Genomic DNA, 230,686 nt, shown 5'->3' with positions numbered 1-230,686 from the left:
CCCGATGGTCGCCTGGTGCCCCCGGTGCACGCCGTCGAAGACGCCGATGGTGACGACCGACCGCCCCCAGTCACCGGGTGCCGCCTCGTACCCCCGCCACCGCTGCATGCCGCTCCTTCCCTGCTCCGCCGCTGACCGGCTCACACCCGTACCCACCGCCGCCGGTCGTGCCGGCCGTCGTCCCCGCGCCCGTCCCCGCCGTGCCGTCCGGCCGTGCCGGCCGACGGCCCGGTCAGGCCGGGGCGAGCACGATCTCCGCGCGGGCCCGGCCGTCCCGCTCGCTGACGATAGCGATCAGGCCACCGTCCGGTCCGAAGACGGCGTACGGTCCGACGATGCCCACCGGGTCCAGCGGGCCGCCGTGGGAGAGCACCTTCGCCTCGTCGGCGCTGGCCTGCCGACGGGAGAAGTACCTGTCGGCGGCGGTGTCGAGGGGCAGGGTGACCACCTCGGGCGCGCGCTGCTCCAGCGTCGTGAGGGTCGCCGACTCGGCCAGGGTGAAACTGCCCACAGCGGTCCGCCGCAGCGCGGTGAGGTGTCCGCCGACGCCGAGCGCCTGGCCCGCGTCCCGGGCCAGCGCCCGGATGTACGTCCCCGACGAGCAGTCGACGTCGATGTCCACGTCGACCACGTCCGGGGTGTCGCGGCGGATCGCCGACACGTCGAGCCGGGAGACGGTGACCCGCCGGGCGGGCAGCTCGACCTGCTCGCCGTCCCGGACCCGCTTGTACGCCCGCTCCCCATTGATCTTGATGGCGCTCACCGCGCTGGGCACCTGGTCGATCTCACCGGTCAACGGCACGAACGCGGCCCGGATCGCGGCGTCGGTCAGCGCACCGGCGGGCGTGGTCCCGATCACGTCACCCTCGGCGTCGTCGGTGACCGTGGACTGGCCGAGCCGGACCGTCGCGGTGTAGCTCTTGCCCGCCCCGATCACGTACGTCAGCAGCCGGGTGGCCCGGCCGACCCCGATCACCAGCACCCCGGTCGCCATCGGGTCGAGGGTGCCGCCGTGCCCGACCCGGCGGGTACGGGCCAACCGGCGGATGCGCGCCACCACGTCGTGCGACGTCATGCCGCCGGGCTTGTCGACCACGATCAGACCGTCACCGTTCACGACCGCCAAGCCTGCCAGACGGGTCCGTCCCGCCCGCCACCGCACGGCACAATGACCGTCGCGCCACGAGCCCTCCGTCACCCATCAGGAGCAGCATGACCACGCCGTCCCCGCCCGAACACCGTGCCCGGGTCGAACTCCCCGAGTGGATGCGTCACCCGGAGCCGCCCCGTCGTACCCTCGGCCGGCGGTTGTCCGAGCTGGTCGAGGCCGTGCCGACGCTCCGCCGGGCCCGGCTGTCGCTCTGGCGGTGGCGCGACCGCAGCCGATTCAGCGAACGTCACCCGGTCGTCGCCGGGATCGTCTCGTTCGTGCTGGTGGCGACGCTGGCCAGCCTGCTGGTCGGCGGCGCGCTCTACCTGTTCGCCCGGATGCGCGCCGGCACCCTCTGAGCGCGTGACCCCCACCCCGGGCCAGTCCTCGTCCGTGACCCCGGACGGGACGGCGCCGCGACCGCCCGGGTGCGAGGATCATGCGCCCCTTCCCGTCCGACCCAGGGAACACCGCGTGACCCACGACCCGACACCCACTGACCCACCCCCCGACAGAGCGGCGGTCGCCACCGCGGACGAGCCGGTCCGGATTCCGTCCTGGATGCGGGAACCCGAGGTGGAGCACGAGTTGACCCGCTCGGAACGGCTCCGGCTGCGTTGGGGTCGGTACGGCGGCACGCTGCTCGGCGCGGTGGGCGTCCTGCTGGTGCTGGTGCTGGTCGGCGGGCTCGCCCTGGGCGGGTTCCGTTTCGTCCAACGGGCGCACGACGGCACACCGCTGCGCCCCCGCCCCGGTGGCGCGTCGCCGGCCGCTCCCCGGCCGACCGACGCCAGCGGCAACAGTCTCGGCCCGTTCGTCGCCACCCCGGCCGAGGCGTACGCCGAGGGCGCGGCGGCCGTCGTGCCGCCCGCCGCCCACCGGACCGGGCCGTTCACCGCCGAGCAGGTCACCGACGCGCTGGCGCGGGTCCGTCGGGCACTGGTCGAGGGGCGGGTGGAACCCCGGATGCTGGACGGCGATCCGGAAGGGTTCCTCGCCGTGCTCGCCCCGCAGAACCGCGACTCCGTCCGTCGGGACCTGGCCTCCGGCATCAGCCTCGGCTTCGCCAGCCGGATCGCCGACCGCGCCGACCCGGGGCTGGACCGCGACGAGCAGGTGCGTGGCCGGGGCACCATCACGTACCGGTCCACCACCGCCGCCAGCGGGGTACGGGCGTTGGAGGTCACCACCCGGTTCGTCTGGGCCTACCCGTTCGACCTGTGGCGTCCCCAGGCGTACCGGCCGGGCGCGGAGCTGGTCACCCTGCGCGACGAGGTGGTGTGGCTGGTGCCGTACCCGGACGACGTCGGCCCGGCCGGGCGTGGTCTCTGGCTCGACTCGGCCCGGATCACCCTGCAGAACGCCGACTGCCCGGCGATGCGGCGGGGTTTCCTGGCGCTGGCCGAGGCCGAACCGCTGCGTCGTCGGACCGCGCCGGCCCCGACCGGCGACGTCTACGACGAGAGCTGGCGGGCCGGCGACGGCGAGGAGTGCTGACCGGCGATCGCGGTGCTCCGGCCGGAAACCGTCGCAGCACGGCCGTCAGCGCACCGCGCCGACCACCGCCCACCTGCCGGACCGCAGTCGCAGCAGCACGCCGACGAGCCGGATCACCACGAGCAGGGTGAGCCCGGCCCAGATGCCACCCAGACCGAGGTCGAACGCGTAGGAGAGCCAGATCGCCGGCAGGAAGCCGCCGACCGCCGCGACCACGGTCAGGTTGCGCAGGTAGCGGATGTCGCCGGCACCGATGAGCACACCGTCGAGGGCGAACACCACCCCGGCGAACGGCTGCATCGCGACGAACCAGGGCCACGCCACCATCGCCTGCTCGCGTACCTCGGGATCGGAGCTGAACAGGGACGGCACGACGCCGGCCCCGGCGGCGATCAGCACCGCGAAGGCCACTCCGCACACGCCGCCGAGCAGCGCGAACCGGCGGGCCAGGGCGCGCGCCCCGGCGGCGTCGCCCGCGCCCAGTGTCGCGCCGATCAACGCCTGCGCGGCGATCGCCAACGCGTCGAGCAGCAGCGCGGTGAAGAACCACAGTTGCAGCGCGATCTGGTGGGCGCCCACGGCGGCGGCGCCGAACCGGGCGGCGACGGCGGTGGCGGACAGGAAGCTGGCCTGGAAGGCGAGCCCCCGGATGAGCAGGTCCCGGCTGAGCACCAACTGCTGGCGGATCAGCGCCGGCCGGGGCCGCACGCCCACCCGCTCCCGCAGCAACGCCCCCACGAACAGCGCACCCGAGACGGTCTGGGCGATCGCGTTCGCCACCGCCGAACCGGTCACGCCGAGTCCGGCGGGGTAGACCAGCAGGGGGCAGAGCAACGCGGAGAGCAGGTTCGGCCCGAGCACGAACAGCAGCGGGCGGCGGGTGTCCTGGATGCCGCGCAGCCAGCCGTTGCCGGCGGCGGCCAGCAGCAGGCCGGGCGCGCCGAGGGCCGCGATCCGCAGCCACTGACCGGCGGTGTCGGCCACCTCGCCACCACCACCGGCGAGGGTACGCGCCAGCGCGTCACCGCCGAACTGCATGCCGACGGCCACCAGCACGCCCACCCCGAACGCCAGCCAGGACGCCTGGACGCCCTCGGCCAGCGCCGCAGCCCGGTCACCGGCACCGAACCGGCGGGCCGCCCGCCCCGTGATGCCGTACGCCAGCACGGTGCCGAGCCAGGCGGTGAGCGTCAGCACCGTGCCACCGACGGCGAGCGCGGCCAGCGGCACCCGGCCCAGGTGCCCCACGACGGCGGTGTCGACCAGCACGTAGAGCGGTTCGGCGGCGAGCACCACCAGGGCGGGCAGGGCGAGCGCGGCGATCCGGCGCGGCGAGGCGAGCGCGGTGGCGGTGGCGGTGGACTGGCTCATCGCCGCCGATCCTGGCACGCCTGCCGTAAGGAACGCAAGCCTTGGCATCACTTACCGAGCGAGGGCCTGCAGAACCGGCCCGGCGAGGGACGCGACCGCACGGGACGGGTGCGCGCGGGTGGCGGAGTGGGCGAGGCGGGGTGCTCCGGCCGAGCCGGCCGGACGGATTCGGCGGGGCGGGGTGCGCCCGGTCCGGCCTGAACGACGGGTCCACCGGCACGCCGAGGCAGGCCGAGCCGACCGGGCCGGGGTGGGCCGCCGCGCCGAGCCGACCGGGCCGGGCAGGCTGGGGCGAGCCGGCTGAGGAAGGCCGAGCCGACCGGGCCGGGCCCGACTGGGCGAGCCTGGGGCGAGCCCGGCTGACACGGCCGGGGCTGGGGCGGCCGGGGCTGACACAGCCGGGGCTGACACAGCCGGGGCTGGGGCGGCCGGGGCTGGGGCTGGGGCGAGCCGACTGACACGGCCGGGGCTGATCGGAACGAGCGACCCTCGTCCCCGTCGGGCCGGTTGAACGCGGCTCGGCCCGGCCCGCTCCGACCGCGCTGAACGCGGCCGGAGCCGGGGACGGTCGGGCTGGGCGCAGCCGGGGTGGACCGGACGGGCGGCCGGCTAGGTCCGGCCAGGCAGCCGGGTAGCCACTGCCCGTGCCCGACGACAGGATCGCGGCCGAGGGCGGGATCGCGGCCGGTCGGGGTCAAGCTGAGATACACCGGTGCCGGACCGGGCCTGGCCGATGCCAGGGTGGAACGGCCCGGAGCAGGCGCTACGACCGGACCGCACCTGGGGCACGGAGCCCGGCCAGCGCCGGGAGGTCGGTCCGTGCCGGGTCCGGTGGGACGACTGGAAACGGGCCGGACGGGGCCGGACTGAGCACGACAACCGGAGCCAGGCTGAGTCGGAACTCAGCCAGGCAGCGGGGTCATCGCCGGTGCGGCAGGGTCACTGGCGGGTGTCCATCGAGGTCTGCAGCGCACGGCGCATCTGCTCGCGGGCCTCGTCGGTGGTCTCGGTCTTGGGCTTGGTCGCCATGGCGGTGTCCTTCCAGGGTGCGGACCACCGAACAGGTGGCCCGGACGGGCGGTCCTGCTGAGCGCCGGGAAGGCGGCCCGGGATCACCGGAGCGGCTCGCCTGGCAGCGTGAGCCCGGGTCGGTCAGACCCTGGAGGGAGGCGGCACCGGGTGTGGCACCACCGCCCGCGACCTGCGTCGCGGCGCGACGTCGGCCTCTCCCAAGTTAACGTTTACTTTCCACATGCTGCCCACTCTTCCCGTCATCTGGACGGACCGGCAGACACCCCGAGCACACCCGAAACCGCTGCCCGGCACGAACGCCCGCACCACACACCACCCCGCCAGGCCGGCCCGCAGTTCCCGTACCAGGAAGGAGCGCACGTGACGCCTCTGACGACCGGGGCACGTCGGGAACGGGGAAGCCACGCCGATCAGGCCGGACCGGTGTAGGACGAGCTGCGAGCGGTCGGACCGGACGGAGGTGCGAGACCGGCGGCCCGAACCGAGCCGGGCGGAGCGCACCCGCACGGGCTGGGAGAATCGGAGCGGGCGGCCGGGCAGGCAAGCGTCGCGGCTCCCGACCGGACGGGAGCGGCCGGTCACCGACGGTGGAAGGTCAACCGACGGTGGAAGGTCAACCGACGGTGGAAGCGGTCAGCGGGCCAGGAAGTGCCAGCCGAGCCACCACCAGAACCCGAACACGCCGATCCGGCCGACCGGCACCGGACCGACCTCGTACCGCATGACGTAGGCGCAGACGTCGCCCAGTGACGGAATCCGGGAACCTTCCCGGCGGGCGGCCCACTCCACTGCCGCGAAGAGCACCAGTGAGGCGAGGAAGCCGCTGATGGCGAGCGTGCGCATCATCGCCGCACCAGCCCCCAGAACGCGGCCAGCCAGGCGAACCAGGCCGCCGAACGGACCAGGTCGTCCTCCAGCAGCGGATCGGCCAGGCGGGAGAAGGTGGGGAACTCGTCGCCGACCGCCATGACGAAGGTGGCCCCTTCGAGCACCCCGAAGAGCGCGGCCGGGAGCAGCCACCAGACGGTGCCCCGGCCCAGCCGGCGCGGTGCCGGCCGACGCTGCACCCGGTTGCCGAGGCCGAGCCAGATCAGCGCGCCGCCGGTGCCCAGCGTCCAGATGTTGGCCTGTGCCGAGAACGACGGGAACTGCCCACCGACCAGGGAGAGGCAGGCCAGCACCGGCACGGTGACCACCGGCCTGTCCCAGGCGCGGGAGACGTCCACGGCGATCTCGTGCGGCTGCTCCATCGTCCGATTCTCCCCGGGGTCACCGTGTGCGGGAAGACCGACACCCGTCGGCGTCGGCGGGGCCACCGGTCAGCGCACCGGCCAACTCCGCCCTGATGAGGGCGATGACCTGCTCGGCGTCGCCCGATCCGGTGAAACCGGCGGCGAAGCGGTGACCTCCGCCACCCAGTGCCACCGCCACCGCGCTGACGTCGACGGCACCCTTGCTGCGCATCGACACCGCCCACTCGGCCGGCCCGACCTGCTTGAGCACGCACGCGACGTCCGCCTCGGCGGTGCAACGGACCGAGTCGATAAGCGACTCCAGCACGTACGGTTGCTGGTCGTGCCGGGCCAGGTCGTCGAGGGTGGCGTCGGTCCAGACCAGGCCGTGGCCGGCGGCGGCCTCCGGTTCGAGCCGGGCCCGGCCCAGCACCTCGCCGAAGAGCCGGACCGCGCCGAACGGCCGGGTGTCGAAGACCTGGCGGGAGATGTCCCCGGGGTGCAGGCCGGTGGCGAGCAGCCGGGCGGCGAGCCGGTGCACCTCGGGGGTGGTGGCCGCGAACCGGAACGAGCCGGTGTCCGTGGTCAACGCGACGTAGAGACCCGTCGCGATCTCGGCGTCCAGCGGCACGTCGAGCCGGGAGAGCAACTGCTCGGCGACGACCGAGGTCGCCGCCGCCGTCGGATCGACCAGATGCACCGCGCCGAAGCCGGTGTTCGAGGCGTGGTGGTCGAGGACGATCGAGGTGCCGGCGGTGTCGAGCCGGTCGACCAGGTCACCGAGCCGCGACTCGCTCGCGGCGTCGAAACAGACCACCAGATCCGGATCCGGGTACGCCTCGGCCGCCGGCACCAGCAGGTCGAGCCCCGGCAGCCAGCGGAACGGCTCCGGCACCCCGGGCGGCCCCGGGAAGGTGGCCTGCAACCGGCGTACGCCGAGCCGGCGCAGCCCCAGCCCGAAGCCGAGCATGCTGCCCAGCGCGTCGCCGTCCGGGTTGACGTGACAGATCAGCAGCACCCGGGCATCGGCCGGCAGGCCACGTACCGCTGCGACGGCGGCGGCCCAGTCGTCCTCGCCGGGGCCGGCGGACGGCGACCCGGTGCGGAGCTGGTCGGTCGTGCCCGGGGCGGCCGTCACCGCCGGTCCGTGGCGGACGTGTCGGTGGTGGCGTCGTCGTCGGCCTCGTCGTCCTCGTCGTCGACGCGGTACGGCTGGGCATCGCCCGCGTACTTGGCCTGGGCGGCCAGCCGCTGCACCTCGGCGTCGGCGTGCCGGGCCTGGGCGAGCAGGTCGTCGATCTGCTTGACCTGGTCCTGCACGTCGTCGAGGACGAAGGTCAGCGAGGGCGAGTGACGCAGCCCGAGGGCCTTGCCGACGGTGCTGCGCAGCATGCCCTTGGCGCTCTCCAGCGCGGCGGCGGTGCTGGCCTGTGCCGCCGCGTCACCGAGGACGGTGTAGAAGACGGTGGCGTCGCGCAGGTCGGCGGTGATCCGGGCGTCGGTGATGGTGATCATCCCGAGCCGGGGGTCCTTGATCTGGCTCCGCACCACCGAGGCGACCAGTTCGCGAATCCGCTCGGCGTGCCGGCGAACCTTGGCCGGATCAGTCATGTCCCCCACCTCCAGGGCGTTCCTTCCGCGGCCGGAGCGGCGACGCGAACGTCACCGGGCCAACCACCCAACACCTCGAACACTACCCGCGCGCCACCCCCACCCGCCCGCCCCCACCCCGCACTCCCGCCTCTCCCACCCACCCCCACTTCCCGCCCTGTCTCGCCCCGCCCCGCCCCGCCCCGGTGATCAAGAAGTTTGCGTCAATCGATCAAGAGGTTTGCGTCAACCTGAAGATCGAAGCTGACGCGAACCTCTTGATCAATGCGAACAGGAGGTGGGCGGATGGGGTGCGTGGGGTGCGTGGGGTGGGTGGGGTGGGTGGGGTGGGTCAGTCTTCGGGGGTGTGGAGGTGGCGGCGGACGGAGAGGAGATCGATCTCGGGGCGGGCGGCGACCAGGCGCTCGCAGGAGTCGAGCACGTCGCGGACGTGGGTCGCCTCGGCGGCCACCACGGCCACCCCGATCTCGGCCCGCCCGTGCAGGTCGAGCGCGCCCACCTCGGCGGCCGACACCTCGAACCGGCGCAGCGCCGCCACGATGGGCCGGACGTAGGAGCGCTTCGCCTTGAGAGAGCGGGAGTCGCCCGGCAGGAGCAGGTCGAAGAGTGCGGTTCCGGTATACATCGCCACGGACGTTACGGAAGCGGCCCGGACATGCTCAAGGGGTTTACGCCGGGTGGCGTAAACCCCTTGAGCACTGTTGTCAGCCTCGGATCAGGCGCGCGGCTTCTCCCGCATCTCGAAGGTCTCGATGGTGTCGCCGACCTGGACGTTGTTGAAACCGCCCAGAGTCAGACCACACTCGAAGCCTTCGCGGACCTCCGTCGCGTCGTCCTTGAACCGCTTGAGCGAGCTGATCGTGAGGTTGTCCGCCACGACCGCCCCGTCCCGCAGCAGCCGCGCCTTGGCGTTGCGGCGGATGATGCCGGACCGGACGATGCAACCGGAGATGTTGCCGATCTTGGACGAGCGGAAGACGTCGCGGATCTCCGCGGTGCCCAGCTCGACCTCCTCGTACTCCGGCTTGAGCAGCCCCTTGAGCGCGGCGTCGATCTCCTCGATGGCCTGGTAGATGACGGTGTAGTACCGGATCTCCACGCCCTCGCGGTCGGCGATCTCGCGGACCTTGTTGGCGGCCCGCACGTTGAAGCCGATGATCGTGACCGCCTCGGACGAGGCGCTCGCGAGCATGACGTCGCTCTCGGTGATCGCACCCACGCCCCGGTGGATGATCCTGAGCTGGACCTCCTCGGGGATGTCGAGGTTGAACAGCGCGTCCTCGAGGGCCTCCACGGAACCGGAGACGTCGCCCTTGAGCACCAGGTTGAGCGAGGTCTTCTCGCCCTCCTTGAGCTGCTCCATGAGCGTTTCGAGGGTGGCCCGGCCGCGGGAGTTGGCGAAGGACGCCGCCCGCCGTCGTGCCTGCCGCTGCTCGGCGATCTGCCGCACCGTGCGGTCGTCCTCGGCGGCCAGGAAGGTGTCACCCGCACCCGGCACCGCGGTCAGACCGAGCACCAGGACCGGACGGGCCGGACCGGCCTCGGCGACCTGGTTGCCGTTCTCGTCGAGCATGGCGCGGACCCGGCCGTGCGCCCCACCGGCGACGATCGAGTCGCCCGCCCGCAGGGTGCCCTTCTGCACCAGCACCGTCGCCACCGCACCGCGGCCCTTGTCCAGGTGCGCCTCAATGGCCACACCCTGCGCCGGCCCGTCGATCGGAGCGGTCAGCTCCAGCGACGCGTCGGCGGTCAGCAGGACCGCCTCCAGCAGCTCGTCGATGCCGATGCCCGGCTTGGCCGCCACGTTGACGAACATGGTGTCGCCGCCGTACTCCTCGGCGACCAGGCCGTACTCGGTCAACTGCTGGCGGACCTTGTCGGGGTTCGCCTCCGGCTTGTCGACCTTGTTGACCGCGACCACGATCGGCACGTCGGCCGCCTTGGCGTGGTTGAGCGCCTCGATCGTCTGCGGCATGACGCCGTCGTCGGCCGCCACCACCAGCACCACGATGTCGGTGACCTGCGCACCACGGGCACGCATGGCGGTGAACGCCTCGTGACCCGGGGTGTCGATGAAGGTCACCGCGCGGTCCTCGCCCTCGTGCGGGACGTGGACCTGGTACGCGCCGATGTGCTGGGTGATGCCACCCGCCTCGCCGGCCACCACGTTCGCCTTGCGGATCGCGTCGAGCAGCTTGGTCTTACCGTGGTCGACGTGACCCATGACGGTCACCACCGGCGCACGGCTGACCAGGCGGTCCTCCGCGACCTCGGCGTCGAGGTCGATGTTGAACTGCGCGAGCAGCTCGCGGTCCTCGTCCTCCGGGCTGACGATCTGCACGTCGAAACCGAGGTGCTCACCGAGCAGCAGCAGGGTCTCGTCGGAGCAGGACTGGGTCGCGGTGACCATCTCGCCCAGGTTGAACATCTCCTGGACCAGCGAACCCGGGTTGGCGTTGATCTTGTCGGCGAAGTCCGACAGCGAGGCGCCACGGGAGAGCCTGACGACCTGACCCTGACCCCGGGGCGCGCCCGAGCTCATGGTCGGGGCCGACAGGTTGTCGAACTCCTGTCTGCGCTGCTTCTTGGACTTGCGACCACGGGTCGGCCGGCCACCCGGACGCCCGAAGGCACCCGCGGCGCCGCCGCCACGGCCACGACCGCCACCACCGGGACGACCACCGCCACCGGCCGGGGCACCCGGACGGAAACCACCGCCGGGAGCGCCACCGCCGCCACCGGGGCCACCACGGTAGCCACCGCCGCCGGCGCCACCGCCGCCACCGGGACCGCCACGGAAGCCACCACCGCCGCCACCACCGGGACGGAAGCCACCGCCACCGCCACCGGGACGACCGGCGCCGCCACCGGGGCCACCACGACCGCCACCGGGACCGCCGGGGCGACCGGTGGTGGGCCGCTGGCTCGGCATCGAGGCCGGGCTGGGCCGTGGCGGCATCGACGCCGGGCTCGGCCGCGGGGGCATGCCGGCCGGGCTCGGCCGGGGACCGCCGCCGCCGGCCGCCGGGGGCCGCTGCTGCTGGCCACCCTGGATGCCGAACGGGTTGTTACCGGCGCCGCGCGCCGGGGGACGACCACCGGGCCGGGCACCCGGGCCCGCCGGGGGACCACCGGGCCGACCGGCGGCCGGGGTGCCCGGACGCGGCGGTACGGCGTTCGGGCCGGGACGCGGACCCGGACGCGGGCCACCCTCGGTGGGCGGCTCCCGCCGGACGTTGTCCCGCTGCTGCTGCCGAGCGGCCTGGGCGGCCTTGACCGCCGCCTCCTGCTCGGCCTTCAACGCGGCGGCGCGCGCCTCGGCGGCGGCCACCTCGATGTCATGTGCGCTCGCCGGCTTGGCGACCGGGGTCACCGGCTGCGGCGGGCCGGGGACCGGGCCCTTGGGCTTCGGTCCAGGGGTCGGCGCGGCCGGCCGCCGGGGCGGCATCGGTCGGGCCGAGACCCGGGGGGCACCCGGGGTCGGGGGCGGCGTCGGGGTCGGTGCCGGGCTCGGGGCCGCCGCCGGAGCGGACGGTGCCGACGAACCACCGGCGGACGCGACGAATGCGCCACGCAGTCGCCGGGCGACGGGCGCCTCGACGGTGCTGGACGCGGACTTCACGAACTCGCCCATTTCCTTCAGCTTGGCGAGCACTGTCTTGCTTTCGACCCCGAGCTCCTTGGCAAGCTCGTGTACGCGGGCCTTACCTGCCACTGCACTCCTCACTCCGAGGTCGTGCGGGCAGCACCCGCAGCGACCTCACTCCTGCACTTGAAGCCTGGTCATTTCAGGGACTTCATCGTGTGCTCATGTCGGTCGTCCTACCTTGCTAGCGACCCTCGCCCGATCGGGTTGACCGGACGTAGTGGTTGGCGCATCGACGTGCTCCGCGACGGCACCGTGATCGGGGACCCCGGTGAGTCGCAGCGCCCGCCCGAAGGCGCGACGCCGCACCGCCAGCGCGAAGCAGGCCGGATCCGGGTGCATGTTCGCTCCCCGACCCGGCAGACTGCGGCTCGGATCAGGCCGGAGACTGTGACCATCCTCGTCACCGACCGCGACGATCCGCAGCAGTTCGCTGGCCGGCGCACGTTTCCGGCAACCCACACAGGTGCGCTCCGGATGCGCGCGTCGTACCACTGGAAGAAGTCTACCCCTAGCCGGCCGAGATCGCTCCGCCCGGCTCCGGGACGTGCTCGCCTCCACCCCGACCGCCGGCGCCCGGCTGCTCCGCGTCGGACCGGATGTCGATCCGCCAACCGGTCAATCGGGCGGCAAGCCGGGCATTCTGCCCCTCCCGCCCGATCGCCAGGGAGAGCTGGAAGTCCGGGACGGTCACCCGGGCCGTACGGGTGGCCAGGTCGACCACCTCGACCCGCAGCGCCTTGGCCGGCGAGAGCGCGTTGCCGACGAACGTCGCCGGGTCGTCCGACCAGTCGATGATGTCGATCTTCTCGCCGTGCAGCTCGCTCATCACCGCGCGGACCCGCTGGCCCATCGGCCCGATGCAGGCGCCCTTGGCGTTGACGCCCTGCACGGTGGACCGGACGGCGATCTTGGTGCGGTGACCTGCCTCACGGGCGATCGCCCCGATCTCCACGGTGCCGTCGGCGATCTCCGGCACCTCCAGCGCGAAGAGCTTCTTCACCAGCGCCGGGTGCGAGCGGGACAGGGTGATCTGCGGCCCGCGCATCCCCTTGGTCACGTGCACCACCACGCAGCGGATCCGCTCGCCGTGGGTGTACCGCTCGCCGGGCACCTGCTCGGACTGCGGCAGGACGCCCTCCAGCTTGCCCAGGTCGACGCTGACGATGCCCTTCTCGCTGCGCGCCTCGTGCGCCTGCACCACGCCGGTGACCAGGTCACCGTCGCGGCCGACGTACTCGCCGAAGTGCACCTCGTCGGTGGCCTCCCGCAGCCGCTGGAGGATCACCTGCTTGGCGGTCATCGCCGCGATCCGACCGAAGTCGTGCGGGGTGTCGTCCCACTCCCGCACCACGCTGCCGTCGTCGTCCAGCTCCTGGGCGTAGACCAGGGCGGCGCCGTTCTTACGGTCGATCTCCACCCGGGCGTGCGACTCGGCGCCGTCGGTGTGCCGGTAGGCGGTCAGCAACGCGGTCTCGATCGCCGCGAGGATCGTGTCGAACGGGATCTCCCGCTCGCGCTCCAGTGCGCGCAGCGCCGCGAGGTCGATGTTCACCTCTCCTCGTCCTCCACATCATCGTCGTCATCTTCGTCGGTGTCGTCGCCGACCTCGTCCGCCTCGTCGATCTCGTCGAGGCGGTGGAACTCGACCTGCACCCGGCCGGGGCCCAGCTCGGCGTAGCGGTGCTCCACCGGACCGGACTCGGTCTCCAGCACCACGCGCTCGTCGTCGGCCGTCGTCACCCGCCCGGTGACCTGCCGGTCCACGGCGGGCTCCCCGGCCCGTACGGTCACCTTCACCAGCCGGCCGGCGTTGCGCCGCCAGTGCCGGGGCAGGGTCAGCGGGCGGTCCACCCCCGGGGAGCTGACCTCCAACTGGTACTCCCCCGCCACGATGTCCCCGCCGGACTCCTCGGCCGCGTCCAGCGCCGCCGAGACCGCCCGCGAGACGACCGCGACCGCGTCCAGGTTGATCCCGCCGTCGGCGTCCACGATCACCCGGACCACGTGCCGGCGGCCGGCCCGGGAGACCGAGACGTCCTCCAGGTCGTAGCCCGCCCCGGCGACCACCGGCTCGATCACCGCGCGCAACCGGTCACGACGGGCGGCCAGGTCACCCCGGGATGCGCCGGCACGGTCGCCGCCCCGGGGACCGTCGGTGCGGCGGGAGCGTCCCGCCGGCGCCGTCGGCCTGGTGGCACGGCCACGCTGCGTCATCTGGGCACCCTTCTCCTGGTCGGCGGCGGTCGTCGGACCGGCACGCCGGGACGCCACCGGGGCGGCAGCACCGGTGGCTGCGCAGAGCGTAACGCGCCGTCGGTACGGCGGCCCCGGCGGCGCACCGACGGCGGTCGCCCGGCGGACGGCGGGCATGGTGTTGACTTGTCCGGTGGCCACGGGCAGAACAACGACGCACCACGACGCAACGGGGCAGTCCCGGCGTACCGTGCTGCGGGCCGGCGCGCTCCTGGCGGCCGGCGTCGCCGCCGTACCGCTGACCGGTTGCGGTCTTCTCGACCGCGACGACCCGGCCCCACCGCCCGACCCGCTGGAACCCCTCGCGGCGGAGGCCCGGTCGCTGGCCGACCGGCACCGGGCCGCGATCGCCGCCGATCCCGGGCTGGCCGACCGGCTCACCCCGATCGCCGACGCGCACGCCGCGCACGCCGAGGAGCTGCGTCGGGTGATCGGCCGTCCCGAACCCTCCGCCGCGGCCTCGCCCGGCCCGTCCACCGCCGGCGGTGACCGCGCCGCCGTGCTGGCCGCGCTGCGGACGGCCGAGCAGCGCGGCCGGGACAACGCGGCGAAGGCCTGTGCCGACGCGCCTGGCGACCGGGCCGCCCTGCTCGGCGCGATCACCGCCGCCCGCGCCACCCACCTGGAGGCGCTGAAGTGAGCCGTTCCACCGCCCCCGCCACCCCCGGCGACGCGCTCGCCGGGGCGTTGACAGCCGAATACGCCGCGATCTACGCCTACGGCCCGATCGGGGTGCACCTCACCGACGCCGACCGGCGGGCGGCCCGTGCCGCCGAGGCGGCCCACCGGTCCCGGCGCGACGCGCTCGTGCTCCAGCTCAGCGCGGCAGGGGGGACGGTGCCGGCCGACCAGGCCGGCTACGCGCTGCCGTTCCCGGTCACCGACCGGGCCGCCGCGCTGCGGCTGGCGGTGCAGGTGGAGGAGCGCACCGCGGCGTTCTGGCGGGTGGCGCTGCCGGTCACCACCGGCGCGGACCGCACCCGGGCGCTCAACGCGTTGACCGACTGCGCGGTGCGGGCCACCCGGTGGCGGCGCAGCGCGGGCCTGACCCCACTGACCGTCCCGTTCCCCGGCAGTCCCACCTGACCCACCGTCCGTACCCTGCGGTTGCGGTCCGCATACGGGGTATGCATACTCCGTCGCATGTCCATCCGTCACGGCCTGCTCGCCCTGCTCGAGCGCGGCCAGATGTACGGCTACCAGCTCCGGGCCGCGTTCGAGGAGTCGACCGGCTCGACCTGGCCGCTGAACATCGGTCAGGTCTACACCACCCTCAACCGGCTGGAACGCGACGGCCTGGTCCGTTCGCTGCCCGAGCACGAGGGCGGGCAGCGGCCGTACGAGATCACCGATGCCGGACGGGCGGACCTGGCGCTGTGGTTCGTCACCCCGATCAGCCGCAACGACCGCCCCCGCGACGAGCTGTCCATCAAGCTGGCCCTGGCGCTGACCACGCCCGGGGTGGACGTGCGGGCGGTGGTGCAGACCCAGCGTGGCGCGACCATGCGCACGTTGCAGGAGCTGACCCGGCTCAAGTACACCAGTGACCGGCCGGAGGACCTGCCCTGGCGACTGGTGCTGGACGCGATGATGTTCCAGGCCGAGGCGGAGATCCGCTGGCTCGACCACTGCGAGACCAGCCTGGTCCGGCACCGGCCGGCGGCCCCCACCGCACGCAGCGGGTCACCGCCGGAGGTGGTGGAGCGGGCCGACGAGGAGGCACACCGGTGACCGGCCCCGACGGCGCGGTGCTCGAACTGCGCGACGTCCACCGCACCCACGGGGGTGGGGAGGCCGCCGTGCACGCGCTGCGCGGGGTGAGCCTCACCGTACGACCGGGCGAGCTGGTGGCCGTGATGGGTCCCTCCGGTTCGGGCAAGTCGACCCTGCTCACCCTCGCCGGTGGGCTGGACCGGCCGACCGGCGGGGAGGTGCTGGTCGAGGGGGAGTCGCTCGGCACACTCGACGGGCGGCGGCTGGCCCGGCTGCGCCGTCGCCGGATCGGCTACGTCTTCCAGGATCTGAACCTGCTCGGCAGCCTCACCGCCGCGGAGAACGTGGCCCTCCCGCTGGAACTCGACGGGGTCGGCGTACGCCAGGCCCGGCGGGCGGCCCTGACGGCGCTGCAGGAGGTCGGCCTGGACGGGCTCGGCGGTCGCTTCCCCGACCAGATGTCCGGGGGCCAGCAGCAACGGGTGGCGATCGCCCGGGCGCTGGTCGGTGACCGGCGGCTGGTGCTCGCCGACGAGCCGACCGGGGCGCTGGACTCGCAGACCGGGGAGGCCGTACTGCACCTGCTGCGCCGCCGGGTCGACGCGGGCGCGGCCGGGGTGCTGGTGACCCACGAGGCCCGGCACGCCGGCTGGGCCGACCGGGTGGTGTTCCTCCGCGACGGCGTCATGGTCGACTCCACCGCGCCGCTGACCGGGGTCGAGCACCTGCTCTCCGGAATCGGCCGGTGAGCGCCCCGCCCCACCCCGATGGCCGGTCCGACCGCACAGCCCGGCTCGCCGGCACGGTCGGGTCCTGGCGGGCGGCCCTGCGGATCGCCCGGCGGGAGGCGCGGCGGGCGCGGGGGCGTACCGCGCTGGTGCTGACGATGATCGCGCTGCCGGTGCTGGTGCTGAGCTTCGTGGCGGTCACCTACGACATGGCCGACCTCACCCGGGAGGAGAGTTTCGTCCAGCGGGCCGGCGCCGCCGACGTCGAGCTGAGCTGGGTGGCGGAGAACCCGATCCACCAGGACTCCTGGGGGGACACGAACTGGCCCCGCACGGGTGACCAGGTGGTGACCCGGGACCGGCCGGTGGGCCAGGCGGAGATCGAGGCGCTGCTGCCGGCCGGCAGCAGCGCCAGCCGGGTCAGCTGGTGGGTGCCGTTCGAGGTGCGGATCGGCGACCGGACCAGGACCCTCGACGGGCGGGCGCTGGACCTGACCGACGCGGTGGCCCGCTCGACGGTGCGGCTGCGCTCCGGGCGGGTCCCCACCGCACCCGACGAGATCGCGGTGAGCGCGCAGGCCGCCGCCCGGATGGGCGTCCGGGTGGGCGGGTCGGTCGACGCGGCCGACGGCACCCGCCGGTGGCGGGTGGTCGGCGTGGTCGAGTTTCCCGACCAGCTCGGGGAGATCGTCGCCCTGACCCCGGCCGGGCTGCCCCGGGACGAGCGGAGCTACGACGAGAGCTGGCTGGTCGACCTCCCCGGCCCGGTGGATGCCGCGCTGGTGGACCGGCTCAACGCGCACGGCGTGCTGGTCAGCGCCCGGCATCCGGTGCCGGGTGCCCGCTCCCCCGACGGGTCGACGCTCTACCTGCCCGATCCGGTGCTGGCGAGCAACACGGTGCTGGTCGGCGGCCTCGGTCTGCTGGAGGTCGTCCTGCTGGTCGGCCCGGCCTTCGCGGTGGGGGTCCGGCGGCGGCGGCGGGACCTGGCGCTGGTCGCGGTGGCCGGCGGCGACCCGGTGCACCTGCGGCGGATCGTGCTCGCCGACGGGGTGGTCCTCGGTGGGCTCGGAGCGGCGTGCGGGCTGCTGCTCGGGGTCACCACCGCACTCGTCGGCCGGTCGGTGGTCGAGGAGCACGTGCTGGGGGCGCGCAGCGGGGGCTACCGGGTCTTCCCGGCGGCGCTCGCCGCGATCGCGGCGGTCGCGGTGCTGGCCGGGGTGCTGGCCGCGCTCGCACCGGCGCTGGCCGCCGCCCGGCAGGACGTGGTGGCCGGGTTGGCCGGTCGCCGGACCGCACCCCCGCACCGCCGCCGCTGGCTTCTCCTCGGGGTGGCGCTGACCGTGCTGGGCAGCGGGACCGCCGCCCTGGGTGCCGCGCGGGCCGACACCCCGATGATCCTCGCCGGGTTGGTCCTGGGCGAGCTGGGCCTGGTCTTCTGCACGCCCACGCTGATCGGTCTGCTGGCCCGGCTCGGTCCGCTGCTGCCGCCCGCGCCCCGGATCGCGCTGCGCGACGCCAGCCGCAACCGCTCGTCGGCCGCCCCGGCCATCTCCGCGGTGATGGCCGCCGTCGCCGGCAGCGTCGCCCTGGGCGTCTACGTGGCCAGCAACGACGCCCGCGAACGAGCCGACTGGCAACCGGGGATGCCGCCGGGTCGGGTGCTGCTGCTGCGTGCCGACCGGGACGGCACCGGACCGTTGCCCCCGTTGCCGCTGGTCACCGAGCGGGTCCGGGCCGAGCTGGGCACCGACGCGGTGCTGCCGGTGGCGGTGCCCGGCTGCACCGAGATGCGCGACCCGAGCGCCTACTGCACGGTCGCGCCGGTGCTGCCCGCCGGCCGGGCATGCCCGTACGACCCGGAGTCGTACCAGACGGCCGAGGCCCGCCGCGCGGCGCTGGACGACCCGCGCTGTGTTCCGCCGGTCCGGATCGTCAGCGGCTTCTACCTGCCCGCCATGGTCGACGACGGTACCGCCCTGGGGGTGCTCAGCGGTGCACCGGCGGCCGAGGTGGCGGCCGCCGCGGCCGTGCTGCGTGCCGGTGGCGTGGTGGTGAGCGACTCCCGCTACGTGGTCGACGGCCGGGTGACGGTCCGGGTCGACCGGTCGACCGGCGGTTCCCGGCCGCCGGTGGCGAACACCGTCACCCTTCCCGGTCACCTGCTGCGCGACGGGCTGCCGGTGGACCGGCTGGTGCTCTCCCCCGCCGCCGCCGCCCGGGCCGGCCTGCGCACGGAGCCTGCCGGTTTCGCCGTCGACACCCGGTCCGCGCCCAGCAACGCGCAGCTCGACCGGGTGGTCACCGCGCTGCGGCCGTTGCTGCCGGTGTCAGCGCAGATCGAGCGGGGTCCGCCCCGCTCGGAGCGGCGGCCGTTGCTGCTCCTGCTGGCGGCCGGTGCCGGGGTGATCACCCTGGGCGCGGCCGGGGTGGCCACCGGGCTCGCCGCGGCGGAGGGCCGCCGGGACCTCTCCACGCTCGCGGCGGTGGGGGCCAGTCCCCGGGTACGAAGGGTGCTCTCGCTCTGCCAGGCGGGGGTGATCGCCGTGGTGGGCTCGGCGCTCGGCATCGCGGCCGGGCTCGGCTCCGCCCTGATCATCCTGACCTCGACGAACCGCCAGTACGCGCAGAGCTGGCCGACCCAGACGCCGTACCCGATGGTGGTGCCCTGGCAGACCCTCGGCGTGCTGGTGGTGGTGCCGCTGGTGGCGATGCTCGGCGCCGGCCTGTTCACCAGGTCCCGCCTGACTGTCGAACGCCGGCTGGACTGAGCGGCCCGCCGGGAGCCGGTGGGTGCGGACACCGCGTCGACCAGGCAGACTGGCCGGGTGCCCGTACTCGGAACCCTCACCCGGCGGCTCGGTCACCACACGTGGTTCGGTGCCACCATGCGCCTGCTCGTCCCCGTCGACCGGGCGGTCGGACGGCTCACCCGGGGTCGGGTGGTCGCGCTGGGGCTGGTCCCCTCGCTGATCATCACGACCACCGGGCACCGTTCCGGCCTGCCGCGCAGCAACCCCCTGCTGTACGTACCGGACGGCGACGGGTTCGTGGTGATCGGCTCCAACTGGGGTCAGCGGCACCAGCCCGGTTGGGTGCTCAACCTGCTCGCCCGGCCGCAGGCGGAGGTGGCCGTCAAGGGTCGTCGGCTCGCCGTCCGCGCCGACCTGGCGACCGGGGCCGAGCGGGAACGGCTCTGGCAGTTGCTGGTCACCGAGTGGCCGGCGTACCGGACGTACGTGCAGCGGGCCGGCGGCCGGGAGATCCACATCTTCCGGCTGGCCCCGACCGGTGCCGACCTGCCGTGACCGTGCCGGAGCCGGCGGCCGGGGTGGACCTGGACGATCCGCGCTGGCAGGTCGCCGGGCGGGTGGCCGACGCGGCGCGGCGACGCTTCCCGGCGGACATCCTCGCGGTGGCCGTGCACGGTCCGCTGGCGCATGGCGACGACGACGGTGGCGGGGACGCCGAGGTCGACCTGCTGCTGGTCACCTACCGGGCGGGCGGCGGCCCGGCCCCGTCGACCCGGCGGGTGGACGGGGTGCTGGTGGCGCTGACCGTGGCCGACGCCGACGGCTACCTGCGGCGGGCCCGGACGCTGACCCCGGCCTGGCCGCTGACCGCCGACCGGTACGTCACCACCGTCGCGCTGTACGACCCGACCGGCTGGCTGCGCACCCTGCGCGACGAGCACCTGGGCCGGCTGGCCCGGGCCCGGCCGGCCGAGTTCAGCACCGCCGCCCGGGACGCCTGGTACCGGGGCTGGGCGGCGCACGCCCGCGCCGCCCGGCTCGCCGAGTGGTACGAGACCGACCAGGCGTTGGTCATGCTGGGTGAGGCGCGGCTGGCGGCGGCCACGGTCAGCGGCCTGCTCAGCCGCACCTACTTCCGGGACCCGGGCGACGCGGTGCGGCGTACCGGGCTGGCCGGCGCGGACATGACCGAGGTGGGCCGGGTGCTGACCGGGCAGGCCGAGGAGCTGGCCGCCCGGGGCCGACCGGTCGACGGCACGGTGGACGACCTGCTCACCGACTGAGCCCCGGCCCCGCCGGGCCGACCGCAGTGACCAGCCGGGCCGACCGTGACGGGCTAGCCGAGGCCGCCCTGCACCCCGATGAGCATCCCGATCAGGTAGGTCGCGCCGGCCGCCGCCGCGCCGAGCAGCAGCTGCCGCAGCCCACCGGCCCACCACGGACGGTGGGTGAACCGGGCCACGACCGCCCCGGCCGCGAAGAGCCCCACCCCGCCGATGGCGAGCGCCAGCGCCAGGCTGGTGGAGCCGAGCAGGTAGCTCAGCAGCGGGATCAGCGCGCCGACGGAGAAGCAGAGGAACGACGAGATCGCCGCCGCCCAGGGGCTGGGTTGTTCGTCGGGGTCGACGCCCAACTCCTCCCGGACGTGCACCCGCAGCGCCTCCTCCGGGTTGCGGCGTACCGCCTCGGCGACCTGGTCGGCCAGGTCGCGGGGCAGGCCCCGGGCCACCCAGGCGTCGGACAGCTCGCGGGCCTCGGCCTCCGGGTGGCGTTCCAGCTCGCGGCGTTCCTTGGCCACCTCGGCGGCGACCTGCTCGTTGGCCGACCGGACGCTGGTGTACTCGCCCAGCCCCATCGAGATGGCGCCGGCGACCAGGCCGGCGGTGCCGGTGAGCACGATGCTGTGCGCCGACACCCCGCCGCCGCCGACCCCGGCGATCAGGGCGATGTTGGTGACCAGACCGTCCATCGCGCCGAAGACGGCGGGCCGCAGCCAGCCGCCGGACACGTCCGCGTGGTGCGCCTCGCGCAGCGCCGCCGGGGTCTCGGTCACGGCAGGGTGAGGATCTCGAAGCCGTCGTCGGTGACGACGATGGTGTGCTCGAACTGGGCCGTCCACTTCCGGTCCTTGGTGACGACCGTCCAGCCGTCGTCCCACATGTCGTACTGGTAGGTGCCGAGGGTGATCATCGGCTCGACGGTGAAGGTCATGCCCGGTTCCATGATGTCGGTGGGCCGGGGGCTGTCGTAGTGCGGTACGTACAGGCCGCTGTGGAAGGCCTCGCCGATGCCGTGGCCGGTGAAGTCACGGACCACCCCGTAGCCGAACCGCTTGGCGTACGACTCGATGACCCGGCCGATCACGTTGATCTGCCGGCCGGGGCGGACCGCCCGGATACCGCGCATCATCGCCTCGTGGGTGCGCTCGACCAGCAGCCGGGCCTCCTCGCTCACCTCACCCACGCAGAAGGTGGCGTCGGTGTCGCCGTGCACCCCGTCGAGGTAGGCGGTGACGTCGACGTTGACGATGTCACCGTCGGCGAGCACCGTCGAGTCGGGGATGCCGTGGCAGATGACCTCGTTGATGCTGGTGCAGCAGGACTTGGGGAAGCCCCGGTAGCCCAGCGTCGACGGGTAGGCGCCGTGGTCGACGAGGAACTCGTGCACCACGCGGTCGATCTCGTCGGTGGTGACCCCGGGCTTGCAGTGTGCGCCCGCGAGCTGGGTGGCCTGCGCCGCCAACCGGCCGGCGACCCGCATCTTCTCGATGGTCTGCGGGGTCTGCACGTGCGAGCCGCGCCACTGCTGGGGTTGCTTGCGGCCCACGTACTCCGGGCGGGCGATGTGGTCGGGGACCGCTCGCCACGGGGAGAGTGTGCCGGGGGTGAGCGGGGCACGGACGGTCATGACGACAGCCTATCTCCGTAGGGCGCAGGGCCTCCCGCACGGCCCGGCGGTTGTTGCCGCCGCCACCGGGCTGTGCAATGGTGGCGGGGTGGATCTGGAGGGCGAACCGCCCGTGTTCTCCGCACGCGCGGAGAACACCGGGGACCACGTCCGCGTCACGGTGACCGGCGAGGTCGACATGGCCACCGCGGACACCATGGTCCAGACCACCCTCCGTGAGCCGGCCCGGCAGGTCACCCTGGATCTGCGCGCGGTCACCTTCTTCGACTCCGCCGCCATCCACGCGGTGGTCCAGCTCGCCCGGCGGTTCCCCGGCGCGCTGACCGTGTTCCCGTCCCGGCAGGTCAGCCGGGTGCTGGAGATCTCCGGCCTGGGCGACCAGGAGTGGCTGCGCCCGCTCTGACCCGGGGCGGCCCGGCTCAGTCGGCCAGCCGGCGGCGCAGCGACACCTCGGTCCCCTCGTCGGTGCGACGCACGGACAGCTCGCCCAGCGCCTCGATCAGCGCGAGTCCCCGGCCCCGGAACCCGGCCCCGGTCGACTCCCGCCACCGGCCGCTGTCGCGCACCGTCGCCACCACCGTCCGGTCGACGATCGACACCTCGACCCCGATCGTCGGCTCCACCGGCGCGACCGGGTGCTCGATGGCGTTGGCGGCGGCCTCGGACACGGCGACGATCAGGTCGAACAGGTCGTTCTCGCCGACGGAGTGCGCGACCAGGAAGTCCTCCAGCCGCTTACGCAGCACGCTGAGCCGGGTCGGATCGGCGGGCAGCCGCAACGCGAACCGGTTCAGCTCGGCGGCCTCCAGCGCCAGCACCGCGACGTCGTCGTGCCGGCTGCGCCCGTCGACCCGCTCCACCACCGCGTCCACCAGGTCGGCCACGTGCCCGCCGCCGGCACCGGCAGCGGCGTCCGCCCGGAGCTGGGTGAGGGCGGCGTCGATGCCGGCCCGCCGGTCCTCGATCAGGCCGTCGGTGTAGAGCAGCAGCCGACCGCCGGGGGCGAGTCCACCTTCGACGGTGCGGTAGTCGGTGCCGGTGAGCGCCCCGATGGGCGGCCCGAGGGCCTGCTCGTGCAGGAAGGCCACGTCGTCTCCTCGGATCAGCAGGGGGGACGGATGACCGGCGCTGGCGTACCGCAGCCGGCCGGTGCGCGGAGTGAAGGAGAGGCAGAACACGGTGGCGAACGACTGCCGCTCGGTCGAGCCGACCAACCGGTTGAGCCGGGTCAGCGCCTGCCCCGGGTCGTAGCCCTCCAGCAGGTAGGCCCGCAGGCCGTTGCGGAGCTGACCCATCGCGGCGGCGGCCCGGACGCCCTTGCCGACGACATCGCCGATCACCAGCACCACCTCGTCGTCGCCGGTGCCGATCACGTCGTACCAGTCGCCGCCGACCTCGACGTCGGTGCTGCCGGGCAGGTAGCGGCTGGCCACCACCGCACCGGGGAGCTGGGGCAGCGAACGCGGCAGCAGGCTGTGCTGCAGCGTGGTGGCGATCCGGTGTTCGGCCTCGTAGAGCTGGGCGTTCTCCAGTCGTACGCCGACCAGGCGGGCCAGTTGGGTGAGGGCCGCATGCTCGGTGCCGTCACCGTCCCGACGCCAGACCCGCAGCTCGCCGAGCTGCCCACCGGTGCTGCCGGTCAGCGGCAGCACCTGGGACGGCTGGCCGGTGCTGGCACCACCGCCGTCGGCCTCGTGCCGCGCGCCGGTGACCGTGGTGACCGACACCCGGGCCGCCTCGGCGAGGTGCAGTGCGTGCCGGGCGGCGACCCGGACCACGTCGGCGGTCGACTTCGCGGTGTTGACCGCCACGGCGGCGTCCGCGAGCGCCCGCAGCCGGCGGATGATCTGACCACGCAACTGGCCCAGTTCGACGTTGGCCCGGACCCGGGCGATCAGCTCGGTGCCGGAGAACGGCTTGGTGAGGTAGTCGTCGGCACCCACCGAGAGGCCGGCGACCGCCTCGGCGGACCCGGCCCGCGCGGAGAGCAGCACGATCGGCACGTGCCGGGTGGCCGGGTTGCCGCGCAGCGCGGTGACCAGGCCGAAGCCGTCCAGCCGGGGCATCATCACGTCGGTGAGCACCAGGTCGAACTGGCCCGCGGTGGCCTCCTGGAGGGCCACCGCGCCGTCCGGCACGGCCACCACCTCGTACTCGGGACTGAGCAGTCGGGTGACGTGTTCGCGCAGGTCGGCGTTGTCGTCGGCGAGCAGGACCCGGCCGCCCCGGGCGGGATGGCCGGTGGCCGGGGTGGGCCGCCCGTCGCCGGCCGGGTCGGGCCGGTCGGTCCACCTGGCGGTCTCCGTGACGTAGAGCGACGCGTGCGCCGACTCGGTGGTGGGCGGCGGCGCGGTGAGGGCGACCCGGTCGGGCGGCAGGTGCGCGGAGCCGAACGGGACGGTCACGGTGACCGTGGTGCCGTGGTCGACCCGGCTGGTGGCGGCGACCGTGCCGCCGTGCATCTCGACCAGTTCACGGACGAGGGCCAGGCCGATCCCGGTGCCCTCGTGGGTACGCGAGCGGACCCCCGGCACCCGGTGGAACCGCTCGAAGACGTGCGGCACCTCCTCGGCGGCGATACCGACCCCGGTGTCGACCACCTCCAGCCGGGCCGTGCCGTCGACCGCGACCACCCGGACCCGGATCTCCCCGTCGAAGGTGAACTTCAGCGCGTTGGAGAGCAGGTTGAAGACGATCTTCTCCCACATGTCGCGGTCCAGGAGGACCGGCGCGGGCAGCGGCGGGCAGTCGACCACGAGCCGCAGCCCGGCCCGCTCGGTCGCGGAGCGGAAGGTGCTGGCCAGCCGGGAGGTGTATTCGGCCAGGTCGGTGGGCTGGTAGTGGGCGGCGAGCCGGCCGGATTCCAGCCGGGAGAAGTCGAGCACCGTGTTGACCAGCTTGAGCAGGCGCAGCGCGTTGCGGTGCATCATGGTCAGCCGGTCGAGGTGCTCGGCGGACAGCGTCGGGTCGGCCAGCATGTCCTCCAGCGGGCCGAGGACGAGGGTCAGCGGGGTGCGGAACTCGTGGCTGACGTTGGCGAAGAAGTTGGTCTTGGCGCGGTCGAGCGCGGCCAGTTCGGCGGCGCGGGCCCGCTCCTGCTCGTACACCCGCTGCTGGCCGACCACCCGGGACACCTGCGCGGCGATCAGGCCGAGGAAGTCGCGGTACTCGTCGGTGAACGGCAGTCGGGCGGAACGGCCGACCACCAGCGCCCCGGCGGGCTCGCTGGTGGCGGTGAGCGGCAGCACCAGCGCCCGGGGGGCGACGTCGTCGGGCACCGCGCCGAGCAGCTCGGCCACCTCGATCTCGGCGGCCACCCCACCGGCGGCGACCCGGGCCAGCGTGGCCGGCGGCTCGGCCGGCACCCGGGCGGGATCGACGCCGCTGACCCCGGCCGGCACCGGCCGACCGGTCTCGTCGGTCAGGTAGACCAGGGCGAACGGGACGTCGGCCTGGTGCCCGTCGAGCACCGCCGCCGTGGCCTGCCCCAGCTCGGCCATGCTGCCGGCCGCGCCGAGGCGGGCGCCGAGTTCGGCCAGGGCCCGCAGCCGGCGTTCCCCGACGACCCGGCCGGTGGTCTCGTTGACGAAGCAGAAGACGCCGTTGACGCTGCCGTCGTCGTCGCGGATCGGGTCGTAGGAGATGTCGAAGTAGACCCGCTCGACGAAGCCGTGCCGGTCGAGCAGGAACGGGTGGTTCTCACCGCGGTAGGACTCGCCGCTGCGGCGTACCCCGTCGAGCAGGGGACCGAGCACGTCCCAGGTCTCGGCCCAGTGTTCCCGGGCGGGCCGGCCGAGCGCGACGGGATGCTTGTCGCCGATGGTGGGCCGGTAGGCGTCGTTGTAGAAGGCCAGCTGGTCGGGGCCCCAGAACATGACGATCTGGGCCCGCGAGGAGAGCATCATGCCGATGGCGTGGCTCAGCGCCGCCGGCCAGGTGTCGGGGCTGCCGAGCGGGCTGGCCGCCCAGTCGTGTCCGCTCAGCCGGCGGCCCATCTCGCCGCCCGCCGCGAACGCCCCGGCCAGCCACGGCGGCAGTACGCCGTCGGCGGACGACAGTGCGGACAGCCCTCGGCCGTCCTCGCCCCCACGGGCCGAGCTCATCCGCGCCCCCTGCTTCGGCCGGTCGTGCCCCCCATAACGCCTCGGCTCACGCCGGTCGCGTCCGTCTTCTACCCCGACGGATCAGGAACGTAACGCACAGGTTCCGACGGACGCTGGTAACCCGTGCCTCATCCTGCCGTCATCTGCCCGACAGCGCACGGTGAGGGGCCGGCGCTCAGAAGACCGGCAGGCCGTCGATGCTGGCCGCGTTCTTGGTCGCCCGGTAGGCGACCAGATCCTCGGCGGTGCGCCGGGAGTGTGACGTGAGCAACAGGTCGCGGTCGGCGCGGTAGTCCATCAGGGGCACCGCGTAGCCGCAGGAGTCGCTGACCCGGTCCACGGTCACCCCGATCACCGCCCGCACGGCATGCGCGTCGGGCGGCTCGGGGAAGTCGGCCAGCAGCGCCGCGAAGCCGGGGTCGGTGACCGGGGTGGCGACGCCACGGCCGTGCAGTCGGACGATCTTCGGTGGGCCGTCGAAGGCGCAGAACATCAGCGTGATCCGGCCGTTGTCCCGCAGGTGGGCGATCGTCTCCGCGCCGCTGCCGTGGTAATCCAGCCAGGCCACCCGGTGCGGGCCGAGCACGACGAAGGTGCCCCGCATGCCCTTGGGGGAGACGTTGACGTGCCCCCCGCTGCCGCTGGGCGCGGTGGCCACGAAGAACATCGGCTGCGCCTCGACGAACTCCCGCAGTCGCCCGTCCAGCGCCGGATACACGGTCCCCATACCGTCATCCTGCCGCCGCTGACCGCATTTCGAGACAATAATCCCGCATAATGGAAGGCGTCAGCTGTCCCGGGCGGCCCTCACCAGGGCGGTCACCGGGCGCGGGTCGTCGTCGTTCTCCGGATGCCACTGCACCCCGAGCAGGAACCGCCGCGCCGGGTCCTCCACCGCCTCCACCACCGCGTCGTCGGCCCAGCCGGTGACCGTGAGCCGCCCCGGATCGGCCACCGCCTGGTGGTGGTACGAGTTGACCCGGTCCACCCCGGCCAACACCGACGCCGTCCGGGTCCCCGGCGCGAACCGGACCGGATGCGCCCCGTACACCCCCGGGGCGGGGCGGTGCCGGTCGTGGCCCACCACGTCCGGCAGGTGCTGGTGCAGCGACCCGCCGTACGCGACGGCCAGCAACTGCATGCCCCGGCACACCCCGAGCACCGGCAGGTCCGCGGCGAGCGCGGCGGCCAGCAGGGCCGACTCCCCGGCGTCCCGGTCGGGCCGGGGCTCGGTACGCGGGTCCGCCGGCTGGCCGTAACGCTCCGGGCCGACGTCCGCGCCACCGGCGAGCAACAGCCCGTCGAGCACGTCCACCACGTCGGCGTCCAGGTCGTCCGGGGGCAGCACCACGGCCCGCCCTCCGGCGGCGGTCACCGAGCGGACGTACGCCTGCGGGATCAGCGACGCCGGCACGTCCCGCCAGACGGCCCAACTCGCCGGCTCGACGTACCCGGTGATGCCGATCAGCGGACGCGCCCGCCGGCCGGCCGCCGACCCGCTCACAGGGGGGTGACGTACGCGCCGGTGATGCCCCCGTCGACGACGAACTGCGCGGCGGTCATGAACGACGCGTCGTCGCTGGCCAGGAAGGCCACCGCGGCGGCGATCTCCTCCGGTTCGCCGAACCGGCCCATCGGCACGTGCACCAGCCGGCGGGCGGCCCGCTCCGGGTCGGCGGCGAACAGCTCCAGCAGCAGCGGGGTCGCCACCGGGCCGGGGCACAGCGCGTTGACCCGGATGCCCTCCCGGGCGAACTGCACGCCCAGCTCCCGGGTCATCGCCAGCACCCCGCCCTTGCTCGCCGTGTACGCGATCTGCGAGGTGGCCGCCCCCATCAGCGCCACGAAGGAGGCGGTGTTGATGATCGAGCCCTTGCCCTGCCGGCGCATGTGCCCGATCGCGTACTTGCAGCAGAGGTAGACGCTCGTGGTGTTGACCCGCAGCACCCGTTCCCAGGCGTCCAGGCCGGTGTCCAGGATCGAGTCGTCGTCGGGCGGGGAGATGCCGGCGTTGTTGAACGCCACGTCGAGGCGGCCGTGCCGCTGCACGACCCCGTCGAAGAGGTCCCGCACGGCCGCCTCGTCGGCGACGTCGGTGTGCACGTACTCGCCGCCGACCTCTTCGGCGGCCCGCCCGCCGGCCTCGTCGTCGATGTCCACGCAGACCACCCGGGCCCCCTCGGCGGCGAACCGCCGTACGGTGGCCAACCCGATCCCGCTGCCCGCACCGGTCACCACGGCGACCCGGTCCTGTAGCCGACCCTGCACGCGCCTCACTCCTCCGTGCCGATGAAGACGTTCTTGACGTCGGTGAAGGCGTGCAGCGCGTCCGGGCCCAGCTCACGGCCGAGCCCGGAGCGCTTCATCCCACCGAACGGGGTCCAGTAGCGCACCGAGGAGTGCGAGTTGACGCTCAGGTTGCCCGCCTCCACGGCGCGGGCCAGCCGCAGCGCCCGGCCGACGTCCCGGGTCCAGATCGAGCCGGACAGGCCGTACTCGGTGTCGTTGGCGAGCCGGACCGCGTCGGCCTCGTCGTCGAACGGGAGCACCGAGACGACCGGCCCGAAGATCTCCTCCCGCCAGTGCCGGTCGGCCGGGGAGTCGGCGAGCAGCACCGTCGGGGCGTGCCAGAATCCGGGGCCGTCGGGCCGGTTGCCGGTGAACGCGACCCTCGCACCGTCGAGGTAGCCGGCGACCCGGTCCCGGTGGGCTGCGGAGATCAGCGGGCCCATCTCGGCGGTCTCGGCGGCCGGGTCCTCCACCCGCAACGCCCGCACCGCCGGTTCGAGCAACTCCAGGAACCGGTCGTAGACCGGGCGCTGGACCAGGATGCGGGAGCGGGCGCAGCAGTCCTGCCCGGCGTTGTCGAACACGGCGTACGGCGCGGTGGCCGCCGCCTTCTCCAGGTCGGCGTCGGCGAAGACCAGGTTGGCGCTCTTGCCGCCCAGCTCCAGGGTGACCCGCTTCACCTGGGCGGCGCAGCCGGCCATGATCCGGGTGCCCACCTCGGTCGAGCCGGTGAAGCAGACCTTGCGCACGGCCGGGTGGGTGACGAACCGTTCGCCAACCACGTCGCCCCGGCCGGGCAGCACGGTGAACACGCCGTCCGGCAGGCCGGCTTCGCGCCCCAGCTCCGCCAGCCGCAGCGCGGTCAGCGGAGTCAGCTCGGCGGGCTTGAGCACGACCGTGTTGCCGGCGGCCAGCGCCGGGGCGAATCCCCAGGCGGCGATCGGCATCGGGAAGTTCCACGGCACGATCACCCCGACCACGCCGAGCGGTTCGTGGAAGGTGACGTCCCAGCCACCGGGCACCGGGATCTGCTGCCCGGTCAGCCGCTCCGGCGCCCCCGCGTAGTAGTCGAGCACGTCGCGGACGTTGCCGGCCTCCCAGCGCGCGTTGCCGATGGTGTGCCCGGCGTTGCGCACCTCCAGCCGCGCCAACTCCTCCAGGTGCGCGTCCACCAGCCCCGCGAACCGCCGCAGGATCCGCCCCCGCTCCCCCGGCGCAACCTGACGCCACGTCTCGAACGCCCCAGCAGCCCGAGAGACAGCCGCATCCACCTCCCCCGGTCCGGTGGCCGCCACCTCCCCCACCACATCCCCACTCGCCGGATCAACCACCCGCGTCACGCCCCACCCCTTTCCCCGTCGATCATGGAGTTGTGGTGCCCCGGATAAACCGCATACCGCCTCATATCGCCCACCACAACTCCATGATCGACGCCGCAGCGGGGGTCAGAGGCGTTCGAAGCCACGGGTTAGTTCCCAGTCGGTCACCGCGGCGTCGAAGGCCGCCAGTTCGACCTTCGCCAGGTTGGCGTAGTGGGCGTGGACCTCGTCGCCGAAGGCAGAGCGGGCGATGTCGGAGTTCTGCCAGAGGGTGAGGGCGTCGCGGAGGGTGGGTGGGACGCGTTCGGCGGTGGGGTCGTCGTAGGCGTTGCCGGTGCACTCGTCGGCCAACTCCAGCTCCTGCTCGATGCCGTGCACCGCCCCGGCGACCAGGGCGGCGATCGCCAGGTACGGGTTGACGTCCGCGCCGGGCACCCGGTTCTCCACCCGCATCCCCTGCCCGTGGCCGACCAGCCGCAGCGCACAGGTGCGGTTGTCGGTGCCCCAGCGCAGCGCGGTCGGCGCGAACGAGCCGGGCTGGTAACGCTTGTAGGAGTTGATGTTCGGGGCGAACAGCACGCTCATCTCGCGCATGGTGGCGAGCAGCCCGGCCAGCACCCGCTGCCCGGTGACGCTGAGCTGCGCCGGCCCGTCGCCGAGCATCGCCGAGCGGCCGTCGACGTCACGCAGCGAGAAGTGGATGTGGCAGGAGTTGCCCTCCCGGGCGTTGGGCTTGGCCATGAACGTGATCGACACGCCCTCCTGGGCGGCGATCTCCTTCGCCCCGTTCTTGTAGATCACGTGGTGGTCTGCGCAGGCCACCGCCTCGTCGTAGCGGAAGGCGATCTCGTGCTGGCCGAGGTTGCACTCGCCCTTGGCGCTCTCCGGGGTCAGCCCCGCGCCGGCCATCTCGGTGCGGATACGGCGCAGCAGCGGCTCCACCCGGGCGGTGCCGAGCAGCGAGTAGTCCACGTTGTACTGGTTGGCCGGGGTGAGGTCGCGGTAGCCGCGCCGCCACGCCTCCTCGTACGAGTCGCGGTAGAGGACGAACTCCAGCTCGGTGCCGGCGTACGCGGTCAGCCCGTGGTCGGCCAGCCGGTCGAGCTGCCGGCGCAGGATCTGCCGGGGCGAGGCGACCACCGGGCCGGAGCCGTCCAGCCACTCCAGGTCGGCCAGGAGCAGCACGCTGCCCGGCTGCCACGGCATCCGGCGCAGGGTGGACAGGTCGGGGCGCATGGCGAAGTCGCCGTAGCCGCGTTCCCAGCTCGACATGGCGTATCCGTCGACGGTGTTCATGTCGACGTCCACGGCGAGCAGGTAGTTGCAGCCCTCGCTGCCGTTGGCCACCACCTGGTCGAGAAAGAACGGGGCGTGGAACCGTTTGCCCTGGAGGCGACCCTGCATGTCGGTCAGGGCGAGCACCACCGTGTCGATCTCGCCCTCGGCGACGGCGACCCGGAGCTGTTCCAACGTGAGCGGGGCTTTCCTCATCCGTGCGCCTCCATCACCAAGGTCTACCGGCCTAGCGGATCACCGTCAATGCCCCGTCCGGGCGGGCCGGCAAACCCCCGGCCCGGGGTGGTCCGGCCGGTCCCGGTCCGGCCCCGGCGACCCGGCCCGCGAGGGCCCGCCCGTGGTCCGGAGCCGGATGCGACCCCGACACGCGAAACGCGCGGAAATTGTCGTGCGCACAACGACGGAAATGCTTTTCCCAAAGGCGGAAAAGAAGCGCCGCGGCACGCCGCTCATCCGTTCGGACACATAGCCGACCACACCGATCGGTAATCGCTCGGCGACCTTGCGTAAAAGTTGGAAACCTTGCCAGAATTTGAGCCGGCCGGTGCGACGCACGGCACTTCGTCGGCCGATCCGCACGACCACTTCCCCTGACCTGCCGCGTATTCGCGCGCAATGCGTCGACAGGTCACCGGAGCGTGGATGTTCGGCCCCCTCGGTCGCACCGGGCCGGCCGGCCCCAGAAACACCCGAACTGCTCCATCACGACGCACCGAAGGACGCGTAATGACGAGAGTACGTCCCAGTGGGAAGCCCCGGGCCCTCGCCGCCCTGGTGGCGATCGCCGTTTCCGCCGCGCTGCTCGCGGTGGCCGGCCCGACCCAGGCGGCCCCCCGCACCGCCGGTGCCGACGCCGCGCAGCCGGCGGCCGGATCGTCCGCCACCGGTGGCGCGCGGGCCGGTCGCCTCGCGCCGCTGTCCACCGGAGCCACCGGCGTGTCGGCGGGTTCCTCCGGCACCCTCGCCTCGACCTCGGTGACGGGGACCGTCGGTTCCATCACCGTCACCTGCACGCTGACCCCGAGCACCCCGTTCGTCTACTACGGCGGCCCGTACGGCGGCGGCGAGGAGGGCCTGGCGTCGGTGCAGTGCACCTATCCCGTCTACGCGATCCAGGTCGAGGTCGCCCTGTTCCGCTACAACACCCAGGTCACCTACAACACCAAGACGGCCTACAGCACCGTCCTCGGCACCGTCGACACCGAGTACCCCCGGTCCACCGGCGAGTACAAGACGGGCGCGGACGCCTTCATCACCTGGAACTACGGCGGCCCGACCACCTTCATCCCGCTCACCCTCAGCAACAGCGCGTACCTCTGACGGTCGCCGGGCGGCCCCCGGCCGGAACCCTTCAGGGCTCCCTCCGGGGGCTGTCCGTGGTCGCCCCGGAGGGCTGGTGGTCAGGCCGGCCCGTCGACCCGTGCGGCGTCCGCCGTCGGTGCCACCGGCACGTCGACCGTACGGCGGGGCCCGGTGAACCACTTCCGGGCCGAGGCGTACCACCAGATGCCCACCCCGAGCAGCACCCCGCCGACGGCCAGCGGCGCGTAGTTCACCGCCGACCAGCTGAACTCCGGGTTGCCGGGCACCCCGGCCGGCACGATCGGCAGCACGAAGTAGACCGAGATGATCACGATCTCGACCACCGCGACCCAGCCGAACAGCTTGTACTTGCGGCCGAGCGTCCACGGCCCCGGCTCGAACCGGTCGCCCATCCTCAGCCGCAGCGCGATCGGGATGACGAAGGACAGGTAGAGGCCGATCACCGCCACCGACACCACCGCGTAGAAGGCGACCGGGACGCCGTCGCTCTGGTAGAGCGCCGGCAGGGTGAGCACCAGGCCGGCCAGGGTCGCCCCGATGATCGCGTTGGCCGGGGTGCCGTTGCGGTCGACCTTCGACCACAACCGCCAGCCGGGCACCGCCCGGTCCCGGCTGAACGCGTACGTCATCCGGCTCATCGAGGTCACGCAACTCATTCCGCAGAAGAACTGCCCGATGGTGGAGATGATGATGACCGTCTTGAAGAAGAACGGGGTCAACGCGGATTCGAAGATGGCACCGGAGAATCCGCCGGCCGCGTTGATCGCGTCCACGTCGGTGGCGGCGAACAGGAACGCCAGTAGCAGGATCCACCCGCCCACCGCCGAATAGAAGATCGACCGCCACAGCCCCTTGGCGGCGGCCTGGGACGCGCCCCGGGTCTCCTCGGACACGTGCGCGCAGGCGTCGAATCCGGTGATCGTGTACTGGGTGAGCAGGAATCCCAGCGGCAGCACATAGAACCAGAACGTCAACCCGCCGGTGTCGCCGTCACCGAACCCGGAGTTGTTGAACCGCTCGGTGAACACGAACTGGAAGCTCTGGTGCCGGTCGGGCACCAGCAGCAGGATGGCCACCACGGCGGCGGCGCCGGCCACGTGCCACCAGACCGACACGTTCTGGAGTACGTCGATGATCCGGTGCCCGAAGATGTTGATCAGCCCGTGCAGGGCCAGGATGATCACGAACAGCAGGAACGCCTGCCGCAGCGTCCCCTCCCACCCGTCGAAGAGCGCCGACAGGGTGAGGTTGAGGAAGGTGGCGCAGCCGTAGTCCACCGACGCGGTGACGGCGACCAGGCCGATCAGGTTGAGCCAGCCGGTGAACCAGCCGTGCACCGGCCGGCCCATCTTCGCCGCCCACCAGTAGATCCCCCCGGCCGTCGGGTACGCCGAGACCAGTTCGGCCAGACAGAACCCGATGATCAGGATGAACAGCGAGATCAGCGGCCAGCCCCAGGAGATAGCGACCGGCCCGCCGTTGTTCCACGCCTGCCCGAAGGTGGTGAAACAGCCGGCCAGGATCGAGATGATCGAGAACGAGATGGCGAAGTTGGAGAAGCCGCTCCACGTGCGGTGCAACTCCTGCTGGTAGCCGAGTTCGGCGAGTCGTCGGGCGTCGTCGTCCGGCGCATGCGGTTGCCCGGCGGTCGACGGTTGCCCGTTCCCGGCGGTCGGCGGTTGCCCGGTGGTCGGCGGGGGCGTTGTGGCCACAGCACACCTCCCTGAGGTGGTACCCGGTACTGCCCGGGTGATCCCCGGGTGCGCCCGAGTCTCGTCCCGCCGATCACGACGGTCAATCCGTCGCCGGTGCCGAACTCGTTAATTCGCGTCGCCCCGGGCGGCAGTGGTCAGGTCGCCCCGGCGGGCGGTAATCGGGTTGCCCCGGGCCCGGCACCGACGCATGCTTGAGCCCGTGACCAGGCCCGATCGCGACGGGCCGACGCCGGGCGCTCGGCAGGAGCCCGGCACCACGGCGGCGCGGGACGCCCACCTCTCTCTCACGTACGGCGTCGTGCCGTACCCGACGGGCGTCCCGCCCCGCCACCCGCCCAACCTTGATCCACTCGCCTGGGCCGCTGTTGCGGTGTCCCGGCGACCGGATACCGCAACAGCGGCCCAGATGAGTCGATCAGGGGAGGCTCGGCGCGGGTCAGGTGAACAGGAGGCCGGCCACCCAGAGGGCGGCGATCGCCAGGCCGGCCAGGAACTCCACCAGCATCGACAGGCCGGCCGCCTTCAACGCCTGCACGGTCGCCGGCCAGGCGAGCTGGTTGCTGCCCAGCCGCAGCCGTTCGGCCCCCCACACCCCGCCGACGAAACCGATCACCAGGCCGATCACCGGGATGACGAAGAACCCGACCAGCCCGAGCAGACCCCCGACGAGCAGCGACGAGGTGGGCACCCCGGTGCGCTTGAGGTTGCGCCCCGGCCAGGCGTACTTGATCACCGCACCGGCGGCGGCGACCACGGTGGCGGCGGCGAGCACCGCCCAGCGTCCCGGCCCGGCACCGCCGAAGAGCGCCCAGAGCAGCACCCCGCCCCAGCACAGCGGCAGCGCCGGCAGGCCGGGGACCACCACCCCGGCCAACCCGGCGACGATCGCGATCGCCGCGATCACCGAGAACGCCGCCTCACCGTCGGTCAGGCTCACCCCGCCACCTCTCCCCCACCCGGTCCCGTCCCGGCCACGTCGTCACCATGCCAGAGCACCGGGCTCCCCGCCGGCCACCCGTACCCGACCGGCCGCCTCCGGCCACCCCACCCCGAACGACCACGCCCCCATTACCGACCACGCCCCGGTCACCACCGCACCGCCGACGACGCCCCCGAACCGCCCCGGGAGCAGGTCACTCCGTCGGCTCCCCGCGTAGCCGGGCGGTGATCTGGTCGGCCGGGGCCGGCGGGCCGAACCAGCGGCCCTGGCCGGTGTCGCAGCGCAACGCCCGCAACCGTTCGGCCTGCTCCCCGGTCTCCACCGCCTCGGCGGTCACGGACAGTTCCAGCGCGTGCGCCAACCGGACCAGGGCGTCGACGATCCGCTCGTCCCGGTGATCCGGCGAGGAGTCGCCGCCGTCACCCCGGATGCCCTCGACGAACGGACCGGCCAGCTTCAGGCAGTGGATCGGCAACCGCCGCAGGTACGCCAGGTTGGAGTAGCCGGTGCCGAAGTCGTCGATGGCCAGCCGTACGCCCAGATCCGCCAACCGGTACAACGACCGTAACGGCTCCCCGGCGGTGCCCATCACGGCGCTCTCGGTCAGCTCCAGCTGCAACAGCTCCGCCGGCAGGCCGCTGCGGCTCAGCGCGCTCGCGACGGTGTCCACGATGGCCGGGTCGTCGGCCTGCCGGGCGGCCAGGTTGACGCTGACCACCAGCTTCGCCTCCGGGAACTCGCGGTGCCAGGCGCGGGCGTCGCGGCACGCCTGCCGCAGCACCCACTCGCCCAGCCTGACGATCAGCCCGGTCTCCTCGGCCAGGCCGATGAACCGGTCCGGGCCGACCAGGCCCAGCTCCGGGTGGGACCAGCGCACCAGCGCCTCCACCGCGAGCATCGAGCCGTCCAGCAGGGACACGATCGGCTGGTAGTGGACCACGAACTCGCCCCGGTCCAGTGCCGCCGGCAGGCCCGCCGCCAGCGCGGACCGGGCGATGTCGGCGGCGCTGCGCTCCGGGTCGTACACCGCCCAGCGGCCCCGGCCCTCCGCCTTCGCCCAGTACAGCGTGGTGTCGGCGGCCTTCATCAGCTCGGACACGCTGGTCTCGCTGGCCGGGCACTCGACCACCCCGACGCTCGCCGACACGGCGAGCTGGTGGTCGCCGACGAGCACCGGCGCGGCCACCGCGGCGAGCGCCAACTCGGCGACACCGACCGCGTCGTCGATGCCCTCGCCGCCGTTGACCAGGATGACGAACTCGTCGCCACCCATCCGGGCCACCAGGTGCCCCTGGCCGATGACGCAGTCGGACAGCCGCCGGGCGATGGTGACCAGCAGCCGGTCGCCGAGGTCGTGGCCGAGGCTGTCGTTGACCGCCTTGAAGCCGTCCAGGTCGAGGAAGCAGACGCCGATCCGCTGCTCGGGCCCGGCGTCGGCGAAGACCTGGCCGAGTCGCTCGAAGAACAGCGTCCGGTTGGGCAGGCCGGTGAGCGGGTCGTGCAGGGCCTGGAACCGCAGCCGCTGCTGGAGTTCGTACCGCTGGGTGATGTCCTCGATCATGGCGACCGTGAACCGGGGGCGGCCGTCGTCGTGCCGGATCAGCGAGACGGCCAGGTCGGTCAGGACGACACTGCCGTCCTTGCGGTAGTAGCGCTTCTCCACCCGGACGCTGTCGTGCTTGCCCTCGATCAGCTCCTGGTACATCTCCCACATCCCGGCCGCGTCGTCGGGGTGGAACAGCGCCGCGACGTTGGTCTGCCGCAGCTCCTCCGGGGTGTAGCCGAGCATGTCGGCGAAGGACTGGTTGACGTCGATGATCTGACCGTCGATGCCGGCGAGCCCGATGCCGATGACCGCACCGGTGAAGACCGCCCGGAACCGCGCCTCGCTGTCGCGCAGCGCCCGTTCCACCGAATCCCGCGCCTGCCAGGCCGACCGGGCGATCCGCTCCTGCTGGCTGAAGGTGCGGTCGCGCAGCGCCCGGCCGAACCCGGCGGCCAGCCCACCCTGCAGGGCGGCCACCCGGACGGGCAGGTCGGGTGGCAGGTCGTCCGGGGGCAGCACCCGCTGCGGCAACTGGTCACCGAGCGCCCGTACCGACCAGTCCAGGATGCGCGGTTCGGTCAGGTGCGCCTCCACCAGCGCCCGGCCCACCTCCTCCGCCGGGGCGGCGGAGAACTCCTCGGCGAGCAGGGTCTGCGCCAGCCGTACGGTGTGCGTCAGCAGCAGCCGCTCGGTCTCGTCCGTGCTCATCGGCACGAACCCGAGCCGGCGTACCGCCCGTGCCCAGTCGGCGGCGTAGGCCTGCGCGCCCGGACGGGACGCGTCGGTGCCGCCGGGGTCCGGAACGGCGGACATGGTCGGCTCAGCCGGCGGGTCGGTCGTACCGGGCGACGCCGCCGAACGCCCCGAACCGCTCGGGGTGCTCGTCCACGTCGGACGGGGAGTCGGGCCGCCACAGCGGCATGTGCACCACACCTGGCTCAAGCAGCGTCCAGTCACCGAAGAAGCCGGTGATCTCGGCGCGGGACCGCAGGGTGATCTCGGTGTCGGTGCGGGCCGAGAGCCGCTGCGCGTCGAGCATCTCCTGGGGCTGGTCCTCGAAGGTGGAGTGGGAGATGACCAGGAAGCTGCCGGGTGCGGCGGCGGCCCGCAGGGTGGCGAGGATGTCGGCCGGGCGGTCGGCGTCGGGGACGAAGTGCACCACCCCGGCGAGCAGGATGCCCAGCGGACGGTCGAAGTCGATCAGGCCGCTGGACCGGGCCTCGTCCAGGATCAGCTTCGGTTCCCGCAGGTCGGCGTGCACGGCGACGGCCCGGTCGTTTCCGGTGAGCAGTTCGCGGCTGTGCGCCACGGCGACCGGGTCGATGTCGACGTAGACGATCCGGGCCTGCGGGTCGGCGGCCTGGGCGACCTCGTGGACGTTGCCGACGGTGGGGATGCCCGAGCCGATGTCGAGGAACTGGTCGATGCCGGCGTCGAGCAGCGCCCGGACGGCGCGGCGCAGGAACTCCCGGCCGGAGCGCATGGTGGCCGCGAGGTTCGGGGTCATGCCGGCGATCTGCTCGGCGAGCCGCCTGTCGATCTCGAAGTTGTGCGCGCCGCCGAGGAAGTAGTCGTAGACCCGGGCGGCGCTGGGCCGGCTCAGGTCGATCTCGGCGGGAAGTCCGTCCGGCGTCTGCATCTCTGCCTGGCCCCCCAGTTCGTCGCCGCGGTGCGGGAGGGCACCGGTGTCGACGGCGTGCGCGGGCACGCGGAGCCGCACCGGCCGACCCGCGGATCGTGTGGTGCTGACCACTCTAGGCCCGTCCGCCCAGGTGCGGGAGATCAGCCGACCCCGATCTGTGCCCGGGACCGGCAGGTCGGACCCGCCGAGCGAACCGTCGTCACGCTGCGCGTCGACCCGCGCACCCCAGGCCACCGCGGCGCGTCCGGCCGGGTCAGTCGACGGATTCCAGCGCCAGGGCGATGCCCTGACCCACCCCGACGCACATGGTCGCCAGGGCCCGCCGGCCGCCCCGGCGGCGCAGTTCCAGGGCTGCGGTCAACGCCAGCCGGGCGCCGCTGGCCCCGAGTGGATGCCCCAGGGCGATCGCCCCGCCGTTCGGGTTGACGTGCTCGGCGTCCTCCGGCAGGCCCAGCTCGCGCAGCACCGCGATCCCCTGCGCGGCGAACGCCTCGTTCAGCTCGACCACGTCCACGTCGGCCAGGGCGAGGCCGAGCCGGTCGAGCAGCCGACGGGTGGCCGGCACCGGCCCGATCCCCATGATCCGGGGCGGTACGCCGGCCGCCGCCGCGCCGCTGACCCGGGCGAGCGGGCTCAGGCCGTACCGGGCCACCGCCGCCTCGGACGCGACCAGCAGGGCCACCGCGCCGTCGTTGACGCCTGAGGAGTTGCCGGCGGTGACGGTGCCGCCGGCCCGGAACGGGGTGGGCAGCGCGGCCAGCTTCGCAAGCGAGGTCTCCCGGGGGTGCTCGTCGACCTCGACCAGCTTCGTCTCCCGGCGACCGGCCGGCACGGTCACCGGCACGATCTCCTCGGCGAACCGGCCGTCGGCCTGCGCCTTGGCGGCCCGCTGCTGGGAACGCAGCGCGAACTCGTCCTGCGCGCGCCGGTCGACGCCGAACTCGGCGGCCACGTTCTCGGCCGTCTCGGGCATCGAGTCGATCCCCCACCCCGCCTCCATCAGCGGGTTGACCAGCCGCCAACCGAGGGTGGTGTCGTACACCTCGGCGGCCCGCGAATACGGCGTGGTCGCCTTCGGCATGACGAACGGGGCCCGGCTCATGCTCTCGACGCCACCGGCGAGCACCAGGTCGGCCTCCCCGGCCACCACGGCACGGGCGGCGGTCGCCAACGCGTCCAGGCCGGAGCCGCAGAGCCGGTTGACGGTGCTGCCCGGCACCTCCTGCGGCAGGCCGGCCAGCAGCGCCGCCATCCGGGCCACGTTGCGGTTGTCCTCACCGGCCTGGTTGGCGCAGCCCAGCACCACGTCGTCGACCCGGGCCCAGTCCACCGCCGGGTGCCGGGCGACCAGTTCGCGCAGCACGTGGGCGGCCAGGTCGTCGGGGCGCACCCCGGCCAGCGCGCCGGCGTACCGGCCGATCGGGGTACGGACTCCGGACACGAGGTAGGCCACGCTCATCGACGCACGTCCTTCGGGGGTGGGAAGGGGCTGGCGGTCCGGCGTCACCCGGGTCACGGGGGACGCCCGCCGTCAGGATATCCGCGCCCGTACCGGACGCCGCCCCCGCCGGGTCGCACACCAGGTCGGGCGGGCGGACGCCGGATAGGTTGGCGGTATGACCCGGCCCCAGTTCAGCGCAGAGACCTCCGGCGGTGGGGCGTTCGTCCGCCAGCCCAACCGGTTCACCGGCCGGGTCACCCCGCACTCCACCTCACCCGAGGACGGTGGGCCGGACGAGCAGGGACGCTGGCCGCTTGCGGCCGGCCGGTACCGGCTGATCTGGTGCCGGGCCTGCCCGTGGGCGCACCGGGCCATGATCGTGCGGGGCCTGCTCGGCCTGGACGGGGTGATCTCGCTGGGCACGGTCGACCCGATCCGCGACGAACGCGGCTGGCGGTTCACCCTCGACCCGGACGGCTTCGACCCGGTGCTGGGCGTCGGGTTCCTGTCCGAGGCGTACCTGGCCACCGACCCGGACTACACCGGCCGGGTGACCGTGCCCGCGCTGGTGGACACGCTCACCGGCCGGGTGGTCACCAACGACTATCCGCAGCTCACCCTCGACTTCTCCACCGAGTGGCGACGCCTGCACGCCCCGGACGCGCCCGACCTCTACCCGGTCGCGCTGCGTCCGGAGCTGGACGCGTTGATGGCCGAGATCCACACCGACGTCAACAACGGCGTGTACCGGTGCGGCTTCGCCACCTCCCAGCAGGCGTACGACGAGGCGTACGCGGCGCTGTTCGCCCGGCTGGACGCGTTGTCGCAGCGGCTGGCCGGTCAGCGGTACCTGATGGGTGACGCGATCACCGAGGCGGACGTGCGGCTGTTCACCACCCTGGTCCGCTTCGACGTGGCCTACCACGGGCACTTCAAGTGCAACAGGCAGAAGCTGACCGAGATGCCGGTGCTCTGGGCGTACGCCCGGGACCTGTTCCAGACCCCGGGTTTCGGCGGGACGGTCGACTTCGACCACATCAAGCGGCACTACTACGCCACCCACCGTGAGATCAATCCCACCGGGGTGGTGCCGACGGGCCCGGACACCTCCGGCTGGCTCACCCCGCACGGCCGTGCCTGAGGCCGCCCGCGCCGTCGCCGGCCGGGTCGCCGCCGGCTGCGTGCTGCTCGGCGCGGTCGCGGTGACCGTCGCCGTCGGGGCCGGCCCGGGTGGCCCGTGGCGCGGGTACGTCAGCGAGGCGGGCGTCAGCGACAGCGCCTTCGCCTCGACGTACCGGATGGGGGTGTTCGCCCTGGCCGCGGCGCTGCTGTCACTGGCCGCGGCGCTGCCGGTGACGCTGCGGCTCGCAGCCGGCCTGCTGCTGGCCGGCGCCGCCGGCACCGTGGTCTCCGGCGCGGTGACGTGCAGCGCCGGGTGCCCGCTGCCGCCGTTCGAGGCGGCGACGCCGGCCGACCTGGTGCACGCCGGGGCGAGCATCGTGGCGGCCGGGGTGACCGTGCTCGCCATGCTGGTGGTCGGGTTCCTCCGGCCGGCGACGGCGGGGCTGCGCCGGGTGGCCCGGATCGCCGGGGTGCTGGCCCTGCCGGTGGCCGGGGCGGTCGCGCTGGGCCTGCTGACGGTGGGCCGGGGTGACCTGGTGGCCGGGCTGGAACGGGTGCTGCTGGTGGTCTGCGCCGGCTGGGGCCTGTGCACCGCGCTGCTGCTGGCCCGGCACCGACCGGCCGCTGACGGGCCAGCCGACCGGGCCGGTCCCGTCGTGCCCCGCGCCCGTGAGCACGTCGAACGTGACGAACGGGTCACCGGGTCGACAACCTCCGTGTAAGGAGCCTCACCCGGAGCGGTCCTTCCAGCTCGCGGTCGGCCGGGAGTAGCGTCGACAGGCGATGACCAATGTCTGGCACCTCACCGTGCGCCTGTACGTCGACCTCCGACGGCAGGCCAGTGGGGTCTGTCCGGCGCAGCCACGCTCCTGACGCTGCCCGCCGACCGACCCCTACCGACATTGGACCCGCCCTGATGGCTTCCACCCTGCGCAAATTCCCCTTCTCCGCCCAGATCCTGCTCGGCCTCGTGCTCGGCGCGGCGCTGGGCTTCCTCGCCCGTGAGGGCGACCTGAGCTGGCTGGCCGGCACCCTCGACACCGTCGGCGGGCTCTTCGTCCAACTGCTCAAGCTGGCCGTCCCGCCGCTGGTCTTCACCGCGATCGTGGTCAGCGTGGTCAGCCTGCGCGGGGTGGCCAACGCCGCCCGGCTGGCGCTGAAGACGCTGCTCTGGTTCGGCGTCACCGCGCTGATCGCGGTGAGCCTCGGCATCGGCATCGGCCTGCTCACCGACCCGGGCCGGGGGGTGAGCCTGGACGTCGGCGGGGCGACCGCCCCGAAGACCACCGGCTCGTGGACCGACTTCCTCACCGGCATCGTGCCGACCAACCCGGTGGGCGCGTTCGTCGAGGGCAACGTGCTCCAGATCGTCTTCCTCGCCCTGGTCGTCGGTGCCGCCGCGCTGCTGGTCGGTGCGGCCGCCGAGCCGTTCGTCGCGCTCAACCGCGCGGTGCTGGCCATCGTGCAGAAGGCGCTGTGGTGGGTGATCCGGCTCGCCCCGATCGGCACCCTCGGGCTGATCGGCCACGCCGTCGCCGCGTACGGCTGGGACCTGCTGGCCCCGCTGGCGAAGTTCACCACCGCCGTCTACGTCGGCTGCGCGATCGTCCTGTTCGTGGTCTACCCGCTGCTGCTGGTCACCGCCGGCCGGCTCAACCCGCTGCGGTTCTTCGCCGGGGCCTGGCCGGCGATCGAACTGGCCTTCGTGTCCCGCTCCTCGGTGGGCACCATGCCGGTGACCCAGCGTTCCGTCGAGCGGCTCGGCGTCCCCCGCGAGTACGCCTCCTTCGCGGTGCCCTTCGGCGCCACCACCAAGATGGACGGCTGCGCCGCGATCTACCCGGCGCTCGCCGCGATCTTCGTGGCCCAGGTCTTCGGGGTCGACCTCGGTGTCGGCGACTACCTGCTGATCGCCTTCGTCTCGGTGGTCGGCTCGGCCGCCACCGCCGGCCTGACCGGTGCCATCGTCATGCTGACCCTGACCCTGAGCACGTTGGGCCTGCCGCTGGCCGGGGCCGGCCTGCTGCTGGCGATCGACCCGATCCTCGACATGATCCGCACCGCCACCAACGTGGCCGGGCAGGCCGTCGTGCCGACCATCGTGGCCGCCCGCGAGGGCATCCTGGACCGCGACGCCTACGCCACCGCCGGACGGCGCGACCTGACCGACGCCGACGAGACCGACGCCGACGCAACCGCCGACCGGCCGGCCCGCCGCGACGACCTCGCACCAACACCCGCCTGAGCGCATCGGCCGGGCGCTCCCCGGACGCCGCGCCCCGCCCCGCACCGCCACCCGCCCGTACCGGAGGATCACCCGCATGAGTGCCCTGTTCACCCCACTCGCCCTGCGCGGCGTCACCCTGCCCAACCGGATCGCCCTCGCGCCGATGTGCCAGTACAGCGCCGGCCCGGACGGGCTGCCCACGGACTGGCACCTGGTGCACCTCGGGTCCCGGGCCGTCGGCGGAGCCGGCCTGATCGTCACCGAGGCCACCGCGGTCGTTCCCGAGGGGCGGATCAGCCCCCAGGACACGGGCATCTGGTCCGACGCGCACGTCGACGCGTGGCGGCCGGTCACCGCGTTCATCGCCGCCCAGGGAGCGGTGCCCGCCGTGCAGCTCGCCCACGCGGGCTTCAAGGCCAGCACCTACCGGCCGTGGGCGGCCGGGCGCGGCGGGGTACCGGACGCCGAGGGCGGCTGGACGCCGGTCGGCCCCGGGGCCGAGCCGTTCCTGCCCGACTACCGGCAGCCGACCGCGCTGGACGGGACCGGTATCGCCGGGGTGGTGTCCGCGTTCGCCACCGCCGCCGGCCGGGCCGTCGACGCCGGCTTCGCCGTCGTGGAGATCCACGCCGCGCACGGCTACCTGCTGCACGAGTTCCTGTCCCCGCTGACCAACCACCGCACCGACGGCTACGGCGGCGACCGGGCCGCCCGGATGCGGCTCACCCTGGAGGTGGCCCGCGCGGTCCGGGCCGCCGTCGGCGAGCAGGTGCCGGTGCTCACCCGGATCTCCGCCACCGACTGGGTCGACGGCGGCTGGACGGTCGACGACAGCGTCGCCCTCGCCGCCGAACTGGCCGCGACCGGCGTCGACCTGGTGGACGCCTCCTCCGGCGGGGCGTCGACCCGGGCGGCCATCCCGGTCGGACCCGGCTACCAGGTGCCGCTGGCCGCGCGGATCCGCCGCGAGGCAGGCGTGCCGACCGGTGCGGTCGGCCTGATCGTCGAGCCGGAGCAGGCCGAGCAGATCGTCGCCGCCGGGGAGGCCGACCTGGTGCTGCTCGGTCGGGAACTGCTCCGCGACCCGTACTGGCCGCGCCGGGCCGCCGGGAAGCTCGGTGCCACCCCCGACTGGCCCGACCCGTACGCCCGCGCCTTCTGACCGTGGCCCACCGCCCCGCGGTGACTCCGGCGGGGAGGGTTGTCGTCGCCGCGGCGACGACGACCCTCCCCGGTCCTGCGGCCCGACGGCGGCGGGGTCAGCCGGCCAGGTGACCCCAGTCGTCCTCCAGCTCCCGCCACGGGCCCTGGGCGGCGACCGTGCCGTCGACCAGCACCACCACGTGGTCGGCGCGGACCAGCGCCGCCCGTTTCGAGGTGGAGCCGATCACGGTCACCCCGTGCCCCCGCAACGCCGCCCACAGCGCCAGCTCGGTGGTGACGTCCAGCGCGGAGGACACGTCGTCGGCCACCAGCAGTTCGGTACGCGGGGCGAGCGCCCGGGCCAACGCCAGCCGCTGCAACTGCCCACCGGACAACCGGGTGCCCTTGTGCCCGATGAGCAGCCCCAGCCCGCCGCCGCCCGCCAGGTCGTGCTCCAGTTGGGCGGTGGTGACCGCCCCGGCGGCGTCCACGTCGTGCCCGAGGGCGATGTTGTCGGCGACCGTGCCGGAGAGCACCCGGGGCAGCTGACCGACGTAGCCGACCTGCTGGGGACGCAGGAACAGCTCCGGCTCGGTCACCGGCTCGCCGTTCCACCGCAGCTCGCCGACGTGGTGCACGATCCCGGCCAGCGCCCGCAGCAGCGACGACTTGCCGGACCCGACCGGCCCCACCACCAGCACCAGTTGGCCCCGGTCGACGGTCAGGTCGACGTCCCGCACGGCGAGGGTGCCGTCGGAGTGCAGCGCCCCGAAGTTGGCCAGCTCCAGGCGGCGCAGCGGCCGGCGCGGCGGCGGCTGCGGCGCGGGGGCGGTACCGGCGGCGATGTCCACCCCCGGCACCTCCGCCGAGTACGCCCCGATCCCGGTCATCGCCACCGTCCGCCGGGTCCATACCCGCGCCGACGGATACTGCGAGACCAGGGACGCGGTGGTCCAGGCGAACCAGCGGGCCGCCCCGAGGGTGGAGACGGCGACCAGGGTGGCACCGGCGGAGAGCCCCCCGCCGAGGTAGAGCGCCCACGCGGCGATCGGCAGCAGCCCGCTGGCCACCGAGGGGGTGGAGCGGGCCCACACCTGCGCGGCGATCTCCCGCCGCTGCCGGTCGCTGCGCACCAGGTCCAGTGCGGAGAGGTGGTCGAGCACCGGCCGGGTCGCCCCGGCGAGCTTGACCGTCCGGGCCGCCGACAGCGACGAGACCAGCGCGGTGGCGAAGGCGGCGCGGGCGGCCACCGTGTCCCGCGCGGAACGCTCCAACCGGGGGCCGAACAGGGTGGCGGCGAGCCCGGACACGGCCATCGTGCCCACGAAGAACAGCGCCGGCACGAGACTGCCCGTGATCAGCGTCATGGTCACCATCGTCACCAGGGCGATGAGCTGGTCCATCAGGTTGTCGGCGAGCTGCACGACCCGTTCGGTGTCCCCGCTCTGCGCCACCACCTCGGCCGGGGTGTGCCGGCTGGCGCGGCGCGGGCCGGTCTGACCGTGCACCAGCCGCAGGCTCATCCGCAGCATCTGCCGTACCCACCACTGGGGGAACCGCAGGTTCGTCAGGAAGGGCAGCGGCAGCACCACCACCAGCGCGGCGGCGATACCGAGCGCCGGCAGCCACGGGTCACCGCCGTCGACGACGTCCGCCCACAGCCAGGGCAGCACCGCGCCGTCGAGGCCGAGCACGGTGATCACCATGAACAGCCCGACCGACAGCAGGCCGAGGCGCGGGTCGTTCAGGCCCAGCCGCAGGATCTCCCGCATGGTCCGCGCGGGCGGTAGCGGTGGCAGCGGCGGCGGGTCCCCCTTCGGTACGGCCACCGCCGCCCGCCCGGCCGTCCCGGTCCCCCGCACGGCAGCGGCCCGACCCGGCCCGTCGCCGCCCGACCCGTCGCCGCCCGACCCGGTGCCGGGCGGCCCGGCCGGGGACGTGGCGTCGGCGTCCGGCCAGGCGGTGCCCGGCGCGTCGGCGTCCGGCCAGGCGGTGGCCGGGCCGTCGAGCAGGTCCAGTCCGCCCCGGCTGCCGGACCGGCCCGCACCGACCGGGGTGTACGCGGCGGCGTGGCTGGTGGCGAGCAGCTCGGCGAAACGGGCCGAGGAACGCAGCGGGCCCGCCTCCAGGACCGCCCCGTCGGCCATCACCACCACCTCGTCGCAGCGCCGCACCGACGACAGCCGGTGCGCGATGATGATGCCGATCCGGTCGGTGAGCAGACGCTCGGTCGCCTCGCGTACCCGGGTCTCGGTGACCGGGTCCAGCCGCGCGGTGGCCTCGTCGAGGATCACCACGTGCGGGTCGCGCACCAGGATGCGGGCGAACGCCACCAGCTGTTCCTGGCCGGCGGAGAGCACGTGGCCGCCCTCGCCCAGCCGGGTCCGGATGCCGTCGGGCAGCTCCGCGACCCACCCGGTGAGCCCCAGCTCGGCCAGCGCGCGGGGCGCGTCGTCGAGCAGGTCCGGGTCGAACAGGGCGACGTTCTCGGCGAGGGTGCCGGCGAGGATCTCGGTACGCTGCGGCACCACCGCGATCCAGCGCCGCAGCTCCTCGACGTCCAGGTCGCACAGGTCGGTGTCGCCGAGCAGCACCGTCCCGCGCGGCACCTCGACCGCCCGGGTGAGCACCTTGGCCAGCGTCGACTTGCCCGAACCGGTCCGCCCCACCAGCGCGTACGACCGGCCCCGGACGAAGCTGAGCCGGACGTCGCGCAGCGCGGGTTCCCGCTCGTCCTCGCCGGTGGCCGGGTAGCGGAAGGTGAGCCCGCGCAGGGTCAGGTCGCCGTCGGTGGGGGTGGCCCCGCCTGAGGGTTCCTGCCGGGCGTCGGAGAGCAGCAGCACCCGGGCCCAGGCGCCGAGCGCGTACTGCAGGTGCGGCACCCAGCGGGCGAGGTGCTCGACGGTCGCGCCGAAGCTCAACGCGAGCAGCCAGATCGCGGTCAGCCGGGCACCGTCGATCCGGCCGGTGGTCAACGCCCACGCCCCGGCGAGCACCACCCCGGCGATCCCGACCCGGATGGTGCCGGCGGCGAAGGCGGTGACCCGCGCCGACATCAGGAAGACCCGGCGGCAGCGGGCCAGCACCTCGGCGGCCCGTCGGGCGTACAACCGCAGCACGTACGGCTGGGCGAGGCTGGTGCGGACGTCGTCCTGGCCGTGCACCGCCTCCTCCATCACGGCGGCCAGGTCCGACCAGGCTTCCTCCTCGGACATCCGGGCCGGGCCGATGGCGGCGGTGGGACGGCGCAGCACCACGACGAGCAGCGCGGTGAGCAGCAGCATCGCCACCCCGGCCGGCCACCAGACGAACAGCGCGCTGACCGTGGCGAGCAGGCAGAGCACCAACCCCTGGACCAGCCGTACGCCGGTGTTCCGCAGCTCGGAGGCGACCTGGTAGACGTCGTTGTCGATCCGGTCGAGCAGTTCACCGACCGGGGTGCCCTCCAGGGTGGGCAGATCCTGCCCGAGGGCGACCCGGCAGAGCCGGCGACGCACGTCGGCGGACCAGTCGGCGGTGATGCCCGCCATCAGCAGCGCGATCACCAACTCGCCGAAGACCGCGACGACCAGCGCGACGACCAGGGCGGCGAACCAACCGGCCGAGCGGTGCACCAGCACGGGGCCGGCGACCGCCGAGGCGGCGGCCTGACCGGCGGCACCGAGGACGACGAGGACGATCACGACCGTCACGCGGCGTGGCGCGGACGCCCAGAGATCACGGAGCAGGCGCATGGAGATTCCCTCCGGGACTCGGGGTGGCGGTACCCCCCAGCCTGACCCCCCGCCCCCCTCCCCTCAACGCATTTACCACCGACCCACCCAACTCCCCCACCCCAGCGCCCGGCCCCGCCCGCCTCCCGCCCCGCCCCGCCCTGCCCCGGTGATCAAGAGGTTTGCGTCAAGATTGATCTTCAAGTTGACTCAAACCTCTTGATCAACTGACGCAAACCTCTTGATCACCGGGACGAGGCGGAGAAGTCGGGCGGGTGAACGCGTGCGGCGCCCGGGGAGCAGGAGTGCCGGGATCGTCAGAAGAGGATGGTCGCGAGGGTGCCCACGCGGTGGAAGCCGCAGCGTTCGTAGACCCGGCGGGCGGGGCGGTTGAAGTCGTTGACGTAGAGGCTGACCGTGGGGGCGACCCGGAGCAGCGCGTCGCGGACCACGGCGGCCATCGCGGCGCTCGCGATCCCGCGTCCACGCCACGCGGGGGCCACCCAGACGCCCTGGACCTGGGCGGTACGGCGGGTCACCACCGCCAGCTCGGCCTTGAACACGACCTCACCGTCGACCATGCGGGCGTACGCCCGGCCGGCGCGGACCAGGTCCTCGACCCGTCGGCGGTAGGCCCGGCCGCCGTCCTCGGCCAGCGGCGAGACGCCGACCTCCTCGGCGTACATGGCGACCGCGGCGGGGAAGAGCAGGTGCACCTCGTCGGGGCGGACCCGGCGCACCTCGGGGTCGACCGCGATGGCGGGCGGGGTGTCGGTGGCCAGCAGCGGCTGGTTGGGGCGGACGTCGCGGGCCGGCCCCCAGTGGTCGGCGAGCCGGTCCCAGAGGCCGAGCACCGCGTCGGCCCGTCCGACGATTGAGGAGCAGAGCCGCTCCTCGCCGGAGAGCTGCTCGGCGAAGGCGGCGACGGCGGAGTCGGTGGCGAGGATCGGGGTGAGGTTGCCGCCGAGCCAGCAGATCGACTCCAGGTTGCGGCGGGTGCCGTAGCCGAGGATCCGGCCCTCGGCCCGCCACCAGGCCAGGCCGCGTGCGGAGACCCGCTCGGCGACCTGCGCGCCCGCGTACGGGTCGAGGTCGAGCAGCCGCTCGACGGCGCGCCGCTCCGACTCTCCCAGTTGGCGTACCGGCACCGTCAGCACGGTTACCAGCCTGCCAGATCCGGGCGGTGGTTCGCCGGGCGACCGGCACAGCCGCCAAGGGACTTGTCGCCAACACATTGCCGATATATCGTTGATGCATCAGCGACAGCACAACGAAAGGACGACACGATGGGATTCCACCGTCGGATCCACGCACTGCAGGAGGCCCGGCAGCGCGGCTTCGGCTTTCCGCCCATGCCCCCCGGCCCGCACGGGCACGGAGGCTGGGGCGGCGGCCGGGGCGGGCGGGGGCGGGGCCGGGGACGCCGACCCAACGTCCGGGCCGCCGTGCTAGCCCTGCTCACCGAGCGGCCGATGCACGGCTACGAGATGATCCAGGAGATCGACTCCCGCACCGGCGGGGCCTGGCGGCCCAGCCCGGGGTCGATCTACCCGACGCTGCAACTGCTGGAGGACGAGGGCGTCATCGCCGCCAGCACCGATCTGGCCGGCGGCGGGCGCAAGCGGTTCGACCTGACCGACGCCGGCCGGGAGGAGGCCACCACGGCCGCGCAGACCCCGCCCTGGGCCGAGTTCGCCGAGGACACCGTCAACAGCTGGCACGACATCCGCGACGCGGGCGCGCAGGCCATGCACGCGCTGCGCCAGGTGATGATGACGGGCACCGACGACCAGCGGGAACGCGCCGCCCAGGTGCTCGACGAGACCCGCCGCAAGCTGTACGCGATCCTCGCCGAATCCGAGTGACCGCCGGGCACGACCCGGCACCCCGGCCACCGTCGACGTCCGGGCCCGGCACGGCGAACCCGCCGTGCCGGCCCGGACCACCACATGACCCGAGCCGGGCCACCACGACCCCGGCCCGGGTCGCCAGGCATCCCGGCGACAATCGCCGCGTACGCGGAAAGGGCGGCCCCCCACCGGGAGGGCCGCCCTTTCCGACGGTGGATCAGTGCACGGTGACGGTGGGGCCGGGGATCAGGTCGCGCAGCTCCTCGGGGATCTCCGCGCCCATCTCGTCGGCGATGCGCAGCGCCTCTTCGATCAGGGTCTCGACGATCTGCCCCTCGGGGACGGTCTTGACGACCTGCCCCTTGACGAAGATCTGCCCCTTGCCGTTGCCGGAGGCGACGCCGAGGTCGGCCTCGCGGGCCTCGCCCGGCCCGTTCACCACGCAGCCCATCACGGCGACCCGCAGCGGGACGGGCAGCCCCTCCAGGCCGGCGGTGACCTCCTCGGCGAGCTTGTAGACGTCCACCTGGGCCCGGCCGCACGACGGGCAGGAGACGATCTCCAGCCCGCGCTCGCGCAGCCCCAGCGACTCCAGGATCTGGTTGCCGACCTTGATCTCCTCGACCGGCGGGGCCGACAGCGACACCCGGATGGTGTCGCCGATGCCCTCGGCCAGCAGCGCCCCGAAGGCGACGGCCGACTTGATGGTGCCCTGGAACGCCGGGCCGGCCTCGGTCACCCCCAGGTGCAGCGGATAGTCGCACTGCTCGGCGAGCTGACGGTACGCCCGGATCATCACCACCGGGTCGTTGTGCTTGACCGAGATCTTGATGTCCCGGAAGCCGTGCTCCTCGAACAGCGAGCACTCCCACAGCGCCGACTCGACGAGCGCCTCGGCGGTGGCCTTGCCGTACTTGGTGAGCAGCCGCTTGTCCAGCGAGCCGGCGTTGACGCCGATCCGGATCGGCGTACCGGCGGCGGAGGCCGCTGCCGCGATCTCCCTGACCTTGTCGTCGAACTGGCGGATGTTGCCCGGGTTGACCCGGACGGCCGCGCACCCGGCGTCGATCGCGGCGAAGACGTACTTCGGCTGGAAGTGGATGTCGGCGATCACCGGGATCTGCGACTTCTTCGCGATCGCCGGCAGTGCCTCCACGTCGTCCTGGCTGGGCACGGCGACCCGGACGATCTGGCAGCCGGACGCGGTCAGCTCGGCGATCTGCTGGAGGGTGGCGTTGACGTCGGAGGTGAGGGTGGTGGTCATCGACTGCACCGAGACGGGGGCACCGCCACCGACGGGCACCGAACCGACCATGATCTGGCGGCTGGCCCGGCGCGGGGCGAGTGGCGGGGGCGGCACGGCGGGCATACCGAGACTGACAGCGGTCACTTCAGGCACTCACCTTGTGAAGAGGGTGATGGGGTTGACGATGTCCGCGGTGGCGGTGAGCAGGGTGAACGCGCCACCGATGAGGATCACCGCGTACGTGATGGGCATCAGCTTGAGGTAGTCGACCCGACCGGGGTCGCGCCGGCCGATCCGGGCGTAGAGCCAGGAGCGGGCCCGTTCGAACCAGGCGATGGCGATGTGGCCGCCGTCCAGGGGCAGCAGCGGCAGCAGGTTGAACACGCCGACGAAGAAGTTCAGCGAGATGAACAGCAGGACCAGCAGCTGCCAGACGCCGTTCTCCAGGGCTTCGCCGCCGAGCCGGCTCGCGCCGACGACGCTGATCGGGGTGTCCTTGTCCCGCTCGCCGCCGGTGACGGCGGTCCACAGGGCGGGCACCTTGTCGGGGATGCGCTTGAGTGCCTCGTAGGTGCCGACGGCCAGGTCCTTGGTGTAGCCGGCGGTGGCGGGGATGGCCTCGACCGGGCCGTAGGTGACGTTCGCCGGGACGCCGGGCGGGAGCATCGGGCCGGCGACGCCGAGGGCGGAGACGGTGACCGGGGCGCCGTTCGGGTCGTCCAGCGGCTTGCGCTGCACCGCGGCGAGGTCGGCCCGGACCTGCCCGGCGACCCCGTCGCGTTCGTAGCTGATCGTCGCCGGCTGGCCCGGGGGCAGGTCACGGACGGTCTTGACCAGCGCGGCGTAGTCGGGGACGGCGATGCCGTTAACCGCGACGATCTTGTCGTCGTCGCGCAGCCCGGCCTGCTTGGCGGGGCTGACCGGGTCACCGGGGGCGCACTCGCGGACCGCGTCGGTGGGGATGACGCACTCGACGATCTTGACGTGCGCCGGGAGCGGGTTGGGCAGGTCCTTGTTGGGCAGGCCCATGAACATGGCGGCGAGCCAGATCGCGACGACGGCCAGCGCGAAGTGGGTGACCGAGCCGGCGGACATCACGATCGTCCGTTTCCAGACCGGGTAACGCCACATCGCCCGCTTCTCGTCGCCCGGTTCGACGTCGTCGTCCTGCGGCGTCATGCCGACGATCTTGCAGAATCCGCCGAGCGGGATGGCCTTGAGGCCGTACTCCGTCTCACCCCGGCGGAACGACCAGATGGTCGGCCCGAAGCCGACGAAGTAACGGGTGACCTTCATGCCGAACGCCTTGGCGGTCAACATGTGACCGGCCTCGTGCAGGCTCACCGAGATGAGGATCGCCAGGGCGATCACCACCACCCCGAGCAGATAGAGCATCAGGCTTCCTTCCCCGACCCCGAGATGATCTCCTGCGCGTGCGCGCGCGCCCACGATTCGGCGGCGAGCACGTCCTCGACGGTACCTGGTTCACCGAAATCGGGGGCGTCCTCCAAGACCCGTCCGAGGGTGTCGACGATGCCGAGGAACGGCAGCCGTCCGGCGACGAACGCCGCCACACACTCCTCGTTGGCCGCGTTGTAGACCGCCGGGCGGCAGCGGCCCGCCACGCCGGCCGCCTTGGCCAGCGCCACCGCCGGGAACGCCTCGTCGTCGAGCGGGGCGAACTCCCAGGTGTGGGCGGTGGTCCAGTCGACGGCGGTGGCGGCGTCGGGCACCCGGTCGGGCCAGCCGATGCCGAGCGCGATGGGCAGCCGCATGTCCGGCGGGCTCGCCTGGGCCAGGGTGGAGCCGTCGACGAACTCGACCATCGAGTGGATCACCGACTGCGGGTGCACCATCACGGTGATGTCGGCGTAGGGCACGTCGAACAACTCGTGCGCCTCGATCACCTCCAGCGCCTTGTTGACCATGGTGGCCGAGTTGATCGTGACGACCGGTCCCATGTTCCACGTCGGGTGGGCGAGCGCCTGCTCCGGGGTGACAGCGGTCAGCTCGTCGCGCCGCCGCCCCCGGAACGGTCCGCCGCTGGCCGTGACGACCAGCCGCCGCACCTCGCCCCGGGTGCCGCCGCGCAGGCACTGGGCCAGCGCCGAATGCTCCGAGTCGACCGGCACGATCTGCCCCGGCCGCGTCACGGCGGCCTTCACCAGCGGGCCGCCGGCCACCAGCGACTCCTTGTTGGCCAACGCGAGGGTACGACCACAGCGCAGCGCGGCCAGCGTCGGCGCGAGCCCGAGCGACCCGACCACCCCGTTGAGGACCACGTCGCAGGGCCACTGCGCCAGCTCGGTCATGGCGTCCGGGCCGGCGATGATCTTCGGCAGCTTGAAGTCCCCGGTGGCCCAGCCGCGCCGGCTCGCCTCGGCATAGAAGGCGAGTTGGAGATCCTGCGCGGCGGACGCCTTGGCCACCCCGACGGCGTCCACGCCCAGTTCGAGCGCCTGGGTGGCGAGCAGCTCGACGTTGCCGCCGCCGGCACCGAGCGCCACCACCCGGAACCGGTCGGGGTTGCGCCTGACGATGTCGATCGCCTGGGTGCCGATCGAACCTGTGGAGCCGAGCAGAACGAGGTCCCGGGGAGTTGTCACCCGGTCATTCTGCCCCGTACGCGCTGTGCGCCGGCTGGGAGCCTCACCCCTCGACGTCACCCTCCGCGCCCGCCCCCCGACCCAGCGGTTCCGCCTCCTCGACCGGTGCCTCCTCACCCAGCAGGTCGGCCGGATCGATACTGAACGCGAAGGGCTGCCGCATGACGAACGTCGTCCCGGCGGCAGCCGCCGCGACCGGCCGGTACTCCCCGTCGGTCAACTCGAAGAGCGCGATGGTGGGCACCCGGTTACGCAGGTCGACGCGGAGGAAGAACGGGACACCGGCGGCGGCGTACTCACGGGGCCGGTCGATCACGTCCTTACGCCTGTTACCCGGGGAGACGACCTCGCCGAGCAGCACGGCGTGGCCGATGTCCATCGTCGTCCGCCCGCCACCGGGAGCGTCGAGGATCACGATGTCCGGAATGAAGAGGTCGGCACCGGAAACGATGTTGACTTCGGTGTACAGCCACAGTTTTTCCCGGCGGGCCGCCTGCTTGAGCAGGTAGGCCAGATCCAACTCGGCGTTCTGATGGTCGTATCCGGCATGTGGGGTCACGATCACGCTTCCGCTCAGGACTTCGACCTTGGGACCGTTGGTCTCCGGCAACAGGTCGAGGGCGAGCTGGGCGGTCCACGGCTCGTCGTGCCAGCGCAGCACGTCGAACGACGGCCCGGTCGGCCGGTCGCCCGACCCGGTCGACGGGCACGTCGGGTCGGGCGACTGCGGTGCCGGCTCGGGCGCGAATGCGGCCTGGGCCATCCGGGCTCACCCCCTCAGCGGAACATCCTGCTGGTCCCAGCCTAATCGCCGCAGCCCCCGGAGCCGCCCGTCGCACCGCCAGTGCGTCCCGGTCAGCCCACGACCTCCCCGCCCGTCGGCCAGATCCAGCGCCTGATCAACACATCGGGGCCGATACAGGGGTGTCGGCGGCGATCCTTACCCCAATATCGGCCCCGTTGAGTCGATCATCCTGCCGGACGGCAGACATGTCGGGCGGGGTTGAGGTCACCCGACCGGGTCGCGGCCACGAAGCCAGCCCAGGAGGCGGGCGGGAAGGTCAACGCGGGGCCACCACGGTCCTTGCTGTCCCGCACCCCGACCACCAGCGGCAGATTCGTCGCCACCTCCACACAGGTGGCACCGCCATTGTCGCTGCGGGTCGACTTGCGCCAGACTGCACCGGTCAAGTCCATGACTTCGCCAACTCCGCCATCGACGCCATCGGGCCGTGACGAGCCGGTCACTGGCGGACGCCGAGGGTGCCCGCCCTGGTCGCGGCCACGAAGCCGGCCCAGGAGGCGGGCGGGAAGGTCAACGCGGGGCCACCACGGTCCTTGCTGTCCCGCACCCCGACCACCAGCGGCAGATTCGTCGCCACCTCCACACAGGTGGCACCGCCATTGTCGCTGCGGGTCGACTTGCGCCAGATCGCGCCGGTCAGCTCCATGACTTCGCCAACTCCCGTATCAGATCCCGGGAGGCCCGCCGGGGCAGCGCCTCGCCCCGCAGGTTCTCCCACCTGCGTTGAAGGCTATCAACGTCATCTGGACGATCGGTGACCTGCGCTCGCAGTGGGGTGTCCAGGTGCGCGACCTCGCCGCCCTCGGGCGTGCGAGCCAGGATGAACGGTCCGGCCAGGCCGGCGTGCATACCGGCATCCGCTGGCACCACATGCACGCTGATGTGTGCGTGTTCAGTCAGCCGCAGCAAATGCTCGAACTGCCCGATCATGACCGCCGGCTCACCGACCGCCCGACGAAGGACCGCCTCGTCAACCACGGCCACGAATTCCGGTGGAGGCTCCCGCTTCAGCACGGACTGTCGCTCCAGACGCGCTGCGAGTCGCTGCTCGGTTTCTCCCTCCCGCAGCATTCCGCCACCGTGCAGCACGGCACGGGCGTACGCCTCGGTCTGCAACAGACCCGGGATGAGGGACGGCTCGAACCAGCGGATCAAGGTCGCCTCCCGCTCCACGCTGATCCATTCCCGAAACCACGGGGGTGCGGAGTCGGCGCGGACCAGGGCGAGCAGCCGTTCGAAGAGGCCGCCGGCCTCCAGGGCGGCGTCCGCGCGGGTGATGAAGTCCTGCGACGGCGTACGGTGGCCGATCTCGACCATGCCCACCAGCGACGACGAGTAGCTGATCCGTTGGGCCAGATCCTCCTGGCTCAGCCCGCGCTCCCTGCGCGCCCGGCGCAGCTCCGCCCCGAGGAATTCCAGGGTCGACATCGGTCCACCGGTCATCACACCTCCACCACACGTCTGCCACCCACCGCCAGCGATGGCCACGGGACCGGACCCGGCCGGCACAGTCCACGCTGAGGTCCCGCGCCGCCTTCCGACAGTAGTCGCGTCCACACCAGAGTGTGAACAGGCATACGGAAGGAGCGGCGGATGAGGAAGCGCGACAGGCCGGTACCGGTGACGCCACGGCATCGGCGGGACTGGTCCCGGTGGGGTCGGCACTGCACCTGTGGGCTGCGCTGGCCGCGCCCGGACCGGCTGGCCGGCGTACCGCTGCGGGAACCGCCACCACCCACGCCGCCCGCGCCCCGCCCTCACCTGTGGAACGGCCCCACCGCCGCCTACTGGGTGGGCACGGCGGGACTGGTCACCCGGGGGCAGGCCCGCCGGGCGAACGGCCGACACCGGTGACCCCGCCGACGGGCGGCGCACGGCGCGGACGACCGGCGTCGGCCGTGACGCCGCCGGACGACGCACGACGGGAACGGCCGCTGTCGGCGGTGACCCCGCCGGTGGACGGGGCACGGCGGGGGCGGTCGGCGGCGGTCCCGGCGGCCGGCCCGGGTCGGCACGTCGCCGCGCGGCCCGCCTGGCGGTGCCGGGCCTGTGCCGCCCCGTGGCCGTGCCAGCCGGCCAAGCTGAGCCTCCGCCGGGAGTACGCCCGGGATCGGCCGGCGCTGTCCATCTACCTCTGCCTGCTGATGCACGACGCGATCACCGATGCGCTGCGGGTCGGCACCGGCCCGGTCGACCCGGCCGCCTACTTCACCCGGTTCATCGCCTGGACCCGCCACGGCCGGCCGCCGCCCCGGTCATCGCCCACCCGTTGATCGCCCACCCGTTGATCGACACAAGGGGGCCGATGTGGGGTGTTCCCGTCGACCGGACACCCCTACATCGGCCCCATTAGTTGATCATCGCCCCGGACGCGGCCCGGGGACGACGGTCAGGCGTAGGTTTCGAACTCGGCGACCTTCGGGGTGGCGGCAGAGCTGTTGATCCGGAAGGTGACCTTCTTCAGCGAGGTACGGGCGAAGGTGATCACCCCGGCCCGACTGCCGGAGGCCAGCACCGCGCCGGTGTCGCCGTTGAGCACCTGCCAGGAGGTGACGCTGCCGGCCGAGCCGGACGCCTCCCGGATGTTGATCGAGGAGATGCTGGTCGCGGAGCCCCACTTGATCGAGATGTCCCCGGTCGACCCGGCCGGCGACCAGTAGGTGCCCAGGTTGCCGTCGCGGACGTCGCCGTAGCTCGTACCGCTGGCCTTGCTGGAGCCGTCGGAGCCGGCGCCGATGCTGAGGTTGGTCCCGCCGGGGGCGCTGGTGGGCGGCGGGGTGGTCGGGGCCGGCGTGGTCGGCGCGGGCGTGGTCGGTCCCGGGGTGGTCGGGGCCGGGGTGGTCGGCGTGCAGCTCCCGTTGGACTCCTTGAGGCCGGTGTTCGCGCCGGCCGTCTGGCGGACGATGTCCGGCACGCAACTCGCCCCGTCGAGGCGGTACGAGTACGGGATGCTGACGCTGGTGTTGGACGGCATGCCCGGGCCGGCGGGGTTGGTCTCGCTGCCGGGGCTGGACCAGGTCACGTTGTCCAGGATGTTGCCGCTGGCCTGCCAGTAGCCGGCCTCGCTGGTGTAGAAGGTGCCCAGCACGTCCCGGGAGTTCCTGAAGTAGTTGTTCTCCACCTTGGCCCGCGCGCCGGCCCGGGAGTTGATCCCCGACTCGTTGAGCTGCACGTACGAGTTGTTGTAGATGTGCGCGATCCCGCCCCGCAGCAACGGGGTACGGGAGTCGATGTTCTGGTAGAGGTTGTGGTGGAAGGTGACGAAGCCGTTGCCCCGGTCGCTCTCGCTGGAGCCGATCAGGCCGCCCCGGCCGGAGTTGCGCAGGATGCTGTACGACAGCGTCACGTACTGGACGTCGTCCTTCATGTCGAACAGCCCGTCGTAGCCCTCCGACTCGCCACCCGACGCCTCCAGCGTGACGTGGTCGACCCAGACGTTGCGCACGCTGCTCTCCATGCCGATGGCGTCACCGCCGTTGGAGAGGGGCGAGCCCGACTTCTTGACGTTCCGCACCGTCACGTTCTGGATGATGATGTTGCGGGAGTCGCGGAGGTGGATGCCGAGCTGGTCGAAGACCGCCCCGCTGCCGACCCCGACGATGGTGACGTTGCTGATCTCCTTCAGCTCGATCCTGTCGGCGGCGGTGTTGCAGCTGTTGCCCGACACCTTCGTGGTGTTGCCGTGGTTGATCGTGCCCTGCACCTCGATCACGATCGGGGTGCTGCTGCTGGCCCGGTTGCACAGCGCCGCGTGGATCGCGGTTCCGGTGCTGGCCCGTACGGTCTGCCCGCCCGCGCCGCCGGTGGTGCCGCCGTTCTGGGTGGCGTAGCCGCTGGCGCTGCCGGCCGCCGCCGACGCCTGGTGCACCGGCAGGGCCACGCAGATCGCGGCACCGACGGCGGCCGTGGCCAGCCCCGCCTGGACTCGTCGTGCAACTGGTCGTCTCATCCTCGCGTCACCTTTCTCATTACCTGGTGGTGGTGCCGCTGCCGGGTGGTGTGGTGCCCGGTCGGGCGGCGGTGATGACGGTGGTCCTGGTGGACCTCTGCGCGCCGGGGACGGGCCGGGCCTTCGCGGCCGTCAGGCGGAGTCGGCGGCCGGCCAGGGATGTCTGCGCCGATGTACCGGGTCGACCCGCTCACCGTGCTGCCGCGCACGGCGAACTGGCGCCTGCGGCGGTGGTGGAACTCGCCGCGGCACCCGCACTGAGCATCTGGAAAGCGCTTTCCACAAGCGAGGATAGGGCGACGTCTATGGACACCGCAAGACGTCGTCCGGATTGCGGCTAATGATCGCCTAGCCGCCGGTCGGTCCGCTATTGATCCACTCGCCGGGGCTGATGTTGCGCCATCCCGGCGTTCCGACACCGCACCATCGGCCCAGTTGAGCCGATCATGGCCGGTGGACGGTCGTGACGCGGGATCGTGATGCGTGGCAGCGGGCGACAGGGGGAAGAACATCGCGATGGGCGACGCATGGCAGCGTACGAAGCGGATCACCAGCGCCGCGTTCCGGCCGGTACGGGGGCGGGACCTCTCCCTGCACGCCGCCGCCATCACCTTCTACGGGGCGATCGCCGTGGTGCCGGTGGCCCTGCTGGCGATCTGGCTGACCTCGCTGGTGGCCGGCGCGGACCGGGTACGCCGGCTCACCGCGTACGCCGTGGAGACGCTGCCGGACGCGATCGGTGCGCCCGAAGCGGTGGACGCGCTGGTCAACGCCGGGGTGCAGTTGACCCCGCTGCTGGCGCTGGCCTCCCTGCTGCCCGCCTCGCTCTACGGTGAGGGGCTGCGCCGGGCGTTCGTCTCGGTCGCCGTCGCCCCCAACCCGGACGAGTCGCTGGTCGGCTGGCGGGGCCGGTTGCTGCTGCTGCCGCTGCTCGCCCCCGCCCCCGCCCTGCTGCTGTCGATCCTCATCGCGCTGCCCACCACCACCCGGTTGATCCGGCAGGGCGGCTGGGTCGCCGCGCTGGGCATCGTGCTGTCGTTCCTGGCCGTGTGGCTGGTGCTCACCCCGGTGCTGATGTGGGTGTTCCGGGTGGTCGGGCCGGCCTCACCCGACTGGCTGTCGACGTTGGCGGTCGGCTCGTTCACCGCCGCCAACCTCTCCGGCTTCCTGCACGGCTTCGTGCTGTTCTGTTCGCTCCCGCTGGATCTCGGGGTGCCGTTCGGCGGCTTCGACCCGGTCGGGGCCGGCGTCGCGGTGCTGCTCTGGCTCTACCTGTTCCACGTGATCGTGCTGGCCGGCTACTCGGCCACCCTCGCGTTGTCCCGCTGGCGGGCCCGCCGCGCCGCCGCCTCCGGGGCGACGACCGGAATCGTCGGCTCCGAGGCGTCGGGGGTGGGCGACGCCGCCGGGTCGTCGGTCTCGCGCAGGCCGTAGCGGGCCCAGAACCGGGCCAGGGGTGCCGGGGCCCACCAGTTCCACCGGCCCAGCAGCCGCATGGTGGCCGGCACGAGCAGCGCCCGGACCAGGGTCGCGTCCACCACGATCGCCACGATCATGCCGACGCCGATCAGCTTGATGTAGGCCATCCCGCCGGTGGTGAAGCCGGCCACCACGATGATCAGCAGCAGCGCGGCGGCGGTGATGATCCGGCCGGTACGTTGCAGGCCGGTGGCGACCGAGGCGGTGTTGTCGCCGGTGCGGTCCCACTCCTCGCGGACCCGACTGAGCAGGAACACCTCGTAGTCGGTGGCCAGCCCGAACAGCACCGCGAGCATGAGGATGAGGTTGCTCGGCTCGATGAACCCGGTGGAGGTGAAGCCGAGCGGGCCGGACAGGTGCCCGTCCTGGAAGATCCAGACCACCACGCCGAACGACGCGCCGATCGACAGCAAATTCATCAGCACCGCCTTGACCGGCAACACCACCGAGCCGAACGCGAGGAAGAGCAGCAGCAGGGTCGCGCCGGCCATCAGCAGGGCCATCCACGGCAGCCGGTCGCCGAGGCTGTCCAGCAGGTCGACGTCGGCGGCGGGCCGCCCGCCGACCAGCACCTGCGCCCCGTCCGGGCCGGGCAGGTCGCGCAGCGCCCGCACCAGGTCCCGGGCGGCGTCGCCGGTCGGCTCCCCCGGGTAGCTCACCGACAGCAGGGTGGACTCCCCCTTCGCCGCCGTGACCTGGACCCCGCTCACCCCGGGCAGCGCCGCGATCCGGTCGGCGAACGGGCGTACCGCGTCGGCGGGCGCGCCGGAGACCAGCACCTCGACCGGGGCGATCGTGCCGCCGGGGAACTCGGCGGCGATCCGCTCGGAGACCACCCGGGGCGCGGCGTCCGCCGGCAGCACCCGCTCGTCGACCCCGCCGAAGGTGATCCGCGCGAACGGGGTGGCCAGCACGCCGAGCAGCAGCGCGACCCCCACCAGGTACAGCGCCGGTCGGCGCATCACGCTGCGCGCGATCCGGGCCCACGCGCCGCCGGGCGCACCCGCCGCCGGCCGCCCACCCCGCGTCCCCCGCCGCCACGGCAGCGGTACGCGCACCGCGTCCACCCGGTGGCCGAGCACCACCAGCAGGGCCGGCAGCACGGTGAGCGCGGCCAGCATGGCGATCAGCACGGCGGCCATCCCGCCGAAGCCCATCGACCGCAGGAACGGCTGCGGGAAGATCAGCAGGCTGGCCATGGCGAGCGCGACGGTCAGCCCGGAGACGAAGACGGTCCGGCCGGCGGTGAGCATGGTGCGGCGGATCGCCTCGGCGACGGACCGGCCGGCGGCCAACTCCTCCCGGAACCGGCTGACGATGAACAACGCGTAGTCGACAGCCATCCCGAGCCCGATCAGGGTGATCACGTTGATCGCGAAGATCGACACGTCGGTGACCAGGTTGACCAGGCGGACCGCGAGGAACGCGCCGAGGATGGCCAACCCGCCGACGAGCAGCGGGGTGCCGGCGGCGACCAGCCCACCGAAGATCAGCACGAGCAGCACCAGCAGCACCGGCATGGACAGCAGCTCGGCACGGGTGACGTCCTCGGTGCTCTGGGTGGTGGCCGCCTCCTGGAACGCCACCAGCCCGCCGACCTCGGTGCGCAGGCCTGGCGCGTCCAGCGCGGGGCGCAGCGCCGCGAACTGTGCCGAGCGGGCGTCCTCGTCGCCGCCGGTGAGCTTGACCAGCGCGTAGGTGGCCCGGTGGTCGGTGGCGACCAGCGCGGGCGCGGGCGCGTCGTACCAGGTGGTCACCTCGGCCACCTCGGCGCGCTGACGCAGACCGGCCACCGTGGCGGTCACCGGGTCGCGGAACTGCGGGTCCTCGACGGTGACGGTGTCGCTGGACCACAGGACGATCACGTCCGCGCCCTGCCTGCCGAGTTCGGCGGTGACCCGCTGCACGGTCCGGCTGGACTCGCTCGACGGGTCGTCGAAGCCACCCCCGCTCAGCTCGCCGAAGACGCCGGTGCCCCAGCCCGCCCCGACGGCGATCAGCACCCCGGCGACGGCCAGCACCGCCCACCGGGCGCGTACCACGACCCGCCCCCACCAGGCGAACATCGGCCTCTCCCCTCGTTGACCCGCCGACCCGTCGTTGCCCGCGTCCGGGCCGTCCGGCCGGCGTCGGCCCCGCAGCGATCGCCGTCCACTATCGCAACAACCGTTCACGTTCGACGGGCCGGGCCGGTCGCCCCCGGGTCACCGGAGCGGGCGGGGCACCGCTTCCCGTGGTGACCGGTATGCCTGTGGGTCATATTCATGCCGCACAGGCATACCGTGTTCCGCGCCTGATGCCGCCGACACCCGCTCGCCCCGGGTCAGCCAGGACCCCGGCCCGGGTCAGCAGGCCGACCCGGATCAGCCGGGCGGCCCGCAACAGCCGGTCGAGCCGGCAGACCTCACGCCGCGTACCGCACTAGGCTGCGCAGGCATGAGCGATGCGAGTGAGCTGCCGTCCCGCGCCGACGTCGTGATCGTCGGATCGGGGCACAACGGGCTGGTCTCCGCCGTCCTGCTGGCCCGCGCCGGGCTGGACGTGCTGGTGCTGGAGGCGGCGGAGGTGATCGGCGGGGCCACCCGCACCGAGAACCCGTTCCCGAAGGTGCCCGCGCTGCGCCACTCCACCGGGTCGTACCTGCTGGGGTTGATGCCGCCGGAGCTGCTCGCCACCCTCGACGTCCGCATCCCGGTGCTGCGCCGGGACCCGCACTACTTCCTGCCCACCCCGGGCGGGCCCGGCGCGCCGTACCTGCTGTTCGGCAGCGACACCGCGGCGACCCGGCGGCAGCTCACCGAGTTCTTCTCCTCCGCCGACGTGGCCGCCGACGACGCGCTCCAGACCGAGCTGGCGCAGCTGCGCGCCGACCTGGCCCCGGCCTGGCTGGCCGAGCCGCTGCCGGTGGAGCAGACCGCCGAGCGCTACGTCCGCCCCGAGCTGCGGCAGGTCTTCGTCGACCTGGTCCGTGGTTCCGTCGCCGACTACCTGGCCCGTTTCGACTTCCGCTCCGAGCTGCTGGTCAGCATGTACGCGGTCACCGACGGGTTGTCCGGGCTCAACGCCGGACCGGACGACCCCGGCACCGGCCACAACTTCCTGGTGCACAACATGTGCCGGCTGCCCGGCGCGGACGGCACCTGGATGATCGCCGAGGGTGGGATGGGCACCGTCTCCCGCACCTTCGCCGAGGCCGCCCGCGCCGCCGGAGCGACCATCCTGACCGGTGCCCGGGTCGACGCCGTCACCCTGTCCGGGGGCGCGGCGTCGGGTGTCCGGCTCGCCGACGGGCGGGAGGTCGCCGCCGAGGTGGTACTCGGCGCGTGTGACCCGTACCGGCTGATGGAGCTGGTGCCCGACGGCGCGCTGCCGGCGGAGCTGGGCGCGCGGATGGCGGCGGTCCGCCGGCCCGGCACCACCCTCAAGCTCAACCTGGCGCTGACCGGGCTGCCCAGGTTCTCCTGCCTACCGGCCGACGCGCCCAGCCCGTTCGGGTCCACCATCCACCTGCTCCCCGGGTCGGCGTCGCTGGTCGGGGGCGGCGGCGAGTCACCGATGGCGGCGCTGCGGGCGATGTGGGCCGACGTGCGGGCCGGGCGGCTGCCCGACGAGCCGACCATCGAGTGGTACCTGCACACCACCGTCGACCCGTCGCTGTCCGACCCGGCCGGGCACCACTCGTCGGCGCTGTTCGTCCAGTCGGTGCCCTACACGCTGGCCGGCACCGACTGGGACACCGCGCTGCCCGGCTACGTCACCCGGCTGGTGGAGATCTGTGAACGGTACGCCCCGGGCACCGGTGACCTGATCGCCGACGCGGTGCCGCTGCCCCCGCCCGGCATCGAGGCGCACTTCGGCATCACCGGCGGGCACATCCACCACGTCGACAACACCGTCTCGTTCACCGACCGGATGCCGTACGCCACCGGCATCGACGGGGTGTACGCCGGCAGCGCCGGCTGCCATCCGGCGGGCAGCGTGATCGGCGCGGCCGGCCACAACGCCGCCCAGCGCATCCTCGCCGACCTGGGCCGCTGACGCCCGACCGGCCGTTGACCCCGACCGGTCCGGCCTCCGCTCAGGCGGGGGTCGGCCGGGAGGAGGGCAGGTCGCCGGGGCCCCGGACCAGGTAGAGCCCGGTGAGCAGGAAGTACGCCGCGAGGCTGAGCACCGGGTCGACGAACGAGATGCCGAACGCGACGACGTACAGCACCGGGCCGAGCAGGAACCGGCGGGCCACGGCGCGGGCCAGCCGGGGGTCCAGCCCCGGGTCGAGCAACCGACGACGCCGGGCCCACCACCAGCTCAGGTTGAAGAACAGCGCCTCGCCGAGCACCGTGCCCACGTAGAGCGCGGCGGTCAGCCGCTGGTCGGCGACGGTGCCCCGCAGGTTGTCGGCGAGCAGGCTGGCCGCGAACGGGATGGCCGCGACGAACAGCAGCAACAGCAGATTGAGGACGAGCAGCATCTGGTCGACCTTGACGACGTACCGCCACATGTTGTGGTGGGTCAACCAGACCTGCCCGACGATCACGAACGTGATCACGTACGCCAGGTAGGCGGGCCACTCGTGGAACAGCGCCCCGGGCAGGTCCTGGCCCTCGGGCCGCTGCGGGCTGAGTTGGAGCAGCTCCACCGCCATCAGGGTGAGCACGATCGCGATCACCGCGTCGCTGAACGCCTCCACCCGCGACGCGTCCCGCTCCTTCTCCCGCCGCTGCCCGAACTCGTACGCCCCCTCCTCATCCTCCCCCACCCCACCCCCTACGCCCACCCTCACCCTCCGCCCTCCATGCCTGTGTCGATCATGGAGTTGTGGTGCCCGGGGTGTACCGGTTCAGGGCCTTTGCGGCCCAGCACAACTCCATGATCGCCGGAAATGGGGGTGGGGTGGGGTGGGAGGGGGTGGGGTGGGACGGGGGTGGGGGGTTAGGGGGTTTGGGTGCGGGCGGCGCGGATCTTGTGGCCGACGCTGGTGAGGCAGCGGCCGGAGGGGAGGTCGAACTTCCAGCCGTGCAGCTGGCAGGTGAGCTGGTCGCCCTCGACGATGCCGAACCGGGTCAGGTCCGCCTTCAGGTGCGGGCAGCGGCGCTGCACCACCCAGTCGCCCAGGGTGACGTCCTCGGCGTCGACGGCCCGCTCGTGCTCGTCGTACCAGCCCTCGGCGTACTGGAGGCGCTCGGTGGACAGGCACTTGAAGAAGGCGTAGACGAACTCGTTGTACTGCCCGATCCGGGCCGCCGAGAAACGGCAGGACAGGAAGAGCGAGTTGACCCAGTCGACCTCGTCGATGTAGAGCAGGTGCTCGATCAGCGCCCGCTCGGTACGGAACCGGTACCGGACCTTCTCGTCGGCGTACGGCCGGACCTGCTTGCCGGGGAAGTCCACCACGATCGACTCGACGCTGTCGCCGTCGTAGCCGACCAGGTCGAAGCGGACCGGGCCGCCGACGCCCTTGGCCAGGTAGATCGACTCGTCGAGCAGCGGCTCGATCCGGCGCTTCATCCCGGCCAGCACGTCGATCTCGGGGTGCCGCCAGGACGCCTTCTCGGCCTCGATGACGCCGCGCTTACGCTCCCGCATCTCCTCCAGGTGCGCGGTCTTGTTCGCGAAGAACTCCTCGACCGGCTGCGGGTGGGTGGTGGTCGCGCCGGAGGTGGTCACCTCGGCGACGCTGCCCGGCAGCAGCACGATGCCGTTGGTGCCGCCGACCTTCGCGTACTCGGACAGGAACACCGACTGGTCCGGGAAGATGTTGCCCTCGTCGCCGTGGATGTCGTTGAACTGCCACAACGCGTCGTCGAGGAAGCACGGCGGGCCGGCGATCGGGAAGACGTGGTCGGCCTTCAGGTCGTCGATGTAGCGCCAGGTCCGGTCGAACTGCCGCTCCCGCTTCTGCTTGCCGAACGCGGTCTTCGCCGCCTGCGGCAGCTCGTAGACCATCGGGTACCAGATCGCGCCGGAGAACTGGAGCAGGTGCGCGTGCACGTGGCCCAGCTCGGCGAAGACGGTCAGGTCGGTGGGGCGGGCGTCGTTCTGGTTGAGCAGCCGGACCCCGTCGTACTCCACCCAGAGCGACGAGTCGCCGATCGGGCCGTCGGTCGGGCTGGTCAACGCCTGGATCATGATCTTCAGGCCGCCGTCCAGCTCCACCACCTGCTCGTTGGGGGCCCGCAGGAACTTCGTGAAGCCCAGCGCCCGCAGCTCGTCCTCCATCTCCGAGGTGGGGAACTCGGGCAACAGGACGGTGGCGTCCTTCGAGACGAACTCGCGCAGGTGCTTGGCGTCGAAGTGGTCCCGGTGCAGGTGCGACACGTACAGGTAGTCGACCCGGCCCAGGGTCTCCCAGTCGAGCAGGGAGTTGTCGGGGAACGGGAACCACGAGGCGAAGTAGGCCGGATTGACCCACGGGTCGCACAGGATGCTGCCCGCAGCCGTGTCGATCCGCATGCTGGCGTGTCCCGTACCGGTCACTCGCACCGCAGTCCCCCTCAAACAGACAATCAAGGTGTACGTCAGAACGCTACCGGAGGCAGTGTGGTCGACGGCCCGCGACGCCGGTAGAGCCGACCCGCCCCACCGGAAGGGGACCTTGGGCCCGGGTACCACCCCGGCCGGCCATCCCACCCGGTGGCGTGGTCCTGCGCCGCACCGCGCCCCCAGCAGGGCGGACCCCGCACCGGGCCCGGGGCGGGGCGTGCCAGACTAACCGGAGATCCGATCGCGAGGGAAGGACCGACAGTGGCAGGAAGCGAGCCGGTAACCGCGCCAGATCAGCACAGGCCCGGGCACCGCAAGGCCGGGCGGATCGGCGCGGTGCTCTCCGCGTTGGCGCTGCTGGCGATGCTGTGCGGCAACCACGAGGGCAAGGTCGAGGACATCTGGCTGGTCGGCCTGGCCGTGCTGTTGCTGGCGATCGTCGTCGGCGACGCCGTGCTGCGTCGCAGCGGGCTGCGCTCCTGACGCACCGCCCCCCGCAACGCCACGAGGGCCCATCCCCGGTCGGGGGTGGGCCCTCGTCACGTGTGGTGGATCACCGGCCGAAGAGGATGTCCTGCACGTCCTTGAGCGCGGCGTCGACCTCGGCCTCGAAGTAGCCGCCCGGTACCAGCCCGAAGCGCAACGTGTCCAGGTCCTTCGGGTTGACCGGCATCTGGTTGCGGCCCTGCATCCCACCGAGCAGGCTCTCGAAGAACCGGTCCACCTGGTCCGGGTCGTACCCGCTGCCGAACCGGCGCACCTGGAAGCTGCGCCGGATCTGGTCGACCCGGTACAGCTCGCTGCCCGGCGGGCCGGCCATCGGCGGACCCACCATCGGCGGGCCGCCGACCGGCGGACCCATCGGCGCGGGCGGGCCACCCAGCGGCGGGCCACCCAACGACTGCGGCGGCATCGGCGGCGGGCCGGCCGGGCCCCGGCCACGCATGTCCCGGGGGTCGCGGTCCAGCATGGGGTCCCGCTCCGGCATCCGGTCCCGGTCGGGCATGCGGTCCCGGTCCGGCATGCGGTCGTACTCGGGCATCCGGTCGCGGTCCAGCATGCGGTCCCGCTCCGGCATGCGGTCCCGGTCGGGCATCCGGTCCGGCATGCGGTCCCGGTCCGGCATCCGGATCTCGGCGGTCATGTCGGCACGGCCGTGCCGACCGGCCTCGAACCCGTCGAAACGCTGCTCGTCGGGGGGTGGGCCGTAGCCACTGCCCGGACCGGCCGGCAGACCACGCGGCGGCGGGCCACCGTGACCCATCGGCGCACCCGGACCGGGGCCCATCGGGCCGCCGGGGCCCGGCCCCAACTGGCCGCGTGGAGCGTCGTACCCGCCACGCGGGGCGTCGTAGCCGCCGGCGAAGGCGCCGGTCGGCTCGTCGTAGCGGCTGCCGTAGCGGTCGGGTGGGCCGGGCTGCGCCGGCATGGCGCGCGGCGGCATCGGCGGCGGGGTCTGCGGGAGGCCCCGGTGGTCGTCACGCATCGGCGGGGCGAGCCGGTCCACGCCGCGCGGGTCGGCACCGCGACCGGCCGGGGCGGACCGTTCCTCCAGCTCGGCCAGCTGCCGCTCCACCCGGTCCAGGTGCAGGTCGACCTGCCACTCGTCGTAACCGTTGAAGCGGACCCGGAAGACGACGTCGTGGACCTCCTGGGAAGCCACCGGAGCACCGACCGGCTGACCGGCGAGGGTCGCCTCCACCCGATCCAGGAAGGCGTCGACCTCGTCGACCTTGTAGCCCCGGCGGAGCGCCTTACGCCGGAAACGCTGACCCTGACTCGCCACTATGTCTCCTGGTCTCGTACCGCTACGCCCGGTCGCGCCCACGCGGCGCTTCGCTGTCACTGTCCCCCGCGGCAGCCAACTGCCCGCACGCACCGTCGATCTCACGCCCCCGGGTGTCACGCACCGTGGTGGACACGCCGGACCCGCGCAACCGTCGGACGAACTCCCGTTCCACCGGCTTGGCGCTGGCGTCCCACCGGCTGCCCGGCGTCGGATTGAGCGGGATGAGGTTGACGTGCGCCGACCGTCCGGCCAACAGGCGTCCGAGCAGGTCGGCCCGCCACGGTTGATCGTTCACGTCCTTGATCATCGCGTACTCGATCGACACCCGGCGGCCCGTCGTCGCCGCGTAGTCCCACGCTGCGTCCAGCACCTCGGCTACCTTCCAGCGCTGGTTGACCGGCACGAGTTCGTCGCGCAGCTCATCATCGGGCGCATGCAGCGACAACGCAAGGGTCACCGAGAGGTCTTCGCTGGCCAGTCGGCGGATGGCCGGCACCAGACCGACCGTGGAGACGGTGATGTGACGCTGCGACAGACCCAGCCCCTCCGGGGCCGGCGCGACCAGCCGCCGGATCGCCGTGACGACCCGGGAGTAGTTGGCCAACGGCTCACCCATGCCCATGAACACGACGTGGGACAGCCGGGGCGGCGAACCGGCCACCGCGCCCGAGGCGGCGACGCCGGCCAGGTAGACCGCCTGGTCGACGATCTCGGCGGCGGAGAGGTTGCGGGTCAGCCCGGCCTGGCCGGTGGCGCAGAACGGGCAGGCCATGCCGCACCCCGCCTGGCTGGAGATGCAGACGGTGACCCGGTCCGGGTAGCCCATCAGCACGCTCTCCACCAACGAACCGTCGTGCAGCCGCCACAGCGCCTTGCGGGTGGCGCCGTCGTCGCAGGCCAGCTCGCGGACCGGGGTGAGCAGCCGGGGCAGCAGCGCCCCCGCCAGCCGGTCCCGGCTGGCCGCCGGCAGGTCGGTCATCTCCGCCGGGTCGCGGACCAGTCGACCGAAGTAGTGGTGGGAGATCTGCCGGGCCCGGAAGGCCGGCTCGCCCAGCTCGGTGACGAGCGCCTTCCGGCCCGGCAGATCGAGATCGGCCAGGTGCCGGGGAGGCATCGCCGGGCGGCGGCCGGGGGCGTCGGGGTCAACGGGGATCACAGGCAGGCTCGTCATGGCTGGTCCAGTCTGTCACGCCGTGTGCCGCAGCCGCCCGTCCGGAGGCGCCGAATCGACCCCCACCGCCGGGACCGTCCGGGTGGCACCGCGTGATTCATCCCTCAGCCCACCGCCGGTACGAGGACCGCCAGCAGCAGATAAGCGGTGGGTACGGCGAACAGGATCGAATCCAGCCGGTCCATCAGCCCCCCGTGCCCCGGTAACAGGCTGCTCATGTCCTTCACGCCCAGATCCCGTTTGATCATCGACTCGGCGAGGTCACCCAGCACCGCCGCCACCGAGACCGCCACCCCGAACAGCGCGCCCCACCAGGGGGCCACGTCGAAGAGCAACCAGATCAGCAGGGCGCTGCCGACGGCCGCCGCGACGATCGAACCGGCGAACCCCTCCCAGGACTTCTTCGGGCTGATCCGGGGTGCCATCGGGTGCTTGCCGAAGTTCGCCCCGGCGGCGTACCCGCCGGTGTCGGAGAGCACCACGCCGGCCACGGTGACCAGCACCCGCAACGGGCCGTCGCCGGGGGCCGCCGCGAGCATCGCCGCGAAGCCGCCCAGGAACGGCACGTAGACCGCGATCAGGGTGGCCGCGGTGATGTCCCGTTGGAAACCGGCCGGACCGTCACCCAACCGCCAGATCATCGTGCCCAGCACGGTGACCAGCAGGCCCAGGCTCAGCGCGTCGGGGCCGGCGAACCAGGCCAGCCCGATGGTGAGCACACCACCGGCGAGCAGCGGCACCAGCGGCGGATGGGCGCCGCTGCGCCGTACCGCGCGGGCCATCTCCCAGATGCCGACCCCGATCGCGCCGGCCAGCACGGCCAGGAAACCGGGGAGGAAGAAGAAGAGCGGAACCAGGACCAGCGCACCGAGCCCGAGCCCGACCCCGATCGCGGCCGGCAGGTTGCGCCCGGCCCGGCCGGTCGACGGCTGCCCGGTGGCGGGCCGCTCGGCGCTGGCCCGCCGCCGGCCCCGGGACCGCCGGCCGGGCGGTGGCTCCTGCGGGTCGGCGTCGGCCTCCGGCCGGACAGCGTCGTCGTCCCGGACGGGGGTGAACGGCGGCGCGGTGGGGACGGCGTCGTCGCGGACCGGAGGCAGCTGGGCGGTCGGGGCGTCGTCGTCGCGGACCGGGGGTAGCTGCGAGGTCGGGGCGTCGTCGTCGGCGAACGGCCGCCCGGCCGGCGGCGGGTCGTACGGACCGTCAGGCGACTCGTCGTGCCGGCGCACGGGCGGTCGGGGCGGAGCCTGCGGCACCGCGGACAGGTCGGTGCCCGACTGCCGGGGAGACCACGGTTCGACCTCCCGGTCCGGCCAGGGCAGCGCCGGGGGACGGTCGGACCGCTCCCAGCCACGGGGCTCGGTGCCGCTGTAGGGGTCGAGGGGGGACATCACGTACCGGACGACGGTACGAGTGCCACCACATGACGCAAGACCACAACCATCCCCTACCCGCGTGACTACTTCGGTTGACCGGCCCGACGACCGATCGATCCCCGCCGTTCACCGCCAGGTGGCCGGGAATCGTGCCGAGCCTACTGCACGGGCCGGCCGGGCACGGTGGACGCCGGGCCCGGTTGGCCAGCGGTGGCGTCCGTGCCGCCCGCCCGTCGGCCCCGTCGCGGCGGCCCGTCACCGCGCGGAGACGGTGGGTTCCGCGTGGTGTCCCCGCCGGCCCGAGCCCCGGGCGATCGGGGAGACGGTCCCCGCCGCCGACACCTCCACGACACGACCACCTCCCCGACGGCGGTGACCTCACGACAGAGACCTCAACGACAGAGACCTCAACGACAGAGACTTCAACGACGGCGGCGACCTCAACGACAGCGGCACCGGAGCGACGCCGCCGTCAGGCGGTGCCGCGCCGGTGCCGTGGCGGCCGGGAGGTCAGACCTCGAGCAGCTCCGACTCCTTGTGCTTGACCAGCTCGTCGACGGTGGCCACGTACCGCTGGGTCAGGTCGTCGAGTTCCTTCTCGGCGCGGCGGCCGTCGTCCTCGCCGACCTCGCCGTCCTTGACCAGCCGGTCCAGCTCTTCCTTGCCCTTGCGGCGGACGTTGCGGACCGCCACCTTGGCCTCCTCGCCCTTGTGCCGGGCCACCTTGATCATTTCGCGGCGGCGTTCCTCGGTCATCTGCGGGAGCAGGATGCGCAGCTGGTTGCCCTCGTTGTTCGGGTTCAACCCGAGGTCCGAGTCGCGGATCGCCCTCTCCATGGCATTGATCTGCGAGTTGTCGTACGGCTTGATGATGACCATGCGCGGCTCCGGCACCCCGATGGACGCCATCTGGGGCAGCGGGGTCGGCGTGCCGTAGTAGTCGATGATGACCTTGGAGAACATGGCGGCGTTGGCGCGACCGGTACGGATGGCGCCGAACTCCTCCTTGGCGTGCTCGACCGCACGCTCCATCTTCTCCTCGGCCTCGAGGAGGGTGTCGTCGATCACCGGTCTCCTCGCCTCCTTCTGTTGCTCGTCGTGGGCTGATCTGCTGCTCTGGTGCGGAGGACCGCTGCGGTGGCCGGCGGGATCGGTCAGGCGGTGATCAGCGTACCGATCTTGTCGCCGCCGACGGCCCGGATGATCGTGTCCTCGCCCTGGGCGCCGAAGACCAGCATCGGCAGCCCGTTCTCCATGCAGAGGCTGAACGCCGCCGCGTCGGCCACCCGCAGGTTACGGCGCAGCACCTCGGAGAAGGTGATCGAGTCGAACTTGCTGGCGTCCGGGTCGATCCGCGGGTCGGCGCTGTAGACGCCGTCCACGCCGTTCTTGCTCATCAGCACCACGTCGGCGCGGATCTCCAGGGCCCGCTGGGCGGCCACCGTGTCGGTGGAGAAGTACGGCATCCCGGCGCCCGCGCCGAAGATGACCACCCGACCCTTCTCCAGGTGCCGGATCGCCCGCAGCGGAATGTACGGCTCGGCGACCTGGGCCATCGTGATCGCGCTCTGCACGCGCGTCTCGATGCCCTCCTTCTCCAGGAAGTCCTGCAACGCCAGGCAGTTCATCACGGTGCCCAGCATGCCCATGTAGTCGGCGCGGGCCCGGTCCATGCCGCGCTTCTGCAACTCGGCGCCCCGGAAGAAGTTGCCGCCGCCGACCACCACGGAGACCTGCACACCACGTCGTACGACGGTGGCGATCTGCCGGGCGATGGCCTGCACGACGTCCGGGTCGACACCGATCGCCCCACCGCCGAACACCTCGCCGGAGAGCTTCAGCACCACTCGGCGGGCGCGGCCGGGCGGCGGCGCCGTCGGGTCGTCCGCCTCCAGGCTCCGGTCGTTCACAACCTGTGTCATCCGCCCCGCCCTTCCCGCGCGCACGTCGACCGCGCCGCGTCACCGCGTACCTGCCCGTTGCCGACCCTATGTGACGAGGAGGCCGCGGTGCCTGTCACGTACACCGGCGGCCTCCTCGTCGACGTTGCGTGCCCGCCCGGGCGCGGTGTCCGCGCCCGGTCCGTGGGCGGCTCAGGCCTGGCCGACCTCGAACCGGAGGAAGCGGGTCACTTCGATGCCGGCCTCGGCCAGCACCTGCTTGACGGTCTTCTTGTTGTCGGCGACCGACGCCTGCTCGATCAGGACGTAGTCCTTGAAGAAGGCGTTCACCCGACCCTCGACGATCTTCGGCAGGGCCGCCTCGGGCTTGTTCTCCTCGCGGGCGGTCTGCTCGGCGATGCGCCGCTCGGACTCGACGACGTCGGCCGGCACCTCGTCGCGGGTGACGTACTTCGGGCGCATCGCGGCGATCTGCATCGCGGTGCCCCGGGCGTCGGCGTCGGCGGCCTCGTCGGTCTTGCCGGTGTACTCCACCAGCACGCCGACGGCCGGCGGCAGGTCCTGGCTCTTGCGGTGCAGGTAGACCGCGACGGTGCCGTCGAGCTTGGCGAAGCGGTTCAGCACCAGCTTCTCGCCGATCTTGGCGGACTGCTCCTGGACCAGGTCGGCGACGGTCTTGCCGTCCAGCTCGGTGGCGAGCAGCTCCTCGGCGGTGCCGACACCGCTGCGCTCACCGTGCTCGACCAGCTGCTGGGCCAGGGCGACGAAGGCGTCGGTCTTGGCCACGAAGTCGGTCTCGCAGTTGAGCTCCAGCAGCGCCTTGCCCGAGTGCGCGATGAGGCCGTTGGCGGCGGTCCGCCCGGCCCGCTTGCCGACGTCCTTCGCGCCCTTGACGCGCAGGATCTCGACGGCCTTGTCGAAGTCGCCCTCCGCCTCGGTGAGCGCCTTCTTGCAGTCCATCATGCCGGCGCCGGTGAGGTCGCGGAGCTTCTTGACATCCGCGGCGGTGAAGTTGGACATGACTCTCTCTTCGGTGTTGAGACTGCGGTGGGTGGTCTGAGATACCGGTCTACCCGGAACAGCGCCGGACGTGCCCGGCAGAAACCGTCGCACCCCGCCGCCCGGTCGTCCGGGCGGCGGGACGCGACGGTGCGGTCACTCGGCGGCGGCGGTGGCCGGCTGCTCGGCCGGCGGCTGCGCGTCGGCAGCCGGCTGCTGAGCCTCGGCCGCCGGCTGCTCGTCGGCCTTCTTCGGCTCCAGCAGCTCGCGCTCCCACTCGGCCAGCGGCTCGTCGCTGCCGACCTGACCCGCCTCCGGCTTCTCGTCGCCACCGCGACGCCGGCCGGAACGGGCGATCAGGCCGTCGGCGACGGCGGCGGCCACGACCTTGGTCAGCAGCTCGGCGGAGCGGATCGCGTCGTCGTTGCCCGGGATCGGGAAGTCGACCTCGTCCGGGTCACAGTTGGTGTCCAGCACCGCGATCACCGGGATGCCCAGCTTGCGGGCCTCGTCGACGGCGATGTGCTCCTTCTTGGTGTCGACGATCCAGACCGCGGCCGGGAGCTTCTGCATGTCCCGCAGACCACCGAGGGTCTTGGTGAGCTTGGTCTTCTCGCGGAACAGCTGGAGGGTCTCCTTCTTGGTGTACCCGGCGGCGGTGCCGGTCAGGTCACCCAGCGCCTCCAGCTCCTTCATCCGCTGGAGCCGCTTGTACACCGTCTGGAAGTTGGTCAGCATGCCACCGAGCCAGCGGTGGTTGACGTACGGCTGACCGACCCGGGTCGCCTGCTCGGAGATGGCCTCCTGAGCCTGCTTCTTGGTGCCGACGAACAGGATGCTGCCGCCCTCGGCCACCGTGTTGCGCACGAAGTCGTACGCCTTCTCGATGTAGTCGAGGGTCTGGCGCAGGTCGATGATGTAGATGCCGTTGCGCTCGGTCATGATGAAGCGCTTCATCTTCGGGTTCCAGCGCCGGGTCTGGTGCCCGAAGTGGACACCGCTCTCCAGCAGCTGACGCATGGTCACGACGGCCATGGTGGGGTACTCCTCAAGATCCCTGGTTGTTCCGCCCGACCGGTGGCCGGGCGTCCTGGCGCCTGGTCGCCGGCCATGGTGGGCCCGACGAGATCGGGACCAGGGAGGCCGTCGCCCCACGACGAGACGTGGAGAGGGCACGCGAGGTCGACCGCGCAAGGCGGTCGCCAAGAGCCCAGTGTACGCCCCCACCCCGCCACCCGGCCCCGGGCTCCCCTCCGGCGCACGGACGGTCCCGGGACGGGGGGCGGCCACGATGCGGCCACCCACGGCCCAGCAGGCTGGCGCACGGGTCAGCGGACGGCGAAAGCCCCGGTAGGCGGGTCAGCGGCGACGGGAGCTGCCGGTGGGCGGGTCAGCGGGCAGCGAGGGCGGCGGCGACGAAGAGGACCAACCCGATGGTGAGATAGGCGGTCGGTGGGCGCAGCCAGCCCCGGTCGCCGTCGGCCATCGCCAGCCCGCCGGCCCGCAGCCCGTACAGGCCGCCGGCGAAGATCGGCAAACCGAGCACCAGGAAGACGCCCACGACGACGTGCGCCACCGGGACCGGATCGCCGGTCAGTCCGTGCAGCAGCACCCGCAGCGCCGGGATCTCGAAGACCAGCACCGACAGGCCCAGCAGCGCCGCCAGCGCCGGCCGCCGGGTCCGGTAGACGCCGTCGGAGGCCGGCGCGCCCGTCCGGTACGCCCCGTCGGGGCCGGCCACGCCGTCCGGGCGGGGCACGACCGGCGCCATCGGGCCGGTCGGCACCTCCAGCGGGGAGGGCTCGGCCGGCCGGTTCGGCTCGACGATCGGATAGTTGCCCAGTGCCGCCGGTCGACCCGCCTCGGAGCCGGCCAGCGGGCCGACCCCGCTGACCCCCAGCACACCGGAGTCGGCGGCGAACCGACCGGTGCCGCCGTCAGCCGCGCCGAGCCGACCGGCACCGCCCGACCGGCCCGGGTCGCCGACGCCCCGGTCCACCCCGGTGCCGGTCAGCAGGCCGGCCCCGGTGCCACCGGCACCCCGCACCGGGAGGCCACCGAGCGCCCCGACGCCGGTGTCGCCGCTCGACCGGGGTGCGCCGAGCGGACCGCTCCCGGTGTCACCCACGCTCCGCCCCAGGCCGGTGTCGCCCAACCGGCCCGTGCCGGTGTCCGCCACACTCCGCCCCAGGCCGGCGTCCGTCAGGCGGCCGGTGCCGGTGTCCGCCACACTCCGTCCCAGGCCGCTGTCGGCCAGCCGGCCGGTGCCGGTGTCGCCGATGCCCCGGGGCGAGCCGCCGAGCGCTCCCGTGCCGGTGTCCCCGAGCGGCCCGGAGTCGCCGACACCGGACTCCCGGGCGGCCCGTCGACCCACCCGGTCGGTGGGGAGTTCGCCGGATACCTCCGGTTCGTCCCGACGGAGCCGGGTCGGCCGGTACCCGGCGGAGTCGCCCGCGCCGTCACCCAACGGGTCGGCCGCGTCGAAGCGTCCCGGGTCGAGGCGGTTCGCGTCCGCGTACCGCCCCTCCTCGGCAGCCCGCTGGTCGGGTGTCCGCAGCTCGTCGTACCGGCGCACCCCACTCGCCGTCCGCCAGTCCGGGTCGTCGTACGCCCGGTCCCGGCCGGCCGGGTACCAGCGCGACTCCTGATCTTCGGGGTAGCTCCGTCGTGCGTCCACGTCCGGCACGGTATGCGACCGACCCGTCCGACGCCATTCGCAGGTCGGACCGCTCGACAGGACCGATCGGGTCGATCATCCCCGGCGGTCGAACCGACCCCGAGCAGGGCGTATCCGGATGTCCTTAGCACGTCGGGGCCTTGATCGTCCGGTCGTCCACAGGCCGCCGGGTTGTCCACAGCCGGGGCGACGGGGGTCGCGTCCCGCCCGTCCCCACCCGGACGCTGACCGCCATGACCAACCGGAACCAGGCGATCGGCGCGTACGGCGAGCGGTGCGCCGTACGCCATCTGATCGGGGCCGGGCTGCGCCCGGTGGCCCGCAACTGGCGCTGCCGCGCGGGCGAGATCGACGTCATCGCCTGGGACGGCCCGGTCCTCGCCTTCTGCGAGGTGAAGACCCGCCGGGGGGACACCTACGGCAGTCCCGCCGAGGCGATCGTCCCGGCCAAGGCCCGGCGGTTGCGCGGGCTCGCCGTGCGCTGGTTGGCCGAGACCGGGACCACCGCCGACGAGGTCCGCTTCGACGTCCTGTCGGTCCGGCTGCCAACCGCCGGTCCGGCCCGGGTCGAGCATCTCAAGGGGGCCTTCTGATGGCCGGCGGGCACCAGGACGAGGGCCGGCGAGTCCGGGCGGGGGTGGCGGGGTGAGCTACGCCAAGGTGCTCGGGGTGGGCCTGGTCGGTGTCACCGGCCACCTGGTCGAGGTCGAGGCGGACCTCTCCCCCGGGCTGCCCGCGGTCGTCATCTCCGGGCTGCCGGACACCGCCCTGCACGAGGCACGGGACCGGGTCCGCGCGGCCGTGGTCAACTCGGGGCAGCGCTGGCCCAACCGCCGGATCACCCTCAACCTGCTGCCCGCCACGCTGCCCAAGTACGGCTCGGCCTTCGACCTGGCCATCGCGGTCGCCCTGCTCGGTGCCGCCGGTGAGCTGCCGCTGCTGCCGGTGGAGGGGGTGGTGGTGCTCGGTGAGTTGGGGCTCGACGGGACGGTCCGGCCGGTTCGTGGCGTACTGCCGATGGTCACCGCCGCCGTGCGCGCCGGGCTGGACCGGGTGGTCGTACCGGTGGGGAACGCGGCGGAGGCGGCGGTGATCCCCGGGGTACGGGTCCGCGCCGTCGACACGCTGCACCGGCTGGTGGCCTTCATCCGAGACGGGACGCCGCTGCTCAAACCACCGGCCCCCGCCCCCGCCGAGGCGGCGGCCGGGCCGGATCTCGCCGACGTCGCCGGGCAGGGCCTGGGCCGACGCGCGGTGGAGGTGGCGGCGGCCGGCGGACACCACCTCTCCCTGCTGGGGCCACCCGGTGCCGGCAAGACGATGCTCGCCGAGCGGTTGCCGTCGATCCTGCCGGAACTCGACGACGCCGCCGCGCTGGAGGTGACCGCGCTGCACTCGATCGCCGGCACCCTGCCGCCGGACGGGCGGCTGCTGCGTCGTCCACCGTTCCAGGCACCACACCACTCGGCCACCGTGGCGTCCCTCGTCGGCGGTGGCTCGGGACTGGCCCGGCCGGGTGCGGTGTCGCTGGCGCACCGGGGCGTGCTCTTCCTCGACGAGGCCGCCGAGTTCAGCAAGGCCGCCCTGGAGGCGTTGCGCCAACCGCTGGAGAGCGGGCAGGTGCACCTGACCCGGGCCCGGGGCGGCACCCGCTACCCGGCCCGGGTGCAGTTGGTGCTGGCCGCCAATCCCTGCCCCTGCGCCCGGCCCGGCGGCGACACGCTCTGCGAGTGCAGCCCACTGGCCCGCCGGCGGTATCTCGGCCGGCTCTCCGGTCCCCTGCTCGACCGGATCGACGTACAGGTCCGGGTGCTGCCGGTACGGGCGGCGGAACTGATGGGCACCGACCCCGACGGTGAGCCGTCGGCGGCGGTCGCCGCCCGGGTGGCGGCGGCGCGCGGGGCCGCCGCCGAACGGTGGGCCACGGTCGGCCACCGGCTCAATGCGGAGGTGCCCGGCCCGCTGCTGCGCCGCCCACCGTGGCGGCTCGCCGCCCGGGCCACCGCCGAATTACGCGGTCGACTCGACCGGGGTTCGCTCTCGGCCCGGGGCTTCGACCGGATCATCCGGCTCGCCTGGACGATCGCCGACCTCGACGGTCGGACCCGGCCCGATCAGGAGGACGTCCGGGAGGCCATCGGCCTCAGAACGGGGGAAGAAGCGTGACCAGCATCGAGGACCTGCACGCCCGGGTGGCGCTCACCTGGCTCGCCGAGCCGGGCACCCGGTCGGTGTACCGCCTGGTGGACCGGCTGGGTGCGGTGGCCACCCTGGAGTTGCTGCTCGACGGCGGTGCGCCCGACGACGGTTTGCGGGCGACGGTGGCGGCCCGGCTGGACGCCGGCGATCCCAGGACGGTGGCGGCCGGGGCGGTGGCGCTCGCCGACCGGCTCGGCGCGCGGATCGTCTGTCCTGCCGACGACGAGTGGCCCGCTCCACTGGGTGACCTGGAAGGGCTCGAACTGCCCGGGGCGAGCCGTAAGGTCGACCGGGAGACCGCCCCACCGCTGTGCCTGTGGATACGCGGCGGGTGGCCGCTGGCCGAGGTGCTGGACCGCTCGGTCGCGGTGGTCGGCGCACGGGCCGCCACCGGGTACGGCTCACACGTCGCCACCGAGCTCGGATACGGCCTGGCCGACCGGGGGTGGACGGTGGTCTCCGGCGGCGCGTTCGGCATCGACGCCGCCGCCCACCGGGGCGCGTTGAACGCCGGTGGGGTGACGGTGGCGGTGCTGGCCTGCGGGGTGGACCGGCCCTACCCGATGGGCAACTCGGCGCTCTTCGACCGGATCGCCGAGACCGGCCTGCTGGTCAGCGAATGGCTGCCGGGCGCGGAGCCGTTGCGTCCCCGTTTCCTGATCCGCAACCGGGTGATCGCCGCCGGGACCCGGGGCAGCGTGCTGGTCGAGGCGGCGGCCCGCAGCGGCGCGGCCCAGACCATGCACCGGGCGATCGCCCTCCGACGCCCCTCGATGGTGGTGCCCGGCCCGGTCACCTCGGCGCTGTCCGTCGGCGCGCACGAACTGCTGCGCGAGTACGGGGACACCCGGCTCGTCACCGGGCTCGCCCACGTGCTGGAGGAGGTGGGGCGGATCGGGGTCGACCTGGCACCACCCGCCCGGGGTGCGGCCCGCCCGACCGACGTCCTCGACGACGAGGCGACCATGCTGCGCGAGTCGATGCCCCGACGTGGCACGGTCGGCGCGGACGTGCTGGCCGCCCGGGCCGGCGTTCCGGTCCGGACGGCGCTACGCAAACTCGCTCTGCTGGAGGAATTGGGCCTGGTGGCCCGCCGCGACGACGGCTACGCCCTCACCAGGCCACCGTCGCGCTGAGGCGGAGGCGGAGGCGACGGATGCCACCTGAAGGTGCCACCCCGGTGGACGGGTTCGGATGCGATGATCGCTGCCGTGTCGATTCCCCGTCGTTCCGTCCTCGGTCTCGGGTTCGCCGCCGCCCTCGGGCTGACCGGCTGCGCGCGGCACCCGTCCACCGGGCCGGCCGGCTCCTGGGCCACCCCCGCCCCCGGTGACGGCTCGCAGGGCGGCCAGGGTGCGGCGGCTGCCGGCCGACCGGGGGCCGCCGCCCGGGGGGCCGCCCCGACCGCGACCAGAAAGCCGCGCACCCTCACCGTGGCGCTCCAGCGCTACCTGCAGCCCACCACCGAGAACCCGAAGCACCCGACGTACGCCGGAGCGGTGGTGCTGGCGACGACCGACGGTGAGCCGACCGACCACCTGGCGGTCGGTGAGGCGCTGCGCTACGACGCCGGGCCGGTGCTGCTGCCGGCCGCGAAGCGGGTCGCCATGCGGCCCGACTCGATCTTCGACCTGGCCTCACTCACCAAGGTCTACACCGCGATCCTCACCCTGCAACAGGTCGACAGTGGGCGGATCGACCTGGACGCGCCGGTGGTGCGCTACCTGCCCGGGTTCACCGGCACCGGCAAGTCCGCCGTCACCGTGGCGATGCTGCTCGCCCACACCAGCGGCCTGCCGGTCGGCGCGAAGGTGACCGGCTACTCGACGATGGCGCAGCGCTGGCAGGCGGTGCTGGCCACGCCGCTGGTCACCGGAGCCACCCCGGGCACGGTCTTCCGCTACTCCAGCGTCGGGCTGATGGTGGCCGGCAAGATCGTCGAGAAGGTCACCGGGCTCAGTCTCGACCGGGCCCTGAAGACCAACCTGACCGAACCACTCGGGCTACGGTGGACCGGCTTCAACCCCAACACCTGGCTCGGTTCGGCCGACCGGGCCAACCGCCTGGTCGCCACCGACGCCCGGTCCTCACGGGGACTGCTGCGGGGCGTGGTGCACGACGACGTCGCCAACCACCTCGGCGGCATCGCCGGCCATGCCGGCATCTTCGCCACCGCCGAGGAGGTCGCGGTCATCGGGCAGCTCCTGCTCGACGGCGGCAGCTACGGCGGGAAGCGGATCCTCGCCGAGAGCACCGTCGCCCGGATGCTGCGCAACGCCAACACCGGGTTGCCCGCCGTCGACCCGGACCGGCCGAACCGCACCTCCGACCACGGCCTCGGGGTGGTGCTCAACCAGCCCTGGTTCATGGGCAGGCTCGCCCGGCCCACCACCTTCGGACACACCGGGTTCACCGGCACGTCGTTCCTGGTCCAACCGGACCGTCGTCGGGTGCTGGTGCTGCTGACCAACCGCGCCCACCCGAACTGGAGCTGGGCCGACCCGGACCCGGCCCGCGTCGCCGTGGCCAACGCGTTCGCCTGACCCGCTCCCGCCGCCGGCCGGACCACGGCCCGAGTACCCCCACGCCCACCGGCCGTCCACCCGACTCCTCCGGCAGGCCGTCCACCGTTGGGCAGCCAGCCGGGGCCGGCGGGTCGTCCGGTCGGCGGTGTTTCCTGTCGGCGTCCGTAGGCTGGGCCGGTGAACCCGGACGAGTGGTCGGTCGCAGGTCGTCAACCGTCGACCCCGGCAGTTGCCGCCGGGCGACCTCGGCGATGGCAGTGCGATGAGTAGTCGCGGGCCGGGGACCCGGGCCACCCACCAGGCACTACCGCCGGCCATGCGGGACGCGGTCGACGGATTCGCCGTGCACCTGGCGCAGGTACGCAACCGCTCCGCACACACCGTCCGGGCGTACGTCGCCGACCTGGTCTCGCTGCTCGACCACGCGGTCCGGATGGGTTGCACAGCCCCCGCCGACCTGGATCTGGGCGTGTTGCGGAGTTGGCTGGCTAAGCAGCGGACCACCGGCGCGGCGTCCAGCTCGTCGGCGCGACAGGCCGCCGCGGCACGTACCTTCAGCGGCTGGGCCCACCGGTCCGGTCTCCTGGCGACGGACGTGGCCGCGCCGCTGGCCACCCCGAAGACGCGTCGGGAGCTACCGGTGGTGCTCCGCGCCGACCAGGTCGCCACCCTCGTGGAGAGCCCGGGCCGCAACCGGCCCACCACCCAGGGCCGGGACCGGCCCACCACCCCGGGACACGACCGGCCCACCACCCCGGGACGCGACGTGCCTCCCGCCGCGCTACCCGACGCTCCCCCCGCCGGGACACCGTCCGACCCGACCACCGGCGGGGCCACCCCGGAGCTGGACCCGGCGGAGGAGGCGGTCCTGGTACGTGACCGGGCGCTGCTCGAACTGCTCTACGCGACCGGCGCGCGGATCAGTGAGGTGTGCGGTCTGGACACCACGGACATCGACCGGGAACGTCGGGTGATCCGGGTCCTCGGCAAGGGCAACCGGGAACGGACGGTCCCGTACGGGCTGCCGGCGCAGCGGGCGGTCGACAGGTGGTTGGCGGCCGGTCGGCCCGAACTGGCCGGCCCGGACTCCGGGCGGGCCCTGTTCCTCGGTGCCCGGGGCGGGCGGCTGCACCCGACGACGGCGCGGCGGATCGTGGCGGGGTACGCGCGGGCCGCCGGGCTACCGCCGACCAGCCCGCACGGGCTGCGGCACTCGGCGGCCACCCACCTGTTGGACGGCGGGGCCGACCTGCGGGCGGTGCAGGAGCTGCTGGGGCACTCGTCCCTGGGGAGCACCCAGATCTACACCCACGTGTCGGTGGAACGACTCCGCGCCGCCTACCGGCAGGCCCATCCCCGGGCCTGACCGCCCTCCGGGGCCGGCGCCGGCCCGCCCGGGGAGTCGTGCGGCCACGCCGTCGGTGAGGTGCGGTGACCGGTGACGATCGGTCCGGCCGCCCGGCGGCATGCGGGCTACGATCGCCCGATGAGCGTCCCGACGCCGCCCGAGTCGATTCCCGGGGCCCGACTGCTCTTCACCCTCGATCCCTCGGTCAGTTACCTCAACCACGGTGCGTTCGGAGCGGTGCCGCTCAGCGTGCAGCGCACCCAGCAGCGGCTGCGCGACGAGATGGAAGCCAACCCGCAGCGCTTCTTCGGGATGGCGCTGATCGACCGGCTCGCCCACACCCGGCGGCACCTGGCCACCTTCCTCGGTGCCGATCCGGAGGGCACCGCCCTGGTCGGCAACACCACGACGGGGGTGGCCGTGGTCCTCCAGTCGCTCGGCCTGCGCCCCGACGACGAGGTGCTCGGCACCGATCACGGGTACGGCGCGGTGAACTACTCCGTGGCCAGGGAGTGCCGCCGGACGGGCGCGACCACCCGTGCCTTGCACCTGCCCCGGTCGGCCACCGACGCGCAGATCGTGGAGATCGTCCGGGCCGGCCTGCGTCCGGGGCGTACCCGGTTGCTGCTGGTCGACCAGCTCACCTCGGCCACCGCCCGGGTGCTGCCGGTCGCCGCGCTGGTGGCGGTGGCCCGGGAACACGGCATCCCGGTGCTGGTGGACGCGGCCCACGTGCCCGGGATGCTGCCGGTGCAGGTCGACGCGATCGGGGCCGACTTCTGGGTGGGCAACCTGCACAAGTGGGGGTTCGCCCCGCGCGGCACCGCCGTGCTGGTCGTCGCCCCGTCGTGGCGGACGCGGATCGAGCCGTTGGTGGTGTCCTGGCAGCAGGCCGAGGGTTTTCCGGGCAACGTCGAGTGGCAGGCCACCCTCGACTACACGAGTTGGTTGAGCGCCCCGGCCGGTCTCTACGCGTTGCGCAGCCTCGGCGTCGAGCGGGTCCGGGCGCACAACGCCGCACTGGCGGCGTACGGGCAGCGGGTGGTCGGGGAGGCGCTCGGGGTGCCCCCGGCCGACCTGCCCGACCCGGGCGGGCCGGGGGTGGCGATGCGGATCGTGCCGTTGCCGCCGGGCGTAGCCGGCACCCTGGAGGAGGCCGCCACCCTGCGCGGCCGGATCGCCGATCGTCTCGCCACCGAGGTGGCGGTGATGGCCTGGCACGGGCGGGGTTGGCTGCGGCTGTGCGGGCAGGTCTACAACACCCCCGACGAGTACGAGCGGCTGGCGGCCCGGCTGCCGACGTTGCTGGCCGGGCGGGGCTGAGCCGAGGCCGGCGGAGCGCCGACCGCACCGGCAGGGTGCCGCGTCGTCCCGCCGGGCGGCCCCGTCCGGCCCGGCACCCCACCGCCGGCGGTCGCCGATGCCTGTGGGCCGGCCGGCGTCGTCGGGAGCACCGCCGGTGGCCGGACGGCGGTCCGCAGCGGCGTCAGGGGCCGGGCGGAAGCCGGCGGCGACGGTGGCACCGGGGCCGAGGCTGAGGTCGGCCGTCACCGGCAGCAGGCGGACCCGGCCGAGCCCGAGCAGGGCCAGCGGGTCGAGGTATTCCGGACCGCGTCGGGCCCCCCAGTGCAGGCAGTCGCCGGCCGGTGCGGCCGTCGCGGGGCAGCCCGGGTGCCCGGCCAGCAGCACGCCCAGAGGGGTGCCGGCCGCCACCACGTCACCGGTGTGCACCCGGGGACGTACCGGCTCGTAGGTGGTCCGCAGCCCCTGCGGGTGGCCGACGGTGACCACCGGTCGGCCGGCGACCATGCCGGCGAAGAGCACCGTGCCGGCGCCGGCGGCCCGGACGGTGGCACCGGGCACGGCGGCGAGGTCCACGCCCCGGTGGCCGGCGAGCCACGGCAGCGGCGGCGGGTCGAACCGGCGTACCGGTCGGGGCGGGCCGTCGAGCGGCCACCGGAACGCCGCTGCGGGCGCGGCCCGGACCGGGGCGGATCGTGGCGGGGTCGGCCGGCCGGGGAACCAGTGCGGGCCGAACACGAGCACGGCGACCCCGAGGGCCGTCACCTGCCGTAGTCCTGTGCGCATCACCGCAGCATGCCGGGGTCGCCCGCGTGGTGCCGCGCACCTGGTGTCCGCTGTGGATGAGGGGACGGGCTGTGGAAAACGCCCGTCGGGCCGGTGGATCTGTTATGCCGGCCGCCGCCGGGCGGAACGACGACGGTGCCGGCCGGCCGACCGGTCTAGGCTGACGGGATCGCAGTGCGGCGCGGACCGGGAGGCCACCGATGACCACCATGGACGACGTGAGCCGGCCCTCGCGGGTCGCCGGGGCGGACGAGGGGATCAGCGCGGAGGAACTCCGGTTGGCCGCCCGCAACCACGGCATACCGCTGGAAGCGTTGCGGTACGACGTCACCCCGGCCGGCCTGCACTACCTGCTCATCCACTACGACATTCCCGACCTCGACCCGGCGGCCCACGCGCTGACCGTGGACGGGGCGGTGGACCGGCCGCTCCGGCTCGGGCTGGCCGAGCTCCGGGAACGCCCCCGGGTGACCCACCGGGTGACGCTGGAGTGCGCCGGCAACGGCCGGGCGTTGCTGCACCCCCGCCCGGTCAGCCAGCCGTGGCTGGTGGAGGCGGTGGGCAACGCCGAGTGGACCGGCACCCCGCTGGCGCCGCTGCTCCGCGAGGCCGGGATCGCGCCCGACGCGGTGGACGTGGTGTTCACCGGCGCCGACCACGGCGTGGAGCGCGGGGTGGAGCAGGACTACCAGCGGGCCCTGCCGGTCGACGACGCGCTGCGCGACGAGGTGCTGCTGGCGTACGAGATGAACGGCGCTCCCCTGCTGCCCCAGCACGGCGCGCCGCTGCGGCTGATCGTCCCCGGCTGGTACGGCATGGCGCACGTCAAGTGGCTGCGCACGATCAGCGTGCTGACCCGGGAGTTCGACGGTTACCAGAACGCGGTGGCCTACCGGCTGCGGCGCGACGCCGACGATCCGGGGGTGCCGGTGACCCGGATCGAGCCCCGGGCGCTGGTCCGGCCGCCGGGTTTCCCGGACTTCATGTCCCGGTCCCGGGTGCTGCGGCCGGGGCCGTGCACGGTGGACGGACGCGCCTGGTCGGGGTACGGGCCGGTGGTGGCGGTGGAGGTGACCACCGACGGCGGGGCGAGCTGGTCACCGGCCACCCTGGACCCGCCGGCCGGCGGCGGGTGGTCGTGGCGACGCTGGCGGTACGAGTGGACGCCGCAGCCCGGCCGCTACGCGCTGGGGGCCCGGGCGACCGACGCGTCGGGGCGTACCCAGCCGGTGGAGCAGCCGTGGAACCGGGGTGGGTTCGCCAACAACCTCGTCCAGCGGGTGGACGTGCTCGTCGTCGCGGAGTGAGGTGGCCCGGTCCCGGCCCGACGTCGCCGGTGGGCGGCCGACGCGGGGGCGGGGGTCAGCTACCGAAGCCCGAGTCGGCCGGCAGCGAGATGTCGGGCTTCTCCAGCTCCTCGACGTTGACGTCCTTGAACGTCATCACCCGGACGTTCTTGACGAAGCGGGCGGGACGGTACATGTCCCACACCCAGGCGTCGTGCATCTCGACCTCGAAGTAGACCTCGCCGTCGGAGTTGCGCACGTGCAGGTCCACCTGGTTGGCCAGGTAGAAGCGGCGTTCCGTCTCCACCACGTAGGAGAACTGACGGACAATGTCGCGGTACTCCCGGTAGAGCTGCAGCTCCATCTCGGTCTCGTACTTTTCGAGATCTTCCGCGCTCATCGCACTCCGCCTTCCATGACCACATCTTCCCCCACCGGTGCCGGAGGCCGCGGCTGCTCGCCCAACGCCACGCCGACGGTACCCCCTGTCCGGCCCGAGCGCTCCATCGGCTCGGGAGCGGCTGCGCCGAGTGGCCGGCGGGCCCGGGGCGGGGTCCCCTCCCGGCCCGCGACGGCGGCCACGTTGACGTACGAGAACCGGTGCTCCACGCAGGGACCCCGCTCGCGCAGCGCCTCGGTGTGCTCGGCCGTGACGTACCCCTTGTGCTCGGCGAAGCCGTAGCCCGGGTGACGTCCGTCCAGCTCCACCATGATCCGGTCCCGGGTGACCTTGGCCAGTACGCTGGCCGCCGCCACGCAGGCCGCCACCCGGTCGCCCTTCCAGACCGCCAGCCCCGGCACGTCCAGCCCGTCCACCCCGAAACCGTCGGTGAGCACGTACTCGGGGCGGGTGGTCAGCGAGGCCAGGGCCCGGCGCATCGCGGCGAGGTTGCACACGTGCAGCCCCCGGGCGTCGACCTCCTCGGCCGGGACGACCACCACCGCGTACGCCAGGGCTCGGGCGACGACCTCGGCGTACACCCGCTCCCGGCTGGCCGGGGTGAGCAGCTTGGAGTCGGCAAGTCCCTCGATCTCGCCGCGTCGCCCCTCGGGCAGCACCGCGGCGGCGGCCACCAGCGGGCCGGCGCAGGCCCCCCGGCCAGCCTCGTCCGCGCCCGCGACGTGCCGGAATCCGCGCCGTTGCAAGGCCCGTTCCAGCGCGTAGAGCCCACCGTCGCGGCGCACCACCGTGCGCGGCGGGGTCAGCACGACGCCTCCGACGCGGGGGCCGCCGCCAGCACCTGGATGAGCAGGTCCGCCAGGTCGGCGGGATAGCACCGCTCGGCGGTGTCGGCCAGTTCGGCCGCCGACCACCAGCGGTGCCCGGTGACGCTGGCCCGCTCGATCGCGTCGAAGCCGGCCGTGTCCACCTCCCAGGTGGGTACCCGGGCCACGAAGAACTCCTGTTCCTGGCGGTACCACACGCCGTCGAAGGGAAACTCGATCGTCTCGGTGCGGACTGACCGGCCCAGCTCGGCCGGCGTCAGCCGCAGCCCGGTCTCCTCGGCCAACTCCCGGGCGGCCCCGACCGCCGGGGACTCCCCCGGGGTGAGCCCACCGCCGGGGGTGAACCAGTACCGGTGACCCGGGCGGGCCGGGTCGGTGCCCTCGAAGAGGAGCACCCGGCCGGGCGCGTCGACGAGCAGCACGCGGGCCGCACGTCGGGGGTGGAAGACGGTCACCGCATCAGACTGCCAGACGGTGCCGGCGGTCGGCCACGCCCGGGGCGGGCGCGGCCGGTCAGGGGTTGGGAATGTCGTCGAACGACTTCGGCACGGTGAGCCAGGTGGCCCGGTCGAACGGCCAGAACACGGTGAAGGCCCGACCCACGACCTCCCCCTCGGGGATGGTCGCGCTGTCGATGTTGCGGCCGGACTGCTGCCAGTGCTCCAGGGAGTCCCCGGAGGCCGAGCGGTGGTCACCCATCACCCAGAGCCGCCCCGCCGGGACGGTGATGTCGAACTCCTGGTCGGCGGGCTTGTCCTGCTGGCCGTTGGCGGAGTAGATGTACGGCTCGTCGAGGGACTTGCCGTTGATGGTCAGCCGGTCCTGTGCGTCGCAGCAGACCACGTGGTCGCCGCCGACCCCGATCACCCGCTTGATGAAGTCCTCACCGTCGGGGTTGCCGCTCCACTCGGTCGGCGCCTTGAACACCACCACCTCACCCCGGTGTGGTGAGCGGAAGTCGTAGACCAGCTTGTTGACCAGCACCCGATCGTCGATCTTGAGGGTGTTCTCCATGGACGGCGACGGGATGAAGAAGGTCTGCAGCACGAATGCGCGGACCAGCACCGCCACCAGGATCGCGACGCCCAGGAGAATGGGCAGCTCCTTCCAGAAGGAGCTGCGCGGCTTTTCGGTCTGCTCGTCAATCACGGGTGGAGCCTACGTCGCCGGAGCCGAACGGGCCGCCCGGAACGCCGGAGGTGTTCCCGCCACCCGGCCTGTCGCCACCGTTCCCGTGGTCGGAACCGGCCCCGACCGCCGGGCCGGGCGGGGTCGCGGGACCATGCCCGTCGCCCGGACCGGGTGACGGCGGCGAGCAGGGCGGCGACCGGAAGGAGCAGGACCACGTCGCCGGTCGGGGTCGGCCGCACCGGGGCCGGGGCGGTGTTCGCGGCGGCGGAGTCGGACAGCTTGGCGAAGGTGGCCGGCACCGGCAGCGACGCCCACCGCGACGACGGCCACACCACCATGAACGCCCGGCCGACCACGTTGTCGATCGGCACCGGGCCCTGGCAGCGGGCGTCCTGGGAGACCAGCCGGTGGTCACCCATCACGAAGATCTGCCCCGGGGGTACGACCACCTCGTCGAACCGGCGGGACCGGCACTCCTTCGGGTTCGGCGGGACGTCCAGCGGGGAGTCCCGCACCACGTACGGTTCGTCGAGCGGGATGCCGTTGACCATGACCCGGCCCTGGTCGTCGCAGCACTTGACCCGGTCGCCGGGCAGCCCGATCACCCGTTTGATGAAGTCCTTCTCGCCGGGGCGGCTCACCCCGACCAGGTCGCCGAGGGTGCGACCGATCTTGCCGGCGGCACCGGTCGGCGGCACGGGATTCTCCTGGGCGACCCACTTGTCGGTGCCCCGGAACACCACGACCTCACCGCGCAGCGGGTCCCGCATGTCGTAGACGACCTTGTTGACCAGGACCCGGTCGCCGATGAGGAGGGTGTCCTCCATCGAGCTGGACGGGATGAAGAAGGCCTGGAGCAGGAAGGTGCGGATCAGCACCGCGAGGCAGAAGGCCACGATCAACAGCAGTGGCAGCTCCTGCCAGAGGGGCATCTGCCGACGGGCGGGGCGGGCCCGCCGACGCCACGGGTCCGCTGTGCCGTTCGAGTCAAGCACCTGCACCACGCCACTCCCCGGTCCGCAGAAACGACACTACCGCCCGGGAGCCTCGTCGAGGCCCCACGGGCGGCAGGGACGATCGGAGCGCCGCGATCTGTCGTCGCGACGTCACCCGCCGGTCTGCGCCCGTACCGATCAGCGTAATGCGCTCTGGTCGATACGACATCCGCGCAGGTCAGGCGGCGTGGCGAACGGAGATCAGCTGGGCTGCTTCTCGCGCTTCTCCTTGATCTTGGCCTTCTTGCCGCGCAGCTCGCGCAGGTAGTAGAGCTTGGCCCGGCGCACGTCACCACGGGTCACGACCTCGATCCGGTCGATACCCGGGCCGTTGAGCGGGTACGTCCGCTCCACACCCACACCGAAGCTGACCTTGCGGACCGTGAAGGTCTCGCGCAGGCCGTCACCCTGGCGGCGGATGACGACGCCCTGGAAGATCTGGACCCGGGACCGGTTGCCCTCGACGACCCGCGCGTGCACCTTGACGGTGTCACCGGCCCGGAAGTCGGGGATGTCGGTACGCTTCGACTGGGCGTCAAGGGCGTCCAGGATGTTCATCGCTGCGTCCTCGTAATGCTCACGGCGCACCGTCACTCGGTGCGCGGATGGGTGATTCTGATCCCCGGGTGGTTGCCGGCGGGCCGACCCCGGTCGGGAATCCTCGCAGCCGCCCACGGCGTGGACGGATGCGGCAACCCCTCTACTCTGCCATATCCCCCGGGGGCAGGGGGAAGCCACCCCGCTCCAGCGCGGCCACGTCCCTTTTGTCCAGGATCTCCGGGGACAGCGCGGCGATCATGTCGGGCCGTCGGCGGGCCGTCCGGGTCAGCGCCTCGTCGCGCCGCCAGCGGGCGATCCGCCCGTGGTCGCCCGAGCGGAGCACGTCGGGCACCTCGTACCCCCGCCAGCTCGCCGGCTTGGTGTACATCGGGGCTTCCAGCAGGCCGTGCGCGTGCGACTCGTCGTCAAGCGAACCGGCGTTGCCGAGCACCCCGGGCAGCAGCCGGGTGACCGCCTCCAGGATCACCAGCACCGCGACCTCGCCGCCGAAGAGCACGTAGTCGCCGAGCGAGACCTCGGTGACCTTCAGCCGGGTCGCCGCGTGGTCGAGCACCCGCTGGTCGATGCCCTCGTACCGGCCGCAGGCGAAGAGCAGGTGCGACTCGGCCGCCAGCTCGTGCGCCATCGCCTGGGTGAACGGCGCACCGGCCGGGGAGGGCACCAGCAGCCGGGGCAGGGTCAGGCCGTCCGGGGCCAGCTCGTCGGGGGCCAGCGCGTCCAGCGCCTCACCCCACGGCTCGGGCCGCATCACCATGCCGGGCCCGCCGCCGTACGGCGTGTCGTCGACCGTACGGTGCACGTCGTGGGTCCAGTCCCGCAGGTCGTGGACGGCCAGCCGGAGCAGGCCCTGCTCCCGGGCCCGCCCGATCAGGGACAGGTCGAGCGGGGCGAAGTACTCCGGGAAGATCGACACGATGTCGACGCGCATGTGGGTGGCTTCCGGCTAGAGGTCGAGCAGACCGGCCGGCGGGTCGACGACGACGCGTCCGCCGGCGAGATCGACCTCCGGGACGATCGCCTTGACGAACGGAATCAGCGCACTGCCCCCCTGGGGGCGGCGCAGGACGAGCAGGTCGGAGGCGGGCGCGTGGTCGATCTTCGCCACCTCGCCGAGGTGCTCACCGGCCGGGGTGACCACGGCCAGGCCGACCAGCTGGTGGTCGTGGAACTCCTCCGGGTCCTCCGGCGGCGCGATGGAGGCGCTGTCCACCCCGAGCAGGGTGCCGCGCAGCGCCTCGGCGGTCTCCCGGTCGAGCACCCCCTCGAAGGCCACCAGCATCCGCCCCTGGTGCCAGCGGGCCGACTCGATGGTCAGCTCGGCGGGGACCTCGTAGGCCACGCCGGGAACGACGGCCTCGGCCGGCTCGGTTCCGCCCCGGCGCGGTGCCGCCACCCGGGGCGTCGCCCCCGGCTCGGTGCACAGCACCGCGCCGGGGGCGAACCGCGCCTCGGGCTCGTCGGTCCGCACCTCCACGGTGACCTCACCGCGGATGCCGTGCGGTTTGCCGATCCTGCCGACGATGAGCAGCATCAGTACGAGTCGACGATGTCGACGCGTACCCCGCGTCCACCGATGGAGCCGATCACCTGACGCAGCGCCTTGGCGGTCCGCCCGGACCGCCCGATCACCGTGCCGAGATCCTCCGGGTGCACGCGGACTTCCAGCCGCTTGCCCCGACGGGAGTCGACCATGCGGACGCGCACGTCGTCCGGGTGGTCGACGATTCCCTTGACCAGGTGCTCCAGGGCGGGACGCAGCGGCATGTCAGGCCTGCTCACCGGCGTCGGCAGCAGCAGCCGGGGCCTCGGCCGGAGCCTCGGTCTTCGGCGCCTCGGTCTCGGCCGGAGCCTCCGCCTTGGCGGCCTTGCGGGCCGGCTTGGCCGGGGTCTCCGGGGCCAGGCCGGCGGCGGCCTTCGCCTCGGCCTCGTACGCCGCCTTGCGGTCGGCGCGCTCGGCGGCGACCTTGAGCGGCGGCGGGGCCGGCAGGCCCTTGAACTTCTGCCAGTCGCCGGTCAGCTCCAGCAGACGCTGGACGGCCTCGCTCGGCTGCGCGCCGACCGAGAGCCAGTACTGGACCCGCTCCGACTTGACCTCGATGATCGAGGGGTCTTCCTTCGGCTGGTAGACGCCCACGAACTCGATCGCGCGACCGTCACGCTTGGTGCGCGAGTCCGCGATGACGATGCGGTACTGCGGGTTGCGGATCTTGCCCATCCGCAGGAGCCGGATCTTTACGGCCACAGTTGTTTCGCTCCTGTTGCGATTTCACCGACCCGGCTACGGGCGGTGCACGGGTGAGCGTCGACCGGCACAGTGGGGTTGGGCCGGAGACTGCTCGATGGACTGGCGACGCGCCCGGGTTAGAGGGCGCCGAACGCGCGCCGGATACCAGCGAACCATTCTGCCAGATCACCCGGCGAACACTCACATCGGCCCACCCCACCGGCCCGGCGGGCAGCCCGGCCGGGAGTGGGCCATGTCACAATCATCGTACGGGGGGGCGGTCCCAGCCGGGCGGCAGCTCCGTCGGGGGCGTCCAGTCGGCCGGCGGGACGAAGTCGCACCAGGTGCCGTCGAACGGGAACGTCCCCGCCTCGGCGAGGGCGATCACCCGCTCCCCCTCCGCGCGTACGGCCCGCTCGTCGGTCACCCAGTAGTGGTCGGGGAAGGCGAGCCGCTCGGTGAACTCGTCCTCGTCCTTCCACTGCCAGCTGTGGTCGGGCCGGACCACCACGTCCAGGTCCTGGTCGACCATGTCCACCCCGGCGAGCGACCCGTCGGCCCACCGGACGCCCGGCTCCTCCAGGTTGACGTACCAGGCGGCGAACCGGTCCTGGTCGTCGCGGAAGAACCAGACCGAGTGGGCCGCGCCGGTGGGTAGGAACTTCAGCAGCGGCGGGCCGTTCCACCGGCCCCGGGCCAGCCGGTACGACGAGGTGATCCACTCGGTGAACGGCATCGCCCGCATGCCCAGCCCCGCCTCGGACACCTCGTGCGCCACCGGCGTGTCCCGGGCCACCCAGAGCAGCAGGCCCCGGTCGTCGTCGAGCACCACCCGGGCCGGTCGGACCCACCCGATCCGACCGTGCCGCACGTTGCGGTGCACGATCAGCTGACCCGGTTCGAAACGCACCACACCTCCACAGTTCTGCACGGACCTGCGCGCCGGTCCCGGGGCTCGGGCCGGGCCGGTCCCGGAGCTCCGGCCGGGCCGGGCACGGACTTGCGCGCCGGTCCCGGGGCTCGGGCCGGGCCGCCGGGCCGGGTCCGGCGAGCCGGCGGCGCACGGGAGGCACCGCCGGCAGGGACGGTCCGCCGACCCGGGTCGGCGGACCGGGGTCCACCGTGGGGCGGCTCAGTAGGCGCGGGCCAGGATGGCGGTCAGGTCCGGCTCGTCCTCGTTGTCCGGGACGGACCCGTCGGCCCGCAGCAGGCACCGGACGGTGACTCCCTGACCGTTGGCCTCGGCCTCGCCCGCGACGCCGACGGCCGACCACGGCACCATGGCCCAGCCGGTGGCCGCCGCCTCGATCGCCTCGGCGAGGGTGGACACCTCGACGGTGCGGGACCGCCGGTGGGCGAGCGCCTCGTCGTGCAGGGCCTGCTGGTCGGCCTCCAGGGCGGCCACGACCGCGCCGACCACGTCGGCGACCGGGGTGGGGGCCTTCGAGCCGTCCGTCCGCCGGACCACGACCGCGTTGCCGGCGGCCAGGTCGCGGGGGCCGACCTCGACGCGTACCGGATAGCCGCGCAGCTCGGCGTCGACGGCCCGGCGGCCGAACGCGGTGTCGGTGCGGTCGTCGAGCGCGACCCGGACGCCGGCGTCACGCAGCGCGTCACGCAGCTTGGCCGCCGCCTCGCCGACGCCGTCGCCCGCCTTGACGATCATGACGTACGCCTGGATCGGGGCCAGCCTCGGCGGCACCCGCAGCCCGTTGTCGTCACCGTGCGCCATGATCAGCCCGCCGAGCATCCGGGTGGAGGTGCCCCAGGAGGTCGTCCAGGCGTGCTCCCGGCCACCCTCGGCCGAGGAGTAGCTGATGTCGAACGCCTTGGCGAAGTTCTGCCCCAGCTCGTGGCTGGTGCCGAGCTGCAGCGCCTTGCCGTCGCCCATCATGCCTTCGCAGGTGTAGGTGGCGGTCGCCCCGGCGAACCGCTCCCGGGCGGTCTTCAGCCCGACCACCACCGGGATGCCCAGCACGTTGACCATCAGGTCCTCGTACGCCTCGTGCAGGATCTTGCGGGCGTAGGCGCGGGCGTCTTCACGGGTGGCGTGCGCGGTGTGCCCCTCCTGCCAGAGGAACTCGCTGGTACGCAGGAAGACCCGGGGGCGCAGCTCCCAGCGGACCACGTTCGCCCACTGGTTGAGCAGCAGCGGCAGGTCCCGGTACGAGTCGATCCACTTGGCCATGAACTCGCCGATCACCGTCTCGCTGGTGGGGCGCACCACCACCGGCTCGGCGAGCTGCTTGCCGCCACCGTGGGTGACCACCGCCAGCTCCGGCGAGAAGCCCTCGACGTGCTCGGCCTCGCGCTTGAGGTAGCTCTCCGGGATGAACAACGGGAAGTACGCGTTCTCCGCGCCGGCCGCCTTGATCCGGGCGTCCATCTCGGCCTGCATCCGCTCCCAGATGGCGTAGCCGGCCGGTCGGATGACCATGGTCCCCCGGACCGGGCCGTTGTCGGCCAGCTTCGCCTTGGCGATCAGGTCCTGGTACCAGCGGGGAAAGTCCTCCGCACGGGGAGTGAGCACGCGAGCCATGACCGCACATCCTATGCGCCCCGCCCGACGTCGGCGTCATCGGGCGCGCTGCCGCGCCCCGCGCCGCCCGACCGGGGTCAGCGGACCACCCGGCCGCGCAGGACGATCCGGCTGGGCGTCCGGACCACCCGCAGGTCGCGGCGCGGGTCCTCGGGGTAGACGACCAGGTCCGCCAGGCCGCCCTCGACCAGGCCGGGGAAGCCGAGCCACTGCCGGGCCCGCCAGGAGGCGGCGGCGAGGACGTCCACGGCGGGCATGCCGGCCTGCTCGTGCAGCAGCAGCATCTCCTCGGCGGCCAGCCCGTGGTCGATGCCGCCGCCCGCGTCGGTGCCCACGTAGATCGGCACCCCGGCCTCGTGGGCGGCCCGCACCACCTCGGGGAAGCGGTCGCGCAGGGCGATCATGTGGTCGGCGTAGCCGGGGAACTTGGGGCGGGCCGCGGCGGCGATGCCCCCGAACGTCCGAATGTTGATCATCGTGGGGACCAGCGCCGTGCCCTGCCGGGCCATCAGGTCGATCAGGTCGAGGCTCAGCCCGGTGCCGTGCTCCACCGAGTCCACCCCGGCCTTCACCATGATCTCCACGGCCGACTCGCTGAACGTGTGCACCGCCGCGCGTACCCCGGCGGCGTGCGCGGCGGCCACCGCGGCGGCCATCGTGTCGGCGTCCCAGGCCGGCGCGAGGTCGCCGACGCCCCGGTCGATCCAGTCGCCGACCAGCTTGACCCAGCCGTTGCCGGCGGCGGCCTGCGCGGTGACCGCCGCGGTCACCTCCGCCGCGTCGACCTCCAGGCCGATGTCGCGCAGGTAGCGCTTCGGCGGGGCGACGTGCCGCCCGGCGCGGGCCAGTCGCGGCAGGTCCGGTTCGTCGTCGAGTTCGGGGTACGGGTACGGCGAGCCGGCGTCGCGCAGCGCGAGCACCCCGGCGTCCCGGTCGGTACGGGCCAACGTGCGGGCCTGGTCGAGGGAGGTGACCGGGGTGGCACCCCGGGCGATGCCGAGGTGGCAGTGGGCGTCGACCAGCCCGGGCAGCACGAACCCGGAGTCGGCGACCGTCTCGGCGTCGGGCACCGGGTCGAAGGTGACCCGGTCGCCGTCGAGCCAGACGTCCCGGACCTCGTCGTCGGGCAGGAGCACACCGCGCACATGCAGAGCCATGCGCACAGTCCTACCCGATCACGGCCCGTCGGGGGCGAGCAGGTCGTTCTTCCGGGCGGTCAGCGCCGGCAGGTCGACCGAGACCTTCCACGGCTGTTCGGTGACGAACAGGTCCTCGGTGTGGGTGAGCTGCTCGTAGTCGCGACCGCCGGGACCGAGTGCGTACTCGGTCAGCGTGATCCGGTCCTGGAGCGGGTCGACCACCCAGTACGAGCGGACCCCGGCGTGCGCGTACACCTTCGCCTTGTCGTACATGTCGCGGAAGGTGGAGGTGGGTGACACCACCTCCACGGCCAGCAGGGCGTCCTCGACGGGGACGGGCGACCGCCCGGCGTGCCGGCGGTGGATCGCCACCACGTCGGGCCGGGGCTCGTTGCGGCGGTCGACCCGCATCGACAGGTCGAAACTCACGAGGTGATCCGACGGGCAGTTGACTTCGACGGCGAGCAACAGACGGACGCACAGGTCCTGATGCAGGGCAGTGGGGGACGGCACGATCAACCTTCCGTTGATCAGTTCGTACGGAAGGTCCTTCGGCAGGTCGCCGAGGTCGTCGACCGTCCACTCGTGCCGTTCGGGCAGGATCGGGGCCGCGGTCATGACATCTCCTTCCAGGGGGCGGAACCACCCTAAGCGCCCACCCCGTCGCCCACCGTAATCGACACGCGTCAGCGGGGCCGGTTGTCGCCCCTGCCGAGCTTGTTGAAGTCGATCTTCGGAAGCTTGAAGCCCGGCGGCAGCCCCTGGCCGCCCGCCAGGTCGTTCGGGTCCATCCCCGGCGGGAGCTGCGGCATGCCACCGGGGAAGCCGCCCGGCAGCCCGGCGCCCGCGCCGCTGCGCGGCCGGTTGCCGCCCTTGGTGCCCTTGCGCTTGTTCTTCGGGGACTTGGTGGCCTTGCGCCGGCCCCCACCGGGCAGGCCCATCATGCCGCCCATCTGCTTCATCATCTTCTGCGCGTCGGCGAAGCGGTTGAGCAGCTGGTTGACGTCCATCACGGTGACCCCGGAGCCACCGGCGATACGGGCCCGCCGGGAGCCGTTGATGATCTTCGGGTTGGTCCGCTCGGCCGGGGTCATCGACCTGATGATCGCGGTGACCCGGTCGAAGTGCTTGTCGTCCAGCTCGGCGAGCTGGTCCTTCATCTGCCCCATGCCGGGCATCATGGCCAGCACGTTGGCGATCGGGCCCATCCGCCGCACCGCGATGAGCTGGTCGAGGAAGTCCTCCAGGGTGAACTGCTCGCCGCCCATCAGCTTGGCGGTCATCTTCTCCTTCTGATCGGTGTCGAAGGCCTGCTCGGCCTGCTCGATCAGAGTGAGGACGTCGCCCATGCCGAGGATCCGGCTGGCCATCCGGTCGGGGTGGAAGACGTCGAAGTCCTCCAGCTTCTCACCGGTGGAGGCGAACAGGATCGGCTGGCCGGTGACCTCCCGCACCGACAGCGCGGCACCACCCCGGGCGTCGCCGTCGAGCTTGGACAGGACCACACCGGTGATGCCCACGCCGTCGCGGAACGCCTCGGCGGTGCGGACCGCGTCCTGGCCGACCATCGCGTCGATGACGAAGATGACCTCGTCGGGGTCGACCGCGTCGCGGATGTCGGCGGCCTGCTGCATCATCTCGGCGTCGATGCCGAGCCGGCCGGCGGTGTCGACGATGACGATGTCCCGGGCGGCCCGCTTCGCGTGCTCGATCGAGGCGCGGGCGACCTGCACCGGGTCGCCGGTGCCGTTGCCGGGCTCCGGGGCGTACACCTCGACGCCGGCGCGGCCACCGAGCACCTGGAGCTGCCCGACGGCGTTGGGACGCTGGAGGTCGGCGGCGACCAGCAGCGGCTGGTGCCCCTGGGCCTTGAGCCAGCGGGCCAGCTTGCCGGCGAGGGTGGTCTTACCGGAGCCCTGGAGGCCGGCCAGCATGATCACGGTCGGCGGCTGCTTGGCGAACTGGAGCCGCCGGCCCTCGCCGCCGAGCACGTTGATCAGCTCTTCGTTGACGATCTTGACGATCTGCTGGGCCGGGTTGAGCGCCTGGGAGACCTCCGCGCTGCGGGCCCGCTCCTTGACGTTCGCGATGAAGCCTTTCACCACCGGGAGCGCGACGTCCGCCTCCAGCAACGCCAGGCGGATCTCGCGGGCGGTGGCGTCGATGTCGGCGTCGGTGAGCCGGCCCTTGCCGCGGAGCTTGGTGAAGATTCCGGACAGGCGGTCACTCAAGGTGTCAAACACGCGAACATCCCGTATGTCGTCAGCGGCGGGCACAGGTGCGGCCGGGCCGGCTGTCCAGCCCACCGTTAGGGTAGCCCGCCGGCCGCACGCCCGCTCCGGCCCCGCGCGCCGCGCCACGCGCCCGTGCCCGGGGCCGGCCGGCGGCGACGCCCACGACGCACCCGCTGGCCCGGACGGTGGACGTCGGACACACCGCAGGTCCGCCGGCACCACGTGCGGGCGGCGTCGCCTCCGGCCGGCGCGGTCCTACACGGCGGCGAGGACGGCGGCCTCGATGTGGTCCCGCTGCTCGTCCGACGGCCAGCCACCGACCAGGTAGAACGCGTCGACCACGTCACCGCCGAGGGTGGAGATCCGGGCGGCGCGCACCTGCGCCCCGGCCTCGTCCAGCGCGCAGGTGACCCGGTAGAGCAGGCCCGCGGCGTCGGCGGCGCGCAGCTCCAGCAGGACCGCGTCGGTGGCCGCCTCCCGGTGCCAGACGACCCGGGGGGCCGCTCCCCCACTGCGGGCGGCCAGCGCCCGGCCACGCAGCCGTTGGGTCACCGAGACGTCACCGGTGACCGCGCGCCGCAGGTCGGCGCTGAGTGCGATCGGGTCCGGGGCCAGCCCGTAGCGCGGCTGCACCAGGCACTCGACCAGGGCCCGGCCGTCGACCGTGGCGGCGTCCGCCGAGATCACCTCCAGCCGGTGCAGGGCCAGGCAACCGGCGACCGTGGCGAGCAGCCCCCGCCGGTCGGCCGCGGCCACCGCCACCCGGTCCTCGGTCAGGTGTACGACCGGCAGTGGCCCGGAGACCAGCGCCGGGTCGGGGGCCGGCGGGGCGGGCACCACGCCGGTGTCCAGGGTGGTCCGCACCCGGGCGACCAACTCGGCGATCAGCCGCCCCTTCCAGCCGGACCAGGCGGCCGGGCCGGTGGCGGCGGCGTCGGCCAGCACCAGGGCGTGCAGCAGTTCCAGCGTGGTGGTGTCGCCGACCCGCTCGGCCACCCCGGCGATCGTCTTCGGGTCGGACAGGTCGCGGCGGGTCGCCACGTCGGGCAGGAGCAGGTGCAGCCGGACCAGCGTGCCGATCAGCGCGGCCTCCTCGGCGGGCAGGCCGATCCGGGTGGCCACCGCCTCGGCCAGCGGCGCGCCGACGGTGGAGTGGTCGCCGTCCAGCCCCTTGCCGATGTCGTGCAGGAACGCGCCGATCAGCAGCAGGTCGGGGCGCTCGACGTCGCGGGTGTGCCGGCTCGCCTCGTACGCGGCCTGCACCAGGTGCCGATCGAGGGTGAACCGGTGCACCGGGTTGTGCTGGGGCAGGCTGCGCAGCCGGGTCCACTCGGGCAGCCAGCCGTCGATCAGGCCGTACCGGTCGCAGGTCTCCCAGGCGGGCACCAGGCCGGGGCCGGCGCCGAGCAGCGTGACGAACGCGGCCCGGGCGGCCGGCGGCCAGGGCGCGGGCAGCGGCGGGCAGTACGCGGCCAGCCACTCGCAGGTGGCCCGCGCGATCGGCAGCCGGTGGGTGGCCGCGGCGGCGGCGATCCGCAGCGACAGGCTCGGGTCGGGGCGGGCCCCGATGGCGGTCCGGGCCAGCACCAGCTCCCCGTCGTGCTCGACCACGTCCCGGGCGACCGGGCGGCGCAGCGGTCGGCCGTCGGTGCCCCGGCGACGGCCGGAGCGGAGCCGGTCGGCGGCCCGCCAGGCGTCGTCGAGGGCGTGGCTGACGGTGCGCGCGTCGCCGGCCACCCGACGCAGCAGGGCGTCACCGTCGCCGGAGTCCGCCCGCGCCCCGGCCCCGGCGGCCTCGGCCGCCGACTGGCGCAGGCCGAGCAGCGCGGCGACCCCGGCGCGTTCCTGGGCGACCAGCCGGTCGACCCGGCGGCCCACCTGCTGGTGCAGGGCGTCGCGGGTGTCCAGCAACCGCAGGTGGGCGGCGCGGACGGCGGGACGCAGCGCGTCGGTGATCCCGGCGGTGGCGATGGCCCGCAGGATGCCCACGTCGCGCAGCCCGCCGGCGGCCTCCTTCAGGTCGCCTTCGAGCAGGAAGGCCAGTTCGCCGTGGGTACGCCAGCGCACCTCGGTGATCTCCCGCAGGGCGGGCAGCTGGCGGACGGCGGTCCGCCGCCAGTGGTCGGTGGCGGTCCGGGTGAGGGTGTCGGCCAGCGCCCGGTCACCGGCGACGAACCGGGCGTCGAGCAGGGCCAGGGCGACCTTGACGTCGTCCTGGGCCACCGACAGCGCCTCGGCGAGGGTCCGCACGGAGTGGTCGAGCCGGACCCCGGCGTCCCAGATCGGGTACCACAGTGCGGCGGCCAACTCGTCCACCCCGGGCACCCCGGCGTGCAGCAGCACGAGGTCGAGGTCCCCGTAGGGGGCGCACTGCCGACGGCCGAGGCCGCCGACGGCGATCAGGGCGATGCCCTCCCGGGCCGGCAGCAGGCCGTGCAGCCAGGCGTCGAACGCCCCGGCCCGGGCGAGCCGGGCCGGTTCGCCGATGCCCGGGGGAACCCCGACGACCCCGTCGACCAGGAGGTCCGTCCCTGCGTCGGTGCTGTCGTCCGACGCGTTCCTCCTGGTCGACGGGGTCATCTACAGGTCCTCCTACAGGGCGTCGAGGCCGCGCTCGCCGGTACGGACCCGGACGACCTCTTCCACGCCGGTCACCCAGACCTTGCCGTCACCGATCTTGCCGGTACGGGCGGCGGCCACGATCGCGTCGACGACCTTGTCGACGTCCATCTCGTCGGTGAGCACCTCGACCCGGATCTTGGGCAGGAACTCGACCGTGTACTCGGCACCCCGGTAGACCTCGGTGTGCCCCTTCTGACGCCCGTACCCCTGGACCTCGCTGACGGTCAGGCCGGCAACGCCGAGAGCGTGCAGGGCCTCCTTCACCGCGTCCAGTTGGTACGGCTTGATGACCGCGGTCACCAGCTTCATGTCCATGCCCTCCATTCTCCGAACGTTAACCGGCGACCTTCTCGTCCACCGGCGCGGCGGCCGGCTCGGAGGCCTTCGCGCCGCCCGGGGTGATCCCGGCCATCGCGAACGCCCCGCCACCGGCACCGCCGGTGCTCGGGGAGAGGTCGTAACCGCTCTCCGCGTGCTCGCTGATGTCGATGCCCTCGACCTCGTCCTCGGCCTTGACCCGGAAGCCGAGGGTCTTGTCGATGACGAAGGCGAGCACCCAGGCGACACCGAACGACCAGGCGGTCACGATCAGGCCGGCGAGGGCCTGGCGGCCGAACTGGGTCACACCGCCGCCGTAGAACAGGCCGTCGGAGGCGCCGACCACGTCGCTGATCGCGGCGTTGACCGAGTTGGTGGCGAACAGGCCGAGCCACAGCGAGCCGATCCAGCCGCCGACGAAGTGCACGCCAACCACGTCGAGCGAGTCGTCGTAGCCGAGCTTGTACTTCAGGCTGATGGCCAGGGCGCAGACCACACCGGCGACGATGCCGAGCAGGACGGCCGCCCAGGGGGCGATGAACCCGCAGGCCGGGGTGATGGCGACCAGACCGGCGACGGCACCGGACGAGGCACCGACCATGGTCGGCTTCTTGTCCTTGATCCACTCCACCGCGATCCAGCCGAGCACCGCCGCGGCGGTGGCGAGCTGGGTGTTGATGAAGGCCAGCCCGGCGACCGAGTCGACGGTCAGCTCCGACCCGGCGTTGAAGCCGAACCAACCGAACCACAGCAGGCCGGCGCCGAGCGCGACCAGCGGGATGTTGTGCGGCTTCATGCCCTCACGCGGCCAGCCGAGCCGCTTGCCGAGCACCAGGGCGACGGCGAGGGCCGCCGCACCGGCGTTGATGTGCACCGCGGTACCACCGGCGAAGTCGAGCGCGTGGATCTTGGCGCCGATGATGCCGCCGCCCCACACCCAGTGGGCGACGGGGAAGTAGACCAGGGTGGCCCAGCCGAAGGCGAACAGCAGCCAGCCGCCGAACTTGGCCCGGTCGGAGATCGCGCCGCTGATCAGCGCGACGGTGATCACCGCGAAGACCATCTGGAACGCCATGAACACGTACAGCGGGACGCCGATGCCGCTGGGGTTCTCCGCCGTGGCGCCCCACAGGTCGGTCTCGGCGAGGAAGGTCTTGGTGCCCAGGTACGCACCGGGGTCGCCCCAGAAACCGTTGACGTCGGTCCCGAAAGCAATGCTGAAACCGTAGAACCACCACAGAACAGAGATGAGCCCGATGGCGGAGAAGCTCATCATCATCATGTTGAGCACGCCCTTGGCCCGGTTGAGGCCGCCGTAGAACAGCGCCAGTCCGGGGGTCATGAGCAGCACGAGAGCGGTCGAAACCAGCAGCCAAACGGTGTTGCCGCCGTCGATCGTCGGTGCTTCAGGCACGCTGGCCTCCTAAAGGTGAAGTTCCCTCCTTCGCGGCTTCCGGGGCAGCGTCGCCCGTACGCCGGTTGCGCGGAAGCTTGGCCGGCTGCTGTTTCCTGGACCGACACCCCTCGATTTCCGACACGTGACGGGTTGTTTCCGGCGTGTGAAGAACCTCGATCATGAAATCCCGGATACGAAAGAGTGGCCGTTCCGGCAACGAACGGCCACTCTTTCCCCGATGCGGTCGACCGCTGGGATGTTCCGGGACCCCGCACGCAGGAGGAGCCCACGCTCAGCGCAGGGCGTACTCCAGGGTGTGCCGTTCGTAGTCGAGCAGGCGCAGGTCGCGCATCGGGCGACGGAGGTGACCCTTGTGCACGATCCGGACGAACGCCGGCTCCCCCGCCGCCGCCATCCGCCGGATGCCCTCCACGTGGTCGACGATCCGCTTGCGGATGGTCCGGATCAGCCGGTGCCGGTCCCGGGGGATCAGCCCGTACGCGTCGGCGAACAACCGCAGCCGGCGGGGCCGGTCCGGGTGCTTCCAGCCGAGCGTGATCGAGTCCCGGTCGGCGAAGATCGGCACCCAGGTCCACGCCGCGTACGCCACGTCGTAGATCCGGGCCCCGGGCGAGGCGAGGTCGAAGTCGATCAGGCCGAGGGTGCCGTCCGGCCGCCAGATCACGTTGTGCGGGGCGGCGTCGTGGTGGCAGATCACCTCGGTGTCCGGCGGCGGCGGCCCGAACGAGCGCCACACCGCGCCGGGCGGCGGGGCGAAGCCGTACTGGGCGTCGTGGAACATCCGCAGCATGGTGGCCACCGTCACCAGCGCCTCGTCGGTGACCCAGTGCGGGGCCAGCGGGTACTCCCCGCACTCCCCTTCGAGGTAGGACAGCACCTCCCGGTTGCGCTCGTCCATGCCCAGCGCCCGGGGAGCGCCGGTGAACCCGACGTACTCCAGGTGGCGCAGGAGGGCGTGCACCGAGGGCGTCCACGGGCCGGCGTTGCGCCGGACGGTGTCGCCGACCCGGACGACGGTGCTCACGTTCCCGCCGTGCAGCGGGATCTCCTGCGAGGTCACGTACGGTCTCCCCAGGCCCGGCGCCGCATGGCGGGGGTCACGCCACCCGGCGTACGCGCGATCGTCGTTGCTCACCGCGAGGTTACGCGTCCCGGGCGAGCGGCTCGGTGCCGAGCAGCGCGTCGACGAACTGCGCCGGGTCGAACGGGGCCAGATCGTCCGCGCCCTCGCCGAGACCGACCAGCTTGACCGGGATGCCGAGCTTGCGCTGGACGGCGATCACGATGCCGCCCTTGGCCGTCCCGTCGAGCTTGGTCAGCACCACCCCTGTCACGTTCACCACCTCGGTGAACACCCGGGCCTGTTCCAGCCCGTTCTGCCCGGTGGTGGCGTCCAGGATCAGCAGCGTCTCGTCGATCGGGCCGTGCTTCTCCACCACCCGCTTGACCTTGCCCAGCTCGTCCATCAGGCCGATCTTGTTCTGCAACCGGCCGGCGGTGTCGATGAGCACGGTGTCCGTGCCGGCGTCGATGCCCCGGCGGACCGCGTCGAAGGCCACGCTGGCCGGGTCGGCGCCCTCCGCGCCCCGGACCGTCTCGGCGCCCACCCGGCCGCCCCAGGTCTCCAGCTGGTCGGCGGCGGCGGCCCGGAAGGTGTCGGCCGCGCCGAGGGTGACCGAGCGCCCGTCGGCGACCAGCACCCGGGCGATCTTGCCGCAGGTGGTGGTCTTGCCGGCACCGTTGACCCCGACCACCAGCAGCACCGCCGGCACGCCGTCGCGGCCGGTGGTGCGCAGTGACCGGTCCAGGCCCGGGTCGAGCGCGTTGACCAGCTCGGCGGCGAGCAGGTCGCGCAGCTCACCGGCGGAGCGGGTGCCGAGCACCCGGGTCCGCTCGCGGAGCCGGTCGACGATGTCCCGGGTGGCGTCGATGCCGACGTCGGCGGTGATCAGGCTGTCCTCGATCTCCTCCCAGGCGTCCTCGTCGAGGTGGTCGCGGGCGAGCAGGCCGAGCAGGCCCTTGCCGAAGGCGTTCTGCGAGCGGGCCAGCCGGGATCGCAGCCGGACCAGCCGGCCGGCGGTCGGCTCGGGGACCTCCAGCGGCGGGGCCGTCGCCACCGGCGGCTCGACCAGCACGCCGGTGGAGAGGTCGGACTCGGCCGCCTCGACGGGTGGCCCGGCCAGGTCCTCCTCGGCCCGGGTGTCGACCTCGGTCTGCGGCAGCGGGGGTGCGGCACGCCGACGCAGCCGGGGCACGACCAGGCCGAGGCCGCCGAGGATCAGCACGCCGAGCAGGGCCAGTGCGACGAGGAGGTAGTCCGTCATGCCGAAATCCTGTCAGATGCCGACGACCGCGTCCCACTCACCGCCTCCAGACCCGGGCGAGCTGCGGGTACGCTCGCCGCTGCCGGGGGTGACCCACCCGCCCGCGGGGTAGCAGAGCTGAACCGTCTTCTCCTCGGAGGTGCCACCCATGCCCGAGCCACGCCTGCTCATCGGCCCGTTGCTGCGCCGGGTGGTCGGCACCCGGGCGACGGTGTGGGTGGAGACCGGCGGGCCCGCGGTGGTCACCGTCCGCACGGCGCACGGTGCCACCGGCTCCGCGCCGACCTTCTCCGCGTACGACCACCACTACGCGCTGGTGGTGGTGGAGGGGCTCACCCCGGACCACGCCACCACCTACGAGGTGCTGGTCGACGACGAGCTGGTCTGGCCGGTGGCCCGCGACGGGTTCCCGCCCAGCGTGATCCGGACCAGGGCGGCCGACGACCGGGACCAGCCGGTCAGCCTGATCTTCGGGTCGTGCCGGGAGACCACCCAGCACAACACCACCCGCAAGCTGCCCCCGGACGCGCTGGACGCGTACGCCCGGCGGCTGATGGCCGCGCCCGACCCGGACGACCTGCCCGACCTGCTGGTGCTGCTCGGTGACCAGGTCTACGCCGACGTCACCTCGCCCACGGTCAGGCGGCTGCTCAAGCGGCGTCGGCGGCGTCCGAAGGACGCCCCGGCCGACCAGGTGGTCAGCTTCGACGAGTACACCAAGCTCTACCTGGAGTCCTGGCGCGACCCGGAGATCCGCTGGCTGCTCTCCACCGTGCCCAGCGTGATGATCTTCGACGACCACGAGGTGATCGACGACTGGAACACCTCGAAGTCGTGGCGGGCCGACATGCGCCGGCAGGCCTGGTGGGCCGAGCGGATCCGCAGCGGCCTGGCCTCCTACTGGGTCTACCAGCACCTGGGCAACCTCGCCCCGGACGAGATCGCCGCCGACCCGCTCTACGCCAAGGTGGTCGCCGCCGAGGACGCCACCACCGTGCTGCGCGAGTTCGGCGAACGGGTCGACAGGGAGGCCGACGAGGCACACGACACCGAGCGCTGGCGGGCCGTGCAGTACCAGTGGAGCTACGCGCTGGACCTGGGCCGGACCCGGCTGGTCATGCTGGACAACAGGTGCAGCCGGGTGCTCGAACCGGGTGCCCGGTCGATGCTGCCGGCCGGCGAGTGGTCCTGGTTCCTGGACCGGGCCCACGGGGTCTACGACCACCTGGTGGTCGGCGCGTCGCTGCCCTGGCTGCTGCCGCCGGGCATCCACCACGTGGAGGCGTGGAACGAGAAGCTGGCCGACTCGGGCAGGCCGTGGGTCGCCGGGCTGGCCGAGAAGCTGCGCCGGGCGCTGGACCTGGAGCACTGGGCCGCGTTCCGCCGCTCGTTCGACGCCCTCGGGGCGCTGTTCGTGCGGCTGGGCAGCGGCGACCCGGGCAGCACCGGGGACCGGGTCGGCGCGGGGCCCGCGTACCCGGCGCCGGCGTCGATCAGCGTGCTCTCCGGCGACGTGCACCACTCGTACGTGGCCCGCGCCCGGTTCGACGACCCGGCGGTCCGCACCCCGGTGCACCAGCTCACCTGTTCCCCGATCCACAACCAGGTGCCGGCGGCGATGCGCCCGCTGATGAAGCTGGGCTGGAGCGCGGGGCCGGCGGCGGCCACCCGGGCACTGGCCCGCTCCGCCGGGGTACGCCGCCCGACGGTGCGCTGGAAGAAGCTCGCCGGCCCGTACTTCGGCAACGCGGTGAGCACGTTGCGGCACACCGGGCGGGAGGCGGTGGTGCTGATCGAGGGCACCACCAGCGACGGGCACCTGCGTGAGGTGGCCCGGCAACGACTCTCCTCGGCGAAGTGACGCGCGCCACGTACCCTCGTGCCGTGGACGATCATCTGCCGGAGACGCTGCGCGTGCTGGAGCACGAACTGACCGCGCTGCTGCGCCGGGGCCGGGCGCTGTCCTGGGAGATCGCCCGGGAGGTGCATCCCAACCTGGAGCCCAACGCGTACGGCCTGCTGCTGTGGCTGCGCCGGTCCGGGTCGACCCGGCTGACCGACCTGGCCGCCCAGTTGGGTATCGGTAAGGGCACGCTGAGCCGGCAGATCCAGGGGCTGGAGGCGTTGGGCCTGGTGCGCCGCGACCCGGACCCGGTCGACCGGCGGGCGGCGCAGCTGCGGCTGACCGAGGAGGGCACCCGGCGCTTCGACGCGGCCCGGTCGGCCCGGATGGACCAGATCAACAGGTCGATGGAGACCTGGCCGAAGCGGGACGTCGAGGAGTTCGCCCGCCTGATGCACCGGTTCAACGAGACCTTCTGAACCTGGCCGCGCCCCGGGTCGGGCGGCGTCGTGCCCCAGGTCGGGGGGAATAGAGCCACGTCACGTCCGGTTGTTGCTTGAGGCAACGAACACTTACGGTTGCCCGAGGCACCCTTTTCACCACCAGCGGAGGCAGCGACGATGACCCAGGCGACAGCGCCCACCCGGGCGACCGGCGTCGAGATGACCCACCGGCAGATCCTGGAGGCCCTCTCCGGACTGCTGCTGGGCATGTTCGTCGCGATCCTCTCCTCCACGGTCGTCTCCAACGCGCTGCCGCGGATCATCACCGAGCTCAAGGGCGGTCAGTCCGCCTACACCTGGGTGGTCACCTCGACCCTGCTGGCGACCACCGCGACCACCCCGATCTGGGGCAAGCTCGCCGACCTGACCAGCAAGAAGATCCTGGTCCAGCTCTCCCTGGCCATCTTCGTGCTGGGCTCCGTGCTGGCCGGGCTGTCCCAGTCCACCGAACAGCTCATCGCCTGCCGGGTGCTCCAGGGCGTCGGGGCCGGCGGCCTCACCGCCCTGGCCCAGGTGATCATGGCGACGATGATCGCGCCCCGCGAGCGCGGCCGGTACAGCGGCTACCTCGGCGCGGTGATGGCCGTCGGCACCATCGGCGGCCCGCTGATCGGCGGCGTCATCGTCGACACCTCCTGGCTCGGCTGGCGCTGGTGCTTCTACGTCGGCGTGCCGTTCGCCATCGCCGCCCTGGTGGTGCTCCAGAAGACCCTGCACCTGCCGGTCGTCAGGCGTCAGGTGAAGATCGACTGGTGGGGCGCGACGCTGATCACCGCCGCCGTGTCGCTGCTGCTGATCTGGGTCACCCTGGCCGGCGACAAGTACGACTGGATCTCCTGGCAGAGCGCCGTCATGGTGACCGGCGCAGTCGTGCTCGGCACGCTCGCCATCCGGGTGGAGAACCGGGCCAGCGAGCCGATGATCCCGCCGAGGCTGTTCCGCAACCGCACCATCACCCTCGCCGTCGTCGCCAGCATCGCCGTCGGCGTGGGCATGTTCGGCGCATCGGTCTTCCTGGGTCAGTACTTCCAGATCAGCCGGGGCGAGAGTCCGACCATGTCCGGCCTGATGACCATGCCGATGATCCTCGGCCTGCTGGTCTCCTCCGTCGTCGTCGGCCGGATCATCACCCGGACCGGCCGTTGGAAGCGCTACCTGGTCGCCGGTTCCGCGCTGCTCACCGCCGGATTCGCACTGATGGGCACGATCCGCTACGACACCCCGTACTGGCACCTCGCCGTCTACATGGCGCTGATCGGCCTCGGGCTCGGCATGACCATGCAGAACCTCGTCCTCGCCGTGCAGAACACCGTCAGCACCCACGAACTCGGCGCGGCCAGCTCGGTGGTGGCGTTCTTCCGCAGCCTCGGCGGCGCGGTCGGCGTGTCCGTGCTCGGCGCGGTCCTCGGCCACCGGGTCAAGGACTACATCGCCGACGGCCTCACCGCGCTGGGCATCCCGGCCTCAGGCTCGGGCAGCGGCGGCGTCCTGCCCGACGTGCACACCCTGCCGGGCCCGATCCGGATCGTGGTGGAGAGCGCCTACGGCCACGGCGCCGGCGACATCTTCCTGGCCGCCGCCCCGTTCGGGCTGATCGCCCTGATCGCGGTGATCTTCATCAAGGAGATCCCGCTGCGCCAGCACACCGGGGACGCCGTCACCGAGACCGTCGCGCAGGAGTCCGCCGTCGCGGCGGGCGGCGGGGCGGCGGTGGTCCGCACCGGGACCCGGGACTGACCGGTGAGCACCCCCGTCGAGCGTGAGCAGTACGGCCCGCAGGCCCGCCCGCTGGAGTTCGAGCGGGGCACCGACGGGCCCCGGGTGGTGCTGGTCGGCGTCGACGGCACCCGGACCTCGCTGCGTGCCGCGTCGTACGCGGCGGGGCTGGCCCGCAGGCAGGGCGCCGCGCTGGTGGTGGTCTTCGTCAGTGCCCCGGCCGGCTACGTGTCCCTCATGCCGGGGGTGGTGGCCGGGGCGGTCCAGCAGACCCACGACGAACTCGCCGACGAACTGCGGCAGGAGTGCCGCCGGGGCGCGGAGGAACTGGGGCTGCCGGTGACGTTCCTGTGCCGGCGCGGGGACGCGTACACCGAGCTGCGGGCGGCGGCCGACGAGTCCCGGGCGGACCTGGTGGTGGTCGGCTCCTCCGAGCAGGCCGGGCACCGGCTCGTCGGTTCCGTCGCCACCCGCCTGGTCCGCACCGGCCGCTGGCCGGTCCTCGTCGTCCCCTGACCGGGGCGGGGCCCGGGGAATGTCGGACCGGTCGGCGAGGATGCCGGCCATGACCTGGCGAGCACCGGAGATCACCCGGAACCCGGAACTTCCCGTCGGCGACGAGCGGCCCATGCTGGAGAGCTGGCTCGACTACCACCGGCAGACCCTGCTGCTCAAGTGCGCCGGGTTGACGGCCGGGCAGTTGCGCACCCCGAGCGTGGAACCGTCCGGGCTGACCCTGCTCGGCCTGGTCCGGCATCTGGGCGAGGTGGAGTCCTGGTGGTTCCGGGAGAACTTCGCCGGGCAACAGGTCGACTACCCGTACGGGTCCGTGGACGACCCACGCGCCGACCTCGACGTCAGTCACGCCGACGCCGAGGCCGACTTCGCCACCTACCACGAGCAGGTCGCCCTGGCCCGGGCCGCCACCGCCGGCCGCTCGCTCGACGAGACGTTCACCGAGGTCGGCCCCCAGCATCGGACCTTCAGCCTGCGCTGGGTCTACCTGCACCTGATCGAGGAGTACGCCCGGCACAACGGCCACGCCGACCTGATCCGGGAACGCCTCGACGGCGTCACCGGCGAGTGACCCCGCCGCTCGGCCAGGCCGGGGTTCAGTGGGCCAGCGCCGCCCGCAGGTAACGCAGCCCCTCCGGCCCGCTCCACCGGTACGCCGACAGCCCCGCCGCCCGCGCCCCCCGGATCGCCCAGTCCTCGTCGTCGACGAAGAGCACCCGGGCGGGCGGGGTCTCCAGGGCGGCACAGGCGGCCTGGAAGTACTCCTTCGCCGGCTTGTGCACCCCGACGACCGAGGAGTTGACCACCACGTCCAGCTCGCCGACCAGGCCCAGCTCGGCGAGGTCGGTGTCGAGCAGGTCGGTGGCGTTGGTGCCCAGCCCGACCCGGATGCCGCCCGCCCGCGCCTCGCGGACGAAGGCCAGCACGTCGGCGTCGACCTCGCCCCGGTAGCGCTGCCACTGCTCCACGGCCGCGCGGGCCCGCTGCGGCCCGACCGAGTCGCTCAGCGCGTCGGCCACACTGGACATCCAGTCGGCGTGGCTGACCTGACCGGTCAGCACCGGTTGCAGCCGCCCCCAGTGCATGGCGATCTCGCCGAGCACCCCGGCGGCGAGGCCGTACTCCCGTTCGACGTCGGCGGCCACCGCCGGGTCCCAGTGCCGCAGCACGCCGTCGAAGTCGAGCAGGAGCGCCGTCGGCCGTTGCCGTGCCACTAGTGATTCTCCTCGTGTCCGTCGGACCGCTCGGCGTCGGTCCGGTTGAGCCGTTGGCTGATCACCTGGGTGACCCCGCTGCGCATGGTCACGCCGTAGAGCGCGTCGGCGATCTCCATGGTCCGCTTCTGGTGGGTGATGACGATCAACTGGCTCTTCTCCCGCAACTGGGCCAGCAGGGTGATCAGGCGGCCCAGGTTCACGTCGTCGAGGGCCGCCTCCACCTCGTCCATGATGTAGAACGGGCTGGGTCGGGCCCGGAAGATCGCCACCAGCATCGCCACGGCGGTCAGCGACCGCTCGCCGCCGGAGAGCAGCGACAGCCGTTTGATCTTCTTGCCGGGCGGCCGGGCCTCCACCTCCACGCCCGTGGTGAGCAGGTCGTCCGGCTCGGTGAGGATCAACCGGCCCTCACCACCGGGGAACAGGACCGTGAAGACCTGCTCGAACTCGCGGGCCGTGTCGGCGAACGCGCTGGCGAAGACCTCCAGGATGCGCTCGTCGACGTCCTTGACCACGGTGAGCAGGTCACGTCGGGTGGCCTTGAGGTCCTCCAGTTGCTCGGAGAGGAACTTGAAGCGCTCCTCCAGGGCGGCGAACTCCTCCAGCGCGAGCGGGTTGACCTTGCCGAGCAGGGCCAGTTCCCGTTCCGCCTTGGCGGCCCGCTTCTCCTGCACCGGGCGCTCGTAGCGGACCAGCTCGGGCACCGGCAGGCCGTCGCGTTCGGCCGCCGCCACGTCCACCGGGGTCGGCGGGACGGGCTGGGTCGGGCCGTACTCGGCGACCAGGGTCTCCACGTCCAGGCCGAAGTCCTCGGCGGCCTTGGCCTCCAACTGCTCGATGCGCAGCCGCTGCTCGGCGCGGGCCACCTCGTCCCGGTGCACCTGGCTGGTCAACCGCGCAAGCTCCGCGCCGAGCCGCTTCGCCGCGCCGCGTACCTCCTGGAGCTCGGCCTCCCGGGCGGCGCGCTCCCGGGCGACCGCGTCGCGGTGCTCCTCGGCCCGCGCGATGGAGGTGCCGAGCCGGGTCAGCGCCTCGCGGGCCCCACCGACCACGGCGCGGGCGATCGCCGCGCCCCGGGTCCGGGCCGCCCGCCGCGCCGCCGCCCGCTCCCGGGCCGCCCGCTCGGCGGTCGCCTGCCGGGCCAGCGAGTCGGCCCGGCCGGCGATCGAGGCGACCCGCTCCTCGGCGGTACGCACCGCGAGGCGGACCTCCATCTCGTTCTGCCGGGCCCGGGGCACCATCGCGGCGAGCTGGTCCCGTTCCTCGGTGGAGGGTTCCGCGTCGATCGGGGTGTCCTCGGCGAGCCGCAGCCGTTCCGCCAGCTCGGCGAGGGCGGCCAGGTCGCGTTCCCGGGCCGCCTCGGCGCGGGAACGGCTCTCGCCGAGCCGGTCGGTCTCCGCCTTCGCCGACCGGGCCGCCGCACCCAGCTCGGCCAGCCGACGGGCGGCGGCGTTGCGATGGCTCTCCGCCTCCCGTTTGGCGGCGGCGGCGTGCTGCACCGCCTCCTTCGCGGCGGCCACCTCGGCCCGGGCGTCGACGAGCTGGTCGCGCAGCTCGGCGGCCGTCCGCTCGGCGGTGTGCCGGTTGGTGCGGGCCTCCTCCACGGCGGCCTGCACCTCGATGAAGCTGGCCGCCTTGGCCGACCCGCCGGCCGCCGCGTACGCCCCGACCACGTCACCGTCCGGGGTGACCGCGCGCAGCTCCGGGTTGCCGGCGACCAGCTCGGCGGCGGCGGCGAGGTCGTCGACCACCGCCACGTCGCGCAGCGCCCGGTGTACGGCGGGACGCAGCTCGGGGGCGCACTCCACCAGGTCCGGCGCCCACCGGGCGGTCTCCGGGAGCCGGGGGCGCAGCGCGTCGGCGGAGCCGGTCATGCCGGGGCCGGCGGGGCTGCCGACCAGCAGGCCGGCCCGGCCGGCGTCGGAGATCTTCAGCAGCCGCATCGCCTCGACGGCCTCGTCGACACCGGTGACCGCGACCGCGTCGGCCAGCCCGCCGAGCGCCGCGGCGAGCGCCGCCTCGTGGCCGGCGGCGACGGTGAGCAACCCGGCCAGGCTGCCCAGCAGGCCGGGCACCTCGTCGGCGCGGGCGAGCAGCGCCCCGGCACCGTCCTTGCGGCGCAGCCCCAGGGCGAGCGCCTCCTCGCGGGCCTTCCACGTCGCGGCGTCCTTCTCGGCGGCCCGCTCGGTGTCGGCCAGCGCCCGGACGGTGGCCTGCGCCCGCTCGTGGGCGGCCACCGCCTCGGCGTGCCGGTCGTCGAGTTCGGCGTTGTCCCGGTCGGCCTCGGTGGACTGTTCGGCGACCGCGTCCAGCTCCGCCTGGGCCTGGTCGGCGCGGGCCAGGGCGTCGGCGTGGGCGGCGGCGAGCCGCTCGATCTCCTCACCGGCGCTGGTGGTCCGCGCCTGCGCCGAGTTGACCTGCCCGGTCAGCCGGGCCAGCCCCTCCCGCCGGTCGGCGATCGCCTTGGCGGCGGTGACCAGTTCCCGTTCGGCGGCGGCGAGCTGGCGTTCCAGCTCCTGCCGGTGCTCGACGGCCTCGGCGAGCCGGATCTGGTCGTCGGTGAGCGCCCCGCGCAGCTCCTCCTCCTGCTCGCGGACCCGCTGCGACTCGGCCTCCAACTGGTCGGGGTCGCGGCCGGGGCGCTCGTCGTCGCCGGTGGCGCTGAGGTGGCGCAGCCGTTCCCGGGCCACCTGTTCCACCGAGCGGAACCGTTCGGAGAGCGCGGAGAGCTTGTACCAGGTGTCCTGGGCGGCGGCGAGCAGCGGCGCGTCCTCGGCGAGCGCGGCCTCCAGCTCGCCGAGGCGGCCCTGGACCTCGGCGTGTTCGCCCTCGATCTGTTCGCGCCGCTGGCGCAGCGCCGTCTCGTCGGCGATCTCCTTGTCGAGGGTGGCCCGCAGGGTGTGCAGGTCGTCGGCGAGCAGCCGGAGCCGGGCGTCGCGCAGGTTGGCCTGGATGGCGGCGGCCCGCCGGGCCACCTCGGCCTGGCGGCCCAGCGGCTTGAGCTGACGGCGCAGCTCGGCGGTGAGGTCGGTCAGCCGGTTGAGGTTCGTCTGCATCGCGTCGAGCTTCCGCAGCGCCTTCTCCTTGCGCTTGCGGTGCTTGAGGACCCCGGCCGCCTCCTCGATGAACGAGCGGCGGTCCTCCGGCTTGGCGTGCAGCATGCCGTCGAGCCGGCCCTGGCCGACGATGATGTGCATCTCCCGGCCGATGCCGGAGTCGCTGAGCAGCTCCTGGATGTCGAGCAGCCGGCAGGAGTCGCCGTTGATCTCGTACTCGCTCTCGCCGGAGCGGAACATCCGGCGGGTGATGGACACCTCGGTGTACTCGATCGGCAGCGCGCCGTCGGTGTTGTCGATGGTGAGGGTGACCTCGGCCCGGCCCAGCGGTGCCCGGCCGGCGGTGCCGGCGAAGATAACGTCCTCCATCTTGCCGCCGCGCAGCGCCTTGGCGCCCTGCTCGCCCAGCACCCAGGCGATCGCGTCGACGACGTTGGACTTGCCGGAGCCGTTCGGGCCGACCACGCAGGTGATCCCGGGCTCCAGCTTCAACGTCGTGGCGGAGGCGAAGGACTTGAACCCCTTCACCGTCAGACTCTTGAGATGCACCTGTCCGATCCTCGTCCGGTGGCCACCGCAGGCGTCGCGGGCTGCGCGGACCTGGTGAACCCGCAGACTAACCCGTGGGTACGCGACGACCGGCACGCGACCCGCCCCGGCACCGCCGGCCGACCGCCGTGCGGTGGGTGGAATTGATCGGGGTGGCCCACGCCACATCGGTTCGCAAGATCGTGAATTGGTGAGCGGAGAAATGTGTGGCGGACAGCACTGCGCGCCGGCACGAAAGTGTCGGCGCGCTTTTTCGCGGTGGTGCTGTTCAGTTTTCTGCGTACCCGACGATCAGGTGAGCGCCGGCTCGGCCAGCCGGAGGAGGTCGTCCACCTCCGCCGCAGCCGCCGCGAGCCGATCGTTGTCGGCACGCAGGCGCGTGATCTCGAACTCCAGGGCCTGGACCCTGGAACGCAGTCGGGTGACCTCGTCGAGCAGACGCCGGTCGGGCGCTGCACCTACGTGGCCGTAGAGGGCCTTCGCCATGCTGACTCCTTGATATGCGCTGCCGGAAAAGCCGGCCAACGCGCGCCCATTTCGTGTTCGCGACTACTACCAGGCCATCGGAATCCGGGCGTGGCTGGGCGCGACTGGCGACACCTACATATTGAGCGATAACCCCTCGTTCGTCAAGTTCTCGCAGGCCGTAGATCATCTCCACGTCTGCCCTGTGCACTTGCCGAGGGGGCCGCAAGGCTCGGACACTCTCTGTCCGGACTCCTTGACTCTACGCCTTCCCGGACAGGTACGGTGACCCTGGACGGTCGTCCCTCCTTAACTCTTCCTTAGCCACATTGCTGCTGTTCCGTGGCCGCCGTAGCGTCACCCCGGCCCGCAAGCGACCCGTGGAGGCGACAGGCGTGTACGGCTGGACCGACCCGAACGACCCGGACGCCGCGTACCGACGGCCGCAGCCGTCGACGGACGACCCGGCCTGGCTGACCGACCGTCCCGCCCCCCGCTCGGCGTACCTCTTCGGCGACGACCCGGCCGTGGACGCACCGGCGCAGCCGGGCCCCGCCGGGGCCGACGCCGCGACCGGACCCGCCGGGGGCACCCCGCCCGCCGCCGACCGGTGGACCGACGCACCGGACGGTCAGCCGTGGCAGGGCGGGCAGACCGGCTGGCAGGACGCACCCACCGGCCGTTGGAACGCCGGGCCCGCCGGGCAGTGGGACGCCGTCGAGCAGACCACCGCCCGGCCGGACGACCGGAATGCCGCCCACCAGGAAGACGCGTGGCGGGACGGGCGGTGGTCGGACGGTCGGGACGAACCTGCCGGAACACGGCAGGAGGACCGGGCCGGTGCCTGGCAGGACGACCGGGCCGGCGAGTGGCAGGGCGACCCGGCCGGCGCATGGCGGGACGACCGGACCGGAGCCTGGCAGGACGAGCAGGGCGACCAGTCCGGGGCCTGGCGGGACGAGCACGACCGGACCGGAGCCTGGCAGGACGAGCAGGGCGACCAGTCCGGGGCCTGGAGGGACGAGCACGACCGGGCGGGGGCCTGGCAGAGCGCGCGGGACGACCGGCCCGGCCGGTGGCCGGACGAGCAGGCCGCCTCCTGGCGGGACGGGCAGCCCGGCACCTGGCCGGCCGGACACGGCGAGCCGGACCAGCCGTGGCACGGCGAGCCGGACCAGCCGTGGCAGGGTGGGCCGGACGACCGGACCGGCGTATGGCAGGGCCAGCCGGCCGCCGGGCCGGACCGGCAGGAGCCGTGGCCGGACCGGCCGGACGGGTCGTGGTCCGGTGACGGGGCCGACCGGTGGGCCCAGCCGCAGGCCGGGCCGTGGCACGACGGGGTGGACCGGGCTGTCGGGCCCGACGCCCCCCGGGCCGACGCGCCCGCCGGACCCGACGGCCGGCAGCCGTACCCGGCCGCCGTCGGGCCGGTGCGTGCCGACCTGCGGGACGCCACCGCGGCCACCCCGACGGTCGGACCGGTCGACGCGGTGGCCGCGACCGGTCGTACCCGGCGGCGGTCGCGACGTCCGGTGCTCATCGGCGGTGCCGCCGCGGCGGCGACCCTGGTGGTGAGCCTCGGCATCGGCGCGGTGCTGCTGCCCGACGACGACGGGAACACCGACCGGGCCGCCCTCGACGAGCCGGTGGCCACCGCGCCCGTCATCACCGGCACCGCCCCGAGTAGCAGCGCCCCGGCCTCCCCCAGCGCGTCGCCGAGCCCGTCACCGACGTCGGCGAGCCCGTCACCGAGCCGGACCGCCACGCCGACGCCCACCCCGAGCCGGACCCAGGCGGCGTCGCGGCAGACCGCCCGGGGCGGCTCCGGCAGCGTGGCCCCGGCCGCGCCCCCCACCACCCGGGCGGCGGTCAGCGGCGGCGGGGGCAGCCAGACCCAGCAGGTCGTCGATCTGGTCAACGCCGAGCGGGCCAAGGCCGGCTGCGCCGCCGTCACCGTCGACGCCAAGCTGACCCTCGCCGCCCAGCAGCACAGCCAGGACCAGGCCGATCACAAGACCATGACGCACACCGGCAGCGACGGCAGCAACGCCGGGCAGCGGCTGGACCGGGCCGGCTACGCCTGGCGCACCTACGGTGAGAACGTCGCCTGGAACCAGCCGACCCCGGCCGCGGTGATGGACGCCTGGATGAACAGTCCCGGTCACCGGGCCAACATCCTCAACTGCGCGTTCACCGAGATCGGCGTCGGGGTGGCCAACGGCAACGGGCCGTACTGGACGCAGGACTTCGCCGCCCCGCGCTGACCGGGGACGGCCGACCGGGCCACATCATCCCGGGCCCCCGGCGACGACGTGACCGCGTCGTCGCCGGGGGCTTCTCGTTTGACCGGGTGAGGCGTGCGGCGTACCGCACGGGACCCGGGAGCAGCCGATGCGCATCCGGCCGTCAGCGTCCGCGACGCGCGGCGGGTCGTCGCTGCCCACCCGGCCACCGCGCCGCCACCCGGCCCGCCGGGTGCTGCCGGCCACGCTGGCACTCGCCCTGCTGACCCCGGTGTACGCCTGCCGTCCCGACCTCGGCCCACCCGGCGCACCGACCCCCTGGCCCCCCGCAGCGGCCCGGCAGTGGCGGTGGCAGTGGCAGCTCACCGGCCCGGTCGACACCACCGTCGACGCCGACGTCGTCCTGCTCGACCCGGTACGGGTGAGCACCGCCGAGACCGGGGCGCTGCGTCGGCGCGACCGGCGGCTGATCTGTCACGTGCCCGTCGGGACGTACGCGGGGACGGACCCGGACGCCGCCCGCTACCCGGCGGCGGTGCGGGGTGCTGCCGCCGGGCGGCCCGGCACCCGGTGGGTGGACGTGCGGCGGTGGGACCTGCTGCGGCCCGTCCTGGCCGACCGGTTCCGGCTCTGCCGGGGCAAGGGGTTCGGCGCGGTGGCCCTCGTCGACGCCGACGGGTACGCCCACCGGTCGGGCTTCCCGCTCGGCTTCGACGACCAACTGCTGTTCAACCGGCGCACGGCCGGGCTGGCCCGTTCCCTGGACCTCTCCCCCGGCCTGGTCGGCGACGTCGACCAGGTGGCCGCCCTCGCGCCGGACTTCGACTTCGCGGTCGACGAGGAGTGCGTCAGGTTGCGCCGCTGCGCCCGGCTGCTCCCCTTCGCCGACGCGGGCAAGCCGGTCTTCCAGGTCGAGTACGCCGGTGACCCGGCGCGGTTCTGCGTGACGACCGTCGGCTACGGCTTCGCCTCGATCCGTAAGAACCGCACCCTGGACGCCTGGCGGGTGCCCTGCCCCACCGTTGCCGGGCCGGTCCCCGGCACACCGCGGTGACCCGGACCACGCGGTGCGGTCCGGGTCACCCGTGCCGCCGGCCACGGCGCTGCACCACCCGGGCGGGCGGTCACCGGCGGCGGGTCCGACGCTCGGTCAGTGCGCCCCGACCAGCTCCGGCGTCGGTTCGGCCGGTGGGGTGACGGCGGGCCGGTCGCGGCGGCGCAGGAACCGGGGGGCCCACCAGTTGGCCTCGCCGAGCAGGGTCATCACCGACGGCAGCACCACGGCCCGGATGATCGTGGCGTCCAGCAGGATCGCCGCGGCCAGCCCGATGCCGAGCTGCTTCATGTCGATCGTGCTGAGCGAGGCGAAGATCGCGAACACCCCGACCATCACGATCGCCGCGCTGGTCACCACCCCGGCCGAGGAGGTGATGCCGTAGGCGACCGCGTCGGCGTTGGACCGGCCGCCCCGGATGCCCTCCCTGATCCGGCTGACCACGAAGACGTGGTAGTCCATGGAGAGCCCGAAGAGCACCACGAACAGGAACAGCGGCAGCCAGGAGACGATCGCGCCCATCGAGGTGAAGCCGAGCAGGTCCTGCGCCCACTCGCCCTGGAAGACCAGCACCAGCAGGCCGTACGCGGCCCCGGCGGAGAGCAGGTTGAGCAGGATCGAGGTGAGGGCGACCACCACCGACCGGAACGTCCAGGTCATCACCAGGAAGGTCAGCGCCAGCACGAACGCCATCACCAGCGGCAGCTTCTCCCGGATGTGCCGGGCGTAGTCCTCGCTGGCGGCCACCCCGCCACCGACGGCGTACTCGACGCCGGGGATGCCGCGCAGTGCGGCGGGCAGCAGGTCGTCGCGGAGTTCGTGCAGGGAGCGCACCGACCGGTCGTCCCGGCTGGCGTACGGGGTGGCCACCTCCAGCACCGACACCCGGCGGTCGGCCGACACCTCGATCGTCGGGCCGTCCGCCTCGGCCGGGGCGAACAGCGGGTCGGCGGCGGCGGTGCGGGCCAGCCCGGTCAGGGCGGCGCGCACCCGGTCGGCCTGGTCGGCGGGGGCCCGTACGGCGACCGTGTGGCTGGTCCCGGTGCTCGGGAAGGCGGCGGTCAGCCGGTCGTACGCCTGCATCGCCGGGGTCGTCCGGGGCAGGTCCTCCATGCCGGGGAACTTCAGCTTCATGCCGAGCGCCGGGGCGGCCAGGGCGAGCAGCAGCCCCACCGAGACGATCAGGGTGGCCCGGGGAGCACGAAGCGCGGGTCGCAGCACCGCCGGCCAGAACCGGGGCCGGGCCGGCTGCCCGTGCCGGCCGGCGCGGGGGGCGGTGAGCCGCCACAGCAGCGGCACCCGGGGACGGTCCACCCAGCGGCCCAGCTTGGCCAGCAGTGCCGGCAGCACGGTCAGCGAGCCGGTCACCGCGACGGCGACCACCAGGATCGAGCCGACGGCGAGGGAGGAGAAGACCACGTCGTCGGCGAGCATCAGGCCGGCCATCGAGATGATCACCGCGAAGCCGGAGACGACCACGGCGTGCCCGGACGTCTCGGCGGCGATCTCCACCGCGTCCAACCCGGACCGGCCCTTGGCCCGTTCCTCGCGTTCCCGTCGGACGTAGAACAGCGAGTAGTCCACCCCGACGGCCATCCCGATCAGCAGGATCACGCTGGAGGTGGTGTCCGTGGCGGGCACCAGGTGGGAGGCGAGGGTGGACAGACCCATCGCGGCGGCCACCGAGGAGAGCGCCAGCAGCACCGGCACCCCGGCGGCGATCAGCGCGCCGAACGCGACGATCAGGATGGCCAGGGTGACCGGCAGGCTGAGCAGCTCGGCCCGCTTGAAGTCCCGGCCCAGGGTGTCGTCCAGCGCCTGGTTGATCGACGGGCCGCCGACCTGCTCGATCCGCAGCTGCGGGTGGGCGGCCTGGGCGTCGGCGGTGGCGTCGCGCAGCGGCTGCACCCGGTCGGCGGCGGTCTGCGGGTCACCGGCCATGGTGACCGGCACCAGCAGCGCGGCACCGTCGCGCGACGGGACCGGCTCGCCGACCGACGCCACCCCGGTGACCTGTCGCAGCCGGTCGGCCGCGTCGGTCGCGGCGGCCTGCGCGGCGGCCCGGTCCAGGGTGCCGGTACGCGGGGTGATCAGGATGTTCTCCACCGCCGGATCGGTGAAGTCGCCCGAGGTGATGATCACGTCGGCGTGACCGGACTCGCCGATCGCCTGGTCGGCCTGGGTGGCCTCGTTCAGGCCGGCGGCGTTGCCGCCGACGAAGCACACCGCCACGAAGACCACCCAGAGCGCGATCGCGCGCCACGGATGCTCCGCGCTCCACCGTGCCAACCGCACCGTCACCGGTCTGCCGCCCATCTGAGTCGGGCCCCCTTCCCGCCGGCGCCCTGCCGACCGTGCTGACGCTAGGGACGGCGACGCCGGGGCACATCGGGGAACGGCCCCGGCCCGCCCCCGAGGACGCGGGGGCGGTCGGGTCGGGTCGCCCGGGACGACCGACCGGGTGGATCGGGGAAAATCCGGCGGCGGCCCGGGGTGCCGGCGGCGCGGCACACCGGCGCAACCCCGAACCGGCTCGGGGTCAGCCCCTGAGGGCACCCCGGGGGCGGGGCTGACAGCGGGGGCAGCTGTACGACGACCGGTTCATGAACGCCTCCCGGCGGATCGGCGCACCGCACCGCCGGCAGGGCTCACCCTCCCGGCCGTAGACGTTCAGCGACCTGTCGAAGTAGCCGCTCTCCCCGTTGACGTTGACGTACAGGTCGTCGAAGCTGGTGCCGCCCTGCGTGATCGCCTCGCCGAGGACGTCCCGCACGTGCCCGAGCAGCCGACCCGCGGCGGGGGCGGTCAGCGCGTCGGTCGGGCGGGCGCCGTGCAGCCGGGCCCGCCACAGCGCCTCGTCGGCGTAGATGTTGCCCACTCCGGACAGCAGCGTCTGGTCCAGCAGGGCCCGCTTGACCTCGGTACGCCTGCGGCGCAGCGCGGCGACGAACCCCGCGTCGGAGAACTCCGGGTCCATCGGGTCGCGGGCGATGTGGGCGATCTCGGCGGGCAGTTCGGCGCCGCCCTCGCTGACCGCGAGCCCGCCGAACGTCCGCTGGTCGACGAAGCGCAGTTGCGGGCCGTCGTCGGCGAACCGGAACCGGACCCGCAGGTGCAGCTCGTCGGCCGCCTCGGCCGGCTGGAGCAGCAGTTGCCCCGACATGCCCAGGTGGCCGACGAGGGCGTCCCCGCTGTCCAGCGGCAGCCAGAGGTACTTGCCGCGCCGCCGCACGTCGGTCACCGTCCGGCCGGCCAGCACGTCGGCGAAGTGCGCCGGACCGGGCGGGTGGCGTCGCACGGACCGGGGGTGGCGCACCTCCACCGTCGAGATCCGCCGGCCGGTGACCCACTGGGCCAGTCCCTGCCGTACGGTCTCGACCTCGGGCAGCTCAGGCACGGCCCAGTCCCGCCTCGGCGGTCTCGTCCGCCGTCGGGAGCACCGCGTCGGCAGCCGGCCCGTCGGAGGTGGACCCGACCGTACCGTTGCCGGTGGACCCGGCCGGGCCGTCCGGGGTGGACCCGGGCGTCGCGTCGGCGTCGACCGGGCCGGGGCCGACCCGGTCCTGCTCGTCCGGCCCGCTGTCGGCCCGGTCCCGCTCGGCCTGCGCGGTGAGTTCCCGCCAGGCCGCCTCGGCGGCCCGCTGCTCGGCCTCCTTCTTGCTGCGGCCCTCCGACCCGCCGTAGCGGTTGCCGGCCACCACCACCCAGGCGGTGAAGGTCTTGAGGTGGTCCGGGCCGGTGCCCTCGATCCGGTACTCGGGCACCCCCAGGCCGAGCGCGGCGGTCAGCTCCTGGAGGCTGGTCTTCCAGTCCAGCGCCGCGCCCCGGCCCGCCGACTCGGCCATCAGCGGGTCGAACAGCCGGTGGATGACGACCGCCGCGGTGTCCAGCCCGTGCTGGAGGTAGATCGCGCCGAGCAGCGCCTCCAGGGTGTCGGCGAGGATGCTCGCCTTGTCCCGCCCGCCGGTGGTCTCCTCGCCCTTGCCGAGCAGCAGGTAGGCGCCGAGCCCGTCCGGGCCGAGGCCCCGGGCCACGTCGGCCAGGGCGCGCATGTTGACCACGCTGGCCCGCAGCTTGGCCAACTGCCCCTCGGGCAGGTCGGGGTGGTTCCGGAACAGCGCCGTGGTGATCACCACGCCGAGCACCGAGTCGCCGAGGAACTCCAACCGCTCGTTGGTGGGCAGCCCGCCGTTCTCGTACGCGTACGAGCGGTGGGTCAGCGCCCGCTCCAGCAGCTCGGCGTCGAGTGTCACCCCGAACGCCGCCTCCAGGTGGCTGACGGGCGCACGCCGCCGCTTGTCGTTGCTCATGTTCCTACCTCTGCTTCGGTCCCGCCGGGGTACGCGGGCGGATGACCCGGGTGCCGGGCGGCGGGTGCGTTCTGGACCGTCGGGCCGGCCGGCGTGGGTCCGGTGTTCCCGGTCACCTCGTCGGCCCGGTCGGCGGCGGAACGGGTGGGGGTGTCCTCCCGCTCCGGGTCGGTGCCGTCGCTCGCGGGAAGGAGCGCGACCTGCTCCCGGACCTGCTCGGTGGCCCGGCGACGCCAGAGGTGGGCGGCCAGGGCGATACCGGAGGCGACGTCGTCCGGGGTCGCCGCGCCGTGGCAGACCACCACCGTCCCGCCGACCCCGAGCAGGGCCGCCGCCCGGGGCGCTCCGCCACTGGTCGGTGGGCCCCCGGCCATCGCGTACGCCCCCTCGATGGTCTTGAGCAGGATGTTGCCGGTGAAGCCGTCGGTGACGACCACGTCGGCGCGGACGCCGGACGTCACGTCGTACCCCTCGACCAGGCCGACGTAGCGGGCGTCACCGGGCAGCGCGGTGGCGGCGAGCATCAGGTCGGCGGTGCGGCGCGGGCGGTCCCCCTTGCCGGCCTCGGTGCCGACCGAGAGCAGGCCGACGCGGGGGGCGGCGACGGCGTGGGCGACGGCGGCGTAGGCCGCGCCGAGCACGGCGTGCCGGGCCAGGGTGGCCGGTCGGGGTTCCAGGGAGCCGCCGACGTCGAGCAGGACCACCGGGCCGGAGACGGCCGGGATCGTCGCCACCAGCGCGGGCCGGCGCACGCCGGGCCAGCGGCCGAAGCCGAGGGCGGCGGCGGAGACGGTGGCGCCGGTGGACCCGGCGGAGACGAGCGCGTCGGCGGCGCCGTCGCGGACGGCGGAGACGGCCGCCCGGACGGTGCTGTCGGCGCGGGGGGCGTGCTCGGTCGGCCCGGCGGCGGTCCGGGTGGCCCGGATGGTGATCCGGGTCCGTTGCGCCGGGGTCAGGGCGTCGACCACCCCGGCCGCGACCTCGGTCGGGCCGACGAGCAGCAGGTGCAGGTCCGGGTCGGCCCGCACCGCCCGCAGAGCGCCGTCAACCACGACGGCGGGAGCATCGTCCCCGCCGAGGAGGTCAACGGCGATCCGCGCGGTGCCCGACTCCCTCGCCGGGCCGGCCGGATCAGGCCGGCCGGTGTCGGAGGGAGCCGGGGCACCGGGCGATCGCCGGGGTGCGCGCGCCACCCGACCCGTGGTCGGGGGTGTCACTCGGCGTCCAGGTCAGACCTCGAGGACCTGGCGGCCGTTGTACGTGCCGCAGACGGAGCACGCCGCGTGCGGCAGCTTGGGGGACTTGCACTGCGGGCAGGCCACGGTCGCGACCACAGCCGCCTTCCAGTTCGCCCGGCGGGACCGGGTGTTGCTGCGCGACATCTTGCGCTTGGGGACGGCCACGGTTCCTACTCCTCTGTACGGTTCAGTTGCGACAGGCTCGCCCAACGCGGGTCGATCTGCTGGTGGCTGTGATCGGCCGGCAGATCGTCCCGGTGCACCCCGCATTCGGGGCACAGTCCCGGGCAGTCCTCCCGGCAGAGCGGGTTGGTCGGCAGCGTGAGCACCACCGCGTCCCGCAGCGCCGGCTCCAGGTCGATCAGATCGTCCTGCATCCGGCCCACCTCGTCCTCGTCGGTCGTGATGTCCGTGGTGCTGTTCTCGTACGCGTACAGCTCCTGGACGTTCACGGTCAACGAGTAGTCGATCGCGCGCAGGCAACGACCGCACTCGCCCTGGACGGGACCGGTCACGGTCCCGGAGACGAGCACGCCCTCGGACACCGACTCCAACCTCAGGTCGAGGTCGAGGTCCGCGCCCTCCGGCACGCCGATCAACTCTCCGCCGAGGTCCGCCGGTGCCGGCACGACCCGCCGATGCGTACGCAACGCGCCAGGGCGACGCGGCAGGTCCCTCGTGTCGAGGACCAGCGGCGCCCTGGGGTTGAGTGATGAAGGCGAGTGTTTGGGCATAGTCAGACTCCGGCCGGTGAGAGGCCGACAAAAAAGGTTACCTGGGCGACCGCCTGGTCGTCGAACCGGGGGCGACGCCCGACCCGTCCGTCGGTGGGATGAGGTGCCGCTCAGAAGGGTAACGGGCGTTCCGCCTCGTCCCCACCGAAGGTGCCGATCTCGCGCAGCGCGTGCATCTTGTCCCGCCCGCGCTCGATCGAGGCCAGCGCCCGGGTGAGGAACTGCTCGAAGTTCGCCAGCGCGGTGTCGACGTAGTCGTCGACCTCCTCGCGCAGCCGCTGCGCCTCGGCGCGGGCCTCGGCGATGATCCGGGCCCCCTCGTGCTCGGCGGAGACGGTGATCTCGTTCACCGAGACCAGCCGGGCGTGTTCCGCCTCACCCTCGCTGATGATCCGGTCGGCCTCCCGCTTGCCGGCTTCCATGATCTTGTCCCGCTCCTCCAGCAGGGCGGCGGCGCGGCGCAGGTCGGCGGGGAGTTCGGCGCGCATCTCGTCGAGGGCGGCGATCATCTCGCCCCGGTCGACCATGCAGTTGTTGCGCGACATCGGGACGGAGCGCGCCTGCTCCACCATGGCGATCAGTTCGTCGATGCGGTCGAGCGGGTCCACCGGTACCTCACTCCTGTCGTTCGTCGGCCGACCTACATGATGCGGCCTGCGCCCGGCTTCGGCGCTGCACCACATGATGTCGTGCCCCGGCCACCACCGCCGCCACCACCCCGGCCCGACGCGCCGCCCGGATGCGGCGTGACCGCGCGACGGTTCAGGGACGCGGGACGGTCAGCCGGGCCTGCAGCGCCCGGCGGACGGTGTCGGGCACGTGCGAGGAGATGTCGCCACCCCACTTCGCCACGTCCTTGACCAGGCTGGAGGAGAGGAACGAGTAGAGCGGGTTGGTCGGCATGAACAGCGTCTCCACGCCGGCCAGGCCGATGTTCATCTGGGCCATCTGCAACTCGTAGTCGAAGTCGCTGACCGCCCGCAGGCCCTTGATCAGCACACTCGCCTCCTGCGCCCGGCAGAAGTCGACGAGCAGCCCCCGGAACGACGCGACCCGCACGTTGCCGTACGAGGAGGTCACCTCGCGGAGCATGTCGATCCGCTCCTCGACGGTGAACAGGCCGCTCTTCGACTGGTTCACCAGCACGCCGACGATCACCTCGTCGAAGAGCCGGCTGGCCCGTCCGATGATGTCGAGGTGTCCGTTGGTGACCGGGTCGAACGAGCCGGGACACACCGCACGTCTCATGATCGGCGACCGTACCAAAGAGTGGTCTCGCCGTAACGCCGGCTGCGCCCGGCGGTGATGCCCTGCACCCAGTCGACCGGGCCGCCCCGGGTGGACCGCTCGACCACGACCAGCGCGTCGGGGGCGAGCCAGTCGTGCGCGACCAGCCCGGTCAGCAGGGCGGTGATCTCGTCGTCCGGCACCGCGTAGGGCGGGTCGGCGAAGACCACGTCGTACGGATCGCCGCCGGGTCCGGCCGCGACCACCCCGGCCACCCTGCCGGTGACCAGTCGGGCGGCGGGGGCGGCCCGCAGCGCGGCGACGTTCTCCCGGATCACCCGGGCGGCCCGGGGGTCGGACTCGACGAGCAGCACGTGCGCCGCGCCCCGGGACAGCGCCTCCAGCCCGACCGCGCCGGAGCCGGCGTAGAGGTCGGCGAAGCGGGCCCCGTCCAGGTCCACCTCGGCGGCGACGGCACTGAACAGCGCCTCCCGGACCCGGTCGGAGGTGGGTCGGGTGCCGCCGCCGGCGGGTGCGGCGATCCGTCGTCCGCCGAGCGTGCCGGCCACGATCCGGGTCACGGTCTGCCCCTGTGCATGCCTGTGACGCTACGCGACGGGCGGCGCGGGCCGGCGGCGCGGTGCACCCGGGCCGGGTGACCACATGATCACTTCAGGTAGATCAATGATCTCATATGTATAACAACACTCCCTGTGCCGGCTGTGCGCTATGTCCGTATCGACGGGCCCACTAGGGTCGGCCCGGTGCCGGTGCCGCTCCGCCGGCCAGGGCGCCGGACCGGCGTCGTCACGGCGCTCCCCATCCCTGCCGTGACCCGACAGACGCCACCCCCGCCGCGCCCTGACGCACCCTCACCCCGGGAGTACGCGTGATCCGTCCCCAGCTGTCGCCACGGCGACCGCTCGCCGCGACCGCCGCCGCCCTGGCCGGCCTGGCCACGGCCCTCGCCCTGACCGCCCCGGCGGGCGCCACCGCAGCCTCACCGTCCCCCACGGCCACGGCCACGGCCACGGCCACGCCGACGGCGACCGCCACGCCGAGCGCGACGGCCACCACCCCGTCGGGCGGCGAGCCCGCGCCGTCCTGCGTCGCCGCCGCCGACGCCCGCTACACGCACACCTTCGACGGGCCCGCGGGCAAGGCGTCGATCACGCTGACCAACGGCCCGCTGTGCCGGGGCGAGGAGCAGGACCTGGCCCTGGTGTCGTACGTGACGCCGTCGGCGAAGTTCGCCGTCCCGCAGTACGTGCTCGACAAGTCGGTCAAGAAGTTCACCGGGGTGGCCCCGGGCGAGCTGGGGGTGGCCACCCTCGACTTCGCCGTCGAGGTGCCGAACTGCTACACCCAGGTCGACTTCGTCTTCGGCAGCAAGCTGATCGACCCGCTGACCGACACCAGCGACCGGTACGGCGACCGCAAGGTCGGCAGCCCGGCCGGCATCGGCGCCCGCTCCACCGGCCCGCGCGCCTGGTACAACGGCGGCTCGGGCACCTGCTCGGCCGCGCCGGAGGTGATCGCCGAGTCCGACTGCGACGGCAACGTCGAGCTGACCCTGGTCAACCGCGGCGGCAACGCCGGGGCGACCTTCGCGATCGTCGGCAGCGGTGGGTTCACCGAGCAGGTGACCGTCCCGCTGCGCAAGATCGAGACCCGCAGGCTCAGCGCCGGGCAGGCGCAGGAGATCACCGTCACCGCCCCCGGCATGAAGGACTTCACCGGCGGCTGGCAGAAGCCCGCCGACTGCCAGCAGCCCGAGGTCGGCACCCCCGACGCCAGCTACGAGTCGAGCTGCGACAAGATGATCTTCCGGATCAGCAACCCGGAGGACGGCACCCCGCTGACCTCCGTGTTCACCCCCAACAAGGGCGAGCCGAAAAAGATCACCGTCGAGCCCGGCCGGACCGGGACGGTCAGCTTCCCGGCCAGCAAGGGGCTCACCGTCACCGTCACCGGTGACCTCGACTCCGGCGGCCCACTGAAGTGGGAGCAGCCGAAGGACTGCCCGTCCACCGGTGGCGGCGGTGGCGGCGGCGACCAGGACGGCGGCCTCCCGGTGACCGGCGCGGCGGCCGGTGCCATCGCGGCCGGTGCGGCCACCCTGCTGGTGGCCGGCGGGGTGCTCTTCCTCGTCGCCCGTCGTCGGCGCATCCGCTTCACCGTCTGACCCGCACAGCACACCCGCAGGGCGCTGCCCCCGCACAGCACCGCAGGGCGCTGCCCCGCACAGCACGCCCGCAGGGCGCGTCGACCGACCGGTCGACGCGCCCTGCGCGGTTTCACGCTTGACCCTGCCGCAGCGTCAACCTCGCATGCTGACGCCATGTCCACGACAGAGTCGACGCGAGCCCCCGGGCCCGCCATCCAGATCCGGGGCCTGACCAGGTCCTACCGCGAACTGCCCGTGCTGCGCGGAGTGGACCTCGACGTGGCCCCGGGCAGCATCCTCGCCCTGCTCGGCGCCAACGGAGCGGGGAAGACCACCCTGGTACGCATCCTCGCCACCCTGCTCCGGCCGGACGGCGGAACGGCCCACGTGCACGGCTTCGACGTCACCACCCAGGGCGCGCGGGTACGCGAGTCCGTCAGCCTCACCGGCCAGTTCGCCGCCGTCGACGAGATCCTCACCGGCCGGGAGAACCTGGTGCTGGTCGCCCGGCTGCGCCACCTGCCCGACCCCGGCCGGATCGCGGACGACCTGCTCGGCCGCTTCGCGCTCACCGACGCGGGCCGTCGGCGGGTGGGCACCTACTCCGGCGGGATGCGCCGCCGCCTCGACATCGCGATGAGCCTCATCGGCGACCCACCGGTGATCTTCCTCGACGAACCCACCACCGGGCTCGACCCGCAGGCACGGATCGAGGTGTGGCAGGCCGTCCGGGAACTCGCCCGCCGGGGCACCACCGTGCTGCTCACCACCCAGTACCTCGACGAGGCCGAACAGCTCGCCGACCGGATCGCCGTGCTGCACCACGGGCGGATCATCGCCGACGGCACGCTGGCCCAGCTCAAGCAGCTCCTCCCGCCCGCCACCGTCGAGTACGTCGAGAAGCAGCCCACCCTGGAGGACGTGTTCCTCGCCATCGTCGGCGACGACGGGGCCACCGCCGACACCGACCGCGTCCCGGACCCCGCCCGCCCCGCCGGCACGAGCCACTGAGGACCCCGATGACCAGACACTTCCTGCCGGACACCGCCGCCCTGCTCGGGCGCTCGCTGCGGCACATCAGCCGCAGCCCGGACACCGTCATCACCACCACGATCATGCCGATCGCGTTCCTGCTGCTGTTCGTCTACGTGTTCGGCGGCGCGATCCGGACCGGGTCCGACCGGTACGTGAACTACCTGCTGCCCGGCATCCTGCTGATCACCGTCGTCTCCGGCATCTCCTACACCGCGTACCGGCTCTTCCTGGACCTCAAGGGCGGCATCTTCGAGCGGTTCCGGTCCATGCCGATCGCCCGCTCGGCCGTGCTCTGGGCACACGTGCTGACCTCGCTGGTCGCCAACCTGATCTCGCTCGTGGTGGTGGTGCTGGTCGCCCTCGCCATGGGCTTCCGCTCCGGGGCCGGCCCGCTGGCCTGGCTGGCGGTCACCGGCATCCTGCTGCTGTTCACCCTGGCGCTGACCTGGCTCGCGGTCATCCCGGGCCTGACCGCCACCTCCGTGGACGGCGCGAGCGCGTTCTCCTACCCGCTCATCCTGCTACCGTTCGTCAGCTCGGCCTTCGTGCCCACCGACACCATGCCCGGCCCGGTGCGGGCCTTCGCCGAGCACCAGCCGGTGACCTCCATCGTGAACGCCCTGCGCGGCCTGCTCGCCGGGCAGCCGGACGGCGGTGAGGTGTGGACCGCACTCGTCTGGTGCGCCGGCCTCCTCGTCGTCGCGTACGCCGGCGCGATGGTCGTGCACCGCCGTCGGGTCGGTTGACGGTGCGGCCGGATCGGGCAGGCTGAGGCCATGTTGACGATCGGACGGCTGGCGTCGTACGCCGGGGTGACCATCCGCGCCGTACGGCACTACCACCAGATCGGGCTGCTGCCGGAACCGGAGCGCGACGCCTCCGGCTACCGCACGTACGACGCGGCGGCGGTGGTACGCCTGATCCGGATCCGCACCCTCGCCGAGGCCGGCGTCCCGCTGAGCCGGGTCCGCGAACTGCTCGACGCCGACCCGGCGACGTTCGCCGCCGCCACCACCGAGATCGACCACCAGTTGCGTACCCAGATCCGGGCGCTTCAGGAGCACCGACGGCGGATCGCCAGGCTCCGTGACGGTGACACCCTCGCCGTCCCCGCCGAGGTGGTCGACTATCTGGACCGGCTCCGCGCCGCCGGGGTGCCACTGGTCGCCGTCGAGGGCGAACGCGACGGATGGATCCTGATGGCGGCGCGGTGGCCGGACGCGATCCCGACGCTGATGGCCGACAAGGTGGCCCAGCTCGACAACCCCCAGGTCGTCCAGTTCTACCGACTGATCGGACGGATCGCCGAGAACTGGCAGGACGAGGAGCTGCTGCACGAGACGGCGGACCTGATGGCCGAGATGTTCGCGCAGGCGGAGGCCGCCGGGGAGCTGGCGATGCAGAAGGAGGTCACCCCCGACCCCGCGTTCGTCAGGTTGATGGACTCGTTCGCCGACGCGGCCCATCCCGTCGTCAGGCGGCTGCGCAGGCTGGTCGCCGACCGGGGGTGGACCGGCTGGACCGTCATCGAGAAACGCCGTCCCTGAGCCGTCCCGCCGGGTCGTGGCGCACCCGGCCGGCTGACCGCCGCCCCGACGTCCGCGCGTCGGGGCGGCGGTCAGCCCTTCTCCAGGTACTCCGCGCGTTCCTCGTCGACCAGGGCGGCGACCGAGGCGGCCAGGGCGGGGTGCCGGGCCAGCTCCGGGTCCTGGTCGACCAGGGCGACCGCCTCGGCCCGCGCGTCACGGATCAGGTCGGCGTCGCGTCTCAGGGAGAGCAGCCGCAGGTGCGAGCGGCGGCCGGACTGGGTGGCCCCCAGCACGTCACCCTCCCGGCGCTGCTCCAGATCCAGCTCGGCCAGCTTGAACCCGTCGGTGGTGGAGGCGACCGCGTCCAGCCGCTCCCGCGCCGACGAACCCTCGGCCGCCTCGCTGACCAGCAGGCAGAGCCCGGGAGCCGAACCCCGGCCGACCCGGCCCCGGAGCTGGTGCAGCTGTGAGACCCCGAACCGGTCGGCGTCCAGCACGATCATCACGGTGGCGTTGGGCACGTTCACCCCGACCTCGACCACCGTGGTGGCGACCAGCACGTCGAGGTCACCGTCGGCGAAGGAGCGCATCACCGCGTCCTTCTCGTCGGCGGGCAGCCGGCCGTGCAGGACGCCGATCCGCAGCCCGTGCAGCGGACCGTCGGCGAGCAGCGGCGCCACCTCGGTCACCGCCAGCGGGGGGCGTCGCCCGTTGTCGTCCTCGCGGGGCGGCTCCTCCTCGGCCGCCGGCCCCTCACCGATGCGCGGGCACACCACGTACGCCTGGTGGCCGGCGGTGACCTCCTCGCGCACCCGCCGCCACGCCCGGTCCAGGAAGGCCGGCTTCTCGGCGGCCGGCACCACGTGCGAGGCGATCGGGGACCGGCCCTGCGGCAACTGGGACAGGGTGGAGGTCTCCAGGTCGCCGTAGACGGTCATCGCCACCGTGCGCGGGATCGGGGTGGCCGTCATCACCAGCACGTGCGGCGGCTGGTCGGCCTTGGAACGCAGCGCGTCGCGCTGCTCCACGCCGAACCGGTGCTGCTCGTCGACCACCACCAGACCCAGGTCGGCGAAGTCGACGCCCTCGTAGAGCAGGGCGTGGGTACCGAGCACGATGCCCGCCCGCCCCTGCGCGACCTCGGCCAGGGCCCGCCGCCGGGCCGCCGCGCCCAGCGAGCCGGTGACCAGCTCCACCCGCGTCGCGTCGTCGGCCGCGCCCAGTTCGCCGGCCTGGGCCAGCGGGCCGAGCAGGTCGAGCATGCCCCGGTGGTGCTGGGCGGCGAGCACCTCGGTCGGGGCCAGCAGCGCCGCCTGGCCGCCCGCGTCGACCACCTGGAGCATCGCCCGCAACGCCACCACCGTCTTGCCGGAACCGACCTCGCCCTGCAACAGCCGGTGCATCGGATGCGGGGTGGCCAGGTCGGCGGCGATCTCGACGCCGACGTCGCGCTGCCCGGGGGTCAGCTCGTAGGGCAGCCGGGCGTCGAACGCGTCGAGCAGGCCACCCGCCTTCGCCGGGCGCGGCGTCGCCGGCCAGGACGCCGCCCGCAGCTTGCGCTGCACCAGGGTCAACTGCACGGCGAACGCCTCGTCCCACTTGAGCCGGCGACGGGCCCGGTACAGCTCCTCCTTGCTCGACGGCCGGTGGATCTCGCGCAGCGCGGTGCCGATGCCGACCAGCTTGCGGTCGGCCCGCAGCGACGCCGGCAGCGGATCGTCAGGCGGGGCGACCGTGTCCAGCACCACCCGGACGCACCTGGCGATCACCCAGGTCGGCACGGCGGCGGCAGCCGGATAGACCGGGATCAGCGCCCCGGCGAACTCCTCGACCTCCTCGGAGGCCGCCGCCTCACCCTCGCCACCCTCGCCGAGCAGCACGTACTCGGGGCCGTTGAGCTGCCGTTTGCCCCGGAACTCGGTGACCTTGCCGGCGAACAACCCCCACCGGCCGGGGCGCAGCTCGCGTTCCCGCCACGCCTGGTTGCCGAAGAAGGTCAACGTCAGCGTCCCGCCCGAGTTGTCGCCGACGGTCACCTCCAGCAGGTTGCCCCGGCGCTGCCGCATCGGACGCACCGCCGTGCGCTGCACCTGGGCCAGCACGGTGACCTGCTCACCGACGTCCAGCGAGCGGATGTCGGTGTGCTCGCCGCGCTCGTCGTAGCGGCGCGGGAAGTGGTACATCAGGTCACCGGCGGTGTGCAGGTCGAGATGACCGGCGAGCGCCCTGGCCGTGCGCTCCCCGACCAGCTTCGTCAGCGCGGTGTCCACCGTGGCCGGTTCGGCCGTCGTCATTCGACCCCCACCAGGAGCGGATAGTGCGGTTGCCCGCCCGGGTACGCCTGCACCTCGACGAAGGGCCAGCGCCGGGTCACGTGCTCCCGGACCGCCTCGGCGAGCCCGGCCGGGGCGTCCGCGCCGGTGAGCAGGGTGACCAGCTCACCGCCGCCGCCGAGCATCCGGTCGACCACGGCGGCGCAGGTGTCGACCAGGTCGCTGCCGATCAGGTGCACCTCCCCCTCGACCAGGGCCAGCACGTCGCCGGGCCGGCACGGGCCGGCGACGGTCAGCGCCTCCCGGCTGGCGTGGCACACCTCGGCGTACCGGCAGGCCCCGGCCGCCTCGGCCATCGCGATGACGTCGTCGGCGAACCGGCGCTGCGGGTCCCGCACGGCGAGCGCGGCCAGCGCCTGCACCGGCGAGCGGGTCGGCACCACGCTGACCTTCACCCCGAACCGGTGCGCCTCCCGGGCGGCGGCGCTCGCCACCGCTTGGGTGTTCGGGTCGTTGGGCAGGACCACCACCCGGGCGGCGGCGGTGGCCCGGATCGCGTCCAGCAGCTCACCGGTGGACGGGTTGCCCGGCACCACCGTCGCCCCCTCGCCACCGAGGAGTTCGGCGATGCCGACACCGGTCGCGACCACCACGGCCGCCCGGCCGTCGGTGGCGACGTGGTCGGCCGGCGGGGTCTGGTCGGCGAACCGGGTCACCGAGATCCGGTACGGCCGGCCGGCGGCCACCCCCGCCTCGACGGCCGCCCCGACGTCGTTGACGTGGACGTGGACGTTCCAGGTGGTGGACTCGGCCGGTGAGCCGGCGTCGCCGACCACCACCAGCGAGTCGCCCAGCGTGGCCAGTTCGGCGCGCATCCGGGTCACCGCCCCGTGCGGGGCGTCGAGGAGGAACTGCACCTCGTAGGCGTACTCGGGGGAGCCGGTCTCCCGGACGACGGTCAGCGGCGGGCGCACCGGGCGGGCCACCGGCGGCGGCCCGGCCGGAGCCTCCCCCGTGACCACCTCGACCAGCGCGTCGAGCAGCAGGCAGAGCCCCCGGCCGCCAGCGTCGACCACGCCGGCCCGGGCCAGCGCGGGCAGCTGCCCGGGGGTACGCGCCAGCGCGCGGGCGGCCTCCCCGGCGGCGGCCCGCGCCACGGTACACAGGTCGTCGCTGTCGGCCTGCTCGGCGGCGGTCGCGGCGGCGGCGACCACACTCAGCACGGTGCCCTCGACCGGTCGGGCCACCGCGGCGTAGGCGGCGGTGGTGGCGTCGCGCAGCGCGGCGGCCAACGCCCGGCCGGCGACGGCGGGCACGTCGCCGAGCGTGTCGGCGAGGCCGCGCAGGATCTGCGAGAGGATCACCCCGGAGTTGCCCCGCGCGCCGAGCAGCGCACCCCGGGCCATCAGCCGCAGCGCCCGCCCGTGTGCGGTCGTGCCGTCCCCGGGCAGGGTGGCGAGTTCCATCGCCAGCGCCTGCTGGGCCGAGGTGAGGGTGAGCACGAGGTTGGTGCCGGTGTCCCCGTCGGGCACGGGGTAGACGTTCAGCTCGTCGATCTCGCCCTGGTGCCGGCGCAGCGCGGCCAGACCGCCCGCGCACCAGCGGCCCACCGCGGCGGCGTCGAGGGTGTCCAGCACGGCCAGAAGCCTACTGGCGGCGACCGACACCCGCCGGGGTCGGCTGGCGTGTCCCGGTTCGGTCCGGGAGTGCCGTCCCGGTCCGCGGCGGCCGGCCGGGCAGGGCGGCGGTGGCCGGGCCGGGCCGGGCGGCGGGAGCCGGGACGGGCGGTTGGTCCTGCCCGGAGTGCATCGGGTACCCTGGCCAGGTTGTCCGGGCAGCGCCTGCCGGCGACCTCATGAACGTATCAATCTCAGGAGTATCCCGTGGCTAGCGTGTGCGACGTCTGTGGCAAGGGGCCGGGCTTCGGCCACAACGTGCCCTGGTCCAAGAAGAAGACCAACCGCCGCTGGAACCCGAACATCCAGTCGGTGCGTACCCCGGCCGGTGGGGGCACCACCAAGAAGCTCCAGGTCTGCACCTCGTGCATCAAGGCCGGCAAGGTCACCCGCGCCTGACCTGGTAACACCTCCACCGCCTCAGCTCCGATCAGTACCGGTGGGCCGTCCGGCCCGCCGGTACTGTCGTGTCCCCGCCATCCGGTGACCGACCCGTACGGAGGACGACCTTTGGACCTCGACCTGGGCCGCGACGAGATGATCGTCGTGGGCGCCTCGCTCGGCATGCTGCACTGGTTCGCCGAGGAGTTGCCGCCGGGCAGCGTGGTGCTCGTCGAGGAGCCGGAGATCATCGCCCGGCGGGACGTCACCGCGACGACGGCCCGGCTGCCGGTGGTGTCCCGGGTGGTGTCCGCCCGCTACCAGACCGGCCTGGACGTCGAGGAACTGCTCGCCCGGGAGCCGGGCCTGGCCACCGCCCGGCTGGTGATGCCCGGTCTGGAGTACGCGGTCGGGGCCACCGCCCGGCTCGCCGAACGGCTGGGCCTGCCCGGGGCCGGCCCACAGGCCGCCGACGTGTTCTCCGACAAGCACCGGATGCGCGTGCTGGCCGACCGGGCCGGGCTGGCCAATCCGGCGTACGAGCTGGTCGACTCCCCGCAGCGGGCGGCGGCGTTCGCGGCCCGGTTCGGTGGCCGGTGCGTCTTGAAGCCGACCCGTCGCTCCGGCAGCCTCGGCGTGCAACTCGTCGACGCCGGTGACGACCTGTCCGCGGCCTGGTCGGCGACCGCCGCCCCGGAGGCGCCGGTGGAGGCGGCCACCGACCTGCCCACCGAGGTGCTCGTCGAGCAGACCCTGGTCGGGCCGGAGTACAGCGTCGAACTGCTGGTCGCCGACGGCGAGGTGTGCTTCGGCAACGTCACCGACAAGCGGGTGCTGCCCGGCCGCCGCCCGGTGGAGACCGGGCACACGGTGCCGTCGGCGCTGCCGGCGGACGGCCGCGCGGAACTCGTCGCGGCGGCCACCCGGCTGGCGGCGGCGGCCGGTTTCCGCACCGGTGTGCTGCACAGCGAGTGGATCGTCGCCGACGGCGTGCCGACGCTGGTGGAGTGCGCCGCCCGGCTGCCCGGCGACATGATCGCCGCGCTGATCTCGCTGGCGTACGAGTGCGGGTTCATCGACGCCTACCTGCGGACGCTGCGCGGCGAGCGGCCCCGGCTGCCGGCCCGGCCGTCCGGGGCGTCGGCGGTGGAGTTCCTGCTGCCGCCGCCGGGGACGCTGACCGCGGTCGACGGGCTGCGTGACGCCCGCCGGGTCCCCGGCGTCCTCGCCGTGCAGCTCGACGTGGCCGTCGGGGACCGGGTCGGCGAGGTCACCTCGTCGGTACGCCGGGGCGGGCACGTGCTGGCCTGGGGCGCCGACCCGGCCGAGGCGGCGGCCGCCGCCCGTGCCGGGGCCGACCGGCTCCGGTTCACCGTCGCCTGACGCCGCCGGGCCGCCGCCCCGGCCCCGGCCGCCGCGGGCGGGACCGGCGCGTCGTACGACCGGTCAGAGCGTCCGGCCGAACGACAGGCAGCCGGGGGCGTCGGCGTAGTAGCCGAAGTTGGCGATCCGCTCGTACCCCGCCGAGGTGTAGAGGGCGACCGCCTCGGGTTGCCGGTCACCGCACTCCAGGATGATCCGCGTGCGCCCGTGCCGGCGGGCCGACTCCTCGATGGCGGCGAGCAGGGCGCGGGCCACCCCGCGCCCCCGCACGGCCGGGGTGGTGTACATCCGTTTCAGCTCGGCGGCGTCCGCGCCGTGGCTGCGCCACCCCGCGCAGCCGACCGGCTCGCCGTCGAGGTGGGCCACGAGGAAGTCGCCGTGCGGCGGGACGAACTCGGTGTGGTCGATGGGGGTCTCGTCGCCGCTGCCGCCGTACCGGACGCCCAGGTCGGCCATGGTCGCCCGGATGAGCGTCTGGGCCGCTGGCGAGTCGAAGCCCAGCGGTCGGATCTCGATCTCACTCACGGGGGAAGGGTACGACCGCCCCTTACCGGAAGTGGTCCCAGCCTGCCGGTCCGTCGTACACGTCACCGTCGACGGTCACCCCGCCGCCCTCGACCACCCGGCCCACCGGCCGCCACCGGTCCGGCAGCGCCACCGTCGCCGGGAAGGTGGCGACCAGGGCGTGATCGTCGCCGCCGGCCAGGATCCAGGTGTACGGGTCGACGCCGAGCGCCTGGGCGGCGTCGCGCATCTGCGGCGGCACCGCGAAGGCGTCCCGGCGCAGGTCGACGCCGACACCGCTGGCCTTCGCCAGGTGGCCCAGGTCGGCCAGCAACCCGTCCGACACGTCGATCATGGCGGTGCCGCCGAGCCGGGCGGCCTCCGGTCCGGCCCGGTAGGGCACCTCCGGCCGCCGGTACGCCTCGACCAGCACCCGCGGGGTGCGGAATCCCCGGGAGAGCACGGTCAGCCCGGCGGCGGCCCAGCCGGTGCGGCCGGCGAGCGCCACCACGTCACCCGGGCGGGCGCCGGAGCGGACCACCGGTGCCCGGCCCGCCAGGTCGCCGAGAGCGGTCACCGCGATGGTGAGGGTGGGGCTGGCGGACATGTCCCCACCGACCACCCCCGCGTCGACCAGCGCCGCCTCGGCGGCCAACCCGTCGGCCAGTTCCTCCACCCAGGCGGTGTCCAGGTCGGCGGGGATGCACAGGGCCACCAGCAGGGCGGTGGGGGTGGCGCCCATGGCGGCGATGTCGGCGAGGTTGGCCGCCGCCGCCCGGTGCCCGACGTCCCGCGCGCCCGACCAGTCCCGCCGGAAGTGCCGTCCCTCGACCAGCACGTCGGTGGAGGCGACCACCCGCCGGTCGCCGGCGGCCACCACGGCGGCGTCGTCGCCCGGCCCGAGCAGGCAGGCCGATCCGTACGTCAGCCGGGCGGTCACCCGGTCGATGAGGCCGAACTCGCCCACGTCCGTGACACCCATGTCTTCCTTCCGACACGCTCGCTAGCTGCCCAACCGCGACCACCGCCAGGGATCACGCCTGCTCCGTAGGGTATTTTCACCCTTCGGGCCGCCCCTGGCGGCGACGGACGGAGGTCGAGTCGTGGTACAGGCGTACATCCTCATCCAGACCGAGGTGGGCCGGGCGCGCGACGTGGCCGGCCTGATCGCGGATCTTGCCGGCGTGGTACGCGTCGACGCCGTCACCGGGCCGTACGACGTGGTCGTCCTCACCGAGGCGAACACCGTCGACGAACTCGGCAAACTGATCGTCAGCAACGTGCAGATGGTGCCCGGCATCACCCGCACCCTCACGTGTTCGGTGGTGCGCCTGTAAGTGGACGAGAATACCTCCTCCCCCGAGACCCCGACCGACGTCGCGCCCACCGCCGACCGGCCGGCGACGGACCGGTCGACCCGGCGGGCCGCGCTCTGGGCCACCCTGGTCGCCGTGCCGGTGACGGTGGCCGTGGCGGGTTTCACCTTCGCCAAGCTCTCCCCGGAAGCACCGGTCGCCGCGCCGGAGGCGTCGCCGAGCAGTGCCGGGCCGAGGTCCAGCGCCCCGGTCGAGATGCCCGCCCCGGCGCTGGCCGAACGGCCCGGTGTGGTGTGCCGGGCGCTGGTGTCGCAACTGCCGGCCACCGTGCGGGACCTCGCCCAGCGGCCGGTGACCGCCGGCGCCGAGCAGAACGCCGCCTACGGTGACCCGGCGTTGACCGTGGCCTGCGGGGGTGCCGAGCCGACCGTGGACGCCACCGCCGACGTGTGGACCGTCAACCGGGTCTGCTGGTACGCCGACGAGCGGTCGGACGCCACGGTGCTCACCACGCTCGACCGGGAGACCGCCGTCACGGTGACGGTGCCCCGGGCGTACGAGGGGGCGTTGCAGTGGCTCACCCCGATCTCCGACGCGGTGGTCGCCTCCGTGCCGTCGGGCGGCGACAGCCCGGCCGGCTGCCGGGGCTGAGCCGGGGCCGGCAGCCCGCCCGCCCTCTCGTTCCTCCTCGGCACCGTCGTCCTGGACATGCTCGGGCTGATCGTGCCGACCCTGCCCGCCCTGCCGACCGCCGTCACCGAGGATGCCGCCGCCGCTGTCCACCAGTCGACCTGGACGTTCTTTCTCACCCACCAGTTCGCCTGGGGCACCGCGCGGATCGGCACCGTGCTCGCGGCGGGGGCGCTCGCCGGGGCGCCCTTCCAGGCCAGGGCGGTCGGGCCGGTGGTGCGTCGGCTCGGGGACAAGCGGGCCGCGGTGGTCGGCGGTCTGCTCGGCGTCGTCGCGCTGGCGGGTACGGCGTTCGTGACGGTGCCCTGGTTGCTCCACCTGCTCCAGGCGGTCGGCGTCCTCGCCGCGGTGGGGGGAGCCGCCGCTCAGTCGTGGCTCTCCCGGCTGGTCCGCCCCGACGAGCAGGGCACGGTGCAGGGGGCGCTCAGCTCGATCGGGGCCGCTGCCGAGACGGTGGTGCCGGTCGCGGCCGGCGCGGTGTTTGCCTGGTCGCTGGCGAACACGGCACCGGGCCCTGGTCTTCGTCGGCGCGGCCGTCTTCGCGGCCGGTTCGACGCTCCTGCTGGCCACCACACCCGACCTGCGGCAGCCCTGACGTCACCCGGCCGGCGGTGCGGGGAAAACTGCGCGACCGGTGCCGCCGGACCGGCCGCCCGATGCGTCGAGTGCGGACTCAGCCTGCCCGTTTCATCAGGTCGCGCCGACCGACTCCGCCGACGCACGTCCACTTCTGCATTTGCGCACCGTGGAACTTCCACGAAACCGATCGGGTCAGCAAAACGATTTGGCTCCGGACGCGTTGATAGCCGAGACAGCGAAGGGCTTCCATTGGCTGGGAATGGGCAACTCCTGACGCTGGGAACCGCTTCTGCCGAAACTGGCTGATTCGACGGTCAGCGCTGTGGTATTAGCCATTTCCGGACGGGTTCACCCGCCGCCCGTGCCGCAGAAAGTCAACATTCTCCGCGATGCGCCGTCGATCAAGCGATTGCCCGACAAAAGGCGCAAGCGGCAACCGGGTGACACCGGGTTGACCGTGCTTCTAGCTGCGAGAACGTCGGATGTGACCCGCTCCGGCGCGATCCGCCGTCGGCGCAGCGACAGGCACCAACCGAAGGGACGGCCGGAAAATCGGCTGATCGGCGGGCCAGCATGGACTGATCGGCCACTCTTGCCCCACCGCGACAGGTGCGACCCGAGCGAATGGCCGATGTGCACGACGTTCCGCACCCGACCGCCGACCACATTCTGGCCACGGTCCGCTACAGCTGTGTGAAGTGAACGTGAATGAGGTGTTTCGATCACTTCGGAAAAGAGCACGTCAGCGCACCTGACACCGACCGGCAACATCACCAAGATCAGCGCAAAGCACGTTGCCGGAAGACAACTTCGTACGCACGGCGCTAACACCCGACCCCGCTTGCGTCAATGCTCCACATGCGACAGGATCATGCGCGGAATCCGAACCAATAATTGCTAGCCTTCGATGGCGACCCCGCCGGTCCATACAGGATCGGCGGCATTGTTCACATCTCCTCATCGGAGGTCACCACATGGTCCACACCGGACCTACGCGCCGTCGCGCGAACCGATTCGCCCTCGCCGGGCTGACCGCGCTCACGGTCCTGCTCGGCACCCAGACCCCGGGCCTCGCCCAGCCGCCGACCGCGCCGCGCACGCTGGCCCAGCCGCCGAGCGCACCCGGCCTCGGCCAGGTCGCCAGCAAGAAGGAGGCCCGCCCCGGCCCGTTGCCCACCCGGGCCGGCACCGTCAAGGTCGCCCCGTCGTCGGGTGCCCGCAGCGGCGGCGTGGGCACCCAGGCGATCAACGACAAGGTCGCCCTCCGGTCGCTGATCGTGGCCACCAACACGGCGGACTTCGGCGTAGCCACGCTCACCACCACCCTCGACCGGGTCGGCGCGAGCTACGACATCATCTACACCGCCAACCAGACCCTCTCGGCGAGCACGCTCGTCGACTCCAACGGAGTCGGCAAGTACAACGCGATCCTGCTCACCAACAGCATGTTGATCTACGAGTCGGGCGGCAACTACCTGGAGGGCCTCAGCAGCACGGAGTGGACCACCCTCTGGGCCTACGAGCGCAACTTCCAGGTCCGGCAGGTGGCCCTCTACACCAGCTACGGCACCTGGCCGGAGGACTACTGCCTCAACTCCGCGGGTGAGACCGCGGTCGGCGACACCCCCCTGCCGGTCTCCCTGACCACCGCCGGCGCCGGGGTCTTCGACTACCTCAAGAGCACCGCCGAGATCCCGGTGACGCAGTCCTACGTCTACAAGACGTCGATCAAGAGCGGTTGCAACGCCGACGCCCTGCTGACCAACGGGTCCAACGTGCTGGCCGTACGCACGACGTCGACCGACGGTCGGGAGCGCCTCGCCCTGACGTTCACCTCGAACCAGTACCTGCTCCACTCGGACCTGCTGGTCTACGGCCTGATCCGGTGGGCGACCAAGGGCCTGCACTTCGGTGAGCAGAAGCACCACCTCAACGTCGACATCGACGACTGGTTCAGCTTCTCGGACCACTACAAGGAAGACGGCACCGTCGAGTACAGCCCCGGCTTCCAGACCACCGGGCACGACGCGGTCAACCTCGACGCCAAGCAGACCGCGCTGCGCGCCGCGCACCCGCTGGCGTCCGGGTTCACCTTCAACATTCCCTACAACGGCGCCGAGATCGACCCGTTCGCCGGCAACACGTGCAGCCCGAACGGCGACGCCACCACGCTGACCGCCACCACGAAGTGCCTGAAGAACAACTTCCGGTGGATCAACCACACCCTGACCCACCCCGCGTTGAACACCACCGACTACACCACCACCCACGACGAGATCAGCACGAACCAGACCGCGGGCACCTCGATCGGGCTGAACCCGCCGGCCAGCGTGCTGAAGACCCCCGAGTACTCCGGCCTCGGGGTCTACAACAACTCCAGCGGCGTGCTCACCGACCACGGCCTCTCCGCGTCCAACCCGGACCTGATCGACGCGGCCGCCGACCTCGGCATCACCACGCTGGCCGGCAACATGTCGTTCGCCAGTCACGTGCCGGCGCACTTCAACGCGTCCACCGCGCACCCGCTGGACCCGAGCATCGCCGTGGTGCCGTGCTGGCCGACCAACATCGCCTACCACACCACCAACCAGGCCGAGGAGACGCACTTCTACAACGCGTTCTACGGCCCGAACGGCCACTTCCCCTACTGGCCCACCGACCGCACCTACGCCCAGCTCCTGGACTACGAGGCCTCGGTGGGGCTGCAGCACGTGACGTCCGGCTCGATCTACGCGCACACGTTCCACGTCGCCAACGTGCGTGACTACGGCTCGGGCAACAGCCTGGTCACCGACTGGGTGGGCGCGGTGCTGACCAAGTACAGCTCCTACTACTCGGTGCCGCTGCTGAACTCGGCGTGGACCGACATCGCCACCTACACCAGGGCGCGTACGGCCCACTTCGCCACGCTCGGCGCCGGGGCGTCGGCGATCTACGACCGGACCACCGGTGAGATCACGGTGACCTCGCCGGCCGCCGGCTCGCTCCAGCTCGGGGGCGTGGCCGCGACCACCACGGGTGCCGGCACCTACGGCACCGACGTCACCGTCCCGGTGACGCTGGCGGCGAACACCCCGGTCACGTTCACCGCCGCGCCTCGCCTGTAGGGCGAGACGGCGACATCAGAACAGCAAAGGTAAACGGGAGCAATTGGTGAGGATCGCACTGGTCTCGGAGGGCACCTACCCGTACGCGATGGGTGGGGTGAGCATCTGGTGCGAACAGCTCATCCGGGGAATGCCGGACTACCGGTGGGAGGTCGTGGCGCTCACCGTGGACGGCACCGAGGAGCCGGTGTTCGACCGGCCGGCCAACCTCGACCGTGTGCACTCGATCCCGCTGTGGGGCGGCCGGCCGACAGGCCGCCGCCCCCGGCGGGGGGTGCTGGTCCCCGCCGGACGGCCCGGCACCGAGTTCATGCAGTCCTACGAGGTGTTCCTGCGGGCCCTGGTCACCCCCCTGGAGTCGACCCGTTCCCAGGCCGGTGCGGTCAACCGGAGCACCTTCCTGCTGGCCCTGCGCGGCATGTTCGAGTACGCCTCCGCCGGCGGTGACCTGAGCGCGGCCCTGCTGTCCAACGAGGCGCTGCGGATGATGCTGGAGGCCTGGCACACCCTGCGGGTCGAGGAGACCGGACCGGCCCCCACCGTCGCCGACGCGTTGGAGGCGGCCTGGCTCATCTCGCACATGCTGCGGCCGTTGAGCGCGCCACCGGTACGCGCCGACATCGTGCACTCGTCGATGAACGGTCTGGCCACCCTCGTCGGGATGGCCGCCACCTGGACGTACGGCACCCCGCTGGTGCTCTCGGAGCACGGCATCTACCTGCGCGAACGCTACATCTCCTACCTGCACGACGACGCGCCGCACCCGGTCCGGGTGCTGGTGCTGAGCTTCTTCCGCTCGCTCGCCGGTGCGGCCTACCTGATCACCGGTGCACTCGCCCCGCACTCGCAGTACAACCGGCGCTGGCAGCTGCACAACGGCGCCGACCCCGAGCGGATGTGGACGATGTACAACGGCGTCGACCCGGACGAGTTCCCACCCGCGGCCGGCGAGCCGGACGTGCCGACCATCTCGTTCATGGGCCGGATCGACCCGCTGAAGGACCTGCACACCCTGATCCGGGCATTCGCGCTGGTACGGGCCGAGATCCCCGAGGCCCGGCTGCGCATCTTCGGCGGCACGCCGGCCGCCAACAAGGTCTACCACGAGAGCTGCGAGGCGCTGATCGACGAACTCGGGCTGACCGGCCACGCCGTCCTGGAGGGCCGGGTCGGCAGCGCCGTCGAGGCGTACCACGCGGGCAGTCTGGTGGCGCTGACCAGCATCTCCGAGGGCTTCCCCTACACGGTGGTGGAGGCGATGGCGTGCGGCCGGCCGACCGTGTGCACCAACGTCGGCGGGGTCGCCGAGGCGGTCGGTGACACCGGTTTCGTGGTCGCGCCGCGCGACGTCGCCGCGATCGCCGCCGCCTGCGTCACGATGCTCAACGACCGGGACCTGCGGCTGCGGCTGGGGGCGACGGCCCGGCAACGGGTGCTGGAGCGGTTCACCCTGCAACGGTCGTTGCAGGCGTACCGCGACATCTACGAGCGGCTGGCCACGCCGCGTGGGGCGTCGCCCGCGCCGAAGCACCTGCGCGGTCAGGCCCAGGGTTTCGTCCGGGTGCCGAACCGGCCGACCCGACCCGGGGTGGCGTCGGTCGCCGCCCGCCCCGCCGCCGTGCCCACGGTCCGGCCCGAGGTGGCCCCCGTCGCCGCGACGCCCGTCGTCGCCCGGCCCGAGCCGACCCCGGTCACCGCCCGGCCCGAGGTGTCGCCGCTGGCCGGGCGGGTGCCCCGCCAGCGGGGTCCCGAGCAGTACTCGGCGGCGGCGTACCGGACCCGCCACGACCCGAACTCGGCCGCGCCGGAGCTGCCGCAGCCGGCCGGCCCGGGCCCGGACGACGACGAGACGACGACCGTCATCATGCGTACCACCGGTGGTCGCTGATGACCGGGGCCACCGACCCGGACGGCACCGATCCGTTGTTCCGCCCCGTCGCCACGATGACCACCGAGCCGGGGCCGGCCGAGAGCCCCGAACGCACCATCCTGCTGCCCCGGATCTCCACCGACCCGGTGGACGACCTGGTCGAGCGGGTCCGGCCCCGGTTGGCCCGCGCGGTGGACGCGTTGCAGGTCGCCGCCGCCCTGGAGGCGGACGGGCACACCGACCGGGCCGCCCAGGTCGAGTACGGCTACCGCGACGTCTTCGTCCTCGCCGCCGAGGTGTTCCGGCGGTTGGGCCCGGCCCCGGCCGTCGAGGAACAGCCGGCCGCCGCGCCGGGGGCCGGCCGGGACCGGCGGGGCGACCTGCGGACGATCTCCCACGGCCTGCTGTACGTGCTGCCGAGCGCCGCGTTCCCCGCCGTGCTGTCGGTGGTGGGACGGTCGGGGCTGGTGGCCGGGATGATCCTCGCCGGCACGGTCGGCTGGATCTGGTCGGGCGTGGTCGCCTACGCGGCGTTCCGCCTGCTCGGCCTGGGCCGGGCCCGTTCGGCCAGCCGGGTACTGCGGATCGCCGCGCTGACCGCTGTGCTGCTCGGCCTGGCCGCCGGTGCCCTGATGCTGCCCTACGGCGGGCTGCCGCTGGCCGCGATGATGGTCTGCCAACTGGCCTACCAGCTGGCCAGCACCCTGCTGGTCTTCTACCGGCGGGAGGGCTGGCTGGCCGTCGCGCTGGTCCCGGCCGTCCTGGCCAGCGGGGTGTTCCTGGTCGCCGGTGGGGGGACGGCACGCCGCTGGGCGGTGGGCGCGGCGGCCCTCGGCGTGCTGGCCGCGTTCGCCGCCGGGCTCTGGGCCACCCGGTCCGCCGCCCGGTCGACCGAGCCGGCCCCCCGCGACCCGCTCTGGCCGGCGTGGCCCGCCCTGCTCGGCGTCGCCGGGTACGGGCTCTGCTCGGCGGCGCTGCTCTTCCACGCACAGGCGCCCTACCTGCTGGGTCAGTGGGACGTCGCGGCGTCGGCGGTGCCGCTGATCCTGTCCATGGGGTTCGTCGAATGGCGGACCAGCCGGTTCTGGGCGAGCGGGGTCGCCCTGTCCCGGCGGGCCCGGTTCCCGCGCACCTTCGTCGCCGGGATCTGGCGCACCATCGGCCGGGAGTTCGCGGTGTGCCTCGCGGTGCCGGCGGTGTTCGGGGCGCTGCTGCTCGTCGCGCTCGACCGGGCCGGCGTGCTGTCCACCGCCGGGGTGGTGATGACGGCCGCCCACGTGGCGCTCGCCGGGGCGTACTACCTGGCGTTCCTGCTGGCCGGTCAGGGCCGGTACGGCTGGCTGTGCCTGTCGATGACGGTCGTGATCGTGCTGCACGTCGGCGGGGGTGCGCTGCTCGGCGTCGCCCCGCTGCTCGGGCAGGGCGGCGACCCGCTCACCGACACCTCGCTGCACCTGGTCAGCGTGCTGCTGCTCCAGGCGCTGTTCGCGCTCGGTCTGGTTCCGGTGATCGGGCAGGTTCGGCACTACCGATAGTCCACTTGAGACCTATGGGGAGGTCCGGTTGCACGCGGTGATCCTTGCCGGTGGCAAAGGGGTACGGCTACGGCCGTACACGACGACGCTGCCGAAGCCCCTGATGCCGATCGGGGACAGCCACTCGATCCTGCAGATCGTGCTCGACCAGCTCGCCTCGCGCGGGTTCACCTCGGTGACCCTGGCGATCAACCATCTCGGCCCGCTGATCCGGGCGTTCGTGGGCGACGGCAACCGGTGGGGGCTGGCCATCGACTACATCGAGGAGGACCGACCGCTGTCCACGGTCGGCCCGCTGTTCGGCCTCAAGGACCGGCTGCCCGAGGAGTTCCTGGTGATGAACGGGGACGTCCTCACCGACCTGGACTACGGCGACCTGCTGCGCAGCCACCAGCGCTCCGGGGCGGGCCTGACCCTGGCGACCTCCGAACGGGTGCACCGGATCGACTTCGGCGTGCTCGACGTGGACGCCGGGCGGGTCGTCGGGTTCCGGGAGAAGCCGGCGCTGCGCTACCCGGTCAGCATGGGCGTGTACGGGATGTCGCGGCGGACCCTGGAGCCCTACCCGGCCGGGTTGGCCCTCGGCTTCGACCAGCTCGTGCTGGACCTGCTCGCCAGCGGTGACCCGCCGATGACGTACCCGTTCGACGGGTTCTGGCTGGACATCGGGCGGCCGGAGGACTACGACGAGGCGAACCGGTCGTTCCACCAGCTCAAGCCGATCCTGTTGCCGGCCGGGGCCACCCCGGTGGAGGCGACCGTCGGCGAGCCGGTGGGGGCCGTCGGCGAACCGCTGGCCGCCGACCTGACGGGCGTGGTGGGCGCCGGGGAGCTGACGTGACCCGGGTGCTGCTGTTCGGGGCGTCCGGGTTCATCGGGGGGCACGCCCGCGCCGCGCTGACGGCGGACCCCCGGGTGACCGAGGTGGTCTGCCCGGGGCGGACGACCCACGACCTGCTCGACGGCACGCCGGACGCGCTGGCCGGGCTGCTGCGGGAGGTCGCCCCGGACGCGGTGGTCAACTGCGTGGGCGCGCTCACCGGCTCCGCCGGGCAACTGGTCACGGCGAACACCCTGGTCGCGGCGAAACTGCTGGAGGCGACCGCCGCCGCGGCACCACGGGCCCGGCTGGTCCGGCTCGGTTCGGCAGGCGAGTACGGGCCGGTGCCGGACCGGGTCCCGGTCACCGAGGACTCCCCCGCCCGCCCGGTCAGCGCGTACGGCGTCAGCCACCTGGCCGGCACCCGGCTGTTCCAGCTCGCCGGGGAGGCCGGCGAGGTCGACGCGGTCTCGCTGCGGGTGTTCAACCCGATCGGCCCCGGCATGTCGCAGGAGAACCTGCTCGGTCGGGCGGCGGCCCGGCTGCGGGCCGCCCTGGACGACGGGGCCACCGAGATCACCCTGGGGCCGCTGTCGGCGTACCGGGACTTCGTCGACGTGCGGGACCTGGCCGCGCTGGTCGTCGCGGCGGTCCTCGCGCCGACGCTGCGGCACCGGATCGTCAACGCCGGCAGCGGCCGGGCCGTCACCGCCCGGGAGGCGGTCGCCCTGCTGGCCGACGCGGCGGGTTACCGGGGCCGGGTCCGCGAGGCAGGTGCCGGGCCGCAGCGCTCGCAGGCGGTCGACTGGATCCAGGCCGACATCGGCCGGGCCGCCGGGCTGGGCTGGTCACCGGTGCGTGACCTGGCCACCTCGATCAAGGACATCTGGGCCGCCGGCGACGCGCGGTGAGCCGACGGACCGCTCCCCCTTCACGACACACCCGCACACGAGAGGACAGCAGATGAGCATGAAGATCGGGGTCGTGGGCCTGGGCTACGTGGGGCTCACCCTCACCGCCGCCCTCGCCGACAAGGGCTTCACGGTGTACGGCGCCGACGTGTCACCGGCGGTGCTGGACGCGCTGTCGCACGGCCGGCCGCACATCTTCGAGCCGGGCATCGAGGACGTCTTCGCCGCCCACCTCGGCACCCGCATCCACGTCGCCGCCGACCTGCCGAAGGACACCGTCGACGTGGCGGTGATCAGCGTGTCGACGCCGGTGGACAACATGACCCACCGGCCCAACCTGGCGAACCTGGCCGCCGCCGCCCGGGTGGTGGCGGCGAGCTGCCGGCCGGACACCCTGGTGGTGGTCCGTAGCACGGTGCCGGTGGGCACCAGCCGTCGGGTGGTGCTGCCGGAACTCCAGGCCGCCTGGGGTGAGCGGGTGAAGCTGGTGATGGCCCCGGAACGCACCATCCAGGGGCAGGCGCTGCGGGAGCTGGTGGAGCTGCCGCAGGTGATCGGCGGTCTGGACGACGACAGCCTGGTCGCCGCGACCGAGTTCTTCAACGGGCTGGTCCGCACCATCGTCCCGGTCTCCAGCCTGGAGGCCGCCGAGCTGGTGAAGCTGTCCAACAACTGCCACACCGACCTGATCTACGCGTTCGGCAACGAGATCGCGCTGGTCGCCGAGCGGCACGGCCTCGACCCGCTGGAGGTGATCCGGGCGGCCAACGTCGACTACCCGCGCCCCGATCTCGCCAAGCCCGGGTACGTGGGCGGCGGCTGCCTCTCCAAGGACCCGTACATCATGATCGACAGTGCGGGTGACCGCCGGCCGTTCCTCGTCGGCAAGGCCCGCCAGCTCAACGAATACCTGCCGATCCACGTCGGCGAGACGGTGGTGCGGATGCTCGTCGAGGCGCGCGGGCGCAGCCTCGGCGCCCGGCTGGCGGTGCTCGGGTGGGCGTACAAGGGCTGGCCGGCGACCGACGACATGCGCGGTACGCCGATCGAGCCGATGATGCGGGTGTTCTCCGCCGCCGGGGTCACCGTCCTCGGTCACGACCCGATGGTCACCGACGACGTGATCCGCCAGTACGGCGGCGAACCGGTCAGCCTGGACAAGGCGTTCACCGAGGCGGACGCCGTCCTGATCATCAACGACCACCCGGACTACCGGGCGTTGCGGGTGCCCGAGGTGCTCGGCGCGACGCCACCGGCGTTCGTCTACGACTCGTGGCGGGTGCTCGACGCAGACGCGGTGCTGGCCGCCGGGGTCCGCTACGCCGGGCTCGGCTACCTGCCACCGGCCCCCGCCGAGGCGGCCCGCGCGGACGCCGCGACCGTCGCCGCCGGTGCGGGCGCGTCGAACACCACGGCGGTGTCGGCATGAGGGCGCTGCTGCTCGGCGGGGCCGGCTTCATCGGCCTGCACCTGGCCCGCCGGCTCGTCGCCGACGGGCACCGGGTGACGATCGTGGACGACTTCTCCCGGGGCCGCGACGACGCCGACCTCGACCGGCTGCGCGCCGACCCGGCCGTGCAGGTGGTCTCCGGCGATCTGACCGACCCGGCCACCTGGGCGGCGCTGCCGACCGGTTGGGACCAGATCTACCTGCTCGCCGCCGTCGTCGGCGTGCGCAACGTGGAGCAGGACCCGGCCCGGGTGATCCGGGTCAACACCCTGTCGGCGCTGCACCTGCTCGACTGGGTGGCCCCGGACGAGCGGGTCTTCTTCGCCTCCACCAGCGAGGTCTACGCCGGGGGCGTGACCGCCGGGGTGGTGCCGGTGCCGACGGACGAGACCGTGCCGCCGATGATCTCCGACATCGCCGCGCCCCGGTTCGCGTACGCGGCCAGCAAGCTGCTCGGCGAGGCCGCCTTCCTGCACACGGCGCGGGCCCGGGGGTTCGAGACCGTGGTGGGCCGGTTCCACAACGTGTACGGCCCCCGGATGGGCGCCGACCACGTCATCCCGGAGATGTCGCTGCGCGCCCTGCGTGGGGCCGACCCGTTCCCCGTTCCCGGTGCCGACCAGTTCCGGGCGTTCTGCCACGTCGACGACGCGGTCGAGGCGATGGTGCGGCTGATGGCGGCACCGGCCGCCGCCGGGCAGATCGTGCACATCGGCAACGACCGCGAGGAGACCAACATCGGCGACCTGGCCAAGCTGGTCCTGCGGGTGGCCGGGGTCAGCCCCGCCATCGCCCCCGGCAACGCGCCACCGGGATCGGTCGCCCGCCGCTGCCCGGACCTGTCCCGGCTGCGTGAGCTGACCGGCTACGAGCCGGGCGTCAGCCTGGAGGAGGGGGTCCGCAGCACGTTCGCCTGGTACCGGGAACACGGGTGGACGTGATGAACCGCCGCCCCATCTGCTTCTACTACGGCGACGGCCGCCTGCCCGAGCTGACCCGCTACGTACGGGTGGTGCTGCAACCGGACTTCTACCGTCCGGCCGAGCTGCGCTACCTCGCGGCGCAGGACGTGCAGACCCTCGGCTACCTGTCGCTGTCGGAGGACCAGGGGCCGCCCGCGCCCTGGCAGCGGCAGGAACGCAACCCGGACTGGGGTGGCGCGTTCGTCCACGTCGACCATCCCGGGTGGGTGTCGCACGTGGTGGGGCAGGCGAAGCAGGCGATCGCGCAGGGCTTCGCCGGGCTGTTCCTGGACACGCTCAACGTCGAGCTGACCTTCCCGGAGGACGTGCCGCACCTGCTGACCCTGGTCGCCGCGATCCGGGAGGAGGCGGAGCCGGCGTACCTGCTGGCGAACCGGGGCTTCGGCATGCTGCCCCGGCTGGCCGAGATCGTCGACGGGATCGTCTTCGAGTCGTTCTCGGCCCGGTGGACCGACCAGGGCTACGCGCCGTGGCCGCCCGACGTGCTGGAGTTCCACGCCCAGATCGCCGAGCAGCTGCTCCAGCTGGAGCTGGACCTGTACAGCCTCGACTACGCCGACAGTCAGGGCCTGACCGATTTCGCCGAGCGCCGGGCCCGGCAGTTCGGGCTCCAGTCCTCGGTCAGCGACCGCGCCCTGTCGCGTACCTGACCGCCTCACCGGGGCGGGACCGCTGCGGTCCCGCCCCGGCCGGTATCCCCGCCCCCGCCGGGCCGGGACCGGACCGCGCGTCGGCACCACGCGCGTCCGGCATCCACCCGGCGGGGGCGGGGTTACACCGGAGCCGGTCGGGTGGGTCAGGCGGCGTCGAGCGCCGGGGCCAGCGGCAGCAGCGCCGCCCGGACGAGGTCCGGTAGCGGCGCGGACGGCACCACGAAACCGGCCATCGACGGCACCTCGCCGGTGCCGTGCAGCCACTGCCGCAGTGCCAGCCGGGCCGCCGCGCCGACCGCGGCGGCGAGCACCTGGGCGGCCAGCGTTCCGACGTGGGGACAGCGGGTGGTGACCGCCCCGGCCAGGGGCTCCTCGAACGTGGTGACGGCCTCGACGTAGCAGGCGCGCAGCGTGGGGCTGGCGGCGATCATCAGCAGCGCGGCGGGCGGCTGGTCGCCGGGGTCGGCGTACAGGCCCACGACGGCGTCGACGACCGCGTCGGCGAGGCCGACCCCCGGCGGCCGGGCGAGCACCGCCGCCGCGACGCCGGCCGCGCGGTCGGCGGCGACCCCGGCGACGATGGCCTGCTCCCGGCTCGGGAAGTAGTTGTTGTAGGTCCGGGTCGACACGCCTGCCGCCTGGGCGATCTCCTCGACGCGGACGTTGTCCGGCCCGCGTTCCAGCGCGAGGCGCAGCGCCGCCGCCTGCAGCGCCTCCCGGGTGGCCCGCTTCTTGCGTTCCCGCAGCGTCGATGGGTCGGTCACGGTGCCACTGTCGCACACACGATGCGTGCGCGCAAAATTGCGTGCACGCAAAATTATGCTACGGTCCCTCCGAACTCCGGCAGCACCACGACCGAAAGGACCGACATGCGCGCCAAGGGCATGGCCTACGACACCGGCTTCGTCACCGACGGCGTCACCTCGGTGCCGCACTGGGACCCCGAGGTGGTCCGGCGGGAGCTGGCCATCATCCGGGACGACCTGCACTGCACCGCCGTCCACCTGGTCGGCGGCGATCCCGGGCGACTGGAGTCCGCCGCCCGGATCGCCGCCGAACTCGGACTGGAGGTGTGGTTCTCGCCGTACCCCCTGGAGCTGGAACCGGACCTGATCCGCGCCCTGTTCCTCGACTGCGCCGAGCGGGCCGAGCGGCTCCGTGCGGCCGGGGCCGAGATCGTCTTCGTCACCGGCGCCGAGCTGAGCATCATGAACCGCGGATTCGTCGAGGGGGACCGCCTCGCGGACCGCCTCGCCCACCTGTTCACCGACCCGGACGGCCGGGCCGGGCGCATCGCCGGGGTCCGCACCCGCCTCGACGCGTTCCTGCGCGCCACCGTGGCCGCCGTCCGCGAACGCTTCCACGGCAGGGTCACCTACGCCGCGATCCCGTTCGAGGGCGTCGACTGGGACCTGTTCGACGTGGTGACCGTCGAGCTGATCCGCTCCGCCGAGGTCGCCGACCAGTTCCGCGACGGCGTACGCCGGCTCGTCGACCAGCCCAAGCCGGTCGCCGTCACCGGCTTCGGCACCGCGACCTGGCGCGGCGCGGGCGACGTCGCGCCGCGCAGCATGGAGATCATCGAGTACGGCCCGGACGGCAGGCCCCACCGGCTGGACGGGGTGTACGAGCGCGACGAGCAGGGCCAGGCCGCCTACCTGGGCGAACTGCTCGACATCTTCGACAGCGAGGGCGTCGACAGCGTCTTCGTCCACCTGTTCGCGCTGCCCAGCCTCCCGCACCGACCGGACGGCGACCCGCGCGACGACCTCGACCTGGCCAGCCCCGGGATCGTCAAGGTGCTCGACGGGCGCACCGGTGCCACGTACCCCGGCCTGCCCTGGGAACCGAAGGCCGCGTTCGCCGCGGTCGCCGCGCACTACGCGCGCTGATCCGGCCGGGCGGACGGGGTCGCCCCTCAGCGCAGCCGCAGCCCCGCGACGAGGAGGCCGACCATCCGGCGGGCGTCGTAGTAGGGGGCGCGGCCGGCGCAGAGGTTGCCGACCGCGAACAGCAGTTCCCGGGGATCGGTGCCGGGGCGGATCTCGCCGGCCGCGACGGCGGCGTCGAGCAGGCGGGCGCAGGCGGGCACGAGGTGGTCGAGGAAGTACCCGTGCAGCGTCTCGTAGGCGGCGGTGTCGGAGTTCATCGCCCCGGCGAGGCCGTGCTTGGTGGCCAGGAAGTCGACGAACTGGTCGATCCAGGCGGTCAGGGCGGCGTACGGCGGGCGGCCGTCGGCGAGCAGGGCCGGCGCGGCCTCGGCACACGCCTGCACCTGGTGCCGGTAGACGGCGACGATCAGGTCGGCCCGGGTCGGGAAGTGGCGGTAGATGGTGCCGACACCGACGCCGGCCCGCGCGGCGATGTCGCGTACCGGCACGTCGACACCGGCGGCGAGGAAGGCCGCGGCGGCCGCCTCCAGCAGGGTCGCCTCGTTGCGTCGGGCGTCAGCCCGCTTCCGGGGCGCGTCGGCGCGTTCGGGTGGGGTGGGCGACCCCGGTCCACCGTCGGCCATGCGTCGTCACCTCCGGGCACCCTTGGCAAACGGAACAGCGTTCCGTATAGTTCAGAGCGGAACATGGTTCCACTTGGACCATGATGCCAGAGCCCGACGGCCGGTGACCAGCCGCGCCCTCGTCCCTCCCCCACCAGCCCACGGCGCGTCCGCACGCGCCGCGGTTCCCGGCGGCACCGACCGGCCGCCACCCCGTCACCCCGTGGAGGAAACCCTCATGCAGTACCGCACCCTCGGCCGCACCGGCGTCCAGGTCAGCACCCTCGTACTCGGCGCGATGAACTTCGGTGCCATCGGCCGCACCGGCCAGGCCGAGGCCACCGCGATCATCGACACCGCCCTGGAGGGCGGGATCAACCTGATCGACACCGCCGACCGGTACAGCCAGGGCGAGTCGGAGGAACTGGTCGGCCGGGCCATCGCCGGCCGCCGCGACGACATCGTGCTGGCCACCAAGGCGGCCATGCCGATGGGCGACGAACGCAACCACCGGGGCACCTCCCGCCGCTGGCTGCACACCGCGCTCGACGGCAGCCTGCGCCGGCTCGGCGTCGACCACATCGACCTCTACCAGATCCACCGCTGGGACCCGACGACCAGCGACGAGGAGACGCTCTCCGCGCTCACCGACCTCCAGCGGGCCGGCAAGATCCGCTACTTCGGCTGTTCGACGTTCCCCGCGTACCGCCTCGTGCAGGCCGAGTGGGCCGCCCGGGAACACCACCTGGGCCGGTACGTCACCGAGCAGCCCAGCTACTCGATCCTGCAACGCGGCATCGAGACCCACGTCCTGCCCGTCACCGCGCAGTACGGCCTGGGGGTGCTCGCCTGGAGCCCGCTGGCCTCGGGGTGGCTGTCGGGCGCGGTCCGGGCGGGTCGGGAGATCACCACCCACCGCGCCGACGTCCTGCCCGAGCGCTTCGACCTCGCCGTCGCCGCCAACCGGGCCCGGCTCGACGCGGTCGAGCAGCTGACCAAGGTCGCCGAGGAGGCCGGGCTCACCCTGATCCAGCTCGCGCTCGGCTTCGTCACCGCGCACCCCGCCGTGACCAGCGCGATCATCGGGCCCCGCACGCCGGAGCACCTGCGCAGCCAACTCGCCGCCGCCGACACCGTGCTCACCGCCGACGTGCTCGACGCCATCGACGCCATCGTCGCCCCCGGCGTCGACCTGGCCCCCGGCGAGAAGCACGACACCCCGCCGGCCCTGCTCGACCCGGCACTACGCCGCCGCTGAGCGCCGGATCAGGAAGGACGGCACATGCCGCACCCCACCTCCCTCCGCATCGGGATCATGACCGCACCGATGCAGGTCCACTACCACGACGTGCTGCGGGTCTGGCGCGAGGCGGACGACATCCCCGAGATCGCGCACGCCTGGCTCTTCGACCACCTGATGCCGATCGGCGGCGACCCCGACGGGCCGGCGTACGAGGGCTGGACGCTGCTCTCCGCCCTCGCCGCCCAGACCCGCCGGCTGCGCCTCGGCCTGCTCGTCACCAGCAACCGGTTCCGCCCCCCGGCGATGCTCGCCAAGATCGCCACGACCGTCGACATCGTCTCCGGCGGACGGCTCGACTTCGGCATCGGCGCCGGCTCCCGCCCCGGTCACCCGGCGGCCCGCCGCGAGTACACCGCCCACGGCCTGCCCTACCACGACTTCAGCCACTCGGTGCAGAGCCTCGCCGAGGCGTGCACGGTCATCAGGCGGCTGTGGACCGAGGACGCGCCGTTCGACTTCCACGGCGAGCACGTGCGGTTGACCGGGGCCTACGGTAATCCGAAGCCGGTGCAGCGGCCGTACCCGCCGATCGTCATCGGCGGACGCTCGTCGGCCCTGCTGCGGGTCGTCGCCGAGCACGCCGACGTGTGGAACGTCCCCGGCGGTGGGGACATCGGGGACGTGGCCGCCCGCAGCGCGCTGCTGGACCGCTACTGCGCCGAGATCGGCCGCGATCCCGCCTCGATCACCCGCTCGATCCACCTGCCGGTCTCCTACGACCGGCCGGCGGAGACCCGGGCCGCGATCCGCGCGGCGACCGCCGCCGGGTTCGGGCACGTGATCCTGGGGTTGACGCCGCCCTATCCCGTCGGCGTCGCCCGCTGGATCACCGACGAACTCATCACCCCGTCGGTCTAGCCGGGACGAGGCCTCCGGTTCCTGCGCATCCGGCTCAGCCAGCCCGGGCGTCCGTCCAGCACCGGCCCCCCGGAGGTGGCCCGGCCACGTCCGGGCCGGACCGACGTCAGCTCACGCAGACAGGGCCGGGTCGTTTGCGTCGATCGTCAGCTGCCAGAACACCACAGCCCCACCCTGACCGCGCGGCGTCCGACGTCCCGGGGCGCGACCGACGGCGGCCGGTCGCAGCGCTGACGTCGCCGCGCGGTCACCGGGTCGACGGCACCGCTCCCGACCGGCCGGCCCGTCCGGAGCGCTTGAGCAGCACCGCGCCCCCGGCGACGAGGACGACACCCAGGACCATCCCGACGACGTTGCCCTGGGTCAGCGAGGCCAGCGCACCCAGCACGCCCACCACGACCAGCAGCACACCGAGAACCCGCAGCAGCAGACCACCGACGGTCTTCATCTGTCCGTTCGCCATACCAACCCTGTTCCCCGCTCGCACCGTCCACAAACGACCAACGGGGGACCGCCCGGGCCGCCTACCGTGCGGTCGACGCCTCGGAGAGGAGTCCACCGCTGGATCACCGACGAGCCCGCCACCCCGTCGCGGTGGTCGGAACGCAACCTCAGGGACGAGATCCGGGTTCCTCCGCATACGGCTCGGGTGGGCCGGGGTCCAGGGTGGACGGGTAGCCACAACCTGGGAGGTCCGCCGTGTTCCGACGTACCGTGACCGTCGTCGTCGCCGTGTCCACCGTCCTCGCCGGTCTCCCGGCGGTGGCCCAGGCGCGTCCCGGGCCACCGCCGGGCCTCGTCTGGGGTGAGTGTCCCGACGATCTGCCCGACGTGCCACCCGACCCGCGCGTGCGGTGCGCCCCGCTGCGCCTGCCGGTGGACTGGGCCAGCCCGGACGGCCGCACGTTCACGCTCGTCGTGGCCCGTCGGGCGGCCCGGGTGGCGGAGCAGCGGGTGGGCACGCTGGTGTTCGGTCCGGGCGGCCCCGGGGACTCGGGGGTGGAACGCATCCGCCGGGGGGACCGGTTCAGCGACGAGCTGCTGGACCGGTTCGACCTGGTCAGCTTCGATCCGCGTACGGTGGCCCGCAGCGCCGCCCCGGTCTGCACTCCCGACCCGGAGCTGCGCAGGCCGCCCGTCGTGCTGACCGGCCAGGCCGACTTCGACGCCACGGTGGCCTACAACCGGGCGCTGTGGCACCGGTGTCGCCCGACCAGCCCGGTGTTCACCCACGCCGACACGCTCAGCACGGTGCACGACCTGGAGGCGCTGCGGCGTGCGCTGGGTGAGCGGCGGCTGACCTTCCACGGCAGCTCGTACGGCACGCTGCTGGGTCAGCAGTACGCCGAGCGGTATCCCGACCGGGTCCGGGCCGTGGTGCTGGAGGGCGTGTTCGACCACAGCCTGGACGTGCGGTCCTTCGTCCGTACCCAGGCGGCGGCACTCCAGGACGCCTTCGACGAATTCGTGACCTGGTGCGACAGCTCGCCCGGGTGCGTGCTGCACGGCCGGGACGTCCGGGCGGTCTGGGCTGCGGTGCTGGCCCGCGCCGACAACGACGGGTATGCCCCGCGCACCGCCTTCGACGTCACCGCCGTGGCCCTCGGGATGCTCGCCGGCCCCCGCTTCCCACAGCTGGCCGAGGCCGTCCGGGACATGGCCGCCGGCATGCCGCCGCCCGAGGTGAGACTCCCGGTGGCCGTGGCGGTCTTCTGCGCGGACTGGCCGGCCACCGTCCGCGACCACCACGGGTACGCGGCCCTGGTCCGGGCGGCCAGGGCCGTCGCACCGGACGTCCGCTACGGTGCCGGCCTGCTGGCCGTGCACACCTGTCTGGGCTGGCCGTCCCCGGTCCGGAATCCACCGCACGAGCTACGGGTGCGCACCCGCACGCCGCTGCTGCTGCTCAACGCCCGGCACGATCCCCGCACCGGCCACGCCTGGGCCACCCACGTCGCCCGACAGCTGGACCGGCACGGACGCCTGGTCACCTACGAGGGCTCGGGCCACGGCACCTACCTGCGCAACGCGTGCACCGTCGCCGTGGTCGACAGGTACCTCGTCGACCTGACCCTGCCCGCCGCCGACGCCCGTTGCCCCGCCGGGTGAACCGTCCCGTCAGCGACCCACCGGGGTCCGGCCCGTGCCGTCGGCGGTCACCTGACTCACGGGCTGGGCGGCCAGGGGGAAGGTGACGCCGGTCAGCTCCTCGGACACCGTCCACAACCGACGGGCGACGGCACCGTCGCGGGCGTTGCTGGAGCGACCGACGAGCTTCGGCGCGCCACGCCCTTCGAAAAGGCCGTCCGGCCCGGCGTAGCTGCCGCCCGGGATGTCGGCGACCGCCGCGTAGAGGGTGGGCGACGCGCCGTCGACGTCGCTCTGTGCGAACCGGTTGACCAACGCCGTCTGGAGCCGGTTCCACCAGGAGCGGTCGCCGTCGAGGTGCCCGAGCAGGTTGGTGGCGGCCAGGCCGGGATGGGCGGCGGTCGCCAGCACCGGCGAGCCGACCTCGGTGAGCCGGCGGTGCAGTTCGGCGGTGAACAGCAGGTTCGCCAGCTTCGACTGGGCGTACGCGGGGAACGCCCGGTAGGGGCGGCGCTCCCAGTTCAGGTCGGCGAAGTCGATCTTTCCGGCCCGGTGCGCGGAGGAGGCGACGGTGACCACCCGCCCCCGGATCTGCGGCAGCAGCAGGTTGGTGAGCGCGAAGTGCCCGAGGTGGTTGGTGCCGAACTGGAGCTCGAACCCGTCGGCGGTACGGGTCGGCGGCGGGATCATCACGCCGGCGTTGTTGACCAGCAGGTCGATCGGCCCGGTCCAGCCCTCGGCGAACGCGCGGACGGAGGCGAGGTCGGCCAGGTCGAGCCGGCGCACCTCGACGTCGCCGGTCATGCCCGAGGCCGCGGCGGCGCCCCTGGCGGGGTCGCGGACGGCGAGCACGACCCGGGCGCCCCGGGCGGCGAGCGCCGTCGCGGCGACCCGGCCGATGCCGCTGTTCGCGCCGGTCACGATGACGGTACGGCCGGTCAGGGCGGGGATCTGGGCGGTCGTGAATGTTGTCATGGGAAACAATGTATACGGCGACAACAATGTCGGCAACGGCGACATTGTTCGGGCTACCATGACCCCGTGCCCGCGTACCACCACGGAAACCTGCGGTCGACGCTGCTCGCCGCCGCCGAGCGCAGCCTGCGCCAGCACGGCGCGGGCCAGCTCTCCCTGCGCGAACTGGCCCGGGAGGCGGGCGTCAGCCACGCCGCGCCGCGCCGGCACTTCGCCGACCGGCAGGCGCTGCTGGACGCCCTCGCCGAGGCCGGGTTCGCCCGGCTGCACGCCGAGCTGCGCGCCGCGCTCGCCGACGCGGGTGCGGACTTCGGGCCGCGCCTGCACGCCGTGGCCGCCGCCTACCTGCGGTTCGCCACCGAGGACGCCGCCCTGCTGGAGCTGATGTTCACCGGCAAGCACCGCGAGGGGGCCGAGCACCTCGTCGCGGCCGCCGCCGGCCCGTTCGGGCTCCTGCACGACCTGATCACCGAGGGACAGGCCCAGGGGGTGCTGGAACCCGGCCCGCCGGAGCACGCCGGCATCGTGCTGTTCGCCACGTTGCAGGGCATCGCCACGCTGGTCAACGGCAACCTGGTCGCACCCGGTCTGCTCGACGGGATCACCCGGACGGCGGTCGACCAGTTCATCCGGGGGTCACGCCGTCCCTGACCGCCGGACGGTGTCGGGGGCCGGTCGTAGGCTCAGCGCCATGACGAGGACGCACACGCTCACCCTGCCGGGAGTGGAACTGGTCTACGACGTCCGCGGCCCGCTTCCCCCGGCCGACGGGCGTCCCGCCCTGGTCATGATCGGCCAGCCGATGACGGCCGAGGGCTTCGACGCGCTCGCCGCCCAGTTCGCCGACCGCACGGTCGTCACCTACGACCCGCGCGGCCTGGGTCGCAGCGTCCGCACCGACGGCCGGTCCGACCACACGCCCCAGCAGCAGGCCGACGACCTGCACCACCTGATCGGGGCGCTCGACGCCGGCCCCGTCGACATGTTCGCCAGCAGCGGCGGGGCGGTGACCGCGCTCGCCCTGGTCGCGGCCCACCCCAACGACGTCGTCACGCTGGTGGCGCACGAGCCGCCCATCAACGCCGTGCTGCCCGACGCCGCCGCCGCCGAGCGCGCGCGGGCCGCCTTCCACGAGGCGTACCAGGCGAGGGGCGCCGGCGCGGGAATGGCCGCGTTCATCGTGATGACGTCGTGGCAGGGCGAGTTCACCGACGCCTACTTCGCCCAGCCCGAGCCCGATCCGGCGACGTTCGGCCTGCCGACCGGCGACGACGGCGGCCGTGACGACCCGCTGCTGTCCAAGAACTCGTGGCCGGTCACCGACTACCGCCCCGACGCGGCGGCACTCACCGCCGCACCGACCCGGATCGTCATCGCGGTCGGCGAGGAGTCGACCGGGACGTACACCGCCCGGACCGCCGTCGGCACCGCCCACCTGCTCGGCCAGGAGGCCACCGTGTTCCCCAGCCACCACGGCGGCTTCCTCGGCGGTCACGCCGGCTACGCCGGCAGGCCCCGGGAGTTCGCCGCGAAGCTCCGTGAGGTGCTGGCCACCCCCTGACCGACGCCCCCCGTTGAGCCGAAACAGCGGTGTCCGGGCCACGGAATACCGCTGTATCGACCCGACAGGCGCATTTCCCGGGGCCCGGAAACAGACCGGAGCCCCGGCCGACGGCCGGGGCTCCGGTGCGGGGAGGGTGGATTTACGCGGGAGAGCCGGCTTCGGCGTAGTCGTACAGGCTCTTGATGTCGTCGTCGTAGTAGGGGCCGTCGAATTGCCCGTTACCCGGATTGTCGCCGTGGCTGACGGTGCTGTTGATATAGCCGGCGCCGATCGAGTCGTTGTATTCCTGCAACCACGGCCCACCGCTGGAACCGTAGGTCATGTTGCAGTACATCCGGATCTGCTGGCCACCGGCGTCCCAGGTCGTGCTCTGGCAGTACTGCTGGCTCTCCCCGCCGCCGAGGTTGGACGGGTAGCCCAGGGCGGTGACCGCCACGGAGTAGCCCCAGTTCCAGCGCAGCCCGTTGCCCCCGACGGTGTCGACGACCTTGGCGTTGTAGGTGCCGCCGTTGGACATCACCGCGATGCCCATGTCCTCGGCGTAGCTCGACGAGCTGGCCCACGCGCCCCGGGTGGAGAGGCTGTAGGCCACGAAGGTGCCGAACGGCCGCACACCGTTGCGGTACCGGGGGACGAACTGCCAGTTGGAGTACCACCCACCGCCGGCACCCTGGTGTACGCAGTGCCCGGCGGTCACCACGAGCCGCCGCTTGGCGCTGGCGACGGTGCTGGCCGAGCAGGAGGCGGTGCCGCCGCCGGGGACGGTGAAGTAGACCTTGCCCACGGTCACCGCCTCGTTCAGCATCGTCCGGGGGCCACCGGCGATGCTCGGGGCCACCGGAGCGACCGTGCCGGCCGGTCCGGTGGGCCGCGGCGCGCGGCTCGACGACGTGGCGGCCCGCGCCGACTTCGGGAAGTCCAGGTCCACGGCGGACGCCATACGTTCCGGGGTCCAGAAGTCGGCGACCTCCTTCGCGATCTTCTCATTGGTGATCGCCCGCCCGTCGAGGGTACGGGCGATCGCCGTGATGTTTCCTTTCCCGTCGGTCGTGGTCGAATTCGCCTCGGCTGCCGGCGCACCGGCCAGGATGAGGGTGAATGCCGCACCGGCACTCACCGACCAACGCAGAGCGGATTTCAAGAGGACCTCCTCTGCCCCTTGCACCTATCCGAACTCCGGCAGCATATTGAGACACGACTATTGATCACAATGACGGCCGATAATTGTCAGGAATCCGTGCCGCACCACCACGGACGCCATAACCGACGTCGATTTTTTTCAGCCCTGGGATATGCGACGCACCGCGTCGGCTCCCGGCGGGGGCAGTTCCCGGACGACCCGGGACACGCCTGTCGACGCCCCCCGGGCGGGGGCGTCGACGAGAGGGCGGACCGGCAGCCGGTGCGGCGGTCAGTGCCGGTGCAGCGCCGTGCGGATCAGCCGGTTGACCAGCTTGGGGTACTCCAGGCCGCTGGCCGCCCACATCCGGGGGAACATCGACGTCGGGGTGAACCCGGGCATCGTGTTGATCTCGTTGAGGTAGACGTCCAGGTCGGGGGTGACGAAGAAGTCGACCCGGGCCAGGCCGGAACAGTCCAGTGCGGTGAAGGCGCGGGTGGCGTACTCCTGGACCTGGTGGGTGACCCGGTCGGGCAGGACGGCGGGGACGTCGTACTCGCAGACCTCGTCGGCGTAGAGGTACTTGGCCTCGAAGTCGTACCACTCGCGGTCGCCGACCATCCGGACCTCGGCCAGCACGGACGCCTCGGGCGCTCCGCCGGCCTCACCCTCCAGCACGCCACACTCGATCTCCCGGCCGACGACCGCGGCCTCGACGAGCACCTTGGTGTCGATCTCCCGGGCGACGGCGACCGCGTCGTCGAGCCGCGCCCAGTCGTCGACCCGGGTGATGCCGAACGACGAGCCGGCCCGGGACGGCTTGACGAAGACCGGCAGGCCCAGCCGCTGCTTGTCGGCCTCGCTGAGGGTCATCCCGTTGCGCAGCACCGCGTACGGGCCGACCGGGATGCCCTCGGCGGCGCAGAGCTTCTTGGTGAACTCCTTGTCCATCGCGGCGGCGGAGGCGAAGACGTTCGCGCCGACGTACGGGACGTCGGCCATCTCCAGCATGCCCTGGATGGTGCCGTCCTCGCCGTACGCGCCGTGCAGCACCGGGAAGACCACGTCCACGTCGGCGAGCGCGCGGGGACCTTCGGTCGGGTCGAGCACCAGCAGGCCACCGGCGGTGGGGTCGGTCCGCAGCACCACCTCGGCCCCAGCCCCGACGGTGACCTCCGGGAGCCTGCGCGCCCGGATCGCCAACTCGCCCGGGTCCCCGCTGGTCAGCACCCACTGGCCCTGCCGGGTGATGCCGACCGGCACCACGTCGTACTCGTCGGGGTCGAGCGCGCCGAGCACGCTGCCCGCGCTGACGCAGGAGATGCCGTGCTCGGGGCTGCGCCCGCCGAACACGATCGCCACGCGGGTCTTGCCTGGGGTGGTCACTCGGGTCACCTCTCGGTACGCGACTGCGGAGCCGTCAGTTGCGCTCACCCGACTGACCTTACTGTGGGTTGCGGCGGACCGATGGTGATACCCGGCAGGAAGCGAGTGACCCTCGCAAACGGTCATCCGACCCGATACGGTACGTGACGATCAGGGTCGGTGGGGGTGGTTGCCGCGCCCCCGCCCGACCGCGATCACCTTCACCCGCTGCCGCCCGGCCCGGACCATGCCCAGGGCCATGAACGCCCCGGCTATCCGGTCGGCGGCCTCCCGGCTGCTGGCGCCGACCACCTGCCGCCGACGCTCGGGCCGGGCCCGCTCGTCGCGGGTGGACGTCTCCACCGGCCGGACGTCACTGAGCACCACCAGGAACCGCGTCATCGCCGTCACCAGACCCCTCACTGCTGGAAGTCCTTTCTTGACGCATGCGGCGGCGGCACGTGGCGATCGGGAACGGGGGAGTAAACCCGATCGCCACGCGCCTCATCCCCTCCGGTCACTCACCATCGCCGTCGCCACGACAACCGTTGGTGAGGACTCCGTTACAGATTGACAGGTGCACAGGCGTGAATGCAACTCTCATCGCCTCTTCTCTCATGCACGTCTTCCCATAGACCTGTGTCACCATCGATGCATGGCACCGAAGACCGCCCGTGCTCGCCGCCTCGGCATCGCCCTGCGCGCCCACCGGGAGGCGGCCGGCCTCACCCTGGAGGCCGCCGCCGACGAGATCAACAGCACCCGCAGCACGCTCAGCCGCTACGAGAACGCGCAGACGCTGGTCAGCCCGGCCACCGTCCGCGCGCTGCTCAGCCTCTACGGGGTCAGGCCGGACGAGATCGCCGCGGCGGTCCAACTGGCCAAGGACACCCGCAAGCCCGGCTGGTGGGTGCCCTACTCACACCTGCTCGACAAGCGCACCATCGACTTCATCGCGCTGGAGGCCGAGGCCACCGCGATCGCCAACTTCGAACCGTCCATCGTCCCGGGTCTGCTCCAGACCGCCGACTACATCCGGGGGGTGATGCGGGGCGGGCCGCACACCCTCACCGACGAGCAGGTCGAGCAGCGGGTCAAGCTCCGGCTGGACCGGCAACAGCGGATCACCGCCGCCGAACCGCCGATCTTCGACGCGATCATCGACGAGGGTGCGCTGCTGCGCCCGGTGGGCGACCGGACGGTGATGCATGCGCAGCTCAGCCACCTGCTCAAGACCTCGGAGCTGCCGAACGTCACCGTCCAGGTGATCCCGCTCGCCGCCGGATACCACCGGGGCACCCGGGGCTCGCTGCACATCCTGGAGTTCGCCGACCCGGAGGACCCGCTGATCGCCTCGGTGGAGACGGTAGCCGGTCAGATGGTCCTGGACCGGCCGGGCGACCTGCGTACCTGCACCAAGATCATGGAACACCTGCGGACCGTCGCGCTCAGCCCGGCCGACAGCCGCGACCAGCTCGTGCAACTGATGAAGGGACGGTAGGAGACCGATGACACCGACGATCGGCGGGGCCCTGTCCGGGGCCGCCTGGCGCAAGAGCAGCCACAGCGGGGACGAGGGTGCCTGCGTCGAGCTGGCGTCGCTGCCGGGCCGGGTCGCGATCCGCGACTCCAAGGACCCGGGCGGACCGGTGCTGCTCTTCCCGCCCGCCGCCTGGTCCGCCTTCGCCACCGCCCCGCCGCGCCGCTGACCACCCCGGCCCCGCCCCGCACCCGTTACGACGGGGTGCGGGGCGGGGCCGGGCGCGTCGGCGGGTCAGTCGACCCGGGCGTCGGCGGGTGGGGTCGCGGCGGGCCGGACCGCCTCGGCGGCGGCGATGGCCACCCCCCGCGCGCCGGCCATGTCCCGGTCCGGCACCAGCGCGAACGTCGCCAGGGCGGCCTGCTCCTCCCGCAGCACGGTGTGCGCGCGGACGGCGTCGAGGAACCAGTCCCGGAACTCCGGTGCCGCCTCCACCACCCCACCACCGACGAAGTACGCGTGCGGATCGGTGAAGTTGGCCGCGATGGTGAACAACCGGCCGAGCGCCGCCGCCTGCTGGGCGAAGACCTCCCGGGCCAGCGCGTCGCCCCGCTCGGCGTACCCGCGCAGCAGGGTGGCGGCCCGCTCGGGCGGCTCCTGCGCCAGCGGGTGCCCCGGATACCGGGACAGCCAGTACGGCAACAGGTTGCGCCGGATCGCGGTCAGCGAGGCGACGCTCTCCGCGTCCCCGGTGAAACCGCAGGCGCAGCGCGGTTCGGGCTGGTCGGGGGCGAGCAGCCCGGCCAGCGGGATGTGCACGTGACCGAACTCGCCGGCCATCCCGGCCGCCCCGGTGACCACCCGGCCGTCGACCACCACCGCCCCGCCGAGACCGGTGCCGACGATCGCCGCCACCGACGACCGGGTCGCCGCGTCGGCTCCGAAGTGGACGTGGTGGGCGTAGAGCGCGGCGGCGTTGCCGTCATTGTGGTAGATCACCGGCAGCCCGAGCCGCCGCTCCAACGCGCCGCGTACGTCGAAGCCGTGCCAGGCCGGCTGGGCGAAGTTCGTCGAGCCCCGCGACGAGATGACGCCTGTCGCGCTGGCCGGGCCCGGGGTGTCCAACCCGACCGCCCGGACCAGCCCCCGGGGCACCCCGGTGTGGGCCAGCACCCCGTCGAACGCGCCGGCCAGCGCCTCGATGGCCGCCTGCGGGCCGGCGGTCACCTCGCTGGGGGTCTCCACCAGCCCGTCGACCAGGAACCGGCCGTCCAGGCGCAGCACCGTGGCGTTGTTGCTGGTGCCACCGTTGTCGAGGCCGACCACCACCGGCACGTCCACGCTGACCATCCGCCACCTCCGACCGGGCCTGCTGCGAGGTTAGTTCCCGTTCCCACCGCCCGTCACGCCCCACGTGCGGCAATCCCGCCAGGCACCCGACCGGAGAGCGACCGGCCCCGCGCCAGGACGACCGGCCCGACGGCCCCGGACCCGTCCGGCGGCCCCGGACCCGCCCGGCGGCACGGGGGCCGGCCCGGTGACGCGGCATCCGCGCCGACGGCCCGGGGCCGGCCCGGCGGCTCACTCCGGCCGGCGGGCCAGGACGCCTGTCGCGTCCCACCGGTCGGCGTGCAGGACCCTCGGCAGCAGCCCCAGGCCGGTCATCGCCGCACAGAGCGCCCCGGCCTGCCCGGCGCTGACCTCCACCACCAGGTGCCCGCCGGGCCGCAGCCAGCCGACCGCACCGGCGGCGACCCGGCGCAGCACGGCCAACCCGTCGACGCCGCCGTCCAACGCCACCGCCGCCTCGTGCAGCCGGGCCTCCGCCGGCATCAGCGCCACCGCCGGGGTGGGCACGTACGGGGCGTTGGCGACCACCACGTCCAGCCGGCCCCGCCAGCGCGCCGGCAGCGGGTCGTACAGGTCGCCCTGCACGACGGTGACGTCCCGACCGGCCAGGTTGCGGCGGGCGCAGGCCACGGCGGCCGGGTCGACGTCGACGGCGGCGAGCCAGCGCGGGGCGAGCCGGTCGACGAGCGCGACGCTGATCGCCCCCGACCCGCAGCACAGGTCGACCAGCGCCGGGGCCGGCCCGGCCACCGACGCGGCGGCCTCCACCAGCAGCGCGGTCCGGGCCCGGGGAACGAACACCCCCGGGTCGACGGCGACCCGACGGCCGCAGAACTCGGCCCAGCCGAGCAGGTGTTCCAACGGTTCGCCGGCGATCCGCCGGTCGGTGAGGGCGGCGAGCGCCTGCGGCGAGTCGGCGGCGGCGGTGAGCAGCGCGGCCTCGTCCTCGGCGTAGACGCAGCCGGCGGCGCGCAGCCGGGCGACGAGAGCGGCGGGGTCGTGGGGAAACGGATCGGATGCCATGGTGATGCCTTCCGGGAGCGCACGTCGGCGCTCCCACCGTCGCTACCGCGGCGACGGGACTCCGTTGCCGCAGCGACGGGACTCGACGGGGAGCGCCGGTCCTGACGTCTGGTGGATCGGACTCACCTCCTCCGGTCGGGGCCCGGGTGGGCCGGCATCACGATAGCGGACCGGCCGCCCCCGCGCCGTCCAGTGCGGCGGTCACGTCGGCGACCAGGTCGGCGGTGTCCTCCACCCCGCAGGAGAGCCGGACGAACCCGGGGGCGGTGTCGTCGCCCCACTGCGCCCGCCGGTCGGCGCTGGTGTGCAGGCCGCCGAACGAGGTCGCGGCGGCGACCAGCCGGGACGCGGCGACGAACCGGGCCACCCGGTCGGCGTCGCCGAGGTCGAACGAGAGCACTCCCGGCATCCGGCGCAGCTGCCGCGACGCCACCGGGTACGCCGGGTCCTCCGGACGCCCCGGCCACCGCAGCCCGGTCACGTCGGGCCGGCCGGCGAGCAGCTCGACCAGCGCCGCCGCGTTGGCGGACTGCCGGGCCAGCCGCAGGTCCAGGGTGGCCAGCGAGCGGTGGGCCAGCCAGGCGTCGAACGCCCCGGGCACCGCGCCGGTGGTGGTGCGCCACCCGGTCACCGTCTCCAGCAGCTCCGCCGACCGGGCCGCCACGTAGCCGAGCAGCAGATCGGAGTGGCCGGTCAACGCCTTGGTGCCGGAGGCGACCACCAGGTCCGCACCGAGGTCCAGCGGACGCTGCCCCAGCGGGGTGGCGGTGGTGTTGTCCACCGCCACCAGCGCGCCGGCCGCGTGCGCCGCGTCGGCCACGGCGGCGATGTCGGCCACGTCCAGGCCCGGGTTCGCCGGGGTCTCCAGCAGCACCAGCCGTACGTCGTCGAACGACGGGTACGGCCCGGCGGTGGGCACGAAGCCGACCCGTACCCCCATCCCGGCGAGGGTGGCGGTGGCGAACGCCCGGACCGGGAAGTAGCCGTCGGCGGGCAGCAGCACGGTGTCGCCGGGGCGCAGCACGGCCAGCAGCAGCCCGGTGATGGCGGCCTGTCCGGAGGCGAAGACCCGGCAGTCGCCGCCCTCCAGCTCACCGATGGCCGCCTCCAGCAGCCGCCGGGTCGGATTGTCCGGGCGGCCGTAGCCGTTCGGTGTCGCGGCCGGCCCCTGCCACGGATCGAGGTGGTACGGCGCGGCGAAGACCGGACCGGGCAGGAACGGCTGCCCCGGCTCCGGCTCGGGCAGCCCGGCGTGCACGCACCGGGTGCCGTCGTGCCAGTGCGTCGCCGGGTCGACGGGGCCGGTCGGCGGGCCGCTCACTCGTACGACTCCGGCTTGGCGGTCCGGCTCATCAGGGTGTCTACCGCGAGCCTCGGGTCCATCCCCTCGTGGCAGATCCGCTCGATCTGCTCGGTGATCGGCATCTCCACCCCGTGCGCGCGGGCCAGGTCCCGGATGGCCAGGCAGCTCTTGACCCCCTCGGCGGTCTGCCGGGTGGCCGCCTGCGCCTGCTCCAGCGTCTCCCCCCGACCCAGGTGCTCGCCGAAGGTGCGGTTGCGGGCCAGCGGCGACGAGCAGGAGGCCACCAGGTCACCCATCCCGGCCAGACCGGCGAAGGTGATCGGGTCGGCCCCGAGCGCCACCCCGAGCCGGGCGGTCTCGGCCAGCCCCCGGGTCATCAGCATGGCCCGGGTGTTGTCGCCGAATCCCATCGCGGTGGCGATCCCGTACGACAGGGCGATCACGTTCTTGACCGCCCCGCCCAGCTCGCAGCCGATCACGTCGTCGTTGGTGTACGGCCGGAAGTACGGGGTGCGGATCGACTGCTGCACCAGCTCGGTGCGGCGGGCGTCGGTGCCGGCGACCACCGTCGCGGCCGGCTGCTCGACGGCGATCTCGGGGGCCAGGTTGGGGCCGGAGACCACCACCACCCGGTCCGGGGTGACCCGGGCGGTCTCCACGATCACCTCGCTCATCCGCCGGGTGGTACCCAGCTCGATCCCCTTCATCAGGGAGACGAGGGTGGCGTCCGGGGCGAGGTGGCCGGCCCACTCGGCGAGGTTGCCGCGCAGCGTCTGCGACGGCACCGACAGCACCACCAGCTCCGCGCCGGAGATCGCCTTGGCCGCGTCGCCGGTCGCGGTGACCCGGTCGGGTAGCCGCAGCTCCGGCAGGTAGTCGGGGTTACGCCGGTGGCTGCGGATCGCCTCGACGACCTGCTCCCGCCGGGCGAGGATGGTCACCTCCCGACCGGCGTCGGCGAGGATCTTGGCGAACGCCGTCCCCCAGGAACCGGCCCCCAGCACCGCCACGTGCCCGCTCACGCCACCCCTGCCCCTGCGTCGCGCCGGTCGATCCACTCGCTCATTCGGTCCCCTCGGGAGTACGCGGACGGACGGGACGTTCCCACAGCGGCGGCGGTGTGTCACCCCGGACCCCGGCGAGCAGGTCCCGCAGGGTCAGCATGATCTGGTCGGTCATCTCCTCCAGCACCACCCGGCTGGGGGTGGCCCCCGCCCAGCGACCGAGGTCGACCGGCGGGCCGGCCAGCACCGTCACCGGGGTCCGGGGCCGCAGGCCCACCCGGCTGGTCCGCGGGTCGAAGAGCCGTTCCGGCCCCCACATCACCACCGGGACCACCGGCGCGCCGGTGGCCAGGGCCAGCCGGGCCGCCCCGGTCTTGCCCCTCATCGGCCACAGGTCCGGCTCCCGGGTGATGGTGCCCTCCGGATAGATCACCACCGCTCCCCCGGCGTCCAGCGCGGCGACCAGCCGGTCCAGCGACTTGACCGCGGTGGCGGTCTCCCGTTCCACCGGGATCTGCCGGCAGCGGTGCAGGATGTAGCCGACCACCGGCACCCGGAACACGCTGGCCTTGCCGAGGAACTGCGGCCACCGCCCGGCCTCGTAGATGAAGTGGGCGCAGACCAGCGGGTCGGCGTGCGAGATGTGGTTGGGCACGATGATGACGCCCCCGGGGCGGCGCAGCTGTTCGATCCCGTGCCAGGTGCGCCGGGTCCAGGCCAGCATCACGGGCTTGACCAGCGCCACGGCGAACCGTCGCCAGAAACCCAGCCTGCGCCGTGCCACCGTGCCTCCTCGTCACCCCACCCGCGTGCCGCACCCCCACCGTTGCGTGCCCGCAGCGGAAATCATGCCTGCTCGTCCCGGGTACGGCCAGTGCGGGTACCGCCGCCGTCGCTGGCAGGATTGTCGACGTGGGCCAGGCGAGGTGGGTGGCGGTGGTGCCGGTGAAGCGGCTCCACGCGGCGAAGAGCCGGTTGCGGGGGGCGCTGCCGGCCGTACCGCACGAGGAGCTGGCGCTGGCGCTGGCGGCCGACACGGTCGGCGCGGTGCTGGCCTGCCCGGCGGTGGCCGAGGTGCTGGTGGTCACCGCCGACCCGCGGGTGGCCGCGACGGTCGGCGCGGCCGGCGCGCGGGTGGTGCCGGACCACCCGGACGCCGGGTTGAACGCCGCCCTGCGCCACGGTGTGCAGGCGGCGGCCGACGACGGCCGGAGCTGGCTGGCCGCCCTCACCGCCGACCTGCCGGCGCTGCGCCCGGCCGAACTGGCCGCCGCACTGCACGCGGTCGGCACCGGCCCGACGGGGGTACGCCGGTTCGTGGCCGACGCCCCCGGTACCGGGACCGTGCTGCTCACCACGCCTCCCGGGGTGCCGCTCGCGCCCCGGTTCGGGGTCGGCTCGGCGGCGGCGCACCTGGCCTCCGGGGCGGTGCCGCTGCCCGGTGTCTGGCCGAGCCTGCGCCGCGACGTGGACACCGCCGCCGACCTGGCCGACGCGGCCCGGCTCGGTCTCGGCCCGGCGACCGGCGCGCTCACCGGTGTCGGCCCGGCGGCCCCCGGCCGGCGGCCCCGCGCCGACCGGCCGGTGTACGGTGCTGGCATGCAGGGCACCGTGGCGACCTTCGACGCGCAGAGCCGCACCGGCGTGCTGCTGCTCGACGACGGCACCGAGCTGCCCTTCCCGGCCTGCGCCTTCGACGCCTCCGGGCTGCGGCTGCTCCGCCTCGGCCAGCGGTTGACGGTGCACACCGATCCGGACGGCGGGGTCGTCCGGGTGACGTTGCCGACGATGGTCTGAACAACGCGGCCCAAGTTCATTTTGCGTTAACCGTAATCGGGTGATTATGAGCGGGTGAGCACCCCTCGCGAGCACCCCACCAGCCCGTCCGCCGCCACCGACCCGACCCGCAACGGCACCCGTCGTCGCAGCGGTTCCCGCACCCGCCGCGCCCCGGAGGAGGTCTCCGCCACGGCCCCCGACTCCCCCGGCGCCAGTGCCGCCGGGGCCTCCGCCGGCCTGGACGAGGTGCTCGACACCGACGACCGCCCCGCCGCCGACGTCCCGGCCGCCGGCGAGGGGTCGACGGGCGACGGGCAGCCCGCCGTCGCGCCGCTGCCGGCGGACCGGTTCCTCAACCGGGAGCTGTCCTGGCTCGACTTCAACGGCCGGGTGCTGGCCCTGGCCGAGGACCCGCGCACGCCGCTGCTGGAACGGGCCAAGTTCCTGGCCATCTTCGCCAGCAACCTCGACGAGTTCTACATGGTGCGGGTGGCCGGGCTCAAGCGCCGGCTCTCCGCCGGCCTGCCGGTACGCGGCGGGGACCGGCTGCCGCTGCGCACCCAGCTGGAGCGGATCACCGAGTGCGCCGCCGGGCTGGTCGCCCGGCAGGCCGCCTGCTTCGTCGACGACCTGCTGCCGCAGCTCGCCCGGGAGGACATCCGGATCATCCGCTGGGCGGAGCTGGACGACCCGGAGCGGGAGCGGCTGCGCACCTACTTCCGGGAACACATCTTCCCGGTGCTCACCCCGCTCGCGGTGGACCCGGCGCACCCGTTCCCGTACATCTCCGGGCGGTCGCTGAACCTGGCCGTGGCGGTCCGGGACCCCGACGGCGGGTCGGAGCTGTTCGCCCGGGTCAAGGTGCCCAACAACGTGCCCCGCTTCGTCCGGGTGGGCCGGGACCAGCCGGGGCTGCGGATGCTGCCCGTGGAGGACCTCATCTCGGTGCACCTGGGGCAGCTCTTCTCCGGCATGCAGGTGGTCGAGTGCCACCTGTTCCGGGTCACCCGCAACGCCGAGGTGGAGGTCGACGAGGACCGCGACGAGGACCTGCTCCAGGCCCTCGAACGGGAGCTGGCCCGGCGGCGGTTCGGCCCGCCGGTCCGGCTGGAGGTCGCCGCCTCCATCTCCGACCACATGCTGGAGCTGCTCGTCCGCGAGCTGGACATGGACGACCACGACGTGCTGCGGGTGCCCGGTCTGCTGGACCTGTCGGCACTGTGGCAGCTCTACGGCGAGGCGGACCGCCCCGACCTGAAGGACAAGCCGTTCGTGCCGGCCACCCACCCCCGGCTGGCCGAGGGCGAGGTGCCGCGCAGCGTCTTCGCCACCCTGCGCGACGGCGACGTGCTGGTGCACCACCCGTACCACTCATTCGCCACCAGCGTGCAGCGCTTCGTCGAGCAGGCCGCCGCCGACCCGGACGTGCTGGCCATCAAGCAGACCCTCTACCGCACCAGCGGGGACTCCCCGATCGTCGACGCGCTGGTCGACGCCGCCGCCGCCGGCAAGCAGGTGGTGGTGCTGGTGGAGCTGAAGGCGCGCTTCGACGAGGTGGCGAACATCGGCTGGGCGCGCACCCTGGAACGGGCCGGCTGCCACGTCGTGTACGGCCTGGTCGGGCTCAAGACGCACTGCAAGACCGCCCTGGTGGTACGCCAGGAGGGCAACCAGATCCGCCGGTACTGCCACATCGGCACCGGCAACTACCACCCCAAGACCGCCCGGCTGTACGAGGACTTCGGCGTGCTCACCGCCGACCCGGAGATCGGCGCGGACCTGACCGACCTGTTCAACGTGCTCACCGGCTACAGCCGGCAGACCGCGTACCGGCGGCTGCTGGTGGCCCCGCAGGGCATCCGCAGCGGCCTGGTGGAGCGGATCGAGCGGGAGATCGCACACGTCCGGCTGGGCATGCCGGGGCTGGTGCAGTTCAAGGTGAACTCGCTGGTCGACGAGGAGATCACCGACGCGCTCTACCGGGCGTCGCAGGCCGGGGTGCACGTGGACCTGCTGATCCGGGGCATGTGCACGCTGCGGCCGGGGGTGCCGGGGCTGTCGGAGAACATCCGGGTCCGCTCGATCCTCGGCCGGTTCCTGGAACACTCGCGGATCTTCCGGTTCGGCAACAACGGCGACGCCGAGTTCTGGATGGGGTCGGCCGACCTGATGCACCGCAACCTCGACCGCCGGGTGGAGGCGCTGGTGCAGGTCAGCGACCCGGTCGCCCGCGCCGAGCTGGACCAGGTGATGACCACCGCGATGAGCCCGGACGTGGACGCGTTCGAGCTGGCCGCCGACGGCAGCTGGAGCCGGCGGACCGGCACCCCCGAGGAGCCGCTGCACGACCTGCAGGAGCTGCTGCTGCGCCGGGTGGGCGGTTCCGACGGCTGAGCCGGGCGGGCGGCCGGTACGGGGGATCGCCCGGACGTAGGGTGATCGGATGGTGGACGAGGAGCCGGTCGGCATCCGGGCGGCCGGTGGGGTGGCGTGGCGGCCGACCGACGACGGCGGGGTCGAGGTCTGTCTCGTGCACCGGCCCCGCTACGGCGACTGGTCGCTGCCCAAGGGCAAGCTGGAACGGGGCGAGCATCCGCTGCTGGCCGCCGTCCGGGAGGTGGCCGAGGAGTCCGACGTACAAGCGGTGCCGCAGGTCCGGCTGCCCAGCGTGCGGTACCGCAGCGAGGGCCGTCCCAAGCTTGTCGACTACTGGTCGATGCGGGCCGTGGGCACCGGCGGGTTCCAGCCGGGCACCGAGGTCGACGACGTGTGCTGGCTCGACGTCGACGCGGCGGTCGCCCGGGTGAGCTACCCGCACGACGCGCAGGTGCTGGCCGCGTTCGCCGCCCTGCCCCGGGTCACCGGCACGGTGGCGCTGGTGCGGCACGCGCACGCCGGCAGGCGGGCCACCTGGTCGGGGCCGGACACCGGCCGCCCGTTGGACGCCGAGGGGGTCACCCAGGCGCACGCGTTGGCCCCGCTGGTCGCCCTGGTCCGGCCGGTACGCCTGTTGTCGGCCTCGCCCCGCCGGTGCGTACAGACCCTCGGGCCGGCGGCCGCCGCGCTGGACCTGCCGATCGAGGTGTGCGGCGACTTCGACGAGCCGCAGCCGGGCCAGCAGGTCGACGAGTGCGCGTTGGCCGCCGCCGGCCGGCTGGTCGAGCTGGCCGCCACCGGGCAGCCGGTCGGGGTGTGCAGCCAGGGCAAGGTGATCCCGGGCGCGTTGGCCCGACTGGCGGGACGCGACGACGACTTCGGCACCGCCAAGGGCCGCGGCTGGCTGCTCGCGTTCACCGCCGACGGGCTGCTCGCCGCCGACCGGTTCTGAACACGCGGACGGGCGTCCACCGTGCTGGTGGACGCCCGTCGGGTCGTACCCGGTGTCAGCGCTTGGCTGCGGCCTTGCGGGCCGGCGCCTTCTTGGCCGGTGCCTTCTTCGCGGCGGTCGCCTTGGCGGCCGTGCTCTTGGCCGCGGTGGCCTTCTTGGCCGCCGGGGTGCGGGCGGTGGTCGACTTGGTCGCCGTGGCGGTCTTCTTGGCCGGCGTTGCCTTCTTGGTGGCCGCCTTGGTCGCGGCGGTGGCCTTGGTGGCGCTCGCCGTGGTGGTCTTGCGGGCCGCGGTCGCCGTCGTCTTCTTGGCGGCGGTCGCCTTCGCCCCGGTGGCCTTGGTGCCGGTCGCCTTCGTCCCGGTGGCCTTGGCTGCGGTCGCCTTGGCGCCGGTCGCCTTCGCGCCCGTGGCCTTGGCCCCGGTCGCCTTCGCGGTGGTGGCCTTCGCCCCTGTCGCCTTGGCGCCGGTGGCCTTGGCGGCCGCCGTGCTGGTGGTCTTCTTCGCCGGAGCGGCGGTCTTCGGCACCTTGCCGGTGGCCACCATCTCCTTGAAACCGGCGCCCGGCTTGAAGGCCGGGACGGATGTCTTCTTGACCTTCACCGCCTCACCGGTACGCGGGTTGCGCGCTGTTCGCGCCGCCCGGACACGCTTTTCGAACGATCCGAATCCGGTGATCGCCACTTTGTCGCCCTTGGTGACCGCCGCCTGGACCTCGGCGAGGACCGCGTCGAGCGCCGCCGTCGCCGACTTCCGGTCCCCCAGGCGAGCGGCGAGCGCCTCGATGAGCTCGGCCTTGTTCACGACTTCCTCCCGATTGTGCAACTGACTCGACGCGAGCCATTCTGCGCGCACCGTATGCCCTGTGCTGCCTGGACACAAACATTCGGTGGAAAAAAGCCCTTGTGTCGTAACGGATTCGCCCCCACCGGATGAACCGGTGGGGGCGAAAACGGTGCCGTGGCCCGGCGTACGGCTAGACCACGGCGGGGGTGAACGACGGTCGGCCGGCCTCGTACGCCTCAATGTCGGCGACGTGCCGCAGGGTGAGTCCAATGTCGTCGAGGCCCTCCATCAGCCGCCAGCGGCTGTGGTCGTCGAGCGGGAACGACCAGGTGGAATCCCCGACGCGGACCTCTCGGGTGGTCAGGTCGACCGTCACCGCGGTGGTCGGATCGGCCTCCACCAGGTCCCAGATCTGCTCGACCGCGGTCAGTTCCAATTCGACCGGGAGGAGCCCTTCCTTGAGCGCGTTGCCCCGGAAGATGTCGCCGAACCGGGGCGAGATGACCGCCTGGAAACCCCCGTCGCGCAGCGCCCACACAGCGTGCTCCCGGGATGACCCGGTGCCGAACTCCGGCCCCGCCACGAGGATGGTGGCCCCGGAATACGCCGGGTTGTTGAGCACGAATGCGGGATCGTCGCGCCAGGCCCGGAAGAGTCCGTCGGCGAAGCCGGTACGGGTCACCCGCTTGAGGTACACGGCCGGGATGATCTGATCGGTATCCACATTGGAACGGCGCAGCGGTGCCGCGGTCCCGGTGTGGGTGGTGAACTTGTCCATCTCTCGGCTGCCCTTCTACAGATCGGCCGGGGCGGCGAGCCGGCCGGTCACGGCGGTGGCGGCGGCGACCGGCGGCGACACCAGGTGGGTACGCCCGCCCCGGCCCTGCCGGCCCTCGAAGTTGCGGTTGGAGGTCGAGGCCGAACGCTCGCCCGGCTTCAGCGTGTCCGGGTTCATGCCCAGGCACATCGAGCAGCCGGCGAACCGCCACTCCGCTCCGGCGTCGGCGAAGACCTTGTCCAGGCCCTCCGCCTCGGCGGCCTCCCGTACCGCGGCGGAACCGGGCACCACCAGCATCCGCACCCCGTCGGCGACCCGGTGGCCGCGCAGCACGTCGGCGGCGGCCCGCAGGTCCTCCAGCCGGCCGTTGGTGCAGGAACCGACGAACACCACGTCGACGGCGAGGTCGCGCAGCGGGGTGCCCGGCGTGAGGTCCATGTACTCCAGGGCCCGGCGCGCGGCGGTCCGCTCGGCGTCGGTGGTGAACTCCTCCGGGTCCGGCACGGCCGCGCCGAGCGGGGCGCCCTGGCCGGGGTTGGTGCCCCAGGTGACGAAGGGGGTGATCCGGGAGGCGTCCAGGGTCACCTCGGCGTCGAAGGTCGCGCCGTCGTCGGTGGGCAGCGTCCGCCAGTAGGCCAGCGCCGCGTCCCAGTCGGCCCCGGCCGGCGCGTGCGGCCGGCCCTTCAGGTACGCGAAGGTGGTCTCGTCCGGCGCGATCAGGCCCGCCTTGGCGCCCCACTCGATGGACATGTTGGCCACCGTCATCCGGCCCTCCATCGACAGCGCCCGGATGGCCTCGCCCCGGTACTCCACGATGTGGCCGCGTCCACCGCCGGTGCCCACCTGCGCGATCAGCGCGAGAACCAGGTCCTTGGCGGTGACGCCGGGGCCGAGCTGACCGGTGACGTTGACCGCCATGGTCTTCGGGCGGGCCTGCGGCAGGGTCTGGGTGGCCAGGACGTGTTCGACCTCACTGGTGCCGATGCCGAAGGCCAGCGCGCCGAACGCGCCGTGGGTGGCGGTGTGCGAATCGCCACAGACGATCGTCATGCCGGGCTGGGTGACGCCCAACTGGGGGCCGATCACGTGCACGATGCCCTGGTTCTCGTCGCCCAGGGGGTGCAGCCGCAGGCCGAACTCGGCGCAGTTGCGGCGCAACGTCTCGATCTGGGTACGCGAGGTCGGGTCCGCGATCGTCAGCAGGTCGCCCCGGCGCAGCCGGAACGCGGGATCGTCGTACCCGGTCGGGGTGTTGTGATCCTCGGTCGCGAGCGTGAGATCGGGGCGGCGGACCCGCCGGCCGGCCTGGCGCAGCCCGTCGAACGCCTGCGGGCTGGTCACCTCGTGCAGCAGGTGCAGGTCGATGTAGAGCAGGTCCGGCTCACCCTCGGCGGTCCGTACGACGTGCGCGTCCCAGACCTTCTCGGCCAGGGTCCTCGGTTGAGTGACTCCCACCATCTGGACATCCTAAATTCTGGGAGGTAAATTTCGGCTTGTGGGACACAGTATGAGCGGTGTCGGCGTCCTCGACAAGGCGGTGGTCATCCTGGCCGCCTGTGTCGACGGCGCCAGCCTGGCCGAACTCGTTGAACGCACCAAGCTGCCCCGAGCCACCGCACACCGGCTGGCCCAGGCCCTGGAGATCCACCGGATGCTGGTCCGGGACACCCAGGGGCGATGGCGTCCCGGGCCCCGGCTCGGCGAGCTGGCCAACGCCGCCCCGGACGTCCTGCTGACCGCCGCCGAGCCGCTGCTCGCCGCGCTGCGCGACGCCACCGGGGAGAGCGCCCAACTCTACCTGCGCCGGGCCGACGAACGGGTCTGTGTGGCCGCCGCCGAGCGGGCCAGCGGCCTGCGGGACACCGTGCCGGTCGGCTCGGTGCTACCCATGACGGCGGGCTCTGCGGCGCAGATCCTGCTCGCCTGGGAGCCGCCCGAGGCGGTCATGCCGCTGCTGCCCCGGTCCAAGTTCACCGGCCGCACCCTCGCCGAGGTACGCCGCCGGGGCTGGGCGCAGAGCGTCGCCGAACGGGAGGCCGGTGTGGCGAGCGTCTCCGCCCCGATCCGGGACCGCACCGGCCGGGTGATCGCCTCGATCAGCATCTCCGGCCCGATCGAACGCCTCGGCCGCCGCCCCGGCGAACGGCACGCCATGGCCGTCGTCCGCGCCGGCCAACGCCTCTCCGGCCTCTAACCCACTCCTCCCCCACCCGCCTCACCCCACCCCGTCCCGCCCCGCCCCGCCCCCGCCGCCTCGGCTCGCCTCGGTGATCAAGAAGTTTGCGTCATGTTCAGAGATCAAAGTGACGCAAACCTCTTGATCACGTGACGCAAACCTCTTGATCACCGAGGTGGGACCGCGGGGGCGGGTGAGACCGGGGAGGGTGAGGGCGGCGGGGGCGGGTCGGCGCGGCCAGAGGCGGGTCGGCGCGGCCAGGGGCCAAGGACCAAGGGCCAGGGGCGGGTGTGACCGGCGGGATGGAGGCGCGGGAGAGGGCGGGAAGCGAGGGGAACGGCGATCGGCCCGCCTCGCGGGGCGAGACGGGCCGATCGTGTGGTAGCCCCGACCGGATTCGAACCGGCGCTACCGCCTTGAGAGGGCGGCGTCCTGGGCCACTAGACGACGGGGCCAGGCACATTTTCCTGCTTCACCACCCCGTGGGGCGGTGCGGCATTAGTCTAACGGCACCGGCACCCGACCCCCGAGACGGGGGTCGGCATCCTGGCGGGGTCGGTACCCGGGTGGCGAAACAGCGGTGTCCGAGCGGCCGAGACAGCGCACCATCACCACACGAGCCGGCCCAGCCAACACGAGCCGGCCCAGCCAACACGAGCAGGGCCGACCACACGAACGGGATCAGCCACAGAGCAGGGCCGACCACACGAGCGGGCCCCGCCAGCCGAGGGGGGCCCAGCCACATGAGCCGGGCCAGCCCGAGCGGGCCGGCTGGCGCGCGGGAGGGGGAACGAACTCTCCCCGAGACGCGAAGAAGCCCGTCCCAACGAACGTGGGACGGGCTGTCAGCGTTGTAGCCCCGACCGGATTCGAACCGGCGCTACCGCCTTGAGAGGGCGGCGTCCTGGGCCACTAGACGACGGGGCCAGAACATAGCTTGTGCTTCCCTGCCCTACCCGGGCGGGGAAGCTGCACTCTATCAGAGATCAACTTCGTCCCGATGACGGGACGGAGCCGATCTCCGTCAGAATCCAGCGTCCACGGATTCGGGTGAACCCGCGGTTGCGCTGGGGTACCAGGACTCGAACCTAGACTAACTGAACCAGAATCAGTTGGGCTGCCAATTACCCCATACCCCATTGGCCCCTTGTGGCGCCGGGAAGGAACTTTACCCTCCCCGCGCCAACAGGCCAAATCCAATCCCCCAAACCGCGTGTGAGCTGCGGAAACAGGGGTGTCGTACGGGTCAGGCGACCGGTACCACCGTGTTGGTGAGCTCGCCGATCCCCTCGATCCGTACGGTGACCGTATCCCCGTCCGTGAGCGGACTAACCCCGGCCGGGGTGCCGGTCAGCACCACGTCCCCGGGCAGCAGCGTCATCACGTGCGAGATGTACGACACCAGCGCCGGCACGTCGAAGACCATGTCCTTGGTCCGGCCGAGCTGACGTACCTCCATCTCGTCCGGGTTGCGCCCCACCTCGCAGCGCACCTCCAGGTCGGAGACGTCCAGACCGGTGGTGATCCAGGGGCCGATGGGGCAGAACGAGTCGAAACCCTTGGCCCGGGTCCACTGCGAGTCGGAACGCTGCAGGTCCCGCGCGGTGACGTCGTTGGCGCAGGTGTAGCCGAAGACGGCCTTCGCGGCGGCGGCCCGGTCGGCCCGGCGGGCACCCGGCGCGCCGATCACCACGGCCAACTCGGCCTCGTGCTCCACCTGCCGGGAGAAGATCGGCAGCCGGATCGCGTCCCGGGGGCCGATCACCGAGGTGGACGGCTTGAGGAAGAGCAACGGCTCCTTCGGCACCTCGTTGCCGTGCTCGGCGGCGTGCTCGGCGTAGTTACGCCCCACACAGACCACCTTGCTGGGCAGGATCGGCGACAGTAGCCGCACGTCGGAGAGCGCCCACCGGGCACCGGAGAACTGGATCTGCCCGAACGGGTGGCCCTCGATCTCGGCGACGGTCAGACCCTGCGGCCCGGCCTCCGGTTCGCCCTCGACGACCCCGAACGACATTCCCTTGGCATGAGCGAAACGAGCGATACGCACCCGGCCAATCTATCCCCACGCCCGGCGTCACCAGTCGACCACCGGGACGTCGGCGCAGCGTAGGCCATCGGCCGGCGCGGTGGGCGGGGTTCGCCGCTTCGTACCCGCCCGGAGGGTGCGCGCTCCTAACGTCGGCTCCGGAGGTTCGTTGGTATGCCTGCATCGAGACGACACCACAGGGCCCTCGCGGTTTTCGTGAACTGCCTGGGCATCCTCGCCGCCGTACCGGCGCTGCCCGGTACCGGCCCCGCACCCCACGCCACCCCGGCGGTGACCGCCGCGACGGCAGGGTCCGCCAGCACGGCCGGACCGGGTCGGGCACCGGGGACGGCGGGCCACCCCGGCCCGGCGGAACCGGGCCGGGCACCGACGGGGCCGGGCACCCGGGCCCGACCGGAGGCCACCGCCCGCCCCGCCGTACCGGCCCACCTCGCCGCCTGGGCGACGCCGGTGGTCCCGGCCCGGGAGACCGCACCTGCCCGGCCGGCGCGGGCCGCGCCCGGGGTGGCGGCCAGCGGCGCGGTCGTGCCGGTCACCCCGACCGCGCCGGCCCCCGGCATGACCACCGCCGGCAACCCGGGCGCGCCCCGGCCGGCACCGCAGGTCACCGTGGCCGTGGCACCCGCCGCGACGGGGGTGCCGGGCTACCGGATCATGGTGCGCAACACGGGCGGCTCGACGGTGCAGACGATGGTCCGGCAGGAGCTGCCGGCCGGCACCTCGACCACCGCGGTCAGCGCGGGTGGCCTGGTCACCCAAGCGGGCGGGGCGGGCGCGGGCGGGGAGGTCACCTGGCGGCTCGTCCTGCCGGCCGGGGCGACCCGGACCCTGGACACCGCCCTGGCCGCCGCCGCGCCGGGCCGGGCGCTGACCGCGCCGGCCTGCGCGTACGCCGGTGACGGCGACCAGCCGTACGACTGCGCGACGGCCACCTGGCGCAGCGGGGCGGCCCCGGAGGCGTTCGTGCCCGCGACGCCGGCCTGGCGGCAGCCGCCGATCCTGCTCGGCGCGGCACTGGTGGTGCTGGCCCTGCTGGCCGGCGCGCTCTGGTGGTGGCGGCGGGCCCGGCGACGGGTGGGCGGGATCGAGCCGACCGGCACCGCGCCGGTGGCGGCCGGCTCCCCGCCGTACGCGGGCGGCCCGGCGGCCCCCAGCGGGGGGACGGTGTACCCGCGCCCCGCCGTACCCGGAGAGGTCCGGCGACGCCGCAGCCCGTCGGTGTGGCTGGTGGTGGGGGTGGCCGCGACGGTGCTGGCCGGGGTGGTCTTCGCCGCCGCCTGGACGGCCACCCGCGAGGTCGCCGCCATCGACACCACCAAGCAGCCGACCGCCGGGGCGTGGACGGGCACCACCATGACCGGCCCGGTCGGCACCCCGCTGCGGGAGAAGGCGTTCGAGTTCACCGTCTACCGGGTGGCCTGCGCCACGGCGAGGGTCGCCAGCCAGCAGTGCCAGGCCACGGTCGGGGTGCGCAACGTCACCCCGGAGCAGCAGAGCTGGCACGGTCAGCTCCAGCGCGCGTACCTGCCGGGTGGGAGCTGGGTGAGCACCGACGAGGACGCCACCCGGCTGGCGAACCTGGGGCGCGACGTCTTCGCCCAGCCCGTCTCGGCGGGCAGCCGGGTGGTGCTGCCGCTGGTCTTCACCGTGCACGGCGCGCAGAAGCCGGAGCAGTTGGAGCTGCGCAGCGGGGTGTTCTCCGCCGGGGTCCGGGTGGACGTGCCCTGACCGGGGGCGGGCGGCGGTCGTACCCTGAGGGGTGTGACCGCCGCCCTCGCCCCCGCCGCCCTCGACGCGGTCGACTGGCAGGCCCGGCGGGCGGCCCACGCGGCGCGGGTGGCCACCTGGCTGGACCCGCACCTGGCCCGCCGCCGCACCGGCGGCCGGCATCCGGTGGAGGATTTCCTCTTCACCTACTACTCATACCGCCCGGCGCAGTTGCGTCGTTGGCATCCGGGCGCGGGGGTGCTGCTGCGTGACGCGGACCCGGCCGCGTTCGGCCGCGACTACCGCGCCGACCCCGCCGGGGTCACCCTCGACACCGACCGGGTACGCGGACGCCGTGCCGACTCGATCGGCTGGATCAGAGCGTTGCTGGCCGCGACCGCCGGCCGACCGGCGCACCTGGGCTGCTTCGGCATGCACGAGTGGGCGATGGTCTACCGGCAGACCCAGGAGGAGGTCCGGCACAACGCCTGGCCGCTGCGGCTCAGCCCGGACGACACCGCCGCCGTGGTTCGCGAGCGGGGCGTGCGGTGCAGCCACTTCGACGCGTTCCGGTTCTTCACCGCGCCGGCCCGGCCGCTGAACCTGCTCCAGCCGAGCCGGGAGACCCAGCACGAGCTGGAACAGCCGGGTTGCCTGCACGCCAACATGGACCTCTACAAGTGGGCGTACAAGCTCTCCCCGCTGGTCGCCTCGGAGCTGGTGGCGGACTGTTTCGCGCTGGCCCGGCAGATCCGGACGCTGGACATGCGGGCCAGCCCCTACGACCTGGCCGCCCTCGGTTACCCGCCGGTGCGGGTGGAGACCGCCGAGGGCCGGGCCGAGTACGCGGCGGCGCAGCGCGGCTTCGCCGAGCGGGCCGCCGTGCTGCGCGCTCGCCTGCTGGCCGCACTGGACCGCGCCACTGCGGACGCCGGCTGACCCGGGCGAGGGTCCGGACCGGGACCCGGACCCTCGGGCGGGTCAACTGGCGGTGCAGGTCGCCGTGGGGGCGGTGGCGGTGCCGGTGTGGGTGCCGAGGAACCCGAAGGTGGCCTCGGCCGCCGGGGCGAGCGCCCCGTTCCAGTTCACGTTGCGGGCGGTGACCGCGCTGCCGGTCTGGGTCAGGTCGGCGTTCCAGGTCTGGGTGATCTGCTGTCCGGCGGGCAGGGTGAAGGTGACCCGCCAGCCGGCGGTCCGCGCGGTGCCGGTGCTGCGGACGGTCACCTCGCCCTGGTGCCCGCCCTGCCACTGGTTGGTGATCCGGTAGCTGGCGGTGCACGCCACCCCGGCCGGCGGCGAGGTGGTCGGCGGGTCGACCGTGGGGGACCCGGTGGGCGGGACCGTGGGGCTGACCGTCGGGCTCGGCGGGCCGGTGGGGGTGGGCGGGCCGGTGGGGGTGGGCGAGCCGGTCGGGGTGGACGTGGGGGTGACCCCGCCGAGGGCGGCCACCAGCGCCGGGTACCACCGGTCGGACATCTTCTGGTCGCCGGCCGCGTTGGGGTGCACCCCGTCGTAGGTGTCGGTGGTGGTGCTGAACCCGGTCCACTGGTCGACCACCACGATCGGCGACGCGGCGGTGGTCTTTCCCGCCGCCCAGCCGTCGATCACGGCGTTGAGGGCCACCGCCCGCTGCCCGCACTCGGCGCAGCTCGACGGGGCCATCGGGATGATCTTGGCGACGATGATCCGCATCGTCGGGTTGCTGGCCCGCATCTGGTCCACCAGCTTCGAGTACGCGGTGAGGATGGTGGCCGGGGGGATGTTGCTCCACACGTCGTTGGTGCCGAAGTGCATGAGCACGACGTCGGGGTGGGTCGCGGCGAGCCAGCCGGGCAGCAGGTTCTGGTTGGCGACGTTCGTCACCAGGTAGCCGCCGTGACCCTCGTTGTCCCCGTCGTACGGCTGCCCGCAGCCCTGCGGGCCGAGGGTGCCGACGAAGTCGACGTCGGTGTGGCCGGTGGACTGCAGGCGGTTCCACAGCAGGGAACGCCAGCAGCCGGGCGAGCCGGTGATCGAGTCCCCGAGCGGCATCACGCGGACCGGGGTGGCGGCGGCGGGGTGGGCCGCCGGGGTGGCGACCAGCCCGACGAGCAGGGTGAGGGGGACGGCCGCGAACGCGGCGAGCAGGGCGGAGAGGAACGGCCTTCGGAGCATGGTGAGGGGACTCCTGTCACGTGACGACGTGCGGTCGGTGAAGGCCCGGTTGCTCCCACTGATATCCCACCAGACCGGCCGCCCCGGCTCAACGCCCTCCCGCATCCTGGCGAAGCGCTTCGACACCCCAGGTCAGCGCGTCGGGTGGCCCCGGTGCACGGCCCACTCCGGGGCCAGGATCGACATCACCGTCGCGTCGACCCAGCCGTCGGTGTCCCGCAACACCTGCCGCAGCACGCCCTCGGCGACGAAACCCACCTTCTCGTACGCCCGGCGGGCGCGCGGGTTGAACGCGAACACCTCCAGCGAGACGCGGTGCAGGCCGAGGGTGTCGAAGGCGTACCCGACGACCAGCCGGGTCGCCTCGGTGCCGAGGCCCCGGTCGCGGCCGGCCGCCACGAACAGGGTGCGGAAGTTGCAGGAGGCGTTGTGCCGGTCCCAGTCGTTGAGGACGACCTCGCCGACGCAGTCGCCGGTGGCGTTGTCCACCACCGCCAGGTCGAGCCGGTCGGTCTGCGCGTTGCGGCTGCCGTACCAGGAACGCAGTTGCTGCTCGTCGGGGCCGCCGGGTGGGCTGCCGGTCAGGCGGGCCACCTCCGGGTCTGCCATCGCCGCCCGGAAACAGGCGAGGTCGGCGTCGACGAACGGACGCAACGTCACCCGCTCGCCGGTGATCGTCGGTTTGGCGGCGAAGTCGACGGCGCTGGGCATGGGCCCATCATCGACGGTGGCCGGGGCCGGGCTCCACCGGGTTTGCGCCGCCGGCCCGCGTGCGCAGCCGCTCCTCCAGCTCGGCCGTGGTGTCGACGAACCAGAGCTGGTCGCCCCGGTTGGCCTCGACGACGAAGTCGCGCAGGGCGGTGCTCCGCTCGACGTGCCCCGAGATGTCGCCGACCACGGCCAGCCGCAGCCGGTAGTTGACGAACTTCTGCACCACCGCGCCCGCCACCCCGGTACGCAGCGCGAAGAACTCGACGGCGAGCCGGCGTACCGGAAGCACCACCAGGTCGACCCCGTGGCCCAGCGCCGCGCCGATCACGTCGGTGGCGTCGTCGCCGCCGCAGATCCTCGGCCCGTCGGGGGCACCGGCGAGCGCGGTGACGCCGGCGAGGGTGACCAGGGTGTCGGTGGACATGCCCGCCAGCCTAGGCAGCGCCGGCCCGTCCCGGCCCGGGTTTTCCGCCACCGGCGCACCGCACCGCGTCGACGGTGCCGCCGCCGGGACCCGACCGGCGCGGGCGGCGGTCAGTCGCCGTCGGCGCGACGGTCCCGCTTGCGCTGGGACTGGCGCTTCTTGTCGGCCAGCCGGCGTTCCTTGGCACCCCGGGAGGGGCGGGTGGGACGCCGGGGCGGCGGGGGCGGGGCGACGGCCTCGCGCAACAGGGCGACCAGCCGTTCCCGGGCCGCCTCCCGGTTGGCCAGTTGCGCGCGGTGCTCGCTGGCGGCGATGGTGAGCACCCCGTCGACGAGCCGGCCGGCGATGCGTTCCCGCACCCGCTCGCGCAACGCCGGGGGCAGGCTGGTGGTGCCGGCCACGTCGAAGCTCAGCTCGACCCGGGAGTCGGTGGTGTTCACGCCCTGCCCGCCCGGCCCGGACGACCGCGAGAACCGTTCCCGCAGCTCGGCGGCGGGAACGGTCCACCGGTCGGTCACCCGCAGTCCGTCGTCCATCCGGCGAGGTTAGCGCCCCCGGCCGCCGGCGGGCGTCACGGTCGCCGAGGGTGCGGGTCCGGGTGCCGGCTCGGCCCGGTCGTGGTCGGGCCCGACGGTGGCGTAGGCGACCGCGCCGAACAGCAGCAGCGCGATCACCCCGACCCGGGTGAAGACCGCCCGGACCAGTGCGAGGGCGGCCCGGCGGGCCCCGGGGACGGCCCGCCTGGCGGCCCGGTAGTCGTTCCAGCCACGGCGGGCGCGGGCGTACCGCGCGCCGACCCCCCAGCCGACGACGAGGCCCACCACCAGCAGCAATGCAACGAGAGGTAGCTCCACCCACGCCAGTATCCATACTTAGCGCCATATTTCTATGGGCTGATGGCCTGACCTCGGCATCTGCAAGTTTTCCCTGGTCAGCGCCGCGTACACCGGCCGCCGCACCGGTGGACGCCGGCGACCCGGCCCGAGCCCTCCCGGGTCAGCCGCCCTTGCCGATGATGGTGTCGGCCGTCTGCTGCACCTGGTCGATGGGGATGGCGAAGCCGATGCCGATCGACCCGCTGCCGTCGATGGTGGCGATCGCCGTGTTCACCCCGACCACCTCGCCCCGGGCGTTGACCAGCGGGCCGCCGGAGTTGCCCGGGTTGATCGACGCGTCGGTCTGCACCGCGCTGCGGCGGTTGGTGCCCAGGCGCACCTGCCGGTTGAGGGCGCTGACGATCCCGGCGGTCACCGTGCCGGCCAGGCCCAGCGGCGAGCCGACCGCGAGCACCGGTTCGCCGACCCGGGTGGACCGGGGCTTGGCCAGCGGCAACGGGGCCAACCCGGCGGCCGACGGCACCTTCAGCACGGCCAGGTCGCTGCCCGGCTCCCGGCCGACCACCTCGGCGGCGTACCGGCGGCCGTCGGGCATCTCCACGGTCACCGCGCCACCACCCCCCTTGGCCAGGATGTGGTCGTTGGTGACGACGTGCTGCTCGTTGTCGATGGCGAAGCCGGAACCGGTCGCCGACTGCCCGGCGGCACCGCCGCCGACCAGCACGGACACCACGCCCGGGACGGTCTTCTGGGCGGCGGTGACCAGTTCCGCCGGGACCGGGGCGGCGGAGGCCGCCGTCGGGCCCGCGCCGTCCTGGCCGGCCACCCAGCCGCCGGCCGCCGCACCGGAGACGGTGGAAAGGGCGACCACCGCCACGGCGGTCCACAACCGCCCGCGCCAGCGCCGCCGCGACGGGTCCTCCCCCGGCGACGGTACGTCCCACCGGGGTCGGCCGTCCGGCCCCAGGTCGGGTGAGAGGAACCAGGGGCCCCGGGGCTCCCCCAGGCCGGTCGGTACTGCCATACGTCCGCTCCTCACTGTGTGCTGCGACGGATCAGGGGCAGGTGGGCCGGTACGGTCCCCGCTCAGGGCAGGCGGGAGAACCAGCGCATCGACCCGGCCGCCGCCCCCATGGCGAAGACCAGCCCGAGCCCGATGAACCGGGCGGAGATGTCCTGACGTTCCTTGCGGTAGCCGACGGAGGAGCCGATGTCCTCGTAGACGTCGCGCAGTTCGGCGCTGCTGCCCGCCTCGTGGAACCCGCCCCCGGTCTGGTCGGCGACCGCCTGCAGGGTCTGCCCGTCGACCGGCACCTGGATCGGCCGGCCACCCCGGTCGACGAACCCGCCCGGGGTGCCGAACGAGATGGTGTGCACGGGCACCTTCGCCGCGACGGCCGCCGCGGCGGCTTCCATCGGGTCGGCCCCGGAGGTGTTCGCCCCGTCGGAGAGCAGGACGACCCGGGCCGGCGGCGGTTGCTTGGCCGCCTTCCCGTCGAGGCTCTTCACCGCGCCGAGGCAGGCGCTGATCGCCTCGCCGATGGCGGTGCCCTGCACCCCGGTGATCCCCTCGGCGAGCCGGTCGATCCCGTCGTGCAGGGCGCCCCGGTCGGTGCTCGGCGGCACCAGCACCGCCGCGCTGCCGGCGAACGCGACCAGTCCCACGTTGAACTCGTCGGGCAGGCCGTCGACGAAGGTCCGGGCGGCCTCCTTGGCGGCGGTCAACCGGTCCGGTTCCACGTCGGTGGCGAGCATCGACGTGGAGACGTCCACGGCGACCATCACGGTGGCCCGCTCGCGGGGCACCCGCACCTCGGCGGTGGGCCGGGCGAAGCCGACCACCAGCAGCGCCAGCATGGCCAGGAACAGGCCGGCGGGCACGTGCCGTCGCCAGGCCGGCCGCTGCGGGGCGACCCGGTCGAGCAGCCGCAGGTTGGTGAAGCGGACCGCGTACCGGCTGCGCCGGCGCTGCGCCAGCAGGTAGCCGACGGCCAGCGCGACCACCCCGAGCAGCAGCAGGAGCCGGGCGGGTGACTGCCAGTTCACGCGACACCTCCCCGGGGTGCGGCGGACGCCGCCAGCCGGCGCTGGGCGTGCACGTGCCGCACGATGTCGGCGGTCCAGTCCCGGTCGGTCCGCAACGCGAGGTGGTCGGCCCCGCTGCGGCGCAGCGCGCGGGCCACCTGGGCGCGTTGCGCGGCGGCGGCGCTGGCGTACCGGCGGCGCAGCTCCGGGTCACCGGTCCACACCTCGCGCCGCCGGCCGGTCTCCGGGTCGACCAGGGTGATCAGGCCGACGTCGGGCAGCTCCAGCTCACGCGGGTCGGTCACCTCGACCGCGAGCACCTGGTGGCGGGCGGCGAGGCGGCGCAGCGCCGGCTCCCACCCGGTGGTGGCGTCGTGCCCGTCGGGCAGCCCGTCGAGGAAGTCGGAGACCACCACCACCAGTCCCCGCCGGACGGCGACCCGCTGCACCGCGGCGAGCGCGGCGGCCAGGTCGGGGCCGGTCGGCGGGGTGTCCGGTGCCGGGTCGTCCACCCGGGGGGCGTCCAGCAGCGCGCGGAGCACGCTCAGCAGGTGGGTACGCCCGCAGCGGGCCGGGAACCGGCGCAGCCCGTCGCTGCCGAGCACCTGCGCGCCGAGCCGGTTGCCGGTGCCGGCGGTGAGGAAGCCGACCGCGGCGACGGCGGCCACTGACAGTTCCCGCTTGTCCAGCGCGGCGGTGCCGTACTCCATGCTGGGGCTGGCGTCGACCAGCAGCCAGGTGGTCAGCTCCCGGTCGGCGTCGACCTCGCGGACGTGCGGGACGGTGGTACGGGCGGTGACCGCCCAGTCCATCCGGCGTACCTCGTCCTCGCCGGGGCGGTACTCGCGGCTGCCGGCGATCTCGCTGCCGGGGCCGGGCAGCAGGCCACGCAGTTGACCGTGGAGCAGCCCGTCGAGGCGGCGGGTGACGGTCAGTTCGAGGCGGCGCAGCCGCCGTTCGGGGGCGAGGTCGGCAAGGGTCGGGCCGGTCAGGGCGGCCGGGGCGCTCACGCCGCCGCCAGGTCGGGCGTGTACTCGGGGTGGCCGGTGGCGAGCACCGGGGGCGGCACCGCCTGCACCAGCCGGTGCACCACCGCCTCGGCGCTGACCCCGTCGGCGACCGCGTCGAACGAGAGCACCAGCCGGTGGGCGAGCACGTCGACCGCGAGTTCGCGGACGTCGTCGGGGAGCACGTACTCGCGGCCGCGCAGCAGCGCCTGGGCACGGGCGGCGGCGACCAGGCCGAGGGTGGCCCGGGGGCTCGCCCCGTACGCCAGCAGCGGGGCGATCTCCGGCAGCCCGAAGCGGCCCGGGTCGCGGGTGGCGAGGATCAGCCGGACCACGTACTCGGCGAGCGCGTGGTGCACGAAGACCTGGGCGGCCCGGCGCTGGTAGTCGCGCAGCCGGACCGGGTCGAGCACCTGGCGGGGGCGGGGCCGGTCGCTGCTCATCCGGTAGAGGATGGCCAGTTCGTCGGCGTCGCCCGGGTAGTCGACGACGATCTTCATGAGGAACCGGTCGCGCTGCGCCTCGGGGAGCTGGTAGACCCCCTCGGACTCGATCGGGTTCTGGGTGGCCAGCACGAGGAACGGCTCCGGCACCGGCCAGCTCCGCCCGCCGATGGTGACCTGCCGTTCGGCCATCGCCTCCAGCAGCGCGGACTGCACCTTGGCGGGGGCCCGGTTGATCTCGTCGGCCAGCACCAGGTTGGCCATGATCGGGCCCAGCTCGACGTCGAAGTTCTCGGTCGAGGCCCGGTAGATCCGGGTGCCGACGATGTCGGAGGGGACCAGGTCGGGGGTGAACTGGATGCGGGTGAAGGTGCCGCCGACGACGGTGGCGAGGGTCTGCGCGGCAAGCGTCTTGGCGACGCCGGGCACCCCCTCCAGGAGGCAGTGGCCGTCGGCGATCAGCGCGGTGAGCAGCCGTTCGACGAGCCGGTCCTGCCCGACGATCACGCGTTTGACCTCGAAGAGGGTCTGTTCCAACTCGGCGCCCGCCGCGTCGGCATCGACCGGGCGGGGCAGGCTGGCCAGGGTGTCCGAGATGTCCGTCACGGTGCTTGCTTCCCGGGGTCACCCGCCGGCAAACGTCGGAATTTCCCGCCCCGACGGGCCGATTCGTCCCGGACCGGGACGACCGGCCCGGCGGGGCGGCAACACCGTGCGACGACCCAATGCGTGCGTCACCGGGTGATCCGTGCCCCGCCCACGCGGGCCGGGCCACGGGCACCGGTGTCCACAGCAGACGGTGCCGACCCCCTGGTGGGGGCCGGCACCGCCGACGGGTCCGCGCCTCAGTTGGCGACGAACAGGTGGAACGGCTTGTTCGACACCGATCCGCTGGAGCTGTACGTCTGGATGAAGACGCCGTTCGGTGTCTGGTTGCGCGGGGCGACGGCGATCTCGCCGGCCGGCGGCACGTTGAACTGGTCGTTGGTGCCGATGGTGGCCTGGAACGCCTTCCCGACCACGCTGTAGTCGAGCAGCACCTGGTACTGGCCGGTGCCGTACCGGGTCGACGAGACGACGTTCGCCGAGTGCTGGAGCAGGGTGCCGTCGCTGGCGACGACCGCCCAGGCGACCGAACCCGAGGCCGGCGGGGCGAGCGAGGCCTTGAGCGCCGCACGGGCCTGCTTGGCTTCGGCCGCCGTCACCGGGGGCTGACCGGTGGCACCGGACAGCCGCGCCCCGGGCTGGGCCACCTCGGCCGGAGCCTTGGTCGCCGGTTGCGCGACGGCGATCCCGCCGCCGGCCAGGGTGAGCGCCAGGACGCCGAGCGTCACCGCCGCCGCCTTACGCCTGAAGAATGTGGCCATGACAGGTCTCCCTTTTGTGACCGTGGCAATACGGCCGACCCACCGTACGGCGAGCCGGATACAGATGGTGCGATCGAGCCGGAATTAACGTGGGCAGAAAGCCTTCCACCCACGCCGGAAATAGTGAAGAAGAAACACTTCCAACCGGCCTGAGCTGGGAAAACTACGCTCTGTTGCGGCACCTCAACGAGGAGGAACGTAGCACCGCCAAAAGCGGAGCGTCAATAGCGCACCAACCCGTTTCGCCATCCCGAAAACGATGTTGGAAATTGCGAAACGTGAAGTCTCGACCATTCACGGAACGGCTCCGCGCCCGGCGGAGGCGGCATCGGCCGCTAGGCTGGCCGCCGTGCTGACGACCCCGGTGCCGACCACCACCCGCCGTCGTGCCGCTCCGCTGATCTGCTGGCTGGCGGTGGCACCCGGCCTCGCCTGGGCCGTGGTCCGCCTCGCCGGGTTCGACCGGGGCCCACTCGTGCAGGCGCTCGCCTTCACCCCGTACGTGGCGGCGTGGAGCCTGCTGGCCCTGATGCTGGTCCTCGCCCTGCGGTGCCGGTGGCCGGCGGTGGCCGCGGCGGTGGCGACGCTGGCACTCCTCGGCGCGGTGGCACCCCGCGCGCTACCCGACCGGCAGCCGGCGACCCGGGGGCCGCAACTGCGGGTGCTCACCGCCAACCTGCTCGCGGGCAACGCCGACGCGGCCACCCTGGTCGAACTGGTCCGCCGGCACGAGGTGGACGTGCTCACCGTGCAGGAGTTCACCCCGGCGGCGCGGGACGCCCTCGACCGGGCCGGCCTCGCCGACCTGCTCCCCCACCGCCAGCTCAACCCCGAGGTGGGCACCACCGGCTCCGGGCTCTACGCCCGGTTCCCCCTCACCGACGGCGGTTTCCGGCGCAACGCCGGGTTCGCGTTCACCCAGGCGTACGCGACGGTGGCGGTGCCCGGCGCACCACCGTTACGGGTGGAGTCGGCCCACCCGGCGGCACCCTGGTCGGTCGGGGTGGTCGGCGAGTGGCGCACCGACCTGGCGGGCCAGCCGCGCGCCACCCCCGACGGTCAGCTCGGCATCCTCGCCGGGGACTTCAACGCCACCCTCGACCACTCCCCGCTGCGTGCCCTCCTGTCCAGCGGCTACGTCGACGCCGCCGACGCCGTCGGGGCCGGGCTGGTGGGCACGTGGGGTCCGTACGACGGCGACCCGATCCCGCCGGTCACCATCGACCACGTCCTGGTCGACCGCCGGATCGCGGTCCGTGCGGTCACCGTCCACGGGGTGCCCGCCACCGACCACCGCGCCGTGCTCGCCACCCTGCGCCTGCCCGCCCCCTGACGCCGGGGGTCAGCTCACACCGCCGCGCGGTCGAGGCCGTAGGTGAGGGCGTCCACGAGGGCGTGCCAGGACGCCTCGACCACGTTCGGGTGCACACCCACGGTGGTCCAGTCCCGGCCGGTGCCGTCGGCGGTCTCCACCAGCACCCGGGTCACCGCGCCGGTGCCGTGGGTGCCCTCCAGGATGCGCACCTTGTAGTCGGCCAGCTCGAAGTCGCGCAGCTCCGGGTAGTGCCGGGACAGGCCGACCCGCAGCGCCTCGTCCAGGGCGTTGACCGGGCCGTTGCCCTCGGCGGTGGCGATCACCCGCTCGCCGCGTACCCGGATCTTCACGGTCGCCTCGGAGATCACCTCGCCGTCCTCCCGGTGCTCCACCAGCACCCGGTACGACTCCAGCGCGAACGGCCGCACCGGGGCGGCGTCCGGCAGCTCGGAGCGGACCAGCAGCTCGAACGAGGCGTCGGCGGCCTCGAACGACCAGCCGCCCGCCTCCAGCTCCTTGACCCGGGCGGTCACCTTCGACACGGCGTCCGGATGGCCGGCCAGGTCAAGACCCAGCTCGCGGCTCTTCAGCTCGATGCTGGCCCGGCCGGCCATCTCGGTCACCAGGATCCGCATGTCGTTGCCCACCACCGACGGGTCCACGTGGTTGTAGAGCAACGGGTCGACCTTGATCGCGCTCGCGTGCAGCCCCGCCTTGTGGGCGAAGGCGGCGGCCCCGGCGTACGCCTGGTGGGTGTCGGGGGCGATGTTGGCGATCTCGGCGATGGCGTGCGAGACCCGCACCATCTGTTCCAGGCAGCCGTCAGGTAGGACGGGCAGCCCGAGCTTGAGCTGGAGGTTCGCCACGACGGCGAAGAGGTCGGCGTTGCCGGGGCGCTCGCCGTACCCGTTGGCGGTGCCCTGCACGTGCCGCACCCCGGCCTCGACGGCGGCGATCGTGTTGGCCACCGCGCAGGCGGTGTCGTTCTGGGCGTGCATGCCGAACAGTTCCGGGGCGATCCCGGTCCGGGCGGTCAGGTCGGCGATCGCGGCGGTCACCCGGGACGGCAGCATCCCCCCGTTGGTGTCGCAGAGCACGAACCGTTCGGCCCCGGCGGCGAGCGCGGTCTCGACCACCGAGGCGGTGTACGCCGGGTCGTGCCGGAACCCGTCGAAGAAGTGCTCGCCGTCGACGAAGACCCGTCGCCCCTGCGCGACCAGGTGGGCGACCGTGTCCCGGACCATCGCCAGGTTCTCCGCGCCGGTGGTGCGCAGGGCGCGTTCGACGTGCCGGATGTCGGCTTTGGCGACCAGCGCGACGGCCGGGGTCTGCGCGTCGAGCAACGCGCGCACCTGCGGGTCGTCGGCGACGGCGACCCCGGCCTTGCGGGTGGCACCGAACGCGACCAGCAGGGCGTGCCGCAGGTCCAGCTCGGTGCGGGCCCGGCGGAAGAACTCGGTGTCCTTCGGCACGGCACCCGGCCATCCGCCCTCGATGAAACCGACGCCGAACTCGTCGAGCAACCGGGCCACCGCCAGCTTGTCGATCACCGAGTAGCTGAGCCCCTCGCGCTGGGCGCCGTCGCGCAGCGTGGTGTCATAGACCTGGAACGTCATCGCGAGTCCCTTCCTTCGGACCGTCGAACCTTGCGGGGGCAACAAAAAGACCCCCCGCGGATGCGGGAGGTCTGCGCGCTCGGCAGAGGGGAGGCCGGCGCGCTAGCTGCCAATAATGCGGGCGGAGCTGGTCACGGTCGCCACTCTGCCACTCCCGCCCGAATCTGGGAGACAGAATCCACATCCCGGGACGGGGTGTGTGGGACGTCTCCCCTCGGGTACCTCAGATGCGGACACGAAGCGCTTTTCTCCGATAACGACTACGACAGTCGAGGCAGGAGTTCCCATGGACAGGCTCGATCCGCACACCGCCCACGGCACCACCGACCCGATGGTCGACGACGGCCAGGGCGCGATCGCCGGCGGTGCCCCCGGCGGGGCGTTCAACCCCTGGAGCTACCGCGACGAGGCCGGGGTCGCCGACGCCGACCTGGTCGGCTACAAGGTCGAGGCGACCGACGGCGGCATCGGCAAGATCGACGAGGCGAGCCACGAGGTCGGCGGCAGCTACCTCGTCGTCGACACCGGCCCGTGGATCTTCGGCAAGAAGGTGATGCTCCCCGCCGGCACCGTCAACCAGGTCGACCACGACGACCGGAAGGTCCACGTCGACCGCACCCGGGACCAGATCAAGGCCGCTCCCGAGTACGACGAGACCAGCCACGGCGACGCGGCCTACCGCGACAAGCTGGGCGGCTACTACGACGACACCTACGGCAACCTGCCGCCCGGCACCGCCCGGTAGCCGGCAGGCACAACTGTCGATCGACGGTAACGGTCGGCGGGGCGGCGTGCTCGCCCCGCCGGCCGTTACCGTGTGCGGGTGAACCCCACCGAGAACAGCCGGCGTATCCCGTTCTCCGCGATGTTCAACTTCCGCGACGTCGGCGGCTATCCCGGCCACGACGCACGTACCGTCCGCTGGGGTCGGCTCTACCGCTCGGACTCCCCGCACCGCATCGACGGCACCGACCGGGAGGCGTTCGCCGCGCTCGGCATCCGTACGGTGATCGACCTGCGCCGCCCGACCGAGGTGGACCGGGACGGCCGGGTGCCCGACCTCGACGGCCTCGCCTACCGGCACATCCACCCCGAGCACGCCGACTGGGCGCTGAGCCGCCACGAGCCGGAGGCCAGCCTGGCCCGCTACCTCGCCGACCGGTACGCCGACCTCGCCGAGACCGGCACCGCCGGGCTGGCCGAGGCGGTCGGGCTGATCGCCGACAGCGCCAACGCGCCCGTCCTGGTGCACTGCGTCGCCGGCAAGGACCGCACCGGCATCGTCTGCGCGCTGACCCTGTCCGTGCTCGGCGTCGACGACGAGCAGATCGCCGAGGACTACGCGCTGAGCAGCGAGGCGTCCCAGCGGTTCAGCGCCTGGCTGGCGGCGTCCATGCCGGAGGCCGAAGCACCGCCCGCGCCCTTCCTGGGCTCCCCCGCCGAGGCGATGTCGCTCTTCCTCGCCGAGCTGCGCCAGCGGCACGGTTCGATCGAGGACTACCTGCGGCACGCGGGCGTCACCGACGACCAGCTCGCCGCCCTGCGCGACCACCTGCTGGAGCCGCCCGCGCTGCGGTGAGCGCACCGCCGACGTTCCGGCAGCGGGCGTCGGGCACGTCGGTGCCCGACGCCCGCTTCTGCCGACGCGCCCCGCGCCACCCGTGCCCGCTTCTGCCGACGCGCCCTGCCAGCCCTGAGAATCGCCACCGGCGGGGCGGGGTGACAGGTCGGGGCCCAGACCCTCCAGATGCCCGGGTGCGTCCTTTAGAGCTGATGACGCAAACGAGTCAGCATCACCCCGGCGACCGCGACATCCGCAGCACGCCGAAGCGAGCCGGGACGAGCCCGAGCGGGACACACAGCCCGAGCGGGACGCTCGACCCGAGCGGGACACGCAGCCCGACCCGAGCGCGACGCTCAACCCGAGCGGGACACGCAGCCGGGGTGGAAGGGCGCAGCCTGAGTGGGCCGGTGTGGCGTAGCCCACCGAGCGACGGGCGTCCCCTACCGGCTGTCACCGCCGGCCCGACCGTTGGCGCAGACAGAGCGGCCACAGCTCGGCTGATTCGTCGACGTCATCAGCTCGAAAGGACGCACAGACATGGTTACCTGCCCGGCCGGGGAGTACCACAGCACGCTGTCCGGAGCAGCCCGTCGGCTCCGGCTCCGGACGCGGGCAGCCGACCGTCGGGGCCCACCCCCACGCCAGCGACGAGGGGCGGGCCGGAGGACGGCCGGGGTGGTCAGCGGATGTGCGTGACCCAGCCGTGCGGATCGGGTGCGTCACCCCGCTGGACCGCCACCAACTGCTCCCGCAGCGCCGCGCTGGCCCGGCCCGGCTCACCGCCGCCGATCACGAACTCGCCGCCGGGGTGCCGCACCCGGGCGATCGGGGTGATCACCGCGGCGGTGCCGCAGGCGAAGACCTCGCGCAGCCGGCCGCTCTCGGCGTCGGCCTGCCACTCGGCGAAGCTGACCGGACGCTCGACGACCCGGTGCCCGGAGGCGGCGGCCAGGGCGAGCAGCGCGTCCCGGGTGATGCCGGGCAGGATGGTGCCGGTCAGCGGCGGGGTGACCAGGGTGTCGTCGTCGTAGACGAAGAACACGTTCATGCCGCCCAACTCCTCGACATAGCGGCGCTCGACCGCGTCGAGGAAGACCACCTGGTCACAGCCGGCCTCGATCGCCTCGGCCTGGGCCGACAGCGACGCCGCGTAGTTGCCGCCGCACTTGGCCGCGCCGGTGCCGCCGGGGGCGGCCCGGGTGTAGTCCGGGGACACCCAGACGGTGACCGGCTTCACCCCGCCGGCGAAGTAGGAACCGGCCGGTGAGGCGATGACGCAGTAGAGGTACTCGCGGGACGGTCGGACGCCGAGGAAGACCTCGCTGGCGAACATGAACGGCCGCAGGTAGAGGCTGGCGTCGGCGGCGTCGGGGATCCAGTCCCGGTCGACCTCGACCAGCTTGCGCAGCGACTCGACGAACAGCTCCGCCGGCAGCTCCGGCATGGCCAGCCGCCGGGCGGAGGCGATGAACCGGGCCGCGTTGGCCTCCGGCCGGAACATGGTGATCGAGCCGTCGGCCCTGCGGTACGCCTTCAGCCCCTCGAAGATCTCCTGCGCGTAGTGCAGGACGGCGCTGGCCGGGTCCATCGGGATCGGCGCGCGGGCTTCGACCCGGGGGTCGTACCAGCCCTTGCCGTCGGCGTACCGGATGGTCACCATGTGGTCGGTGAAGACCCGGCCGAAGCCGGGGTCGACCAGCAGGGCGGCCCGCTCGACGGCGGATACCGGCGCGGGATTCGGACGGATCTCGAAATCGAGCATGTCACCACCGCTCATCGCGCTGACCTCCCTGCGGGTTTGCCGGCACGCGGGAACCACGCACCGGGCTGACGTCCCAGAAACCTACCCCGAACGCTCGTTCAGTGGATAGCTCCACGTCCCGAGGGGTCAGGCCACCGCCTGCGCGGCGAGCCGGTCCCCCACCTCGTCGGTGCGCAACGACACACCCGACGTGCGGGCGGCCAGCTCGGCGGCGACCGCGCCGGTCACCCGGGCGGCGGCGTCGGCGTGGCCGAGCTGGTCGAGCAGGAGCGCGGCGGAGAGCACCGCGGCCACCGGGTCGGCGACCCCCTTTCCGGCGATGTCCGGCGCGGAGCCGTGCACCGGCTCGAACATCGACGGGTACGCCCCGGTGGGGTTGATGCAGCCGCTGGCGGCCAGCCCGATCCCCCCGGTGACCGCGGCGGCGATGTCGGTGAGGATGTCGCCGAACAGGTTGTCGGTGACCACCACGTCGTACCGCTGGGGCTGGGTGACCAGGAACATGGCGGCGGCGTCGACGTGCTGGTACTCGGTGGCGACGTCGGGGTGCTCGGCGGCGACGGCCGCGAAGGCACGGGCCCACAGCGAGCCGGCGTGGGTCAGCACGTTGGTCTTGTGCACCAGGGTGACCTTGCGCCGCTCACGGCGACCGGCGCGGACGAAGGCGTCCCGGATGACCCGTTCCACCCCGTGTCGGGTGTTCAGGCTCTCCTCGGTGGCCACCTCGGCCGGGGTGTCCCGGTGCAGGCTGCCGCCGGCCCCGGCGTAGAGCCCCTCGGTGCCCTCCCGGACGACCACCAGGTCGACCTCGCCCGGCTTGACGTTGGCCAGCGGGCCGGGCACCCCCGGCCAGAGCCGGGACGGGCGCAGGTTGACGTACTGGTCGAAGGCGAAGCGCAGCTTCAGCAGCAGGCCGCGCTCCAGCACGCCGGGCGGCACGGTGGGGTCGCCCACCGCACCGAGCAGGATGGCGTCGTGGCCCGCCAGCTCGGTCAGCACCGAGTCGGGCAGCACCTCGCCGGTGCGGTGGTACCGCGCCGCGCCGAGGTCGTACTGCGTGGCCTCGACGCCGGGAAGCACGGCGTCGAGGACCTTGAGGGCCTGCGCGACCACCTCGGGTCCGATCCCGTCCCCGGCCACCACCGCGATCCGTGCCACCTGCTGCTCCTCACCTCGTCCGCTGTGCGCAACGGTACGTCCCCGTCCCGCCTCCCGGTACGCGCCTTCCACCATCTGGGAGGCAGAAATGCTCAGCAGGCTCCCAGGCAGCATTCATGGTGCGGTCATCTCCACTGCCTAGGGTCGGTGCAGGACGGGTCGTGGGGGCCCGGGACGGACCGGCCGCGACGCCGCGGCACCGTCGGTGAAGGAGCAGGATGATGCGGACCGAGCAGCAGCGGGGGCCAGGCCGACTGGACGAGCAACCGCGCACCCGTTGGGTGGACCAGACGGCGTTCTCCCGCCGCCGCCCCGACCTGCGCCTGAGCACCCGCAGCCACCGCCTCGACCCCGCCGCTGACCCGTCCGGCGGCCGGATCGCCGTGCAGCACTCCGTCCGGACCGGCACCGCCGGATACTCGCTCCTGCTCAACGCCCCCGAGGAACTGGGCCGCCGGGCGGTCGGCGACGCGCTGCGCGACGCCGTCGCCGAACTGCGGGCCATCGACCTCACCTACGGGCCGAACCGGCCGCAGAGCCTGGTCTCCCGGCTGCGGCGCGGCGAGATCAGCCCCGAGTCGTACCCTCCGCTGACCGACCTGGTGGACCGCTGCGCCGCCATGCGGGCCGCCACCGACGGCTGGTTCGACGCCTGGGCCGTCCCCGGCGGCTTCGACCCCGGCGGCCTGCTCAACGGCTGGGCGGTGGAGCGGGCCGCGGCCCGGTTGCGCGCCGCCGGCATCCACGACTACGCGGTGCTCTCCGGCGCCGACCTGACGGTACGCGGACACGCCGCGCACGGCGGACCGTGGCGGGTGGCGGTGCACCACCCGACCGACAGCCGGCGGGCCCCGCTGGTGCTGGAGATGACGGCCGGCGCGGTGGGCACCTCCGGGGTCAGCGGCCGGCAGGGACACGTGGTCGACCCGCACACCGGCGAACCGGCCGGACAGCTGGTCGCCGCGACCGTCGTCGGCCCGGACCTGGCGGTGGCCGACGCCTACGCGACCGCGTTGTACGCGGCCGGGCCGGTGGGACTGTCGTGGTTCCGCGCCGACTCGGCCTATCAGGCTCTCTTCGCCCACCGACGCCGCTGAGCGGTGTCGCGGCGCGTCGGCCGACCTGTGGAGGGGGTCCACGGGGTGGCGCGGTCGACGGGCCGGCGATCGGCCCCCACGGTCTCGGCAACGACCGTGGGGGCCGGTCAGCGACGAGTGCGCGTGGCTCGCGCATTCGAGGGGTGCGGACCGGCCGGCCGGACGCTCGGCCCCGTCACCCGAAGACGGGTCGACTTCCGACTTTCCCGATGACCGCTCCGGTACGCTAGCGAATCGACGCAACTCTACGCAAGAGTCTCCACAGCGGACCGTGTTCCTCCGTACACTCTCGACCACTCGCGGCGATCACGGCGGGTCAGTGTCGCCCGGGGGTCCGGGTGATGGCACGCTGTCCGCCGTGAGTTTCGATCTGAGCGTGTGGGCCCTGCACGACGGAGCCACGCCCGAGGACGTCCGGGCGGCGGTGCGGCAGTGCCACGAGGGGCGGCACGGCGAGCGGTATCCGGACCCGCGGGTGGTCGCCTTCTACCGCGCCATCACCGCCTCGTACCCCGACCGGCCCGCCCACCAGGGCACCCCGTGGGAGGTGTCGCCGCTGCACGCGGCGGCCGACCACGTGGCGCTGAACCTCGTACCGACCTGTGACGACCAGGTGCTGCTCGACATCGAGCGGCTGGCCGGCGAGTACGACCTGATGCTCTTCGACCCGCAGGACGGTTCGGTCTACCCGCCGCCGTCGCGCCTCGCCCGCTGAGGCCACCGCCCGCGACGCTCGGGTGTGGACGACGGAGGGCCCGGCCGTGCGGCCGGGCCCTCCGTGGTGCAACGTGCGGGTGCGACTACTCGTCGCGCAGGTCGGCCGCGCTCGCGGCGGTCGCCCCGATCGAGTCGGCGGCCGAGGTGAGCAGGTCCGCCCCGAGCGCCTGGTCGACGGTGAGCGTCATCAGGGTCTCGCCGCCGGCCTCCCGACGGGCCACCTGCATCGCGGCGATGTTGATGCCGGCCTCGCCGAGCAGCGTGCCGACGGTGCCGACCACGCCCGGCCGGTCGGCGTACCGCAGGAAGAGCAGGATGCCCTCCGCGCCGATCTCCACGTCGAAGCCGTCCACCTCGGTCAGCTTGATGACGTCGCGGGTGCCGGTGTGGGCGACCGTGCCGGAGACGCTGACCGTACGACCGTCGGGCAGCGCGCCCCGCACGGTGACCAGGTTCGGGTGGTCGACCGTCTCGGCCTGGGTGGCGAGGGTCACCTCGACACCCCGCTCGGCGGCCAGGTGCGGCGCGTTGACGTAGGTGACCTGCTCCTCGACCACCGAGCTGAACAGCCCCTTGGTGGCGGCGAGCTTGAGCACCGACACGTCGTGGTTGACGATCTCGCCGCGCACCTCGACGGTGACGCTGGCGGCCACCCCGCCGGCCACGGCGGTGAACGCCCGGCCCAGCTTCTCGGCCAGCGGCAGCAGCGGCCGGACGTCCTCGGCGACGACGCCGCCGGCCTGCACGTTCACCGCGTCCGGCACGAACTCGCCCTGCAACGCCAGCTTGACGCTCTTGGCCACGGCCAGGCCGGCCTTGTCCTGCGCCTCGTGGGTGGACGCGCCCAGGTGCGGGGTGGCCACCACGTTGTCGAAGGCGAACAGCGGCGAGGAGGTGCACGGCTCCTTGGCGTACACGTCGACGCCGGCACCGGCGACCCGGCCCTCGGCGATCGCGTCGGCCAGGGCCTGCTCGTCGACCAGGCCACCCCGGGCGGCGTTGACGATCCGGACGCCCGGCTTGACGATCGCCAGCTCCTTCTCGCCGATCAGGCCGACCGTCTCCGGGGTCTTCGGCAGGTGGATCGAGATGAAGTCGGCCTCCCGCAGCAGCTCCTCCAGCCCCACCAGGCGGACGCCGAGCTGGGCGGCGCGGGCCGGCTGGATGTAGGGGTCGTACGCGATCAGCCGGGTGCCGAAGGCGGCGATGCGCTGGGCGAACAGCACGCCGATGCGGCCGAGGCCGACCACGCCGACGGTCTTGCCCTGCAACTCGACGCCCGTGTACTTGGACCGCTTCCACTCGCCGGCCTTGAGCGCGGCGCTGGCGCTGGCGGTGTTGCGCGCGACGGCGAGCAGCAGCGCGACGGCCTGCTCGGCGGCGGAGACGATGTTGGAGGTGGGGGCGTTGACGACCATGACGCCCCGCGCGGTGGCGGCCGGAACCTCGACGTTGTCCAGCCCGACGCCGGCCCGGGCGACCACCTTCAGGCGCGGCGCGGCGGAGATCGCCTCGGCGTCGATCTGCGTGGCACTGCGCACGATGACCGCGTCGGCCTCCGCCAGCGCGGAGAGCAGGGCCGGACGGTCGGTGCCGTCGACGTGGCGCACGTCGAAGTCGTGCGCGAGCACCTCGATGGCAGCGGGGGCGAGTTCTTCGGCGATCAGTACGACAGGATTCATCGGTCCTCGTAGACGTCGTATTAGGTTGGCCGGGGCGACCGGGCGCCGCGATGCGCCCTACGCCGATCCGTGCCGTGGCCGTCAGGTGCCGGTCACGCACCTCACCAAGGATGGTAGGGGGCGCTCCGGCCGGCATGTCCCGGTCTTCGGGGTGAGGGCCCTCACACAGGGTTGTCGCACGCCTGTCATCCCCCGTTCATCCGGCCCGGGAGCGCGGTGCGGGGGCCGATCGGGACCGATGAGGCATCGATCACCCCATCCCGCCTGGTGAACCGGCCAGCGCGGACCGCGACGGCGACCGGCGGAACGGGTCACGGCGCGACGGGGTCCGGCGGCGACAGGGTCCAGCGGCGGCAGCGGCCCGGCCCCGACCGCTGAGGAACGTGCCCGCGCAGAAAGCGGTATGACTGGCAGGCATAAATATGCCTGCCAGTCATACCGCTTCACGTCACCAGGTCGACCGGCCCGCGACCCGCCCGAGGGAGCCGGCGGCCCGGTCAGGACCGACGACCCGGGCGGCCCGCCGGACGGCGCTCAGCGCGACGGACCGCTCAGGCGGTCTCGGTGAGCGGGCGGTCCACCCAGCTCATCATCGAGCGCAGCTTCTGCCCGGTCTCCTCGATCGGGTGCGCCGCGCCCTCGGCCCGCCACTTGGCGAAGTTCGGCCGGCCGGCCTCGTCCTCGGCCACCCACTCGCGGGCGAACTCGCCGGACTGGATCTCGCCGAGGATCTTGCGCATCTCCTCCTTGACCCGCGAGTCGACCACGCGCGGGCCACGGGACAGGTCGCCGTACTCGGCGGTGTCGGAGATGCTGTACCGCATCCGGGCGATGCCGCCCTCGTACATCAGGTCGACGATGAGCTTCAGCTCGTGCAGGCACTCGAAGTAGGCCACCTCGGGGGCGTAGCCGGCCTCGGTGAGCACCTCGAACCCGGTCTGCACCAGGGCCGCCGCGCCACCACAGAGCACCGCCTGCTCGCCGAAGAGGTCGGTCTCGGTCTCCTCGGTGAAGGTGGTCTTGATGGCGCCGGCCCGGGTGCCGCCGATGCCCTTGGCGTACGCCAGGGCGAGCGGGAAGGCGTTGCCGCTGGCGTCCTGCTCGACGGCGACCAGGCAGGGCACGCCCTTGCCGTCGACGTACTGGCGGCGAACCAGGTGGCCGGGGCCCTTCGGGGCGACCATCGCCACGTCCACGTCGGCCGGCGGGGTGATCAGGCCGTAGCGGATGTTGAAGCCGTGCCCGAAGAAGAGCGCCTTGCCGGGGGCGAGGTTGGGGGCGATCGACTCGGCGTAGATGGTCCGCTGGGCGGTGTCCGGCGCCAGGATCATGATCACGTCGGCCTCGGCCGCCGCCTCGGCCGGGGTGAGCACCCGCAGGCCCTGCTCCTCGGCCTTCGGCCGGCTCTTGGAGCCCGCCGGCAGGCCGATCACCACGTCGACACCGGAGTCGCGCAGCGACAACGCGTGGGCGTGGCCCTGGCTGCCGTACCCGATCACGGCGACCTTGCGGCCCTGGATCAGGCCCAGGTCGGCGTCGTCGTCGTAGTACACCTCAACGCTCATTGACTTCCCTTTCGTACGGCGGTCTCGTCGACCGTCGTGGACTGTGTGCGGTGGCGGGTGGGCGCGCGGTCAGGCGGCGCGCAGCGCCGGGCCGGCGGTGATCGACCGCGAGCCGCGCCCGATCGCCACCGTGCCGGACTGGACCATCTCCTTGATCCCGAACGGCTCCAGGTCGCGCAGCAGCGCGTCGAGCTTGTCGGGGGTGCCGGTCGCCTCGACGGTGAGGGTGTCCGGCGCGACGTCGACCACCCGGGCCCGGAACAGGGCGACCGTCTCCAGCACCTGCGCGCGGGCGGCGCGGTCGGCGCGGACCTTGACCAGCAGCAGCTCCCGCGCCACCGAGACCTGCGGGTCCAACTCGACGATCTTCAGTACGTTGACCAGCTTGTTGAGCTGCTTGGTGACCTGCTCCAGCGGCGACGAGTCGGCGTTGACCACGATGGTGATCCGGGAGACGTCGGGGTTCTCGGTCTCGCCGACGGCCAGGCTGTCGATGTTGAAGCCGCGCCGGGAGAACAGGCCGGAGACCCGGGCCAGGACACCCGGCTTGTTCTCCACCAGCACGGACAGGGTGTGCAGGGTCATGCCACCGTCTCGCTTCGCTCGGTCGGGCCGTGCCCGCGCACGGTCCCGGGGAATCGGTCACTCATCTCAGATGTCGTCCTCGTCGAACGTCGGGCGGACGCCCCGGGCGAACATGATCTCGTCGTTGCTGGTGCCGGCGGCCACCATCGGCCAGACCATCGCGTCCTTGCCGACCGTGAAGTCGATCACGACAGGCGCGTCGGTGATCGCCATCGCCGCCTCGATCGTCTTGTCGACGTCGGCGGCGTTCTCGCAGCGTAGGCCGACACAGCCGAGCGCCTCGGCCAGCTTGACGAAGTCCGGGATGCGGTGCTTGTGGGTGCCCAGCTCGGTGTTGGAGTAGCGCCCCTCGTAGAACAGGGTCTGCCACTGCCGGACCATGCCCAGGTTGCCGTTGTTGATCACCGCGATCTTGACCGGGATGCCCTCCAGCGCGCAGGTGGCCAACTCCTGGTTGGTCATCTGGAAGCAGCCGTCGCCGTCCACCGCCCACACCACCGTGTCCGGCCGGCCGGCCTTCGCGCCCATCGCCGCCGGGACGGCGTACCCCATGGTGCCGAGGCCGCCGGAGTTGAGCCAGGTGCCCGGCTTCTCGTACGAGATGAACTGGCTGGCCCACATCTGGTGCTGGCCGACCCCGGCCACGTAGATCGCGTCCGGGCCGACGATCTCGCCCAGCCGCTTGATCACGTACTGCGGGGAGAGGGTGCCGTCGGCCGGCTCGTCGTAACCCAGCGGGTACCGCTCGCGCAGGTCGTCGAGCTGGTGCCACCAGTCGTGCAGGTCGGTGCGGCGGCCGGCCTTCTGCTCGGTGGTCACCGCCGCGATCAGCTCGTCGATGACGTGCTTGGCGTCACCGACGATCGGGACGTCGGCGTGCCGGTTCTTGCCGATCTCGGCCGGGTCGATGTCGGCGTGCACCACCGTGGCGTCCGGGGCGAACGAGTCGAGCTTGCCGGTCACCCGGTCGTCGAACCGGGCCCCCAACGCCACGATCAGGTCGGCCTTCTGCAGGCCGTAGACGGCGGCGACGGTGCCGTGCATGCCGGGCATGCCCAGGTGCTGACGGTGCGAGTCGGGGAACGCGCCCAGCGCCATCAGTGTGGTAACCACCGGGATGCCGGTCAGCTCGGCGAGCTGACGCAGCGACTCGGTCGCACCGGCCTTGAGCACCCCGCCACCGACGTAGAGCACCGGCCGCCGGGCGCCGCTCATCAGCCGCGCCGCCTCCCGGATCTGCTTGCCGTGCGGGTGCAGGGTCGGCCGGTAGCCGGGCAGGTCCAGGGTGGGCGGCCAGGAGAAGGTGGTCGCCGCCTGCAGGACGTCCTTGGGGATGTCCACCAGGACCGGGCCGGGACGCCCGGTCGCCGCCAGGTGGAACGCCTCGGCGAGGACCTGCGGGATCTCCTCGGCGTTCTGCACCAGGAAGTTGTGCTTGGTGATCGGCAGAGTGATGCCCTGGATGTCCGCCTCCTGGAAGGCGTCCGTGCCGATCATCGGCCGGGCCACCTGACCGGTGATCGCGACGATCGGCACCGAGTCCATGTACGCGTCGGCGATCGGGGTGACCAGGTTCGTCGCGCCCGGCCCGGAGGTGGCGATGCAGACACCCACCCGGCCGGTGGCCTGTGCATACCCGGTGGCGGCGTGTCCCGCGCCCTGCTCGTGCCGGACCAGGATGTGCCGCACCGAGGAGTCGTAGAGCGGGTCGTAGGCGGGCAGGATCGCCCCGCCGGGGATGCCGAAGACGACGTCGACGCCGAGCGCCTCCAACGACCGCACCAGGGAGCCGGCACCGGAGACCGGGACCGGCCCGGACGGCCGTACGGCCGGGGTGGCCGGCGCGGCGGCGCGCGGCGGGGTGGTGTGGTCGGCGTCGCCGGCCGGCTCGGTGACCGTACGGGCCCGCCGGGCGGAGTGGGCGAGGGTCTCTGGCGTGGGTCTCGTCATGGCGGTTCAGGCCTTCGGCTGGAGTTGGGTGGAGCTGCTACGACAGGTGCGACGGGGGCGGTGGCCCGCCCCGGTGGTTCCGACGGCAATAAAAACGGCCCTCGTGCAGATGCACGGGGCCAGCGCACTCTCGACAGCGGGAGAGTGCGCTCAGGTGAGTACTCGCAGCGACCGGTTCGACGACATGGGCCAAGCCTGACGCATCTCACGCGATGAGTCAACTGATCCCACATGTTGGTTCACGAACGGGGGATACCGTCCCCGTTGGGGGTCTCGTCAACCGGCCCGGCCTGCGCGGACTCGTCGTACGCGGGGCGCGGGGCGGGCGTCGCCGGGGATGCCGGTGGGTGGGATCGCAGCCGGGGCAGCAGCGGCGACGGGGTGGGTCGTCGCGGCGGGGGCGGCGGGGCCGGCGGTGCCGACGCGGGGCGGGCGCCCGGCGAGGTGGCCGCCTCCAGCATCGCCTCCAGGTGCTCGGCCGGCACCCCCCAGCCGAAGAGCGCGCCCTGCCCGAACCGGCAGCCGGCGGCGACCACCGCGGCCAGCTCGGCCGGGTTGGTGACCCCCTCGGCGATCACCTCCAGGCCGAGCTGGTGCCCCAACCGCATGACGATGTCGACCATCGGGGCGAACGCCGGCCCGTCCCGGCCCACCGGGCGGACCGGCTCGTGCTCGGCGACCAGACTGTGGTCGATCTTGAGGATGTCGATCGGCAGCCGGCGCAACTGCCCCAACGACGAGTACCCCGCACCGAAGTCGTCGAGCGCGATCCGTACCCCGGTGCGCCGCAGCGCGGTCAGCCGGCGGATCAGCTCGTCCAGGTCGGTGGCGACGGCGTGCTCGGTGACCTCCAGCACCAGCCGCTGCGGCGGCACGTGGTGGGCGCGCAGCGCCTCGGCCACCTGCACCACGTACTCCGGGGCGTGCAGCTCGCGGGGGGAGACGTTGACCGACACCCAGACGTCGTGGCCGTCGGCGAGCCAGCGGGACAGCTGCCAGCACGCCTGGTGCAGCACCCAGGCCCCCAGCTTGGCGATCATCCCGCACTCCTCGGCCAGCGGGATGAACTCGTCCGGCCGGACGTTGCCCAGCTCGGGGTGGTGCCAGCGCAGCAGCGCCTCGGCACCCACCGGCCGCACCGAGGGCAGCGACGCCACCGGCTGGAAGGCCAGCCGCAGCTCGTCGCGCTCGATCGCGCCGCGCATCTCGTGCTCCAGCCGGGTACGCCGGGTCAGCAGCCGGTCGTAGCTGCCGTCGTACCGCTCGATCCGGTTCTTGCCGCGCTGCTTGGCGTAGCGCAGGGCCAGGTCGGCGTGGCGCAGCAGGCCGACCACGTCCGGGTCGTCGCCGCCCTGCCCGGCCACCCCGATGCTGACCGAGAGGAAGACCGCCCCGCCCTCCTGCTCGTACGGCCGGCCGAGCACCCCCAGCAGCCGCTCGGCCACCACGTCCGCGTCGGTCGGCCGGCCCCGCATCAGCACCGCGAACTCGTCGCCACCGAGCCGGGCGGCCAGGTCGCCGGGGCGCAGGTTGCTCCGCAGCCGCCGCCCCACCTCGGCGAGCACCATGTCACCGACGTCGTGGCCGCGCATGTCGTTGACGTTCTTGAAGCCGTCCAGGTCGAGGCCGAGCAGCACGCAGCCGCCCCCCTCGGTGGCGCAGCGCTGCATCTCCCGCAGCAGGCCACGCCGGTTGGCGAGGGTGGTCAGCGGGTCGGTGTGGGCCAGTTCCCGGAAGTGCGCCTCCCGGTCGGCCAGCCGGTGGGCGTAGCTGCGGACGTCGTTGAGGGTGAGGTACTGCCGGGTGACCAGGGCGAAGCCCTCCAGGCTGCCGGCGATGATGCCCAGCGCGTCGAACCGGCCGCCCTGGACGAGGTGGTACATCGCCGAACCGGCCATCGCCACCATCGGGATGAAGGCGTACTCGCCGTCGCGGCGGATCAGGTCGATGTCGACCTGGCCCGGGGCGTCCACCCGGTGCACGGCGAGCGCCCCGGCGAGCATGCCCACGGCGAGCAGCGCGGCACCGGTCAGCGCCATCGCCGAGCCGCCCTGGCAGACCCCGGCGGCCAGGCCGAGACCACCGGTGGCGGTCGCGGTGATGCCGACGCCGAGCACGGCCAGCCGGGTCCGTGGGCCGTCGGCGCGGGCCACCACCATCGCGGTGAGCCCGGCGGTGAGCGCCACGGTCACCGACGCGAGCAGGATGGCCGGACAGGCGCTCGGCGTCGCCGGCCCCAGCAGCCGGGTCGGCTCCGAGAAGAGCACCCAGCCGACGAACCAGATCGCGGCGGCCACGGTCAGCCCGTCGAGCAGCAGCCGCGCGGCGGCGGCCCGGGCCACCATCGCGCCGGGCAGGCGGAGCAGACCCGCGCAGTAGCCGAGCCCGCTCAGCGCGGTGCCGACCGCGATCAGCGACGCCCACCCCATCCCCTGCCCGCGCGGGTGCGCCCCGTGGTCGGCCGCGCCGAGCACCGCGACGGTGCCGGCGGCCAGGGTGGTCAGGGCGATCGCGGCGGCCACGGCGAACAGCAGGTGCGCCTGGCGGTGCGGCCCGCCACGCCGCCGGGCCGAGTCGGCCAGCAGTGCGGTGGCGGCGACGGCGAGCAGGCCGCTCAACACCGCCACGGCGACCATGCCCGGGGGTAAACGCACGACCTCAACTGTGCCGGATCGGCGCCCGCCACGGGGTACCGGGTGTGCAACTGTTGGGACACGGCGCGAGCGGTGGGAGCCGCCCGCCGGGCGGTGTAAGACTGGTACCCATGCCTGAGCTGCGGTCGAGGACCTCCACCCACGGTCGGACGATGGCCGGTGCCCGGGCCCTCTGGCGGGCCACCGGGATGACCGACGACGACTTCGGCAAGCCGATCGTCGCCATCGCGAACAGTTTCACCCAGTTCGTCCCCGGTCACGTACACCTGAAGGACATGGGTGGCCTGGTCGCGGACGCGGTGGCCGAGGCCGGCGGGGTGGGGCGCGAGTTCAACACCATCGCCGTGGACGACGGCATCGCCATGGGCCACGGCGGGATGCTCTACTCGCTGCCCAGCCGGGAGCTGATCGCCGACGCGGTCGAATACATGGTCAACGCGCACTGCGCGGACGCGCTGGTCTGCATCTCGAACTGCGACAAGATCACCCCCGGGATGCTGCTGGCCGCGCTGCGGCTCAACATCCCGACGGTCTTCGTCTCCGGCGGCCCGATGGAGGCCGGCAAGACGGTGGCGATCGAGGGCGTCGTGCACTCCAAGCTCGACCTGATCGACGCGATGGTCGCCTCCTCCAACGAGGCGGTCACCGACGACCAGCTCGGCGAGATCGAACGCTCCGCCTGCCCCACCTGCGGCTCCTGCTCCGGCATGTTCACCGCCAACTCGATGAACTGCCTCACCGAGGCGATCGGCCTGGCGCTGCCCGGCAACGGCTCGACGCTGGCCACCCACGCCGCGCGCCGGTCACTGTTCGTTGAGGCCGGCCGGACCGCCGTCGCGATCGCCAAGCGCTGGTACGACCACGACGACGCCTCCGTGCTGCCCCGCGCCGTCGCCAACCGCAAGGCGTTCGACAACGCGGTCGCCCTCGACGTGGCGATGGGCGGGTCGACCAACACGATCCTGCACCTGCTCGCCGCCGCCCGCGAGGCCGAACTCGACTTCACCGTCGCCGACATCGACGCCGTCTCCCGCCGGGTGCCCTGCCTGGCCAAGGTCGCCCCGAACTCGCCGAGCTACCACATGGAGGACGTGCACCGCGCCGGTGGCATCCCGGCCATCCTCGGTGAACTCGACCGCGCCGGCCTGCTGCACCGCGACGTGCACGCCGTGCACTCCCCCTCGCTGGCCCAGTGGCTCACCGACTGGGACGTGCGGGGCGGCTCACCCCTCCCCGAGGCGGTCGAGCTGTTCCACGCCGCGCCCGGCGGGGTGCGCACCATCGAGCCGTTCTCCACCACCAACCGCTGGTCCACCCTGGACACCGACGCCGCGCAGGGGTGCGTGCGTGACCGGGAGCACGCCTACACCGCCGACGGCGGGCTGGCCATCCTGCACGGCAACCTTGCGCCGGAGGGCTGCGTGGTGAAGACCGCCGGGGTGCCCGAGGAGTGCCTGACCTTCCGGGGCCCGGCCAAGGTCTACGAGTCGCAGGACGACGCGGTCGCCGCGATCCTCGCCAAGGAGGTCGTCGCCGGGGACGTCGTGGTGATCCGCTACGAGGGCCCCAAGGGCGGCCCCGGCATGCAGGAGATGCTCTACCCCACCTCGTTCCTCAAGGGGCGCGGGCTGGGCCGGTCCTGCGCGCTGCTCACCGACGGCCGGTTCTCCGGTGGCACCTCCGGGCTGTCCATCGGGCACGCCTCCCCCGAGGCGGCCTCCGGTGGGCTGATCGCCCTGGTCGAGCCCGGCGACGAGATCGTCATCGACATCCCGGCCCGGTCGATCGAGCTGAACGTGCCCGACGACGTGCTGGAGGCCCGCCGGGTGGCCCAGGAGAAGCGGGACCGGCCGTACACCCCGCTGGACCGGCAGCGCCCGGTTTCCGCCGCCCTGCGCGCGTACGCCTCGATGGCCACCTCGGCCAGCGACGGCGCGTACCGCCGCGTCCCCGAGTAGCCCGGACCGGCGTCGCCCGCGTCGGCGATGTGGCGGTATCCCTACGCGGGGACACCGCTACATCGGCCCCGAAGAGTCGATCAACCGGCCAGCCGCGCGAACGCCGGCTGGGGTCAGGTGGGGACGGGGCCGCGGAGCAGGTCGCGGGCGTGGGCGATGGCGGCCGGGGTGTCGGGGAAGACCAACCCGTCGCGGCGCAACTCGTCGGCCACGCCGAGGGTCGAAAGCACCTGGTCGTGGTCGGTTGTGATGCCGGAGAGCAGCACGGTGATCCCCCGGCCGCGCAGTCGCCCGATGGCGTCGCCGAGCACGTGCGCGCCGGTGGCGTCCAGCGCCGACACCCGGGACATCCGCAGGATGACCACCCGGACGTCGGCCACCTCGGACAGTTCCAGCAGGAAGGTGTGCGCGGCGGCGAAGAACAGCGGCCCGTCCAGCCGGTACGCCACGATGTGCTCGGCCAGCAGGGCGTGTTCCTCGGCGCTGTGCTCGCCCCGGTCGAGCGGGACCTGTTCCAGCCGGGCGCTGCGGGCCACCGCGCGCAGCGCGATCACCACCGCCACGGCGACCCCGACGGCGACAGCGGTGACCAGGTCCCAGGCGACCGTGACGACGAAGGTGAGCACCAGCACCAGGGCGTCGCCCCGGGTGGCGCGGGCCAGCGCCCACAGCGATCCGGCCTCGATCATGCGTACCGTGGTGGCGAGCAGCACCCCGGCGAGCGCGGCGAGTGGGATCCGGCCGACCAGCGGGGCGGCGGCCAGCACGATCGCGGCGAGCGCCACCGCGTGGGTGAGCGCGGCCAGCTTCGAGGCCGCCCCGGCGCGGACGTTGACGGCCGTGCGGGCGATGGCGGCGGTGGCCGGGATGCCGCCGAACACGGGTGCGGCGAGGTTGGCCAGGCCCTGACCGAACAGTTCCCGGTCCGGGTCGTGCCGTTGCCCGACGGTCATCCCGTCGGCGACGGTAGCCGACAGCAGGCTCTCCAGCGCGGCGAGCGCGGCCACCGCCAGCGCCGACGGCAGCAGCACGCCGACCGCGCCGGGGTCGAGGAAGCCCAGCGACGGCGCGGGCAGCCCCTGCGGCAGGGCGCCGATCCGGGCCAGGTCGAGCGGGAGGGTCTCGGCGAGGACGGTGGCGGCGGCCACCCCGAGCAGCGAGAACGGTACGCCGGGCCGGAAGCGTGCGCCGAGCAGCATCAGCGCCGCCACCCCGAGCGCGACCGCCAGCGCCACCGGCCGGGGGTGTACGGCGAACCGGGCGACGGCGTCGGCGGCGACGGCCCACACCTGGTCGCCGTGCGCGTCGGTGACGCCGAGCGCGGCGGGCACCTGTTGCAGGGCGATGACCACGGCGATACCGGCGGTGAAGCCCTCGATGACGGGGGTGGGCAGGTAGCGGACGTAGCGGCCGAGGCGGGCCAGGGCGAGGGCGATCAGCAGCAGCCCGGCCAGCACGCCGACCATCAGCACCCCGGTCGGGCCGAACTGCTGCACCACCGGCACCAGCACCACGGTCATCGCCCCGGTAGGGCCGGAGACCTGGAGGTGGGAGCCGCCGAACACGGCCGCCACCGCCCCGGCGACGACGGCGGTGACCAGCCCGGCCTGCGCGCCCAGCCCGGAGGTGACGCCGAAGGCGAGGGCGAGCGGCAGTGCCACCACGGCCACGGTCAGCCCGGCGACCAGGTCCCGCCGGGGTGAGCGGCGTACCGCCTGCCAGTCGGCGCGGTCGGGCAGCAGGCCGAGGACCCGGTCGGCGACGGCGGTGGCGCTCACCGGCCCGGCCGGGTCGGCGAGCCGTTCGTGGGGGTTCGGGGCCCGTCGCCGGCCGCGACGGAGGCGGGTGCGGCGCTGCCGGCGGTCGGGGCGGGATCGGCGCGGAGTTCGTCGAGGAGGGCGTCGCGGTCGGTGAGGACGGTGCCGAGGATGCGTCGGCCGGCGGCCAACAGGTCGGCCACGTCGGGGGTGCTCAGCGAGTACATCACCAGCGGGCCGTCCCGGTAGGAGGTGACCATGCCGGCCCGGCGCAGCACGGCGAGCTGCTGGGAGAGGTTGGACGGCTCGACCTCGATGACGGCGAGCAGGTCGCGGACCGGCTTCGGGCCGTCCTGGAGCAGTTCGAGCACCCGGATGCGCACCGGGTGCCCGAGGGTGCGGAACAGCTCCGCCTTGGCCTGGTACAGCGGGACCGACACCCGGGACCTTCTTCCGTCGACGTCGTGAACACTTTAGCACTTGCGAAATTCTTCAAGTCGACTGTCGCGTGGTTCGTGACTCCCGGTTCGTGGTCGGGTCAGGCGGCGTGCCCCCGGCGGACCGGCCGGGGGCACGCCGTACGGATCAGTCGACGGAAACCGTGGCGGGCTCGAAGAACAGCCGGGTACGCAACTGCCGGAACCCGGTGCGTTCCAGCTCGGCGACCACCGCCACCCGGTGCGCGTCCGCGTCGGCCACCACCTCCCGTGCCCCCTCGGCCACCAACGCCGCGACCGAGTCGGCAAGCAACTCGCCCCGCGCCGCCCCGTCCAGCAGGCCGAGGTAGCCGAGCTGCGGGAAACAGGCGTCCCCGGTCGTCCCGGCGAGGCCGACCGGCTCCCCGTCGGCCAGGGCGATCCGCCAGGTCGCAGCGGTCAGCCAGGCCCGTGGAGCGGTGGCCAGGTCCACGCCGGCCACCGCAAGGGCGATCTCCCGGCCGGTCAGCACGTCCGGCTCGGCGATCCGGGCGACCAGGGCGTCGACCTCGCCGCCGTCGGTGGCCGGGCGGAACGCGTAGCTGCCGGCGGCCGCCGGCAGCGGGGTGCCCGCCCACGAGCAGCGGAGTCGCTCACCGCGCTCGACCAGCCCGGCGAGCCGGGCCGCCGCCAGCGGGGCCCGGACCACGGCGAGCACCTCCGGCCGCCGCCGCCAGTGCGCGGGCAGCCCGGCGTGGTACGGGTACGGGCCACCGAGCGCCTCGTGGGCCGCCCGCAGCAGCGCAGCACCCGCCTCAGGTTCGGCGGTCAGGTCGAAGCGGTCCAGCCAGGGCGCACCGGCGGCCCCGGGCGGCAGGAGCCACGCGGCCCGACCGACCACCCGGCCGCCCCGCAGGGCGATCCAGGTGCGCTCGGGCCGATAGCCACCCCCGGCGACACCGTCGGCGTAACCGACCTTGCGCAGGTGGGGCAGCGGGTCGGGCATGGACTCGAACAGATCTTCCTCGCCCGCGACGAGCGGGCGGATGACCAGGTCGGTCATGGGGAATCCTCCGGAAGGCGAACGCCCCGGTCAGATCCGCGTGGACGCCGGGACGCGGAGGGGGCGCAGAACATCGGACATCGTTCTGACCTCCTTCCGGCTCGACGGCGTGCCGCAGAACGTACCCAACGCGGCGGCGCGGTCGCAACACCGCTATCGCGCTGATCGCCTGTCGGGACCCGTCCAGGGCTGACGCCGTGTTCTACGGTGGACGGTGCCGCAGGGCCGCGAGGACCGGAAGCGGTACGGATCACCGAGCACCGTTGGGGAGAGATGAGCGCTCATCCGCGCCCGGACGCAGAACCGGAACTCCCGTTCTCCTGGCTTGCCGACGCCCCGCTGTTCATCGACCGGGATCAGGTGTCGGCGTTCTACGACGCGGTGGTCATGCCCGAACACGAGACCGGCAAGATCACTCTGTCGACCAGGGACATCCGGGTTTCGCGGAGCAGCACCAGCGGAAAGCTGGGGGCCCGCATCGGAACCAGGGACCTGCTGGCCTCCCTCTTTCCGTTCCTCGATGCCCACGTCGCCCTGGAGGGGACGCACGGTCGCGAGAAGTCGACGCAGGCCGAGCAGGGGGACTCGATCGAGCTTCACCCGATCAGGAATCCGCACCGGCAACTCCTCCAACTCGCCCTGCACTATGCGGCCCACCTGCCCGACAGGGTGACATTCGCCCAGGACGAGAGCTGGCTGGACGACCTCGACCGGAACTTCATCAGGGACAGCCCCCGGGCACTCGTCTTCGTCGACCTTCCCGCCGGGCGGGCGATCATTCCGCTGGCCGCGGAACTGGCGACCGGAAGAGTGGTTGCGATCTTCGACGACCTGGTGGCCGAGATCTCCCGCACCGTCCGTACGCTGCCGCCGCACTACCCGGAGACCGAGGAGCCTGCGACGAAGCGCGAGTACTGGCGCTGGTTCTCGGACAACTACAGCGCCATCGCCGCGATGAACGTGCTCGAACGGGGTATCGGCGACGGCGGTCCGGCCCAGTGGGTGGATTACCGGGTTCACCTCAACGACAGGTCGCTCCAGCTCTCTCTGCGGGGTCGGCGCAACTTCGAGACGGGAATCTACGCGTACTCGATGATCCGCCGTGGCAACCAGCACGGGCTGCGGATCGTGGGCACCCTGAAGTCCGGCCCCGGGCTCAACGTCCTCGCCGTCTTCGAGAAGTGAGCACCGTCAGGCCGGGACGAAGCGGGCCGCGTCGGCGACCACGTACCCGTCGGTGCCCTCGGTGCGGATCAGCACGCTGCCGGCCGTGCCCGCCGGGAACTGGTACGTCCCCAGCGACACCCACTGCCCGCCCGAGGTGCGCTGGTCGACCATCCGGGTGGTCACCCCGCCGCTGTGCACCACGTCGACCGGGACGTTGCCGGCCCGGTTCGGGTCGGCGGTCCAGCGCAGGTGGACCGCCCAACTCCCGGCCGTCGGCAGGGACGGGGTGAACCGCAGCCGGTTGACGCCCTTGCCGGTGTTGCCGTCGTGCTCGTAGTCCGACCCCCAGTAGCCGCCGATCGCGGTGCTGCCCACCCAGACGCCGGCCCGGGTGACCCCGGCCGACCGGTTGTCCACCACGATCTCGCCGTCGACGGTGGGCGGCCAGGCGAGGATCTGCCCGTCCCGACGCAGCCGGGCCTGGAGGGCCGCGACGTCCACCTGCTGCACCGGCACGCCCGCGTCGAGCGCCAGCTTCGCCGCCGTGGCCGCCGACTGGGCGAGGATCATGAAGACCGGTTCCATCCGGATCGACCCGTACGCGATGTGGGTGGCCGACAGGCAGACCGGCACGAACAGGTTGGCGCACTGCCCGGCTGCGGGCACGATCGACCGGTAGCTGACCGGGTACGGGCCGGGCACCCCGACCTGCACGTCGCCCTCGTTCTTCACCAGGCCGTCGACCACCACCCGCTGGCAGTTGTGCGAGTCCATGGTGTAGCTGGCCAACCCGACCGAGTCGGCGACCCGCACGCTGCCCCGGCAGTCCCGCTCGGTCATCACGTACGCCGAGACCATCCGGCGGGCCTCGCGGACGTAGAGCTGCGGGGGCCAGTTGCCGGTGGCGGTGAACTCGTCGGCGGCCAGGCCCCAGCCGGCGACCCCGGACCGCACCGACGCCGGCAGCCGGGGGTCGTTGGCCAGGAACCACATCAGGCCCTGCTGGTACGTCAGGTGGTCGGAGGTCAGGCTGTCCCGCTGCGCCCGGGTCGCCGTCGGGTAGGCGTAACTCGCGCCAATGAAGTCGGTGGAGAACGCCCCGGTGTTGTTCGAGTCGGTCTTGCCGCCGCCGACGCTCTGGGTGGTGAAGAACGGCCCGGTGTAGCCGGCCTGCACGTACCGCAGCAGCAGTTCGTAGTCGGCCGGGTCGTAGCCGGCCGGCTGCGGGAACGGGACCCGGCCGGCGTCCCGGGTCAGGCACATCCGGAAGTTGTACGCCTGGATCCGCTCGTCGCCGGTGCCGTTGCGCGCGACCGGGGCGGCGGAGATGCCGGGGAGCAGGCCACTGGCCGGGTCGCCCGGCACCACGTACGGGTCGACCGGCAGGGTGAACTGGTGTGCCCCGCGCAACTGCACCCCGTTGATGGTCTCGCCGTACGCGGTGTTGGCCTCCCGCCCGACCGTGTACGACACCCCGGCGGCGGCCATCAGGTCACCCTCGTACGTCGCGTCGACGAACATCGGGCCGGTGAAGAGCTGCCCGTGCGCGGTGACCAGCCCGGTGATCCGGTCGCCGGCCCGCGCGACGGTGGCCAGCGGGGCGTCCAGGTAGACCGGGACCGCGTGCTCGGTGAGCAGGTCGTCGAAGACCCCGGCGGCCACGTGCGGCTCGAAGACCAGCCGCATCGGCGAGTCGGGGGTGACCGGGGTGCCCTGGTAGCGGGCGTACACCCGGCGGTAGAACTCCCCGGCGAGGCCGCCGATGGCGGCGCTGGTGCCGCTGTCGGTGTAGCCGAGCCCGCCGGTGGTGAGCCCACCGACGTGGCGGCCCGGTTCGACGATCACGGCGGTGCCGCCGAGCCGGCGCATCTGCACGGCGGCCATGATGCCGGCCGAGGTCGCGCCGTAGACCACCAGGTCGACGGTGACGGTGCCGGCGGCCAGGGCGGGCAGGCCGAGACCGGTGCCGGCGGCGACGACGAGGGTGGCCCCGCCGAGGCGGAACAGGTGCCGGCGGGTGAACGCGGACGACATCACGGCTGCCCTTCGAGCGAGGGAAGGAGCGCGCCGCCGCACCCGGAACGCATCGACCCTCGCTGATCGCATCGGGGACTGTCAAGGGGTGGCCCGCCCCGCGCCGGCCAAGAGGTCGCCGGCCGGCGCGCAGGGGCGACCCGTCGGTCAGCCCGCCGGGGCCCCGGTCGCGTCCTCGACCAGGTCGTTCACGCAGCGCAGCACCGGCCGGGTGGTCAACGCCGCCGGGTCCAGCGGGGTGCCGGAACGCACCGTGAACGTGACCGACTCCCCCGGCAGCAGGGTGACCAGCGCGGTGTCCACCTCGGCGGCCGGATCGAGCCGGTCCGGGAAGAGCGTCAGGTCGCGCAGCACGGTCCGCGCGGTGACCCGGACCCGCTGCCCGCCCTCGACCGCCTCCACCGTCGCGTCGAAGCGGGCCGCCGGCCAGTGCGCGTCCCGGTCCTCGGCGAAGAACCACAGGGCCCGCCCGGTGGTGTCCCCGGCCTCGGCGACCAGCAGCTCCCGGCGTTCCTCCTCGGCCACCGCCAGGTCCGCCGGCAGCGGCACCGTCACCGCCGCGTACGCGGGCACGTCGAGCGGGTACGACGTCTTCGCCCTCGGCTCGCCGGTCAACGTCGACCGGGTCACCGTCAGCGGGGTCCGCCACGGGGTGCCGGTCTCGTTCACCGCGACCAGCACCAGCCCACCGTCGCGGGGCTGGACGGTGAGCAGCCGGTCGGCGTACGCCCGGCGCAGCGCGTACCACAGGGGTTTGCGGCGGCCGTCGCCGTCGACGGCCGACCAGGAGGTGACCGGCCAGCAGTCGTTGAGCTGCCAGACGATGGTGCCGGAGCAGACGTCCCGGTGCGACCGGAAGTGTTCCACCCCCAGCTGGATGGCCCGCGCCTGGTTGAGCTGGGTCAGGTAGTGCCAGTCGTCGAAGTCGGCCGGGGCGGGCAGGTGCGCGTCGAGGCCACGTCGCAGCTTGGCGTCCCCGTCGGCGGCCTTCTGGTGGTGCGCCATCCCCGGCGAGTCGGGCGCGAGCGGATCGTCGGACAACGCCCGGCGCAGCGTCGCGTACGCCGGGGGCGCCTGGTAGCCGAACTCGGCGACGAACCGGGGGACGTACGCGCGGTACCTCGTGTAGTCGTCGGTGTTCCAGACGTCCCAGATGTGCGTGGTGCCGTGCGCCGGATCGTTGGGGTGGACCGTCTCGTCGCCCGACCACGGGCTGCCCGGCCAGTACGGTCGGGTCGGGTCCAACTCGCCCACCACCCGGGGCAGCAGGTCGAGATAGAAGCCCCGCCCCCAGGTGCGCCCGGCCAGCGGCTCCTGCCAGTCCCAGTCGTGCCAGCCCCAGATGTTCTCGTTGTTGCCGGTCCACAGCACCAGCGACGGGTGCCCGGCCAGCCGGGTCACCTGCTCCCGCGCCTCCGCCTCGACCTCCGTGCCGAACGGCTCCTCCTCCGGGTACGCCGCGCAGGCGAACAGGAAGTCCTGCTGCACCAGCAGGCCATGCTCGTCGGCGAGGGAGTAGAAGTCGGCCGACTCGTACCGACCGCCGCCCCAGACCCGCAGCAGGTTGACGTTGGCGTCGGCGGCCTGGGTGAACCGGTGGGCCAGCCGGTCACGGGTGATCCGGGTGGGGAACGCGTCGTCGGGGATCCAGTTGACCCCCCGGACCAGCACCGGCACGTCGTTGACGTGCAGGGTGAACGGGGTGCCGTGGGCGTCGGGGGTGGTGTCCAGGCGTACCGAGCGGAAGCCGATCCGCTGCGACCAGGTGTCCAGCGGGCGACCGTCGGCCGTCGCCAGGGTCACCGTCAGCGGGTGCAGCGGCTGTGCGCCGTACCCCCGGGGCCACCACAACTCGGGGTCGACGACGGTGAGGGTCAGCACGGCCGTGCGCTGCCCGGCAGCGACGGTCGCCTCGCCGGTCACCCCGGCGACCTCGGCGCGGACGGTCAGCGGCACGTCGGCCACCCGCTCGACCTCGACGTGCAGCTCGACCCGGCCCTGCCCGTCGACAACCGTCACCAGTGGACGGACGGTGCCGAGCCGGGCGGTGGACCAGGCGTGCAACCCGATCTCCTGCCAGATCCCGGCGGTGACCAGCGTCGGCCCCCAGTCCCAGCCGAAGTTGCAGGCCATCTTGCGGATGAACGGGAACGGCTCCGGGTAGGCGTTGGGCCGGTCACCGAGCCGGTCCCGCTGCGCCTCGGCGTAGCGGTACGCCGAGGCGAACCGGACGGCGAGGGTGTTCTCCCCCGGCCGCAGCGCCGGGGCCACGTCGAACCGGTACGACCGGTGCATGTTCGCGGTGCGGCCGACCTCGACGCCGTTGAGCGTGATCGTGGCGACCGTGTCCAGCCCGGCGCAGACCAGCTCGACCCGGTCGTCGTCGCCGGGCCGGTGCACGAACGTGGTCGCGTACTCCCAGTCGGTGTGGCCGATCCAGGCAAGCGACGTCTCGTTGGCGTCGAGGTAGGGGTCGTCGATCAGGCCGGCGGCGAGCAGGTCGGTGTGCACGCAACCCGGCACGGTGGCCGGTACCGACCGGCCGGCGACGGCGTCGGGCACCTGCGGCCCGGACACCGCGCGCAACTGCCATCCCTCATGCAACGCCTGACGGTTCACGACTTCACCGCGCCTTCCATGATTCCCCGGACGATCTGCCGGCCGCCGATGAAGAGCATCACCAGCAGCGGGACCGTGGCGATGAACGCCCCCGCGAGCACCCGACGGTAGATGACGTAGTTGCCGCTCGCCAGATCGGAGATGGCCACCATCGAGGTCGGATAGTCGGTGCCGCTGAGCGTGATCAGCGGCCACTGGAAGTCGTTCCAGGTGGCCACGAAGGTGAGCAGGCCCAGCACCGCCAGGGCCGGGCGGATCGCCGGCAGCGCGATGCTGCGGTAGATCCGCATGGTGGTCGCCCCGTCGACCCGGGCCGACTCGACCAGCTCGTCGGGGACGCTGTTGACGATGAACTGCCGCATGTAGAACACCCCGAACGCGGTGACCAGGCCGGGCGCGATGACCGCCAGCAGGGTGCCGTTCCAGCCGAGCCGGCCCATCACGACGTAGAGCGCGACGATGCCGAGCTGGTTGGGCACGGTGAGGGTGAGCACGACGAGCAGCATCAGCGCGTTGCTGCCCCGGAACCGCAGCTTGGCGAAGGCGAACCCGGCCAGCGAGCAGAAGAACAGCACCGAGGCGGTCACCACGGTCGACACGATGACGCTGTTGACCAGGGAGGCGGCGAAGTAGACGTCCTGGAGGGAGAAGACCTCCTCCAGGTTGGCCAGGAACCGGTCGCCGGGCACGACCGCCGGGGGCAGCTTCGCCAGCGCCTCGTCGTCGCTGGTGGCGATGACGAACATCCAGTACAGCGGAAACGCGGCGAACAGGAAGGTCAACGACAGCAGCAGGTACGTGCCGAGGCCGGCCGGGGTGTCCTGCGGCGCGCGACCCAGCAGGGCGGGCCGCCGGCTCACCGGTGTCCCCCCGACAGGCGGTTGGTGAGCAGGGTGTTGAGGCCGGTGACCAGCAGGATGATCAGGAACAGCGCCCAGGACATGGCGGCGGCGTAGCCGAGGTTGAGGTCCTTCCAGCCGACCTTGTAGATGAGCTGGGCGATGGTCTGCCACTCGCCGTTCGGCCCGCCGGTGGCGGCCTGCGCGTTGAGGTCGAACAGCATCGGTTCGGTGAACAGTTGCAGCCCGCCGATGGTGGACAGCACCACCGTGAACACGATCACCGGCTGGATCATCGGTACGGTGATCCGCCAGAGCTGCCGCCACGGGCCGGCCCCGTCGATCGCCGACGCCTCGTAGACGTCGCGCGGGATGGACTGCATGGCGGCCAGGTAGAGCAGGGCGTTGTAGCCGATCCACTTCCAGTTGACCATCGTGGCGATGGCGATCCAGGCGTGCGGCTTGTCGGCCCGCCAGTCGATCGCGGCGTCCCCCGTCCCGCCGATGCCCACCTCGGCGAGCAGCCAGTTCGCCATCCCGAAACTGCGGGAGAAGAAGACGCTGAACACCATCGTCGAGGCCACGATCGGGGTGACGTACGGCAGCAGCACCCCGACCCGCCACCAGGTCTGCGCCCGCAGCTTGCGGTTGAGCAGCGAGGCGACCACCAGCGCCAGCAGCAGTTGCGGCACCGAGGAGAGCAGGAAGATGCCGAACGTGTTGTAGAGCGCGTTCCAGAAGTCCTCGTCACCGCCGAGCCGGGTGAAGTTCGCGAGGCCGGCCCAGTAGGGCAGGGTGGGATCGTCGAGCCGGTAGTTGCGCAGCGCGACGATCCCGTTGAACAGCAGCGGGAAGAGCCCGAAGACGCCGAACAGCAGGAAGAACGGCGCGACCATCAGGTAGGGAAGGTAGCGCAGGTCGAACCGGTACAGCCGGTCACGCCAGCCGGGCGACCGGTCGCCGGCTCCGGAGGCGGCACGCTCCGGACCGGTGCGGCGATTCGACGGCGGCACGGCACGGGTGGTGGACACGGGGCACCCTCCAGGGCCGGGGACGGTACGGGGGCGGGGCGGCGCACGGTCAGGAGGTGCGGGCCTTCTCCGCCTCCTTGACCGCCTCGGCCCATGCGGCGTCCGGCTTCAGGGTGCCGTTCTGCACCCGGTTGATGACGTTCTCCACGGCCACCCGGGTCGGACCGTTCCTCCTGCCCAGGTACTGCGGGGTGAGCCCCTGCGCCATCTTCGGGAAGATCTGCCCGACCGGCGCGTCGTGGAAGAACGGGTTCGTGAACTCGGCGATCGCCGGGTCGGCGTAGAGCGCGGGTTGCGAGGGCAGGTTGCCGACCTTCTTGAAGATCTCGATCTGCTGCTCCGGCTGGACCAGCCACTCCAGCAGCTCGTACGCCTCGTCGACGTGCCTGCCCTGCTTGGGGATGGTGAGGAACGAGCCGCCCCAGTTGCCGCCGCCACCGGGCACCGCGGCGATGTCCCACTTGCCCTGGGTGCCGGGCGCGGTGTCCTTGATGTGGCCGAGCATCCACGCCGGGCAGGCGAGGACGGCGAACGAGCCGGCGGTGAAGCCCTTGTCCCAGTCGGCCTGGAAGCTGGCCAGGTTGGCCGAGAGACCGGCCTGGACCGCCCTGATCGTGTAGTCGAAGGCGACCTTGGGGCCCTGCTCCATCCGGAGCTGTTCCTGTTCGTCGTAGAAGCCGACGGGCTGCTGGCCCAGGATCGGGTTGAACAGGTTGGTGCCGGAGTCGAGGAACTTCTTCTTCGTCCGGCCGGTGTAGTCCTGGCCGACCTGGATGAACCTGTCCCAGGTGGGCCAGAGGGCGGAGACCTGGTCGCGGTCGGTGGGCAGCCCGGCGGCGGCGAACAGGTCGGTGCGGTAGCACATGGCCAGACCGCCGACGTCGGTGCCGAGGCCGATCTGGGTCTTGCCGTCGGCCGACAGCGACTGCTTCCACTTCCACGGCAGGTACTTGCTCTCGTACGAGCCGGCGCCCTTGTCGAGCAGGTTGACGAACTTGTCGGACTGGCTGCGGAACTGGACCATGAAGCCTTCGTCGATGGCGGCGATGTCGGCCGCTCCGGAGCCGGCGACGAGCTTCTTCTGGAGATCCTCGTGCTGGGCGTTGTACTCGCCCGAGTTGAGTTGGATCTTGATGTTGGGGTGGTCGGCCTCGTAGCGGGTCTTGAGGTCCTGGAGACCGAAGTCGCCCCAGAAATTGATCTTCAGGGTGACCTGGCCGCCGCCGTCCCCGCCGGTGGTGCTCCTACCGCTGCACGCCGCGACCAGCGTCAGGCTGACGGCACCGACCGCCGCCGCGCGGGCCCAGCGGGTCCAGGACCGTGTCATCTCATCCTCCGCGCACGCTTGTGGAACGCTCCACACATCGAGGAACGTCGACTGAACCGGATAAGTCAGGCCACCGTACGACCCGCCCTGGGCACTGTCAACGGCCGGTTAACAGCGCCCCCGGCCGGTAACCGGATCCGCCCCGAACGCCCTGCCGACACGCTCAGCGAGCCCTTCCAGCAGGTGGAAGGGACGCATCCCGCCCGGCGCGAACGGCACACTTAACCGAGCAAGCGAACCGGCCGCCCACGTCGATCGGGACCGGCCACGGCCGGGGACGACCGCCCGACCGGGCACCGGTAGCGTGAGGACCGCCGGCGACCCCGGCCCGAGAACGGCCTGCCCAGGCCGCGAGAAGTGGAGGAAACCGCCGGTGAAGCGGCCGACCATCGCCGACGTCGCCCGACGCGCCGGAGTGTCCAAGGGCGCGGTGTCGTACGCGCTCAACGGGCAGCCGGGCGTCTCGGAAGCCACCCGGCAACGCATCCTGGCGATCGCCACCGAGATCGGTTTCAGCCCGAGCAGCGCCGCCCGCGCGCTCTCCGGCGCCACCGCCAACGCCGTCGGCCTGGCCCTGTGCCGACCGGCCCGGATACTCGGCATCGAACCGTTCTTCATGGAGCTGATCAGCGGCGTCGAGGCCGAACTCTCCGCCCGGTCGTACGCGCTGACCCTCCAGGTGGTGGCCGACCAGGAGGCGGAGATCGCGGTCTACCGCCGGTGGTGGGCCGAACGGCGGGTCGACGGGGTGCTCGTCTGCGACCTGCGGACCGACGACATCCGGGTGCCCGCCCTGGAGGAGCTGCAACTGCCCGCCGTGGTGATCGGCGGGCCGAGGCACACCGGCACGCTGGCCCACGTCTGGTCGGACGACGCGGCGGCGCTCGCCGAGGCGGTGGAGTACCTGGTCGCCCTCGGCCACCGCAAGATCGCCCGGATCGGCGGGCTGCCGTCGCTGCTGCACACCGAGATCCGTACCGACGCGTTCGCCGAGGTGTGCGGCCGGCTCGGGCTCACCGACGCGGCGACCGTGTGGTCGGACTACACCGGCGAGGAGGGGGCGCGCGCCACCCGGCGGCTGCTCAGCTCCGCCAGACGCCCCACCGCGGTGATCTACGACAACGACGTGATGGCGATCGCCGGGCTCGCCGTGGCCCAGGAGATGGGCCTCGGCGTCCCCACCGACCTGTCCATCGTGGCCTGGGACGACTCCCCGCTGTGCCAACTGGTGCACCCGCCGCTGACCGCGCTCGGCCGGGACATCCCCGCCTACGGCGCGCACGCCGCCCGGCAGCTGCTCGCCGTCATCGCCGGTGAACCGGTGCGCGGGCTCCAGGACGAGACGGCGCACCTGACGCCCCGGGGCAGCACCGCGCCGCCCCGGGTGAGGTGAACCGGTTCATCCCGATCCGCCCCGACGGTCAGCGGGACGTCGTCGGAAACTCCGCGAAGTACGCCTCGACCCGCTCGGCGGTGGCCGGACGCGCCAACGCGAACCCCTGCCCGTACCGGCAGCCGGCCCGGGTGGCCCGCGCCACGTCCGGCTCCGACTCCAGCTCGGCCATCACCACGGTCACTCCCAGCCGTTCCCCCAACCCCACCACCACGTCGATCAACGGGCGGGAATCCTCGTCCGGGTCGGCCGGCCGGGGCTGCACCTTCAAAAGGTCGATCGGCAGCCGACGTAGCTGGGCGAGGGAGGCGTGCTCGGCCCGGAAGCTGTCCAACGCGGTGCGTACCCCCAGCGACCGCAGGCCGGCCAGCCGGGCCACCACCGTGGGCAGGTCGGCCCCGAGGCGCGACTCGGCGATCTCCAGCACCAGCCGCTCCGCCGGGACGCCGTGCCCGGCCAGCACCGCCGCCACCCGGGGCACCAGATCCGGCGCCAACAGCTCGGCGAGGGTGACGTTGACCGCCAGCCACAGCTCCCGACCACCGGCCGACCAGTCGGCGAGCTGCCGGCAGGCCCGGTCGAGCACCCACCGGCCCAGCTCCCCCAGCAGACCCAGATCCTCGGCGACCGGCAGGAACTCGGCCGGCAGCACGGTGCCCAGCACCGGGCTGCGCCAGCGCAGCAACGCCTCGATGCCGGCCGGTCGGCGGTCGGCCAGCGCCAGCACCGGCTGGTAGACCAGGTCCAGCTCGCCCCGGGCCGCCGCCCCGGGCAGCTCCCGTTCCAGGTCCAGCCGGCGGACCAGCTCCTCCTCCAGGCAGGCGTCGTACCACTCGACCCGGTTGCGGCCGAGCTGGACGGCCCGGCGGCGCGCCAGGTCGGCCTGGCGCACCGCGTCCTGCGGCGACGTCGCGGCCAGCTCGGTCAGGCCCACGCCGACCCGGAGCCGGGCCATCCCGGTCGGCACCGGGCACGGCTCGGTCAACGCGGCCAGCAGCCGTTCGCCCAACGCGTACGCCGGGACCGGGCCGGCGTCGGTGACCACCGCGAACTCCTCCCCGGACAACCGGGCGACCAGGTCCCGGGGGCCGACCACGTCGCGCAGCCGGCGGGCGGTGGCGGCCAGGAGCGGGTCCGGGCCGGCGGCGTCCCGCGCCGGGCCGAGCCCGTGCACGTCGAGCAGGAGCAGCGCGCCGGGGGTGCCGCCCCGTTCGTCGAGCACCCGCAGCAGCTCGCGCCGGGTGGACAGGCCGGTGAGCGGGTCGGTGGCTCCGCCCCGGGGCCGCCCACGCCCCGGCCGGCGGCGGTCACCGACGTCGCGGACGTGCAGCACCACCGCGCCCACCTCCGGCACGGTCCGCTGGTCACTCACCGTCGACTCGGTCTCCCGCCAACCGCCGTCACCGGTCCGCATCCGGGCCACCAGGAGCGGCGTGGCCGGGTCGTCCGGCAGCGGCGCGACGGCATCGCCCGGCAGCGGCGCGACGGCGCTGCCGGACCGCCCGGCCAGCCGGGTCAGGACGCCCGGCGCGTCGTCCGGATGCAACAGGTCGGCCAGCGGCCGTCCGCACACCGCCTCCTGACGCAGCCCGAACCAGCGTTCACCGGCCGCCGAGAGCCAGCGCACCCGCAACCCGTCGTCGAGGACGAGGACCAGGTCACGACCGCCGGCGACCAAGGTGCGGAAGTACGCCTCGCGGGCGGCCAACCGCCCGGCCCACCGCCGCTGGTCGGTGACGGAGATGAACTCCCGGGCCACCAGCGGCGGGATCACCGCCAACCCCAGCAGGACGGCGGTCGGGGTGAAGCCGCCGACGAACGCCAGATGGCCGGCCGCCGCCACGGTCGCCACCGCCGCCGGCGCGGTCACCCGGGGCCAGGCCGGCGACGGACCCGTCGGGACCGCCGGGTCGCCCGCCGCGACCCGGGCCATCCCGACGGCCGTCAGCAGGGCCCCGCCGAGCAGCAGCGGCACCGCGGTCGGCAGCGTCACCGTGGGGGCCCGGTAGGCCAGCAGCACCACCAGGTCGGCCAGGCCGAGCAGGACCGCCGCCACGCCGAGCCGGCACCGGGCCGCACCGGGATGGCGACGGTGCCCGGCCAGCGCGCCCACCAGCAGCCCGGCCAGGACACCCGCACCCGCGACGGTGACCACCCGGACCACCGGGGGCACCGGGCCGGGCGGGACCAGCACCCAGCCGGCGAAGAGCAGGGCGGTGCCGAGACCGAGGATGTCGACGCCGCGCCGCCACCGGGCCCGGGGCGTCAGCCGGGAGTGGCCGGGCAGCAGGAGCAGGCCGAGCGCGTAGACGAGCGTGGCCGCGCCGAGCCCGACCGCCGCGACCCCGGCCCGGTGGGACGCCGGGGCCAGCGGTAGCACCGCCACGGTCGTCCCGACCACGGCCGCCGCGACGGTGAGCAGGACGGCGGCCCGGCGGTGCCGGACGCGATGGTCCGGCCCGTCGCCGGCGGTGAGGCGGAGCAGCCGGGCGGCGGCCACGGCACAGCCGCCCGCGCCGGCCATCGTGGTGGCGGCCAGCGGCGCGACGGCGCCGACCAGGGCGGCGACGACGAGGAGGAACGCGACCAGCAGGGTGAGCACCACGGGTGCGGACGGTGGGCGGCGGAGGGGGCGGGCGACGGTCACGGCGGTCACCTTCGTGAGGGGGACACGGCGCGGTGCGGCGGAGGGTTAGCGGTTCAACGAGGCACCACCCTCCCGGTTATGCCCTCCGGTCGTGACCTACATCACCGGGTAGCGCCGGTCGCGGCCGGTCCGCCGCCCGCCCGGTGCCGCCACGGCCCCGGGTGGAATCATCGGGGGGTGAGTCGCGCCGACACCATCCGCTTCCGGCACAACCAGGCCATCCTGGTCGCGGCCGTCATCGCCACCATCGGCGCGCTGCCCCTGGCCGCCGCCCGGTGGTACCTGCTGCCGGTGCTGCTGGTCCCGCTGACCGTCGCGGTCTGGGCCTGGCGCTCCGGCACCGACGCCGACCCGCGCGGGCTGCGGCTGCGGGCGCTCGCCGGAGGCCGGCGCATCCCCTGGGAGCAGGTCGTCGAGCTGGCCGCCGACCCGCGCGGCCGGGCCGTCGTCCGGCTCACCGACGGGCACCAACTGCCACTGCCCGCCGTCCGGGGCGTCGACCTGCCCCGGCTGGTCGCGGTCACCGGGCAGCCCCTGCCGGACGCGCGCTGAGCCGGGGCACCCCACCGACAGGTCGGCCCCGCCCGGGTCAGTATCCGTCGACCACCGTGTTGACCAGCGGTGACCCGGCGACGAACCGGCGCACCTGCTCCCCCACCAGCCGGTACGCCCGGGGCAGCAGCCCGCGTACCGAACCGGCCACGTGCGGGGTGAGCAGCACGTTCGGCAGCTCCCAGAGCGGATGGTCGGCCGGCAGCGGCTCCGGGTCGGTCACGTCCAACGCCGCCCGCAGCCGCCCCGACGTCAGCTCCGCGACCAGCGCCACCGTGTCCGCCACCGGGCCCCGGGCGGCGTTGACCAGCAGCGCCCCGTCCGGCATGGCGGCCAGGAACGCGGCGTCGACCAGCCCCCGGGTGGCATCGGTCAGCGGCACCAGCAGCACCACCACGTCGGCCTCCGGCAGCAGGCGCGGCAGCTCGGTCACCGCGTGCACCCCCTCGTCCGGCCGGGCGGTCCGGGCGACCAGGGTGAAGGTGACGTCGAACGGAGCCAGCCGGGCCCGGACCGCCGCGCCGATCGACCCGGCCCCCACGATCAGCACCCGCTTGCCGGTCAGCTCGTCGGTCGGCGCGACCCGGTCGTACGCCCACTCCCGGCGGGCCTGCGCGCGGGCCAGCTCCGGGAAGCCGCGCAGCTGGGCGAGGATCGCGGTGACCACCCATTCGGCGGTACCGGCGTCGTGCACCCCCCGGGCGTCGCAGAGGGTCACCCCGGCGGGCACCCGGCCCGTCCAGGCGTCCGCCCCGGCGGAGAGCAGCTGCACCACCGCCACGTCGGGCAGCCGGTCCAGCATCGCCGTGGTGTCCACCCCGGCCAGGAACGGCGGCACCCAGAACCGGACGTCGGCCGGGTCGCCTGGCGGATTCGCGGGGTCGGTCCACGGCTGTACCGTGACACCGGCCGGGACGGCACCGAGCAGCTCGACCCCTTCGGGGTGCGGAATCCATACCTTCACGCGTGCCGACGATAGCCCTCCGGCAGGTGGGCGGTGCCGACGGGCCGGGGGACGACGCCGTACCGGGCCATGTCGCCACGGCCACGGGTGACGGTCGGGCGGCACGGGTATAACCGGGGGTCGGAACGCCGAACGGTGTCCTCCCCATCACGGCAGACAGGTGGTCGATGACCGAACGCACCGTACGGCCGGACGCGGGCATCGCCGCGCTGGCCGATCCGGCCCGACTGCGGTCGCTGACCGAGACCGGCCTGGACGCCACACCGGACGAGGCGTTCGACCGGTTCGCCCGGCTGGTCAGCGACCTGCTCGACGTGCCGGTGGCGCTGGTCTCGCTGGTCACCGAGACCCGGCAGTTCTTCCCCGGCGCGGTCGGGCTGCCCGAGCCGTGGGCCGCCCGCCGGCAGACCCCGCTGAGCCACTCGTTCTGCCAGCACGTGATCGACACCGAGATCCCGCTGGTACTGCCGGACGCCCGGCTCTACCCCCGGGTGCGGGACAATCTGGCCGTGCCGGAGCTGGGCGTCGTCGCGTACGCCGGGATGCCGCTGACCGACCTGGACGGCCGGGTGCTCGGCTCGCTGTGCGCGATCGACAGCAAGCCCCGGGCCTGGACGAAGGCGCAGCTACGGACGCTTGCCGACCTGGCGGCGGCCTGCTCCTCGGAGCTGCGGCTGCGGATCGCGCTGGACGCGGCCGAGGCGGCCCGCCGGCTGGTCGAGCAGGCACACGAGCGGCTCAACCTGCTCGCCTCGCTCAGCGAGGAGCTGACCGGCACGCTCGACGTGGAGACGGCGGTGGGGCGGCTGGCCGACGCGGTGGTGCCCCGGCTGGCCGACTGGGCGATGGTGACCCTGATCGACCAGGGCGGCGCGCCCCGCTGGGTGACCGCCGTGCACCGCGACCCGGCCCGCGCCGCCGACATCACCCGGTTCGGCGAGGTGGCGCTGCGCCGGCTCGGCCCCGCCTCGGTCACCCGGACGGTGCTGCGGACGGGCCAGCCGGTGCTGCGCGGCGTGGCCGACCTGGACGAGGTCCGGCGGGCCAGCGACGCCCCGGAACTGGTGGACCTCGCCGAACGGCTGGGTTTCGCCTCACACCTGACCGTGCCCGTGCCGGCCCCGGGCCGGGGCACGGTGATGGGTGCGGTGACCCTGGTCAACGGGCCCGGCCGGCGGGCCTTCGACGACGACGACCTGGGCACCGTGCTGGAGATCGGCCGCCGCGCCGGACAGGCGGTCGGTAACGGCTGGATCTACGGCGAGCAGCGGCACGTCGCCGAGGTCCTGCAGCACAGCATGCTGCCGCAGTTGCCGCAGAGCCAGTGGGTGGAGCTGGCCGCCCGCTACCAGCCGGCCGCCGACCGGGTGGAGGTGGGCGGCGACTGGTACGACGCCTTCGTCCAGCCCGACGGCGACCTGGTGGCGGCGATCGGCGACGTCGCCGGCCACGACATCGAGGCCGCTGCGACCATGGGGCAGCTGCGCAACCTGGTGCGGGGCAACGCGTTCGGCCGGGACGACCCGGTCGAGGAGCTGATGCGGCGGTTGGACGCCACCATCTCGGGACTGCGCATCCCGACCGCCGCCACGGCGGTGCTGGCCCGACTGCGGCAGGTCGCGGGCGGGGTGGCGGTCACCTGGTGCAATGCCGGTCATCCCCCGCCGCTGCTGGTCACCGCCGACGGCACGGTACGGCTGCTCGACGGCCGGCGGGAGCCGCTGCTGGGGCTGACCCGGCCGACCCCGCGCACCGGGGCACGGGTGCTGCTCGCCCCCGGGGACACCCTGCTGCTCTACACCGACGGGCTGGTGGAGCGGCGGGACCAGTCGATCGACGAGGGGATGGCCCAGTTGTGCGCCCGGGTCGCCGCCGCCGGCGTCCGTCCCGCCGCCGACCTGTGTGACCTGCTGCTCGGCACCGGTCACCGGCGCGAGGACGACGTGGCGCTGCTGGCCCTGCGGGCCCGCTGAGGCGGTCACCGGCCGGTGCGCCGTCCCCGGTGGCCCGGCCGACCGGGATTCGCGGGCTAGGCTGGGGCGGGTGAGCGCCCGTCTCCCGTACCCCCGCACCGTCCGGGTCCGCGCGGCCCTGGCGGCCTCCGGTGCCGCGTTGCTGCTGAGCGGGTGCAGTTTCGGCCCGCCGGAGCCCGATCCGGCCGGTGAGCCCCCCAACCTGCCGACCCCGTCGGCGTCGGCGAACACCCCCGAGCAGCAGGTGGTGGCCACGGTGCTGGCGAAGGGGCTGCGGGTGCCGTGGGGCATCGCCTTCCTGCCCGACGGGGCGGCGCTGGTCACCGAGCGGGACAGCGGCAGGATCCTCAAGGTCGGTCCCGAGTCGGGGCCACAGGGGTTGACCGTCACCCCGGCGCAGACCGTGCCGGGGGTGGCCGCGTCCGGCGAGGCGGGCCTGCTCGGCATCGCCGTCTCCCCGGCGTACGCGCAGGACCGGACGGTCTTCGTCTACTACACCACCGAGCAGGACAACCGGGTGGCCCGGTTGACGCTGGGCGGTACCCCCACGCCGGTCCTGACGGGCATCCCGAAGGCCGGCAACCACAACGGCGGCGGGTTGGCGTTCGGCCCGGACGGGCAGCTCTACGTCAGCACCGGCGACGCCGGTGACCGGGACGCCGCCCAGGACAGGGCCAGCCTGGCCGGCAAGATCCTGCGGATCACCCCGGACGGCAAGCCGGCGGCGGGCAACCCGTTCCCCGGCTCGCCGGTCTGGTCGCTGGGGCACCGGAACGTGCAGGGCCTGGCCTGGGACACCGGGAAACGGATGTACGCCACCGAGTTCGGGCAGAACACCTGGGACGAGATCAACAAGATCGACAAGGGCGCGAACTACGGCTGGCCGACGGTGGAGGGGCAGGCCGGCGACGGCAGGTTCGTCGATCCGATCGTGCAGTGGGGCACCGACGAGGCGTCCTGCTCGGGGCTGGCCGCCACGGGTCGGCTGCTGGCCGCCGCCTGCCTGCGCGGCGAGCGGCTCTGGCTGGTGGAACTGACCGACGCCGGCTCGGTGCTCGGCGCGCCCCGGGAACTGCTCACCGAGAAGTACGGTCGGCTGCGGGCGGTCGCCGCCGCCCCGGACGGTTCGCTCTGGGTCTCCACCTCCAACCACGACGGGCGGGGTCAGCCGACCCCGGAGGACGACCGGCTGCTGCGGCTGGTCTTCGCCGACGGCGGGGCCGGCCGGAGCTGACGACACGCCGACGGGCCGGACAGCCGGGCAGGTACCGGGCGGATCGGCCGTCCGTCTGTCGGGTTTGCCAAGATCTTTCACGGGGCAGGTCAGAATCTCATCATGGGCGGTCAGGAGAACGAGCAACGCGGACCCGGGGAGACGGACCTTCCCGACCGGCGTGAGCGACGCTGGCGGACCTGGTGGTCGGCCCTGCGGTCGGCCAGGGCCCGCCGGGCCGGCGTGGTGCTGGCGGTGCTGCTGGTCGCCCTGACCGGGACGGTCGTCGGGGTGTTCGCCGGTGGTCGGGTCAGCACCGACATCGGCCCGTTCCGCGCCGACCTGACCCTCGCCCCGGCGGTGCGCGGCGGCACCACCGTCGACATCCCCCCGCTGGGCGCACTCCAGCTCGACAGCCACCAGGGCCCCACCCACCTGACGGTCGGGCTCGGCGCGCTGGACCAGCGCAAGACCGAGGCGTTGATCGACGACCCGGCCAGCATCAGCCGGGCCAGCCAGTCGGCGGTGACCGACGTCCGCAACGGGGTGCTGCGGCTCGGTCTGCGTACCCTCGGGGCGGCCGTGCTGGTCACCCTGCTGCTGGCCGCGCTGGTCTTCCGGGACACCCGACGGACCGCCTGGGCCGGCGGGGTGGCCCTGGCGGTCACCGCCGGCAGCCTCGGCCTGGCGGCCGGCACCGTCCGCCCGCAGTCCATCGAGGAACCCCGCTACGAGGGCCTGCTGGTCAACGCCCCGGCGATCGTCGGTGACGCGCGGCGGATCGCCAACGACTACAGCCGCTACGCCGAGCAGTTGCAGCGGCTG

At 73.5% G+C, this 230,686-nt stretch carries 199 protein-coding genes, 3 tRNA genes and 6 pseudogenes (2 of these 208 cut by a window edge); 78 read left to right on the top strand and 130 right to left on the bottom strand.

Translation table 11 applies throughout. The annotated features are described in order from the left end of the window. A protein-coding gene (locus tag ACN268_RS29325) for a bifunctional riboflavin kinase/FAD synthetase (protein WP_421486240.1) crosses the window boundary here: on the bottom strand, positions 1-108 show its beginning. The gene continues 819 nt to the left of window position 1, outside the view; the window shows 108 of its 927 coding nt (coding positions 1-108); it begins with the start codon at positions 106-108; its stop codon lies beyond the left edge, outside the window. Positions 109-232: 124 nt separating this feature from the next. After that, positions 233-1,117, bottom strand: coding sequence for a tRNA pseudouridine(55) synthase TruB (truB, locus tag ACN268_RS29320; protein ID WP_421486239.1), 885 nt, complete (start codon positions 1,115-1,117; stop codon positions 233-235). Positions 1,118-1,212: 95 nt separating this feature from the next. Between truB and ACN268_RS29315 the strand changes: the two genes are divergently transcribed. Together ACN268_RS29315 and ACN268_RS29310 are read left to right on the top strand one after the other, a co-directional pair. After that, entirely contained in the window at positions 1,213-1,509 is a 297-nt protein-coding gene (locus tag ACN268_RS29315) for a hypothetical protein (RefSeq protein WP_421486237.1), read from the top strand. Positions 1,510-1,624: 115 nt separating this feature from the next. After that, the gene (locus tag ACN268_RS29310; RefSeq protein ID WP_421486235.1) at positions 1,625-2,647 is read left to right on the top strand and encodes a hypothetical protein; all 1,023 of its coding nucleotides are present in this window, start codon (positions 1,625-1,627) and stop codon (positions 2,645-2,647) included. A 45-nt stretch (positions 2,648-2,692) separates the two neighbouring features. Here the strand turns inward: ACN268_RS29310 and ACN268_RS29305 are convergent, their stop codons facing one another. The 10 genes from ACN268_RS29305 to rimP all read right to left on the bottom strand — a co-directional run bounded on the left by ACN268_RS29305 (position 2,693) and on the right by rimP (position 13,756). Then, positions 2,693-4,018, bottom strand: a complete 1,326-nt coding sequence (locus ACN268_RS29305) for an MATE family efflux transporter (RefSeq protein WP_421486234.1) — start codon at positions 4,016-4,018, stop codon at positions 2,693-2,695. 1,665 nt (positions 4,019-5,683) lie between these two features. Next, complete coding sequence (locus ACN268_RS29300; protein ID WP_194822111.1) at positions 5,684-5,893, bottom strand: DUF6186 family protein; 210 nt, start codon at positions 5,891-5,893, stop codon at positions 5,684-5,686. Then, positions 5,893-6,300 carry a hypothetical protein gene (locus ACN268_RS29295; protein WP_421486233.1) on the bottom strand — a complete coding sequence of 136 codons (408 nt, stop codon included), beginning with the start codon at positions 6,298-6,300 and terminating at the stop codon, positions 5,893-5,895. The genes ACN268_RS29300 and ACN268_RS29295 overlap by 1 nt, the downstream gene beginning before the upstream one ends. Before the next feature lie 19 nt (positions 6,301-6,319). Continuing rightward, positions 6,320-7,420 carry a DHH family phosphoesterase gene (locus tag ACN268_RS29290; protein WP_421486231.1) on the bottom strand — a complete coding sequence of 367 codons (1,101 nt, stop codon included), beginning with the start codon at positions 7,418-7,420 and terminating at the stop codon, positions 6,320-6,322. Further along, positions 7,417-7,893: a 30S ribosome-binding factor RbfA gene (gene rbfA, locus ACN268_RS29285; protein WP_421486230.1), complete on the bottom strand. Its 477-nt coding sequence runs from the start codon at positions 7,891-7,893 to the stop codon at positions 7,417-7,419. Before rbfA ends, ACN268_RS29290 begins: the two co-directional genes overlap by 4 nt. A 331-nt stretch (positions 7,894-8,224) precedes the next feature. Beyond that, positions 8,225-8,518 carry a DUF503 domain-containing protein gene (locus tag ACN268_RS29280; protein ID WP_088647721.1) on the bottom strand — a complete coding sequence of 98 codons (294 nt, stop codon included), beginning with the start codon at positions 8,516-8,518 and terminating at the stop codon, positions 8,225-8,227. Positions 8,519-8,608: 90 nt separating this feature from the next. After that, the gene (infB, locus tag ACN268_RS29275; protein ID WP_302741389.1) at positions 8,609-11,608 is read right to left on the bottom strand and encodes a translation initiation factor IF-2; all 3,000 of its coding nucleotides are present in this window, start codon (positions 11,606-11,608) and stop codon (positions 8,609-8,611) included. Positions 11,609-11,701: 93 nt separating this feature from the next. Beyond that, positions 11,702-12,034, bottom strand: a complete 333-nt coding sequence (locus ACN268_RS29270; RefSeq protein ID WP_088647723.1) for a YlxR family protein — start codon at positions 12,032-12,034, stop codon at positions 11,702-11,704. 16 nt (positions 12,035-12,050) lie between these two features. Continuing rightward, entirely contained in the window at positions 12,051-13,094 is a 1,044-nt protein-coding gene (nusA, locus tag ACN268_RS29265) for a transcription termination factor NusA (protein WP_204923884.1), read from the bottom strand. Next, a complete protein-coding gene (gene rimP / locus ACN268_RS29260) occupies positions 13,091-13,756 on the bottom strand; it encodes a ribosome maturation factor RimP (protein ID WP_421486228.1) in 666 nt (221 codons plus the stop codon). The genes nusA and rimP overlap by 4 nt, the downstream gene beginning before the upstream one ends. A 172-nt stretch (positions 13,757-13,928) precedes the next feature. On the opposite strand from rimP, the gene ACN268_RS29255 reads away from it, so the two are divergent. The 7 genes from ACN268_RS29255 to ACN268_RS29225 are packed head-to-tail and all read left to right on the top strand — an operon-like array spanning position 13,929 to position 20,272. Next, on the top strand, positions 13,929-14,435 hold the full coding sequence (locus tag ACN268_RS29255; protein ID WP_421486227.1) for a hypothetical protein: 507 nt from the start codon (positions 13,929-13,931) through the stop codon (positions 14,433-14,435). Further along, positions 14,432-14,881, top strand: coding sequence for a ferritin-like domain-containing protein (locus tag ACN268_RS29250; RefSeq protein ID WP_421486225.1), 450 nt, complete (start codon positions 14,432-14,434; stop codon positions 14,879-14,881). The genes ACN268_RS29255 and ACN268_RS29250 overlap by 4 nt, the downstream gene beginning before the upstream one ends. Before the next feature lie 57 nt (positions 14,882-14,938). Then, on the top strand, positions 14,939-15,526 hold the full coding sequence (locus tag ACN268_RS29245) for a PadR family transcriptional regulator (RefSeq protein WP_088645558.1): 588 nt from the start codon (positions 14,939-14,941) through the stop codon (positions 15,524-15,526). After that, positions 15,523-16,257 (top strand): ABC transporter ATP-binding protein, encoded by a 735-nt coding sequence (locus tag ACN268_RS29240; RefSeq protein ID WP_421486223.1) that lies wholly within the window; start codon positions 15,523-15,525, stop codon positions 16,255-16,257. The genes ACN268_RS29245 and ACN268_RS29240 overlap by 4 nt, the downstream gene beginning before the upstream one ends. Continuing rightward, positions 16,254-19,007 carry an FtsX-like permease family protein gene (locus ACN268_RS29235; RefSeq protein WP_421486222.1) on the top strand — a complete coding sequence of 918 codons (2,754 nt, stop codon included), beginning with the start codon at positions 16,254-16,256 and terminating at the stop codon, positions 19,005-19,007. The genes ACN268_RS29240 and ACN268_RS29235 overlap by 4 nt, the downstream gene beginning before the upstream one ends. Before the next feature lie 57 nt (positions 19,008-19,064). Next, positions 19,065-19,544 carry a nitroreductase family deazaflavin-dependent oxidoreductase gene (locus ACN268_RS29230; RefSeq protein ID WP_357928434.1) on the top strand — a complete coding sequence of 160 codons (480 nt, stop codon included), beginning with the start codon at positions 19,065-19,067 and terminating at the stop codon, positions 19,542-19,544. Then, entirely contained in the window at positions 19,541-20,272 is a 732-nt protein-coding gene (locus tag ACN268_RS29225; RefSeq protein ID WP_421486221.1) for a nucleotidyltransferase domain-containing protein, read from the top strand. The genes ACN268_RS29230 and ACN268_RS29225 overlap by 4 nt, the downstream gene beginning before the upstream one ends. Positions 20,273-20,325: 53 nt before the next feature. On the opposite strand, the gene ACN268_RS29220 is transcribed toward ACN268_RS29225, so the two are convergent. After that, the gene (locus ACN268_RS29220) at positions 20,326-21,042 is read right to left on the bottom strand and encodes a VIT1/CCC1 transporter family protein (protein WP_421486220.1); all 717 of its coding nucleotides are present in this window, start codon (positions 21,040-21,042) and stop codon (positions 20,326-20,328) included. Next, a complete protein-coding gene (gene map / locus ACN268_RS29215) occupies positions 21,039-21,896 on the bottom strand; it encodes a type I methionyl aminopeptidase (protein ID WP_088645554.1) in 858 nt (285 codons plus the stop codon). The genes ACN268_RS29220 and map overlap by 4 nt, the downstream gene beginning before the upstream one ends. Here map and ACN268_RS29210 point away from each other — a divergent pair. Next, positions 21,895-22,299, top strand: coding sequence for an STAS domain-containing protein (locus ACN268_RS29210; RefSeq protein ID WP_421486219.1), 405 nt, complete (start codon positions 21,895-21,897; stop codon positions 22,297-22,299). The two genes, map and ACN268_RS29210, sit on opposite strands and share 2 nt — an antisense overlap. Before the next feature lie 16 nt (positions 22,300-22,315). Here ACN268_RS29210 and ACN268_RS29205 read toward each other — a convergent pair whose 3' ends face one another. The 6 genes from ACN268_RS29205 to ACN268_RS29180 all read right to left on the bottom strand — a co-directional run bounded on the left by ACN268_RS29205 (position 22,316) and on the right by ACN268_RS29180 (position 31,098). After that, entirely contained in the window at positions 22,316-25,999 is a 3,684-nt protein-coding gene (locus ACN268_RS29205; protein ID WP_421486218.1) for a SpoIIE family protein phosphatase, read from the bottom strand. A gap of 175 nt (positions 26,000-26,174) precedes the next feature. Continuing rightward, positions 26,175-26,726, bottom strand: coding sequence for a pyridoxamine 5'-phosphate oxidase family protein (locus tag ACN268_RS29200; RefSeq protein ID WP_421486217.1), 552 nt, complete (start codon positions 26,724-26,726; stop codon positions 26,175-26,177). A gap of 60 nt (positions 26,727-26,786) precedes the next feature. Beyond that, positions 26,787-27,503 (bottom strand): gamma-glutamyl-gamma-aminobutyrate hydrolase family protein, encoded by a 717-nt coding sequence (locus ACN268_RS29195; protein WP_421486216.1) that lies wholly within the window; start codon positions 27,501-27,503, stop codon positions 26,787-26,789. After that, positions 27,500-28,267: a 3-oxoacyl-ACP reductase gene (locus tag ACN268_RS29190; protein WP_421486215.1), complete on the bottom strand. Its 768-nt coding sequence runs from the start codon at positions 28,265-28,267 to the stop codon at positions 27,500-27,502. Before ACN268_RS29190 ends, ACN268_RS29195 begins: the two co-directional genes overlap by 4 nt. Before the next feature lie 5 nt (positions 28,268-28,272). Next, positions 28,273-29,619, bottom strand: coding sequence for an aldehyde dehydrogenase family protein (locus ACN268_RS29185; protein ID WP_421487026.1), 1,347 nt, complete (start codon positions 29,617-29,619; stop codon positions 28,273-28,275). Between the two features lie 114 nt (positions 29,620-29,733). Continuing rightward, positions 29,734-31,098, bottom strand: a complete 1,365-nt coding sequence (locus tag ACN268_RS29180) for a glutamine synthetase family protein (protein WP_421486213.1) — start codon at positions 31,096-31,098, stop codon at positions 29,734-29,736. Between the two features lie 531 nt (positions 31,099-31,629). Here ACN268_RS29180 and ACN268_RS29175 point away from each other — a divergent pair. Next, complete coding sequence (locus ACN268_RS29175) at positions 31,630-32,223, top strand: hypothetical protein (protein WP_421409601.1); 594 nt, start codon at positions 31,630-31,632, stop codon at positions 32,221-32,223. An 80-nt stretch (positions 32,224-32,303) separates the two neighbouring features. Here ACN268_RS29175 and ACN268_RS29170 read toward each other — a convergent pair whose 3' ends face one another. From ACN268_RS29170 to pcaF, 5 genes are all read right to left on the bottom strand, one after another. Beyond that, positions 32,304-33,938, bottom strand: coding sequence for an amino acid permease (locus tag ACN268_RS29170; RefSeq protein WP_421486212.1), 1,635 nt, complete (start codon positions 33,936-33,938; stop codon positions 32,304-32,306). Between the two features lie 439 nt (positions 33,939-34,377). Continuing rightward, positions 34,378-34,878 carry a DUF456 domain-containing protein gene (locus ACN268_RS29165; protein ID WP_421486210.1) on the bottom strand — a complete coding sequence of 167 codons (501 nt, stop codon included), beginning with the start codon at positions 34,876-34,878 and terminating at the stop codon, positions 34,378-34,380. A gap of 196 nt (positions 34,879-35,074) precedes the next feature. Continuing rightward, entirely contained in the window at positions 35,075-37,240 is a 2,166-nt protein-coding gene (locus tag ACN268_RS29160) for a putative bifunctional diguanylate cyclase/phosphodiesterase (protein ID WP_421486209.1), read from the bottom strand. 7 nt (positions 37,241-37,247) lie between these two features. Beyond that, the gene (locus ACN268_RS29155; protein ID WP_421487025.1) at positions 37,248-38,135 is read right to left on the bottom strand and encodes an SAM-dependent methyltransferase; all 888 of its coding nucleotides are present in this window, start codon (positions 38,133-38,135) and stop codon (positions 37,248-37,250) included. A 187-nt stretch (positions 38,136-38,322) separates the two neighbouring features. Further along, on the bottom strand, positions 38,323-39,528 hold the full coding sequence (pcaF, locus tag ACN268_RS29150; RefSeq protein WP_421486207.1) for a 3-oxoadipyl-CoA thiolase: 1,206 nt from the start codon (positions 39,526-39,528) through the stop codon (positions 38,323-38,325). A 157-nt stretch (positions 39,529-39,685) separates the two neighbouring features. Here pcaF and ACN268_RS29145 point away from each other — a divergent pair, with 157 nt between their 5' ends. The 4 genes from ACN268_RS29145 to ACN268_RS29130 all read left to right on the top strand — a co-directional run bounded on the left by ACN268_RS29145 (position 39,686) and on the right by ACN268_RS29130 (position 44,021). Continuing rightward, positions 39,686-40,651, top strand: coding sequence for a glutathione S-transferase family protein (locus ACN268_RS29145; RefSeq protein WP_421486206.1), 966 nt, complete (start codon positions 39,686-39,688; stop codon positions 40,649-40,651). Next, complete coding sequence (locus tag ACN268_RS29140; protein ID WP_421486205.1) at positions 40,644-41,354, top strand: DUF998 domain-containing protein; 711 nt, start codon at positions 40,644-40,646, stop codon at positions 41,352-41,354. The genes ACN268_RS29145 and ACN268_RS29140 overlap by 8 nt, the downstream gene beginning before the upstream one ends. Positions 41,355-41,560: 206 nt before the next feature. Further along, entirely contained in the window at positions 41,561-42,877 is a 1,317-nt protein-coding gene (locus ACN268_RS29135; protein WP_421487024.1) for a dicarboxylate/amino acid:cation symporter, read from the top strand. 76 nt (positions 42,878-42,953) lie between these two features. Then, positions 42,954-44,021, top strand: coding sequence for an NADH:flavin oxidoreductase/NADH oxidase (locus ACN268_RS29130; RefSeq protein WP_421486204.1), 1,068 nt, complete (start codon positions 42,954-42,956; stop codon positions 44,019-44,021). Between the two features lie 97 nt (positions 44,022-44,118). Here the strand turns inward: ACN268_RS29130 and ACN268_RS29125 are convergent, their stop codons facing one another. Then, positions 44,119-47,736, bottom strand: a complete 3,618-nt coding sequence (locus tag ACN268_RS29125) for an ATP-binding cassette domain-containing protein (RefSeq protein WP_421486202.1) — start codon at positions 47,734-47,736, stop codon at positions 44,119-44,121. A gap of 296 nt (positions 47,737-48,032) precedes the next feature. Continuing rightward, positions 48,033-48,872 carry a GNAT family N-acetyltransferase gene (locus ACN268_RS29120; RefSeq protein WP_421486200.1) on the bottom strand — a complete coding sequence of 280 codons (840 nt, stop codon included), beginning with the start codon at positions 48,870-48,872 and terminating at the stop codon, positions 48,033-48,035. Positions 48,873-49,001: 129 nt separating this feature from the next. Between ACN268_RS29120 and ACN268_RS29115 the strand changes: the two genes are divergently transcribed. Next, complete coding sequence (locus ACN268_RS29115) at positions 49,002-49,580, top strand: PadR family transcriptional regulator (protein WP_421486199.1); 579 nt, start codon at positions 49,002-49,004, stop codon at positions 49,578-49,580. A 202-nt stretch (positions 49,581-49,782) separates the two neighbouring features. On the opposite strand, the gene ispG is transcribed toward ACN268_RS29115, so the two are convergent. From ispG to ACN268_RS29080, 7 genes are all read right to left on the bottom strand, one after another. Further along, positions 49,783-50,955: a flavodoxin-dependent (E)-4-hydroxy-3-methylbut-2-enyl-diphosphate synthase gene (gene ispG, locus ACN268_RS29110; protein WP_204923860.1), complete on the bottom strand. Its 1,173-nt coding sequence runs from the start codon at positions 50,953-50,955 to the stop codon at positions 49,783-49,785. A gap of 9 nt (positions 50,956-50,964) precedes the next feature. After that, on the bottom strand, positions 50,965-52,206 hold the full coding sequence (locus ACN268_RS29105; protein WP_421486198.1) for a M50 family metallopeptidase: 1,242 nt from the start codon (positions 52,204-52,206) through the stop codon (positions 50,965-50,967). Beyond that, the gene (gene dxr, locus ACN268_RS29100; RefSeq protein WP_421486197.1) at positions 52,206-53,417 is read right to left on the bottom strand and encodes a 1-deoxy-D-xylulose-5-phosphate reductoisomerase; all 1,212 of its coding nucleotides are present in this window, start codon (positions 53,415-53,417) and stop codon (positions 52,206-52,208) included. The genes ACN268_RS29105 and dxr overlap by 1 nt, the downstream gene beginning before the upstream one ends. Positions 53,418-53,460: 43 nt before the next feature. Continuing rightward, positions 53,461-54,180, bottom strand: coding sequence for a Uma2 family endonuclease (locus ACN268_RS29095; protein ID WP_363652238.1), 720 nt, complete (start codon positions 54,178-54,180; stop codon positions 53,461-53,463). A 206-nt stretch (positions 54,181-54,386) separates the two neighbouring features. Further along, positions 54,387-54,614: a DUF397 domain-containing protein gene (locus ACN268_RS29090; RefSeq protein WP_421486196.1), complete on the bottom strand. Its 228-nt coding sequence runs from the start codon at positions 54,612-54,614 to the stop codon at positions 54,387-54,389. 47 nt (positions 54,615-54,661) lie between these two features. Continuing rightward, the gene (locus tag ACN268_RS29085; protein ID WP_363790272.1) at positions 54,662-54,868 is read right to left on the bottom strand and encodes a DUF397 domain-containing protein; all 207 of its coding nucleotides are present in this window, start codon (positions 54,866-54,868) and stop codon (positions 54,662-54,664) included. Next, positions 54,859-55,665: a helix-turn-helix domain-containing protein gene (locus ACN268_RS29080; RefSeq protein ID WP_421486194.1), complete on the bottom strand. Its 807-nt coding sequence runs from the start codon at positions 55,663-55,665 to the stop codon at positions 54,859-54,861. The genes ACN268_RS29085 and ACN268_RS29080 overlap by 10 nt, the downstream gene beginning before the upstream one ends. A 150-nt stretch (positions 55,666-55,815) precedes the next feature. Here ACN268_RS29080 and ACN268_RS29075 point away from each other — a divergent pair, with 150 nt between their 5' ends. Both ACN268_RS29075 and ACN268_RS29070 read left to right on the top strand, forming a co-directional pair. Then, positions 55,816-56,076: a hypothetical protein gene (locus ACN268_RS29075; RefSeq protein WP_421486193.1), complete on the top strand. Its 261-nt coding sequence runs from the start codon at positions 55,816-55,818 to the stop codon at positions 56,074-56,076. A gap of 44 nt (positions 56,077-56,120) precedes the next feature. Beyond that, positions 56,121-56,495 carry a hypothetical protein gene (locus ACN268_RS29070; protein ID WP_421486192.1) on the top strand — a complete coding sequence of 125 codons (375 nt, stop codon included), beginning with the start codon at positions 56,121-56,123 and terminating at the stop codon, positions 56,493-56,495. A gap of 116 nt (positions 56,496-56,611) precedes the next feature. On the opposite strand, the gene ACN268_RS29065 is transcribed toward ACN268_RS29070, so the two are convergent. Further along, entirely contained in the window at positions 56,612-58,171 is a 1,560-nt protein-coding gene (locus ACN268_RS29065) for a pectate lyase family protein (protein WP_421486191.1), read from the bottom strand. 516 nt (positions 58,172-58,687) lie between these two features. On the opposite strand from ACN268_RS29065, the gene ACN268_RS29060 reads away from it, so the two are divergent. Next, the gene (locus ACN268_RS29060; protein WP_421486190.1) at positions 58,688-59,605 is read left to right on the top strand and encodes a YhjD/YihY/BrkB family envelope integrity protein; all 918 of its coding nucleotides are present in this window, start codon (positions 58,688-58,690) and stop codon (positions 59,603-59,605) included. A gap of 29 nt (positions 59,606-59,634) precedes the next feature. Here the strand turns inward: ACN268_RS29060 and ACN268_RS29055 are convergent. Further along, positions 59,635-61,716 (bottom strand): annotated as a pseudogene (locus ACN268_RS29055) (MMPL family transporter); the annotation flags it as partial. Positions 61,717-62,086: 370 nt separating this feature from the next. Between ACN268_RS29055 and ACN268_RS29050 the strand changes: the two are divergent. Then, the gene (locus ACN268_RS29050) at positions 62,087-63,688 is read left to right on the top strand and encodes a phytoene desaturase family protein (protein ID WP_421486189.1); all 1,602 of its coding nucleotides are present in this window, start codon (positions 62,087-62,089) and stop codon (positions 63,686-63,688) included. A gap of 40 nt (positions 63,689-63,728) precedes the next feature. Here the strand turns inward: ACN268_RS29050 and ACN268_RS29045 are convergent, their stop codons facing one another. Both ACN268_RS29045 and ACN268_RS29040 read right to left on the bottom strand, forming a co-directional pair. Further along, positions 63,729-64,406 carry a TMEM175 family protein gene (locus tag ACN268_RS29045; RefSeq protein ID WP_421486188.1) on the bottom strand — a complete coding sequence of 226 codons (678 nt, stop codon included), beginning with the start codon at positions 64,404-64,406 and terminating at the stop codon, positions 63,729-63,731. A gap of 173 nt (positions 64,407-64,579) precedes the next feature. Continuing rightward, complete coding sequence (locus ACN268_RS29040) at positions 64,580-66,130, bottom strand: Rieske 2Fe-2S domain-containing protein (RefSeq protein WP_421486186.1); 1,551 nt, start codon at positions 66,128-66,130, stop codon at positions 64,580-64,582. A gap of 261 nt (positions 66,131-66,391) precedes the next feature. Here ACN268_RS29040 and ACN268_RS29035 point away from each other — a divergent pair, with 261 nt between their 5' ends. Next, on the top strand, positions 66,392-66,613 hold the full coding sequence (locus tag ACN268_RS29035) for a DUF2631 domain-containing protein (protein ID WP_088645513.1): 222 nt from the start codon (positions 66,392-66,394) through the stop codon (positions 66,611-66,613). 70 nt (positions 66,614-66,683) lie between these two features. Here the strand turns inward: ACN268_RS29035 and ACN268_RS29030 are convergent, their stop codons facing one another. From ACN268_RS29030 to ACN268_RS28995, 8 genes are all read right to left on the bottom strand, one after another. Beyond that, positions 66,684-67,916, bottom strand: a complete 1,233-nt coding sequence (locus tag ACN268_RS29030; RefSeq protein WP_421486185.1) for a DivIVA domain-containing protein — start codon at positions 67,914-67,916, stop codon at positions 66,684-66,686. Between the two features lie 22 nt (positions 67,917-67,938). Beyond that, positions 67,939-69,090, bottom strand: a complete 1,152-nt coding sequence (gene rlmN / locus ACN268_RS29025; protein WP_421486183.1) for a 23S rRNA (adenine(2503)-C(2))-methyltransferase RlmN — start codon at positions 69,088-69,090, stop codon at positions 67,939-67,941. Positions 69,091-69,194: 104 nt separating this feature from the next. Further along, on the bottom strand, positions 69,195-70,478 hold the full coding sequence (locus tag ACN268_RS29020; RefSeq protein ID WP_421487023.1) for a phosphatidate cytidylyltransferase: 1,284 nt from the start codon (positions 70,476-70,478) through the stop codon (positions 69,195-69,197). 495 nt (positions 70,479-70,973) lie between these two features. Beyond that, entirely contained in the window at positions 70,974-71,531 is a 558-nt protein-coding gene (frr, locus tag ACN268_RS29015; protein ID WP_421486182.1) for a ribosome recycling factor, read from the bottom strand. 86 nt (positions 71,532-71,617) lie between these two features. Further along, the gene (gene pyrH / locus ACN268_RS29010; RefSeq protein WP_088645508.1) at positions 71,618-72,385 is read right to left on the bottom strand and encodes a UMP kinase; all 768 of its coding nucleotides are present in this window, start codon (positions 72,383-72,385) and stop codon (positions 71,618-71,620) included. 171 nt (positions 72,386-72,556) lie between these two features. Beyond that, entirely contained in the window at positions 72,557-73,384 is an 828-nt protein-coding gene (gene tsf, locus ACN268_RS29005; RefSeq protein ID WP_421486180.1) for a translation elongation factor Ts, read from the bottom strand. A gap of 135 nt (positions 73,385-73,519) precedes the next feature. Further along, positions 73,520-74,398: a 30S ribosomal protein S2 gene (gene rpsB / locus ACN268_RS29000; protein WP_421486178.1), complete on the bottom strand. Its 879-nt coding sequence runs from the start codon at positions 74,396-74,398 to the stop codon at positions 73,520-73,522. Positions 74,399-74,753: 355 nt separating this feature from the next. After that, positions 74,754-76,040, bottom strand: coding sequence for a hypothetical protein (locus ACN268_RS28995; protein ID WP_421486176.1), 1,287 nt, complete (start codon positions 76,038-76,040; stop codon positions 74,754-74,756). 233 nt (positions 76,041-76,273) lie between these two features. Between ACN268_RS28995 and ACN268_RS28990 the strand changes: the two genes are divergently transcribed. The 6 genes from ACN268_RS28990 to ACN268_RS28965 all read left to right on the top strand — a co-directional run bounded on the left by ACN268_RS28990 (position 76,274) and on the right by ACN268_RS28965 (position 83,435). Beyond that, the gene (locus ACN268_RS28990; protein ID WP_421486174.1) at positions 76,274-76,633 is read left to right on the top strand and encodes a YraN family protein; all 360 of its coding nucleotides are present in this window, start codon (positions 76,274-76,276) and stop codon (positions 76,631-76,633) included. A 52-nt stretch (positions 76,634-76,685) separates the two neighbouring features. After that, the gene (locus ACN268_RS28985; RefSeq protein WP_421486172.1) at positions 76,686-78,206 is read left to right on the top strand and encodes a YifB family Mg chelatase-like AAA ATPase; all 1,521 of its coding nucleotides are present in this window, start codon (positions 76,686-76,688) and stop codon (positions 78,204-78,206) included. Continuing rightward, complete coding sequence (locus ACN268_RS28980; protein ID WP_421486171.1) at positions 78,203-79,375, top strand: DNA-processing protein DprA; 1,173 nt, start codon at positions 78,203-78,205, stop codon at positions 79,373-79,375. Before ACN268_RS28985 ends, ACN268_RS28980 begins: the two co-directional genes overlap by 4 nt. A 75-nt stretch (positions 79,376-79,450) precedes the next feature. Next, on the top strand, positions 79,451-80,782 hold the full coding sequence (locus tag ACN268_RS28975) for a serine hydrolase domain-containing protein (RefSeq protein WP_421486170.1): 1,332 nt from the start codon (positions 79,451-79,453) through the stop codon (positions 80,780-80,782). A 244-nt stretch (positions 80,783-81,026) separates the two neighbouring features. Next, positions 81,027-82,130 carry a tyrosine recombinase XerC gene (locus tag ACN268_RS28970; protein WP_421486168.1) on the top strand — a complete coding sequence of 368 codons (1,104 nt, stop codon included), beginning with the start codon at positions 81,027-81,029 and terminating at the stop codon, positions 82,128-82,130. 120 nt (positions 82,131-82,250) lie between these two features. Then, positions 82,251-83,435 carry an aminotransferase class V-fold PLP-dependent enzyme gene (locus ACN268_RS28965; protein ID WP_421486167.1) on the top strand — a complete coding sequence of 395 codons (1,185 nt, stop codon included), beginning with the start codon at positions 82,251-82,253 and terminating at the stop codon, positions 83,433-83,435. Between the two features lie 210 nt (positions 83,436-83,645). On the opposite strand, the pseudogene ACN268_RS28960 reads toward ACN268_RS28965, so the two are convergent. After that, a pseudogene (locus ACN268_RS28960) lies at positions 83,646-84,200 on the bottom strand (murein hydrolase activator EnvC family protein); the annotation flags it as partial. 200 nt (positions 84,201-84,400) lie between these two features. Between ACN268_RS28960 and ACN268_RS28955 the strand changes: the two are divergent. Continuing rightward, positions 84,401-85,507, top strand: a complete 1,107-nt coding sequence (locus ACN268_RS28955) for a sulfite oxidase (protein ID WP_421486166.1) — start codon at positions 84,401-84,403, stop codon at positions 85,505-85,507. Positions 85,508-85,562: 55 nt separating this feature from the next. Here ACN268_RS28955 and ACN268_RS28950 read toward each other — a convergent pair whose 3' ends face one another. The 20 genes and pseudogenes from ACN268_RS28950 to ftsY all read right to left on the bottom strand — a co-directional run bounded on the left by ACN268_RS28950 (position 85,563) and on the right by ftsY (position 104,217). Next, positions 85,563-85,886: a DUF2469 domain-containing protein gene (locus tag ACN268_RS28950; protein ID WP_011905215.1), complete on the bottom strand. Its 324-nt coding sequence runs from the start codon at positions 85,884-85,886 to the stop codon at positions 85,563-85,565. Next, entirely contained in the window at positions 85,883-86,695 is an 813-nt protein-coding gene (locus ACN268_RS28945; protein WP_421486165.1) for a ribonuclease HII, read from the bottom strand. The genes ACN268_RS28950 and ACN268_RS28945 overlap by 4 nt, the downstream gene beginning before the upstream one ends. After that, positions 86,689-87,168: an NUDIX hydrolase gene (locus ACN268_RS28940; RefSeq protein ID WP_421486163.1), complete on the bottom strand. Its 480-nt coding sequence runs from the start codon at positions 87,166-87,168 to the stop codon at positions 86,689-86,691. The genes ACN268_RS28945 and ACN268_RS28940 overlap by 7 nt, the downstream gene beginning before the upstream one ends. Positions 87,169-87,226: 58 nt before the next feature. Next, positions 87,227-87,862: a signal peptidase I gene (gene lepB, locus ACN268_RS28935; protein WP_421486162.1), complete on the bottom strand. Its 636-nt coding sequence runs from the start codon at positions 87,860-87,862 to the stop codon at positions 87,227-87,229. A gap of 164 nt (positions 87,863-88,026) precedes the next feature. Then, positions 88,027-88,848: pseudogene (lepB, locus tag ACN268_RS28930) on the bottom strand (signal peptidase I); the annotation flags it as partial. 192 nt (positions 88,849-89,040) lie between these two features. After that, complete coding sequence (gene rplS, locus ACN268_RS28925; RefSeq protein ID WP_088646705.1) at positions 89,041-89,397, bottom strand: 50S ribosomal protein L19; 357 nt, start codon at positions 89,395-89,397, stop codon at positions 89,041-89,043. A 142-nt stretch (positions 89,398-89,539) separates the two neighbouring features. Then, positions 89,540-90,328: a tRNA (guanosine(37)-N1)-methyltransferase TrmD gene (trmD, locus tag ACN268_RS28920; protein WP_421486160.1), complete on the bottom strand. Its 789-nt coding sequence runs from the start codon at positions 90,326-90,328 to the stop codon at positions 89,540-89,542. Positions 90,329-90,343: 15 nt separating this feature from the next. Continuing rightward, a complete protein-coding gene (rimM, locus tag ACN268_RS28915; protein WP_421487022.1) occupies positions 90,344-90,928 on the bottom strand; it encodes a ribosome maturation factor RimM in 585 nt (194 codons plus the stop codon). A 2-nt stretch (positions 90,929-90,930) separates the two neighbouring features. Next, positions 90,931-91,191 (bottom strand): RNA-binding protein, encoded by a 261-nt coding sequence (locus tag ACN268_RS28910; RefSeq protein ID WP_172862164.1) that lies wholly within the window; start codon positions 91,189-91,191, stop codon positions 90,931-90,933. Then, the gene (gene rpsP / locus ACN268_RS28905; protein WP_204923824.1) at positions 91,166-91,642 is read right to left on the bottom strand and encodes a 30S ribosomal protein S16; all 477 of its coding nucleotides are present in this window, start codon (positions 91,640-91,642) and stop codon (positions 91,166-91,168) included. The genes ACN268_RS28910 and rpsP overlap by 26 nt, the downstream gene beginning before the upstream one ends. A 244-nt stretch (positions 91,643-91,886) precedes the next feature. Continuing rightward, positions 91,887-92,534: a DUF402 domain-containing protein gene (locus tag ACN268_RS28900; protein WP_421486158.1), complete on the bottom strand. Its 648-nt coding sequence runs from the start codon at positions 92,532-92,534 to the stop codon at positions 91,887-91,889. A gap of 222 nt (positions 92,535-92,756) precedes the next feature. Then, positions 92,757-94,163: a proline--tRNA ligase gene (gene proS / locus ACN268_RS28895; RefSeq protein ID WP_421486156.1), complete on the bottom strand. Its 1,407-nt coding sequence runs from the start codon at positions 94,161-94,163 to the stop codon at positions 92,757-92,759. Between the two features lie 77 nt (positions 94,164-94,240). Further along, positions 94,241-95,320 carry an amidohydrolase family protein gene (locus tag ACN268_RS28890; RefSeq protein WP_421486154.1) on the bottom strand — a complete coding sequence of 360 codons (1,080 nt, stop codon included), beginning with the start codon at positions 95,318-95,320 and terminating at the stop codon, positions 94,241-94,243. 18 nt (positions 95,321-95,338) lie between these two features. Beyond that, a complete protein-coding gene (locus tag ACN268_RS28885) occupies positions 95,339-95,920 on the bottom strand; it encodes a Uma2 family endonuclease (RefSeq protein WP_363789939.1) in 582 nt (193 codons plus the stop codon). 68 nt (positions 95,921-95,988) lie between these two features. After that, the gene (ffh, locus tag ACN268_RS28880; protein ID WP_204956862.1) at positions 95,989-97,545 is read right to left on the bottom strand and encodes a signal recognition particle protein; all 1,557 of its coding nucleotides are present in this window, start codon (positions 97,543-97,545) and stop codon (positions 95,989-95,991) included. Positions 97,546-97,791: 246 nt separating this feature from the next. Next, positions 97,792-100,116 (bottom strand): [protein-PII] uridylyltransferase, encoded by a 2,325-nt coding sequence (locus ACN268_RS28875; protein WP_421486152.1) that lies wholly within the window; start codon positions 100,114-100,116, stop codon positions 97,792-97,794. Positions 100,117-100,128: 12 nt separating this feature from the next. Then, positions 100,129-100,467 carry a P-II family nitrogen regulator gene (locus tag ACN268_RS28870; protein ID WP_067307311.1) on the bottom strand — a complete coding sequence of 113 codons (339 nt, stop codon included), beginning with the start codon at positions 100,465-100,467 and terminating at the stop codon, positions 100,129-100,131. Positions 100,468-100,492: 25 nt separating this feature from the next. Then, entirely contained in the window at positions 100,493-101,890 is a 1,398-nt protein-coding gene (locus ACN268_RS28865) for an ammonium transporter (protein ID WP_204923816.1), read from the bottom strand. A gap of 274 nt (positions 101,891-102,164) precedes the next feature. Next, complete coding sequence (locus ACN268_RS28860) at positions 102,165-103,028, bottom strand: aminoglycoside phosphotransferase family protein (RefSeq protein WP_204923815.1); 864 nt, start codon at positions 103,026-103,028, stop codon at positions 102,165-102,167. A gap of 7 nt (positions 103,029-103,035) precedes the next feature. After that, on the bottom strand, positions 103,036-104,217 hold the full coding sequence (gene ftsY, locus ACN268_RS28855; RefSeq protein ID WP_421486150.1) for a signal recognition particle-docking protein FtsY: 1,182 nt from the start codon (positions 104,215-104,217) through the stop codon (positions 103,036-103,038). Between the two features lie 148 nt (positions 104,218-104,365). On the opposite strand from ftsY, the gene ACN268_RS28850 reads away from it, so the two are divergent. The 5 genes from ACN268_RS28850 (at position 104,366) to ACN268_RS28830 (ending at position 109,366) form a co-directional block, all read left to right on the top strand. After that, a complete protein-coding gene (locus ACN268_RS28850) occupies positions 104,366-106,078 on the top strand; it encodes an alkaline phosphatase D family protein (protein WP_421486148.1) in 1,713 nt (570 codons plus the stop codon). 23 nt (positions 106,079-106,101) lie between these two features. Continuing rightward, entirely contained in the window at positions 106,102-106,539 is a 438-nt protein-coding gene (locus ACN268_RS28845; protein WP_377682928.1) for a MarR family winged helix-turn-helix transcriptional regulator, read from the top strand. A gap of 141 nt (positions 106,540-106,680) precedes the next feature. Next, entirely contained in the window at positions 106,681-108,300 is a 1,620-nt protein-coding gene (locus ACN268_RS28840) for an MDR family MFS transporter (RefSeq protein WP_421486147.1), read from the top strand. A gap of 3 nt (positions 108,301-108,303) precedes the next feature. Continuing rightward, positions 108,304-108,795, top strand: a complete 492-nt coding sequence (locus ACN268_RS28835; RefSeq protein ID WP_421486145.1) for a universal stress protein — start codon at positions 108,304-108,306, stop codon at positions 108,793-108,795. Positions 108,796-108,844: 49 nt separating this feature from the next. Beyond that, positions 108,845-109,366 carry a DinB family protein gene (locus tag ACN268_RS28830; protein ID WP_421486143.1) on the top strand — a complete coding sequence of 174 codons (522 nt, stop codon included), beginning with the start codon at positions 108,845-108,847 and terminating at the stop codon, positions 109,364-109,366. Between the two features lie 25 nt (positions 109,367-109,391). Here ACN268_RS28830 and ACN268_RS28825 read toward each other — a convergent pair whose 3' ends face one another. From ACN268_RS28825 to ACN268_RS28815, 3 genes are all read right to left on the bottom strand, one after another. After that, a complete protein-coding gene (locus ACN268_RS28825; RefSeq protein ID WP_421486141.1) occupies positions 109,392-110,009 on the bottom strand; it encodes an HAD family hydrolase in 618 nt (205 codons plus the stop codon). Continuing rightward, positions 110,009-113,617 carry a chromosome segregation protein SMC gene (gene smc, locus ACN268_RS28820; RefSeq protein WP_421486139.1) on the bottom strand — a complete coding sequence of 1,203 codons (3,609 nt, stop codon included), beginning with the start codon at positions 113,615-113,617 and terminating at the stop codon, positions 110,009-110,011. Before smc ends, ACN268_RS28825 begins: the two co-directional genes overlap by 1 nt. A 291-nt stretch (positions 113,618-113,908) precedes the next feature. Further along, a complete protein-coding gene (locus ACN268_RS28815; RefSeq protein ID WP_067305353.1) occupies positions 113,909-114,103 on the bottom strand; it encodes a hypothetical protein in 195 nt (64 codons plus the stop codon). A gap of 308 nt (positions 114,104-114,411) precedes the next feature. On the opposite strand from ACN268_RS28815, the gene ACN268_RS28810 reads away from it, so the two are divergent. Together ACN268_RS28810 and ACN268_RS28805 are read left to right on the top strand one after the other, a co-directional pair. Continuing rightward, positions 114,412-116,346, top strand: coding sequence for a CAP domain-containing protein (locus tag ACN268_RS28810; protein WP_421486138.1), 1,935 nt, complete (start codon positions 114,412-114,414; stop codon positions 116,344-116,346). A gap of 127 nt (positions 116,347-116,473) precedes the next feature. Next, positions 116,474-117,379, top strand: coding sequence for an endo alpha-1,4 polygalactosaminidase (locus ACN268_RS28805; RefSeq protein ID WP_421486136.1), 906 nt, complete (start codon positions 116,474-116,476; stop codon positions 117,377-117,379). A 96-nt stretch (positions 117,380-117,475) separates the two neighbouring features. Here ACN268_RS28805 and ACN268_RS28800 read toward each other — a convergent pair whose 3' ends face one another. From ACN268_RS28800 to rsmD, 9 genes and pseudogenes are all read right to left on the bottom strand, one after another. After that, complete coding sequence (locus tag ACN268_RS28800; protein ID WP_421486134.1) at positions 117,476-119,695, bottom strand: MMPL family transporter; 2,220 nt, start codon at positions 119,693-119,695, stop codon at positions 117,476-117,478. Between the two features lie 223 nt (positions 119,696-119,918). Continuing rightward, a complete protein-coding gene (mutM, locus tag ACN268_RS28795; RefSeq protein ID WP_421486132.1) occupies positions 119,919-120,776 on the bottom strand; it encodes a bifunctional DNA-formamidopyrimidine glycosylase/DNA-(apurinic or apyrimidinic site) lyase in 858 nt (285 codons plus the stop codon). Further along, complete coding sequence (rnc, locus tag ACN268_RS28790; protein WP_421486130.1) at positions 120,769-121,689, bottom strand: ribonuclease III; 921 nt, start codon at positions 121,687-121,689, stop codon at positions 120,769-120,771. The genes mutM and rnc overlap by 8 nt, the downstream gene beginning before the upstream one ends. A 143-nt stretch (positions 121,690-121,832) precedes the next feature. Beyond that, positions 121,833-122,783, bottom strand: a pseudogene (locus ACN268_RS28785) (phosphate acyltransferase PlsX); the annotation flags it as partial. Positions 122,784-122,918: 135 nt separating this feature from the next. Next, on the bottom strand, positions 122,919-123,092 hold the full coding sequence (rpmF, locus tag ACN268_RS28780) for a 50S ribosomal protein L32 (RefSeq protein ID WP_088646032.1): 174 nt from the start codon (positions 123,090-123,092) through the stop codon (positions 122,919-122,921). Positions 123,093-123,097: 5 nt separating this feature from the next. After that, positions 123,098-123,661, bottom strand: coding sequence for a YceD family protein (locus tag ACN268_RS28775; protein WP_421486128.1), 564 nt, complete (start codon positions 123,659-123,661; stop codon positions 123,098-123,100). A gap of 110 nt (positions 123,662-123,771) precedes the next feature. After that, positions 123,772-124,269, bottom strand: coding sequence for a hypothetical protein (locus ACN268_RS28770; RefSeq protein ID WP_088646034.1), 498 nt, complete (start codon positions 124,267-124,269; stop codon positions 123,772-123,774). 154 nt (positions 124,270-124,423) lie between these two features. Beyond that, entirely contained in the window at positions 124,424-124,909 is a 486-nt protein-coding gene (gene coaD / locus ACN268_RS28765; protein ID WP_088646035.1) for a pantetheine-phosphate adenylyltransferase, read from the bottom strand. Further along, the gene (rsmD, locus tag ACN268_RS28760) at positions 124,906-125,469 is read right to left on the bottom strand and encodes a 16S rRNA (guanine(966)-N(2))-methyltransferase RsmD (protein ID WP_421486126.1); all 564 of its coding nucleotides are present in this window, start codon (positions 125,467-125,469) and stop codon (positions 124,906-124,908) included. Before rsmD ends, coaD begins: the two co-directional genes overlap by 4 nt. A 308-nt stretch (positions 125,470-125,777) precedes the next feature. Between rsmD and ACN268_RS28755 the strand changes: the two genes are divergently transcribed. The 4 genes from ACN268_RS28755 (at position 125,778) to ACN268_RS28740 (ending at position 129,637) form a co-directional block, all read left to right on the top strand. Next, the gene (locus ACN268_RS28755) at positions 125,778-127,073 is read left to right on the top strand and encodes a cell wall anchor protein (RefSeq protein WP_421486124.1); all 1,296 of its coding nucleotides are present in this window, start codon (positions 125,778-125,780) and stop codon (positions 127,071-127,073) included. Positions 127,074-127,229: 156 nt separating this feature from the next. After that, positions 127,230-128,066 (top strand): ABC transporter ATP-binding protein, encoded by an 837-nt coding sequence (locus ACN268_RS28750; protein WP_421486123.1) that lies wholly within the window; start codon positions 127,230-127,232, stop codon positions 128,064-128,066. A gap of 8 nt (positions 128,067-128,074) precedes the next feature. Then, positions 128,075-128,836: an ABC transporter permease gene (locus ACN268_RS28745; RefSeq protein ID WP_421486121.1), complete on the top strand. Its 762-nt coding sequence runs from the start codon at positions 128,075-128,077 to the stop codon at positions 128,834-128,836. 30 nt (positions 128,837-128,866) lie between these two features. Then, positions 128,867-129,637, top strand: coding sequence for a MerR family transcriptional regulator (locus ACN268_RS28740; RefSeq protein ID WP_421486119.1), 771 nt, complete (start codon positions 128,867-128,869; stop codon positions 129,635-129,637). Positions 129,638-129,708: 71 nt separating this feature from the next. Here ACN268_RS28740 and recG read toward each other — a convergent pair whose 3' ends face one another. Then, the gene (recG, locus tag ACN268_RS28735; RefSeq protein WP_421486118.1) at positions 129,709-131,913 is read right to left on the bottom strand and encodes an ATP-dependent DNA helicase RecG; all 2,205 of its coding nucleotides are present in this window, start codon (positions 131,911-131,913) and stop codon (positions 129,709-129,711) included. Continuing rightward, positions 131,910-133,529: a DAK2 domain-containing protein gene (locus ACN268_RS28730; RefSeq protein ID WP_421486117.1), complete on the bottom strand. Its 1,620-nt coding sequence runs from the start codon at positions 133,527-133,529 to the stop codon at positions 131,910-131,912. The genes recG and ACN268_RS28730 overlap by 4 nt, the downstream gene beginning before the upstream one ends. Before the next feature lie 246 nt (positions 133,530-133,775). On the opposite strand from ACN268_RS28730, the gene rpmB reads away from it, so the two are divergent. Next, positions 133,776-133,967: a 50S ribosomal protein L28 gene (rpmB, locus tag ACN268_RS28725; protein WP_046569512.1), complete on the top strand. Its 192-nt coding sequence runs from the start codon at positions 133,776-133,778 to the stop codon at positions 133,965-133,967. 111 nt (positions 133,968-134,078) lie between these two features. Continuing rightward, entirely contained in the window at positions 134,079-135,332 is a 1,254-nt protein-coding gene (locus tag ACN268_RS28720; protein WP_421486115.1) for an ATP-grasp domain-containing protein, read from the top strand. A gap of 63 nt (positions 135,333-135,395) precedes the next feature. Here the strand turns inward: ACN268_RS28720 and ACN268_RS28715 are convergent, their stop codons facing one another. Both ACN268_RS28715 and ACN268_RS28710 read right to left on the bottom strand, forming a co-directional pair. Further along, positions 135,396-135,857 carry a GNAT family N-acetyltransferase gene (locus ACN268_RS28715; RefSeq protein WP_421486113.1) on the bottom strand — a complete coding sequence of 154 codons (462 nt, stop codon included), beginning with the start codon at positions 135,855-135,857 and terminating at the stop codon, positions 135,396-135,398. Between the two features lie 22 nt (positions 135,858-135,879). Further along, the gene (locus tag ACN268_RS28710; RefSeq protein ID WP_421486111.1) at positions 135,880-136,818 is read right to left on the bottom strand and encodes a thiamine-phosphate kinase; all 939 of its coding nucleotides are present in this window, start codon (positions 136,816-136,818) and stop codon (positions 135,880-135,882) included. Positions 136,819-136,939: 121 nt separating this feature from the next. Between ACN268_RS28710 and ACN268_RS28705 the strand changes: the two genes are divergently transcribed. The 11 genes from ACN268_RS28705 (at position 136,940) to ACN268_RS28655 (ending at position 149,747) form a co-directional block, all read left to right on the top strand. Further along, positions 136,940-137,173 carry an Lrp/AsnC ligand binding domain-containing protein gene (locus tag ACN268_RS28705; protein ID WP_088646044.1) on the top strand — a complete coding sequence of 78 codons (234 nt, stop codon included), beginning with the start codon at positions 136,940-136,942 and terminating at the stop codon, positions 137,171-137,173. Beyond that, positions 137,174-137,803, top strand: coding sequence for a DUF3515 family protein (locus tag ACN268_RS28700; protein ID WP_421486109.1), 630 nt, complete (start codon positions 137,174-137,176; stop codon positions 137,801-137,803). It abuts the gene before it with no gap. A gap of 57 nt (positions 137,804-137,860) precedes the next feature. Beyond that, positions 137,861-138,727 carry an MFS transporter gene (locus ACN268_RS28695; protein ID WP_421486107.1) on the top strand — a complete coding sequence of 289 codons (867 nt, stop codon included), beginning with the start codon at positions 137,861-137,863 and terminating at the stop codon, positions 138,725-138,727. 668 nt (positions 138,728-139,395) lie between these two features. Next, positions 139,396-141,528, top strand: a complete 2,133-nt coding sequence (locus ACN268_RS28690) for a hypothetical protein (RefSeq protein ID WP_421486105.1) — start codon at positions 139,396-139,398, stop codon at positions 141,526-141,528. Between the two features lie 46 nt (positions 141,529-141,574). Continuing rightward, on the top strand, positions 141,575-143,416 hold the full coding sequence (gene pelF / locus ACN268_RS28685; protein ID WP_421486103.1) for a GT4 family glycosyltransferase PelF: 1,842 nt from the start codon (positions 141,575-141,577) through the stop codon (positions 143,414-143,416). Then, a complete protein-coding gene (locus ACN268_RS28680) occupies positions 143,416-144,933 on the top strand; it encodes a hypothetical protein (RefSeq protein ID WP_421486101.1) in 1,518 nt (505 codons plus the stop codon). The genes pelF and ACN268_RS28680 overlap by 1 nt, the downstream gene beginning before the upstream one ends. Before the next feature lie 37 nt (positions 144,934-144,970). Next, on the top strand, positions 144,971-145,774 hold the full coding sequence (locus ACN268_RS28675) for a sugar phosphate nucleotidyltransferase (protein ID WP_421487021.1): 804 nt from the start codon (positions 144,971-144,973) through the stop codon (positions 145,772-145,774). Continuing rightward, positions 145,771-146,664: an NAD-dependent epimerase/dehydratase family protein gene (locus ACN268_RS28670; protein ID WP_421486100.1), complete on the top strand. Its 894-nt coding sequence runs from the start codon at positions 145,771-145,773 to the stop codon at positions 146,662-146,664. The genes ACN268_RS28675 and ACN268_RS28670 overlap by 4 nt, the downstream gene beginning before the upstream one ends. 52 nt (positions 146,665-146,716) lie before the next feature. Continuing rightward, on the top strand, positions 146,717-148,093 hold the full coding sequence (locus ACN268_RS28665; RefSeq protein ID WP_421486099.1) for a nucleotide sugar dehydrogenase: 1,377 nt from the start codon (positions 146,717-146,719) through the stop codon (positions 148,091-148,093). Continuing rightward, positions 148,090-149,055 (top strand): NAD-dependent epimerase/dehydratase family protein, encoded by a 966-nt coding sequence (locus ACN268_RS28660; protein ID WP_421486098.1) that lies wholly within the window; start codon positions 148,090-148,092, stop codon positions 149,053-149,055. The genes ACN268_RS28665 and ACN268_RS28660 overlap by 4 nt, the downstream gene beginning before the upstream one ends. Beyond that, positions 149,055-149,747 (top strand): hypothetical protein, encoded by a 693-nt coding sequence (locus ACN268_RS28655; protein WP_421486097.1) that lies wholly within the window; start codon positions 149,055-149,057, stop codon positions 149,745-149,747. The genes ACN268_RS28660 and ACN268_RS28655 overlap by 1 nt, the downstream gene beginning before the upstream one ends. A gap of 146 nt (positions 149,748-149,893) precedes the next feature. Here the strand turns inward: ACN268_RS28655 and ACN268_RS28650 are convergent, their stop codons facing one another. Continuing rightward, positions 149,894-150,514 carry a TetR/AcrR family transcriptional regulator gene (locus tag ACN268_RS28650; RefSeq protein ID WP_421486095.1) on the bottom strand — a complete coding sequence of 207 codons (621 nt, stop codon included), beginning with the start codon at positions 150,512-150,514 and terminating at the stop codon, positions 149,894-149,896. 105 nt (positions 150,515-150,619) lie between these two features. Between ACN268_RS28650 and ACN268_RS28645 the strand changes: the two genes are divergently transcribed. Then, positions 150,620-151,642, top strand: a complete 1,023-nt coding sequence (locus ACN268_RS28645) for a hypothetical protein (protein ID WP_421486094.1) — start codon at positions 150,620-150,622, stop codon at positions 151,640-151,642. Between the two features lie 26 nt (positions 151,643-151,668). On the opposite strand, the gene ACN268_RS28640 is transcribed toward ACN268_RS28645, so the two are convergent. Beyond that, positions 151,669-152,265 (bottom strand): TetR/AcrR family transcriptional regulator, encoded by a 597-nt coding sequence (locus ACN268_RS28640; protein WP_421486092.1) that lies wholly within the window; start codon positions 152,263-152,265, stop codon positions 151,669-151,671. 217 nt (positions 152,266-152,482) lie between these two features. On the opposite strand from ACN268_RS28640, the gene ACN268_RS28635 reads away from it, so the two are divergent. Further along, positions 152,483-153,502, top strand: coding sequence for an aldo/keto reductase (locus ACN268_RS28635; protein WP_421486091.1), 1,020 nt, complete (start codon positions 152,483-152,485; stop codon positions 153,500-153,502). Between the two features lie 24 nt (positions 153,503-153,526). Continuing rightward, entirely contained in the window at positions 153,527-154,405 is an 879-nt protein-coding gene (locus ACN268_RS28630) for an LLM class flavin-dependent oxidoreductase (RefSeq protein ID WP_421486090.1), read from the top strand. Between the two features lie 247 nt (positions 154,406-154,652). On the opposite strand, the gene ACN268_RS28625 is transcribed toward ACN268_RS28630, so the two are convergent. Next, the gene (locus tag ACN268_RS28625) at positions 154,653-154,868 is read right to left on the bottom strand and encodes a hypothetical protein (protein ID WP_421486089.1); all 216 of its coding nucleotides are present in this window, start codon (positions 154,866-154,868) and stop codon (positions 154,653-154,655) included. 236 nt (positions 154,869-155,104) lie between these two features. Between ACN268_RS28625 and ACN268_RS28620 the strand changes: the two genes are divergently transcribed. Continuing rightward, positions 155,105-156,514, top strand: a complete 1,410-nt coding sequence (locus tag ACN268_RS28620; protein ID WP_421486088.1) for an alpha/beta fold hydrolase — start codon at positions 155,105-155,107, stop codon at positions 156,512-156,514. A gap of 9 nt (positions 156,515-156,523) precedes the next feature. On the opposite strand, the gene ACN268_RS28615 is transcribed toward ACN268_RS28620, so the two are convergent. Then, positions 156,524-157,468 carry an oxidoreductase gene (locus ACN268_RS28615; RefSeq protein WP_421486086.1) on the bottom strand — a complete coding sequence of 315 codons (945 nt, stop codon included), beginning with the start codon at positions 157,466-157,468 and terminating at the stop codon, positions 156,524-156,526. Between the two features lie 66 nt (positions 157,469-157,534). On the opposite strand from ACN268_RS28615, the gene ACN268_RS28610 reads away from it, so the two are divergent. Both ACN268_RS28610 and ACN268_RS28605 read left to right on the top strand, forming a co-directional pair. Beyond that, complete coding sequence (locus ACN268_RS28610; protein WP_421486084.1) at positions 157,535-158,119, top strand: TetR/AcrR family transcriptional regulator; 585 nt, start codon at positions 157,535-157,537, stop codon at positions 158,117-158,119. Positions 158,120-158,159: 40 nt separating this feature from the next. Continuing rightward, a complete protein-coding gene (locus tag ACN268_RS28605; RefSeq protein WP_421486083.1) occupies positions 158,160-159,029 on the top strand; it encodes an alpha/beta fold hydrolase in 870 nt (289 codons plus the stop codon). Between the two features lie 142 nt (positions 159,030-159,171). On the opposite strand, the gene ACN268_RS28600 is transcribed toward ACN268_RS28605, so the two are convergent. The 3 genes from ACN268_RS28600 to ACN268_RS28590 all read right to left on the bottom strand — a co-directional run bounded on the left by ACN268_RS28600 (position 159,172) and on the right by ACN268_RS28590 (position 161,919). Then, positions 159,172-160,173 (bottom strand): trypsin-like serine peptidase, encoded by a 1,002-nt coding sequence (locus ACN268_RS28600; RefSeq protein ID WP_421486081.1) that lies wholly within the window; start codon positions 160,171-160,173, stop codon positions 159,172-159,174. 270 nt (positions 160,174-160,443) lie between these two features. Then, on the bottom strand, positions 160,444-161,538 hold the full coding sequence (locus ACN268_RS28595) for a D-alanine--D-alanine ligase family protein (protein ID WP_421486080.1): 1,095 nt from the start codon (positions 161,536-161,538) through the stop codon (positions 160,444-160,446). 150 nt (positions 161,539-161,688) lie between these two features. Beyond that, positions 161,689-161,919, bottom strand: a complete 231-nt coding sequence (locus tag ACN268_RS28590) for a hypothetical protein (protein WP_421487020.1) — start codon at positions 161,917-161,919, stop codon at positions 161,689-161,691. 253 nt (positions 161,920-162,172) lie between these two features. On the opposite strand from ACN268_RS28590, the gene ACN268_RS28585 reads away from it, so the two are divergent. Together ACN268_RS28585 and ACN268_RS28580 are read left to right on the top strand one after the other, a co-directional pair. Then, the gene (locus ACN268_RS28585) at positions 162,173-163,018 is read left to right on the top strand and encodes a helix-turn-helix domain-containing protein (protein ID WP_421486079.1); all 846 of its coding nucleotides are present in this window, start codon (positions 162,173-162,175) and stop codon (positions 163,016-163,018) included. A gap of 7 nt (positions 163,019-163,025) precedes the next feature. After that, positions 163,026-163,226, top strand: a complete 201-nt coding sequence (locus ACN268_RS28580; RefSeq protein ID WP_363652373.1) for a DUF397 domain-containing protein — start codon at positions 163,026-163,028, stop codon at positions 163,224-163,226. Positions 163,227-163,291: 65 nt separating this feature from the next. Here ACN268_RS28580 and ACN268_RS28575 read toward each other — a convergent pair whose 3' ends face one another. The 5 genes from ACN268_RS28575 to ACN268_RS28555 all read right to left on the bottom strand — a co-directional run bounded on the left by ACN268_RS28575 (position 163,292) and on the right by ACN268_RS28555 (position 168,461). Beyond that, positions 163,292-164,347, bottom strand: coding sequence for an ROK family protein (locus ACN268_RS28575; protein ID WP_421486077.1), 1,056 nt, complete (start codon positions 164,345-164,347; stop codon positions 163,292-163,294). A gap of 231 nt (positions 164,348-164,578) precedes the next feature. Then, entirely contained in the window at positions 164,579-165,370 is a 792-nt protein-coding gene (locus tag ACN268_RS28570) for a putative protein N(5)-glutamine methyltransferase (protein ID WP_421486075.1), read from the bottom strand. 157 nt (positions 165,371-165,527) lie between these two features. Next, positions 165,528-166,691, bottom strand: a complete 1,164-nt coding sequence (locus ACN268_RS28565; protein WP_421486074.1) for a cystathionine gamma-lyase — start codon at positions 166,689-166,691, stop codon at positions 165,528-165,530. After that, a complete protein-coding gene (locus ACN268_RS28560) occupies positions 166,688-167,695 on the bottom strand; it encodes an NAD(P)H-dependent glycerol-3-phosphate dehydrogenase (protein ID WP_421486072.1) in 1,008 nt (335 codons plus the stop codon). Before ACN268_RS28560 ends, ACN268_RS28565 begins: the two co-directional genes overlap by 4 nt. A gap of 40 nt (positions 167,696-167,735) precedes the next feature. Then, positions 167,736-168,461, bottom strand: a complete 726-nt coding sequence (locus ACN268_RS28555) for a lysophospholipid acyltransferase family protein (protein WP_421486071.1) — start codon at positions 168,459-168,461, stop codon at positions 167,736-167,738. A gap of 128 nt (positions 168,462-168,589) precedes the next feature. On the opposite strand from ACN268_RS28555, the pseudogene cofC reads away from it, so the two are divergent. From cofC to ACN268_RS28540, 3 genes and pseudogenes are all read left to right on the top strand, one after another. Continuing rightward, positions 168,590-169,240, top strand: a pseudogene (gene cofC, locus ACN268_RS28550) (2-phospho-L-lactate guanylyltransferase); the annotation flags it as partial. Positions 169,241-169,528: 288 nt separating this feature from the next. Continuing rightward, complete coding sequence (locus tag ACN268_RS28545; protein ID WP_421486070.1) at positions 169,529-171,850, top strand: RNA degradosome polyphosphate kinase; 2,322 nt, start codon at positions 169,529-169,531, stop codon at positions 171,848-171,850. 49 nt (positions 171,851-171,899) lie between these two features. After that, entirely contained in the window at positions 171,900-172,784 is an 885-nt protein-coding gene (locus tag ACN268_RS28540) for an NUDIX hydrolase (RefSeq protein WP_421486069.1), read from the top strand. Between the two features lie 55 nt (positions 172,785-172,839). Here ACN268_RS28540 and ACN268_RS28535 read toward each other — a convergent pair whose 3' ends face one another. The 3 genes from ACN268_RS28535 to leuC all read right to left on the bottom strand — a co-directional run bounded on the left by ACN268_RS28535 (position 172,840) and on the right by leuC (position 175,801). Further along, positions 172,840-173,583: an HU family DNA-binding protein gene (locus tag ACN268_RS28535; RefSeq protein ID WP_421487019.1), complete on the bottom strand. Its 744-nt coding sequence runs from the start codon at positions 173,581-173,583 to the stop codon at positions 172,840-172,842. 172 nt (positions 173,584-173,755) lie between these two features. Beyond that, complete coding sequence (gene leuD / locus ACN268_RS28530) at positions 173,756-174,343, bottom strand: 3-isopropylmalate dehydratase small subunit (RefSeq protein ID WP_421486067.1); 588 nt, start codon at positions 174,341-174,343, stop codon at positions 173,756-173,758. A 15-nt stretch (positions 174,344-174,358) separates the two neighbouring features. After that, the gene (gene leuC, locus ACN268_RS28525; RefSeq protein ID WP_204923765.1) at positions 174,359-175,801 is read right to left on the bottom strand and encodes a 3-isopropylmalate dehydratase large subunit; all 1,443 of its coding nucleotides are present in this window, start codon (positions 175,799-175,801) and stop codon (positions 174,359-174,361) included. A gap of 49 nt (positions 175,802-175,850) precedes the next feature. On the opposite strand from leuC, the gene ACN268_RS28520 reads away from it, so the two are divergent. Beyond that, on the top strand, positions 175,851-176,537 hold the full coding sequence (locus tag ACN268_RS28520) for an IclR family transcriptional regulator (protein ID WP_088646078.1): 687 nt from the start codon (positions 175,851-175,853) through the stop codon (positions 176,535-176,537). 361 nt (positions 176,538-176,898) lie between these two features. On the opposite strand, the gene ACN268_RS28515 is transcribed toward ACN268_RS28520, so the two are convergent. The 4 genes from ACN268_RS28515 to ACN268_RS28500 all read right to left on the bottom strand — a co-directional run bounded on the left by ACN268_RS28515 (position 176,899) and on the right by ACN268_RS28500 (position 178,569). Continuing rightward, positions 176,899-176,974 (bottom strand) — tRNA-Glu (locus ACN268_RS28515). A 399-nt stretch (positions 176,975-177,373) separates the two neighbouring features. Further along, positions 177,374-177,446, bottom strand: a tRNA-Glu gene (locus ACN268_RS28510). 140 nt (positions 177,447-177,586) lie between these two features. After that, positions 177,587-177,658: transfer RNA gene (locus tag ACN268_RS28505), tRNA-Gln, on the bottom strand. 107 nt (positions 177,659-177,765) lie between these two features. Continuing rightward, complete coding sequence (locus ACN268_RS28500; RefSeq protein WP_363652387.1) at positions 177,766-178,569, bottom strand: fumarylacetoacetate hydrolase family protein; 804 nt, start codon at positions 178,567-178,569, stop codon at positions 177,766-177,768. Positions 178,570-178,722: 153 nt separating this feature from the next. Here ACN268_RS28500 and ACN268_RS28495 point away from each other — a divergent pair, with 153 nt between their 5' ends. Continuing rightward, positions 178,723-180,297, top strand: a complete 1,575-nt coding sequence (locus tag ACN268_RS28495; RefSeq protein WP_421486066.1) for a hypothetical protein — start codon at positions 178,723-178,725, stop codon at positions 180,295-180,297. A gap of 33 nt (positions 180,298-180,330) precedes the next feature. After that, positions 180,331-181,215, top strand: a complete 885-nt coding sequence (locus tag ACN268_RS28490; protein ID WP_421486064.1) for a 3-methyladenine DNA glycosylase — start codon at positions 180,331-180,333, stop codon at positions 181,213-181,215. A 42-nt stretch (positions 181,216-181,257) separates the two neighbouring features. On the opposite strand, the gene ACN268_RS28485 is transcribed toward ACN268_RS28490, so the two are convergent. The 10 genes from ACN268_RS28485 to ACN268_RS28440 form a co-directional block, all read right to left on the bottom strand. Continuing rightward, positions 181,258-182,430, bottom strand: coding sequence for a cellulose binding domain-containing protein (locus ACN268_RS28485; RefSeq protein WP_421486063.1), 1,173 nt, complete (start codon positions 182,428-182,430; stop codon positions 181,258-181,260). A 132-nt stretch (positions 182,431-182,562) separates the two neighbouring features. After that, on the bottom strand, positions 182,563-183,141 hold the full coding sequence (locus ACN268_RS28480; protein ID WP_421486061.1) for a GNAT family N-acetyltransferase: 579 nt from the start codon (positions 183,139-183,141) through the stop codon (positions 182,563-182,565). Positions 183,142-183,148: 7 nt separating this feature from the next. Next, entirely contained in the window at positions 183,149-183,565 is a 417-nt protein-coding gene (locus tag ACN268_RS28475) for a DUF4180 domain-containing protein (protein ID WP_421486060.1), read from the bottom strand. Positions 183,566-183,675: 110 nt separating this feature from the next. Continuing rightward, entirely contained in the window at positions 183,676-184,101 is a 426-nt protein-coding gene (arfB, locus tag ACN268_RS28470) for an alternative ribosome rescue aminoacyl-tRNA hydrolase ArfB (RefSeq protein WP_421486059.1), read from the bottom strand. Positions 184,102-184,110: 9 nt separating this feature from the next. Next, positions 184,111-184,419: a hypothetical protein gene (locus tag ACN268_RS28465; RefSeq protein WP_363652399.1), complete on the bottom strand. Its 309-nt coding sequence runs from the start codon at positions 184,417-184,419 to the stop codon at positions 184,111-184,113. 142 nt (positions 184,420-184,561) lie between these two features. Then, positions 184,562-185,425 (bottom strand): S1C family serine protease, encoded by an 864-nt coding sequence (locus ACN268_RS28460; protein WP_204923757.1) that lies wholly within the window; start codon positions 185,423-185,425, stop codon positions 184,562-184,564. Between the two features lie 62 nt (positions 185,426-185,487). After that, positions 185,488-186,447 (bottom strand): VWA domain-containing protein, encoded by a 960-nt coding sequence (locus ACN268_RS28455; protein WP_204923756.1) that lies wholly within the window; start codon positions 186,445-186,447, stop codon positions 185,488-185,490. Further along, the gene (locus ACN268_RS28450) at positions 186,444-187,436 is read right to left on the bottom strand and encodes a DUF58 domain-containing protein (RefSeq protein ID WP_421486058.1); all 993 of its coding nucleotides are present in this window, start codon (positions 187,434-187,436) and stop codon (positions 186,444-186,446) included. The genes ACN268_RS28455 and ACN268_RS28450 overlap by 4 nt, the downstream gene beginning before the upstream one ends. Beyond that, positions 187,433-188,482 (bottom strand): AAA family ATPase, encoded by a 1,050-nt coding sequence (locus ACN268_RS28445; protein ID WP_088641647.1) that lies wholly within the window; start codon positions 188,480-188,482, stop codon positions 187,433-187,435. Before ACN268_RS28445 ends, ACN268_RS28450 begins: the two co-directional genes overlap by 4 nt. Before the next feature lie 239 nt (positions 188,483-188,721). Beyond that, the gene (locus ACN268_RS28440; RefSeq protein ID WP_421486057.1) at positions 188,722-189,243 is read right to left on the bottom strand and encodes a hypothetical protein; all 522 of its coding nucleotides are present in this window, start codon (positions 189,241-189,243) and stop codon (positions 188,722-188,724) included. Positions 189,244-189,640: 397 nt separating this feature from the next. Between ACN268_RS28440 and ACN268_RS28435 the strand changes: the two genes are divergently transcribed. Then, entirely contained in the window at positions 189,641-190,576 is a 936-nt protein-coding gene (locus ACN268_RS28435) for an endonuclease/exonuclease/phosphatase family protein (RefSeq protein WP_421487018.1), read from the top strand. 14 nt (positions 190,577-190,590) lie between these two features. Here the strand turns inward: ACN268_RS28435 and cimA are convergent, their stop codons facing one another. Beyond that, positions 190,591-192,174, bottom strand: a complete 1,584-nt coding sequence (cimA, locus tag ACN268_RS28430; protein ID WP_421486055.1) for a citramalate synthase — start codon at positions 192,172-192,174, stop codon at positions 190,591-190,593. Between the two features lie 286 nt (positions 192,175-192,460). Here cimA and ACN268_RS28425 point away from each other — a divergent pair, with 286 nt between their 5' ends. Both ACN268_RS28425 and ACN268_RS28420 read left to right on the top strand, forming a co-directional pair. Continuing rightward, positions 192,461-192,919, top strand: a complete 459-nt coding sequence (locus ACN268_RS28425; RefSeq protein ID WP_204956799.1) for a PRC-barrel domain-containing protein — start codon at positions 192,461-192,463, stop codon at positions 192,917-192,919. A 78-nt stretch (positions 192,920-192,997) separates the two neighbouring features. Then, positions 192,998-193,753 carry a tyrosine-protein phosphatase gene (locus ACN268_RS28420; RefSeq protein ID WP_204956798.1) on the top strand — a complete coding sequence of 252 codons (756 nt, stop codon included), beginning with the start codon at positions 192,998-193,000 and terminating at the stop codon, positions 193,751-193,753. Positions 193,754-194,417: 664 nt separating this feature from the next. Here ACN268_RS28420 and ACN268_RS28415 read toward each other — a convergent pair. Both ACN268_RS28415 and ACN268_RS28410 read right to left on the bottom strand, forming a co-directional pair. Next, positions 194,418-195,515: a branched-chain amino acid aminotransferase gene (locus ACN268_RS28415; protein ID WP_421486054.1), complete on the bottom strand. Its 1,098-nt coding sequence runs from the start codon at positions 195,513-195,515 to the stop codon at positions 194,418-194,420. A 111-nt stretch (positions 195,516-195,626) separates the two neighbouring features. Beyond that, positions 195,627-196,658 carry a 3-isopropylmalate dehydrogenase gene (locus ACN268_RS28410; protein ID WP_421486053.1) on the bottom strand — a complete coding sequence of 344 codons (1,032 nt, stop codon included), beginning with the start codon at positions 196,656-196,658 and terminating at the stop codon, positions 195,627-195,629. A gap of 221 nt (positions 196,659-196,879) precedes the next feature. Between ACN268_RS28410 and ACN268_RS28405 the strand changes: the two genes are divergently transcribed. Both ACN268_RS28405 and ACN268_RS28400 read left to right on the top strand, forming a co-directional pair. Beyond that, the gene (locus tag ACN268_RS28405; RefSeq protein WP_421486052.1) at positions 196,880-197,755 is read left to right on the top strand and encodes an FAD:protein FMN transferase; all 876 of its coding nucleotides are present in this window, start codon (positions 196,880-196,882) and stop codon (positions 197,753-197,755) included. Positions 197,756-198,113: 358 nt separating this feature from the next. Then, positions 198,114-198,470, top strand: coding sequence for a hypothetical protein (locus ACN268_RS28400; RefSeq protein ID WP_204956794.1), 357 nt, complete (start codon positions 198,114-198,116; stop codon positions 198,468-198,470). An 85-nt stretch (positions 198,471-198,555) separates the two neighbouring features. On the opposite strand, the gene serA is transcribed toward ACN268_RS28400, so the two are convergent. From serA to ACN268_RS28375, 5 genes are all read right to left on the bottom strand, one after another. Continuing rightward, on the bottom strand, positions 198,556-200,154 hold the full coding sequence (serA, locus tag ACN268_RS28395; RefSeq protein WP_421486050.1) for a phosphoglycerate dehydrogenase: 1,599 nt from the start codon (positions 200,152-200,154) through the stop codon (positions 198,556-198,558). Positions 200,155-200,705: 551 nt separating this feature from the next. After that, positions 200,706-201,719, bottom strand: a complete 1,014-nt coding sequence (gene ilvC / locus ACN268_RS28390) for a ketol-acid reductoisomerase (RefSeq protein ID WP_204923743.1) — start codon at positions 201,717-201,719, stop codon at positions 200,706-200,708. Positions 201,720-201,788: 69 nt separating this feature from the next. Then, a complete protein-coding gene (gene ilvN / locus ACN268_RS28385) occupies positions 201,789-202,304 on the bottom strand; it encodes an acetolactate synthase small subunit (protein ID WP_204923742.1) in 516 nt (171 codons plus the stop codon). Between the two features lie 66 nt (positions 202,305-202,370). Next, positions 202,371-204,254: an acetolactate synthase large subunit gene (locus tag ACN268_RS28380; RefSeq protein WP_363792926.1), complete on the bottom strand. Its 1,884-nt coding sequence runs from the start codon at positions 204,252-204,254 to the stop codon at positions 202,371-202,373. 239 nt (positions 204,255-204,493) lie between these two features. Then, positions 204,494-206,908, bottom strand: a complete 2,415-nt coding sequence (locus tag ACN268_RS28375; protein WP_421486047.1) for a putative bifunctional diguanylate cyclase/phosphodiesterase — start codon at positions 206,906-206,908, stop codon at positions 204,494-204,496. A gap of 110 nt (positions 206,909-207,018) precedes the next feature. On the opposite strand from ACN268_RS28375, the gene ilvD reads away from it, so the two are divergent. Continuing rightward, positions 207,019-208,866, top strand: coding sequence for a dihydroxy-acid dehydratase (ilvD, locus tag ACN268_RS28370; RefSeq protein ID WP_421486046.1), 1,848 nt, complete (start codon positions 207,019-207,021; stop codon positions 208,864-208,866). 113 nt (positions 208,867-208,979) lie between these two features. On the opposite strand, the gene ACN268_RS28365 is transcribed toward ilvD, so the two are convergent. From ACN268_RS28365 to ACN268_RS28355, 3 genes and pseudogenes are all read right to left on the bottom strand, one after another. Further along, a complete protein-coding gene (locus ACN268_RS28365; protein WP_421486045.1) occupies positions 208,980-210,644 on the bottom strand; it encodes a SulP family inorganic anion transporter in 1,665 nt (554 codons plus the stop codon). Between the two features lie 98 nt (positions 210,645-210,742). Continuing rightward, positions 210,743-211,063, bottom strand: a pseudogene (locus ACN268_RS28360) (ArsR/SmtB family transcription factor); the annotation flags it as partial. A 145-nt stretch (positions 211,064-211,208) separates the two neighbouring features. Further along, on the bottom strand, positions 211,209-212,102 hold the full coding sequence (locus ACN268_RS28355) for an acetyltransferase (RefSeq protein ID WP_421486044.1): 894 nt from the start codon (positions 212,100-212,102) through the stop codon (positions 211,209-211,211). A 273-nt stretch (positions 212,103-212,375) separates the two neighbouring features. Here ACN268_RS28355 and ACN268_RS28350 point away from each other — a divergent pair, with 273 nt between their 5' ends. After that, a complete protein-coding gene (locus tag ACN268_RS28350; protein WP_421486042.1) occupies positions 212,376-213,287 on the top strand; it encodes a hypothetical protein in 912 nt (303 codons plus the stop codon). Between the two features lie 6 nt (positions 213,288-213,293). Here the strand turns inward: ACN268_RS28350 and ACN268_RS28345 are convergent, their stop codons facing one another. From ACN268_RS28345 to ACN268_RS28325, 5 genes are all read right to left on the bottom strand, one after another. Continuing rightward, positions 213,294-215,303: an FAD-dependent oxidoreductase gene (locus tag ACN268_RS28345; protein ID WP_421486041.1), complete on the bottom strand. Its 2,010-nt coding sequence runs from the start codon at positions 215,301-215,303 to the stop codon at positions 213,294-213,296. A 147-nt stretch (positions 215,304-215,450) separates the two neighbouring features. Continuing rightward, a complete protein-coding gene (locus ACN268_RS28340; RefSeq protein ID WP_421486039.1) occupies positions 215,451-217,922 on the bottom strand; it encodes a glycoside hydrolase family 2 protein in 2,472 nt (823 codons plus the stop codon). Beyond that, positions 217,919-218,782 carry a carbohydrate ABC transporter permease gene (locus tag ACN268_RS28335; protein ID WP_421486038.1) on the bottom strand — a complete coding sequence of 288 codons (864 nt, stop codon included), beginning with the start codon at positions 218,780-218,782 and terminating at the stop codon, positions 217,919-217,921. The genes ACN268_RS28340 and ACN268_RS28335 overlap by 4 nt, the downstream gene beginning before the upstream one ends. Then, the gene (locus ACN268_RS28330; protein ID WP_421486037.1) at positions 218,779-219,792 is read right to left on the bottom strand and encodes a carbohydrate ABC transporter permease; all 1,014 of its coding nucleotides are present in this window, start codon (positions 219,790-219,792) and stop codon (positions 218,779-218,781) included. Before ACN268_RS28330 ends, ACN268_RS28335 begins: the two co-directional genes overlap by 4 nt. 49 nt (positions 219,793-219,841) lie before the next feature. Further along, positions 219,842-221,119 (bottom strand): ABC transporter substrate-binding protein, encoded by a 1,278-nt coding sequence (locus ACN268_RS28325; RefSeq protein WP_421486036.1) that lies wholly within the window; start codon positions 221,117-221,119, stop codon positions 219,842-219,844. Positions 221,120-221,492: 373 nt separating this feature from the next. Between ACN268_RS28325 and ACN268_RS28320 the strand changes: the two genes are divergently transcribed. Further along, the gene (locus tag ACN268_RS28320) at positions 221,493-222,512 is read left to right on the top strand and encodes a LacI family DNA-binding transcriptional regulator (protein ID WP_363795349.1); all 1,020 of its coding nucleotides are present in this window, start codon (positions 221,493-221,495) and stop codon (positions 222,510-222,512) included. 28 nt (positions 222,513-222,540) lie between these two features. Here ACN268_RS28320 and ACN268_RS28315 read toward each other — a convergent pair whose 3' ends face one another. Then, entirely contained in the window at positions 222,541-225,159 is a 2,619-nt protein-coding gene (locus tag ACN268_RS28315; protein ID WP_421486034.1) for a putative bifunctional diguanylate cyclase/phosphodiesterase, read from the bottom strand. Between the two features lie 177 nt (positions 225,160-225,336). On the opposite strand from ACN268_RS28315, the gene ACN268_RS28310 reads away from it, so the two are divergent. Further along, positions 225,337-225,711, top strand: coding sequence for a PH domain-containing protein (locus ACN268_RS28310; RefSeq protein ID WP_421486033.1), 375 nt, complete (start codon positions 225,337-225,339; stop codon positions 225,709-225,711). 37 nt (positions 225,712-225,748) lie between these two features. Here the strand turns inward: ACN268_RS28310 and ACN268_RS28305 are convergent, their stop codons facing one another. Further along, the gene (locus tag ACN268_RS28305; RefSeq protein WP_421486032.1) at positions 225,749-226,675 is read right to left on the bottom strand and encodes a 2-hydroxyacid dehydrogenase; all 927 of its coding nucleotides are present in this window, start codon (positions 226,673-226,675) and stop codon (positions 225,749-225,751) included. Positions 226,676-226,842: 167 nt separating this feature from the next. Between ACN268_RS28305 and ACN268_RS28300 the strand changes: the two genes are divergently transcribed. The 3 genes from ACN268_RS28300 to ACN268_RS28290 all read left to right on the top strand — a co-directional run. Next, entirely contained in the window at positions 226,843-228,648 is a 1,806-nt protein-coding gene (locus ACN268_RS28300) for a GAF domain-containing SpoIIE family protein phosphatase (RefSeq protein ID WP_421486031.1), read from the top strand. A 70-nt stretch (positions 228,649-228,718) separates the two neighbouring features. Then, positions 228,719-229,882 carry a PQQ-dependent sugar dehydrogenase gene (locus ACN268_RS28295; RefSeq protein ID WP_421486029.1) on the top strand — a complete coding sequence of 388 codons (1,164 nt, stop codon included), beginning with the start codon at positions 228,719-228,721 and terminating at the stop codon, positions 229,880-229,882. A gap of 102 nt (positions 229,883-229,984) precedes the next feature. After that, positions 229,985-230,686, top strand: partial view of a metallophosphoesterase gene (locus ACN268_RS28290; protein WP_421486028.1) — the beginning only. It continues 933 nt past the right edge of the window; only the first 702 of its 1,635 coding nucleotides appear in the window; it begins with the start codon at positions 229,985-229,987; the stop codon falls past the right edge of the window.

Origin of the sequence: Micromonospora sp. WMMD735, assembly GCF_049178995.1 — a bacterium.
In the GTDB taxonomy this organism is placed as follows: domain Bacteria; phylum Actinomycetota; class Actinomycetes; order Mycobacteriales; family Micromonosporaceae; genus Micromonospora; species Micromonospora wenchangensis.
The sequence above is the reverse complement of the archived record's forward strand: the minus strand, read 5'-3'. Positions and strand labels throughout refer to the sequence as shown.

What these genes read in the sequence shown, in the direction of transcription:
- ACN268_RS28325 (WP_421486036.1), bottom strand. Translation starts at nt 221,119, where the DNA reads ATGACACGGTCCTGGACCCGCTGGGCCCGCGCGGCGGCGGTCGGTGCC.
- ACN268_RS28970 (WP_421486168.1), top strand. Translation starts at nt 81,027, where the DNA reads ATGAGTAGTCGCGGGCCGGGGACCCGGGCCACCCACCAGGCACTACCG.
- map (WP_088645554.1), bottom strand. Translation starts at nt 21,896, where the DNA reads ATGACCGTCCGTGCCCCGCTCACCCCCGGCACACTCTCCCCGTGGCGA.
- ilvD (WP_421486046.1), top strand. Translation starts at nt 207,019, where the DNA reads ATGCCTGAGCTGCGGTCGAGGACCTCCACCCACGGTCGGACGATGGCC.
- ACN268_RS28605 (WP_421486083.1), top strand. Translation starts at nt 158,160, where the DNA reads ATGACGAGGACGCACACGCTCACCCTGCCGGGAGTGGAACTGGTCTAC.
- ACN268_RS28475 (WP_421486060.1), bottom strand. Translation starts at nt 183,565, where the DNA reads ATGTCCACCGACACCCTGGTCACCCTCGCCGGCGTCACCGCGCTCGCC.
- ACN268_RS28745 (WP_421486121.1), top strand. Translation starts at nt 128,075, where the DNA reads ATGACCAGACACTTCCTGCCGGACACCGCCGCCCTGCTCGGGCGCTCG.
- ACN268_RS28625 (WP_421486089.1), bottom strand. Translation starts at nt 154,868, where the DNA reads ATGGCGAACGGACAGATGAAGACCGTCGGTGGTCTGCTGCTGCGGGTT.
- ACN268_RS28415 (WP_421486054.1), bottom strand. Translation starts at nt 195,515, where the DNA reads ATGAGCGGTGGTGACATGCTCGATTTCGAGATCCGTCCGAATCCCGCG.
- ACN268_RS28885 (WP_363789939.1), bottom strand. Translation starts at nt 95,920, where the DNA reads ATGACCGCGGCCCCGATCCTGCCCGAACGGCACGAGTGGACGGTCGAC.
- ACN268_RS28680 (WP_421486101.1), top strand. Translation starts at nt 143,416, where the DNA reads ATGACCGGGGCCACCGACCCGGACGGCACCGATCCGTTGTTCCGCCCC.
- ACN268_RS28575 (WP_421486077.1), bottom strand. Translation starts at nt 164,347, where the DNA reads ATGGTCAGCGTGGACGTGCCGGTGGTGGTCGGCCTCGACAACGGTGGC.
- ACN268_RS28710 (WP_421486111.1), bottom strand. Translation starts at nt 136,818, where the DNA reads ATGGGTGTCACGGACGTGGGCGAGTTCGGCCTCATCGACCGGGTGACC.
- ACN268_RS29060 (WP_421486190.1), top strand. Translation starts at nt 58,688, where the DNA reads ATGGGCGACGCATGGCAGCGTACGAAGCGGATCACCAGCGCCGCGTTC.
- recG (WP_421486118.1), bottom strand. Translation starts at nt 131,913, where the DNA reads ATGACGACGGCCGAACCGGCCACGGTGGACACCGCGCTGACGAAGCTG.
- ACN268_RS29080 (WP_421486194.1), bottom strand. Translation starts at nt 55,665, where the DNA reads ATGACCGGTGGACCGATGTCGACCCTGGAATTCCTCGGGGCGGAGCTG.
- ACN268_RS28405 (WP_421486052.1), top strand. Translation starts at nt 196,880, where the DNA reads ATGCGGACCGAGCAGCAGCGGGGGCCAGGCCGACTGGACGAGCAACCG.
- ACN268_RS28805 (WP_421486136.1), top strand. Translation starts at nt 116,474, where the DNA reads ATGCGCATCCGGCCGTCAGCGTCCGCGACGCGCGGCGGGTCGTCGCTG.
- ACN268_RS29245 (WP_088645558.1), top strand. Translation starts at nt 14,939, where the DNA reads ATGTCCATCCGTCACGGCCTGCTCGCCCTGCTCGAGCGCGGCCAGATG.
- ACN268_RS28645 (WP_421486094.1), top strand. Translation starts at nt 150,620, where the DNA reads ATGCGCGCCAAGGGCATGGCCTACGACACCGGCTTCGTCACCGACGGC.
- rbfA (WP_421486230.1), bottom strand. Translation starts at nt 7,893, where the DNA reads ATGACTGATCCGGCCAAGGTTCGCCGGCACGCCGAGCGGATTCGCGAA.
- ACN268_RS29105 (WP_421486198.1), bottom strand. Translation starts at nt 52,206, where the DNA reads ATGCTCTATCTGCTCGGGGTGGTGGTGATCGCCCTGGCGATCCTCATC.
- ACN268_RS28635 (WP_421486091.1), top strand. Translation starts at nt 152,483, where the DNA reads ATGCAGTACCGCACCCTCGGCCGCACCGGCGTCCAGGTCAGCACCCTC.
- ACN268_RS28590 (WP_421487020.1), bottom strand. Translation starts at nt 161,919, where the DNA reads ATGACGCGGTTCCTGGTGGTGCTCAGTGACGTCCGGCCGGTGGAGACG.
- ACN268_RS28870 (WP_067307311.1), bottom strand. Translation starts at nt 100,467, where the DNA reads ATGAAGCTGGTGACCGCGGTCATCAAGCCGTACCAACTGGACGCGGTG.
- ACN268_RS28890 (WP_421486154.1), bottom strand. Translation starts at nt 95,320, where the DNA reads ATGGCTCTGCATGTGCGCGGTGTGCTCCTGCCCGACGACGAGGTCCGG.
- ACN268_RS28775 (WP_421486128.1), bottom strand. Translation starts at nt 123,661, where the DNA reads ATGCCCAAACACTCGCCTTCATCACTCAACCCCAGGGCGCCGCTGGTC.
- ACN268_RS29125 (WP_421486202.1), bottom strand. Translation starts at nt 47,736, where the DNA reads ATGCGCCTGCTCCGTGATCTCTGGGCGTCCGCGCCACGCCGCGTGACG.
- ACN268_RS28630 (WP_421486090.1), top strand. Translation starts at nt 153,527, where the DNA reads ATGCCGCACCCCACCTCCCTCCGCATCGGGATCATGACCGCACCGATG.
- arfB (WP_421486059.1), bottom strand. Translation starts at nt 184,101, where the DNA reads ATGGACGACGGACTGCGGGTGACCGACCGGTGGACCGTTCCCGCCGCC.
- ACN268_RS28665 (WP_421486099.1), top strand. Translation starts at nt 146,717, where the DNA reads ATGAGCATGAAGATCGGGGTCGTGGGCCTGGGCTACGTGGGGCTCACC.
- ACN268_RS28815 (WP_067305353.1), bottom strand. Translation starts at nt 114,103, where the DNA reads ATGGCGAAGGCCCTCTACGGCCACGTAGGTGCAGCGCCCGACCGGCGT.
- ACN268_RS28660 (WP_421486098.1), top strand. Translation starts at nt 148,090, where the DNA reads ATGAGGGCGCTGCTGCTCGGCGGGGCCGGCTTCATCGGCCTGCACCTG.
- ACN268_RS28840 (WP_421486147.1), top strand. Translation starts at nt 106,681, where the DNA reads ATGACCCAGGCGACAGCGCCCACCCGGGCGACCGGCGTCGAGATGACC.
- cimA (WP_421486055.1), bottom strand. Translation starts at nt 192,174, where the DNA reads ATGACGTTCCAGGTCTATGACACCACGCTGCGCGACGGCGCCCAGCGC.
- ACN268_RS28830 (WP_421486143.1), top strand. Translation starts at nt 108,845, where the DNA reads ATGACCTGGCGAGCACCGGAGATCACCCGGAACCCGGAACTTCCCGTC.
- ACN268_RS29210 (WP_421486219.1), top strand. Translation starts at nt 21,895, where the DNA reads ATGACGACAGCCTATCTCCGTAGGGCGCAGGGCCTCCCGCACGGCCCG.
- ACN268_RS29205 (WP_421486218.1), bottom strand. Translation starts at nt 25,999, where the DNA reads ATGAGCTCGGCCCGTGGGGGCGAGGACGGCCGAGGGCTGTCCGCACTG.
- ACN268_RS28350 (WP_421486042.1), top strand. Translation starts at nt 212,376, where the DNA reads ATGAGCGCTCATCCGCGCCCGGACGCAGAACCGGAACTCCCGTTCTCC.
- rpsB (WP_421486178.1), bottom strand. Translation starts at nt 74,398, where the DNA reads ATGGCCGTCGTGACCATGCGTCAGCTGCTGGAGAGCGGTGTCCACTTC.
- ACN268_RS28965 (WP_421486167.1), top strand. Translation starts at nt 82,251, where the DNA reads ATGAGCGTCCCGACGCCGCCCGAGTCGATTCCCGGGGCCCGACTGCTC.
- leuC (WP_204923765.1), bottom strand. Translation starts at nt 175,801, where the DNA reads ATGGTGGGAGTCACTCAACCGAGGACCCTGGCCGAGAAGGTCTGGGAC.
- rnc (WP_421486130.1), bottom strand. Translation starts at nt 121,689, where the DNA reads ATGAGCAACGACAAGCGGCGGCGTGCGCCCGTCAGCCACCTGGAGGCG.
- ACN268_RS29315 (WP_421486237.1), top strand. Translation starts at nt 1,213, where the DNA reads ATGACCACGCCGTCCCCGCCCGAACACCGTGCCCGGGTCGAACTCCCC.
- ACN268_RS29075 (WP_421486193.1), top strand. Translation starts at nt 55,816, where the DNA reads ATGAGGAAGCGCGACAGGCCGGTACCGGTGACGCCACGGCATCGGCGG.
- rlmN (WP_421486183.1), bottom strand. Translation starts at nt 69,090, where the DNA reads ATGACGAGCCTGCCTGTGATCCCCGTTGACCCCGACGCCCCCGGCCGC.
- ACN268_RS28950 (WP_011905215.1), bottom strand. Translation starts at nt 85,886, where the DNA reads ATGAGCGCGGAAGATCTCGAAAAGTACGAGACCGAGATGGAGCTGCAG.
- ACN268_RS29295 (WP_421486233.1), bottom strand. Translation starts at nt 6,300, where the DNA reads ATGGAGCAGCCGCACGAGATCGCCGTGGACGTCTCCCGCGCCTGGGAC.
- ACN268_RS29145 (WP_421486206.1), top strand. Translation starts at nt 39,686, where the DNA reads ATGACCCGGCCCCAGTTCAGCGCAGAGACCTCCGGCGGTGGGGCGTTC.
- ACN268_RS28615 (WP_421486086.1), bottom strand. Translation starts at nt 157,468, where the DNA reads ATGACAACATTCACGACCGCCCAGATCCCCGCCCTGACCGGCCGTACC.
- ilvN (WP_204923742.1), bottom strand. Translation starts at nt 202,304, where the DNA reads ATGACCCTGCACACCCTGTCCGTGCTGGTGGAGAACAAGCCGGGTGTC.
- ilvC (WP_204923743.1), bottom strand. Translation starts at nt 201,719, where the DNA reads ATGAGCGTTGAGGTGTACTACGACGACGACGCCGACCTGGGCCTGATC.
- ACN268_RS28300 (WP_421486031.1), top strand. Translation starts at nt 226,843, where the DNA reads ATGACCGAACGCACCGTACGGCCGGACGCGGGCATCGCCGCGCTGGCC.
- ACN268_RS29020 (WP_421487023.1), bottom strand. Translation starts at nt 70,478, where the DNA reads ATGTCCCCCCTCGACCCCTACAGCGGCACCGAGCCCCGTGGCTGGGAG.
- ACN268_RS28460 (WP_204923757.1), bottom strand. Translation starts at nt 185,425, where the DNA reads ATGGCAGTACCGACCGGCCTGGGGGAGCCCCGGGGCCCCTGGTTCCTC.
- ACN268_RS28875 (WP_421486152.1), bottom strand. Translation starts at nt 100,116, where the DNA reads ATGACCCCGTCGACCAGGAGGAACGCGTCGGACGACAGCACCGACGCA.
- ACN268_RS28495 (WP_421486066.1), top strand. Translation starts at nt 178,723, where the DNA reads ATGCCTGCATCGAGACGACACCACAGGGCCCTCGCGGTTTTCGTGAAC.
- ACN268_RS28990 (WP_421486174.1), top strand. Translation starts at nt 76,274, where the DNA reads ATGACCAACCGGAACCAGGCGATCGGCGCGTACGGCGAGCGGTGCGCC.
- tsf (WP_421486180.1), bottom strand. Translation starts at nt 73,384, where the DNA reads ATGTCCAACTTCACCGCCGCGGATGTCAAGAAGCTCCGCGACCTCACC.
- ACN268_RS28570 (WP_421486075.1), bottom strand. Translation starts at nt 165,370, where the DNA reads ATGGCATCCGATCCGTTTCCCCACGACCCCGCCGCTCTCGTCGCCCGG.
- ACN268_RS28740 (WP_421486119.1), top strand. Translation starts at nt 128,867, where the DNA reads ATGTTGACGATCGGACGGCTGGCGTCGTACGCCGGGGTGACCATCCGC.
- pcaF (WP_421486207.1), bottom strand. Translation starts at nt 39,528, where the DNA reads ATGAGCGTGGCCTACCTCGTGTCCGGAGTCCGTACCCCGATCGGCCGG.
- pyrH (WP_088645508.1), bottom strand. Translation starts at nt 72,385, where the DNA reads ATGACACAGGTTGTGAACGACCGGAGCCTGGAGGCGGACGACCCGACG.
- ACN268_RS29065 (WP_421486191.1), bottom strand. Translation starts at nt 58,171, where the DNA reads ATGAGACGACCAGTTGCACGACGAGTCCAGGCGGGGCTGGCCACGGCC.
- ACN268_RS28520 (WP_088646078.1), top strand. Translation starts at nt 175,851, where the DNA reads ATGAGCGGTGTCGGCGTCCTCGACAAGGCGGTGGTCATCCTGGCCGCC.
- ACN268_RS28355 (WP_421486044.1), bottom strand. Translation starts at nt 212,102, where the DNA reads ATGACCGACCTGGTCATCCGCCCGCTCGTCGCGGGCGAGGAAGATCTG.
- ACN268_RS28485 (WP_421486063.1), bottom strand. Translation starts at nt 182,430, where the DNA reads ATGCTCCGAAGGCCGTTCCTCTCCGCCCTGCTCGCCGCGTTCGCGGCC.
- trmD (WP_421486160.1), bottom strand. Translation starts at nt 90,328, where the DNA reads ATGCGCGTCGACATCGTGTCGATCTTCCCGGAGTACTTCGCCCCGCTC.
- ACN268_RS28380 (WP_363792926.1), bottom strand. Translation starts at nt 204,254, where the DNA reads ATGACGAGACCCACGCCAGAGACCCTCGCCCACTCCGCCCGGCGGGCC.
- ACN268_RS29180 (WP_421486213.1), bottom strand. Translation starts at nt 31,098, where the DNA reads ATGAGGAAAGCCCCGCTCACGTTGGAACAGCTCCGGGTCGCCGTCGCC.
- ACN268_RS29085 (WP_363790272.1), bottom strand. Translation starts at nt 54,868, where the DNA reads ATGGAGCTGACCGGCGCGATCTGGCGCAAGTCGACCCGCAGCGACAAT.
- ACN268_RS29305 (WP_421486234.1), bottom strand. Translation starts at nt 4,018, where the DNA reads ATGAGCCAGTCCACCGCCACCGCCACCGCGCTCGCCTCGCCGCGCCGG.
- ACN268_RS29160 (WP_421486209.1), bottom strand. Translation starts at nt 37,240, where the DNA reads ATGTCCGCCGTTCCGGACCCCGGCGGCACCGACGCGTCCCGTCCGGGC.
- ACN268_RS28655 (WP_421486097.1), top strand. Translation starts at nt 149,055, where the DNA reads ATGAACCGCCGCCCCATCTGCTTCTACTACGGCGACGGCCGCCTGCCC.
- ACN268_RS28750 (WP_421486123.1), top strand. Translation starts at nt 127,230, where the DNA reads ATGTCCACGACAGAGTCGACGCGAGCCCCCGGGCCCGCCATCCAGATC.
- serA (WP_421486050.1), bottom strand. Translation starts at nt 200,154, where the DNA reads ATGAATCCTGTCGTACTGATCGCCGAAGAACTCGCCCCCGCTGCCATC.
- ACN268_RS28480 (WP_421486061.1), bottom strand. Translation starts at nt 183,141, where the DNA reads ATGCCCAGCGCCGTCGACTTCGCCGCCAAACCGACGATCACCGGCGAG.
- ACN268_RS28695 (WP_421486107.1), top strand. Translation starts at nt 137,861, where the DNA reads ATGCTCGGGCTGATCGTGCCGACCCTGCCCGCCCTGCCGACCGCCGTC.
- rplS (WP_088646705.1), bottom strand. Translation starts at nt 89,397, where the DNA reads ATGAACATCCTGGACGCCCTTGACGCCCAGTCGAAGCGTACCGACATC.
- ACN268_RS28800 (WP_421486134.1), bottom strand. Translation starts at nt 119,695, where the DNA reads ATGGGCGGCAGACCGGTGACGGTGCGGTTGGCACGGTGGAGCGCGGAG.
- ACN268_RS29095 (WP_363652238.1), bottom strand. Translation starts at nt 54,180, where the DNA reads ATGGCCCAGGCCGCATTCGCGCCCGAGCCGGCACCGCAGTCGCCCGAC.
- ftsY (WP_421486150.1), bottom strand. Translation starts at nt 104,217, where the DNA reads ATGACGGACTACCTCCTCGTCGCACTGGCCCTGCTCGGCGTGCTGATC.
- rimP (WP_421486228.1), bottom strand. Translation starts at nt 13,756, where the DNA reads ATGACGCAGCGTGGCCGTGCCACCAGGCCGACGGCGCCGGCGGGACGC.
- ACN268_RS29300 (WP_194822111.1), bottom strand. Translation starts at nt 5,893, where the DNA reads ATGCGCACGCTCGCCATCAGCGGCTTCCTCGCCTCACTGGTGCTCTTC.
- ACN268_RS28955 (WP_421486166.1), top strand. Translation starts at nt 84,401, where the DNA reads ATGACCACCATGGACGACGTGAGCCGGCCCTCGCGGGTCGCCGGGGCG.
- ACN268_RS28690 (WP_421486105.1), top strand. Translation starts at nt 139,396, where the DNA reads ATGGTCCACACCGGACCTACGCGCCGTCGCGCGAACCGATTCGCCCTC.
- ACN268_RS28585 (WP_421486079.1), top strand. Translation starts at nt 162,173, where the DNA reads ATGGCACCGAAGACCGCCCGTGCTCGCCGCCTCGGCATCGCCCTGCGC.
- ACN268_RS28345 (WP_421486041.1), bottom strand. Translation starts at nt 215,303, where the DNA reads ATGTCGTCCGCGTTCACCCGCCGGCACCTGTTCCGCCTCGGCGGGGCC.
- leuD (WP_421486067.1), bottom strand. Translation starts at nt 174,343, where the DNA reads ATGGACAAGTTCACCACCCACACCGGGACCGCGGCACCGCTGCGCCGT.
- ACN268_RS29175 (WP_421409601.1), top strand. Translation starts at nt 31,630, where the DNA reads ATGACGAGAGTACGTCCCAGTGGGAAGCCCCGGGCCCTCGCCGCCCTG.
- ACN268_RS29130 (WP_421486204.1), top strand. Translation starts at nt 42,954, where the DNA reads ATGAGTGCCCTGTTCACCCCACTCGCCCTGCGCGGCGTCACCCTGCCC.
- ACN268_RS28540 (WP_421486069.1), top strand. Translation starts at nt 171,900, where the DNA reads ATGGTGGACGAGGAGCCGGTCGGCATCCGGGCGGCCGGTGGGGTGGCG.
- ACN268_RS28640 (WP_421486092.1), bottom strand. Translation starts at nt 152,265, where the DNA reads ATGGCCGACGGTGGACCGGGGTCGCCCACCCCACCCGAACGCGCCGAC.
- coaD (WP_088646035.1), bottom strand. Translation starts at nt 124,909, where the DNA reads ATGAGACGTGCGGTGTGTCCCGGCTCGTTCGACCCGGTCACCAACGGA.
- ACN268_RS28425 (WP_204956799.1), top strand. Translation starts at nt 192,461, where the DNA reads ATGGACAGGCTCGATCCGCACACCGCCCACGGCACCACCGACCCGATG.
- ACN268_RS28580 (WP_363652373.1), top strand. Translation starts at nt 163,026, where the DNA reads ATGACACCGACGATCGGCGGGGCCCTGTCCGGGGCCGCCTGGCGCAAG.
- ACN268_RS29090 (WP_421486196.1), bottom strand. Translation starts at nt 54,614, where the DNA reads ATGGACTTGACCGGTGCAGTCTGGCGCAAGTCGACCCGCAGCGACAAT.
- proS (WP_421486156.1), bottom strand. Translation starts at nt 94,163, where the DNA reads ATGGCTCGCGTGCTCACTCCCCGTGCGGAGGACTTTCCCCGCTGGTAC.
- ACN268_RS28440 (WP_421486057.1), bottom strand. Translation starts at nt 189,243, where the DNA reads ATGGCCACATTCTTCAGGCGTAAGGCGGCGGCGGTGACGCTCGGCGTC.
- ACN268_RS29050 (WP_421486189.1), top strand. Translation starts at nt 62,087, where the DNA reads ATGAGCGATGCGAGTGAGCTGCCGTCCCGCGCCGACGTCGTGATCGTC.
- ACN268_RS29280 (WP_088647721.1), bottom strand. Translation starts at nt 8,518, where the DNA reads ATGTATACCGGAACCGCACTCTTCGACCTGCTCCTGCCGGGCGACTCC.
- ACN268_RS29115 (WP_421486199.1), top strand. Translation starts at nt 49,002, where the DNA reads ATGGGATTCCACCGTCGGATCCACGCACTGCAGGAGGCCCGGCAGCGC.
- ACN268_RS28850 (WP_421486148.1), top strand. Translation starts at nt 104,366, where the DNA reads ATGCCCGAGCCACGCCTGCTCATCGGCCCGTTGCTGCGCCGGGTGGTC.
- ACN268_RS29200 (WP_421486217.1), bottom strand. Translation starts at nt 26,726, where the DNA reads ATGGGGACCGTGTATCCGGCGCTGGACGGGCGACTGCGGGAGTTCGTC.